Annotated in this window: 219 protein-coding genes and 1 tRNA gene (2 of these 220 only partly in view); 97 read left to right on the top strand and 123 right to left on the bottom strand. The window is 59.6% G+C overall.

Translation table 11 applies throughout. The features are described 5' to 3' along the window. Both ACXHRN_RS05515 and ACXHRN_RS05510 read right to left on the bottom strand, forming a co-directional pair. Positions 1 to 74, bottom strand: the start of a protein-coding gene (locus ACXHRN_RS05515; RefSeq protein ID WP_488640337.1) for a helix-turn-helix domain-containing protein. 889 nt of this gene lie to the left of the window's left edge; the window shows 74 of its 963 coding nt (coding positions 1–74); its start codon is at positions 72 to 74; its stop codon lies off the left edge, out of view. A gap of 181 nt (positions 75 to 255) precedes the next feature. Beyond that, complete coding sequence (locus tag ACXHRN_RS05510; RefSeq protein WP_488640336.1) at positions 256 to 1713, bottom strand: hypothetical protein; 1458 nt, start codon at positions 1711 to 1713, stop codon at positions 256 to 258. 263 nt (positions 1714 to 1976) lie between these two features. Here ACXHRN_RS05510 and ACXHRN_RS05505 point away from each other — a divergent pair, with 263 nt between their 5' ends. The 6 genes from ACXHRN_RS05505 (at position 1977) to prmB (ending at position 8418) form a co-directional block, all read left to right on the top strand. Continuing rightward, positions 1977 to 2573: a 50S ribosomal protein L25/general stress protein Ctc gene (locus ACXHRN_RS05505; protein ID WP_488640335.1), complete on the top strand. Its 597-nt coding sequence runs from the start codon at positions 1977 to 1979 to the stop codon at positions 2571 to 2573. A gap of 238 nt (positions 2574 to 2811) precedes the next feature. Beyond that, complete coding sequence (locus ACXHRN_RS05500) at positions 2812 to 5178, top strand: EAL domain-containing protein (RefSeq protein WP_488640334.1); 2367 nt, start codon at positions 2812 to 2814, stop codon at positions 5176 to 5178. Between the two features lie 29 nt (positions 5179 to 5207). Beyond that, on the top strand, positions 5208 to 5927 hold the full coding sequence (locus tag ACXHRN_RS05495; RefSeq protein WP_488640333.1) for a substrate-binding periplasmic protein: 720 nt from the start codon (positions 5208 to 5210) through the stop codon (positions 5925 to 5927). An 80-nt stretch (positions 5928 to 6007) separates the two neighbouring features. Next, positions 6008 to 6727 (top strand): aminoacyl-tRNA hydrolase, encoded by a 720-nt coding sequence (pth, locus tag ACXHRN_RS05490; RefSeq protein ID WP_488640332.1) that lies wholly within the window; start codon positions 6008 to 6010, stop codon positions 6725 to 6727. A gap of 86 nt (positions 6728 to 6813) precedes the next feature. Further along, a complete protein-coding gene (locus ACXHRN_RS05485) occupies positions 6814 to 7266 on the top strand; it encodes a GNAT family N-acetyltransferase (RefSeq protein WP_488640331.1) in 453 nt (150 codons plus the stop codon). 210 nt (positions 7267 to 7476) lie between these two features. Then, positions 7477 to 8418: a 50S ribosomal protein L3 N(5)-glutamine methyltransferase gene (prmB, locus tag ACXHRN_RS05480; protein WP_488640330.1), complete on the top strand. Its 942-nt coding sequence runs from the start codon at positions 7477 to 7479 to the stop codon at positions 8416 to 8418. A gap of 243 nt (positions 8419 to 8661) precedes the next feature. Here the strand turns inward: prmB and clpS are convergent, their stop codons facing one another. Beyond that, positions 8662 to 8973: an ATP-dependent Clp protease adapter ClpS gene (gene clpS, locus ACXHRN_RS05475; RefSeq protein WP_488640329.1), complete on the bottom strand. Its 312-nt coding sequence runs from the start codon at positions 8971 to 8973 to the stop codon at positions 8662 to 8664. A gap of 209 nt (positions 8974 to 9182) precedes the next feature. Between clpS and ychF the strand changes: the two genes are divergently transcribed. Then, positions 9183 to 10286, top strand: coding sequence for a redox-regulated ATPase YchF (ychF, locus tag ACXHRN_RS05470; protein WP_488640328.1), 1104 nt, complete (start codon positions 9183 to 9185; stop codon positions 10284 to 10286). An 85-nt stretch (positions 10287 to 10371) separates the two neighbouring features. After that, positions 10372 to 11610: a glycosyltransferase gene (locus tag ACXHRN_RS05465; RefSeq protein WP_488640327.1), complete on the top strand. Its 1239-nt coding sequence runs from the start codon at positions 10372 to 10374 to the stop codon at positions 11608 to 11610. Positions 11611 to 11628: 18 nt separating this feature from the next. Here the strand turns inward: ACXHRN_RS05465 and ACXHRN_RS05460 are convergent, their stop codons facing one another. Further along, entirely contained in the window at positions 11629 to 12801 is a 1173-nt protein-coding gene (locus ACXHRN_RS05460; RefSeq protein ID WP_488640326.1) for a hypothetical protein, read from the bottom strand. A 59-nt stretch (positions 12802 to 12860) separates the two neighbouring features. Here ACXHRN_RS05460 and ACXHRN_RS05455 point away from each other — a divergent pair, with 59 nt between their 5' ends. From ACXHRN_RS05455 to ACXHRN_RS05440, 4 genes are all read left to right on the top strand, one after another. Further along, positions 12861 to 13325 (top strand): MaoC family dehydratase, encoded by a 465-nt coding sequence (locus ACXHRN_RS05455; RefSeq protein WP_488640325.1) that lies wholly within the window; start codon positions 12861 to 12863, stop codon positions 13323 to 13325. Then, positions 13322 to 13789: a MaoC/PaaZ C-terminal domain-containing protein gene (locus tag ACXHRN_RS05450; RefSeq protein ID WP_488640324.1), complete on the top strand. Its 468-nt coding sequence runs from the start codon at positions 13322 to 13324 to the stop codon at positions 13787 to 13789. The genes ACXHRN_RS05455 and ACXHRN_RS05450 overlap by 4 nt, the downstream gene beginning before the upstream one ends. A gap of 64 nt (positions 13790 to 13853) precedes the next feature. Beyond that, positions 13854 to 14129 (top strand): hypothetical protein, encoded by a 276-nt coding sequence (locus ACXHRN_RS05445; protein ID WP_488640323.1) that lies wholly within the window; start codon positions 13854 to 13856, stop codon positions 14127 to 14129. Further along, complete coding sequence (locus ACXHRN_RS05440; RefSeq protein ID WP_488640322.1) at positions 14129 to 14425, top strand: hypothetical protein; 297 nt, start codon at positions 14129 to 14131, stop codon at positions 14423 to 14425. Before ACXHRN_RS05445 ends, ACXHRN_RS05440 begins: the two co-directional genes overlap by 1 nt. On the opposite strand, the gene ACXHRN_RS05435 is transcribed toward ACXHRN_RS05440, so the two are convergent. The 5 genes from ACXHRN_RS05435 to petA all read right to left on the bottom strand — a co-directional run bounded on the left by ACXHRN_RS05435 (position 14426) and on the right by petA (position 18510). Beyond that, on the bottom strand, positions 14426 to 15070 hold the full coding sequence (locus ACXHRN_RS05435) for a ThuA domain-containing protein (RefSeq protein ID WP_488640321.1): 645 nt from the start codon (positions 15068 to 15070) through the stop codon (positions 14426 to 14428). 20 nt (positions 15071 to 15090) lie between these two features. Then, entirely contained in the window at positions 15091 to 15633 is a 543-nt protein-coding gene (locus ACXHRN_RS05430) for an adenine phosphoribosyltransferase (RefSeq protein WP_488640320.1), read from the bottom strand. Positions 15634 to 15752: 119 nt separating this feature from the next. After that, a complete protein-coding gene (locus ACXHRN_RS05425) occupies positions 15753 to 16640 on the bottom strand; it encodes a cytochrome c1 (protein WP_488640319.1) in 888 nt (295 codons plus the stop codon). A 17-nt stretch (positions 16641 to 16657) separates the two neighbouring features. Beyond that, positions 16658 to 17917 (bottom strand): cytochrome b, encoded by a 1260-nt coding sequence (locus tag ACXHRN_RS05420; RefSeq protein WP_488640318.1) that lies wholly within the window; start codon positions 17915 to 17917, stop codon positions 16658 to 16660. A gap of 17 nt (positions 17918 to 17934) precedes the next feature. Continuing rightward, entirely contained in the window at positions 17935 to 18510 is a 576-nt protein-coding gene (gene petA, locus ACXHRN_RS05415; protein WP_488640317.1) for a ubiquinol-cytochrome c reductase iron-sulfur subunit, read from the bottom strand. A gap of 343 nt (positions 18511 to 18853) precedes the next feature. Between petA and ACXHRN_RS05410 the strand changes: the two genes are divergently transcribed. Then, positions 18854 to 19813 carry an endonuclease/exonuclease/phosphatase family protein gene (locus tag ACXHRN_RS05410; RefSeq protein ID WP_488640316.1) on the top strand — a complete coding sequence of 320 codons (960 nt, stop codon included), beginning with the start codon at positions 18854 to 18856 and terminating at the stop codon, positions 19811 to 19813. Between the two features lie 93 nt (positions 19814 to 19906). Then, complete coding sequence (locus ACXHRN_RS05405) at positions 19907 to 20818, top strand: NADP-dependent oxidoreductase (protein WP_488640315.1); 912 nt, start codon at positions 19907 to 19909, stop codon at positions 20816 to 20818. A 9-nt stretch (positions 20819 to 20827) separates the two neighbouring features. Here the strand turns inward: ACXHRN_RS05405 and ACXHRN_RS05400 are convergent, their stop codons facing one another. After that, positions 20828 to 22687 carry an ABC transporter ATP-binding protein gene (locus tag ACXHRN_RS05400; protein WP_488640314.1) on the bottom strand — a complete coding sequence of 620 codons (1860 nt, stop codon included), beginning with the start codon at positions 22685 to 22687 and terminating at the stop codon, positions 20828 to 20830. 113 nt (positions 22688 to 22800) lie between these two features. On the opposite strand from ACXHRN_RS05400, the gene denD reads away from it, so the two are divergent. The 3 genes from denD to ACXHRN_RS05385 are packed head-to-tail and all read left to right on the top strand — an operon-like array spanning position 22801 to position 24454. Continuing rightward, entirely contained in the window at positions 22801 to 23778 is a 978-nt protein-coding gene (denD, locus tag ACXHRN_RS05395; protein ID WP_488640313.1) for a D-erythronate dehydrogenase, read from the top strand. Positions 23779 to 23829: 51 nt separating this feature from the next. Next, entirely contained in the window at positions 23830 to 24129 is a 300-nt protein-coding gene (locus ACXHRN_RS05390) for a type II toxin-antitoxin system RelE/ParE family toxin (protein ID WP_488640312.1), read from the top strand. A gap of 1 nt (position 24130) precedes the next feature. Continuing rightward, positions 24131 to 24454, top strand: a complete 324-nt coding sequence (locus tag ACXHRN_RS05385) for an addiction module antidote protein (protein ID WP_488640311.1) — start codon at positions 24131 to 24133, stop codon at positions 24452 to 24454. 31 nt (positions 24455 to 24485) lie between these two features. Here the strand turns inward: ACXHRN_RS05385 and ACXHRN_RS05380 are convergent, their stop codons facing one another. Further along, positions 24486 to 26342, bottom strand: a complete 1857-nt coding sequence (locus ACXHRN_RS05380) for an ABC transporter ATP-binding protein (RefSeq protein WP_488640310.1) — start codon at positions 26340 to 26342, stop codon at positions 24486 to 24488. 345 nt (positions 26343 to 26687) lie between these two features. Here ACXHRN_RS05380 and ACXHRN_RS05375 point away from each other — a divergent pair, with 345 nt between their 5' ends. Continuing rightward, positions 26688 to 27158, top strand: a complete 471-nt coding sequence (locus ACXHRN_RS05375) for a tRNA (cytidine(34)-2'-O)-methyltransferase (protein WP_488640309.1) — start codon at positions 26688 to 26690, stop codon at positions 27156 to 27158. A gap of 75 nt (positions 27159 to 27233) precedes the next feature. Further along, positions 27234 to 28187 carry a flagellin N-terminal helical domain-containing protein gene (locus ACXHRN_RS05370; protein ID WP_488640308.1) on the top strand — a complete coding sequence of 318 codons (954 nt, stop codon included), beginning with the start codon at positions 27234 to 27236 and terminating at the stop codon, positions 28185 to 28187. A 72-nt stretch (positions 28188 to 28259) separates the two neighbouring features. Here ACXHRN_RS05370 and ACXHRN_RS05365 read toward each other — a convergent pair whose 3' ends face one another. Both ACXHRN_RS05365 and ACXHRN_RS05360 read right to left on the bottom strand, forming a co-directional pair. Continuing rightward, the gene (locus ACXHRN_RS05365; protein ID WP_488640307.1) at positions 28260 to 28985 is read right to left on the bottom strand and encodes an NYN domain-containing protein; all 726 of its coding nucleotides are present in this window, start codon (positions 28983 to 28985) and stop codon (positions 28260 to 28262) included. A 44-nt stretch (positions 28986 to 29029) separates the two neighbouring features. Then, positions 29030 to 31018, bottom strand: coding sequence for a putative bifunctional diguanylate cyclase/phosphodiesterase (locus ACXHRN_RS05360; RefSeq protein ID WP_488640306.1), 1989 nt, complete (start codon positions 31016 to 31018; stop codon positions 29030 to 29032). A gap of 308 nt (positions 31019 to 31326) precedes the next feature. On the opposite strand from ACXHRN_RS05360, the gene hemF reads away from it, so the two are divergent. Both hemF and ACXHRN_RS05350 read left to right on the top strand, forming a co-directional pair. Further along, positions 31327 to 32238 carry an oxygen-dependent coproporphyrinogen oxidase gene (hemF, locus tag ACXHRN_RS05355; protein WP_488640305.1) on the top strand — a complete coding sequence of 304 codons (912 nt, stop codon included), beginning with the start codon at positions 31327 to 31329 and terminating at the stop codon, positions 32236 to 32238. A gap of 264 nt (positions 32239 to 32502) precedes the next feature. Continuing rightward, positions 32503 to 32706, top strand: a complete 204-nt coding sequence (locus tag ACXHRN_RS05350; protein ID WP_488640304.1) for a hypothetical protein — start codon at positions 32503 to 32505, stop codon at positions 32704 to 32706. A 230-nt stretch (positions 32707 to 32936) separates the two neighbouring features. On the opposite strand, the gene ACXHRN_RS05345 is transcribed toward ACXHRN_RS05350, so the two are convergent. From ACXHRN_RS05345 to ACXHRN_RS05335, 3 genes are read right to left on the bottom strand one after another with little or no spacing between them, the layout of a single operon-like run. Then, complete coding sequence (locus ACXHRN_RS05345; RefSeq protein ID WP_488640303.1) at positions 32937 to 34181, bottom strand: CCA tRNA nucleotidyltransferase; 1245 nt, start codon at positions 34179 to 34181, stop codon at positions 32937 to 32939. Next, positions 34178 to 34801 carry a CoA pyrophosphatase gene (locus tag ACXHRN_RS05340; RefSeq protein WP_488640302.1) on the bottom strand — a complete coding sequence of 208 codons (624 nt, stop codon included), beginning with the start codon at positions 34799 to 34801 and terminating at the stop codon, positions 34178 to 34180. The genes ACXHRN_RS05345 and ACXHRN_RS05340 overlap by 4 nt, the downstream gene beginning before the upstream one ends. A 34-nt stretch (positions 34802 to 34835) precedes the next feature. Beyond that, entirely contained in the window at positions 34836 to 35459 is a 624-nt protein-coding gene (locus ACXHRN_RS05335) for a DUF1285 domain-containing protein (RefSeq protein WP_488640301.1), read from the bottom strand. 149 nt (positions 35460 to 35608) lie between these two features. On the opposite strand from ACXHRN_RS05335, the gene ACXHRN_RS05330 reads away from it, so the two are divergent. From ACXHRN_RS05330 to ACXHRN_RS05315, 4 genes are read left to right on the top strand one after another with little or no spacing between them, the layout of a single operon-like run. Then, positions 35609 to 36622: an AAA family ATPase gene (locus ACXHRN_RS05330; RefSeq protein WP_488640300.1), complete on the top strand. Its 1014-nt coding sequence runs from the start codon at positions 35609 to 35611 to the stop codon at positions 36620 to 36622. A 16-nt stretch (positions 36623 to 36638) separates the two neighbouring features. Then, positions 36639 to 37556 carry a DUF58 domain-containing protein gene (locus ACXHRN_RS05325; protein WP_488640299.1) on the top strand — a complete coding sequence of 306 codons (918 nt, stop codon included), beginning with the start codon at positions 36639 to 36641 and terminating at the stop codon, positions 37554 to 37556. Continuing rightward, positions 37556 to 40339, top strand: a complete 2784-nt coding sequence (locus ACXHRN_RS05320; RefSeq protein ID WP_488640298.1) for a DUF4159 domain-containing protein — start codon at positions 37556 to 37558, stop codon at positions 40337 to 40339. The genes ACXHRN_RS05325 and ACXHRN_RS05320 overlap by 1 nt, the downstream gene beginning before the upstream one ends. 1 nt (position 40340) lies before the next feature. Further along, entirely contained in the window at positions 40341 to 42410 is a 2070-nt protein-coding gene (locus tag ACXHRN_RS05315) for a hypothetical protein (protein WP_488640297.1), read from the top strand. 3 nt (positions 42411 to 42413) lie between these two features. On the opposite strand, the gene ACXHRN_RS05310 is transcribed toward ACXHRN_RS05315, so the two are convergent. The 4 genes from ACXHRN_RS05310 to ACXHRN_RS05295 form a co-directional block, all read right to left on the bottom strand. Further along, a complete protein-coding gene (locus tag ACXHRN_RS05310) occupies positions 42414 to 42752 on the bottom strand; it encodes a type II toxin-antitoxin system HicB family antitoxin (RefSeq protein WP_488640296.1) in 339 nt (112 codons plus the stop codon). After that, the gene (locus ACXHRN_RS05305; RefSeq protein WP_488640295.1) at positions 42749 to 43003 is read right to left on the bottom strand and encodes a type II toxin-antitoxin system HicA family toxin; all 255 of its coding nucleotides are present in this window, start codon (positions 43001 to 43003) and stop codon (positions 42749 to 42751) included. The genes ACXHRN_RS05310 and ACXHRN_RS05305 overlap by 4 nt, the downstream gene beginning before the upstream one ends. Positions 43004 to 43120: 117 nt before the next feature. Then, entirely contained in the window at positions 43121 to 43639 is a 519-nt protein-coding gene (locus ACXHRN_RS05300; RefSeq protein WP_488640294.1) for a Dps family protein, read from the bottom strand. A gap of 161 nt (positions 43640 to 43800) precedes the next feature. Further along, complete coding sequence (locus ACXHRN_RS05295) at positions 43801 to 44340, bottom strand: GNAT family N-acetyltransferase (protein ID WP_488640293.1); 540 nt, start codon at positions 44338 to 44340, stop codon at positions 43801 to 43803. Positions 44341 to 44592: 252 nt separating this feature from the next. On the opposite strand from ACXHRN_RS05295, the gene ACXHRN_RS05290 reads away from it, so the two are divergent. Both ACXHRN_RS05290 and ACXHRN_RS05285 read left to right on the top strand, forming a co-directional pair. Then, complete coding sequence (locus tag ACXHRN_RS05290) at positions 44593 to 45549, top strand: glutathione S-transferase family protein (RefSeq protein WP_488640292.1); 957 nt, start codon at positions 44593 to 44595, stop codon at positions 45547 to 45549. Between the two features lie 230 nt (positions 45550 to 45779). After that, complete coding sequence (locus tag ACXHRN_RS05285; RefSeq protein WP_488640291.1) at positions 45780 to 47501, top strand: methyl-accepting chemotaxis protein; 1722 nt, start codon at positions 45780 to 45782, stop codon at positions 47499 to 47501. A gap of 3 nt (positions 47502 to 47504) precedes the next feature. Here the strand turns inward: ACXHRN_RS05285 and ACXHRN_RS05280 are convergent, their stop codons facing one another. Continuing rightward, on the bottom strand, positions 47505 to 47996 hold the full coding sequence (locus ACXHRN_RS05280) for an NUDIX domain-containing protein (RefSeq protein WP_488640290.1): 492 nt from the start codon (positions 47994 to 47996) through the stop codon (positions 47505 to 47507). Positions 47997 to 48042: 46 nt separating this feature from the next. Between ACXHRN_RS05280 and ACXHRN_RS05275 the strand changes: the two genes are divergently transcribed. Then, positions 48043 to 48954, top strand: coding sequence for a metallophosphoesterase family protein (locus ACXHRN_RS05275; protein ID WP_488641835.1), 912 nt, complete (start codon positions 48043 to 48045; stop codon positions 48952 to 48954). Here the strand turns inward: ACXHRN_RS05275 and ACXHRN_RS05270 are convergent. The 4 genes from ACXHRN_RS05270 to ACXHRN_RS05255 are packed head-to-tail and all read right to left on the bottom strand — an operon-like array spanning position 48935 to position 52607. Next, on the bottom strand, positions 48935 to 50071 hold the full coding sequence (locus ACXHRN_RS05270; protein ID WP_488640289.1) for an ABC transporter permease: 1137 nt from the start codon (positions 50069 to 50071) through the stop codon (positions 48935 to 48937). The two genes, ACXHRN_RS05275 and ACXHRN_RS05270, sit on opposite strands and share 20 nt — an antisense overlap. Then, positions 50068 to 50982, bottom strand: a complete 915-nt coding sequence (locus ACXHRN_RS05265) for an ABC transporter ATP-binding protein (protein ID WP_488640288.1) — start codon at positions 50980 to 50982, stop codon at positions 50068 to 50070. Before ACXHRN_RS05265 ends, ACXHRN_RS05270 begins: the two co-directional genes overlap by 4 nt. Then, positions 50979 to 51932, bottom strand: coding sequence for an HlyD family secretion protein (locus ACXHRN_RS05260; protein ID WP_488640287.1), 954 nt, complete (start codon positions 51930 to 51932; stop codon positions 50979 to 50981). Before ACXHRN_RS05260 ends, ACXHRN_RS05265 begins: the two co-directional genes overlap by 4 nt. Positions 51933 to 51953: 21 nt before the next feature. Then, positions 51954 to 52607 (bottom strand): CerR family C-terminal domain-containing protein, encoded by a 654-nt coding sequence (locus tag ACXHRN_RS05255; protein ID WP_488640286.1) that lies wholly within the window; start codon positions 52605 to 52607, stop codon positions 51954 to 51956. A 203-nt stretch (positions 52608 to 52810) separates the two neighbouring features. On the opposite strand from ACXHRN_RS05255, the gene ACXHRN_RS05250 reads away from it, so the two are divergent. From ACXHRN_RS05250 to ACXHRN_RS05230, 5 genes are all read left to right on the top strand, one after another. After that, complete coding sequence (locus ACXHRN_RS05250) at positions 52811 to 53395, top strand: tetratricopeptide repeat protein (protein ID WP_488640285.1); 585 nt, start codon at positions 52811 to 52813, stop codon at positions 53393 to 53395. A 207-nt stretch (positions 53396 to 53602) separates the two neighbouring features. Continuing rightward, positions 53603 to 54121, top strand: a complete 519-nt coding sequence (locus ACXHRN_RS05245) for an RNA polymerase sigma factor (protein WP_488640284.1) — start codon at positions 53603 to 53605, stop codon at positions 54119 to 54121. Next, positions 54118 to 55023, top strand: a complete 906-nt coding sequence (locus ACXHRN_RS05240) for an anti-sigma factor family protein (RefSeq protein WP_488640283.1) — start codon at positions 54118 to 54120, stop codon at positions 55021 to 55023. Before ACXHRN_RS05245 ends, ACXHRN_RS05240 begins: the two co-directional genes overlap by 4 nt. A 144-nt stretch (positions 55024 to 55167) precedes the next feature. Next, entirely contained in the window at positions 55168 to 55656 is a 489-nt protein-coding gene (locus tag ACXHRN_RS05235; protein WP_488640282.1) for a CYTH domain-containing protein, read from the top strand. Then, complete coding sequence (locus ACXHRN_RS05230; RefSeq protein WP_488640281.1) at positions 55640 to 56542, top strand: CHAD domain-containing protein; 903 nt, start codon at positions 55640 to 55642, stop codon at positions 56540 to 56542. The genes ACXHRN_RS05235 and ACXHRN_RS05230 overlap by 17 nt, the downstream gene beginning before the upstream one ends. Positions 56543 to 56568: 26 nt before the next feature. On the opposite strand, the gene leuA is transcribed toward ACXHRN_RS05230, so the two are convergent. The 5 genes from leuA to ACXHRN_RS05205 form a co-directional block, all read right to left on the bottom strand. Next, complete coding sequence (gene leuA / locus ACXHRN_RS05225) at positions 56569 to 58278, bottom strand: 2-isopropylmalate synthase (protein ID WP_488640280.1); 1710 nt, start codon at positions 58276 to 58278, stop codon at positions 56569 to 56571. Between the two features lie 439 nt (positions 58279 to 58717). Then, positions 58718 to 59155, bottom strand: coding sequence for a hypothetical protein (locus ACXHRN_RS05220; protein ID WP_488640279.1), 438 nt, complete (start codon positions 59153 to 59155; stop codon positions 58718 to 58720). Between the two features lie 566 nt (positions 59156 to 59721). After that, a complete protein-coding gene (locus tag ACXHRN_RS05215; protein WP_488640278.1) occupies positions 59722 to 61479 on the bottom strand; it encodes a cellulase family glycosylhydrolase in 1758 nt (585 codons plus the stop codon). 329 nt (positions 61480 to 61808) lie between these two features. Continuing rightward, on the bottom strand, positions 61809 to 62990 hold the full coding sequence (locus ACXHRN_RS05210) for a benzoate/H(+) symporter BenE family transporter (RefSeq protein WP_488640277.1): 1182 nt from the start codon (positions 62988 to 62990) through the stop codon (positions 61809 to 61811). 67 nt (positions 62991 to 63057) lie between these two features. Continuing rightward, positions 63058 to 63960: an alpha/beta hydrolase gene (locus tag ACXHRN_RS05205; protein WP_488640276.1), complete on the bottom strand. Its 903-nt coding sequence runs from the start codon at positions 63958 to 63960 to the stop codon at positions 63058 to 63060. Between the two features lie 227 nt (positions 63961 to 64187). On the opposite strand from ACXHRN_RS05205, the gene ACXHRN_RS05200 reads away from it, so the two are divergent. Next, complete coding sequence (locus ACXHRN_RS05200; protein ID WP_488640275.1) at positions 64188 to 65246, top strand: MerR family transcriptional regulator; 1059 nt, start codon at positions 64188 to 64190, stop codon at positions 65244 to 65246. 63 nt (positions 65247 to 65309) lie between these two features. Here the strand turns inward: ACXHRN_RS05200 and ACXHRN_RS05195 are convergent, their stop codons facing one another. Next, positions 65310 to 65900 (bottom strand): ATP-dependent Clp protease proteolytic subunit, encoded by a 591-nt coding sequence (locus ACXHRN_RS05195; RefSeq protein WP_488640274.1) that lies wholly within the window; start codon positions 65898 to 65900, stop codon positions 65310 to 65312. 256 nt (positions 65901 to 66156) lie between these two features. On the opposite strand from ACXHRN_RS05195, the gene ACXHRN_RS05190 reads away from it, so the two are divergent. Further along, positions 66157 to 66729: a HupE/UreJ family protein gene (locus tag ACXHRN_RS05190; protein WP_488641834.1), complete on the top strand. Its 573-nt coding sequence runs from the start codon at positions 66157 to 66159 to the stop codon at positions 66727 to 66729. Between the two features lie 63 nt (positions 66730 to 66792). On the opposite strand, the gene ACXHRN_RS05185 is transcribed toward ACXHRN_RS05190, so the two are convergent. The 7 genes from ACXHRN_RS05185 to ACXHRN_RS05155 all read right to left on the bottom strand — a co-directional run bounded on the left by ACXHRN_RS05185 (position 66793) and on the right by ACXHRN_RS05155 (position 74468). After that, positions 66793 to 67188, bottom strand: coding sequence for a hypothetical protein (locus tag ACXHRN_RS05185; RefSeq protein ID WP_488640273.1), 396 nt, complete (start codon positions 67186 to 67188; stop codon positions 66793 to 66795). A gap of 72 nt (positions 67189 to 67260) precedes the next feature. Then, positions 67261 to 67725: a preQ(1) synthase gene (gene queF / locus ACXHRN_RS05180; RefSeq protein ID WP_488640272.1), complete on the bottom strand. Its 465-nt coding sequence runs from the start codon at positions 67723 to 67725 to the stop codon at positions 67261 to 67263. Between the two features lie 25 nt (positions 67726 to 67750). Further along, on the bottom strand, positions 67751 to 68653 hold the full coding sequence (locus ACXHRN_RS05175; protein WP_488640271.1) for a cation diffusion facilitator family transporter: 903 nt from the start codon (positions 68651 to 68653) through the stop codon (positions 67751 to 67753). Between the two features lie 169 nt (positions 68654 to 68822). Continuing rightward, positions 68823 to 69392, bottom strand: a complete 570-nt coding sequence (locus ACXHRN_RS05170) for a DUF2199 domain-containing protein (protein ID WP_488640270.1) — start codon at positions 69390 to 69392, stop codon at positions 68823 to 68825. Between the two features lie 72 nt (positions 69393 to 69464). Beyond that, complete coding sequence (locus ACXHRN_RS05165; RefSeq protein ID WP_488640269.1) at positions 69465 to 71654, bottom strand: anthranilate synthase; 2190 nt, start codon at positions 71652 to 71654, stop codon at positions 69465 to 69467. Between the two features lie 252 nt (positions 71655 to 71906). After that, complete coding sequence (locus tag ACXHRN_RS05160; RefSeq protein WP_488640268.1) at positions 71907 to 73409, bottom strand: M10 family metallopeptidase; 1503 nt, start codon at positions 73407 to 73409, stop codon at positions 71907 to 71909. Between the two features lie 87 nt (positions 73410 to 73496). After that, complete coding sequence (locus ACXHRN_RS05155; RefSeq protein ID WP_488640267.1) at positions 73497 to 74468, bottom strand: helix-turn-helix domain-containing protein; 972 nt, start codon at positions 74466 to 74468, stop codon at positions 73497 to 73499. A 124-nt stretch (positions 74469 to 74592) separates the two neighbouring features. Here ACXHRN_RS05155 and ACXHRN_RS05150 point away from each other — a divergent pair, with 124 nt between their 5' ends. Next, complete coding sequence (locus tag ACXHRN_RS05150; RefSeq protein ID WP_488640266.1) at positions 74593 to 75237, top strand: cysteine hydrolase family protein; 645 nt, start codon at positions 74593 to 74595, stop codon at positions 75235 to 75237. A 51-nt stretch (positions 75238 to 75288) separates the two neighbouring features. Here ACXHRN_RS05150 and ACXHRN_RS05145 read toward each other — a convergent pair whose 3' ends face one another. After that, positions 75289 to 76047, bottom strand: a complete 759-nt coding sequence (locus tag ACXHRN_RS05145; protein WP_488640265.1) for a hypothetical protein — start codon at positions 76045 to 76047, stop codon at positions 75289 to 75291. A gap of 401 nt (positions 76048 to 76448) precedes the next feature. Between ACXHRN_RS05145 and ACXHRN_RS05140 the strand changes: the two genes are divergently transcribed. Next, entirely contained in the window at positions 76449 to 77198 is a 750-nt protein-coding gene (locus ACXHRN_RS05140) for an extensin-like domain-containing protein (RefSeq protein WP_488640264.1), read from the top strand. Positions 77199 to 77215: 17 nt separating this feature from the next. Here ACXHRN_RS05140 and ACXHRN_RS05135 read toward each other — a convergent pair whose 3' ends face one another. The 4 genes from ACXHRN_RS05135 to ACXHRN_RS05120 form a co-directional block, all read right to left on the bottom strand. Continuing rightward, a complete protein-coding gene (locus ACXHRN_RS05135; RefSeq protein WP_488640263.1) occupies positions 77216 to 78097 on the bottom strand; it encodes an alpha/beta fold hydrolase in 882 nt (293 codons plus the stop codon). A gap of 144 nt (positions 78098 to 78241) precedes the next feature. Then, positions 78242 to 79921, bottom strand: a complete 1680-nt coding sequence (locus ACXHRN_RS05130) for a formate--tetrahydrofolate ligase (protein ID WP_488640262.1) — start codon at positions 79919 to 79921, stop codon at positions 78242 to 78244. A gap of 170 nt (positions 79922 to 80091) precedes the next feature. Next, the gene (locus ACXHRN_RS05125; RefSeq protein ID WP_488640261.1) at positions 80092 to 81021 is read right to left on the bottom strand and encodes a bestrophin family protein; all 930 of its coding nucleotides are present in this window, start codon (positions 81019 to 81021) and stop codon (positions 80092 to 80094) included. An 82-nt stretch (positions 81022 to 81103) separates the two neighbouring features. Continuing rightward, positions 81104 to 82075 (bottom strand): COG3904 family protein, encoded by a 972-nt coding sequence (locus ACXHRN_RS05120; protein WP_488640260.1) that lies wholly within the window; start codon positions 82073 to 82075, stop codon positions 81104 to 81106. 220 nt (positions 82076 to 82295) lie between these two features. On the opposite strand from ACXHRN_RS05120, the gene ACXHRN_RS05115 reads away from it, so the two are divergent. Then, positions 82296 to 82832 carry a TIGR00645 family protein gene (locus tag ACXHRN_RS05115; RefSeq protein WP_488640259.1) on the top strand — a complete coding sequence of 179 codons (537 nt, stop codon included), beginning with the start codon at positions 82296 to 82298 and terminating at the stop codon, positions 82830 to 82832. Between the two features lie 242 nt (positions 82833 to 83074). Here ACXHRN_RS05115 and putA read toward each other — a convergent pair whose 3' ends face one another. Next, a complete protein-coding gene (gene putA, locus ACXHRN_RS05110; protein WP_488640258.1) occupies positions 83075 to 86179 on the bottom strand; it encodes a bifunctional proline dehydrogenase/L-glutamate gamma-semialdehyde dehydrogenase PutA in 3105 nt (1034 codons plus the stop codon). 124 nt (positions 86180 to 86303) lie between these two features. On the opposite strand from putA, the gene ACXHRN_RS05105 reads away from it, so the two are divergent. Together ACXHRN_RS05105 and ACXHRN_RS05100 are read left to right on the top strand one after the other, a co-directional pair. Continuing rightward, the gene (locus tag ACXHRN_RS05105) at positions 86304 to 86765 is read left to right on the top strand and encodes an Lrp/AsnC ligand binding domain-containing protein (RefSeq protein ID WP_488640257.1); all 462 of its coding nucleotides are present in this window, start codon (positions 86304 to 86306) and stop codon (positions 86763 to 86765) included. 357 nt (positions 86766 to 87122) lie between these two features. Next, positions 87123 to 87854, top strand: coding sequence for a helix-turn-helix transcriptional regulator (locus tag ACXHRN_RS05100; protein WP_488640256.1), 732 nt, complete (start codon positions 87123 to 87125; stop codon positions 87852 to 87854). A 69-nt stretch (positions 87855 to 87923) separates the two neighbouring features. Here the strand turns inward: ACXHRN_RS05100 and ACXHRN_RS05095 are convergent, their stop codons facing one another. The 5 genes from ACXHRN_RS05095 to ACXHRN_RS05075 form a co-directional block, all read right to left on the bottom strand. Then, positions 87924 to 88241: an ArsR/SmtB family transcription factor gene (locus tag ACXHRN_RS05095; RefSeq protein ID WP_488640255.1), complete on the bottom strand. Its 318-nt coding sequence runs from the start codon at positions 88239 to 88241 to the stop codon at positions 87924 to 87926. A 121-nt stretch (positions 88242 to 88362) separates the two neighbouring features. After that, on the bottom strand, positions 88363 to 89103 hold the full coding sequence (locus ACXHRN_RS05090; protein WP_488641833.1) for a HugZ family pyridoxamine 5'-phosphate oxidase: 741 nt from the start codon (positions 89101 to 89103) through the stop codon (positions 88363 to 88365). A gap of 36 nt (positions 89104 to 89139) precedes the next feature. Then, positions 89140 to 90177: a choline ABC transporter ATP-binding protein gene (gene choV / locus ACXHRN_RS05085; protein ID WP_488640254.1), complete on the bottom strand. Its 1038-nt coding sequence runs from the start codon at positions 90175 to 90177 to the stop codon at positions 89140 to 89142. Next, complete coding sequence (choW, locus tag ACXHRN_RS05080) at positions 90174 to 91067, bottom strand: choline ABC transporter permease subunit (protein ID WP_488640253.1); 894 nt, start codon at positions 91065 to 91067, stop codon at positions 90174 to 90176. Before choW ends, choV begins: the two co-directional genes overlap by 4 nt. A 70-nt stretch (positions 91068 to 91137) precedes the next feature. Further along, complete coding sequence (locus ACXHRN_RS05075; RefSeq protein ID WP_488640252.1) at positions 91138 to 92088, bottom strand: choline ABC transporter substrate-binding protein; 951 nt, start codon at positions 92086 to 92088, stop codon at positions 91138 to 91140. Positions 92089 to 92288: 200 nt separating this feature from the next. On the opposite strand from ACXHRN_RS05075, the gene ACXHRN_RS05070 reads away from it, so the two are divergent. From ACXHRN_RS05070 to ACXHRN_RS05020, 11 genes are all read left to right on the top strand, one after another. Further along, a complete protein-coding gene (locus ACXHRN_RS05070) occupies positions 92289 to 92675 on the top strand; it encodes a c-type cytochrome (protein ID WP_488640251.1) in 387 nt (128 codons plus the stop codon). Positions 92676 to 92891: 216 nt separating this feature from the next. Further along, complete coding sequence (locus ACXHRN_RS05065) at positions 92892 to 93980, top strand: hypothetical protein (protein ID WP_488640250.1); 1089 nt, start codon at positions 92892 to 92894, stop codon at positions 93978 to 93980. A 76-nt stretch (positions 93981 to 94056) separates the two neighbouring features. Beyond that, positions 94057 to 94944 (top strand): prohibitin family protein, encoded by an 888-nt coding sequence (locus ACXHRN_RS05060; RefSeq protein ID WP_488640249.1) that lies wholly within the window; start codon positions 94057 to 94059, stop codon positions 94942 to 94944. Positions 94945 to 94959: 15 nt separating this feature from the next. Beyond that, on the top strand, positions 94960 to 96105 hold the full coding sequence (locus ACXHRN_RS05055) for a hypothetical protein (protein ID WP_488640248.1): 1146 nt from the start codon (positions 94960 to 94962) through the stop codon (positions 96103 to 96105). A 275-nt stretch (positions 96106 to 96380) separates the two neighbouring features. Continuing rightward, positions 96381 to 98297, top strand: coding sequence for an AAA family ATPase (locus ACXHRN_RS05050; protein WP_488640247.1), 1917 nt, complete (start codon positions 96381 to 96383; stop codon positions 98295 to 98297). A gap of 36 nt (positions 98298 to 98333) precedes the next feature. Further along, on the top strand, positions 98334 to 98609 hold the full coding sequence (locus tag ACXHRN_RS05045; RefSeq protein WP_488640246.1) for a type II toxin-antitoxin system RelE family toxin: 276 nt from the start codon (positions 98334 to 98336) through the stop codon (positions 98607 to 98609). Between the two features lie 5 nt (positions 98610 to 98614). After that, the gene (locus ACXHRN_RS05040; protein ID WP_488640245.1) at positions 98615 to 99001 is read left to right on the top strand and encodes a helix-turn-helix domain-containing protein; all 387 of its coding nucleotides are present in this window, start codon (positions 98615 to 98617) and stop codon (positions 98999 to 99001) included. 50 nt (positions 99002 to 99051) lie between these two features. Further along, positions 99052 to 100341 carry a DUF6638 family protein gene (locus tag ACXHRN_RS05035; RefSeq protein ID WP_488640244.1) on the top strand — a complete coding sequence of 430 codons (1290 nt, stop codon included), beginning with the start codon at positions 99052 to 99054 and terminating at the stop codon, positions 100339 to 100341. A 2-nt stretch (positions 100342 to 100343) separates the two neighbouring features. Then, on the top strand, positions 100344 to 101465 hold the full coding sequence (locus ACXHRN_RS05030) for a DUF2333 family protein (protein WP_488640243.1): 1122 nt from the start codon (positions 100344 to 100346) through the stop codon (positions 101463 to 101465). A 369-nt stretch (positions 101466 to 101834) separates the two neighbouring features. After that, complete coding sequence (aptA, locus tag ACXHRN_RS05025) at positions 101835 to 103163, top strand: omega-aminotransferase AptA (protein WP_488640242.1); 1329 nt, start codon at positions 101835 to 101837, stop codon at positions 103161 to 103163. A gap of 229 nt (positions 103164 to 103392) precedes the next feature. Further along, on the top strand, positions 103393 to 104499 hold the full coding sequence (locus ACXHRN_RS05020; protein WP_488640241.1) for a branched-chain amino acid ABC transporter substrate-binding protein: 1107 nt from the start codon (positions 103393 to 103395) through the stop codon (positions 104497 to 104499). Positions 104500 to 104602: 103 nt separating this feature from the next. Here ACXHRN_RS05020 and ACXHRN_RS05015 read toward each other — a convergent pair whose 3' ends face one another. From ACXHRN_RS05015 to ACXHRN_RS05005, 3 genes are read right to left on the bottom strand one after another with little or no spacing between them, the layout of a single operon-like run. Continuing rightward, positions 104603 to 106600, bottom strand: a complete 1998-nt coding sequence (locus ACXHRN_RS05015) for a hypothetical protein (protein ID WP_488640240.1) — start codon at positions 106598 to 106600, stop codon at positions 104603 to 104605. Next, the gene (locus tag ACXHRN_RS05010; RefSeq protein WP_488640239.1) at positions 106581 to 107669 is read right to left on the bottom strand and encodes a toxic anion resistance protein; all 1089 of its coding nucleotides are present in this window, start codon (positions 107667 to 107669) and stop codon (positions 106581 to 106583) included. The genes ACXHRN_RS05015 and ACXHRN_RS05010 overlap by 20 nt, the downstream gene beginning before the upstream one ends. Continuing rightward, positions 107666 to 108346, bottom strand: a complete 681-nt coding sequence (locus tag ACXHRN_RS05005) for a hypothetical protein (protein ID WP_488640238.1) — start codon at positions 108344 to 108346, stop codon at positions 107666 to 107668. Before ACXHRN_RS05005 ends, ACXHRN_RS05010 begins: the two co-directional genes overlap by 4 nt. Positions 108347 to 108702: 356 nt before the next feature. Between ACXHRN_RS05005 and ACXHRN_RS05000 the strand changes: the two genes are divergently transcribed. The 4 genes from ACXHRN_RS05000 (at position 108703) to ACXHRN_RS04985 (ending at position 113054) form a co-directional block, all read left to right on the top strand. After that, positions 108703 to 110682 (top strand): acyltransferase family protein, encoded by a 1980-nt coding sequence (locus ACXHRN_RS05000; protein WP_488640237.1) that lies wholly within the window; start codon positions 108703 to 108705, stop codon positions 110680 to 110682. A gap of 90 nt (positions 110683 to 110772) precedes the next feature. After that, positions 110773 to 112467, top strand: a complete 1695-nt coding sequence (gene ade, locus ACXHRN_RS04995; protein WP_488640236.1) for an adenine deaminase — start codon at positions 110773 to 110775, stop codon at positions 112465 to 112467. A 55-nt stretch (positions 112468 to 112522) separates the two neighbouring features. Continuing rightward, positions 112523 to 112786, top strand: a complete 264-nt coding sequence (locus ACXHRN_RS04990; RefSeq protein ID WP_488640235.1) for a type II toxin-antitoxin system Phd/YefM family antitoxin — start codon at positions 112523 to 112525, stop codon at positions 112784 to 112786. 1 nt (position 112787) lies between these two features. Further along, complete coding sequence (locus ACXHRN_RS04985) at positions 112788 to 113054, top strand: Txe/YoeB family addiction module toxin (protein ID WP_488641832.1); 267 nt, start codon at positions 112788 to 112790, stop codon at positions 113052 to 113054. Between the two features lie 561 nt (positions 113055 to 113615). On the opposite strand, the gene ACXHRN_RS04980 is transcribed toward ACXHRN_RS04985, so the two are convergent. Then, a complete protein-coding gene (locus ACXHRN_RS04980; RefSeq protein WP_488641831.1) occupies positions 113616 to 113975 on the bottom strand; it encodes an Atu4866 domain-containing protein in 360 nt (119 codons plus the stop codon). A 13-nt stretch (positions 113976 to 113988) separates the two neighbouring features. Then, positions 113989 to 114120, bottom strand: a complete 132-nt coding sequence (locus tag ACXHRN_RS04975) for a hypothetical protein (protein ID WP_488640234.1) — start codon at positions 114118 to 114120, stop codon at positions 113989 to 113991. Between the two features lie 200 nt (positions 114121 to 114320). Here ACXHRN_RS04975 and ACXHRN_RS04970 point away from each other — a divergent pair, with 200 nt between their 5' ends. Genes ACXHRN_RS04970 through ACXHRN_RS04960 form a run of 3 tightly spaced genes read left to right on the top strand, consistent with a single transcriptional unit; the run spans position 114321 to position 117131 of the window. Continuing rightward, positions 114321 to 115217 (top strand): AraC family transcriptional regulator, encoded by an 897-nt coding sequence (locus ACXHRN_RS04970; protein ID WP_488640233.1) that lies wholly within the window; start codon positions 114321 to 114323, stop codon positions 115215 to 115217. Between the two features lie 54 nt (positions 115218 to 115271). Beyond that, positions 115272 to 115643: a hypothetical protein gene (locus tag ACXHRN_RS04965; RefSeq protein WP_488640232.1), complete on the top strand. Its 372-nt coding sequence runs from the start codon at positions 115272 to 115274 to the stop codon at positions 115641 to 115643. Positions 115644 to 115697: 54 nt separating this feature from the next. Then, on the top strand, positions 115698 to 117131 hold the full coding sequence (locus tag ACXHRN_RS04960; protein ID WP_488640231.1) for a multicopper oxidase family protein: 1434 nt from the start codon (positions 115698 to 115700) through the stop codon (positions 117129 to 117131). 41 nt (positions 117132 to 117172) lie between these two features. Here ACXHRN_RS04960 and vapC read toward each other — a convergent pair whose 3' ends face one another. The 3 genes from vapC to guaD are packed head-to-tail and all read right to left on the bottom strand — an operon-like array spanning position 117173 to position 119139. Then, entirely contained in the window at positions 117173 to 117562 is a 390-nt protein-coding gene (gene vapC, locus ACXHRN_RS04955; RefSeq protein WP_488640230.1) for a type II toxin-antitoxin system VapC family toxin, read from the bottom strand. Beyond that, entirely contained in the window at positions 117559 to 117771 is a 213-nt protein-coding gene (locus ACXHRN_RS04950; RefSeq protein WP_488640229.1) for a type II toxin-antitoxin system VapB family antitoxin, read from the bottom strand. Before ACXHRN_RS04950 ends, vapC begins: the two co-directional genes overlap by 4 nt. Positions 117772 to 117825: 54 nt before the next feature. Further along, positions 117826 to 119139: a guanine deaminase gene (gene guaD, locus ACXHRN_RS04945; protein ID WP_488640228.1), complete on the bottom strand. Its 1314-nt coding sequence runs from the start codon at positions 119137 to 119139 to the stop codon at positions 117826 to 117828. Between the two features lie 213 nt (positions 119140 to 119352). Between guaD and ACXHRN_RS04940 the strand changes: the two genes are divergently transcribed. Continuing rightward, positions 119353 to 120396 carry a hypothetical protein gene (locus tag ACXHRN_RS04940; RefSeq protein WP_488640227.1) on the top strand — a complete coding sequence of 348 codons (1044 nt, stop codon included), beginning with the start codon at positions 119353 to 119355 and terminating at the stop codon, positions 120394 to 120396. 20 nt (positions 120397 to 120416) lie between these two features. On the opposite strand, the gene puuD is transcribed toward ACXHRN_RS04940, so the two are convergent. The 5 genes from puuD to xdhA all read right to left on the bottom strand — a co-directional run bounded on the left by puuD (position 120417) and on the right by xdhA (position 128043). Beyond that, positions 120417 to 121658, bottom strand: coding sequence for a urate hydroxylase PuuD (gene puuD, locus ACXHRN_RS04935; protein ID WP_488640226.1), 1242 nt, complete (start codon positions 121656 to 121658; stop codon positions 120417 to 120419). A gap of 129 nt (positions 121659 to 121787) precedes the next feature. Then, positions 121788 to 123332, bottom strand: a complete 1545-nt coding sequence (locus ACXHRN_RS04930) for a tetratricopeptide repeat-containing sulfotransferase family protein (RefSeq protein ID WP_488640225.1) — start codon at positions 123330 to 123332, stop codon at positions 121788 to 121790. Between the two features lie 100 nt (positions 123333 to 123432). Then, complete coding sequence (xdhC, locus tag ACXHRN_RS04925) at positions 123433 to 124218, bottom strand: xanthine dehydrogenase accessory protein XdhC (protein WP_488640224.1); 786 nt, start codon at positions 124216 to 124218, stop codon at positions 123433 to 123435. 7 nt (positions 124219 to 124225) lie between these two features. Then, positions 124226 to 126562: a xanthine dehydrogenase molybdopterin binding subunit gene (gene xdhB / locus ACXHRN_RS04920; RefSeq protein WP_488640223.1), complete on the bottom strand. Its 2337-nt coding sequence runs from the start codon at positions 126560 to 126562 to the stop codon at positions 124226 to 124228. After that, positions 126559 to 128043, bottom strand: coding sequence for a xanthine dehydrogenase small subunit (gene xdhA, locus ACXHRN_RS04915; protein ID WP_488640222.1), 1485 nt, complete (start codon positions 128041 to 128043; stop codon positions 126559 to 126561). The genes xdhB and xdhA overlap by 4 nt, the downstream gene beginning before the upstream one ends. A 149-nt stretch (positions 128044 to 128192) precedes the next feature. Between xdhA and ACXHRN_RS04910 the strand changes: the two genes are divergently transcribed. Further along, positions 128193 to 128678: a GNAT family N-acetyltransferase gene (locus ACXHRN_RS04910; RefSeq protein WP_488640221.1), complete on the top strand. Its 486-nt coding sequence runs from the start codon at positions 128193 to 128195 to the stop codon at positions 128676 to 128678. 89 nt (positions 128679 to 128767) lie between these two features. Further along, a complete protein-coding gene (gene glpK / locus ACXHRN_RS04905) occupies positions 128768 to 130264 on the top strand; it encodes a glycerol kinase GlpK (RefSeq protein ID WP_488640220.1) in 1497 nt (498 codons plus the stop codon). 4 nt (positions 130265 to 130268) lie between these two features. Here the strand turns inward: glpK and ACXHRN_RS04900 are convergent, their stop codons facing one another. Together ACXHRN_RS04900 and ACXHRN_RS04895 are read right to left on the bottom strand one after the other, a co-directional pair. Continuing rightward, the gene (locus tag ACXHRN_RS04900) at positions 130269 to 130667 is read right to left on the bottom strand and encodes a PIN domain-containing protein (RefSeq protein WP_488640219.1); all 399 of its coding nucleotides are present in this window, start codon (positions 130665 to 130667) and stop codon (positions 130269 to 130271) included. Continuing rightward, complete coding sequence (locus ACXHRN_RS04895; protein ID WP_488640218.1) at positions 130657 to 130887, bottom strand: AbrB/MazE/SpoVT family DNA-binding domain-containing protein; 231 nt, start codon at positions 130885 to 130887, stop codon at positions 130657 to 130659. The genes ACXHRN_RS04900 and ACXHRN_RS04895 overlap by 11 nt, the downstream gene beginning before the upstream one ends. Before the next feature lie 148 nt (positions 130888 to 131035). On the opposite strand from ACXHRN_RS04895, the gene ACXHRN_RS04890 reads away from it, so the two are divergent. The 4 genes from ACXHRN_RS04890 (at position 131036) to ACXHRN_RS04875 (ending at position 133677) form a co-directional block, all read left to right on the top strand. Continuing rightward, positions 131036 to 131422, top strand: a complete 387-nt coding sequence (locus ACXHRN_RS04890; RefSeq protein ID WP_488640217.1) for a YciI family protein — start codon at positions 131036 to 131038, stop codon at positions 131420 to 131422. Next, positions 131419 to 132675 carry an RNA polymerase sigma factor gene (locus tag ACXHRN_RS04885; RefSeq protein WP_488640216.1) on the top strand — a complete coding sequence of 419 codons (1257 nt, stop codon included), beginning with the start codon at positions 131419 to 131421 and terminating at the stop codon, positions 132673 to 132675. The genes ACXHRN_RS04890 and ACXHRN_RS04885 overlap by 4 nt, the downstream gene beginning before the upstream one ends. Before the next feature lie 89 nt (positions 132676 to 132764). Further along, positions 132765 to 133241 (top strand): SRPBCC family protein, encoded by a 477-nt coding sequence (locus ACXHRN_RS04880; protein WP_488640215.1) that lies wholly within the window; start codon positions 132765 to 132767, stop codon positions 133239 to 133241. Between the two features lie 22 nt (positions 133242 to 133263). Then, positions 133264 to 133677 (top strand): DoxX family protein, encoded by a 414-nt coding sequence (locus tag ACXHRN_RS04875; RefSeq protein ID WP_488640214.1) that lies wholly within the window; start codon positions 133264 to 133266, stop codon positions 133675 to 133677. A gap of 65 nt (positions 133678 to 133742) precedes the next feature. On the opposite strand, the gene ACXHRN_RS04870 is transcribed toward ACXHRN_RS04875, so the two are convergent. Then, positions 133743 to 134378 carry a LysE family translocator gene (locus ACXHRN_RS04870; protein ID WP_488640213.1) on the bottom strand — a complete coding sequence of 212 codons (636 nt, stop codon included), beginning with the start codon at positions 134376 to 134378 and terminating at the stop codon, positions 133743 to 133745. 155 nt (positions 134379 to 134533) lie between these two features. Between ACXHRN_RS04870 and ACXHRN_RS04865 the strand changes: the two genes are divergently transcribed. From ACXHRN_RS04865 to sbmA, 5 genes are all read left to right on the top strand, one after another. Continuing rightward, positions 134534 to 135571 carry an LLM class flavin-dependent oxidoreductase gene (locus ACXHRN_RS04865; protein WP_488640212.1) on the top strand — a complete coding sequence of 346 codons (1038 nt, stop codon included), beginning with the start codon at positions 134534 to 134536 and terminating at the stop codon, positions 135569 to 135571. Between the two features lie 60 nt (positions 135572 to 135631). Further along, a complete protein-coding gene (map, locus tag ACXHRN_RS04860) occupies positions 135632 to 136381 on the top strand; it encodes a type I methionyl aminopeptidase (RefSeq protein ID WP_488640211.1) in 750 nt (249 codons plus the stop codon). A gap of 81 nt (positions 136382 to 136462) precedes the next feature. Next, positions 136463 to 136780 carry a PepSY domain-containing protein gene (locus ACXHRN_RS04855; RefSeq protein WP_488640210.1) on the top strand — a complete coding sequence of 106 codons (318 nt, stop codon included), beginning with the start codon at positions 136463 to 136465 and terminating at the stop codon, positions 136778 to 136780. A gap of 28 nt (positions 136781 to 136808) precedes the next feature. Further along, positions 136809 to 137429, top strand: coding sequence for a hypothetical protein (locus tag ACXHRN_RS04850; RefSeq protein ID WP_488640209.1), 621 nt, complete (start codon positions 136809 to 136811; stop codon positions 137427 to 137429). A 214-nt stretch (positions 137430 to 137643) separates the two neighbouring features. Continuing rightward, positions 137644 to 138900: a peptide antibiotic transporter SbmA gene (gene sbmA, locus ACXHRN_RS04845; protein WP_488640208.1), complete on the top strand. Its 1257-nt coding sequence runs from the start codon at positions 137644 to 137646 to the stop codon at positions 138898 to 138900. A gap of 22 nt (positions 138901 to 138922) precedes the next feature. Here the strand turns inward: sbmA and ACXHRN_RS04840 are convergent, their stop codons facing one another. Both ACXHRN_RS04840 and bglA read right to left on the bottom strand, forming a co-directional pair. Continuing rightward, positions 138923 to 139903, bottom strand: coding sequence for a polysaccharide deacetylase family protein (locus ACXHRN_RS04840; protein ID WP_488640207.1), 981 nt, complete (start codon positions 139901 to 139903; stop codon positions 138923 to 138925). Between the two features lie 62 nt (positions 139904 to 139965). After that, entirely contained in the window at positions 139966 to 141618 is a 1653-nt protein-coding gene (gene bglA / locus ACXHRN_RS04835; protein ID WP_488640206.1) for a beta-galactosidase BglA, read from the bottom strand. A gap of 105 nt (positions 141619 to 141723) precedes the next feature. Between bglA and ACXHRN_RS04830 the strand changes: the two genes are divergently transcribed. After that, on the top strand, positions 141724 to 142632 hold the full coding sequence (locus ACXHRN_RS04830) for a sugar kinase (protein WP_488640205.1): 909 nt from the start codon (positions 141724 to 141726) through the stop codon (positions 142630 to 142632). 8 nt (positions 142633 to 142640) lie between these two features. On the opposite strand, the gene ACXHRN_RS04825 is transcribed toward ACXHRN_RS04830, so the two are convergent. Next, positions 142641 to 143222 (bottom strand): DUF805 domain-containing protein, encoded by a 582-nt coding sequence (locus ACXHRN_RS04825; protein ID WP_488640204.1) that lies wholly within the window; start codon positions 143220 to 143222, stop codon positions 142641 to 142643. A gap of 350 nt (positions 143223 to 143572) precedes the next feature. Here ACXHRN_RS04825 and ACXHRN_RS04820 point away from each other — a divergent pair, with 350 nt between their 5' ends. From ACXHRN_RS04820 to ACXHRN_RS04810, 3 genes are all read left to right on the top strand, one after another. After that, the gene (locus ACXHRN_RS04820) at positions 143573 to 144604 is read left to right on the top strand and encodes a glycosyltransferase family 4 protein (protein ID WP_488640203.1); all 1032 of its coding nucleotides are present in this window, start codon (positions 143573 to 143575) and stop codon (positions 144602 to 144604) included. Between the two features lie 64 nt (positions 144605 to 144668). Further along, positions 144669 to 144920 (top strand): type II toxin-antitoxin system Phd/YefM family antitoxin, encoded by a 252-nt coding sequence (locus ACXHRN_RS04815; RefSeq protein WP_488640202.1) that lies wholly within the window; start codon positions 144669 to 144671, stop codon positions 144918 to 144920. Beyond that, a complete protein-coding gene (locus tag ACXHRN_RS04810) occupies positions 144917 to 145306 on the top strand; it encodes a type II toxin-antitoxin system VapC family toxin (protein WP_488640201.1) in 390 nt (129 codons plus the stop codon). The genes ACXHRN_RS04815 and ACXHRN_RS04810 overlap by 4 nt, the downstream gene beginning before the upstream one ends. A gap of 40 nt (positions 145307 to 145346) precedes the next feature. Here ACXHRN_RS04810 and der read toward each other — a convergent pair whose 3' ends face one another. The 4 genes from der to ACXHRN_RS04790 all read right to left on the bottom strand — a co-directional run bounded on the left by der (position 145347) and on the right by ACXHRN_RS04790 (position 152037). Beyond that, complete coding sequence (der, locus tag ACXHRN_RS04805; protein ID WP_488640200.1) at positions 145347 to 146819, bottom strand: ribosome biogenesis GTPase Der; 1473 nt, start codon at positions 146817 to 146819, stop codon at positions 145347 to 145349. A gap of 40 nt (positions 146820 to 146859) precedes the next feature. Continuing rightward, positions 146860 to 147531: a tetratricopeptide repeat protein gene (locus ACXHRN_RS04800; protein ID WP_488641830.1), complete on the bottom strand. Its 672-nt coding sequence runs from the start codon at positions 147529 to 147531 to the stop codon at positions 146860 to 146862. Between the two features lie 90 nt (positions 147532 to 147621). Further along, entirely contained in the window at positions 147622 to 148206 is a 585-nt protein-coding gene (locus tag ACXHRN_RS04795; RefSeq protein ID WP_488640199.1) for an NnrU family protein, read from the bottom strand. An 81-nt stretch (positions 148207 to 148287) separates the two neighbouring features. Then, positions 148288 to 152037 carry a response regulator gene (locus ACXHRN_RS04790; protein WP_488640198.1) on the bottom strand — a complete coding sequence of 1250 codons (3750 nt, stop codon included), beginning with the start codon at positions 152035 to 152037 and terminating at the stop codon, positions 148288 to 148290. A gap of 243 nt (positions 152038 to 152280) precedes the next feature. On the opposite strand from ACXHRN_RS04790, the gene ACXHRN_RS04785 reads away from it, so the two are divergent. Together ACXHRN_RS04785 and ACXHRN_RS04780 are read left to right on the top strand one after the other, a co-directional pair. Beyond that, positions 152281 to 153867, top strand: coding sequence for a trimethylamine methyltransferase family protein (locus ACXHRN_RS04785; RefSeq protein ID WP_488640197.1), 1587 nt, complete (start codon positions 152281 to 152283; stop codon positions 153865 to 153867). A 67-nt stretch (positions 153868 to 153934) separates the two neighbouring features. Further along, entirely contained in the window at positions 153935 to 154303 is a 369-nt protein-coding gene (locus ACXHRN_RS04780; protein WP_488640196.1) for a GFA family protein, read from the top strand. A gap of 63 nt (positions 154304 to 154366) precedes the next feature. Here the strand turns inward: ACXHRN_RS04780 and ACXHRN_RS04775 are convergent, their stop codons facing one another. Together ACXHRN_RS04775 and ACXHRN_RS04770 are read right to left on the bottom strand one after the other, a co-directional pair. Beyond that, entirely contained in the window at positions 154367 to 154894 is a 528-nt protein-coding gene (locus ACXHRN_RS04775; protein WP_488641829.1) for a cytochrome b/b6 domain-containing protein, read from the bottom strand. A 50-nt stretch (positions 154895 to 154944) separates the two neighbouring features. Then, on the bottom strand, positions 154945 to 155223 hold the full coding sequence (locus tag ACXHRN_RS04770; RefSeq protein ID WP_488640195.1) for a PepSY domain-containing protein: 279 nt from the start codon (positions 155221 to 155223) through the stop codon (positions 154945 to 154947). A 134-nt stretch (positions 155224 to 155357) separates the two neighbouring features. Between ACXHRN_RS04770 and ACXHRN_RS04765 the strand changes: the two genes are divergently transcribed. The 5 genes from ACXHRN_RS04765 (at position 155358) to ACXHRN_RS04745 (ending at position 160923) form a co-directional block, all read left to right on the top strand. Then, positions 155358 to 155690 (top strand): PepSY domain-containing protein, encoded by a 333-nt coding sequence (locus ACXHRN_RS04765; RefSeq protein WP_488640194.1) that lies wholly within the window; start codon positions 155358 to 155360, stop codon positions 155688 to 155690. Next, positions 155690 to 156358, top strand: a complete 669-nt coding sequence (locus ACXHRN_RS04760) for a response regulator transcription factor (RefSeq protein ID WP_488640193.1) — start codon at positions 155690 to 155692, stop codon at positions 156356 to 156358. Before ACXHRN_RS04765 ends, ACXHRN_RS04760 begins: the two co-directional genes overlap by 1 nt. Next, positions 156355 to 157710, top strand: a complete 1356-nt coding sequence (locus tag ACXHRN_RS04755) for a sensor histidine kinase (protein ID WP_488640192.1) — start codon at positions 156355 to 156357, stop codon at positions 157708 to 157710. The genes ACXHRN_RS04760 and ACXHRN_RS04755 overlap by 4 nt, the downstream gene beginning before the upstream one ends. A 276-nt stretch (positions 157711 to 157986) precedes the next feature. After that, positions 157987 to 159756: a DEAD/DEAH box helicase gene (locus ACXHRN_RS04750; RefSeq protein WP_488640191.1), complete on the top strand. Its 1770-nt coding sequence runs from the start codon at positions 157987 to 157989 to the stop codon at positions 159754 to 159756. 231 nt (positions 159757 to 159987) lie between these two features. Further along, complete coding sequence (locus ACXHRN_RS04745) at positions 159988 to 160923, top strand: GGDEF domain-containing protein (protein WP_488640190.1); 936 nt, start codon at positions 159988 to 159990, stop codon at positions 160921 to 160923. Positions 160924 to 160932: 9 nt separating this feature from the next. Here ACXHRN_RS04745 and ACXHRN_RS04740 read toward each other — a convergent pair whose 3' ends face one another. Then, positions 160933 to 162264, bottom strand: a complete 1332-nt coding sequence (locus ACXHRN_RS04740; protein ID WP_488640189.1) for an Nramp family divalent metal transporter — start codon at positions 162262 to 162264, stop codon at positions 160933 to 160935. A 201-nt stretch (positions 162265 to 162465) separates the two neighbouring features. On the opposite strand from ACXHRN_RS04740, the gene cls reads away from it, so the two are divergent. Beyond that, on the top strand, positions 162466 to 163920 hold the full coding sequence (cls, locus tag ACXHRN_RS04735) for a cardiolipin synthase (protein WP_488640188.1): 1455 nt from the start codon (positions 162466 to 162468) through the stop codon (positions 163918 to 163920). Positions 163921 to 163962: 42 nt separating this feature from the next. Further along, the gene (locus tag ACXHRN_RS04730) at positions 163963 to 164736 is read left to right on the top strand and encodes an endonuclease/exonuclease/phosphatase family protein (RefSeq protein WP_488640187.1); all 774 of its coding nucleotides are present in this window, start codon (positions 163963 to 163965) and stop codon (positions 164734 to 164736) included. Here ACXHRN_RS04730 and ACXHRN_RS04725 read toward each other — a convergent pair. From ACXHRN_RS04725 to ACXHRN_RS04710, 4 genes are all read right to left on the bottom strand, one after another. After that, a complete protein-coding gene (locus tag ACXHRN_RS04725; RefSeq protein WP_488640186.1) occupies positions 164733 to 165650 on the bottom strand; it encodes a DMT family transporter in 918 nt (305 codons plus the stop codon). The genes ACXHRN_RS04730 and ACXHRN_RS04725 overlap by 4 nt on opposite strands. 122 nt (positions 165651 to 165772) lie before the next feature. Then, complete coding sequence (locus ACXHRN_RS04720; protein WP_488640185.1) at positions 165773 to 166423, bottom strand: ChrR family anti-sigma-E factor; 651 nt, start codon at positions 166421 to 166423, stop codon at positions 165773 to 165775. Continuing rightward, a complete protein-coding gene (locus tag ACXHRN_RS04715; RefSeq protein WP_488640184.1) occupies positions 166423 to 167001 on the bottom strand; it encodes a sigma-70 family RNA polymerase sigma factor in 579 nt (192 codons plus the stop codon). The genes ACXHRN_RS04720 and ACXHRN_RS04715 overlap by 1 nt, the downstream gene beginning before the upstream one ends. A gap of 176 nt (positions 167002 to 167177) precedes the next feature. Beyond that, the gene (locus tag ACXHRN_RS04710) at positions 167178 to 167777 is read right to left on the bottom strand and encodes a TetR/AcrR family transcriptional regulator (protein WP_488640183.1); all 600 of its coding nucleotides are present in this window, start codon (positions 167775 to 167777) and stop codon (positions 167178 to 167180) included. Between the two features lie 69 nt (positions 167778 to 167846). On the opposite strand from ACXHRN_RS04710, the gene ACXHRN_RS04705 reads away from it, so the two are divergent. From ACXHRN_RS04705 to ACXHRN_RS04690, 4 genes are all read left to right on the top strand, one after another. Beyond that, positions 167847 to 168272 carry a VOC family protein gene (locus tag ACXHRN_RS04705; RefSeq protein WP_488640182.1) on the top strand — a complete coding sequence of 142 codons (426 nt, stop codon included), beginning with the start codon at positions 167847 to 167849 and terminating at the stop codon, positions 168270 to 168272. Positions 168273 to 168482: 210 nt separating this feature from the next. Then, complete coding sequence (locus ACXHRN_RS04700; RefSeq protein ID WP_488640181.1) at positions 168483 to 169892, top strand: circularly permuted type 2 ATP-grasp protein; 1410 nt, start codon at positions 168483 to 168485, stop codon at positions 169890 to 169892. A 2-nt stretch (positions 169893 to 169894) separates the two neighbouring features. Then, positions 169895 to 170836 (top strand): alpha-E domain-containing protein, encoded by a 942-nt coding sequence (locus ACXHRN_RS04695; RefSeq protein WP_488640180.1) that lies wholly within the window; start codon positions 169895 to 169897, stop codon positions 170834 to 170836. A 9-nt stretch (positions 170837 to 170845) separates the two neighbouring features. After that, a complete protein-coding gene (locus ACXHRN_RS04690) occupies positions 170846 to 171637 on the top strand; it encodes a transglutaminase family protein (RefSeq protein WP_488640179.1) in 792 nt (263 codons plus the stop codon). A 15-nt stretch (positions 171638 to 171652) separates the two neighbouring features. On the opposite strand, the gene ACXHRN_RS04685 is transcribed toward ACXHRN_RS04690, so the two are convergent. Beyond that, positions 171653 to 173086 carry an MFS transporter gene (locus ACXHRN_RS04685; RefSeq protein ID WP_488640178.1) on the bottom strand — a complete coding sequence of 478 codons (1434 nt, stop codon included), beginning with the start codon at positions 173084 to 173086 and terminating at the stop codon, positions 171653 to 171655. Positions 173087 to 173140: 54 nt separating this feature from the next. Beyond that, entirely contained in the window at positions 173141 to 175450 is a 2310-nt protein-coding gene (locus ACXHRN_RS04680; RefSeq protein ID WP_488640177.1) for an NADP-dependent malic enzyme, read from the bottom strand. Positions 175451 to 175623: 173 nt separating this feature from the next. Between ACXHRN_RS04680 and ACXHRN_RS04675 the strand changes: the two genes are divergently transcribed. Further along, positions 175624 to 175911, top strand: a complete 288-nt coding sequence (locus ACXHRN_RS04675) for a hypothetical protein (protein ID WP_488640176.1) — start codon at positions 175624 to 175626, stop codon at positions 175909 to 175911. 13 nt (positions 175912 to 175924) lie between these two features. Here the strand turns inward: ACXHRN_RS04675 and otnC are convergent, their stop codons facing one another. The 3 genes from otnC to ACXHRN_RS04660 are packed head-to-tail and all read right to left on the bottom strand — an operon-like array spanning position 175925 to position 178885. After that, positions 175925 to 176578, bottom strand: coding sequence for a 3-oxo-tetronate 4-phosphate decarboxylase (otnC, locus tag ACXHRN_RS04670; RefSeq protein WP_488640175.1), 654 nt, complete (start codon positions 176576 to 176578; stop codon positions 175925 to 175927). After that, positions 176560 to 177834: a 3-oxo-tetronate kinase gene (gene otnK, locus ACXHRN_RS04665; RefSeq protein WP_488640174.1), complete on the bottom strand. Its 1275-nt coding sequence runs from the start codon at positions 177832 to 177834 to the stop codon at positions 176560 to 176562. The genes otnC and otnK overlap by 19 nt, the downstream gene beginning before the upstream one ends. A gap of 25 nt (positions 177835 to 177859) precedes the next feature. Further along, the gene (locus ACXHRN_RS04660) at positions 177860 to 178885 is read right to left on the bottom strand and encodes a LacI family DNA-binding transcriptional regulator (RefSeq protein WP_488640173.1); all 1026 of its coding nucleotides are present in this window, start codon (positions 178883 to 178885) and stop codon (positions 177860 to 177862) included. Between the two features lie 280 nt (positions 178886 to 179165). On the opposite strand from ACXHRN_RS04660, the gene ACXHRN_RS04655 reads away from it, so the two are divergent. From ACXHRN_RS04655 to ACXHRN_RS04645, 3 genes are all read left to right on the top strand, one after another. After that, entirely contained in the window at positions 179166 to 180113 is a 948-nt protein-coding gene (locus ACXHRN_RS04655) for an ABC transporter substrate-binding protein (RefSeq protein WP_488641828.1), read from the top strand. Next, positions 180110 to 180814: a L,D-transpeptidase gene (locus ACXHRN_RS04650; protein WP_488640172.1), complete on the top strand. Its 705-nt coding sequence runs from the start codon at positions 180110 to 180112 to the stop codon at positions 180812 to 180814. The genes ACXHRN_RS04655 and ACXHRN_RS04650 overlap by 4 nt, the downstream gene beginning before the upstream one ends. Before the next feature lie 68 nt (positions 180815 to 180882). After that, complete coding sequence (locus ACXHRN_RS04645) at positions 180883 to 181188, top strand: hypothetical protein (RefSeq protein ID WP_488641827.1); 306 nt, start codon at positions 180883 to 180885, stop codon at positions 181186 to 181188. Positions 181189 to 181272: 84 nt separating this feature from the next. On the opposite strand, the gene ACXHRN_RS04640 is transcribed toward ACXHRN_RS04645, so the two are convergent. From ACXHRN_RS04640 to ACXHRN_RS04605, 8 genes are all read right to left on the bottom strand, one after another. Next, positions 181273 to 182244 carry an HAD family hydrolase gene (locus tag ACXHRN_RS04640; RefSeq protein ID WP_488641826.1) on the bottom strand — a complete coding sequence of 324 codons (972 nt, stop codon included), beginning with the start codon at positions 182242 to 182244 and terminating at the stop codon, positions 181273 to 181275. Between the two features lie 74 nt (positions 182245 to 182318). Then, positions 182319 to 183230 carry a formylglycine-generating enzyme family protein gene (locus tag ACXHRN_RS04635; protein ID WP_488641825.1) on the bottom strand — a complete coding sequence of 304 codons (912 nt, stop codon included), beginning with the start codon at positions 183228 to 183230 and terminating at the stop codon, positions 182319 to 182321. 483 nt (positions 183231 to 183713) lie between these two features. Continuing rightward, positions 183714 to 185285: an arylsulfatase gene (locus ACXHRN_RS04630; protein WP_488640171.1), complete on the bottom strand. Its 1572-nt coding sequence runs from the start codon at positions 185283 to 185285 to the stop codon at positions 183714 to 183716. Between the two features lie 392 nt (positions 185286 to 185677). Beyond that, positions 185678 to 186748 (bottom strand): ABC transporter ATP-binding protein, encoded by a 1071-nt coding sequence (locus ACXHRN_RS04625; RefSeq protein WP_488640170.1) that lies wholly within the window; start codon positions 186746 to 186748, stop codon positions 185678 to 185680. A gap of 2 nt (positions 186749 to 186750) precedes the next feature. Further along, positions 186751 to 187575, bottom strand: a complete 825-nt coding sequence (locus tag ACXHRN_RS04620) for a carbohydrate ABC transporter permease (protein ID WP_488641824.1) — start codon at positions 187573 to 187575, stop codon at positions 186751 to 186753. Positions 187576 to 187631: 56 nt separating this feature from the next. After that, on the bottom strand, positions 187632 to 188507 hold the full coding sequence (locus tag ACXHRN_RS04615; protein ID WP_488640169.1) for a carbohydrate ABC transporter permease: 876 nt from the start codon (positions 188505 to 188507) through the stop codon (positions 187632 to 187634). Positions 188508 to 188661: 154 nt separating this feature from the next. Next, a complete protein-coding gene (locus ACXHRN_RS04610) occupies positions 188662 to 189897 on the bottom strand; it encodes an ABC transporter substrate-binding protein (protein ID WP_488640168.1) in 1236 nt (411 codons plus the stop codon). An 81-nt stretch (positions 189898 to 189978) separates the two neighbouring features. Further along, positions 189979 to 192345: a beta-glucosidase family protein gene (locus ACXHRN_RS04605; RefSeq protein ID WP_488640167.1), complete on the bottom strand. Its 2367-nt coding sequence runs from the start codon at positions 192343 to 192345 to the stop codon at positions 189979 to 189981. A 189-nt stretch (positions 192346 to 192534) separates the two neighbouring features. Here ACXHRN_RS04605 and ACXHRN_RS04600 point away from each other — a divergent pair, with 189 nt between their 5' ends. Continuing rightward, positions 192535 to 193578: an AraC family transcriptional regulator gene (locus ACXHRN_RS04600; protein WP_488640166.1), complete on the top strand. Its 1044-nt coding sequence runs from the start codon at positions 192535 to 192537 to the stop codon at positions 193576 to 193578. Positions 193579 to 193651: 73 nt separating this feature from the next. Here the strand turns inward: ACXHRN_RS04600 and ACXHRN_RS04595 are convergent, their stop codons facing one another. The 10 genes from ACXHRN_RS04595 to ACXHRN_RS04550 form a co-directional block, all read right to left on the bottom strand. Beyond that, positions 193652 to 195184: an amidase gene (locus ACXHRN_RS04595; RefSeq protein ID WP_488640165.1), complete on the bottom strand. Its 1533-nt coding sequence runs from the start codon at positions 195182 to 195184 to the stop codon at positions 193652 to 193654. Positions 195185 to 195186: 2 nt separating this feature from the next. Then, positions 195187 to 196818 carry a GMC family oxidoreductase gene (locus tag ACXHRN_RS04590; protein WP_488640164.1) on the bottom strand — a complete coding sequence of 544 codons (1632 nt, stop codon included), beginning with the start codon at positions 196816 to 196818 and terminating at the stop codon, positions 195187 to 195189. 23 nt (positions 196819 to 196841) lie between these two features. After that, a complete protein-coding gene (locus ACXHRN_RS04585; RefSeq protein ID WP_488640163.1) occupies positions 196842 to 197636 on the bottom strand; it encodes an ABC transporter ATP-binding protein in 795 nt (264 codons plus the stop codon). Between the two features lie 10 nt (positions 197637 to 197646). Next, on the bottom strand, positions 197647 to 198447 hold the full coding sequence (locus ACXHRN_RS04580; RefSeq protein WP_488640162.1) for an ABC transporter permease: 801 nt from the start codon (positions 198445 to 198447) through the stop codon (positions 197647 to 197649). A gap of 139 nt (positions 198448 to 198586) precedes the next feature. After that, positions 198587 to 199570, bottom strand: a complete 984-nt coding sequence (locus ACXHRN_RS04575; protein WP_488640161.1) for an ABC transporter substrate-binding protein — start codon at positions 199568 to 199570, stop codon at positions 198587 to 198589. A gap of 219 nt (positions 199571 to 199789) precedes the next feature. Next, positions 199790 to 200734, bottom strand: coding sequence for a LysR substrate-binding domain-containing protein (locus ACXHRN_RS04570; RefSeq protein ID WP_488640160.1), 945 nt, complete (start codon positions 200732 to 200734; stop codon positions 199790 to 199792). A gap of 132 nt (positions 200735 to 200866) precedes the next feature. Then, the gene (locus ACXHRN_RS04565; RefSeq protein ID WP_488640159.1) at positions 200867 to 202357 is read right to left on the bottom strand and encodes an aldehyde dehydrogenase; all 1491 of its coding nucleotides are present in this window, start codon (positions 202355 to 202357) and stop codon (positions 200867 to 200869) included. Positions 202358 to 202373: 16 nt separating this feature from the next. Next, positions 202374 to 202787, bottom strand: a complete 414-nt coding sequence (locus ACXHRN_RS04560; RefSeq protein WP_488640158.1) for a hypothetical protein — start codon at positions 202785 to 202787, stop codon at positions 202374 to 202376. Positions 202788 to 202902: 115 nt separating this feature from the next. Then, positions 202903 to 203577 (bottom strand): DUF1028 domain-containing protein, encoded by a 675-nt coding sequence (locus tag ACXHRN_RS04555; protein ID WP_488640157.1) that lies wholly within the window; start codon positions 203575 to 203577, stop codon positions 202903 to 202905. Between the two features lie 4 nt (positions 203578 to 203581). Further along, the gene (locus ACXHRN_RS04550) at positions 203582 to 204004 is read right to left on the bottom strand and encodes a RidA family protein (protein WP_488640156.1); all 423 of its coding nucleotides are present in this window, start codon (positions 204002 to 204004) and stop codon (positions 203582 to 203584) included. Between the two features lie 335 nt (positions 204005 to 204339). Between ACXHRN_RS04550 and ACXHRN_RS04545 the strand changes: the two genes are divergently transcribed. Next, a complete protein-coding gene (locus tag ACXHRN_RS04545) occupies positions 204340 to 205569 on the top strand; it encodes a flavin-containing monooxygenase (protein WP_488640155.1) in 1230 nt (409 codons plus the stop codon). 145 nt (positions 205570 to 205714) lie between these two features. After that, complete coding sequence (locus tag ACXHRN_RS04540; protein WP_488640154.1) at positions 205715 to 206206, top strand: YchJ family protein; 492 nt, start codon at positions 205715 to 205717, stop codon at positions 206204 to 206206. A 15-nt stretch (positions 206207 to 206221) separates the two neighbouring features. Here ACXHRN_RS04540 and argE read toward each other — a convergent pair whose 3' ends face one another. From argE to ACXHRN_RS04440, 20 genes are all read right to left on the bottom strand, one after another. Next, positions 206222 to 207373 carry an acetylornithine deacetylase gene (argE, locus tag ACXHRN_RS04535; protein ID WP_488640153.1) on the bottom strand — a complete coding sequence of 384 codons (1152 nt, stop codon included), beginning with the start codon at positions 207371 to 207373 and terminating at the stop codon, positions 206222 to 206224. A 22-nt stretch (positions 207374 to 207395) separates the two neighbouring features. After that, positions 207396 to 207764, bottom strand: coding sequence for a cupin domain-containing protein (locus ACXHRN_RS04530; protein WP_488640152.1), 369 nt, complete (start codon positions 207762 to 207764; stop codon positions 207396 to 207398). 26 nt (positions 207765 to 207790) lie between these two features. Further along, positions 207791 to 209902: an oxidoreductase gene (locus ACXHRN_RS04525; RefSeq protein ID WP_488640151.1), complete on the bottom strand. Its 2112-nt coding sequence runs from the start codon at positions 209900 to 209902 to the stop codon at positions 207791 to 207793. Positions 209903 to 210007: 105 nt separating this feature from the next. Next, positions 210008 to 211222 carry a hypothetical protein gene (locus tag ACXHRN_RS04520; protein WP_488641823.1) on the bottom strand — a complete coding sequence of 405 codons (1215 nt, stop codon included), beginning with the start codon at positions 211220 to 211222 and terminating at the stop codon, positions 210008 to 210010. A 62-nt stretch (positions 211223 to 211284) separates the two neighbouring features. Further along, entirely contained in the window at positions 211285 to 212301 is a 1017-nt protein-coding gene (locus tag ACXHRN_RS04515) for a zinc-dependent alcohol dehydrogenase (protein ID WP_488640150.1), read from the bottom strand. 8 nt (positions 212302 to 212309) lie between these two features. Beyond that, entirely contained in the window at positions 212310 to 213626 is a 1317-nt protein-coding gene (hisD, locus tag ACXHRN_RS04510; protein WP_488640149.1) for a histidinol dehydrogenase, read from the bottom strand. A gap of 19 nt (positions 213627 to 213645) precedes the next feature. Continuing rightward, positions 213646 to 214419, bottom strand: coding sequence for an SDR family NAD(P)-dependent oxidoreductase (locus ACXHRN_RS04505; RefSeq protein ID WP_488640148.1), 774 nt, complete (start codon positions 214417 to 214419; stop codon positions 213646 to 213648). Positions 214420 to 214616: 197 nt separating this feature from the next. Further along, positions 214617 to 214913 (bottom strand): YciI family protein, encoded by a 297-nt coding sequence (locus ACXHRN_RS04500; protein WP_488640147.1) that lies wholly within the window; start codon positions 214911 to 214913, stop codon positions 214617 to 214619. A 112-nt stretch (positions 214914 to 215025) separates the two neighbouring features. Beyond that, entirely contained in the window at positions 215026 to 215307 is a 282-nt protein-coding gene (locus ACXHRN_RS04495; protein WP_488640146.1) for a hypothetical protein, read from the bottom strand. Between the two features lie 67 nt (positions 215308 to 215374). Beyond that, positions 215375 to 215449, bottom strand: a tRNA-Val gene (locus tag ACXHRN_RS04490). 146 nt (positions 215450 to 215595) lie between these two features. Further along, positions 215596 to 216633: a histone deacetylase family protein gene (locus ACXHRN_RS04485; protein ID WP_488640145.1), complete on the bottom strand. Its 1038-nt coding sequence runs from the start codon at positions 216631 to 216633 to the stop codon at positions 215596 to 215598. Positions 216634 to 216716: 83 nt separating this feature from the next. After that, entirely contained in the window at positions 216717 to 217751 is a 1035-nt protein-coding gene (locus tag ACXHRN_RS04480) for an ABC transporter substrate-binding protein (RefSeq protein WP_488640144.1), read from the bottom strand. 22 nt (positions 217752 to 217773) lie between these two features. Then, complete coding sequence (locus tag ACXHRN_RS04475) at positions 217774 to 218574, bottom strand: ABC transporter permease (RefSeq protein WP_488640143.1); 801 nt, start codon at positions 218572 to 218574, stop codon at positions 217774 to 217776. Next, the gene (locus tag ACXHRN_RS04470) at positions 218567 to 219487 is read right to left on the bottom strand and encodes an ABC transporter permease (protein WP_488640142.1); all 921 of its coding nucleotides are present in this window, start codon (positions 219485 to 219487) and stop codon (positions 218567 to 218569) included. The genes ACXHRN_RS04475 and ACXHRN_RS04470 overlap by 8 nt, the downstream gene beginning before the upstream one ends. A gap of 1 nt (position 219488) precedes the next feature. Beyond that, on the bottom strand, positions 219489 to 220583 hold the full coding sequence (locus tag ACXHRN_RS04465) for an ABC transporter ATP-binding protein (protein WP_488640141.1): 1095 nt from the start codon (positions 220581 to 220583) through the stop codon (positions 219489 to 219491). Positions 220584 to 220843: 260 nt separating this feature from the next. After that, positions 220844 to 222553, bottom strand: coding sequence for an amidohydrolase (locus ACXHRN_RS04460; protein WP_488640140.1), 1710 nt, complete (start codon positions 222551 to 222553; stop codon positions 220844 to 220846). 45 nt (positions 222554 to 222598) lie between these two features. Beyond that, on the bottom strand, positions 222599 to 223153 hold the full coding sequence (locus ACXHRN_RS04455; RefSeq protein WP_488640139.1) for a GNAT family N-acetyltransferase: 555 nt from the start codon (positions 223151 to 223153) through the stop codon (positions 222599 to 222601). Then, on the bottom strand, positions 223150 to 223425 hold the full coding sequence (locus ACXHRN_RS04450; RefSeq protein WP_488640138.1) for a type II toxin-antitoxin system TacA family antitoxin: 276 nt from the start codon (positions 223423 to 223425) through the stop codon (positions 223150 to 223152). The genes ACXHRN_RS04455 and ACXHRN_RS04450 overlap by 4 nt, the downstream gene beginning before the upstream one ends. Positions 223426 to 223474: 49 nt before the next feature. Further along, complete coding sequence (locus tag ACXHRN_RS04445) at positions 223475 to 224188, bottom strand: transporter substrate-binding domain-containing protein (protein WP_488640137.1); 714 nt, start codon at positions 224186 to 224188, stop codon at positions 223475 to 223477. A gap of 8 nt (positions 224189 to 224196) precedes the next feature. Further along, on the bottom strand, positions 224197 to 225555 hold the full coding sequence (locus tag ACXHRN_RS04440) for a glutamine synthetase family protein (RefSeq protein WP_488640136.1): 1359 nt from the start codon (positions 225553 to 225555) through the stop codon (positions 224197 to 224199). 205 nt (positions 225556 to 225760) lie between these two features. Between ACXHRN_RS04440 and ACXHRN_RS04435 the strand changes: the two genes are divergently transcribed. The 3 genes from ACXHRN_RS04435 to ACXHRN_RS04425 all read left to right on the top strand — a co-directional run bounded on the left by ACXHRN_RS04435 (position 225761) and on the right by ACXHRN_RS04425 (position 228988). After that, entirely contained in the window at positions 225761 to 227122 is a 1362-nt protein-coding gene (locus ACXHRN_RS04435; RefSeq protein ID WP_488640135.1) for an aspartate aminotransferase family protein, read from the top strand. Between the two features lie 255 nt (positions 227123 to 227377). Beyond that, positions 227378 to 228184 carry a phosphodiesterase gene (locus ACXHRN_RS04430; RefSeq protein WP_488640134.1) on the top strand — a complete coding sequence of 269 codons (807 nt, stop codon included), beginning with the start codon at positions 227378 to 227380 and terminating at the stop codon, positions 228182 to 228184. 57 nt (positions 228185 to 228241) lie between these two features. Then, positions 228242 to 228988 (top strand): glutamine amidotransferase, encoded by a 747-nt coding sequence (locus ACXHRN_RS04425; RefSeq protein WP_488640133.1) that lies wholly within the window; start codon positions 228242 to 228244, stop codon positions 228986 to 228988. Between the two features lie 17 nt (positions 228989 to 229005). Here ACXHRN_RS04425 and ACXHRN_RS04420 read toward each other — a convergent pair whose 3' ends face one another. Continuing rightward, positions 229006 to 229295: the final stretch of an acyltransferase gene (locus ACXHRN_RS04420; protein ID WP_488640132.1), read on the bottom strand. The gene runs 814 nt beyond the window's last position; only the last 290 of its 1104 coding nucleotides appear in the window; the start codon falls outside the window, past its right edge; its stop codon occupies positions 229006 to 229008.

Genomic DNA, 229295 nt, shown 5'->3' with positions numbered 1-229295 from the left:
GGCGAATTTGCCCCTGCGGATTTCTCCTGCGCGAGCGCGTAAACCCGGTCTGCGTGTTGGTTCTGTCCAAGCATAGGCTCCTCCCAAAGCGTCAGTCTTGTCTTCCCCCATGCACTGCTCGCGGCCGAACGGACAGGCCGCAATATCCTCTCGAAAATAAGTGTAGCATAAAAAAGCGGCAGGGAAACAAGCCCTGCCGCGTCGTCGATTCGCCTAATGGCACAAGCAGTGTCGCATGGTTGCGACAACTCTGTCTTAGCGCGGCATTTCACGGCCGTTGACGGTCACCTTGCCGGCTTCGTCAAGCTTGACGTTCCAGACCATGGTGCCGTCAGCCTTGGCCTCGCCGAAACCCTTCATCATCAAGAGGACGAACGAGGCCTGGCCGAATTCCGGCACGGTCTTGGAGTTGTCCTGCAGATACTTCACCGTCTTGTCGAGATCGCGCGCGGTGATGGTGATGTCGGCGCGCGGCTTGCTGCTGTCGTCCGGGTTGACCTGCATCGTGCCGCTGAGCGACAGATCATAAACAGAGGACTTCGCCGCAACATTGTAGAACTCGACATTCATCCAGCCGCCCGGCAGCACGATCTTGCCAAGTTCGGTGGACTGCGCAGGGGTGAGCGGATCCGTCTTGGTGAAATCGGCATTTTCCAGCAGATAGGAGACGACGCCCTCGACATTGAGGCCAGTGACGGCAACGCCCATGCTCGCGGTCTGCGGCACGGCAGCCTCGGTGCCGGGCGGCAGCAGGCCAGCCGGGACGATCGGATTGACGACGCTAACTTCGAAACCGGCGCGGGTGTCCGCCTTGATGCCGTTGAACTCGATCTTGTAGCCCAGTTCCTCAACGCTGCCTTCCAGGCCCTGTGCCTTGACCTTGACATCATGGACCTTGATGTTCTCGACGAGGTTTTCGACAAACGGCACGTTTGCCTTGATCAGCGCCTTGAGCTTGGCATCCTCTTCAGGCGTCAGTTTGTCGGACTGTGCCTTCGCCTTGTCGAGCGCGAAGACGACCAGATCGCGCAAGGCAACAATGCCCATCTTCTCGGCTTTGACGTCGCCGGTCATCGATGCCGCAGAAATATCGACAGTACCGGCAGTCGGGTCCGTGATAGTTTCGACGAGGTTCTTCATCTCCATAGTGCTGGTGAGATCGACGAAACCGTCACCGACCTTGTCGCTCTTCATGTCGGAAACGAGGGAATCGATCGTCGCAGCGACCTTCTCGGCTCCAGCGGTGTCAGTCGTCATGCTGAGCTTGTCGAGATTGTAATGCCCCGTGGTGAAGTACGTGATCGACGGATCGAACATTCCCTCCAGGGCCATCTTCTCGATGATATAGGTGAAGCTCTGCTTCTTGCCTTCTAGGGTGAATTGTCCCGAGACATTCAGATGGTCGTTGGATTCCACTTTCCACAGACCGTCGTCCTGCGGCGTCAGGTAGTGGACGAAGGGCCTGAGGCCGCTGATCGAGAATTGATCCTTGGGGATCTTGGCCAGCAGCGGCTCCATGTCCACCGACAGCTCGTAGCGATTGGCTCCGGCGGTCACCTTGAGGAAGCCGGTATCGACAATATCCTTGGGCAGATAGTGGGTGAGCTTCTCGGCGATGTCCCGCGCGCCCGCCTCGGAAATATCCGCGGCCATCGATTGCATGGGGAAAAGGGTCGCAAATATTGCAACGGTGGAGTATAGCGCGCGACGCATGAGTGTTTCTCCGTATCATCTTGATTTGTTGCGGCAGATTGCCCGCTGGGCTGGTGCCCGTCAATGCCGCATCTCGAACGAACATGTTTTGGTTCGCATATGCAGCAACGGGCGACTTGCGTAAATTATTCGATTGCGTTATGGACCCCGCATCCGCCCGGACACCCTTGGAGGCAGGGCGGAGGCATGCTTTCGGGCATGCAGGTTCCTGCACTTCGTAGATGTCGGACAGGAGCCCTCCATAACACTAGAAAGGAATAGCCATGAGCCATGTTGCTTACGAGCTCAAGGCCGAGCTGCGCGATCGGGTTGGTAAGGGGTCCTCCCGTGAACTTCGCCGCAAAGGCCTCATTCCTGCTGTCATCTATGGTGACAAGCAGGCTCCCATCTCCATCGCCCTTCCCATCAAGGAAGTGACGCTGAAGATTCATGCCGGCGGTTTCATGACCACCGTTGCCACCATCGACGTCGACGGCAAGAAGATCTCGGTTCTGCCGAAGGATTACCAGCTCGACCCGGTGCGCGATTTCACCATGCATGTCGACTTCCTCCGCGTCTCCGCAGACACGCAGGTTACCGTCGAAGTGCCGGTGCATTTCGTCAATGAAGAAAAGTCCCCCGGCATCAAGATCGGCGGCGTGCTGAACATCGTTCGTCACGAAGTCGAACTGCATTGCCCGGCAAACGATATTCCGGAATTCCTCACCGCAGACCTTTCTGGCCTGAAGATCGGTGATGGCATCCACATTTCGAACATCACGCTGCCGGCTGGCTCCACCACCGTGATCGGTGATCGTGACTTCACGATCGCAACGATCATGGCTCCCGCAGGCGGCACCACGGAAGAAGTAGCAGAGTAATCGCTTCATCCTGCAGCTGTTGAATTCGGAACCCTGCGCAGGCAACTGCGCAGGGTTTTGTTTACTGTATTAGCATGTCAAATGCACATGACTTGCCGCGCCAGGTCGCCCGCTCCCGTAACTTCAGCAACATTTAATGTTTGCCATTGTAAGGTCCTGCCGATGAGCAAGGCCGTCCATTGCAGCGGTTTGGTCAATTGCCGCATCGGGATTGCAGGGGCAAGGCATACGAATTTTCATGTTCGCACATTCGGTTGAAAATCGCTTTATTTCGATCATCTTCGCGGTCCTGATCCTCGTTGTTGCCCCGCTATTCGTGCTGTTCTTCCAGCTTTCCGAACAACGCTCGGCCAAGGACGCGCTAGATCGCGGCCAGATCCTCATCGAAGCCAATGCCCAGGCGCTCGGCAAGCCGCTTTGGGATTTCGATATTGAAAGCGTCCAGCAGATCACCAAGGCGATTGCCGCCATCCGCATCGTGAACCGGGTTACCGTCAGCGACAATACCGGCCAGATCAACATCAAGGTCGGGGAAAACGGCAGCGACGGCGATGATGACGGCGACATCGTGCTTACCCGCATCATCGAATACCGGACGGTCGAAGGCCTCAAGAAGGTCGGCTTGATCGAAATGCATATCGTCAAGCGTTCCCTGTTCGACGGGAGACTGGACGGCGAATTCACAGTCCTTCTCATCTTTGCGGTCGCCGTGCTTCTGATCTTCGGCGCGGCCATCGTCGGCAACCGCCAGCTGATCATCAAGCCGCTGACCCGTCTGACGGCGGCGATCGAGGCCACCCGTCGGCTCGGTTCGCGCCATCAGGTCGACTGGGATTCCGACGACGAAATGGGCGCGCTCGCAGCCAACTTCAACGCTATGCAGGCGCGCCTCGCCGAGGAAGAGCTCGAAATCCGCGCCGCTCATGCGCGCACCACCGAGACCTATAACCGCACGCCTGCCATGCTTTACACGGTAGATGGCGCCGATCGCCTGACCGCCGTCAGCGATTACTGGCTGCTCGCGACCGGCTACGAGCGCGCCTCCGTGATCGGCAAGCTGTTCCACGGCTTCATTGCCAGTGACGACCTGCGGACCTACCAGACGCGGCGCGACGAGCTCGACCTGACGATCCGCAACAGTGTCACGGTCAAATTTCGTCTGGCCAACGGTCGCCTCGCCGACATGCTGATCATGGAGACGGCGATCGCCGACGGCGCCGACCGCATGTCGTTGTCCGTCATGACCGATGTCACCGAACTCAAGACGGCCGAACAGCGCAACCATATCCAGGCAATCACCGACCATCTGACCGGTCTGCTCAATCGCCAGGGTTTCGAGACAATCTTGGAACAGAGAATCACCACCGCTGACCGCGAAGCCACTGGCCTTGCCTGTCTGTTTGTCGATCTCGATCGCTTCAAGTGGATCAACGACACGCTGGGGCACTCGGTCGGCGACAAAGTGCTGCAGACGATCGTCTCGAGGATTCGCGCTCAGCTCCGTCCGTCCGATGCGATGGCACGGCTAGGCGGCGACGAGTTCGCGATCCTGATTGCGGCCGAGGCGCCGGAAAATGCGGCGCTCGAAATTGCCCGTTGCATCAGCCGCGTCATCGACATGCCGCTCAATATCGACGAGCATCGTGTCAATCTCAGCGCCAGCATCGGCATCGCGCTCTATCCCGATCACGCCCAGACGGCAGCCGAACTGCTGCAAAAATCTGACCTTGCCATGTATGCCCGCAAGCGCAACGGCAAGAACGGCGCGCGCCTCTTCGATCCGGAGCTCGCGAGCGCCGCGCAGAGTCGGGTGCAGATGGAGGCCTATATCGAAGACGGCCTTCGAGAGGATTGGTTCGAGGCTCATCTCCAACCCATCTTCAACCTCAAAACCGGTCGCATCGCCGGTTTCGAGGCTCTGATGCGCCTTAATCATCCGGAGCGTGGGCTTCTTCCACCCGCCGGCATCATTCAGAATGCCGAGGAAACCGGAACGATTACGAAAATCGGGGAGTGCATCTTCGACAAGGCAGTTGCCCAGCTGGCGCGGCTTCGCAGCCATGAGGAATTCCGCAACGCCTACGTCGCCGTCAATTTCTCACCGCTGCAATTCGAACCTGCACTTCTCGACCGCATGACGGCGTCGCTTATGAAGTGGGGCGTATCGCCGGCCAACATCGTGGTCGAGATCACCGAGGCCGTGTTGATGCATCACAACCCCGCGGTCCAGAGCATCCTCGAGGCGTTCGGCAAGTCCGGCTACCGGCTGGCGCTCGACGATTTCGGAACCGGCTATTCCTCGCTCAGCTATCTCCACAAGTTCCCCGTCGACATCGTCAAGATCGACCAGTCCTTCGTCCGCTCCCTGACCGAAGATACCGAGCTTGCCCGCCACAAGAGCCGCATGCTGGTCGAGGGCATCACCACCATCTCCCAGCAGATGAACTGCCTGGTGGTCGCAGAAGGCATCGAAAAGCCCGAGCAGCGCGACATTCTCACGGCGATGGGTGTGGATGCCGGCCAGGGATATCTTTTCGGCCGGCCGATGCCCGGTGACGCCATCATCGAGAATTTCACCGATATCGAAACGCGACGCAGAGCCTAAGCAGGGCGTCGGCACATGGGATGAGACATATGAAGCGTCTGGCAATCCTCTTTCCCCTCCTCTTTGCCGGCGTTGCCCACGCGGAGACGTTGAAACTGGTGACGGAGGAATATCCGCCCTTCAGCTTCCGCGAAAACAAGGTCTACAAGGGCGTTTCCGTCGATCAGGTCAATGTGCTGATGACCCGGGCAGGCATCGATCACTCCATCGACATGATGCCCTGGGCACGCGCCCTGACGCTCGCAGAAACCGACCCGGCCACCTGTGTCTTCACGACCGTGCACAACGAAGAGCGGGACAAGAAATTCAAATGGGTAGAGCCGTTGCTTTCCGGCCGCACGGTGCTGATCCGCAAGCGCGGCAGCCCAGTCGACCCGAAGACGCTGGCTGAAGCGACCAAATATGTCATCGGCACCCAACGTGGTGACTTCACGGCCGATGTCCTGAAGTCGAACCATTTCGCCAAGGTCGATCTGGCCAGCGATTTCAACCTCACCTACAAGAAGCTGATGCTCGGCCGCATCGACATGATGCCAATTTCGGAGAAGTACTACGACAAGCTGAGGCGCGAGGGCTCGGAGGTCGAATTCGTGCTGGTTCTCGCCGAAACGATCTATTCCATCGCCTGCAACAAGGGCGTGGCCGACGACACGATCGCCAAGATGCAGCAGACTCTCACCGCCCTCATCGCAGACGGTACCCAGAAGACCCTGTTCCTGAAATATGGCCTCGACGAGAAGGGCAACTGACAAAAGATCGATCGCAAAAGGTTGACTTTCGCCCGATTTCAGCCATCTGAAAGGCGAAACGTCATCTAGGAACTGCTTCCATGCTTATCTTTGCCGGCCTGGGCAATCCGGGCGGAAAATATCAGACAAACCGCCACAATATCGGCTTCATGGCCGTCGACGCCATCCACCGCAAGCACCCGTTCGGCCCCTGGAGCAAGAAGTTCAAGTCGGAGATTTCCGAGGGCGAAATCGACGGCGAAAAGATCCTGCTGATGAAGCCCCAGACCTTCATGAACCTCTCGGGCGAGGCGGTGGGCGACGCGATGCGTTTCTACAAGCTGACCCCGGCCGATCTCACTGTCTTCCACGACGAGCTCGACCTGCCGGCTGCCAAGGTGAAGGTGAAAACCGGCGGCGGCAATGGCGGCCACAACGGCCTCAAGTCGATCGACGCCCATTGCGGCCGCGAATACCGTCGCGTGCGGCTCGGCATCGGCCATCCCGGCGTCAAGGACCTGGTGCATGGCCATGTGCTCGGCGATTTCCACAAGGTCGACCAGAGCTGGCTCGACCCCCTGCTCGACGACATCGCGCTGAATGCGGGCCTGCTGCTCAAGGGCGACGGCAGCCAGTTCATGAACAAACTCGCCGGCGCCCCTGCCCCCGAGGCGAAAAAAAAAGTTGAGGCTTCAGTCTCTAAATCTGCCTCGACCGGCAAATCGCATATCCACCAGGCGCGCACCAACAAGCCGGTTATGCCCACGTCCGGGCCAATGGCCGACATGCTGAAGAAGCTGTTTGGCGGGAAAGGCGACTGACGGCCGCGAAAGATACTGCCGAGATCAGTCATCGTCTCGTCACGCGGTTCCGGCAAGAACAGGTCCCGCCATCTCGGATCAACAATATGCCAATCTCAGTACGCCCAGCGGAAGAGGCCGATCTCCCGGCACTTCTCACACTTTATCATTATCTCAACCCCGCCGATCCCCCACTAACCAAAGAAGAGGCCGAAACGCGCTTCGTCGAGATGCTCGCGCAGCCGGGGATGTCGGTGATCTGCGCTTTCACCGGGGAAGTGATGGCGGCCACTTGCACGTTGGTCATCATTCCCAACCTGACCCGCGGGGCCGCGCCTTACGCGTTTATCGAAAACGTCGTGACTCACCCGGGGTATCGACGGATTGGCGCCGGCCGCGCCGTGATTGGTCATGCCACCGAACTTGCCGACGACGCCGGTTGCTACAAGCTGATGCTGCTGACCGGCCGAGCCGATCCAGGTGTCTGGGCCTTCTATGAAAGCTGCGGATTCAAGCAGGATAAGACCGGTTTCCAGATCCGCTTTGATCTAGTCGCCTGACTCCACCACCCCCGCTTTGGTTCAGCCGATAGGCCTGCACTTCTATTTGACGTTCCTCCGATGGCACCACCATAGCGGTAGATTGGCAAGATCGGTTTAACCACACCACTCCAATTCTAGGCATCGTGTTGGCGGCTTTCGCAGCAATTGGCTGTGGCGCGCCCGCCGCCCAACGTGTATTTCAGGTCAATATCTCTGCCGGAGGAAAAAATGCCCGCTAGCCCGACCACTCAGATCACCGAGGAGCTCACCACGCTTCGCGACTACTGGCGCTATGCCATATCGCGCTTTCAGGCGGCCAAGTTGACCTTCGGCCACGGCACATCGACGGCAACCGATGACGCTGCCTTCCTGGTGCTGGATTCGCTTGACCTGCCGATCGACACGCTCGATCCGTTCCTCGACGCCAAGCTGACGTCAGCCGAGTGCAAGCTGCTGGCCGAGCGTATCGAAGCCCGCGTCACGACCCGCAAGCCATCGGCCTATCTCACCGGCCGCTCCTATATTCAAGGCATCCGCTTTCTTGTCGATGAGCGGGTCATCGTGCCGCGCTCGTTCATCGGCGAGATCCTGTTTTCCGAATATGCCGGCGAAGAGGACTCGCTCTACCTGCCGGATCGCTTCGGCGTCGAAAGCGTGGTTGATATCTGTACGGGTTCGGGGTGTCTGGCGATCATAGCAGCGGGCCTGTTTCCTAATGCCGAAGTCGATGCTGTCGATCTGTCGCCGGACGCACTGGAAGTCGCCAAGCTAAATCTCGCCGAGCATGAATTGGAAGACCGGCTGACGCTGCATCACGGCGACCTGTTCGCACCGCTCAAGAACAAGAAGTTCGACCTGATCATCACCAACCCGCCCTATGTCGATCACGACGAGATGGCCGTGTTGCCCGAGGAATACCAGACCGAGCCGGCCATGGCGCTCGATGGCGGCCCCGACGGACTGGACATCGTCCGACGCCTGTTGAGCGAAGCCCCCAAACACCTCAATCCGGGCGGCGGCATGCTCTGCGAGATCGGCACCGGTCGCGAGATCGTCGAAGAGGAATATCCCGATCTCGACCTGTTCTGGCTGGACACCGAGGAGTCGCAGGGCGAGGTCTTCTGGGTTACGGCGGAAGCGCTGGGGGTTGGGGTGAAGAAGAAGAGATAGGGTGACGGGCGGGGCTTTACCCCTCACCAAGCGCGCACAAGTGATCGGCTACGCCTCTCACGGGCTTGCTATCCTCTCCCACAAGGGGAGAGGTAGAGTGCCTCAATCGCCGCTCTCGCTCTTGGCAAAACGGTGCCGCGAATCTGCCTCTCCCCTTGTGGGAGAGGAAAGTTCGTCCCCAGGAGGCGTAGCCGATTGGCTGGACGAACTTGGTGAGGGGTATTCACCCGCGAAAACGCTTCCTCACTCCTCCGGCTCCGCCGTGAACATCAGCGGAAAACTCGCATCCTTTGCATAGTCCATCGCCTCCTTGACCTTGGTCTCGGCGATATCCTTGGCGTAGACAGCGACCACGCAGGAGCCCTTCTGGTGGGCTGTGATCATGATGTGGTAACCGGCAGATTCCCCGGTCTTGAACACCGCCTGCAGGATCATGATGACGAATTCACGCGGCGTATAGTCGTCGTTGAACAGAATGACCTTGTAGAGCTTCGGCTTGTCGACCTTCAGCTTGATCTTGGTCTTTGGTGTAAGGACAATGTCGTCTTGGCTCACGGGCTTGGATCCCCGGCAAAATGGCTGGAATGTTCGTAAACATCGCCTTGGGCGCCAGTGGTTGCACCCAGACAACGATTATATATTGGACTGCCGAAGCCGATTTTTCAAGATGCTGGCAAATCGGAGCCGTCATCTCTTGACCTTGCGGCCCTCTTTCCGCATAGGCAGGGGTAATCGAGACCTTTAAAAGACCGGACGAAATTTCCATGGGCTTCAAATGCGGAATTGTCGGGCTGCCGAATGTCGGCAAGTCCACCCTCTTCAACGCGCTGACACGCACGGCGGCGGCACAGGCTGCCAACTATCCGTTCTGCACCATCGAGCCGAATACCGGCGAAGTGGCGGTGCCCGATCCGCGCATGCAGAAGCTTGCGGCGACCGCGGGCTCCAAGGAGATCATCCCGACCCGCATCTCCTTCGTCGACATCGCCGGCCTCGTGCGCGGCGCCTCGAAAGGTGAAGGCCTCGGCAACAAGTTCCTCGCCAATATCCGCGAAGTCGATGCCGTTGTGCATGTGCTGCGCTGCTTTGAGGACGACGACATCACCCATGTCGAAGGCCGCATCAATCCGGTCGGCGATGCCGATACGATCGAGACCGAGCTGATGCTCGCCGACCTCGAAAGCCTCGAGCGTCGCGTCGACCAGACCCGCAAGCGGGCCTCGAGCAAGGACAAGGATTCGGTCGCCCAGCTTCCGGTCATGGAGGCCGTGCTGAAACTGCTCAACGACGGCAAGCCCGCGCGCCTGCTGCTCAAGACGCTCGCTGCCGACGAGATCGAGATCCTCAAAGGCCTCAACCTGCTCACCTCGCATCCGGTCCTCTATGTCTGCAACGTCGCCGAAGCCGATGCCGTGACCGGCAACGAGCACACCGAAGCCGTTGCCAAGATGGCCGAGGAACAGGGCGCTGAATGCGTGGTGATTTCGGCTGCGATCGAAGCCGAAGTTGCCCAGCTGCCCGATGAAGAATCCAAGGAATTCCTCGCCGCGCTCGGTTTGGAAGAAGCCGGCCTCGACCGCCTGATCCGCGCCGGATACCACCTGCTTCACCTCATTACCTATTTCACCGTCGGCCCCAAGGAAACCCGCGCCTGGACCATCGTCCGCGGCACCAAGGCCCCGCAGGCTGCCGGCGTTATCCACACCGATTTCGAGCGCGGCTTCATCCGCGCCTTCACCATCGCCTATGACGACTATGTCAGCCTCGGCGGCGAAGTGCCCGCCAAGGAAGCCGGCAAGGCACGCGACGAAGGCAAGGAATATGTCGTCCAGGACGGCGATGTGATCCACTTCCGCTTCAACACCTGATCGGACGCAATACCTGATTAGACGGGGCGCGAACCAGCCAGGGGAAAGGATGGACGGCTAGGCTTCACTCGAACAGAGGCCCGACATGTCCGAACCCGTCCTTTCCATCTGCGTGCCGTCGCGCAATCGCCAAGTCTATTTTCAGGAGACGATCAAGTCGCTGCTGGCATGCCAGCGCGACGATGTCGAATTTGTACTCGCCGACAATTCCGATGATCCGGCCATCATGGACGGGTTTATGGAGCAGCATCGCGGCGACCGGCGCATCCGCTACCTGCCGTCCGCCGACAAGACGCTGCCGATGATGGACAACTGGGAGCGGGCGCTATGCGCAGCCACGGGCCGCTTCGTCAGTTTCATCGGCGATGATGACTTTCTCGACCCGGAGTTGGCAGGCTTCCTGGTCAATCTTGAAAAGACAGTCGATGCCGATGCGGTCGCGTGGACCGGCCCGAACTATACCTGGCCCACGCCTAACTCGGCGCCACATTCGATCACGATCAGCCTCAAGACCCACGTCACCCAGTTCCAGAAACGGCTGTTGATGCGCAAGGCCTTCATGTGGGAAGGCTGCCACCACGTCCCACTTGCCGGATTCTCAATCTATCACGGCGCATTGTCCCGGCGGCTACTGGACAAGGTTCGCAAAATGGGCAGCGGGCGCTATTTCGAATTTCCGATTATCGACTACGAGATGGCCTTTAAGGCTATCCTGCTCGGCGAGACATTCATCCACGTAGCCCGGCCATTCTCGGTCCTCGGTGCTTGCCCACTTTCCTCCTCTGCAACGATCGGCCGGGTGGAAGAAGAGGCGAAAAACCAGGCCAAGTTCTTCCGGGAACTCGGGCGAGACATGAATGACGACGAATGTTTCAAGGACACGCCGTTTCGGACATGGCACGGCCTCACCGCCTGCATCTACCTCATCCAGCATTGGCTGGGGCACAAATACGGCCTGAAGCAGGAAGGATACGAGCAGAATCTTGTGAAGGCATTCGCGGTCAATTGCAGCCTGTTCCGCGATCGCGCGGATTTCGACCTGGTGTCGGAGCGCTACAGAGTGGCGATCGAAAGCTGGAAAGGCGGCACCTATCTCGAATATTTCAATCCGGTGTTCTGGGGCACCGGCGCGGCGCGCCCTGAACTGACGTTCAGCGGCCTGACGTCAGAGCAGGACCTGGTATTTCCCGACAACATCGGCGACGTGCGGACGCCAGGCGAGCTCTTTCATTTGTTCTCGGATGTCCTCGTACGGCCGGAGGAAATCGTCGTGGATCTTTCGGTCAAGGTGCGTCCTGAGCTCGTCAACATGGATGCAGCCTGAGCCGCGACGGATCTCCCTCTACTGCACGGGCGGTAAGCGGCCAGCCGCCTCTGGGGGCAACGCCCCGATTACTAACCGCCGCAATGGCCGCCAGCCGATACCGAGCGTCAGCACGATCACCCCGACTGCAAGCAGGATGACAAAGCCGATCGTGTCGGTCGATGAAAAGAGGCTGGCAATGCCGCCTTCCTGCAGCAGCACCTTGAAAGCATAGCCGAAGGACAGCAGCCCCGACGTCACGAAGGCGCGGCGGTCGAGCATGATGCCGACCAGCATCAACACCACCACCGTCAGCACGATCAAGCCAGCTTGGACAGCGGATGTATTGCTGTCGAACCATGACTGCTTATAGGGCGAATAAACCAGCGTGATGACCGTATAAAGGATCGCTGGCGCAGCAACGAGATGCAGCCAGAAGGCCACGTCGGATCTGCGCGTTGCACGCATCCTGTCGGAGAAATCGAAGTAGAGCGCCGTGCCGAAGGTCAGCACGGCAAACAGGCCGATCAGGCCGGCCAGGATGAGCGGATACTTGTCGAGCAGATAGGCGTCATCGGCAGTCTGGAAGATCAGGGCGGCCGCGACCAGCACGACCGTGGCATAAGCGACGGCGCACATCAGCGCAAAGGCGATCGGCACGCGATAACGCCAGTAGAACAGCGCAAGCAACCCCATGACGATGGCGGCACCGACAGCTGGCTGCCAGTGCGCCGGCAAGGAGATCGCCTCGAAAACGGGCTGTACCGCAAAGCACGCTGCGGCGATGAAGGCCAGCGTCAACACCACCGCCGGCAGAGCAAGGCGCTGGCGGCGCACCAGTATTTCCCCGAGCACAATGATGGCCGGGAAGATGGCGTAAACCGTCGCCAGCCCTGCCAAACCCGCAAGTCCTATGATCAGACCGATGGTGATCAGGATATCGTGGAAGCCGCGGATGAAGCGCGGCGCCTCGCTTTCCTCAAGCCCGGTGGGTCGCTCGGCGGCGATGGGCGTGTCGAGAGTCTCCGGTTGATCAACGAGCGATGCTGCGATCGGCAGCGTGGTGATCGCGACGCCGCGGCCCAGCAGGAAATCGGAGAGCTTTCCAACATTCTCCCGCGACAGCAAACCCTCCATCGCAGCCGCATCGATCGCGGGCAGCAGTGCAGCCTTGCGCTTTTCCCAATCGCCGAGGTCATATTTCACTTGCATCGAGCCCCCTGAAATGATTTGCGGAAGAAATAAGGTCTGGGAGGACGATGCAAGAGAAAATGTCGGAAATCAGATACTGGTACGAAGATATGACGCCCGGCCGGGTGTTTGATCTTGGAAAAAAGACGGTTTCGTCAGAAGAGATCATTCGTTTCGCCAGCGAGTTCGATCCGCAGTCGTTCCACCTGTCGGAGGAGGCGGGCAAGGATAGTATTCTCGGCGGCCTGTCTGCCTCGGGCTGGCATACCTGTTCGATGATGATGCGGATGTTCTACGACAACCTGCTGCATTGGTCGTCCAGCGAGGGGGCGCCGGGCATCGACCTGATCGAGTGGCGCAAGCCGGTTCTGGCAGGCGATACCCTGACGGCCACGACAACGGTCGTGGACGCGCGGCCGCTCAAGTCGCGCCCCGGCGTCGGTATGGTCAAGGTCAAGCATGCCGTCAAAAATCAGAATGGCGATACCGTGATGACCATGGAAAATCCGGGCATGTTCCGCATGCGCGAAGCGGTGACGGCATGAGATTGCGCGATCTTCTGCCGGCCGGCGAAGCGCAAGCCATCGGCTCCTATGAATTCACCGCCGAACGCATCGTCGAATTTGCTGAGGAGTTCGACCCGCACTTCTTTCACACTGATGCCGAAAAAGCCAAGCAGTCTCTGTTCGGCGGGCTCTGCGCCTCCGGTTGGCACATCTGCTCGGCAGCGATGAAATGCAATGTCGCCAACATCGCGGCACAGGCAAAGAGGATCACCGCGGAAGGTGGCCTGCCACCCAAGCTCGGCCCTTCCCCCGGCATTCGCAATCTCAAATGGCTGAAGCCGGTGTTCGCCGGCGATGTCGTCACCTATTCGATGATCTTCAACCACGACACAGCCGTCCCCAACCGCCCCGGACGTCACATATGCGATCTCACCTATGAAGGCGTCAACCAGGACGGCGAGAGGGTGATGCGGTTCGATTGCACTGTGGTGGAGTTTGATTGATATCCCACTTGAATGATATCCCACCAGATGCGATATTATGGTTAGGACAATCAGGAAAACTATCGTGGCAGCGCAACGTGAATTGACAGTGCGACCAGATGCCAAGGGGCGGATCACGCTCGGATCTCTGGCCAAGGGTGTAAGCAGCTTTCAGGTAAGAGAGCAGCCGGACGGTAGCCTTTTGCTAGAACCCTTCAAGGAGGTGCCGGCACGCGAAGCCTGGCTTTATGAAAATCCGCAAGCGCTCGCCAGCGTCAAAAAGGGACTGGCTGATGCGGCAGCTGGAAAAGTCAGAACACGTGGCAGCTTTTCATCCTATGTCGCAGACGAAACCGACTGATGGCGTTCGAGCTACACTTCACCGAACACGCCGAATCCAAACTCGATGCGCTCGAAACCAATCCTGCATTGAGCAAAAGATTGAAATCCGTTCGGAAGGCTTTGGGTTATCTCGAAACGAATCCACGCCATCCCGGCCTTAACACGCATAAATACACTTCACTGTCCGGCCCGAATGGGGAAGAGATCTTCGAAGCCTATGCAGAAAACAACACGCCGGGCGCATATCGAATCTTCTGGTTTTATGGACCTGATAAGAATGCGATCACGATCATCGACATAACGTCCCATCCATAACTATCGCATCGCCCACAGCGCGCCGCGCTCGAAGATCGTCTTCATCTCCGGCACCTCGAATTCCGCGGCGACGTGCCCAAGCGACGAATAGAACACCCTGCCCTTGCCGAACATCTTCTTCCAGACGACGGGGATCGTCACACCATCGATGAAGTCGAGATACTCACCCGAGAATGTCGTGGTCGCCAGCACCTCGTTGGATGGATCGACATGCATATAATATTGCTCTGAATGGTAGGCAAAGTCGCTGATATCAGCCATGATCGGATCATTCGGCCTGGTAACATTGACCTTGTAGTCGATAATATTGCCGGGATGCGCCACCCACTGGCCGCCGACCATGAACTGGTATTCCGGCTCGTTGCGGAAGCTGTCGCCCATCGTGCCGTGGAAGCCAGCGAGGCCCGCGCCAGCCTTGACGGCGCTCAGCAGAGCTGCAACCTCCTCCTTCTCGATCACCGACATGGTGACCATGGGCACGATCACATCGAACATGGAGAGATCGGTCTCGGCGAGCACCTTCGTGCCCTGCACCAGTGTCACGTCGACGCCGTGGCTCTCAAGGATGCCCTTGACAACAGTTGCGCTCTGCTCCGGCGTATGGCCTTCCCAGCCACCCCAGAAAATCAATGCCTTCTTGCTCATGTCCCCTCCCAGGGTATCTGTCAGTGTCCGTCGAATTCGATGAGGGTCTGAACCTTGACGCCGAGATCCTCGAGCTTCTTGCGGCCGCCGAGCGCCGGCAGGTCGATGACGAAGCAGGCAGCGACGATTTCAGCACCCATCTGGCGGAGAAGCTTGGTAGCACCCTCTGCGGTGCCGCCGGTGGCGATGAGGTCGTCGACGAGAATGACTTTCTCGCCGGGTTGCACGGCATCGCGGTGCATTTCCATTTCATCGACGCCGTATTCCAGGCTGTAGGCAATGCGCACGATGTCATGCGGCAGCTTGCCTTTCTTGCGGATCGGAATGAAGCCGGCGGCCATCTGGTGGGCCATCGCGCCACCGAGGATGAAGCCACGCGCCTCGATGCCGGCGATCTTGTCCACCTTCATGCCGGCATAGGGGTGGACGAGTTCGTCGATGGCGCGGCGGAAAGCCTGCGGATTGCCCAGCAGCGTGGTAATATCGCGGAACATGATCCCGGGCTTCGGATAGTCGGGAATGTTGCGAATGGCCGCGCGGAGCGTGTCCTGAACTGAACTCATATCATCATCCATCTGATGGAAATCGGTGTAGGCGATGCCGCGGACCATACCAATCTCGCGGCACCTTGACAGCAAAAAAGGCGGCGCAAGGCCGCCTTTCTCTTGATATATGCTCCGGCTCAATGCTTGCCGGCGTAGACCGCGCGCTTGGTCAGCCAGACGAGCGCCGTCAGGCCGGCCAGGAACAGGATCACCATGAAGCCGGTCCGCTTGCGATCCTCGAGCTTCGGCTCGGCGGCCCACATCATGAATGCAGCCGCATCCTTGGAATACTGGTCCACCGTCTGCGGAGCACCGTCGTCATAGGTGACCTGGTCCTTCGCGATCGGAGGCGCCATCTTCAGCGCAATACCACCCGAGAAATACGGGTTGAAATGCGTGCCTTCAGCAACAGTGACGCCAGCCGGCGGTTCCTGGAAGCCGGTGATCAGCGCATGGATGTAATCCGGTCCACCTTCCTGATAGCCGCCAACCAGCGGGATCATATCATACAGGAACTGCGGAAAGCCGCGTTCGACACCGCGTGCCTTGGCAAGCAGGGAGAAATCCGGAGGCGCAGCGCCGCCATTGGCAGCAGCGGCCGCTTCGTCGTTCGGAAACGGCGCCGGGAAGTAGTCGGACGGAACAGCCTTGCGGGTGAACATCTCGCCATCGCCATTCGGGCCGTCTTGCACCTCATAGTCGGCGGCGAAAGCCTTGACCTGCGCTTCGGTGTAGCCGAGGTCTTCCAGATTGCGGAAGGCCACGCGCTTCATCGAATGGCAGGCCGAACAAACTTCCTTGTAGACCTTCAGGCCGCGCTGAAGTTGTCCCTTGTCATACTTGCCGAAAACGCCGGCGAAAGACCACTTCTGTTCCTCCGGCTTGAGAACCGGATAATGGCCCTTCTCGACGGCGTGATGGATCTCGGCTGCGAGATCCTTGCCCTCTTCGGCTGCCTGCGAAAAGGCAGCGCCGGAACCGGCGATACCTGCAGCGATGACCATGCTTGTGAAAAGTTTTTTCATTGTTCTCATCCTTCCCATCAAGCCTTGGCGTTCTTTTCAAGAACCGCTTCCGTAATCGAATTCGGAAGCCGCCGCGGCGTCTCGATCAGGCCGAGAACCGGCATGACGACGAGGAAGAAGCCGAAGTAGTAGAGCGTGCCGAGCTGCGACATCAGCGTGAACAGATCGGTCGGGGTTCGGGAACCGAGCCAACCGAGCATCAGGCAGTCCGCCACGAACAGCCAGAAGAACAGCTTGTACCAGGGACGATACACTGCCGAGCGAACCTTCGATGTGTCCAGCCAGGGCAGGAAGAACAGCACGATGATCGCGCCGAACATCACCAGGACGCCACCGAGCTTGGAGTCGATCGGTCCGATGTTGAAGGTAATGGCGCGCAGCATCGCGTAGAACGGCAGGTAGTACCATTCCGGAACGATGTGGGCCGGCGTCTTCAGCGGGTTGGCATCGATGTAGTTGTCGGGATGGCCCAGGAAGTTCGGCATGTAGAAGACGAACCACGCATAGAGCAGCAGGAAGATCACCACACCGAGCGCATCCTTGAGGGTCGCATAAGGCGTGAACGGCACCGTGTCCGTCTTCGACTTGACTTCGACGCCGGTCGGATTGGTCTGGCCGGTCACATGCAGCGCCCAGACGTGCAACACGACAACGCCGGCAATCATGAAGGGCAACAGGTAATGCAGCGAGAAGAAGCGATTGAGCGTCGGATCACCGACCGCAAAGCCGCCGAGCAGGAATTGCTGGATCCACTCGCCCACCAGCGGGAAGGCCGAGAAGAAGCCGGTGATGACGGTTGCACCCCAGAAGGACATCTGTCCCCAAGGAAGCACGTAGCCCATGAAGCCCGTTGCCATCATCAGCAGGTAGATCACCACACCGAGAATCCAGAGGATTTCGCGCGGCGCCTTGTACGAGCCGTAATAGAGGCCGCGGGCGATGTGCAGGTAAACGGCGATGAAGAAGAACGACGCACCGTTGGCATGCATGTAGCGCAGTAGCCAACCTTGGTTAACGTCGCGCATGATCTTTTCGACCGAAGAGAAGGCAACCGATGTCTCGGCCGCATAATGCATGGCCAGCACGACGCCGGTCAGGATCTGCACGATCAGCATCACCGACAGCATCGCGCCGAAAGTGTAGGCGAAATTCAGATTGCGCGGCACCGGGTATGCGATGAAGGAATCATACATCAGGCGCGGCAGCGGCAGGCGGGAATCAACCCATTTTTCGATGCCGCTGCGCGGCTCGTAGGTTGAAGAATGTTCAACGCTCATATCAAATTGCCCCTCTCTCAACCGATACGGATGACTTTATCCGAAATGAAACTGGATTTCGGAATAGCCATGTTCTCCGGCGCAGGACCCTTTCGGATACGCCCCGCGGTATCGTAGACAGAGCCGTGACAAGGACAGAACCATCCGCCGAATTCCCCGGATTCGCCGAGCGGCACGCAACCGAGATGGGTACAGACCCCGATCATCACCAGCCAGTTTTCCTTGCCTGCGAGCGAACGGTCAGCGTCAGTTGCCTGGGCGTCAGCCGCGGCGTTGGCATTGCGTGCCAACGGATCCTTCAGGTCGGCCAGATTGACCGCCTTGGCGTCGGCGACTTCCTTTTCCGTGCGATTGCGGATGAAGACCGGCTTGCCCCGCCACTTGACGGTCAGCGACTGACCAGACTCAAGCGCACCGACATCGACTTCGATCGAAGCCAGCGCCAGCGTCGAAGCGTCCGGCCGCATCTGGTCGATGAACGGCCACACGGCTGCGACGGCACCGACGGCGCCTGCCATACCTGTTGTCAAATAAAGAAAATCGCGACGGGTAGGTCCGCCCCCATCCCCACTAGTCGTGTCGTGTCCGCTCACGGCTCCATCCTCTGCACGAAAGTTTATCCTAACACTCGCAAAAATTGAGTTATCACTGGACACAATACGGCCACAGATTCCCCCATTTTTCGGCGCGTTCTAAGCTTGATTGCCCAATAAGTCCAGACTTGGCAAGGGGTGATGGCACAATGTCGCGCTTATTTGCCCCACATCCATAACCTTTCCCCGAAATCGGCTATTTTGTCGCACATCCCGATGCAAACGCTCCCCGATCGCCGCAAATCCATGTCGATACAGGCGTTGGCCACCAGCCCGCCGGCCAATTGCCTATGCCGCCGCCGCGTGCTAGCGGCATGGTGAAACCAGTCTGGATCCCGCCCCGATGAAGACGCTCTCAACCATCCTCGGCACGCTTGCCGCCCTGCTTATTCTGGCGCTGCTCGGGCGTTACCTCACGGGCTTCTGGCTGTTTTACACACCAGCCAGTTTCCAGATCCAGGGCGCGGTGGGTGCGTTCGTCATCGCTGCGATTGCCTTTCTCCTTCGTCGCAGCCTGGTCAATGTCGTGCTGATGGCGTTCGCCGCCGGGATCGGCATCCACGGCTACCAGATGCTCGATGATTTTCGCCAGCCGGCGCTGCAGGAATATGGCGATACGCCGACATTCAAGCTGCTGTCGATCAACATCATGGGCGACAACACAGCCAATGGCGGCAAGATCGCCGACTACATCATCGGCTCGGGCGCCGATGTCGTCTTCATCCAGGAATCGGCGCCGATCGGACCGCAGATCGATCGCATGAAGGTGGTCTACCCCTATCGCCTCGGCTGCGGCGCCAAGACCATCACTTGCGACAGCTCCTTGTGGTCGAAGACGCCGCTGGTGACCGGCGATGTCTATACGGCCAGCCCCATCTACCGTGATCGTCTGATGATCGCCTCGATCGAATTTGACGGCAAGCTGGTCAACTTCGCCAATGTGCATCTGACCAAGCCGTATTTCGACACCATGCATGCAGTCGAACTGAAAAAGATCTCCGAACGGCTTGATCAGTTGAAGGGCCCACTTGTGCTGGCGGGTGATTTCAACGGCTCGATCCTGATCCCGGATGTCCGCGGGTTCCTCACGCACAACAAGCTGATGACCTACGAATGGGAGCCGCACACTTGGCCGGTCGACTACCCGGCAATCGGCGCGGCCATTGACCACGTCTTCGTCACTGATCCCCTCCGCATTAATGCGCTGACACAGGTCCCGGATCCCATCGGCTCCAACCATTTCGGCCTGATGGCAGAGGTTTTTCTGATCGATCCCACGGCTACTTATGAAGATCGCAAGTAATCTTCAAACCGTTTTTGACTCTTGACTTGCTGGCCACACTATACATCTAAGATTGAGGAACACTTCCCGATCATTTGTCTAGGGGCAATTCAGATGAGTCGTGCCGTTATCTTCGAACAATATGGTGGGCCTGAAGTGCTGCATGCGGTCGACAGACCAGTGCCACAGGTCATTCCCGGTCATGTGACCGTGCGCGTCCGGGCCGCAGGCGTGCAGCCCTTCGATGCGATGTTCCGATCCGGGGCCGTGCGCGAGCGCATGCCGGCCCACTTCCCGCAGACGCTGGGCAACGAATTCGCTGGCGAAATCATTGCTATCGGCGGAGGCGTCACGAATTTTGAAGTCGGCTCGGGCGTGCTCGGTTGGACGATGCAGCAGGCCTATAGCGAGCATCTGTCTGTGGCTGCCGACCAGATCGTGCACAAGCCGCAAAGCATGCCCTGGGCCGAGGCCGGGGTGATTTCGGCATCTGGGCAAACGGCCAGCACTGCCCTTGAGGTTCTCCACATCAGACCCGGCGACACGCTTGTCGTGCATGGAGCGGCCGGAGGTGTCGGCAGTTTCGCCGTGCAGATTGCAGTCTCGCGCGGGGCGCGGGTTATTGGTACGGCGCGGCCCGCAAACCATGCCTATCTGCGCAGCCTCGGAGCAATTCCTGTCGACTACGCCGGCGACTTGTTGGCGAACCTTAATGCCGCAGCCAGCAACGTAACCGCCGTGCTGATCGCAGCGGGCGGCGAACAGGCGTTTCTGGCAACATCCGAGCTTGGCTTGGAACGTTCGCGCGTCGCTGCGGTCGCGTTTCATCCGCTCGCTCAGCGGCTTGATATCCAGCAGATCACGACCAGCCGCAGCCTTGACAGGCTGGAGGAACTGATCCGCCTTTATGAGCAAGGACTTCTGTCGATAGAAATCGCGCGGACCTTCTCCCTGGGCGAGGCGAAGCTGGCGCATGCGCTAATCGAGACCGGCCATGTGCGCGGCAAGATCGTCATCCTGCCATGAGCGGATCGTTTACGCCGTCTCGCCGATAAACCCGCCGGACTGTCTCGCCCAGAGATCGGCGTAGAGCCCGCCGCGGCTGAGCAATTCCCGATGCGTGCCGTCCTCGATGATCCGGCCGTGATCCATCACCACCAGCCGGTCTAGATTGGCAATCGTCGACAGGCGATGGGCGATGGCAATCACCGTTTTGCCCTTCATCAGCTTTTCGAGGTTCTGCTGGATCGCTGCCTCGACTTCGGAATCGAGCGCCGATGTCGCCTCATCCAGCACCAGGATGGGCGCATTCTTGAGCAGCATCCGGGCAATAGCCACACGTTGGCGCTGGCCGCCTGAAAGCTTCACGCCGCGCTCGCCGACATGGGCATCGTAGCCTTTGCGGCCGCGAAAATCCTGCAGCAGCGGGATAAACGTGTCGGCCTCGGCCTCCTTCGCCGCGTCCATCATCGCCGCTTCAGTGGCATCCGGCCTGCCGAACATGATGTTGTCGCGGATCGAGCGATGCAGGAGCGCGGTATCCTGCGTGACCATGCCGATCTGGCGACGCAGCGATTCCTGCTTGACGCCGGCGATATCCTGGCCGCTGATCAGGATTTCGCCCTTCTCGATATCGTAAAACCGCAAAAGCAGGTTGACGAGCGTCGACTTGCCGGCGCCCGAGCGACCAACAATGCCAACCTTCTCTCCCGGTGCGATCGACAGGCTTAGATTATCGATGACGCCCGAGCCCTTGCCATAGTGGAAGGAGATGTTGTCGAAGATGATCGAGGGATGGTCTACGACGAGTTCTGGCGCATCCTTGCGGTCGATCAAGCCGATCGGCTCGGACAGCATCTCGGAGGAATTCTGGATGGTGCCGATGTTACGCATGATGGCGTTGAACTGCGCCATCATCCGGCCCAGCAGCATGTTCATGCGCAGGACGAGGCCAAGCGTGAAAGCGACCGCGCCGATGCTGATCTGCCCGTCGAGCCAGAGCTGGATCGTCATCGCGCCGACCGCCGTGATCATCAGTCCCGACAGAAAGGCGAGCGCCGAGCGTACACTCGTCAGATAGCGCGTGAACGGCAGGATCGCATCCTTGAAGCGTTCGAATCCGTCGCGGATGTAGCGGTCGTTGTCCTCCTCGCGGCCAAAGAGTTTCAGCGTCTGCACATTGGAATAGGAATCGGTGAGCCGGCCCGTCAGCATCGAGGAAATCTCGGCCGTTTCGCGTGCATATTTGCGAATGCGCGGCACGTAGATGCGGGCAAGCCCGGAAAACAACACGATCCAGACCAGTACGATCGCGCCCAGCCGCCAGTCGAGGCCGGCGACCAGCGACAACGTCGTCAGCGAATAGATCACCATGAACCAGGCGACCTGCAGCAGCGACACCATCAACTCACCGGTCGCCTGCCCTGCCGCCCAGACCTTGGCGACGATGCGGCCGGAGAAGTCGTTGTGGAAGAAGGTCAGCGACTGGCGCGAGATATGTGCATGCGCCTGCCAGCGGACCAGATTGAAGAAGCCGGGAACGATTGTCTGCTCTTCCACCAGCGCGGAGAGCGCGATGGCGGTAAAGCGGACGACGACAACGACAAACGCAATAAGTGCGATGTCCCAGCCATGCGCCGCGATCAGCCCATCCCAACCCTTGCCCGGCCCGACTTCGTCGAGAATGTCGACGAGGCGGCCAACGAACCAGAATAGCCCGGCCTCCAGCACCGCCACGATGCCGCCCAGCACAAGCATGGCGAAAAATGCGCCCCTGGCCTGGGAAACATAGAACCAGATGAATGCAGCCGTGCCCTTCGGCGGCTGGTAGCTCGCCTTGAGACGAAAGGGATCGATCCAGGATTCGAATGTTCGGGCGAGCCGGTGAAAAATCATCCTTCGGATATAGGCAGATTCTGTGGCGGCGCAAAGACCGATCCGCAAGGCTTGCAAATCTGCAACCAAGCCTTTCTATAGCTCCAAACATTTGATCTCGGAGGAAATCACAAATGCATATTGCGATCATTGGCGCCGCCGGCATGGTCGGCCGCAAGCTCGCGGCAAAACTCGTCGCCGACGGTAAACTCGGCGGCAAGACGATCAACCGCCTGACCTTCGCCGATGTGATCGAAGCCGACACTCCCGACATGTTCGATGGCAACTCCACGGTGCTGGCGGGCGACTTCTCCTCCGAAAACGAGATCCAGAAGCTTGTTGATATGCGCCCGGACGTAATCTTCCATCTCGCGGCGATCGTCTCGGGCGAAGCCGAGGAGGAATTCGAAAAAGGCTATCGCATCAACATGGACGGCATGCGCATCCTGCTCGAGGCAATCCGCATCGCCCACGGCGCCGATGGATACAAGCCACGCCTCGTCTTCACCTCGTCCATCGCGGTCTACGGCACCCCCTTCCCCACCTCGATCCCCGACGATTTCTTCCTGACACCACTGACCAGTTACGGCACTCAGAAGGCGATCTGCGAGCTTCTGCTGGCCGACTACAGCCGCAAGGGCTTCGTCGATGGCGTTGGCATCCGCCTACCCACCATTTGCGTACGCCCCGGCAAGCCCAACAAGGCCGCCTCCGGCTTCTTCTCCGGTATCATCCGCGAACCGCTGGTGGGCCAGGAGGCCATCCTGCCGGTGCCGGATACCGTCCGCCACTGGCACGCCTCACCGCGCTCGGCCGTGGGCTTCCTCATCCATGCCGCGGAGATCGATACGGCGAAGCTGGGCGGTCGCCCCAATCTCGCCATGCCCGGCGTCTCCTGCACCGTCGGCGAACAGATCGAGGCGCTCCGCAGAGCAGCCGGTGACAATGCCGTGGCCCTCATCCGCCGCCAGCCCGACGAGTCGATCATGCGCATCGTCGCAAGCTGGGCTGAACGGTTTGACGCCACGCGTGCCAGGGATCTGGGTTTTGTGGCCGACGCCTCCTTCGACGCGATCATCCAGGCGCACATCGAGGATGAATTGCGGATGTGAGGAATGCGTCGGGTGCTTGATCTTGAGGACTTGTGATTCATAGGTTACAATATGCGTTATCAGCTTGTAAGAAGCACTGAGTTTGTAGAGTGGATCGAGTATCTTCGAGATCGCAAGGCGAAACAGATTGTCGCGGCGAGATTAGCTCGAATTGAATTCGGACTTTTCGGAGACGTCGCTTCGGTTGGCAACGGTGTGAGTGAATTGCGTATCCACTACGGGCCAGGGTATCGGATCTATTTTCAGGTGCGTGAGACTGAGATCATACTGCTGCTTTGCGGAGGCGACAAAGGTAGTCAGGTCCGCGATATCGAGCGTGCCAAACAGATAGCTTTTTCGTGGGATCGATAAGATGAAAGAAGCGTTCACTCCATTCGACGTCGCAACCCTTCTTGAAGATGAAGAGGCGTTTGAGTTCTTCATGAACGATGCGCTGGAAACTGACGACAGCGGGTATATTGCCCACGCGATCGGCGTCGTTGCCCGGGCGAAGGGCATGACCAAAGTCGCTGACGAGACGGGGCTCGCGCGTGAGGCGCTCTATCGCTCCTTCAGCGAGGACGGCAATCCGAGCCTGAAATCAACGATCGCAGTCCTGAAATCGCTGGGCTTCGGACTGGCCGTACGACCGATTTCCGCCGAACCCTTGGCAATCCCGGGAGAGGCCGCCGAATAAAAAATGCCGGGGCAAACCCCGGCATCTCATTTTACTCCGCAGCGACTTCCGCCTCATCGGTTTCGTCGGCGAGGAACCCGCCGGACTGGCGCTTCCAGAGATCGGCATAGATGCCGCCCTTGGACACCAGTTCGATATGGCTGCCCTGCTCGTGGATCTTGCCCTTGTCGAGCACGACCAGTTTGTCCATCTCCGTCAGCGTCGACAGCCGATGGGCAATGGCGATCACGGTCTTGCCTTCCATCAGATGGAAGAGGTTTTCCTGGATCGCCGCTTCCACTTCGGAATCGAGCGCCGAGGTCGCCTCATCCAGCACCAGGATCGGCGCGTCCTTGAGGAAGACGCGGGCGATCGCCACGCGCTGCCGCTGGCCACCGGACAGCTTGACACCGCGTTCGCCGACCTGGGCTTCCAGCCCGACGCGGCCGTTTGGGTCGACCAGCGTCTGGATGAACTCCCAGGCATTGGCCCGCTTGGCCGCTTCGATGATCTCGGCGTCAGTCGCTTCCGGCTTGCCGTAGGCGATGTTGTCGCGCACCGAGCGATGCAGCAACGACGTATCCTGCGTCACGACACCGATCCGGCTCCGCAGGCTATCCTGCGTCACCTTAGAGATGTCCTGGCCATCGATACGGATTTCCCCGCCTTCGAGGTCGTAGAAGCGCAGCAGCACGTTCATCAGCGTCGTCTTGCCGGCGCCGGAGCGACCGACCAGACCGACCTTCTCGCCCGGCTTGATGTTGAGCGAGATGTCGCTGATCACGCCCTTGTCCTTGCCGTAGTGGAAGTGGACCTTGTCGAACTCGATCCGACCGCTCGGCGCCTTTAGCGCCTTGGCTTCCGATCCATCGCGGATATCCTGCTTCTTCGACAGCATCGCCATGCCGTCATAGACGGTGCCGATATTTTCGAACAAAGCCGAGACTTCCCACATGATCCACTGCGACATGCCGTTGACGCGGAGGGACAGCGAAATGGCCACCGCAATCACGCCGAGCGAGATCGAGTTGTTCATCCAGAACCAGATAGACAGTGACGTCGTGAAGAAGGCTAGAAGCGCGTTGTTGGCATAAACCAGCGCCTGGAACGCGGTGATGTAGCGCATCTGTCCGTGCACCGTCTGCAGGAACGCGTCCATGCCGCTCTTGGCATAGGTCTCTTCCCTGCCCGCATGCGAAAACAGCTTCACCGTGGCGATGTTGGTGTAGCTGTCGACGATACGGCCGGTCATCATCGAGCGTGCATCCGCCTGCTGCTCGGAAATTTTCCTGAGCTTCGGGATGAAGTACCAGAGCAGCAACGAGTAGAGAACAACCCACAGCGCCAAGGGACCCATCAGTCGCCAGTCGGCGCTGCCGACCACCACGAACATCGAGATGAAGTAGCTCAGCACATAGACGAAGACGTCGAGCACCTTCATCGCCACTTCACGCACGGCGAGCGACGTCTGCATCACCTTGGTGGCGACACGGCCGGCGAACTCGTTCGAGAAGAACGTCATGCTCTGACGCAGCAGGTAGCGGTGCATCTGCCAGCGGCCGATCATCGGATAGTTGCCGATCAGCACCTGATGGATGATCAGCGACTGGAAGATGACGAGCGCGGGCAAGCCGATCAGCGCAAAGGCGCCCATGCCCAACAGCGTGTTGCCTTCGCGGGCAAGGAACGTTGTGGGATCGGACTTCGACAGCCAGTCGACGATCTGGCCGAGGAAGTTGAACATCACGACTTCGCCGACGCCGATGGCGGCGGTCGCAATGGTCATCAGCAGCAGCCAGCCGGCAACCGGACGCGAATAATGCACCACAAAGGCGAGGATTGTGGCAGGCGGCCGGACGGGTTCCTCGGCAGGATATGGATTAACGCGGTTTTCAAACCAGGCAAACATTTCGGAATTCTCCAGATGAGAGACGCGCAAACACGTCCCTGTGTGGAAGCCGGTCGGGGTAAACGGATTCGACGCAGTGATACGCCGTGAGCTTTCAACCGGAATATATGGAAAGGCGAAGGGTCTAAGAAAAGGTCAGAACGACTTTGGCGTCATTCGCAGAAGGCGCCAGTGACGAGCAATATTATCCATGACAGCCTCCCATTCCTTCGCGTTGATGATGCGTCTGGCATAGACCGGTTTGCGGAAAATCGCTAGAGGTGCAGCTGCCTCTTTTTGCAGCGAATGTCCATCAAACGACTTTTTGTTGCCAAATAGGCACAGACACATCGACACGGGAAAAGCATGCAGGCGCTTTCGATCGCACTCTACCAGCCCGATATTGCTGGAAACACCGGCACGATCCTCAGGCTCGCCGCCTGCCTGGGCCTGAAAGTCGAGATCATCCAGCCGGCGGGTTTCGACGTCTCCGATCGCAATCTCAAGCGCGCCGGAATGGATTACGCGCAGACCGTGCTGCTGACGCGGCATATCGACTGGCAGCATTTCGAGGCTTGGCGGGCCGATACCGGCCGCCGCCTGGTGCTGGCATCCACCAAAGCCGCCGAGCCTTACACAGCGGTCGACTACCGCGATGATGATATTCTGCTCTTCGGCCGTGAGAGCGCCGGCGTGCCGGATCATGTCCATAATGCAGCCGAAGTCAGGGTTATCATTCCCATGGTTGAGGGCCAGAGATCGATCAATGTGGCGATGTCGGCGGCGATGATTGCCGGGGAAGCGCTGAGACAGCGCGGATTCTTGGGCCTTCGTTAAAAGTCTAGCATTTGGCTAAACGGGACGTGAAGTTCCCTCGTCCATGGTCGGCCTGAATTAGGAGACTTTGGCGCGATGAATGTATCACTAAACTCGACGGCGAGCTCGGCACTGTCGCTGCTGACGGGCAACAGGGCGGAATACGACAAGACGCTCAACAAGGTTGCCACTGGGCGGGATGTCGACACCGCGAAGGAAAATGCCGCCTTCTGGTCGATCGCCAAGATGATGGATTCCACCGTGCTGTCCAACAGCGCCGCGCAGGATGCCATCGGCTTTTCCCAGGCGATCACCGATGTCACGGCGATGGGCGTTTCCGCAGCCAGCGATATCGTCACCGAAATCCGCTCCAAGCTGATCCTCGCAGCATCGCTGCCCGGCGGCCGCGACGCTATCAATGGCGAGATCGGCCAGCTGAAGGAACAGCTGAAATCGATCGCCGACTCCTCCGGTTTCGGCGGCGAGAACTGGCTGAAGCTTGGTGCTGGTGAGCAGCCCTCGACCAAGCAGCTGGTCTCGTCGGTCACATCGGATCCGGACGGCAACAGCTCCGTCAACACCATCGACCTCGATACGACAGGCGTCGTGCTGGCCAGCGAGGCCGACGCAGACGACGGCCTGCTCACCGCAGGCTATGGCGTGACGACCCGCACCGGCGGCACCTACACCTATCACCTCCTCGACGCAGGCTCCCAGACACCGGCATCCGGCTCGACGGAGATCGCGGTCAGCGACGACAATACGGCGGACGAGATCGCCGGCATGATCGCCGCCACCGACAAGATCCTTTCCGGTCTGAGCGATGCCAGCGTCAAGGTCGGCGCGACGCAGGCGACCCTGACCGCGCAGAACGAGTTCCTCTACGATCTCAACGATGCCACGACCAGCGGCATCGGCAGCCTGGTCGATACAGATATGGAAGAGCAGTCGGCCAATCTCGCTGCACAGCGGGTGCAGGCACAGTTGCAGGCGCAGATGCTCAACATGGCCAATTTCGATAGCAGGAAATTTAGCCAGCTGTTCCGCTGATCGCTGACATCGCCCCCAATAGAAAAGTCGCCGATGTCATGATCGGCGGCTTTTTTAGTGCTGTCTGGATTGTTATTTCTTGGCGGACGGCCTGGTGCGAATTCTGATGGGCTTGCCCTCGAGCTCGAACTGTCCGGTGCTGCGGATGAGGTCGCTGAGCTTCTTGAAACCAAACGTGCGCGCGTCAAAGTCTGGTGCGATGTTGAGGAGCTGGTTGCCGACTTCGCCGAGAAACATCCATCCATCCTCGGCGTCGGCTTCGGAGAGCACTCGCTTGATCAGCGCAACGGCCGCACTCGGCTGCCTCAGTGGCTCCTTGTCCAAAGCGGCGCTGTCGCCACCCTTGTCTTTGCCCGGCAGCAAGTTCTCGGTGTAGAAGAACCGCCTGCAGGCCTGACGAAAACTCTCGGGCGTCTTCTGCTCCCCAAAGCCATATACATCCACGCCCTGCTCGCGGATGCGCGCGGCTAGGCGGGTAAAATCGCTGTCGGACGATACGAGACAGAAGCCGTCGAAGCGCGCGCTATGAAGCAGGTCCATCGCATCGATCACCAGGGTGATGTCGGACGCGTTCTTGCCGGTCGTATAGGCGAATTGCTGCTGGGGAATGATGGCATACTTGGTGAGGATGTCGGCCCAGCCCTTGGAGCGTGCGGCCGAGAAATCGCCGTAGATCCGGCGCACGCTTGCCTCGCCGATCTTGGCGATCTCCTCGAACAGACCATCGGCGATCTTGGGCGACGCATTATCGGCGTCGATGAGAACAGCAAGGCGTGGCATGCGTGTTTCAGACGGCATAAGATTGCCCCTTGACGGGTCCAAGGCCGACGCGTTCCAGCGTTCTAAGCGCTGACCACCTTGCTCGACGACTTGCCGATACCGGCATAGCAGATGAAATCATCCACCGGCAGCGGCTTGGACCAGTAGTAGCCCTGGCCGACATCGACGCCGAGAAGGCCGAGGATATTGGCGGCGCGTTGGGTTTCCACGCCTTCCGCCACCACCTTGAGGCCGAGTGACTTGGCCATGCGCACGATGGCTTCCACCAGCGCGCCGCTCTGCGGCGTTTCGAACATCGCAAAGACGAAGGACTGGTCGATCTTCAGGGTCGCAATATCGAACTTGCCGAGATTGCTGAGGTTGGAATAGCCCTTGCCGAAATCGTCGAGCGAGAAGGTGATGCCCTTGGCTGCAAGCCGGCTGATCTGGCCCTTGATATCGTATTCGTCTTCGAGCAGCAGCGATTCCGTTAGCTCGAGTTCGAGATACCTAGCCTCGAGCCCGCTGACATAGAGCGCGTCCATGACGATATGCTCGAGCGTGCCGCGCTTGAACTGCACGGCTGAAATATTGACCGCGACGGAAAAACTCGGCGAGCCGAGATCCTGAATCCGCTTGCACTGCATGCAGGCCTCGCGGATCACCCATTCGCCGATCTCGACAATCATGCCGGTGCTTTCGGCAACCGGGATAAACTGATCCGGCGGGATCGGCTTGCCGCCATCCGGGAACCAGCGCAGCAACGCTTCGGCACCTCTTATCTTGCCGGTATCGAGTTCGATCTTCGGCTGGAAGAACAGGTTGAACTCCTGCCTGTCGATCGCCGTCTTAAGCTTTGCCGCCATGGAGACCGACGCAGTCGCCTGGTTGCTCATCGTCTCGTCAAACAGCTTGAACAGGTTGCGGCCGGCGCTCTTGGCCTTGAACATGGCGATATCGGCTTCGCGTCGCAGTCGAGCGAATTCGAAGGCACCCTCCTCGCGGATGGCCGCACCGATCGAGCAAGTGACCATGATGAACTGGTGACCGGAACCAAGCGGTTCGGAGATCTTCTTGCGCATCTGCTCGGCCATCGTCTCGACGGCCTCGGGCGTGATGACGCTTTCGGTCATGACACCGAACACATCGCCGCCGATGCGGAACACGAAGGCGTCGTCATTGGTCACGCTCGTCAGTCGCTCGGCGATCGTCTTCAAGACACCGTCGCCAAAGACATGGCCGAGGGAGTCATTGACCGTCCGGAAATTGTCGAGGCCGATCAGGAACAGGCTGATCTTGGAACTGTCGCTCGCAGCATAGCGGTCACGATATTCCTTTTCGGCCATGAACAGGTTGGGCAGGCCCGTCAGCGCATCGTGGTTGGCAAGGCGGAATATCTCGTCTTCGGAAGCCTTGGCCTTGCGATACTCGCTGTTGTAGCGCGACAGCAGGTGGCGCATGTCATTGGCGAGCATGAACACGGTCACCGCCGTCACCGAATAGAGCATGACGGCATCGCCGACATTCGACCAGTCGAAATAGAAGGCGCTGTAGTCGACCCAATGGTACTCGTTGGCAAATCCGAGCGCGACCGCATTGAGAATAACGGCGACATACATGATAGCGAAATGCCGTGGCGTTGCCAGGATGGCGGTAAACACCAGCGCAATCGCATTGCCGACAATGATCTGGTCGCGCAGCCCATCGCCCTGCCAGGTGATATAGGTCACCGCGATGAAGATTGCCCACAGGAAGATGAACTGTGCCGCCGCCGGGCGGTCGTTGTCGTAGAAACGGCGAGCAGCGAACAGCACGCAGAACACCGATCCTGCAGCAATGCTCAGCCAGATGCCCCGGTCGAAGATAAGATTGTTGACGATGGACAGCACGATCAGCAGGTTGATCGCCACAATCATCTGCTTGACGCGGCGGGCGTTGTACTTGGCAAGCGCCTGGATGACGTCGAACCGACCCGGCTCGGCACCCTGAAGGACATCAGGCGCGGTGCGCCGACCGGCAAGCGTTGTGCCGGCCGTGCCTTCCTCTTTCTTCTTGAACCAATCAAAAGCCATTTATTACCCAATAGGCTGGACGAAATTCGCACTGCACTTCCGCACAGATGGAATGTCCATCCGGCCTCCTGTTTGCAGACGGCCCCATTGGGGATGGCCTGCAGGAAAACCTGTATTCGCCAAGCCGCCCTCTTCGGACGGATTGACGCCATCTGGTCCGGAATAAACCCGATGTGCTAGCAAACGCTTAAAACCGGTGCGTCAAAACAGCTCCGATGCGACTATTTGCGCCCATGGTTGATTTTCCGTTTCGGATTTTGATCCAAGTGTTAATAGGACTGCAGAATCGCTGAACGGATCTCATTTCCATGGAAAGACCAGAACTTCCCCAGGGCCTCCCGGCCGATATCGACGACAAGAAGCAGGCGGCACGCAACTGGTTCGAAAGCCTGCGCGACCACCTTTGCGCGGCCTTCGAGAGGCTGGAGACCGAGCTTTCCGGGCCGCTTTCCGACTATCCGCCCGGCCGCTTCGAGAAAAAGCACTGGCAGCGGGACGAAGGTCGTGGCGGCGGCGGCACGATGTCGACGCTCGAAGGCCGGGTCTTCGAAAAAGCCGCCATCCACACTTCAACAGTTTATGGCGAATTTTCGGCCGACATGCGCAACCAGATGCCCGGAGCTGCCGAGGATCCCCGCTTCTGGGCCTCTGGCATATCCCTGATTGCCCACCCCGTGAACCCGAATGTTCCCGCCGTGCATATGAACACCCGCATGGTGGTGACATCGTCCTGGTGGTTCGGCGGTGGCGCGGACCTGACGCCGGTGCTCGACCGCCGCCGCAAGCAGGAAGATCCCGACAGCAAGCTCTTTCATCGCGCGCTGGAAATTGCCTGCGGCCGTCACAAGGTCGCCGATTACCCGAAGCTCAAGAGCTGGTGCGACGACTACTTCTTTCTCAAGCACCGCAACGAGGCGCGCGGCATCGGCGGCATCTTCTACGACTGGCAGCATTCGGACGACGAAGCCGGCGGCTGGGACGCCGATTTCGCCTTCACCCGGGATGTCGGCCGCGCTTTCGGCCTCGTCTACCCCAAGATCGTCACCGACAATTTCAACACGCCCTGGACCGAAGAAGACCGCGACGAGCAGCTCGTACGCCGTGGCCGCTACGTCGAATTCAACCTGCTCTATGACCGCGGCACGACATTCGGCCTGAAAACCGGCGGCAATGTCGAGGCGATCCTCTCGTCGCTTCCGCCGGTGGTGCGCTGGCCGTAACCGGGGCAACCGCGCGTCAACCCGGTGATACTGTGCTGACATGGGTCATACTATGAAGAGGCACCCATCAGGCTCGCGGATTGGTTGGAACAATCACGCCCTCAAAAGTGTGATTTTTGAACCTGTAACCGGTGACTCGTATCGAGCTGAACCCGGTTATCCACAGGCACTCCGCCCCAAATCGATACACGCAGAATGTCATATTTTTTAAACCTAATATATGCTATGAGTCGGTTCGTCCCTGATCAGCCGGAGGAGGTTATCATGGCAGTGACTGAGGATCGAAATCCGGGCATCGAGAAAACGCAAGAACCGCAAACACTCAATTTCATTGAGCGCATTTCCTACTTCGAGCAATTCACGCCCATCGAAGCCGACAACGACAATACGACGTCGCCGAATACGCATCGGCAACCCGCATCAGCCTGCTTCGATGCATGGGCTATGCCGGAATACATGCGCAATTAGAGCCGTTGTTCCGGAACCAAAATCCATTTCAGCTGCGAGAAAATAAAAAGCCCGGTGCGGGAGGAGTTGCACCGGGCTTTAATAATGACTGACAACTGGGAGGAGGAGTGTCGCCAGTCTGGATGAAGGGGCTCGGGAGGAGGTGAACCGCTTCATTAATATGACTATATTATTGCACTGCGGCAAATGCAAGAGAAATTTTGCGCGTTGCAAAATTTTTCGTTGGCACACTAATGATTGAGGCTGGCAAGCAACTCGTCTTTCGAAAGTGCAAAGCCGGACGCGACCCAGCTTTGCTCCAATCGTTCGAGAAGATTCCCGATCTCCGGCCCCGCTTCCATGCCGCGCGCGAGCAGATCGGCACCCTTGAGCGGAAACGCCGGCCGTTGCCATTGCCGAGTTTCCTCAAGCCGCTTCGTCATGTGGCCGATGCGCCGCAAAGCCTCCAGATCGTCCTCGCCCTTGCCGACGGCACTGGCGATCGCCAGTTTCAGCTTGGTCACTGCACCCTCGGAGCCGTGTTTGTAGAGCAGCTTTTCGAACTGGCCGCCTGCCATGGTCTCGGCGACATCCGGAAACTCCGAAAACTGGCTAAAGAAGCCCTTCTCGGCGCCGGACATTTTCAACCGCTCCACCATTGCCTTCAGCCGTTCGGGGACCGGGGGCACGATCGCGGCCAGCCGGAGCAACGGATCCGGATTCCAGCCGAACTGTCGCTCGGCGCGAATGAGCGCTGGCATGAGGTCGATGCCCCATTTCTCGGTCTCGGGCAGCACTTCGGTCAAAACGCCGGCCGTCCGCATCCACAGCAGAGCGCGGACTGGATCCTCTGCGGACAGCAACTTGCGAACTTCGGCCCACACGCGTTCGGCTGACAGGGACTGCAGGCTTTTCTTGGCGGCTGCACTTGCCTTCAGCCCCTCTGCGTCCGGACGTCCTTGGCCATAGTAAGCAAAGAATCGGAAGAACCGCAGGATGCGGAGGTGATCTTCCTCGATGCGTTTGGCTGCCGAACCGATGAAGCGGATCGTCGCCGTCTTGATGTCATCGAGCCCGCCGACATAGTCATGCACCTCGCCCTTGTCGTCGGCATAGAGCGCATTGATGGTCAGGTCCCGCCGTTCGGCGTCTGCCCGCCAGTCGTCGGTGAACTCGACCTCGGCATGACGGCCATCGGTCTCGACATCCCTTCGGAGCGTCGTGACCTCGAACGGACGGCTATTGACCACGAGCGTCACCGTGCCATGCTTGAGACCGGTCGGAACGCATTTGACGCCGGCTGCTTCCGCTCGCTCCAACACCATTTCAGGACGCAGCGTCGTGGCAATATCCATGTCGCTGACCGCAATGCCCATCAGGCTGTTGCGCACAGCGCCGCCCACCACACGCCCCTCGCCGCCGTTGCTGTTGAGCAGCGCGAGAACCTGCGTCAGATCCTTGTCGGTAAACCACGCCTCGGAAGCGATGCTGGTCATTCATAAAGCCTTTCATAGATCGAACGCACGATGCCCGCGGTGATGCCCCAGATCCGCCAATCCTCATAGGGCATGACATAGTAGTTGCGCTTGAGATTGCGAAACATCGCACTTTCGCGGACGTGGTTATCCGGGTTCATCAAAAACGACAGCGGCACGTCGAAGACCTCCTCGACCTCGTGCGGATTGAGCGTCAACTCGAAGCCCTGCCGCACCACCGACAGGACCGGCGTGATCCGGAAACCGGACAGAACCGGGATCGAGGGCAGATGGCCGATAACATCGACAAAATGGCGGGCAAGCCCGATCTCTTCTTCGGCTTCACGAAGCGCTGCCACCTCGGGCGTTTCTGCATGGTCGAGCTTGCCGCCCGGAAAGGCGATCTGGCCGGAATGCTTGCGCAACGTCGAGGTCCGTTGTGTAAAGATGACCCGCGCCTCGTCGCCAGCGTCAACCACGGCGACCAGCACGGCCGCATCGCGCAATTCCATACCTTCCAAGCCATGCTCGGCGCCGATATTGAGCCGGTAATCGCCATATTGCAGGTAATCGCCCGGATTGTCCTGAATATGCGTTTCGGCGCGGCGCCGGAACTCGGCAGCGGAAAACAGCGCGCTCATCGAAACCAACTCAGTATCTCTGCGCGACAGCTCTTCACGTCGAAAGTCTTTCCAGTTCGTCTGCCCGCATCACCGGGAAAAGCACGCCGGCCGAGCGCACGCAAAACATTGCGACACCATCGATCTCCGCCGTTTCGCCCAATTCCACCAGATCGTACATCACCGGTCGCGACACCAACGCTTCGAGATTGCCCCTGACATGCAGATAGGGTTTCAGCTCCTGGTTTTCACCGGCGATTTCGAAGCGTAGCAGATGCTCCGGCCCGGCCTGTGAGACATCGCCGACATTGGTACGGAATGTGAATTTCTGTGCAGCACCCTCGCCTTCCACCGCCATCTCGACGGCGACGAAAGGTGCATCCTCGACGCGGATCCCAACCTTCTCCACCGGCGTGACCAGATAGGTCTTGCCGTCGTCATCTCGGCGCAAGACGGTGGAAAACAGCCGCACTAGGGGCTGCCGGCCGATAGGCGTGCCCATGTAGAACCACGTGCCGTCGGATTTGATCTCCATGTCGATGTCGCCGCAAAAGGGCGGATTCCACCGCTCGACCGGCGGCAATCCATGCGTGCCGGCATTGGTATCTGCAGCCGCGCGTGCGATCAGCGCGGCGAGATCGCCGGCATCTTTTTGCGTGCTGATTTCGCCGCTTGCCATGCTTCTGTCCTTATCGCATCCGATATGGTGACGCAATCTTGATTGGAATCGTGCTTGTCAGGTGTTGTTACCCCTGTCAGGTTACAAAGCAAACCGGAACGATCGGATTTTTCGATTCGAACCCTAACGCCAACATCCCGGAGGGCTACATGGGCGCAGTGACACCGGCAGACCAGCCACTCGACGAAAAAGCCGTCGCGGCCGAGGCCGAAAGGGCGCTTGCCGACATCGCCGCAATCAAGGCCGAGACCGCCAAGGTCATTTTCGGGCAGGAAAAGGTCGTCGAACAGACCGTGCTGGCGATCCTTTCGGGCGGCCATGCGCTGCTGGTCGGCGTGCCGGGTCTTGCCAAGACCAAGCTGGTCGCAACACTCGCGACAGTGCTGGGACTTGCCACCAGCCGCATCCAGTTCACGCCCGACCTCATGCCGTCCGACATCCTTGGTTCCGAAGTGATGGACCAGGACGAACACGGCAAGCGCACGTTCCGTTTCGTGCAGGGCCCGGTATTCACAGAATTGCTGATGGCCGACGAAATCAACCGCGCCAGCCCACGCACCCAGTCAGCACTCCTACAGGCGATGCAGGAATATCACGTGACGATCACCGGCCAGCGCTATGACTTGCCGCAGCCGTTCCATGTGCTGGCGACCCAGAACCCGCTGGAGCAGGAAGGCACCTATCCCCTGCCCGAGGCACAGCTCGACCGTTTTCTCCTTGAAATCGACGTCGAGTATCCCGATCTTGCGGCCGAACGCCAGATCCTGCTTGAAACGACGGGCACATCCGAAGCCAAGGTCTCGCCTGTGCTCGAGCCCGCGCGCCTCTTGGAAATCCAGACGCTCATCCGCCGCATGCCGGTTCCGGAAAGCGTGGTCGACGCCATCCTCAAGCTCGTCCGTTCCGCCCGCCCGGGCAATGGCAGCGAGATCGCCGACAGCCGCATTGCCTGGGGTCCAGGCCCGCGTGCCGGCCAGTCGCTGATGCTGACTGCCCGTGCCCGTGCCCTCTACCAGGGCCGTTTCGCGCCCTCGATCGATGATGTCGTGGCACTGGCCGGCCCCGTGCTGCAGCACCGCATGGCCCTGACATTTGCCGCGCGCGCCGATGGCGTCACCATGAAGGATGTCATTGCCCGGCTCGTCGAGCCTTTGAAGCACTGAGAGGTAACGCAAGAACTTGGCGCCCCTAGGCCAGAAAATCGTCGCGACGACACCGAGTGCAGCACTTGTCAGGGCGCGTGAACGTGCTCGCCTCTTGCCGGATTGTCTCGTGGAGGCAAAGCGCATCGCCAATACGGTGATCGCCGGCTGGCATGGCCGCAAAAAGCGCGGCGTCGGCGAAAATTTCTGGCAGTTCCGGCCTTTCGTTGAAGGCGACAGCCTGTCGCGTGTCGATTGGCGCCGCTCGGCCCGCGACGACCACACCTATATCCGCGAGCGCGAATGGGAGGCCGCGCATACGATCTGGCTCTGGGCCAGCCTGTCGCCCTCGATGATGTTCAAGTCGACGCTCGGCACCGTCTCCAAGGAAAGCCGCGCGCTGGTGCTGATGCTGGCCACCGCCGAGATCATGGCCCGCTCCGGCGAACGCATCGGCTGCCCCGGCGTGATGGAGCCGATCGCCGCGCGCAACGCCGCTGAGCGATTGGCGCATGCACTGCTGCATGCCGATCTCGTGGACAGCCTGCCCGACACCTCGATGATCCGTGGATCAAGCGACATCGTGCTGTTCAGCGACTTTCTCGACCCGGTACCCGAGACCTTGGCGCGCCTGCAGCCGCTTTCGCAACGCGGGTTGCGCGGCCATGTCATCGAAATCGCTGACCCCGTCGAGGAAACCTTCCCCTATGCCGGACGTATCGAGTTTTCCGACCCGAGCACGGGCCAGAAATTCCTCTCGGGCCGCTCCGAAACTCTGCGCGACGACTACCGCCAGGCCTATTTCGCCCGGCGTGAAGGCTTGCGCGACGGCATGCGGCACATGGGCTGGAACTTCATCGCCCACAACACATCGCGCCCGGCATCTGAAGCGCTGGTCTCGGTGCATATGTATCTCTCCGGCCAGCCCGGCCGCGCTGAAGTGGGAGGGCACTGATGGGTGCGCTCGCCTTCACCTCGCCACTGATCCTGCTCGCACTCGCCGCACTGCCGATCATCTGGTTGCTGTTGCGCATCACGCCGCCACGTCCTGAACGCGAGGTATTTCCACCTTTCCGCATCCTGCTCGCTTTGCGCAAGCGTGAGGAAACGCCGGCGACCACGCCTTGGTGGCTGATGCTGTTGCGGCTGCTGCTGGCGGCCGCGCTGATCGTCGCGCTGGCTGGTCCACTGCTCAATCCCAATCTTCGCGCCGTCGGCCTGAGCGGTCCGTTGGCCATCGTCTTCGACAACAGCTGGGCGAGTGCCCCGAGTTTCGAGAAGCGTCGCGCCACCGCCGAAATGCTGGTACGCGAGGCTTCCGAGCAGGACCTGCCGGTCAGCCTGGTCTTCACGGCGGAAGAAACTCACGACGCTACCCTCAAGCGCGCCGACGACCAGCTCAAGGTGTTGGCAGCCGCTCGCCCTGCCCCACTACCGGCCGACCGCCAAGCCATCGGCGCCGCGCTCGCAACCGCCTTCGCCGATACAAAACCGGCGATGATCGCGCTGTTCAGCGATGGCATCCGCTCCGATGGCGACGCGAAATTCTTCGAAAGCCTCAAGGCACTCTCCGGCCAGGTCAGCCTCTACGGCGCCGACAACACGGATGCGATGACCATCACCGGCGCCGTTAACGCAGCGGATCGGCTGACGCTCTCGCTGACCCGGCTCGAAACCGCGCTGCCGCAATCCGTCGTCGTCTCGGCACGCGACATGCAGGGCCGCATCCTGGGCTCTTCCAAGGTGGATTTTGCAGCCGGCAAGGCCGATGCGCAGGGCGTCATCGAGGCGCCGTTCGAGCTGCGCAACGACTTCGCCCGACTGACAATCGACGGGCACGAGACAGCCGGCGCGGTACGACTGCTCGACGACAGCTTCAAGCGCCGCAGCGTCGGCCTGATTTCCGGTGAAAGTGCTGACCGCAGCCAGCCGCTGCTCTCGCCGCTCTATTACATCAGCCGTGCACTTTCGCCCTTCGCCAATTTGAGCGAACCACAGACCTCCGACCTTGCCACTTCCATTCCCGCGATGACCAAAGCCGAACCGGCTGTGATCGTGCTCGCCGATATCGGCCGGATGCCGGCAACGGCCGAGACTGCGCTGAGCAAATGGATCCAGAACGGCGGCACGCTGGTGCGTTTTGCCGGCCCCCGGCTTGCGGCAGCACCGGCCGACGATCCGCTGATCCCGGTGCGCCTGCGCCAGGGCGAGCGCGCGCTGGGTGGGGCCATGTCCTGGGCCGAGCCGCAGCCGCTCGACGCCTACCCGCGAACCAGTCCCTTCGCCGGCCTGCGCAAACCGCAGGGCGTGCTGGTCAACCGCCAGGTACTCGCCGAGCCGACAAGCGAATTGCAGAACCTGACTTGGGCCAGCCTCGCCGATGGCACGCCGCTGGTGACCGGGCGCAAGATCGGCGCCGGCCGCATCGTGCTGTTCCATGTCAGTGCTGAATCCTCCTGGTCCAACCTGCCGCTATCCGGCGATTTCGTCGAAATGCTGCGGCGGATCGTCCAACTCTCTCATACGGCGGGCGGTGCAGTCACGGCTGACGGCAAGACGGTGCTGGCACCCTATCGCCTGCTCAACGCCAACGGCCAACTGACCACCGAAAAGGGCCTGGCAAAGCCGATCGAGGCTGGCGCCAAAACCACCGTGTCCTATGCTCACCCGCCAGGTCTCTATGGCAGCGACGATGGCTTCCAGGCGCTCAACCTGTTCAGTGAGAACGCCAAGCTGGAACCAATTGCCCCGCCCGCCGATTTGAGCATCACGCGCGCCGGCTTTGCAGGCGATGACAGCGTGTCCTTGAAACCCTGGCTGCTGGCGGGTGCCGTTTTGCTGGCACTTCTCGATACGATCATCATGCTGTTTCTGGGTGGCGCCTTTGCGCGCCGCGCTGGTGCGACGGCGGCCGCCATGCTGGCATTGACGATGGGGCTTGGCATGGTCAGCCCCGACCATGCCCGTGCCGACGATTCCAAGCCCGGCGATGCACAACTGATGGCGCGGCTGGACAAGACCCACCTCGCGTATGTGATTACCGGCGAGTCCGAGGTCGACAAGATCTCCGAGCGTGGCCTCGCCGGCCTCACCGACTATCTCTACTACCGCACCACGCTTGAACCCGGAGATCCGGTCGGCGTCGACATCTCCAAGGATGAGCTTGCGGTTTTCCCGATCCTTTACTGGCCGGTGACTGCGACTGCCAAGATGCCCACGCCGGAAACCATCAGCCGGATCGACGCCTATATGCGCGCCGGCGGCACGGTGCTGTTCGACACCCAGGACCAGTTCTCGGCGATCACCGCGACCGGCAATGTCAGCCCCAACACCGAGCGGCTGCGGGCGATCCTCGCCAATATCGACATCCCGCCGCTGGAGGCTGTGCCGTCCGACCATGTGCTCGCAAAAGCCTTCTATCTCTTGAAATCCTATCCCGGCCGCTATTCCGGCAGCCCGCTCTGGGTCGAGGCATCGTCGCGCGGCAAGGCCGATCCGAACCGCCCTGCCCGGGCCGGCGATGGCGTGACCCCGATCATGATCACCGGCAACGATTTTGCCGGCGCCTGGGCCGTGGACAGTCTCGGCGCACCGATGCTGCCGCTGGTACCACCGGATGAGAACCAGCGCGAAATGGCCTACCGCACCGGCGTCAACATCATGATGTATATGCTGACCGGCAACTACAAGGCAGACCAGGTGCACGTGCCCGCGCTGCTCGAAAGGCTGGGCCAATAGCATGAGCATTGTCTTCGAGCCGCTTCTATCACCCTGGCTGATTGGCCTGCTTGCCGCAATCGCGGCAGCTCTGTCCGCCTTTTCCCTCTATCGCCGCCAGCGCGGCTCTGCGATCCGCACCATCGCGCTGGCGCTGCTGATCGGCGCGCTCTGCAATCCGCTTGTCATCCGCGAGGAGCGCGAGGCGCTGCCGACCGTCGTCGCCATCGCCGCCGACCGCAGCCAGAGCCAGGATGTCGGCGATCGCAAGCAGCAGACCGACAAAGCCGTGCTGGCGCTGAAAGCCTCGCTCGCCCGCTATGGCGGCATCGAAACACGCGTGATCGACGCAGCCGCCGACACCGGCTCCGACACGCCTTCGACGCATCTTTTCTCCACGCTCGCCAGCGCGCTGGAAGACGTGCCGCCGTCGCGGATCGGCGCCATCATCGCCGTCACCGACGGCCAGGTGCACGACCTGCCCGAAAACAATCAGATTGCCGGCATCGACGCGCCTGTGCATGGGCTGATCACCGGCCATGCCGGCGAATACGATCGCCGCATCGAAATCGTCAAAGCGCCGCGCTTCGGCATCGTCAACCTCGACCAGGAAGTCTCGCTACGTGTCGTCGACGACGGCATCGCCCAGAACGCGCCGGCCGAGATCACCGTCAAGGTCAATGGCGAGGTCGTCAATCGTATCGAAGCCCAGCCCGGCGCCACCCGCACCGCCCGTTTCAAGCTGCCGCGCGCCGGCAACAACATCCTTGAGGTTTCGGTCGAGGAGATTGCCGGCGAGGTCACGCCGGTCAACAACCGCGTCGTCCAGTCGATCGACGGCATCCGCGAAAATCTCCGCGTCCTGCTGGTGTCAGGCGAGCCGCATGCCGGCGAACGCGCCTGGCGTAACCTGCTGAAATCCGACGCATCGGTCGATCTGGTGCACTTCACCATTCTTCGTCCGCCGGAGAAGCAGGATGGCACGCCGATCAACGAGCTGTCGCTGATCGCCTTCCCCACCCGCGAACTGTTTGTCGAGAAGATCAAGGATTTCGACCTGATCATCTTCGATCGCTACCAGCATCGGGGTGTGCTGCCGATCCTCTACTACGACAACATCGCCCAATATGTGAAGGAAGGCGGCGCGCTGCTGCTGGTGTCCGGTCCCGAACATGCCGGCAATGAATCGCTGGCCTATACGCCGCTCGAAACCGTGCTGCCCGCCATGCCCACAGGCGGCATGAACGAAAAGCCGTTCTATCCACGCCTCTCGGCAATCGGCGCCAAGCATCCGGTAACGCGAGGCCTGAACGGTGCCAATAGCGAACCGCCGCATTGGGGCCGCTGGTTCCGCTCCGTTGGCGTCAACCCGCCCGAAGGCAACGTCGTCATGGACGGGCCGGACAAGTCACCGCTGCTGGTGCTGTCGCACAATGGCGAGGGCCGCGTTGCCATGCTGCTGTCCGACCAGGGCTGGCTCTGGGCGCGCGGCTTCGAAGGCGGTGGTCCGCATATCGATCTTTACCGCCGCATCGCCCATTGGCTGATGAAGGAACCCGCGCTCGAAGAAGAAGCGTTGACGGCGCGTGCGCTGGGCCGCGATATCGAGATCACCCGCCAGACACTCAAGGACACCGCGCCCAGGGCCCTCATCAAAAAGCCGGATGGCACGACATCGGAAGTAACATTGACCTCTTCCGAGCCCGGCCTGTTTCGCGGCACGCTAAAGACCGCTACCAACGGCCTCTACGAGGTCAGGAATGACGACTTCACCACGCTTGTGCATGTCGGTGCCGTCGATGCGCCGGAGTTCCGCGAGATGGTCTCGACCACCGAAAAGCTCGCGCCGCTTGCCAAAGCCAGCAAAGGCATCGTCAAGCGCCTCGATGACGGCAATGGCGACATCACCCTGCCGCAGATCCTCACCGTACGCGGCCAGGTGCGGCTCGACGATCCCGACCGCATGGTGATCCGCATGACCGACGAGACGGCGCTGAAGGGCGTGACGTCACTGCCCCTGTTTGCCGGTTTCCTCGGCCTTGGCCTGATGATGCTGGCAATCGGCTCCACGTGGTGGCGCGAGGGACGGTAAGCATCAGGCTGCTTCAGCAGCCTGCCTGATCTGTTCGGTGATCCATTCATTCAGGCTTTTGTTTGCGGCCGCTGCGGCTATCACCGCCGCCGCATGAAGCTCGGGCTCCAATCGCACATTGAACCGTCCAGAAAACTGCTTGAGCGGCTCGATGCCCTTTTCGCGGCACATGTCCAGATAGACCTTCAGCGACCGCTGTCCCTCCGTCTCCAGACTTTCGACGTCAGCCGCATAAAAATCCGCGCCGCCCGAAAGGCCGAGAAATTCACCCCGCAGCAGGCCGATATCCGGGTCGAAGGACACAACCGCCTTCTGCCCGTCGATTTCCAAAACATTCTTCATGGCTTCACTCCATGGCTTTCCAGCCATTTTCTGATACTGACGATGGCACCTTTGTCTGTGTCCGGAGAGGGATGCGGCTTATGGAAAACACGCACTTCGCCGAACAGGAACACGCCGACCCGTGAGCCTTCACGTTCGCTGATCTCGGCTCCGAGTTCCCGAAACAGGCTTTCAACCTCAAGCCACCTGATCGAACCGCTCACAGGCCTGGAATAGATCTTTTCGAGCGTGGCCTGATGCTTTCGTTTCATGAACATATGGTACCATATTTTGGCACCAGATCAAGAACGCCGACTGTCGCTAAAACAGTAACAACAAAAGCCGGGCACTGGACCCGGCTTTCAAATCTGCAAATATCAGCTCAAACGTTACTCACCGCGGCGGGTTGTCTCGAACAGGAACCACGCCCGGCGCTCGCTCTCGTCGATCCAGTTCTCGAGCAGGCTGGCGGTGGCGACGTCATTATGTTCGTCGCAGGTCGCGTGCACGGCACGCATGATCGAGACAAGTTGCTTGTTGTCGCCGTGAAGTTCGGCGAGCATATCATCCGGCGTCACATAGGCGGCATCGTTGTCGAGAATGCGCTGCAGCTTGGCGATCTGTCCGATCGAGCGCAAGGTCGCGCCACCGATCTTGCGGGCGCGCTCGGCGATATCGTCGGTCATGGCGAAGATCTGCTCGGCCTGCTCATCCAGCATCAGGTGGTAATCACGGAAATGCGGACCGGACATGTGCCAGTGGAAATTCTTCGTCTTGAGGTAGATGGCGAACGTGTCCGCGAGCAGTGCGGTCAGCGCTGCCGAGATTTCGGCCGTGGCGTTTGACCCGAGATCGGTGGGCGTAGCCAATGGCGCCTTGCGCCCTTTTTCGGCTTTTGTACGATCCATGATGCTTCTCCTTGACGCTTTGATCAGGTTTGAGGCGGCGGGTGCTTGGGATCAAACCCGCTCTGGCCGCAGCCGCGACAATGCTCCCCGGATGCATCACAGTCGAGAGGAAAACGCGCCCACCATTATCGCGAGCGCGGGTTATGATTCTCAGAAAATAGTCAGGCGACGGCGCGTGCCAGCATCTCGATTTCGGCGTCGGTCTTCCGCCAGGCGATCACGCCCTTGAGACGCCCATGCACCGTATCATTGAACGGCACGACAAGAACCCGGCTCGGATCGACCGGCCCCGGAAAGCTGAGTGCGCCATAGGCGACCTTCTCGAAGCCGAGCGGCATGTAGTAGGGCGGATCGCCAACCAGGATCACGCCTTCGGAACCCTTCTTGCGGGCGGCTTCGATGGCGATGCGCACGAGTTCGCGGCCGATGCCCATATTCTTGTGCGATGGCTGGACGGCGAGCGGTCCCAGCAGGTGGCCCTTGACCGAACCTGCGAGTACCGGCGTCATCCGTACCGAGGCAATGGTCTCGCCGCGATCGGCGCAGATGAAGGAGAGCGCGATGTCATGCGGTCCCTGCTCGCGAATGCGGGCAGCGGCACGGGCAAACCGGCCGGGGCCGAAGGCCTCTTCGTTGATATGGTCGATGGCCGCATCATGGGATGCGTCTTCGGTCAGGTAGACGAGGTCATGCTTTTTCATGGGAAGGACACGCTAAATTCAGGCTGACAATAACGATGAGGCCGGCGCGCTGGGGAGCGTGCTGGCAAAAGAGGTTCATCGCGGTCGTCGCAGCAGTGTCATGCCTTGTAAGGCTCCAGAATTTAGAAGTGGCAGCCGGATAGCAGGAAATTTTCTTTTCGCCAAGAGCCAAAACGCACCGTTCATCAAAATAGCACTCGCAAAAGCCCGAACGGATTGCGACATTGCCATCAACACGAAGGAGATTTTCTTATGGGCCTGCTTGTAAATGGCGTCTGGCACGATGTTTGGTACGACACGAAGGATTCCGGCGGCCAGTTCGTCCGCTCAGGCTCGAAATTCCGCAACTTCATCACCGCAGACGGCGCGCCTGGCCCCACCGGCAAGGGCGGTTTCGCAGCCGAGAGCGGCCGCTATCACCTCTATGTCTCCTACGCCTGCCCCTGGGCGCACCGGACGCTGATCTTTCGCAAGCTGAAAGGCCTGGAAGACCATGTTTCGGTCTCTGTCGTGCATCCGCTGATGCTGGAGAAAGGCTGGGTGTTCAAGGAAGAACAAGGCGGCGCGACGGTCGATCATCTCTTCGGCTCGGCGACGCTCTCGGACATCTATGTCAAAGCCGATCCGGCTTACTCCGGTCGCGTGACCGTCCCCGTCCTCTGGGACAAGAAGACGAATACGATCGTCTCCAATGAATCTGCGGAGATCATCCGTATGTTCAATTCGGCCTTCGACCACATCACCGGCAACAACCAGGATTTCTACCCGCAAGAACTGCGGGCGGAGATCCACGCCCTCAACGCCTATGTCTACGACAACATCAACAACGGCGTCTACAAATGCGGCTTTGCGACGACGCAGTCAGCCTATGAGCAGAATTTCGATGCGCTGTTTGCCGCACTGGACACGATCGAAACCCGCCTCGAAGGGAACCGCTACCTGTTCGGGGATCGACTGACGGAAGCCGACTGGCGGCTGTTCACGACCCTGGTTCGTTTCGACCCGGTTTATGTCGGCCACTTCAAATGCAACAGGCAGCGGATCGCCGATTATCCTAACCTTTCGGGCTATCTGCACGATCTCTATTCGACGCCGCGAATCAGCGACACGGTGAACATGAACCACATCAAACGTCACTATTATGGGAGCCACAGAACCATCAATCCGAATGGCATCGTCCCGGTTGGGCCCGAGCTTGATTTCGTATAGAATTTCGGTTCTTAGCAGGCGAACTTGCGGGTTTCCGCAAGTCGCCAGCCCAAGCGAAAACGGCGCCGAAATTTTTACGGAACTGCACGCATTGCGTGATTAAAATATCGCGTAAATCATTACTAAAAATAGTGCTATTTTAGCAATTCAAGATAAACATTCGTTAATAACCGAAGCGTAGATTCCCCTATCAGTTGCGGCATGGCGCCGTTCAACTGGGGGATACTAAGATGGGTATATTAGGGATTGGTAGTCGTGATGTAGCAAATGAAATGGCAGCAATTGGCGCTTCCCAAGCTGTCATCAAATTTAATCTAGACGGCATAATTCTCGATGCGAACGCGAATTTCTGTCAGGCGCTCGGTTACGAGCTGAAAGAAATCATCGGCAAGCATCACAGCATGTTCGTTGACCCCACCTATGCAAGCTCCCATGAGTACCGGGAGTTCTGGGCCAACCTCAAGGCCGGCAAGTTCGATCGCCGCCAATACAAGCGGTTCGCCAAGGGCGGCCGCGCGATCTGGATAGAAGCTTCCTACAACCCGGTCTTCAAGAACGGCAAGCCCGTCAAGGTCATCAAGGTCGCCACCGACATCACCGAAGCTAAGCGCCGGGCGATGGAAGACGCCAGCAAGCTCGATGCACTGTCGCGCTCGCAGGCTGTCATTGAGTTCACGCCGGCAGGCATCGTTCTTGATGCCAACGACAATTTCTGCGGCGCGCTCGGCTATGCGAGGGACGAAATCGTCGGCAAGCATCACAGTCTGTTTTGCGATCGAGAATATATCAAGACCGAGGAGTATCGCCAGTTCTGGCAGCGTCTCGCCAGCGGCGAGTTCTTCTCCAACGAGTTCGTGCGCTACAACAAGGCGGGCCAGCAGGTCTGGATCCAGGCGGCCTACAATCCGATCTTCGACGATGCCGGCAAGGTCATCAAGGTCGTGAAATTCGCCACCGACGTGACCCAGCGGATGAACTCGGTCGACAAGCTCGGCGGCGGGATTTCAGAAGTCGCGCACGGCAATCTTCTGGTTCATCTCGACCAGCCACTGGTGCCGAGCATGGAAAAAACCCGCATCGATTTCAACACCGCAGTCAGCAAATTGCGCACCACCGTCCAGGGCATTTACGAAAATGCCGGCGTCATCTCCTCCAATGCCCAGCATCTGCAGGACGCCTCCGACACCATCGCCAAACGCACCGAACAGCAGGCGGCATCGGTGGAAGAAACCGCAGCCGCGCTCGAGGAGGTCACCACCACGGTGGCGGACTCATCCACCCGGGCTGTCGAAGCAGGGCAGTTGGTCACGGCTACCCGGATCGCCGCCGAGAAATCCGGCCAGGTCGTGCAAACTGCCATAGAGGCCATGGGACGCATCGAGAATTCGTCCAAGGAAATCAGCAACATCATCGGTGTCATCGATGAGATTGCCTTCCAGACGAACCTTCTGGCACTGAATGCTGGCGTCGAGGCGGCCCGCGCTGGCGAATCCGGCAAGGGCTTTGCAGTCGTCGCCCAGGAAGTCCGCGAACTCGCCCAGCGCTCGGCAAAGGCCGCAAAGGAGATCAAGGCGCTGATCAATATCTCCTCGCAGCAGGTCGACACCGGCGTGACACTGGTCAACCAGACCGGCGTGGCATTGACCGAGATCGTCGCGCAGGTGGCCCGCATCGACCAGAATGTAGCGGCAATTGCCGACTCCGCCCGCCAGCAGTCGATCGGGCTGAAGGAGATCAATAGCGCCGTCAACATGATCGACCAGGGCACCCAGCAGAACGCGGCCATGATCGAGGAGTCGAATGCGGCGAGCAATTCGCTGGCAAACGAGATCCAGTCGCTTATCGACCAGCTCAGGCAATTCCAGTTCGGCGATAGCCACGATCATCATGGCGGGACCCATCACGGGCATCATGTACCACGGCTGAGCGTGGTGCACGCGCCCTCGAGGTGAGCGTTACCAGATTTCGTCGTAAGGCGCGGCGCCTGAAAGCTCCTTCAGGCGCCGTTTCGTTGCCGAGGTCGTGCCTTCCGGCAGCGCGTCGAGGGCGTAAAAGCCGCTTTCCACGATTTCATGGTCCTTCACGCGCGGCGCGGTCTGCCGAACCTTGCAGCGATAGAAGACCACGTGGTCGCGCTTGGATGTGCGGCTGTTGAAATAGATATGCATGAGTTCGGGCGGCGCGGTGAGTTCGAGATTGCCCTCTTCGCGCAGTTCCTTGGCAATTGCCTGTCCCACCGTTTCGCGGCGCTCGACGCCGCCACCCGGCATGTGCCAGCCGGGAATGTAGGAATGGCGGACGAGAAAGATGCGGCCCTGGTCGTCAAAACAGGCGGCGCGGACGCCGATGGTCATGCCTTTGATAAAGAAATACGCCGTATGGGCGATGCGGGTGAGGATGCGGTAGCGCAGCGCACTCAATTCCGGTGGGGTGAAATCATCGGCCATGCTATTGCTATTGCTCCATTCCGGACGAGCCCCTATGTTGGCGGCAATGTTTACCCTTGCCCACATCTCCGACGTCCATCTCGGCCCTCTTCCGAATATGTCGTTCGGCGAATTGATGTCCAAACGCATTACTGGATATGTGAACTGGCAGCGCAACCGGCGCAAGCATCTTTTTGGCAATACGCTCGAATTGCTGATCGCGGATATGAACAAGCGCCATCCCGATCATTTGGCGATCACCGGAGACCTTGTCAATCTCGCCGCCAGCATCGAGATCGATGCCGCCGCCCTCTGGCTGAAAACCTTGCCGCATTCATACGATGTTACCGTAGTTCCGGGCAATCACGACGCCTATGTGCCGAATGCCATCGACGAGGCCGTGGAAAAATGGGCGCCGTGGATGAGTGGCGACCGGCCCGGCGAAGACGGCCATCGCTTTCCCTTCCTGCGCATTCGCAAGAACGTGGCGCTGATCGGTCTGTCAACGGCAACCGCGACGCCGCCTTTCATGGCGTCAGGCTATTTCGGCAGCAACCAGGCCCGCCGCTTCGCCAATCTGCTGCGGGCAACGGGCGATGCCGGCCTGTTTCGCGTCGTGTTGATCCATCATCCGCCGATCCGCGGCGCTACGGCCAATTACAAACGCATGATGGGCATCCGCCGCTTTGCTGCTGCCGTGCATCTGGGCGGCGCTGAACTTGTCCTGCACGGCCACACCCACCTCAACACCGTCAATTGGCTGAGTGGCCAGGCGGGTGTGCAGGTGCCCGTGGTCGGCATCGCCTCCGGCAGCCAGGCCCCCGGCGGCAAGAAGCCTCCGGCCGCCTATAATCTCTTCCACATCGGTGGTGAGCAAGGCAACTGGATTCTGTCGCGCGAGCGCTATTCGCTGACCGCAGACGGCGCCGGATTTGCTCTCGCGGAAGCCGCGACACTCGTCAATCCAGCGTACGCTTGAAGCGCAGCAGCGCCATTCCCGCAAAGGCCGCGATGAAGACGAACAGGATCGTGACCTCAAAGGATATGTCCTGCCAGATCGCACCCTTCAGCATCACGGCACGAACGATGCGAATGAAATGCGTCAACGGGAATATCTCGCCCAGCCATTGCGCCCAGACCGGCATGCCGCGGAACGGGAACATGAAGCCCGAGAGCAGCAGCGACGGCAGGAAGAAAAAGAATGTCAGTTGCATCGCCTGCATCTGCGATTCCGCCACCGTCGAGATCGTGTAGCCCAGCAGCACCAGAGCCAACACGAAGGCCAGGATGGCCCCCAGCAAGAGGCCGAGGGAACCTGCGAAGGGAACATGGAAGACCAGCTTGGCGGCAATCAGCACGACGGAGACCTGCACCGCTCCGACCGTCAGGTAGGGCAGGATCTTGCCGAGCATGATCTCGAATGGCGTCGCCGGCATGGCGAGCAGGTTTTCCATCGTGCCGCGCTCGATCTCACGGGTGAGCGCCATCGACGTCATCATCACCATCGTCATCTGCAGGATGACGCCCAGCAGGCCCGGCACGATATTGTATTGGGTGATACCTTCGGGATTGTAGCGACGCTGCACGACAACTTCGAGCGCATGCGTCTGCATTTCCGCCGACTGCGCCTCAGTCCCTTGCTCGCGTTGCAATGCCTCCGAGGCAACGCTCGAAAGTGTCGAGATCGCACCGGAAGCCACCGATGGATCGGTCGCATCCGCCTCGATCAGGATCTGTGGATGGTCGCCGCGATCGACCCGACGCGCAAAGTCGGATGGGATGGTGACGACGAACGATACCTGGCCGCTCTGGATCAGATGCTCCGCCTTCTCGGCGCTCTCGCCGACCGACACGAAGCGGTAATAGCCGGTCAGTTCCAGCGCCGAGACCATTGCGCGAACATAGTGATCCGACGAGGAGGTCACGAGCACCGCCGGCAGGCTCTTCGGATCATTGTTGATGGCAAAGCCGAAGAGCAGAAGCTGCATCAAGGGCACGCCGAGCATCATTGCGAAGGTGATGCGGTCCCGCCGCATCTGGATGAACTCCTTGGCAAGCAGCGCCCTGAGCCGCATCGGCGAGAACAACCGGTTCATCCCATATTGTCCTTCGAGCCGCTCATGAACTGGATGAACACGTCTTCGAGGCTCGTTTGTCCTTCGGCCACCTCGAGACCCTGGCGGTTGCGATAGGGTTCAAGCGCCTTTTCGAGAGCGGCCTTGTCGCGGCCGACCACATGCAGCGCAGCCCCGAATGGGGTGACCTGATCCACCCCTTCTACGCCGCGTAGTTCCTCCGCAATCGTATCGACCCCCTCGCCTTCCAGCACAAAGGTGTGCAGGCCGGCATTCTGCACGACCTCCTCGACGGTGCCGCTGGCAAGCAGCTTGCCATAGGAGATGTAGTTGATGCGGTGGCAGCGCTCCGCCTCGTCCATATAATGGGTGGACACCAGCACGGTCATTCCATGCGCAGCGAGCCGATGGATCTCGTCCCAGAATTCGCGCCGCGCCTTGGGGTCGACACCAGCAGTCGGTTCATCGAGCAGCAGCAGCTTCGGCTCGTGCATGATGCAGGCCGCCAGCGCCAGCCGCTGCTTCCAGCCGCCGGAGAGCTTGCCAGCCAGTTGATCCTTGCGCGACGTCAGGCCGAGATCGGCAAGCGTGCGCTCCACATAGTCGCGGGGCGTCAGCCCATAAAGGCGCGCCACGAACATCAGGTTCTCTTCGATCGACAGATCCTCGTAGAACGAGAACTTTTGGGTCATGTAGCCGACCTGCCGCTTGATCTGCTGGCTCCTGGTCGCCAGATCGAGGCCAAGCACCGTGCCGGTACCCGCGTCGGGCGTCAGCAATCCGCACATCATCCGGATCGTCGTTGTCTTGCCGGAGCCGTTCGGACCGAGAAAGCCGGCAATCTCGCCCGCCGCCACGCTCATCGACACATGATCGACGACAGTCTTGTCTCCATATTTCTTGACCAGTCCCTGAACCTCGATCGCGTTCATGAGGGATCGGCCGCGAGCATCGCATCGACAATCTGGCCCGGCTTCAACAGGGGCTGGTCGCCTTCCGGCCGTGCCTCGATGAGATAGACGAGCTTCTGGCGGTTCTGCAGCGAATAGATCACCGGCGGCGTGAATTCCGGCCCATTGGATATGTAGGAAATCCGGGCGCGCACATCCCCGCCACAGCCGTCGCAGTGGATGGTGAGGATCGTTCCCAGCTTCAGGCCGGAGAGATACTGCTCGCCGACATAAAGGCGCACCTTCACCGCTCCATCGGGAAGCACGGAAACCACGGGCTGCGAAGGCCCCGCGACTTCGCCGGGATGGCGGACGATGTCACTGATGACGCCGTCGGAAGGCACCCTCAGGCGGCGATGGTCAAGACGCCAGCGGGCATCTTCGAGCTTCGCCTCGGCCTGCTTTACCTGGGCGTCCGCAGCATCGATTTCCTGTGGTCGGGCAGGAAGGCGGGCAACCGCGAGATTGGCTCTGGTCTGGCTGACAAGCGCATCGGCTTGCTCCAGCGCCGAGGCAGCTTGATCGAGATCCGCCTTGGCATTGATGCCGCGCTTGGCGAGATTGCTTTCGCGAGCGAAGACCCGCTTTGCCTCCGCTGCCTGGGCCTGCGCAGACAAGAGGGTCGCCGCGATGACGTCGATCTCCTCCGGTCGCTTGCCCTCCTTGAGATTGGCGAGTTGTGCCTTCGCCTGCTCGAGCGCCGCCTCCGCCTCACGAATGGCAATGTCCGCATCGGACGATTCCATCTGCACCACCACCTCGCCCTTTAAAACGCGATCACCGCGCTTCCTGGCGAGCGATACGACGCGGCCCGTCTCCACGGGCGCGACCAGCACATACTCGCCCTCGACGTAGCCGGTGGCCATCGGCAGCGGCGGCGCGCAGGCACCGAACAATCCGGCAATCAGCGGCAGGCTGCAGAGAAAGTCCATGATCCCTCCCCGAGGCGCAGATCAGTCGGCCTCACGATACGACGTCACGATCGCGCGCGCATTGCGCACCAGAAGCGTACACAGGCGATTGGCCTCGCGTTCGCCCATCTCATCCCATTCCAGCCGGCGCATCATCAACGGACGCCCCAGCCGGAAGTGGAAAACCTGCCCCACGAAAGAAAACACCGCAATCTTGGCCTCTTCCGAGTTCGGGTCGAGCCCGGTGGCCAGGCCGACCAGGGTGCAGAAGCGGATATGCATCGGCTTCATCCAGTTGCAGTAGAAGAGTTCGGAAACTTCGCCGGGATCCATCATTTCCCTGAGCACGAAATTGACGAAATGAAAGCTCTGCTCGCTGGTCAGCCAATACCGGCAGAACACCGTGAGCGTCTGCTCGAGCATGCCGAGCGCCTCGTCCGGGCTGAGCTTCGGCATCGGCTGCGTCAGCGCCGTGCCGATCTGCTTGCGGATATTGGCAATCACATATTCCGCGCAGGCGCGCCGCAAACCCGGCTTGCCGCCGAAATGATAGGCGATGGAGCCGATATTGGCTGCGGCGAGATCGGCAATCTCGCGCGTCGAGACGGCGTCATAGCCTCGCTCGCCGAACAGCCGGATCGCAGATTCCACCAGAGTGACACGGGTGACCTCCGCGCCTGATATCGGCCTGTCCATCAACGCCTCCAAACCTAGGGATAGTTTAATCGATTGATTAACTCAAGGCAATGCCCACCGGTAAACATACCAAAGTTTGTACGTCGCTCCCGAAGATTTGAGTTGCAGCATATGTATTTTAAGCAGATTTTGATGGCGTGTGGCTCGCGAAAAAAGGCTGGCGCCTTCCCAAGTGCCGGCACTCCAAAAAAGGATGTTCTGCAATGACAACTTTACTACTGAAGCGCCTTTCCACTTTTGTGGCGGCAGCGACGCTGACGATGGCACTTGGCCTGCCTGCCTTCGCTGCCGGCGGCAATTCCGGCAACACTGGCAACACTGGCAACACTGGAAGCACACCCTCGCGCACAGAAACCACGCAGAAATGCAAGAGTGGCAAGATATGGAGCACGGCGAAGAAGAAATGCGTCAAGCCGAACCAGAGCAGCTTCAATGACGACCAGCTCTATGACGCAGCGCGCGAGATGGCTTATGCCGGCCAGTATGACAACGCGATCGCGGTGCTGAAGCTGGCAAGAAACCAGAATGACCCGCGCATCCTCAACTATATGGGTTATTCGAACCGCAAGGCCGGCCGGATGGAACTCGGCATGAGCTACTATAAGCGGGTACTGGCGATCGATCCAAACTTCATCCTCGCCCGTTCCTATATGGGCCAGGCCCTGCTGCTGCAGGGTGACGTGCAAGGCGCGCGCACCCAGCTGGTCGAGATTCGTGACCGTGGCGGCCAGGACACCTATGCTTACAAGCTGCTCTATAATTCGCTCAAGCACTCCAACACATACTGATTGGCGGGCTAACCACCTCAATCTGTATGAAAAATGACGTTATTCTAACCATGGACGCGAGCTTTCGCGTCCATTCCTTTTTCACCTCTTGCGAATTGCTATCAAAATGTTTCATACAAACCCCGTCAGACGCCGGGACCGTCCGCATAATTTTCGAATCATTCTGAATAAACCAATGACCGTCGCCGTCATATTCTGTGAGAGATCATGAGTAACCAAGCCAAGGCAGAAAAGATTAGCCGTGAATTGGTCACCATGCTGCCAAAGCTTCGTCGCTTTGCGATGACTCTCACGCGGAATTCATCAGATGCAGATGATCTGGTGCAGGAAGCATGTGAACGGGCAATTACCAGGAGCCACCTTTGGAACGGGGAAGGGCGACTGGAGAGTTGGATCTATGCCATGACGAGAAATCTATGGGTGGATGAGATCAGAAAACGGAAAGTGCGTACTGGCGGCGGCACTGTCGATGCGACAGAGCAAGACGAGTTGATCGTCGAAGCCAACGCCGAAAAGGCTATCTACGCCACGCAACTCCACAAGATGATTCTATCCATGCCGGAGGGACTTTCCTCCGTATTCCTTCTCGTCAATGTCGAAGGCCACTCTTACAAGGAAGCTGCCGAGATCCTCGGGATCCCGATCGGCACTGTGATGAGCAGGCTTTCAACTGCCCGGATGAAACTGGCAGCCATGATCAATGGCGCACGCGAAGTGAGGGCATGACAATGGAAAATTTCAAGGAACTGCCGCTGGAAGTCCGGCTGTCGGCCTATCTTGATGGACAATTGGACGCCGCGGACGCCCAGGAGATCGAAACGCTCCTGAAGAGCGACCGGCAGGCACAGGACATTCTTGAAACGCTGAAGGCCGGTTCGGACTTCGGCAACCAGGTATTCGAAGACATGCTGAACGAGCCGGTGCCGTTGCACGTGGTGCGCGCCATCAAGGAAGCCGCAACCAAGCCGGCTCCTGTGCGCATTGCCGCCAACGGCAATTCGATTTCGTTCATGCGGTTCGTGCCGCAGGCGATCGCCGCCTGTGCCGTACTGCTTCTGGCAGGCGGCTATTCCGGCTATTTCCTCGGCCAGCGCAGTGTTGTCGAGACCCCGGCGGAAATCTCCGAGACCTCGGCTTTCCAGGCGCCAGCCGAAACCAAGGGCGTCAAGACCAGGGGCTTCACCTTCGAGGCACCGGCTGCGGAGAGTATTTCGAAGTCCGACGTCGCGCTGGCGGAAATCGCCAGCCTTCACAAGGTCTACGCCGCCGACAAGACACATCCCGATGAGGTCCCGGCCGCACAGGAAGGCGAGCTGAAAGGCTATCTGGAAGCGGTCACCTCGGTGAAGTTTTCCGTTCCAGATCTGTCCGCTGAAGGTTTCAAGCTCAGGGGCGGCAAGCTTGTTGTCGCCGTTGGGCAGCCAACCGGCGCGCTGTTCTACGAGAACGGCCAAGGCAATGTCGCCGCTGTCTACTTCATGAAGAACGCCGATGTCACGGGCGCCATCCCTGCAAAAGACGGATTTTCCGTCGTCGGCGGCCAGAAGGATGCGACGAGCTACTTCATCGCCGCGCAGGATGAAGCCCAGGCTCGCAAGTTGGAAGACAGCGTTCGCGCCGCTCTCTGACGGGTAAGTTTCTGCCGACAAATCGATGAACCGGGCCGCAAGGTCCGGTTCTTTTCGTTTGTCCATCACTGGTAGGTTTTTTATAGCCGTCATCCGTGCTAAGGAACGTGTCGCGTCATGTGTCCGTGTCGGAGTAACGCCTTTATGCCAAAGGAAATCGAACGGAAATTCCTCGTCGCAACGGATAAATGGCGAAAGAAAGCCGATTCCGGCAAAAGCATGCGGCAGGCCATCATATTTTCCGATGGCAACCGATCGCTCCGCATCCGCTCGATCGACGGCAAGAAGGCCCGGCTGACGCTGAAGATCGGGATATCAGGCATGTCGCGCCACGAATTCGAATATGACGTGCCGATGTCCGACGCCGCCGAGCTCCTGAAGCTCGCCAATGGCAGCACGATCGTCAAGACCCGCTACGAAGTTCCGCACAGCAAGCACACCTGGGAAGTCGACGTTTACGAAGGTAAGCTCGAGGGACTGGTCGTCGCCGAGGTCGAGATGAAGAGCGAGACCGAGAATCCTGAACTCCCGACATGGCTCGGCCGCGAAGTGACCGGCGACAAGCGCTTTTCCAACCAGTCGCTCGCGGAAGGCAGTCTCGGAGACGATTGGCGCAATGGCATACCGGATTGATTTCGACCATTCACTGGAACATGAGGTGCGCCGCATCGCTTCGCACCAACTGTCAGCGGCACTCGATCTGCTAAATGATCAGCCCGAAGGGCCGCATGAGGCCGTGCATGATGCCCGCAAGCGCATCAAGCGCACGCGCGCGCTTTACCGGCTGATCCGTTGCGACGCCAAGAAATTTGCGAAGCGCGAAAATGAGCGGCTCAGCAAGATCGGCGGCGAGCTTACGCATCTGCGCGATGCCGCGGCGCATGTGGAGGCCGCGCGTTACCTGCACGCCAATGTCGAGGCGCAGGCCCATGTCGGCGCCATCGGCCGTGTTGCCGCAGCGCTCAAGGGCGAATGCGAAGAGGTCGCAGGCAACGAGGCCGCGCTCAAGGCCACGATCAAGACGGCGATTGCAGGATTGCGATCGGCCGCGAAGGCGCTCGCCGACCTTGATCTCTCACACAAGCGCAAGACAGCAGCCAGTTGCTTGGCAACAGGTTGGCAGAAGGTCGACAGCAAGGCGATCGAGGCGCTTGCCGGCTGCGTCGAGCCCGATAACAGCGAGGCTTTTCACGCGCTGCGCAAGCGCAGTCAGGATCGCTGGATGCATGCAAGCCTTCTCCGCCCGCTCTGGCCGACGGCCATGAGCTCGATCGGCAACGAAGCGAAAGCCCTGGTGGATGTGCTCGGCCATGAGCATGATCTGGTCTCTCTGGCCGACAAGCTCGACAAATCGGTGAGCTTCCGATACAGCGACGAGGACAAACAGGCGGTGCTTGAAGCCATTTCCCAGCAGCGCCGCAAGCTGGAAGCTGCCGGACGCGAGGCCGGCAGCCAATTGTTCGATGACAAGGCGGCGCGCTATTCAGAAATCGTAGAACGGCTGATCCGCACGCAATAGGCTGCCCCGAAGGGCAGCCGTCGCGCCTACTTCTTGCCGTCGTCGAGCATCCGGTTGATCGCCGAGGTAATGGCCTCGAGCGATGCCGCGACGATATTGGTGTTGATGCCCGCACCGAACAGCTTGCCGCCCGGCGTGTTCATCTCGACATAGGCGATGGCCGCGGCATTCGAGCCGTGCTGGAGCGAATGTTCCGAGTAATCGTTCACCGAAATGTCGGTGCCGAGATAGATCGACATCGCATTCATGAAGCCATCGATCGGACCCGTGCCCTTGCCCTCGATGCGCTTGGTCTCGCCGTTGTCGGTGATTTCGGCAGCGAGAACACGCACGCCCCTGTGGTCGACATCGGGATAGGTGTGGTGATCGATGAACTTGAACCGGCCGTTCGGCTGATCGACATAGCGTTCGAGGAAGCGCGCATGGATCGCCTTGGAGGGAAGCTCCTTGCCCTCTTCATCGGTAATCCGCTGGATGTCATTGCGGAACTCGACCTGCAGGTTGCGCGGCAGGTTGATGCCGTAGTCTTCCTGCATGATGTAGGCAATGCCGCCCTTGCCCGACTGCGAATTGATGCGAATGATCGCCTCGTAGGTGCGACCGACATCCTGCGGGTCGATCGGCAGGTAAGGCACTTCCCAGAGCGGCTTGTTGGCCTGCTTCAGCGCCTTCATGCCCTTGTTGATCGCATCCTGATGCGAGCCGGAGAAGGCGGTGTAGACCAACTCACCGACGTAAGGGTGGCGCTCGGGGATCTTCATCTGGTTGGAATACTCGAAGACATCCTTCATCCGCTCGATGTTGGAGCAGTCGAGCTTGGGGTCCACGCCCTGCGTGAACATGTTCAGCGCCAGCGTGACGATATCGACATTGCCGGTGCGCTCGCCATTGCCGAACAGCGTGCCTTCGACACGATCGGCACCCGCCATCAGCGCCAGCTCGGTCGCAGCGATTGCCGTGCCGCGGTCGTTGTGCGGATGCAGCGAGATGATCAGGTTCTCTCTGTTGTCCAGCTGCCGGCACATCCACTCGATCTGGTCGGCATAGATGTTCGGCGTCGCCATCTCTACGGTCGAAGGCAGGTTGACGATAAGCTTGTTGTCGGCAGTCGGCCTGACCTCGGCGATAACAGCGTTGCAGATATCCAGCGCCACATCGAGTTCGGTGCCGGTGAAGCTTTCCGGCGAATATTCAAAACGGAAGCCACCACCAGCCTTTTCGGCCATGTCGGTGATCATCTTGGCGGCATCGACAGCGATCTGCTTGATACCGTTGACATCCTTGGCAAACACCACGCGCCGCTGCAACTCGCTGGTCGAATTGTAGAAATGCACGATCGGCCTGGTCGCACCCTTCAGGGATTCAAATGTCCGGGTGATCAGTTCAGGCCGGCACTGTACCAGCACCTGCAGCGACACGTCAGCAGGCACATTGCCTTCCTCGATGCACCAGCGGGCAAAGTCGAAATCGGTCTGCGAGGCAGAGGGGAAGCCGATCTCGATTTCCTTGAAGCCCATGTCGAGCAGCAGTTGGAACATCCGCGACTTGCGGTCATGGCCCATCGGGTCGATGAGCGCCTGGTTGCCGTCGCGCAGGTCCACCGAACACCACACGGGAGCAGTATCGATGGTCTTGGAGGGCCAGGTGCGATCCTTGAGCGCAATCTGCCCAAAGGGCTGGTATTTCACAGCGGCGTCGGGCATGCCGTCCTTGACGGAGTGGGTCTTCATGATCATTTGAGCTTCACCTTGGCAATCGCTCCGCTGATACTGAATTTGCCTGCGCTTGACGACAGGAATCTGATTTCAGCCAGCGAAATATTGAATTTTTGGTTTTGGTGAGAAGCGATTTTACGCCAGCGGCGGTCTCGGCCGCCGGGCGCTCCTCAGTGGACCCGGCAACCGCGAGTAAGGCTAAGGAGAAGAAGCGAGGAGAGCGGACGAGCATTCGCGACCGCGCCGGCGGCGTGGCTGCTGAAGATGGCAATGCTGTCCTTCGATCCGATCATGCGAACCCGTATAATCGAGCTCGCATCGGTTTGCAATGCTGGAAAAACGCGGAGCGTAGAAAGACTGCGGCCGGAACCGTCGATCCGGCAGAGAAGACAAGACAGCCGCCTCCGCCGCTGTCTTGAGTGACGCCGCAACCGCAGCTTAGAAAAACGCAAGGAAGAACTTAGTCATTCAGGACTTTCCGGCGAGTGTTGTCGCCGCAGTTATAGCAGCAGTCGTCGCAGGCTTCTCGGCCGTCCTTGCCAACGCCCCAATAGGTGGTGCTTTCGCTCCCTGTCCAGGCGCCGTAGCAGATTTTCTCGCCCGCCCTGCAGTTCAGCCTGTAGGTGTGCGTGTCGTAATCGTCGATCACGTAGTGTTCGTCGGCAGCGGGCCACTCATGGCCCTCGCGTGTCCGGGAATAGAATTTTAGCCGGACTTTGTATTTATAGTTGCTCTTGAATGTCCATTCTAACGCCCCCGCCGGCCCCGTATACTGCGAGCGGTTCTCGGACGGGCAAGGAGAGTCGATGCAGACTGCATGGGCGACCATGGGGCTCGCGATGCATAAAGCTAAAACGACTGTGCGGACACCAGCATTCATTGAGATCCGTTGGGTCATGACAACCTCCGTTAACAACCTCAGATCATTTGATGCTCGGCAATACTACTCCAATACAGGGGGAATGTCTCGCGTTTTGATCTTACCTCTACTCCATTAGCGTTTCTGGATGTCAGAGTTCACCTGCGGCCATTCCAGCCTTGCAGATCACCTACGGCGCAATACTTGAAGAGATAATTCGACTAGAAGTAGAATTATTGAAAAGCACAATAATCGTTTTCAGCACAAATTTACTCAATAACAAAGTATTACTACATAAATATAAATGATAATATCTTCATAGTGGAGAGATGCACGCCGGAAATCGACCAAACATAAACTTTTTATTATCGATATACCAATTCTGAACTTTCAATTTGGATACGGTTAACTTACATCACTTCGAAGCTTGTCGGCTGAAAATGACGGGCGCTGTTACACAGCCGCTCGCTCGGAGACATCCTGGTGACATCAAAACGGGTCAGCATTTCACAAAGCAACTCTGGATGATTTTGTCGCAAAGGCAACGAACATTGCGATCAGTCGCCCGCCACCCCAGGAAATGTCGACGAGCAACTGACACCAAATCAGACGATGGAAAAGTGGCTGGCTGTAAGACTGGCCACGTTCACATTTTCGAGAACGAGATAGTCGTTCGGGCCGGCGTAGATCGCAGTGTTGGGACCCCATTGCTGCAGTCGCGCTTGTACGTCAGCAAACGAATTGACCCCGTTCAGATCGAGCCGCACATGGTCTTCGGCAAGACTGAAGTCATCGACATAATCAATGCCTCCGCCAGTTCTAAAGACAAATGTGTCCCTGCCGGCTTCACCAAAAAGAGTGTCATTGCCCTGCTGCCCGCCGAGAATGTCGTTGCCGGCATGCCCATAGAGCACGTCGTTGCCAGCGCCCGCTCGGATATTGTCGATACCCTTGGTTCCATTCACCGTTTCGCCGGCGGACGTGCCGGTCACCAGATTGGCGCTAAGGTCATTGCTGAATCGGAAGTTGCCGGCCCTCAAGCTGCCGAGCGATACATGGGAGAGAACGAGATAGTCGTTGGCGTCGATAAAGATCGCGGCGTTTCGGCCCCACTGATGCAGCATCGGCTGGAGATCGGCAAAACTGCTGATTCCGTTTAGCTTCAGCTTCACAATATCGCTGGCGACATTGAAGTCGGAAACATGGTCTACGCCTCCACCAGGCTCATATTTGAAGGTGTCTCTGCCCGGCCCACCAGACATCTTGTCGTTTCCGGCCTCACCGTTCAGGACGTCCCTGCCCGCGTGGCCGAAAATGGCGTCGTCGCCGCCCCCGCCGAGAATTCTGTCAACGCCCGACGTGCCGTGGAGCGTCTCTCCTCTCGCCGTTCCAACCAAGGTCGGGTTGATGATTTCGTTTTCGTAATCAACGGGATTCGGGTTGAAGAAATCGTCCAGGATATTGGTGCCCGAACTGCCCAGGCTGCCGAGATAGTAGTGATACGACGGTGGCCACCACTCTCCCGCACCCCAGGCCGTCCAACCGAGGAACACGTCGCTGTTGTTGTTCATATACTTCAGCAAGTCGGCATACTCGTCTGCGTTCTGCCCATTCGCCGCAACGCCAAACTCGCCGAGGAAAAGCTCATAGCCCTTCGCGCGCGCCCAGTTGGCGACCCCCTTCAGGACCGTCGCGCCCTTTCCATCCACCGCGTCGGCCGAAGTGCCTGAGTTGTTCTGATCAAGATATTGATGGATCTCGAACGCAAAGTTGTCGGCGGAATCCACGAAGGCTTCATAAGCAGCCTTTTCGTCGGCATAGTCTGGATCGTTGAACCGATGCGCTCCGGACCAGTCGACGGTGGGAACGAGGATCTTGTTTTCCGCGCCCGTTCCGCGGATGGCGTTGGTGGCAGCCTGAGCGAAGCGCATCCATGTCGAGACATCGATATCGTGCGGCTCGTTCATGATCCCGAACCAGACGTTGTCCTCGTCCTTGAACTCGTTTGCGAGCTTCGCCCACACATCGGCATAGGCGGCTCTGAGAGATGTCGATCCGCCAGCCATGCTTTGGCCGAAATATCCCCCGAAATTGTGCATGTCGAGGATGAGAAGCTGACCATGCGCTTTGGCATAATCTACAGCGTCGTGGAGAAGCTGGAGATACCCTTGATCCAGTGCACCGTTTGCCTGGGGCTGCAAGCGTTCCCAAGTGAATGGGAGCCGGACTGTATTTGCACCCGCACCAGACCAATAATCGTATTGTGGATTCCCGTTCGAGACATAGTCTGTCCAGAGGACCCCTCCGATACCGCCACCAAACTCGAGACCTGACAGGTTAATTCCAGTGAACTTTACAGCCATTGCACGACCTCCTTGACCTTTTAAAAGGTGCGGGTGAGAACAGCGACGTTCAAAATCGTGGGGTGTCGTGCGTGACGCAGAACAATGTCACACGGCGCCTATGCTGGCATAGGTAATGCGGTACGTGACGAACTGCACAAGCAGCGTACCGCGATGTCTGCTGATGCCACGGCAAGATGACCTTATTTAGGCCAACCATGAGCAGGAAGATTTGCTGGACTGTGAAGCGTAAGGCGGGCCCGTGACGGGCATGCTCATCGAGCCTTGGCTGATTTTGGCGACGCAGCCAAACCCCATGCGGAGATTTCACACCTGATTAAGCATGATACCTACCGGAGACGGCTGCGCAGCCGGGCGATAGCCATCACCGAGCCACCGGCAAGCAGCCCCCAAAACGCACCCGATATGCCGCCGAAGGACAGCCCCGATGCCGTGACGATGAAGGTGACTGCCGCTGCCTCTCGTGTCTCAAGTTCCTTGAAGGCCGCCAGCGCCGAGGCGGAGAATGCAGCAATCAATGCCAGACCCGCCACCGCCTCGATCAGGATTTTCGGCGCCAGTGCGACCGCAGCGGTGACTGCCCCCGCCAGCAATCCGAGGATCACATAACCGACGCCCGCGATGACGGCCGACCAATAGCGCCGCTTCGGATCGGCATGGGCATCCTCGCCCGCACACATCGCCGCCGTGATCGCGGCAAGATTGACCGCGTGGCCACCGAACGGCGCCGCCAGCAGCGAGAAGATACCCGTTGCCGTGAACAGCGGCCCCGGCGCAGGCGCATAGCCATTGACCCTGAGTACGGTGATCCCCGGAATATTCTGCGAGGCCATAGTGATGATGAACAGCGGCAGCGCGATCGAAATCAGCGCCGAGGTCGTGAATTCAGGCCAGGCGAAAACCGGCGTGGGAATCAGCGCATCGCCGACATGGGCAAGCGCCACCGGATCGATCTGCACCCCAAAGATAATCACCAGCACAAAGGCGGCCAGAGCCGCCGGCACGGCCAGAAGCCTGTTGATCGCTCCGCCCAGGAAGTAAGCCACCACGATCGGCAAACCAAGTGCCGGGCTGAAGCCAACCGCCTTCACCGGCGCAAAACACAGCGAGATCAGCACACCGGCCAGCATCGCATTGGCGAGCGGGGGCGGGATCGCCGAAACGGCGCGATTGAGCGGCCTAAAGAGACCCGCGGCGATGATCAGCAAGGCCGAGATCAGAAACGCCCCGACCGCCACCGGAAATCCGCCTTGAACGGTGCCGACCGTCGCCAGAAAGGCAGCCCCCGGTGTCGACCAGGCAATCGAGATCGGCATCCTCTTCCACAGGCTCAGCACGATGCCGCACAGCCCCATGGCAATCGACAATGCCATCAGCCCTGATGCCGCTTCCGCGTCCGTGGCGCCGGTCGCCTTGATCCCCTGCAGCACCACGGCAAACGACGAGGAAAAGCCGACAAAAGCAGTCAGCAGCCCCATCACGAAGCTTTGCGGCGAAAGATCCTTGAGCATCTGAAACGTCCGGAGAAGGCAGGATTGAAAAACGCCGGCTCGAGGCCGGCGTTACAAGTGATCAAGCTCAGAGCGTCTTGGCGAACCATTCGGCAGTCTTGACGATCACGCCGTCGGCCACCTTCTGGTCAGGGCCGAGCACGCCATAGATATGATCGGCATCCGGCACGACGTAGGCTTCCTTTGTCTGGCTCTTCGCCAGCCCCACGAAGCGATCGGTGTAGCCGGCCGAGAAATCCTTGGAGCCGGCAATGGTCAGATAGGCACCGGGATAGGAGGCGATCGCATCGTCGATCTTGTACTTGCCGAGACTGTCAAAGAACGCCTGCTTGAGCGCGATCGTCCGCCAGCCCAGGTCGAGGCCGACAATGCCGTCTTCCTTGGCGCGATCGAAGGCCTTCTGGCCCATCTCGCTGAGGAAATCCTGCTGCAGATCGCCAACCGAGGACCACGTCACCAGCGACTTGACGTCCTGCGGTGCACCGGAGGCGAGCAACGTGGCGATGCCGCCGCCGAGGCTGAAGCCGAGCACGCCGGTGCGCGCTGGATCGACGCCGTCGGTCTTGCGCAACACATCCAGCGCCGCCTTGGCCGCATCCAGTTGCTGGTCGATGGTGGTCGCGCCGGTATCGCCCTCGCTCCTGCCGAAGCCCGGGAAATCGATACGCAGCGAGGCGATGCCCTTGTCGGCAAGCGCACGCGCCTCACGGGCATACATGCCGCCGACTTCATCCTTGGAACTGCCGAACCCATGCAGCAACAGCACAGCCGGAACCGGGTCGGAATGGGCAGGCATGTTGAGGGTCGCGGAAATGCCGCCCTCCAGCGTCATTGTCGTCTCGTCAGCGAGCGCCATTGCCGGTGCCGCGAAAATTCCGAGTGCTGTCAACGCGATGCGCGCTGCCCTGCCGGTGGCTTTCATCGAAAGGGGTTTGCGCCATACGTTGGGCGCCGCGATCGCTTGGAACATCTCGTTCTCCTATGCATCGGATTCGTGAAGAGCGCGACGATATGAGCAATTTGAAGCGGTTACAAGGCGCCTTGCGCCACACCATCCTACGAAAATGCAGTCGACGTGCTCAGACAGGCCTTCACTCCCGCCATTTGGCGAAGCCAGGCGAATGTTGCAAATATGCGGTTGACCTGGCCCCTGGGGCTGGCCCGATAAGAGGTGCGGCAACAATAGCGAGGTGAGTCGTGAGCCCTTCCACCCAATTCCTGAACGCATCCGAAGCCGCCCAAAGGCTCGGCGTGTCGCCCAAGGCACTGCGCCTTTATGAACAGCGCGGCTTGGTCACCCCGCTTCGCACCTCAGCGGGATGGCGAACCTACGGCCCCATGGAGATGGCACGCGCCGGCGAGATCGTTGCGCTGCGCGCTCTGGGCCTCAGCCTTGCCCAAGTGGCGCGGGTGCTGAAGGGTGACCCACAGGCCCTTGGGCCAGCCTTGGCTGCGCACCAGTCGATGCTGGAAGGCCAGATCCGTCAACTCGCCGATACCGTGGAGAAGGTTCATAGCCTGCGCACCAGCCTCGCCCACGGCGAAGCACCTCTCGTTGGAGAACTCGCGCGGCTGGTGCGACCAACCGCCGAGATTGTTGTCGCCTTCGACCTTCCCTGGCCATGGGGCGGCGAGCGATTCGAACTGTGCGATGTAAGACAGATTAACTACATCATTGGCCCCCTGGGCAGCGGCAAGACGCGGCTTGCCCAAGCCCTTGCCAAAAACCTCCCCGGCGGCACCTTTCTGGGTCTCGAACGAATGGAAGGTGACAACTGGGAAGCTCTGTCTCGACTGACGGATGATATCGAGCTGAAATCGCGGGTCGACCAGGTTCTTGCCTGGCTGGTGGAAGACGGTGCGACGGCATCGACAGCCCTCACCGCGCTTGTCGCAGCACTTGAATCGGACACCTCTGCCTATCTGGTCGTCGATATGGTCGAGCAGGGTCTGGACCACGCGTCGCAGGAGGCGCTGATGGCCCACTTGCATAACCGCGGCCCGAAGGCACGGCCGCTGTTCCTGATGACGCGCTCGTCGGCGATCCTTGACCTCAGCGCCGTCGGCCCCGACGAGACGATCATTCTCTGCCCCGCCAACCACAGCCCACCGGTTCAAGTCGCGCCTCATCCGGGCGCGCCCGGCTACGAGGCCGTCGCCACCTGCCTTGCCTCCCCGGCTGTACGCGCACGCACGGCCGGCGTCATTGCCTGGCGTCCGTCGGACGAAAACAATCGGGCTGTGGCACAAATTTGACAAACAAAAAGCCCCCGCCGGCTTTCGCTGGCGAGGGCTTTGAAATCAGTACAACTCGACCGATCAGATGTCGGATTGCGAATCGATGATCCGTGAAACCAGGCCGTATTCCTTGGCCTGCTCGGCGGACAGCCAATAGTCGCGGTCCGTGTCCTTGGAGATCTTTTCGACGGTCTGGCCAGTGGCCACGGCGAAGATCTTGTTGAGCCGCTCATTCATGCGAATGATCTCCCTGGCCTGGATCTCGATGTCCGATGCCATGCCGCGCGTGCCGCCCGAGGGTTGGTGCAGCAGGAAGCGGGTGTTGGGCAGGCAAAGACGCTGTTCCTTGGGGACGCTGACATAGATGAGCGCGCCGGCGGAAGCCACCCAGCCGGTGCCGATCATGAACACCTTCGGCTTGATGAACTTGATCATGTCGTGGATCGAGTCGCCCGATTCGACATGGCCGCCCGGCGAATTGACGAAGATACGAATATCGTCGTCACTGGCCGCCGCCATCGCCACGAGCTGCGTGCAGACCCGCTGGGCGAGTTCCTGCGTGATGCCGCCATAGATGAAGATGGAACGCGACTTGAAGAGATTGGACTCGATGTCCTTGCCCATCGGCGCTTCGGTTTTCTTTTCCTTGTCGTCGTCGTCTTCGTCGTTCATCCAATTCTCCGATATAGAACTTGCAGGCCCTTGAGATAGGGCGACTCACATTGAAAAACAATGCAACAAAACGCGTTTAAGCGAAACGGGTGAATTGCGGGTAAAGGCGTGGAACTCCCGCATATCCCTGCCCACCAAAGCAGCAACGTAACAAATCGTCCAAAAATGCGGCATTGCGGCAAACGCCGTATGGACAGGCCAGCGATTCCAACGGTAGAAATTCAGCTATGCCTGTCGCAATACCAAGGGGACGATGATGTTCAAACGTGTTTCCATTTCCGCCGCCATGCTGGTCGCCATGACGGCTCCGGCCTTCGCCCATCTCAATCCGGCAGAGCATGGCTCGCTGATGGCGGGCCTTTCCCATCCGTTCTCGGGTGCGGACCACGTGCTGGCTATGGTCGCGGTCGGCCTCTGGGCGGCGCAGATCGGTGGCAAGGCGCGCTGGATCATTCCTGCAACATTCGTCTCAATGATGGCAGCCGGCTTCCTGTTGGCGATGAACAGCATCTATCTGCCGTTCGTGGAACCCGGCATCCTCGCCTCGGTCACCGGCCTCGGCCTCCTCGTCGCACTCGCCGTCAAGGTGCCGGCTCCGGTCAGTGCTGCTGTAGTCGGCGTCTTCGCAGTGTTCCATGGCCACGCGCATGGCGGCGAACTGGGTGCGGCTACGCCCCTGTCATTTGCACTTGGTTTCGTGATTGCCACTGCAGTTCTGCACGGCATCGGCCTTGGGATCGGCATGGCCATTGCCAGCCGCGGTCAAGTGCTGGCGCGTACGCTCGGTGCGGCGACCGCTCTCGGTGGAGCATGGCTGACGTTTGGTTGAAAATTTGATTGCGTGGTCGGCAAGACACAATTCTTGTCGACCACGAGCGCTCGCAATGCGTGCTCAATGAGATGTGTCGAGCGATGCAATCTCTTTGACAACTGCCTCATACTGCTCTCTTTGAAATTCGAATGGACCAAGTGCCGAGTAGTTCCGCGTTGGCCGATGCGGCTGCCGAAAATCGGTCCAAATGATCTTGTCGCCTTCTGACTTTATGTGAGCCTCTAGCGGCCAGCAGCCCGCCTCGCCACATTGGCAGAACAGCAAAAATACTTTTCCGGGTTCATGACCGTAGACGCCTTCTTCTCCCATAAAATACTTGGACAGAGAGCCAAAACGATAGGTATCGGGTACCACCCCGCCATACCCGCCGGCAGGATCTTTGTACCCTTGTTGGTTCTCGAAATCTTCGACGAGAACAGCCAGACTCACGCCATCCACACAAGGGGTGAGCGTCATTGTGGCGTCATCAATAATCTCATTTAGGAAACTGAATACGTGTACCATAGTTTATGGACAGCCCCCCTCTTCTCACCCCCGCCCGCGATAGGGCGCGACGCCCTGGTCCGGCAGCCATACATTCTCCGGTGGCGCGCCCGTCTGCCAGAACACATCGATCGGCATGCCGCCACGCGGATACCAGTAGGCGCCAATGCGCAGCCACTTCGGCTCCAGCAGCCCAACGATGCGCTTGGCAATATCCAGCGTGCAATCCTCGTGGAAGGCGCCGTGATTGCGGAATGAATGGAAATAGAGCTTCAGCGACTTTGATTCTACCAGCCAAGCATTCGGCACATAATCGATGACGATATGGGCAAAATCCGGCTGGCCGGTCATCGGGCAAACCGAGGTGAATTCCGGCATCACGAAACGCACGACGTAGTCAGTGCCCTGATGGCCGGCCGGCACGCGCTCAAGCACGGCCTCTTCGGGGCTGGCGAAGCCCTTGGTTTCGGAACCCAGCTGGGTGAGATTGGAGACGTCGGTGATTGGCATGACATTGCCCTTTCATTAGCCAGAATTACATCATGTTGACGCGAACGCCGTGGGCTTTCTCGCCCTCAGGTTCGACATGGATGACGCATTGCGCTCCGGGATGGACCTCATGGATCGCGTCTTCGAGCCGGTCGCAGATATCATGTGCCTCACGCACTGTCATGCCGGCTGGCACCACCATGTCGAAAACCACGAAACTCACTTGGCCCGCGCGGCGGGTGCGGAAGTGATGAACATTCAAGGCGCCGTAGCCGCTCTTCGAAATGGCCGTCTTGATCGCCTCCTCGTCATGCGCCTCAACCGCCTGGTCCATCAATCCGCCGATCGAATGCGAGATCACCTTCCAGCCCTGCCACAGGATGTTGATCGCCACCAGTATCGCCATGACGGGGTCGAGGATGGCGTAGCCTGTGGCAATGGCGAGCACAAGGCCAACCAGCACACCTGCCGAGCTGATGACATCCGACCAGATATGCTGGCCATCGGCCGTCAGCGCCGGAGAACGATATTTCCTGCCAGCACGGATGAGCACGCCTGCCCAAACGACATTGATGACGCCGGCGGCTGCGTTGATCGCAAGACCGAGCACCGGCGCGTCTAGCAAGATCGGGTTCGACAGGTGGGGAATAGCCTGCGACACAATCATCAGCGCCGCCACCACGATCAGCACGCCCTCCACGACGGCCGACACATATTCAGCCTTGTAGTGGCCGAACGGATGATCCTGGTCGGCTGGCTTGGCGGCATAGCCGACGACCATCCAGGCAACGACCGCCGCGATGACATTGACCGTCGATTCCAGCCCATCGGACAACAGCGCCACCGAGCCGGTGACATACCAGGCGACCATCTTCAGCCCCATAACGCCGAACGCCAGCGGAATGCCCCAGAACGCCAGGCGCTGCACCGATATGTTCTTCTGTTCCATCTCACCGTCCCCGCCGCAAATGCGAATGAATAGCATTTGCGTGTGTATTCAACGCGAAACCGCGCGAACGGGGTGCGTTCGCGCGGTTTCTGTGTGAGGCTGCTATTAGCGGATTTGGCGTGGGGGTCAAGCGTAAATCATTTTGGTATGCCGCGAAGGCTGGGCAAATCTAGCCACCCGCGTGAACTTGCTTCATCTGCCATTTTGCAATTTCAACTGCTCTATCCCATGAAATACCGTCCCGCTGATCGAGGTAGAGTGGATGATCGCTCTCATGCAGCGTAATTTTTGGCCTCAGCCCCATATCCTGCCACATCACGTCGCAAGCGAGATTTGGGAGAGGCTCATATGGATCTCTGCGCCTGTAATAAGACAAAACGACAGGCAGCCAACCAAATGAAATCTCACCTCGCCGGTCTGTTCCGACGGCGTCTATGTAGCGAGTGAAGCTGTCCTTGGATTGCGTGACCCAGACGCCCCAAGTGAAGGGTGCAGCAACGCGATGAATGGGAATTTCGAGGGTCACTCGAATTGCGTAGATGTCGTCGCCGTCTGGCTGACCTTCAGCGGCTCTGATCCAGCACAAGTCATCGTCACAAGTCACTCGTTCTTGGTATTCCGCGTCGGACACGTCGAGAAGAAACGGCGGGTTTTGGACTGCAAAAGACGGCGAGCCCTTGAACTTCTCGCCGCAGCAAGCGCATGTATACGAAAAGCTCTTGCGACGGTTCCAGAACAAGCGGCCCTCCCAATCTGCCATTTAGAACCGGAGCGCACTCACTAATTGAGCGCGCTCCACAAAAAGGATGGCTCAAGCCGCCTTCACCTTCGCCCGCTTTGCCAGATGCGCCACCACATTCTCGATCATCCGCATGCCGGCATCCGAGCCGAGCGTCATGATCGACTCCGGGTGGAACTGCACGGCCGCGACCGGCTCCTTGGTGTGTTCGATGCCCATGATCGTGCCGTCTTCGGCTTCGGCGGTGATCATGAATTCGCGCGCCAGCGTCGAGGGATCGGCAAAGATCGAGTGATAGCGGCCGACGGTGACTTCCTTGCCGAGACCAGAAAACACGATGCCGGGCTCCAGCACGCGGATGCGCGATGGCTTGCCATGCATCGGCACGGCGAGATGCCTGAGTTCGCCTCCATAGGCTTCCGCCAGTGCCTGCAGGCCGAGGCAGACGCCAAAGATTGGCAGGTTGCGGGCGCGCGCCTTCTTGATCGTCGCCTTGCAATCAAAATCCTTCGGCGAACCCGGTCCGGGCGACAGCACGACGAGATCCGGGTTCATCCGGTCAAACACCTCTTCCGGCACCGGCGAGCGCACGGTCGAAACGGTCGCGCCCGTTTGGCGGAAATAGTTGGCGAGGGTGTGAACGAAGGAGTCTTCGTGGTCGACGAGCAGGATGTTGACCCCCTGCCCCACCTTGGCAACGTCGCGTTTGGTCATCGAAGCATTCCCCGATTTTGCATCCCGGATCGCGGCGATCATTGCCGACGCCTTCAATTCGGTCTCGGCCTCTTCATCTTCCGGCACCGAATCGAACAGCAGCGTGGCACCCGCCCGGACCTCGGCAATACCATCCTTGATGCGCACCGTGCGTAGCGTCAGGCCCGTATTCATGTCGCCATTGAAGCCGACCCAGCCGATCGCGCCACCATACCAGACGCGCGGGCTCTTCTCATGCGCTTCCACGAACCGCATCGCCCAGAGTTTCGGCGCACCGGTAACGGTCACCGCCCAGGCGTGGCTGAGGAAGCCGTCAAAGGCATCCATGTCATCGCGCAGGCGGCCTTCGATGTGGTCGACCGTATGGATCAGCCGCGAATACATCTCGATCTGGCGGCGGCCGATGACCTTTACAGAGCCCGGCTCGCAGACGCGGCTCTTGTCGTTGCGGTCGACGTCGGAGCACATCGTCAGCTCGGACTCGTCCTTCTTGGAATTCAAGAGCTTGAGGATCTGTTCAGAATCCGAGATCGCGTCCTCGCCGCGCTTGATGGTGCCGGAGATCGGGCAAGTCTCGATGCGGCGACCGGACACGCGCACGAACATTTCGGGCGATGCGCCGACCAGATATTCCTGATTGCCGAGATTGATGTAGAAGGAATAGGGCGACGGATTGACCGCCTTCAGGCGGCGCGAAATCGCCGATGGCTTGGAGTCGCAACGCTCCATGAATTTCTGGCCGGGCACAACCTCGAACAGGTCGCCGCGGACAAAACTCTCCTTGGCCTTGGTGACGAGCTGCGCATATTCGCCGGGACGATGATCGCCGCGCGGCGGGATCTTGTCCGTCGACTTGAAGGGATCGGGCGGGATGTCGCCTGCCTTGCCCAGCGTGGTGCGGCCATCCTTGGCGAATTCGTAGCGGTCGATCCAGGCTTTGGCCTGATAGTTGTCGACGACGAGGATCTCGTCGGGCAGGAACAGCACCATGTCGCGCTGGTCGGTGGGTCGCTTGAGCTTCAGCTCGATCGCGTCGAACTGGAAAGCAAGGTCATAGCCGAAAGCGCCATAGAGGCCGATCGAGGCGTCTTCCGGCGAATGGAACAGTTCGGTGATCGCGCGCAGCACCGTAAACACGGTGGGTATCTTGGAGCGCTCTTCTTCAGTGAACACGCGTTTGGGTTCATCGATGGTGAGGTCGAGCCGGCGCGCCGTCTTCGTACCCGGCGTCACATCCTCCACCGTGCGCAGGTTTTCGGTGATGATGTCGAGCAGAACTTCGCCGCGCTCGTTATAGGCTTCGATCCAGACGCTGCGGCCGAAGGAGGAGATGCCGACCGGCGGATCGCAGACCGCGACATCCCAACGCGTATAGCGGCCGGGATATTCGTAGTTGGAGGAGAGCACCGCGCCACGCCGCTCATCGAGCTTTTCGACATAGGAGTCGATCGCGTCGGCATAGGTGGTTTCCCGCCGGGTGCGGGTCACGGTAATCCCGCCCTTGGTGATATATTGCTCGGACCCATCGTCCAGTACGCGCGTTCCCATTCTCAACTCCCGTTTTGGCCCGGTCTTCGCGCGGCCCGGATACGAAAAAAGCCGCCTCAGATCGGGCGGCTTCGTTTCGAGTCTTGTCACATGACTGTTCGAGGCCGCGTTTTCAGCGAGCCCACCACCAAGCAACCATGTTCAAAGACGTGTTCATGGACACTACAAATACCGAAGTTTTTTCGCTTGGCAAGTGCCCCCAGGACACAACCCGCCGGAAAACCTAATTGCTGTTACTTGGGAAACGGGGCCTCAGATCAGGAAGTCCGAGTTGTGCAGGTCGGCTTTGGTGAGATCCTCGATGATCAATTGATCGGTGCCGATCCGGATCAGCACGCCTGCTGCGGTGTCCTTCATGTGATTGTTGAAGAGATCGTTATAGCTCGAAAAGTCGGTGAGCCTGATCAAGTCGATCTTGTCCTCGCCATGCATGAAATCATCGATCCGGTCCTTGCCATAGCCGTCGGAAAAGATGAACCGGTCTGCGCGGCTGCCGCCCATAAGGAAGTCATCGCCCTTGCCGCCATCAATGCGGTCTTTATTTTCGCCACCATAGAGGAAATCGTTGCCGCCGGATCCGAGCAACGTGTCACTACCGGCGGAACCGTAGAGCTTGTTGCCGGCCTGGTTGCCAATCAACAGATCGGCGCTGGCGCCGCCAAACGCATTCTCGATCGTCACGCCATGGGCGATAGTGTAACCGCCCGCCGTGCTCTTGTAGCCGCCCGAAACCGTGTCCAGCACCCGTGAGAAAAAGCCGCCGGCATGGTGCCATGGATCGATGATCTCCTGCTGCAGGCCGTCAGACAAATGCTTGTAGAACACCGTGGTCTTGAGTTCGGCAATCATCGCCTTGAGGCCGGAGCTGACGGTATCGGTGTCGAGTGTCGCGGCATTGAGATTGATCAGCACCGACTTGCCAGAGCCATCGAAAGCGATCTGGTCCTCGCCCGAGGAGTCCCAGATGCAATAGTAGGCACGGCCGATCTCGACGGCGCTTTCTGTGAGATCAAGAGCCTGCATCTTGGCGGCAGAGAGCTCATATGTGGAGGCACCGACGGCATAGTCTTCCTTGCCGTAGAGCGCCTGTAGCGCGGCAACGTCAAGCGCCATGAAGGTTACTGCATGCCCATAAGACGTGCCATTCGAGGCACCATTATAGGACATCACCGAATAGCGCTCATTGTCCATGAACTTGCCGATCGTCGCGAGCGGCGCGCCGTCGGATTCTCGGTGCGTGTGCTTGAGGCCGAGGCTGTGGCCGATCTCGTGCAGAATGGTCCAGTTGGCATATTCACCGCCACCGGTTTCACCCGCCTCGAGCATATAGTCGAGACCGCTGTTGAAGGCACCGAGCGACCAGCTGTCTCCATTCGCTTTAGGCCCATCGTAGGATGTGCCGGGAAACTCGAAAAAGCCCTCGATGTCGCTGTTGGGCTTATCGACGCTGACAACCACGGCGTCGGCATCGGCCACGACGTCAGTCTGGGCGAAATCGAGCTGTGAAACCGTGTCGATCATGGCGTAGGCGCGCGCGGTCACCGCACCGAAGGCAAAAACCGCGTCGGGATTGCCGCTCCAGGTACTCCGGAAATCATCGAGAAATTCACCGTCGAGACTAAGAGCGGTGCTGTCGCCGACATAATATTGCAGGCTGGTTTCCGCCCAGATCTTGTTGGCGGTGATGGAATTCAGCATCTGCTCCGTTGCCGCGGAATAGTTGCCGATCAGATCCTTGCTTGTCACTAATGCCATGAAATCCCCTCACGATTCGGCGCAGCCTATTGGGGAAATCCGGTCAAGTCGAGCGTACTTGGGCGCCGTTTTGCGATCGTGCCAGATTTAGGAACGGTCAGCCTTCAGCTCGGAAAATCCTCGCCGGTAAAGCGTTGGAGAAATGTTGAATTGCTGGGAGAAATGCGTCCTGAGTGTCGTGGATGTACCGAAGCCAGCCTTGAGCGCCACGTCCTCGATGCCGAGTTCGGTGGTTTCCAATAATTGTCGTGCAAGGCTTGTCCGCTCGCGCGCCAGCCACTCGCCAAAACTCATCGCATGCGCCGACTGGAACCGGCGCGTAAAAGTCCGCCGCGTCATGTTGGCAGCCTCTGCCGCGCTGTCGAGCGAATGCGGCATATCGAGTGTCGCGCGCACCTGGTCCAACACGGCGGCAAAGCGATCGTTGCGATCCGGCGGAGGCATGGGCATGTCGATCAGCTGCGCCTGACCGCCCAGCCTATGCGGCGACATGACGATATGGCGCGCTAGCAGCGTCGCGACCTTGCTGCCATAAAGCTCGCGGACGATGTGTAGGCAGCAATCAAGCCCGGCCGCCACGCCGGCTGAAGTAAACAGCCGTCCCTCATCGACATAAAGCACTTTCGCATCGATGCCGACGGCGGGATGAAGCCGGGCCAGTTCGTCGGCATAGGCCCAATGCGTCGTCGCGCGCTTGCCATCGAGCAGACCGGTCGCCGCCAGTGGAAAAGCGCCGAGGCAAAGTCCAGCGACAACGGCGCCATTGGCATAGGCAGCACGCAAGGCGTTGGCGAGCTCTTTGGTGGGCGGTGCTACGATGTCTCCCCAACTGGGGATGATGACGATATCGGCCATCTCGACAACCGATAGATCCTTTTCGCAGGGGATCAAGAAACCGACATCGGTGCGCATCTCGCCCGCCTCCGCCGCCACGATCTTGAAGTCGAATTCCGGCAGGCCAAGCGCGCGCCGATCCTGCCCGAAGATCAGGCAGGGCACCGACAGATGAAACGCGCTCATGCCTTCAAACATCAGAACTGCGACGCGAGGATTTCTCAAGACGCCACTCCAGCATTTCGCCAAAATGTCCCATTTCTTTCGAATATTGTCAATTGGGCCACTTTCGGCGAAGCCGTCCTGGCCTATGATCGGGCCATCAACCTCATGGAAAAAGGAAAACGCCATGACCAAGCATGACAACAGCCACCGCGCCCTGATCGTCATCGACGTGCAGAACGAATATGACGACGGCAATCTGCCGATCGAATTTCCGCCTTTCAAGGAGACCGTCCCGAACGTCGCCAAGGCCATGGATGCCGCCCAGGCGGCCGGCGTGAAGGTTATCACCGTACAGCATGTCGCCGACGAGAAATCGCCCGCGTTCGCCAAGGGAAGCCACGGCGGAGCACTGTACGAGCTTGTTCGCGATCGGCCGCATGACCATCACATCGAGAAGAAGATGGCGAGCGCCTTTGCCGGCACGGATCTGGAGAACTGGTTGATCAAGAACGGTGTCACCACGCTGACTGTCATCGGCTACATGACGCACAATTGCGATCTCTCGACCGTCATCTATGCATCGCATATGGGTTTCACCGTCGAGTTCCTGTCGGATGCGACCGGCGCCCTACCCTACTCGAACAGCGCAGGCGAGGCTTCCGCCGAGGAAATCCACCGCGTCGTGACCGTGGTGATGCATACCGGTTTTGCGGCCGTCGCGACAACGGATGCCTGGATAGATGCAATCAGCAACGGCAAGAGCCTGCCGATCGACAACATCCTGAACTCCAACCGCAATGCCCGCCGGATGTCGGCTGCGGCGGCCTGACGCGGAAATGGCGGCGCTTTGCAACGCCGCCATTCCAACCTGACCGTTGTCTCAGCTGGAGTCACCGACGCGTCGCAGCAATGTTTTCAGTTTGCGCAGATCGAGGCCACTCTTTGGTTCGAATGCCGCGTTTTGTCCGCCCATTCCATTATCGATGAAAGTAGGCCGGAACGCCCGCACATTGAACATCAGCAATACATCGTTGCCGCTAATCTTGCCGAGCCCATTTCCTGCAATCGATACGTTGAATGTACTCGAGCCAATCTTGAGCGGGAAACCGGCCTTCGCCATCACCTGGTTATCGACCGTCAACTCCACGCTGTCACCGATCGTGACGTCCGTGACAACAAGATAATAGAGATTGGGATCCCTGGCCGCCTCCCTGAAAGACCAATCTTCGAGCACTGTCGGATCGGCAATCACGCTGTTAGACAAGCTGGTTAGAATGGACTTGCATTGAAACCGCCGGGAATCCTTGGCGACCAGCGACGATCTTGTTTTCACCGCGCTTTCGATCGCCGATATCTGCGCCGGCGTAAGATCGAGATTCGCTTCGAGAGAGAATTCATACTGCGTTTCGATGTCCGAGGGACTGCCGGGATCGCCGCCGGGAGGCGAGCACTCCACCTGGCCTTTATAGGACAGCGTCGATTCCTTGATATTCCAGAGCAGCAGCGATCCAGGACGGTAGCCGCCGGAATTCAGGAAGCCGTAGTTGGTCTTGGCGAAATCGACATCGATCTTCACCGTCTGGGAATTGCATGCGCTCAGCATCATGCCGAGAACAGCAGGAAGAAGAAATCGCCTCATATTCGCCCCCACAATCATCAAATGACCTGATGTCATGCATGCGAGATTACAATTCGAATTTAAGACTGTATTACACGAAGAATACATCGAATTTTAGTCTAAATAAGCAACGAACGACAAACATACCTCGCGTTAAACTGCAGTCTGGAAAAATTAATATTTACCACAAGGGAAATGCCCTCATATTAGCTATACCACCTCTAGCAATCCTAGGCAAATATCCTCCCGTGATGGGCAAACGTGCGCAGCTCCAGGCCGGTTGAGGTGAGCGTATCCAAACTTTCTGCCGATCTCCGCTGAACTTTCCAGCGACCAGCGGCGTTGCCTATTGCAACGTATTGATATGGAGCGGCGCAATTCTCATTCGTCTGGCAATCCTTCTCGCGACCTCGGCCTTCCTCATGGGCGCCGACCTGCCCAAAAACGTGCCGATCCCGGAACCACGCCCGGAGACGACGCCCGTGCCCGAGCGCAAGGACAAGGTCGAGAAATCCGAACCTCAACAGCCCGAACCAAAGGACGACAAAGCCGAGCCCGAAGAAGAGCAGAAAACGGTCGAAGACGACTATGTGCCGCCACCGATCGAGAAGGAAGATCCGGTAGAGTTCGCTGCATGTCTGTCAGAGCTGAAGGCATTGGGCGTGGCCTTCAAGGAGAGCCCTGCCATTGAGGAGAACAACGGTTGCGGCATCGACCGACCGATCACGGTGACGTCCCTCGGTCAAAATGTTTCCCTGAAGCCTGGGGGCGAGATGCGCTGCCAGACCGCACTAAGCTTGGCTCAGTGGGCGGCCAACGTCGTCATTCCATCACTGAAGCAGGCAAAGCCCGACGAAACCCTGTCTGCCCTCAATCAGGCGTCCACCTACGTCTGCCGCAAGCGCAACAATGCTACTACGGGCAAGATCTCCGAGCACGCGCACGGCAACGCGGTCGACATCGCCGGCCTGACATTTAAGAGCGGAGCCACCTTCACCATCAAGCCCCGTATGAAGGATTCGACCATGGACGGCGCCCTGCAGCGCGCAATTACTGCCGCCGCGTGCCTCTACTTCACAACCGTGCTCGATCCCGGCAGCGATGCTGCCCACGAGACGCACCTGCATCTCGATATCATTGAGCGGAAAAGCGGTTACAGGCTCTGCTGGTAGGGGCGACTGCGACCATTTCATCCGCTGCCAGCGCCGTGCAAAGACGTGTCACCGCGAGCGACTTGCGTATGCGATACGATAGTATCGATCATAACAGGCCAGTCGTCGCTGTGCAGTTCGTGGCCTCCACCTTCGATCGGCAACCAGCGCGCGTTCGGGACGGTTTTCACAAACGCCAAACCGTGCTCGATCGGAAAAATCGGATCGCTCGTTCCATGGATCACCAGAACGGGAATACGAATGTCGGCCGCCTCCGGCTTTGGTCCGCCCTCGCCTCCGGATAGCCGGAAGTGATTGGTGGCGCTGGCAAAGGACCGCGCCCGGGCGATATCACGCTCGATCAGCCGTTTTGCCACTCCTGCATCATGCGGGTGGGCAGTGCTGGCAAGCGCACGGGCATCGCGTATCATGAAATCGATCACATCAGCACGGTTGCCCCGGTCCACCGCCTCGCCGCTTTCGGAGTGCTGTGCATAGGCCTCGGTCACCGGCGGCAGGTCTTTTATCCCGAGCGGGGATGTGCTGATCGCCGTCAGTGTCAGAACACGATCGGGATAGCGAAGCGCCATGCATTGGGCGATCACGCCGCCCATCGACATACCAACGACATGCACCGCCCGTATGCCCAACGCATCGAGAATAACGGGCCCGTCGGCAACCATATCAGCGAAGCTGTAGCCCGGTTCCCCTACAGGCCATGTCGTGGAAAGCCCCGTATCGCGATTGTCATAGCGGATCACGTAGCGTCCTCGCCCGGCGAGTTGATCGCAGAATTCCTCCGGCCACCACAGCATCGAAGCCATGGCACCCATGATCAGAAGAATTGGAGGATCGGATGGCTTGCCGAAAGTCTCGACCGCGATCTCGGCATTGCCGCTGTGCACGACAGTACTGGTCATTTTTCTTCCTCAGAAATCTGTCCACGGCAATTCATCACAACTGGTTTTATTTTGCAATCACTTTCGCAAAGCGCCCGCTGAACACAAAAAAACCGGGCGCGCTGAACGCACCCGGTCTGCATCGTTCGACTTGGCTCTAGGAGATCAGAACAGGCCTTCGATCTGCCCCATCTCGTTGAGGAAGATGCGCTCCGACGACGGCGACTTCGGCAGGCCCGGCATGGTCATGATCTCCCCGGTGATGACGACGATAAAGCCAGCGCCGGCAGAAAGCCGCACTTCGCGGACCGGAACCGTGTGGCCTTCCGGCGCACCGCGCAGGTTGGGGTCGGTCGAGAACGAGTACTGCGTCTTGGCCATGCAGATCGGCAGGTGGCCGTAGCCCTGGTCTTCCCAGGCACGCAGTTGGTCGCGGACCGACTTGTCGGCAATCACTTCGCCGGCATGGTAGATGTCCTTGGCGATCGTTTCGATCTTCTGGAACAGCGGCATGTCGTCGGGATAGAGCGGAGCGAACTGCGAGTGGCCGGATTCGGCGAGCTCGACGACCTTGTTGGCGAGCTCCTCGATGCCCGCCGAGCCCTGGGCCCAATGCTTGCAGAGCACGGCTTCGGCACCGAGCGTCGCGACATAGTCCTTGATCGCCTGGATTTCGCCTTCGGTGTCGGAGATGAAGTGGTTGATGCCGACGACCACCGGAACGCCGAACTTCTTGACGTTCTGGATATGACGGCCGAGATTGGCGCAGCCCTTCTTGACGGCGTCGATATTTTCCTTGCCGAGGTCTTCCTTCTTGACGCCGCCATTCATCTTCATGGCGCGCGCGGTCGCGACGATCACGGCTGCATCAGGCTTGAGGCCGGCCTTGCGGCACTTGATGTCGAAGAACTTTTCGGCACCCAGGTCGGCGCCGAAGCCGGCTTCGGTGACGACGTAGTCGGCGAGCTTCAAGGCCGTCGTGGTGGCGACGACAGAATTGCAACCATGGGCGATGTTGGCGAACGGGCCGCCATGCACGAAGGCCGGATTGTTTTCGAGCGTCTGCACCAGGTTCGGCTGCATCGCATCCTTGAGCAGCACGGTCATGGCGCCATCGGCCTTGATGTCGCGGGCAAACACCGGAGTCTTGTCGCGGCGATAACCGATGATGATGTTGCCGAGGCGCTTTTCGAGATCCTTCAGATCGTTCGACAGGCAGAGGATCGCCATGACTTCCGAGGCAACAGTGATGTCGAAGCCGGTTTCTCTGGGGTAGCCGTTGGCAACACCGCCGAGCGAGCCGACGATCTCGCGCAGCGCGCGGTCGTTCATGTCCATGACGCGGCGCCACGCGATGCGGCGGATGTCGAGACCCTGCTCGTTGCCCCAATAGATGTGGTTGTCGATCAGCGCCGACAGCAGATTGTGGGCCGAGGTGATGGCATGGAAGTCGCCGGTGAAGTGCAGGTTCATGTCTTCCATCGGCACGACCTGGGAATATCCGCCGCCGGCAGCACCGCCCTTGACGCCGAAGCACGGGCCGAGCGAGGCTTCGCGGATGCAGACGATTGCCTTCTTGCCGATGCGGTTGAGGCCATCGCCGAGGCCGACCGTCGTCGTGGTCTTGCCTTCGCCAGCCGGCGTCGGGTTGATCGCGGTCACCAGGATCAGCTTGCCGTTCTTCTTGCCACGCTGTTCGGCGATGAACTCAGCCGAGATCTTGGCCTTGTCGTGGCCATAGGGCAGCAGGTGGTCAGATGGAATGTTCAGCTTGGCGCCGATTTCCATGATGTTTTTCTTTTTCGCGGCGCGCGCGATCTCGATGTCGGATTTGACCTCTGACATGACTTGAATGCCTCCCGGTTGTCATTTGTCTAGTTTCAAGACAGGAAATTTTCTTTCCTGAGATATAAAGAATTAGAGCCCGAAGCAAGCGTGAATGCGAACCCGTAAGCTGCCGTTATGTGGACAATTTGCGACATTCGTTGCTTCGCGATGGCCTTGCGGCAGAATTGCTACATCAGAATGTAGGCCCGCGGCTTTGGTAAAGGCGGCAGATTGGCTTCGCCCAGCGACTCCCTGAGATTGATTTCTATGGTCTCGGCCATGGCCGAGATGGCCAGACCATTGGGGATGTCGGCAAAGGGCTCTTCCAGATGCATGCTGAGCGCGTCGAGCCCGAAGAAAGCATAGGCCGCAAGCGCCGTTGCAAACGGCGTTGCCCATCCCAGAGAGTCGGCAAAGCCGAAGGGCAGCAGGAAACAAAAGACATAGGCGGTGCGGTGCAGGAGCAGCGTATAGGCAAACGGCACCGGTGTATTGGAAATCCGCTCGCAGGCCGCCTGCACCAGCCCCATTCGGCCCACGGTCGCATCCAGCGTCTGGAACAGGATATCGCTGATGACGCCCGTCGCGCGCAACCGCGCAAGCTCGGAACCGACCAGCCGCAGGATCGCGTCCGGCTTGTTGTGGCTTTGGGCAACGAACTCGGCATCCGCCCCCTCCAACCATTCCATCGGTCCGGAACGACCGACGGCGCTCGGGCGCAAATGCTTGGCGAGCGTCCAGGTGAACGCGATCACCAGCCGGATCAGCCGCCGGCGGCTTTCAGCACCTTCGGGTCCCGGCGTGCCTTCGAGCGCCAGCGTCTGCCGGGCAAAATTGCGGGCGAGGAAGATGTGCTCGCCCCACTGCTTGCGCGCCTCCCACCAGCGGTCGTAGCAGGCATTGTTGCGGAAGCCGAGGAAGATGGACAGCGCAATGCCGACCAGCGCAAACGGCGCCCCATTGAACACCGGTATAGCCGATGGCCAGAGGTGATGAGCAAGCACGATGAGGCCCGCAAACGCTGCCGTGCACAGGATCTGGCCGACGATATCGGGAACGATCGAGCCCCGGAGAATGAAGAACAACCCCAGGAAACTGGGGCGCGGTCGGATGATCATCGGAAAACTCTTTGTCTGCTCTGGCGAACGAAGCTACCCACCACCGAGGTCGCGCGATAGGCCGATTGCGACCCGCTGCGGCTCAATTCTGCATGGGCGGCATTTGCGGCGAGGCTTGGGACGATGGTTTCGGCGCGCGAGTAATGCAGTAGCCCGGCGCGTCATCATGGATGCACAGCATGGGATTGGTCAGGAGATCGGAGGCCGCGATCTCCGTGATCAGGTTCATCTTCAGCATCTCCTCAGGCTCAAGCCTGCGGATCTTGTCGGGCGGCGTCGACAGCATCGCATCCAGCAACGTCCTGTTGATGCCCATCTCCTTGAAATAGCTCATTAATAAGGCCCGGGTGGCCTTCGGCAGTCTTGTCGTTATCTTCGTGCCAGCCTTCTTACGCCTGACCTCCTTGCGGCTGACGACCTTACGTTCGCCGTCGACGATCCTGTATTTCTCACGATAATAGATGCGTTCGCGCTGATAGACAGTGGTCACCTGATGCACGCCCGTCAGCGCCACCGCACTTGAAAGCCTGCGTTTGCCACCGGCCAGGATCAGCGGGCAAGCCGACCAGCAGAAGGCACCGTTCGACATGACGACGCCCTTGAACTCGCCGTCCTGTAGCCCGTCGCTCTTGCAGCCATCATCACGCGGCCGGCAGGCGCCGAAGCGCGTATAGCCGATTTCCACGAACATGCCGCTCTTGCGAATGATGCGACCGATCTCGACCGCCGAGATGACGTTTCCGCCCGGCGACAGCAGTACCAGCGGCAGCTTGCGGTCACCGGCTTTCTTCAAGATGGCGCGAAAAAGTTTCGGCGTCGTCGCATCGATCTGGCCTTCGCCATAGATCCATTCGGGACAGTTGGGCTCGCAATAGCCCGCAGCACTGCGGACGATAACGAACTGCATCGGAAGGTCGAAGGGGTTGGCGGGTTTTGCCGTCATCTGGTTGCGGGACGCTGCTGATGCAGTTGGAAGCACCGCTGTCGAGGTGACGGCGAGGGCAACAAGGGCAACAACCAGAAATCGAACGAGTGTGTGTATGGATCGAGGCACGTCTAGGTCCGCAAGAGGCAGCAAAACAGGCTACCGCGTTTACAATGTGTCGTTGTCGCAAAACTTGCAAGGGCGCTTGCTGTCTCAGAGACTGCCGCATTCGCATTTTTTTCCTGGCATGTGGGATGAAAAAGCAATGCGGGCCATTCGGCATTGCACCACAATGCCGGGACGTTTATTGACACGGAAACGGAATTCTTGGGAAAAATCAGGGCCACGTATGAAATCGCTCGAACTGCTCGTTGAACGCATCATCCTTTCCAGCCGCTGGATTCTCGTGGCGTTCTATCTCGGGCTGGTGGCCGCGCTCGCCGTCTATGCGGTCTCGTTTGGCTACAAGTTCTGGAAGGTCGCGATCAACACCTTCGCCTATGACGAAGCCGACATGATTCTTGCCATGCTCGGGCTGATCGATGCAGCCCTGGTGGCAAGCCTTATCGTCATGGTGATGATTTCCGGCTACGAGAATTTCGTCAGCCGCTTCGACGAGGAAGAAGGCACGGACGTCTCATTCCTCGGCAAGCTCGATTCCGGCAGCCTGAAGATCAAGGTGGCGTCTTCGATCGTGGCGATCTCCTCGATCCACCTGTTGCAGGTCTTCCTCAACGTCAACCAGTACGAGACGTCAAAGCTGATCATGCTGACAGCAATCCACATCGCCTTCGTGATCTCCGCCCTGATGCTCGGCTACTTGGAGAAGATCATGACCTCGCTGAAGGGCAAGGACAAGGCTGCCTACGCAGACAAGGGGCTTTGATCGCAAGCGTCTGCGCAAATCTGGCGAACATCTTCTCGCTGAGATGCCCCTCATCCGGCCTTCGGCCACCTTCTCCCCGATGGGGAGAAGAAGTAATTTGCCGAAGCGACTCGCTGAAATCTGCCGCTGCATATGCCGAACTGCCCAGTCTCTGGAGGCGACGCCACACCCCTCCCTCTTCTCCCCATCGGGGAGAAGGTGGCCCGCAGGGCCGGATGAGGGGGCCACGCGCCCAAAGGGCCTCACCCTTCCCCGATGGCGATCAGGCTGGCATTACCCCCTGCGGCTGCCGTATTGACCGAGATCACCTGCTCCAGCCCAAAGCGCCGCAGGTAGTTCGGCCCACCCGCCTTGAACCCCGTGCCGGAGAGACCTGAACCACCGAAGGGCTGCGTGCCGACGACTGCGCCGATCATGTTGCGATTGACGTAGATGTTGCCGACATCGAGCGCATTGGTGATGGTCGAGATCGTGTCGGTGATCCGCGAATGGATGCCGAGCGTCAGGCCGTAGCCTGAGGCCTGCACCGCGTCGATGACCTTGTCGAGATCCTTGCCCTTCCAGCGCACGACATGCAGCACAGGGCCAAAGACTTCCTTGTTGAGATCGGCCGCCGACTTGAGTTCAACGATATGCGGGGCAAAGAACGTACCCTCGGCCGGCGCCTTGCCGGCATAGAGGATCTTCTGGCTCTTGCTCATATCAGCGATGTGGTCCTTGAGCATCGTCTGCTGGTTGGCGTCAATGATCGGGCCGACATCGGTATCCGGGCGGGTGGGATCGCCGAGCTTCAGCTCGTCGGCAGCACCGGCGATCATTTCCAGCATTCGGTCGGCGACATCCTCCTGCACGAACAGCAGCCGGAGCGCCGAGCAGCGTTGGCCGGCCGAACGGAAGGCCGACATGACGACGTCGTCGGCGACCTGTTCCGGCAGCGCCGTGGCATCGACGATCATCGCATTGAGGCCACCCGTCTCGGCGATGAACGGCACGATCGGCCCGTCTTTGTCCGCCAAAGTCTTGTTGATGGCGCGCGCCGTGCGCGTCGAACCCGTGAAGGCGACCCCGGCGATTGCGGGGTCGCTCACCAATGCAGCACCCACCTCAGGTCCGCCAGGAAGGTAGATGAGCACGTCGGTCGGGATGCCGGCGGCATGGAAGAGCTTTACGGCCTCGAAGGCAATCAGCGGCGTCTGCGGCGCCGGCTTGGCGATCACCGAATTGCCGGCAACCAAAGCGGCCGAGATTTGGCCGAGGAAGATCGCCAGCGGGAAATTCCACGGCGAAATGCAGGCAAAAACACCGCGACCGCGCCAGGCCAGGCTGTTGTCCTCACCTGCCGGTCCCGGCATGCCTTCGGCGGCACCGAACAGCTTGCGTGCTTCGAACGCATAATAGCGGCAGAAGTCGACGGCTTCACGGACCTCCGCCACGCCGTCATCAAGCGACTTGCCCGCTTCCCGTGCCAAGAGATCGATGAGACCACCAAGATTGGCTTCCAGGCTGTCGGCCATGCGATCGAGTGCTGCGGCGCGCTCGACCACCGGCCGCTTCTGCCAGGTCTTGAAGCCCTTCTTCGCTGCCTGAACCGCTAGAGCGACGTCGGCAGCGGTGGCGACACTAACGGAACCAACGGATTTATCGGCATGCGCCGGCGACTTCACCGGCATTTCCGCCGAGTGGACCTTGAGGCCCGGCACCAATGGCGTCGCCTTCAGACCGGACAGGCCCTTCTGCATCGACTTGATCAGGCCGTCAAAGCTCTCGCTGTAGCCGAATTCGACGCCGGCGCTGTTCTTGCGCGTACCGTAGATTTCGTTCGGCATCGGGATCTGGCTGTGCCGCGCCGACTTACCTTCCTTGAGGCCGAGCTGTTCGGCAGGCCGTACCAGCAGCTTTTCGACCGGCACATTCTTGTCGCCGGCCATCGACACGAACGAGGAGTTGGCGCCATTCTCAAGCAGGCGGCGGACGAGATAGGCGAGCAGGTCACGATAACCGCCGACCGGCGCATAGATGCGGCAGGCAACGCGGTCGTTGCTACCGAGCAGATTGTCATAGAGTGCTTCGCCCATGCCATGCAGGCGCTGGAACTCGAAGCCGGTGCGGTCGCCGGCCAGTTCGAGAATGCTCGACACGGTCAGCGCATTGTGGGTGGCAAATTGCGGGAAAATCCGCTCGCGCTTGGACAGCAGCTGCTTTGCGAACTTGAGATAGGCCATGTCGGTCGCGGCCTTGCGGGTCCAGACCGGATAGTCGTCGAGGCCTCGCTCCTGGGCGCGCTTGACTTCGCTGTCCCAATAGGCGCCCTTGACAAGGCGAACCATCATCCGACGCTGATACTTGACGCAGAGCGCATCGATGAAGTCGATGACCGCGCCGGCGCGCTTCTGGTAGGCCTGGATCGCCAGACCAAAGCCATCCCAGCCGTCGAGCGACGGATCGGCAAACACCGCTTCGATAACCTCGAGCGACAGTTCGAGACGGTCGGCCTCCTCCGCATCGACGGTGAAGTTGAGCTGGTACTTCTTGGCCTGCTGGGCAAGCTTGAGCAACTGCGGCACCAGTTCCGCTATCACCCGATCCTTGTGGGTGGCGAGATAGCGCGGATGCAGCGCCGAGAGCTTGACCGATATGCCCATTCGATCGGGTAGACGATGGGCCGGCTTGTTTCTGGTCTGCCACGTGCCGATCGCCTCGATCGCATCCGCATAGGACTTGAAATAGCGCTTGGCATCTTCTGCGGTGCGGGCGCCCTCGCCCAGCATGTCGAAGGAATGGCGATAGCCCTTCTCTTCGCTCTTTGCGGCGCGTGCCAGCGCATCGGGAATGCTCTCCCCCAGCACGAAATGCGAGCCGAGGAAACGCATCGCCTGCTTGGTCGCACTGCGCACTGTCGGCAGGCCGACCCGCTTGACCAGCGAACTGATGATGCCTTCCGGGGTCTCACCCGGTCGAATGACCTTGGAGGAAAGCGCCAGCGCCCAGGCCGAAGCCGACACGAACCAGGAATCCGACTGGCCCTCATGTTCGCTCCAGCGGCCTTCGCGCAGCTTGTCCTCGATCAGCTTGTCCTGGGTCAGCGAATCCGGCACGCGCAACAGCGCTTCCGCAAGCACCATCAGGGCCAGCCCTTCGCGGGTGGAAAGGCCATATTCACGCAGGAAATCCTCGACGCCGCCAGCGGCGCCAGACTGTTCGCGGATAGCGTTGATCAGCCGTCCAGCGCGCACGTCGATGGATTGGCTTTCCGATGCCGTGAACTGCAGCTCGGAAGCAAATTCCCGCATCAGCTTCGCATCATCGCCGCCCCAAGGAGCGGAAAACCGGACAGTCTGGGTTCCCATAATGTTTATTGCCCTTTCGCATAGTGGATGACGCTGCAATAGCACAGGATGAATTGACTTTTTCACTATTTATGTGGCAATTTTCCGTTGAAAAATCCACCACACGTCATTTTTTCGGTGAAACATGAAAGATCTTGACAAATTGGACCGCAGAATTCTCCGTCTGCTCCAGGAGGACGGTCGCTTGAGCAACGCCGAGCTCGCCGAACGCATCGCGCTTTCCCCCACGGCGACGGCCGAACGGGTCAAAAGGCTGACCCGCGAAAGCTATATTACCGGCTACATGGCACTCGTATCACCGGAGAAGCTCGGCCTCAATCTGCTTGTCTTCGTCGAGGTCAAGCTCGACCGTACCACGCCGGATGTTTTCGAGACCTTTGCGGCCGCGGTGCGCAAGAGTGCGGCCGTCATGGAGTGCCACATGGTAGCAGGCGGATTTGACTATCTCGTGAAGGCCCGCGTTGCGGGCATGGAGGCCTATAGGCAATTCCTGAGCGAGGTGATCCTGCCGCTGCCCGGCGTCCGCGAGACGCATACCTACGCGGTGATGGAGGAGATCAAGTCAGCGTCGATGCTGCCGATCTGAGCGCGTTAACCGCGTCCCCAGTTAAGCATAAGTTGAGTTCTTCAGACGACAAAAATCGATTGCAAATAATTTCAGCCCGGTTAGAAATATTTAGCCTGACTACAATTTTATAGACCCCGGCACTGCCGGGATTCACAGGTACCTTCGCCGTTTCGGCGCGGGCTGATGCTCATGTTACGAATATTGAATTGACTAAACCCACCCTGGTGCATTGATTTCGGCATCATGGAATTTGCGGAACACTGGTTTGATGATGCCTCTGCTTGTGAAAGTTCTCCAGGTGATCGCGCGCGCCTGCGGCCGCGCGGCTGCGCTGTTTGAATCCGCTGCCCGGCCTGCAAGGCGTGGATGCCGCCGATGCGCATGACTCTTTCACCAAGCAGCCAGACTCTTTATGCCGCAATCGCAGACGCGGATTCCCAAACCACTCTGGCAACCACGCTTTTCGAAATTGCCGCCGTTTTCGGGTTCCAGTCGGCAACCCTGATGATCATGCCGGCCAAGACGGACAAAGCGACAGCCAGCCTGGTGCTGCAAACCAATCTGGGCATGGAGTTCTTCAAGGTCTGCGACTTGCTCTGCCCTCCACAAAATTGCCCGCTATACGATGCCGTCCGGCGCTCCCTCCTGCCGCTGCCCTGGTCAATTCAGCAGATCTCTCGGCAGCAAACGCTGATGAACGAGGCTGAGCCGCCCCTTGTGGCACACCTCCGCGAGTACAACCTCACAGGCGGAATGCTGGTGCCGCTGGCGTCGATCGACGGTACCCGGCACCTGATAAGGTTCGATGGCGACCGGCCGGCAACGTTGCAAGACGAGACCAACGACCTTTTCATGCTGTCGATGCACTTTTTCGATTCCTACGACCGGGCGCGTCATCCGCTCGGCAACAATCCGCGCCTGACCGAGCGCGAACTCGATGTCGTGCGCTGGAGCGCCACCGGCAAGACGTCCGCCGAGATCGGCATGATCCTGTCGCTGTCCGACCACACCATCAATGCCTACATGAACAACGCCTTGAAGAAGCTCGACTGCGTCAACCGCACGCAACTCGTAGCGAAGGCGCTGCGGATGCGGATCATCGGCTAAAAAATCGACGCAATAAAAACGCCGCACGCCTGGGTGGGCATGCGGCGCGAATAGGCTGTCCAGACGAAATCAGGCTGCGGATTTGCTCAGAAACGCATCGTCGTAGATGGTTTCAAGCGCCGAAAGCAGCGTCAAGACCTGAGGTGAATTGCTCGAATAGTAGATCGTCTGCGCATCACGGCGCGTACGAACCAGGTTCTGCGCCCTGAGTTTGGAAAGATGCTGGGACAGAGCCGACTGGCTGAGCCCCACCTGATTTGCCAGAACGCCGACAGGAATTTCGCCGTTGACCAGATTGCAAAGGATCAAAAGTCGCTTCGGATTGGCGATGGCCGACAGTAGCGCAGCGGCCGAGTCCGAATGCTCCGATAATTTCTTCATCTTCATGTTTTTATTTTTCCCCTGAGCATTTTGCTCACCCCGCGATCAATTCTTCGCCACACTCAAATTGAACGTTAAAATATTAGCAAGCATCCGTCATGTCTGTACATTACTAATTCTAGTGTAGTCATTTTAGCATTTTAGAATATATGCCAATCAGCGCGTTCAGATCTGACGGCATTTCGTCCAGTTCCAGCCGCCTCAGAATCTCTCTTCGGCAGAGTTCGAGGCCCGCCCCATCCAAGCCACAAATCCGCCAATTGTATGATTTTTCTTTGAAAAATCTCTTCGCTAGTAAATCTGGCACCCCCTCGCCCAGCCCCTCGATCCGACTTATGATCTGCAACTCATCGGTTGCTATGACACCGCTGAGGAGCGAGTTGATGACGAGGTCATTTTCCTCAAGAATGTATGCTTTTCCGAAGCCACCGTTCAAGCTCGCTGAACTTGGATTCAACTTGAAGAAGGAAAAGTCTGGAAAATCAACGTAAAGCTTCGCCTTTGCGTGTCTTTGAAGGAATCGTCTCCGAATACGGGCATGTGATTCGCTGCCGGCGGCGACACGCTCAGCGGTGGCGAGAATGGTCAGCCGCGGCCATGCCAGCGGATCGCCCTTGCCGGGCTCGCCCACCAGGATGGAGCAGCGCGGATCCTTCAGAAGCGCCTTGGTATGGGTCGACAGATCAGACCCGATCATCACAGGCACACCATCGACATCCGTCCCGAGCAGGACCCGACTGGCGAAGGGATGGGCGCTTTCCGGTTCCAGCACCGCGATGGCACCAAAGCGTGCGCCGCGCACCAAGGTCCTGGCCAGCCGCCTGGCATCCTGGTCTGTCGGCCGGATGGGAGAGGGTTTGTCTACGATCATAACCCTCCCCTCAATGGCACTCAGCGGCTGTGGTCAACCGACGTTTCTATGCCGCGTCAAGCCGTTGACCACGTCCTGGGCGGAGATCACGCCGATGACCGTGCCGTTTTCCACCACACCAACCACGCCCGGCTGGCGGGTCATTGCATCGAGCACGTCAACGAGCCGGGCATCCGGCTTTGCGGTGCCCGAAACGGTGGCATTGCCATCGTTGCCGGGACGCATCACGTCGGCCGCTGTCAGCATATTGATCGGGTTCATGTTCTGGACGAAATCGGCAACATATTTGTCGATCGGATTGCGCACGATGTCCTGAGGCGTGCCACATTGGACGATCCGACCACCTTCCATGATGGCGATGCGATTGCCGATCCTGAACGCTTCATCGAGATCGTGAGAGACGAACAGGATGGTCTTCTTGAGCCGCCGCTGGAATTCGAGCAATTCGTCCTGCAGTCGGGTGCGGATCAGCGGATCGAGCGCCGAGAACGGCTCGTCCATCAGCAGGATCGGTGCGCCCGTGGCAAACGCCCGGGCAAGACCGACGCGCTGCTGCATGCCGCCCGAAAGCTCCTGCACCTTGCGGCTCGACCACTTGGAGAGGTTGACGAGCTCCAATTGCTCCTCGACCTTTTTGTGGCGCTCCGCTTCCGGCACACCGGCGAGCTCGAGCCCGAAGCCAACATTCTCAGCCACCGTCCGCCATGGCAGCAGCGCGAACTGCTGGAACACCATCGAGACATTGTGCATGCGAAGATCGCGTAATTTTTGCGGATCGCATTTGTAGGGATTGGTAGTTTTGCCGCCGGAAAACACCTGCACCTCGCCACGAACGACTGGCGCCAGCGCATTGACCGCACGCAGCAGCGTCGACTTGCCAGAACCCGAAAGCCCCATCAGCACGAGGATCTCGCCTTCCTGGATGTCGAGCGAGGCATTGGCGACGCCGAGCACAAGGCCGGTTTCGGCACTGATCTCGTCGCGCGTCTTGCCCGCATCGGCCATTTGCAGCGCGCGCTGCGGATTGGAGCCGAAGATGATCGAGACATTGTTGAACGAAACGGCCGTCATGCTGCGTCTCCTTCATCGGACGAGCGGAAGATACGATCGAGAATGATCGCCAGGATGACGATACAGAGGCCCGAGTCGAAGCCCTTGGCGATGTTGACTGTGTTGAGTGCGCGCACCACCGGCACGCCGAGACCCGGAGCGCCGACGAGGGCCGCGATGACCACCATCGATAGCGACAGCATGATCGTCTGCGTCAGGCCTGCCATGATCTGCGGCTGCGCGAACGGCAATTCGACCTTGCGCAGCACCTGCTTGGGTGTCGCGCCGAAAGATTCGGCCGCCTCCACCAGCGAGGGCGGCGTGGAGATGATGCCGAGCCGGGTTAGGCGGATCGGCGCGGGAATGGCGAAGATCACGGTTGCGATCAATCCCGGCACCATGCCGAGACCGAACAGGATCAGCGCCGGGATCAGGTAGACGAAGGTCGGGATCGTCTGCATCAGATCGAGGATCGGCCTGAGTGTAGAATAAAGCCAGGGACGACGCGCCGCCGCGATCCCGACGGGAACGCCGACCAGCATCGACACGCCGGTGGCCGCCAGCACCAGTGCCAGTGTCGCCATGGTTTCCGACCAGTAGCCCTGATTGTAGATCAGCAGCAGGCCGAGAAGGGTGAATATGGTGATGCCGACCGATCGGCGCATGTACCAGGCGAACGCCGTAATAGCGGCGATCATGCCGAGCGCATAAACATCGGAATAAGGCGTGTTCTTGAGATAGGGCGCCTGCAGGACGAACAGAATGGCATCGATGCAGAACTGCAGCACCGTCGATACGAAGTTGAAGAATGCCTTTCCATTGCTGGTCAGCCACTCGACAATTGCCTTGGCCCCCAGCCCGACCTTTATCTTGTTGTCGTCATCCAATAGCCACGGCAAATAGTCGTGCATGGGCATCCCCGATCCCAAAGTAACGATAAAAAGAAGGGAGCGGTCTTTGCCGCTCCCGCTATATGCTCTCTTAGAGGCCCAGCGTGCTCTTCAGCGCCGCTGTGGCGTCGCCGCCATCGCGGGTGGTGACACCCTTGAGCCAAGGCTCGAACGCTGCCGGGTTGGCCTTCAGCCAATCGGTGGCCGCAGCTTCAGGCTCTGCACCATCGTCGATGATCTTCTTCATCACCTCGTTCTCCATCGGCAGCGAGAACTTGAGGTTCTTCAGCAGGGAGCCGACATTCGAGCATTCGCTCGTATAGCCCTTGCGCACGTTGGTGTAGATGGTCGCGCCGCCGAAATTCGGTCCAAACACGTCATCGCCGCCGGAAAGATAGGTCAGCTTGAAGTTGGCGTTCATCGGATGTGGTTCCCAGCCGAGGAAGACGATCGGTTTGTCGTCGCCATTCAGCTTGGCGACCTGTGCCAGCATGCCCTGCTCGGAAGACTCGACCAGCTCGATACCCTTAAGGCCGAATTTGTCGCCATCGATCATGCCGAGGATCAGGCGGTTGCCGTCATTGCCCGGCTCGATGCCGTAGATCTTGCCTTCGAGCGCGTCCTTGTTCTTGGCGATATCGGCAAAATCCTTGATGCCGAGCTTGGCGCCGGCTTCATTGGTGGCGAGCGTGTACTTCGCACCTTCGAGATTTTCGCGGACGACTTCGACCGAACCCTCTTCACGGAAAGGCTTCAGGTCGGCTTCCATGGTCGGCATCCAGTTGCCGAGGAAAACGTCGATGTCCTTGTTCTTGAGCGACTGGTAGGTCACCGGCACCGAAAGCACCTTGACGTCGGTCTCATAGCCCAGAGCCTTGAGAATGACGGAAGCCGTACCCGTGGTTGCGGCGATGTCGGACCAGCCCACATCGGCGAAATGAACGGTACCGCAACTGTCGGGTTCCGCAGCTTTCGCTGCACCAGCCATCACGAGCATGGATGCAGAGAGTGCCAAGGCTGCCGTCGAAATTCTAAACTTCATTTTTAGTTCTCCCTCTTTTTGGTTGCCGTTAGCCAACCACCAAAGCGAGGGAAATTCAAGCGGATTGGCGTCGTCGACATGTTGATATGCGACCCTTAACGGTCGCAATTGCTTTTTTGCGTGAAGATGGCAAATACTCCAGCACCAAAAAGCAATTCGCCAAGGTCTGAAATGATCATTTCACAAACGAGGGAACAGGCATGAAAAGGATCTGTCTTGTTGCATTTGCCCTGGCGCTTTTCGGTGCGGGAAACGCCCATGCAGGCGGCGATCCCGTCAAAGGCTACGTTGTGTTCAGAAAGTGCCAGTCCTGCCACAGCCTCGGCGAAGGGCAGAACCGCATGGGGCCAACCCTGTTTGGCCTGGTGGGACGGCCTGTCGCATCGGTCGCGAACTTTCCCTATTCCGACGCGATGCGCGAGCATGCCCTCGAAGCACCGAAATGGGATGAAGCGGCGTTGACAATCTACCTCGCCGCACCGCGAGACATCGTTCCCGGCACCAAGATGTTCTTCCCCGGATTGAAAAAACCAGAGGACATCGCCGACATCATTGCTTACCTGAAGAACCCCAAGGTCGCTGAATAGAATGATGCATGGAAGACGATTATATCGGCCGCAATGTCGATTTTTTCGCTAGCGAATATTGTCGAGCCCTTGCGCGTCAGGTTAGCAGCACCAATTCTTTAACAAGTTTGGCCGAGACAGCCGTGGCCGGGTTTCAAAAAAACCAAAAAGCGATATTGTCGCGCCGAACGAACCAGTTTCAACTTCTGCTACCAGCAGAATCCAGGGGGAATGAATATGGCTACGCTCCAATCCTTCGATGCAGAAATCGAAAAAACCCGCACGACGATCAACGACATGCGCGGCAAGCTCGATGCCTCGACGGGAGTCCTCGACCAGTTCGCCAAGGCCGATACGAAGATCGGCGACGCGAATTTCGACATCGAGAATGCGCGCATCCAGGATGTGATCAACCAGCAGAAGGCCATGGAAGGCAATATCGCCGACCTGATCATCGGCCTCGAAGACGCCACCAATGTCTTCGGCTCCGAATTCGAGAGCATGAAGAGCCAGACCGGCTGGGAAAAGTTCATCGGCATCTTCTCCAAGCAGCAGGCCACCCGCATGCGCACCGAGCGCGTCCGCAACATGTCGCTGGCCGGCAACCTGCAGGAACTGCTGTCGAAGTCCGATTCCATCGTCGGCATGCTCAAGGAACAGAAGAACGTTCTCGACCAGCGCTACAAAACCTCTGAGGCCAACCTCATCCAGGTCATCGAGCGCCGCAAGAACACCATCACCAATCTAGAGGCCGTGCAGAAGCGCATCGAGGAGATCAACCCGCTGCTGCTCGACATCGAAAACAAGATCGCCTCGGCGACCGACCAGATGGGCCGCACGGCACTTGAGGGCGACCGTTCCAAGCTCGCCACAGAATACAATCAGATGCAGGCCAAGGAACAGGAACTGCTGGCCGAAAGCCAGACGCTCGAGCGCTATACTTCGATGTTCCAGACTTTCGTCGATTCGCTCAACAACCAGATCGCCGCCCAGAACACGCTGATCAACAAGCTGACGATCGATACCGAACAGCGCATCGTGCTCTACAAGGCGCTTGAGGACTCGTTGAAGACGGCAGCCCAGCAGGACGTCGCCCACAAGATCAACACCCTTGGCAGCCAGGTCGATACCGCAGCCGAAGAAACCATGGCCGGCATCGGCGCCGCAGCCCAGAAGCACATCGGCGATCTCCTGGAAATGCATGAGAAGAACATGCTTTCGACCCAGGATATCCAGCGCCGCAAGAAACTGGCCGACGATGCCTTCGCTCGCCGCTTCCAGGCGGTGATGGACAAGCATAATTCAGCAAATTACGTGAAGCAGTAATTAGGCAGAACATTGGTGAACGCGCGTTTGCGGTGGATTTGATCCGGCGCAGGCCGCGCACCTGCGGGAGGTTTTCATGCCGAACACAATAGCCGCCACGCCGACGAAGCGAGGCAGTTATGTCAGGATCGCCTCTATCGCGATCGTGATCTTTCTTGCCCTGCTGATTTTCGGCGGCGGCAGCTTCTATACTGTCGACCAGGGCGAACGCGGCGTCATCCTCCGCAATGGGGCGGTGGTCGGCACCGCCGAGCCGGGCCTCGGCTTCAAGCTGCCGATCATCGACAAGGTGGTGAAGATCACTACCCAGAACCGCAGCAAGGTCTATGAGCACGTCAACACCTATTCCCGCGACCAGCAGCCCGCCGACATCACCCTTTCGGTCAATTACCGCCTGCCCGCCGACCAGGTGCAGAAGATCTACGCCGAATATGGCGGCGAAGAAGGTGTCGTCAACCGGCTGATCGACCGCCGTGTCTTTGAGCAGGTCAAGAACGTCTTCGGCCAGTTCAACGCCGTCACCGCGATACAGGAGCGGGCGCGGCTCAACGCCCAGACACAGGAAGCGATCACCAAATCCGTGATCGGACCGGTGATGATCGACAGCGTCCAGATCGAAAACATCGACTTCTCCGATGCCTATGAGCAATCCATAGAGAACCGCATGCTGGCCGAGGTCGAGGTTCAGAAGCTCCGGCAGAATGCCGAACGCGAAAAAGTCCAGGCACAGATCACCGTGACCCAGGCCAATGCCCGGGCCGACGCCGTGCGCGCCGAAGCCGAAGCCAATGCCGCCGCCACCCGGCTTGCCGGTAACGCCGAGGCTGATGCGATCCGCGCCAAGGGTGCGGCGCTTCAAGACAATCCCTCGCTCATAAACCTCACGGCTGCGGAAAAATGGAACGGCCAGTTGCCGAACACCATGGTGCCCGGTTCAGCCCTGCCCTTCATCGGCATGAAATAACAGCGGACAGATCTCATGAATGCGATGGAACCCACGGTCGGCCAATATTTCCAGACGGTCAGATCCGCATTTGGCGGAATGGAGCTCTATCTCGACGACATGAGCCGCGGCCAGACAATCAAGGACCTGACCGCGACGCTGATCATGAAATATGTCGAGCGGCTGAAGACGTCGCTCGGCTGCTGGGAAAACAAGATCGGCTTCATGGATCACTTCCGCATCTCGCGGGCGGAATCCGGCTTTCCGGTCTATCAGAATGTCCTCGAGCTCGAAAACGACCGCAAGAGCGCGCCCGAACGGCTGGCGGCCATCCCCGACGGCCAGAGGCTGCGTGCCGAGATGGTCGATTTCATCCTGCGCACCAAGAGCTTTCCCGAGGTATTGCAAACCAGCATGGCCGAGCGGCTCTATCTGGAGGAAGTCGTCAAGGGCGAGGTGTTTTCGCCGGTGATGCTGCCGGAAACCTCGGCCGTTTCAGTCAATCCGCAGAACGGCCGCCCGTCCTGCGTCGTCAACTGGGCGTCCTTCGACGGCACACAGACACTGCCGATGATCTACATCGCCCGCATCGAAGACTCCTCTGAAAACATGGTGCGGATGCTGGTAACGGACAAAGGCACGCTCAATCCGGATATCGATATTCCGTTGCCGGTCGGTGGATTTCTCAACCCCGAACTTGCCTCGCGCTTTGACGATTTCGTCATCCGCAACAACAGCTACGCACTGTCGCCTGTCACCATCGCTACCAACCTGGACCGTGATTTCCCAACCCTGCATCCCAAGCAGATGCGCCGCATCGTCATCGGTCCGTTTTATTCGGCCGGCATCACCGAGAACAATGCCGTCATCAACGGCATCCTGTCACGCGTCCGCAAGCCGGAAAATGCCTGGCTGCTGACCTGGACGGTGCAGGAAGTATTTTCGACCAAGGAAATTCCGGCGCAGAAGGGCTTCTTTTCGTCTACCCCGGCGATGCAGGAATTCCACATCGACACCACCGACCTCGAAGCCTCCCGCATGGGTGTCAGCGCTTTTGAAAAACACGCGCTCGTGCCGCACGAAGCCTATACCGCGCTCTACGCCTCCGGCGAGGCCGAGCGTATTTTCGCGGGCTACAAGGTCCATGTCATTTCCGGAAACCAGGTGACGAGCGAGGTGTGAGATTGATGCGCTCGAATACCCCTCACCAAGTTCGTCCAACCAATCGGCTTCGCCTCTTGGGGACGAGCTATCCTCTCCCACAAGGGGAGAGGTAATCCGCGGCAGCGCCGCAAGTTTGCCTCTCCCCTTGTGGGAGAGGATAGCAAGCCCGCGCGAGACCGAAAGTCGAGTGCCTGGGCGCGCTTGGTGAGGGTTAATCCCGCAACGTGTAACCGCCAATTTGCAGGCTAGGGGCAGGCGTCCGCCCCCGGCCCGATCGAGGAAAGGAAGACCGCATGTCCCTAAACACCGGCCTTACGGCAATTCCCGAGGACGATATCCTCAAGCATCTGTCGATCGCCCAGAGCTTCGTCACCAAGATCGTCATTCTGGAAAACGATAGCGGCACTTCGGGCACGGCACTCGCCGGTACCGGCCGTCGCTTCGTCTCTACGGTATCAACTGGCTCGGTCCGGCGCACCCGCGAGGTCGAGCTGGCGCGTACGATCCAGTCGATCCGGCCGACCGACCAGATGCTGTCGCCCAACCAGCATACGCTGCTGTTTCGCACCCGCCGTGGCACGATGGTTGGGCTTGCCGTAGCTGACGTGTTCGCCCGCCAGACCAATCTCGAAGGCCTGCAGGCCCGCAATGCCTCGGCACCGCTGACCGGCCCGGATGCTGACACCTTCCGCAACCTGCTGAATGCCGCAGCCTACATCACGGCGTTTTCGATTGCCGCTTATCTGTCGGTCACCATCCCCGGCGAGGGCGAACCGGCCGAGGACGTGCCGGAACCCGATTTCCTGTTCGACACGCCACAGGATGCCGCCAAGTCGATGATCGCCGGGCTGGAGCGCGCCATCCAGGGCTCGGTTGACGATGCCGCCATGCTGTCTCGCGCCCGCGCCTTTGCCCGGGTGGCGATCGCCGGCCTGACCGAGCGCAAGGCGCGCTTCACCGGTCTTGCCGCATTCGAGAATATCCATATCCGCGTCGAGCAGGATGATTTCGATCTCAATGGCTTCGATGTCGCGCCCGGTGCCAAGCGCAAGCCGCTTGTTATGAGCTTCAAGAAGCCGGACGAGGTGATCGGCAACCACATTGCCAAATACCAGGGCATGAAGCTCGCCAAGATGATCATGGCCTACGACTTCACCAAGCAGATGAACCCGTTCGTCGAACTCGGCGGCTTCCTCTTCACCTTTATCGGCGACGGCATGCCCGGCACTGGCAAGACGACGCTGATCCAGATGATTGCCGGCCTGATCAACGACTATTGCGATGTCGCCGGCTATGCGTTCCACTACGAGAATTTCGGCGTCGACCAGATCTCGTCCTATCAGGGAAAGTCGGGCCAGAACTGCAAGGACTTCATCAACAACGTGATGAACCCGAAGGCCATCGGCTTCGGCACCGTTGACGACGTCGACCAGGTGGCCGCCAAGCGCTCCGATGATCGCGCCTCGGCAGGCCAGCAGGAAGTCACCGCCGTGCTGATGGAAAGCTTCGCCGGCGCCTCGACCGTCGTGCGCGGCAATGCCACTTTCGGCATGTTTTCCAACTACCCCGAAAATGTCGACGATGCGCTCCGCCAGCGCGCCGGCGCCCGCTGGCTGGTCGATGGCCCGCAGAGCCGTGAGGACTATATCGATATCTTCGCGCTGCTGGCCGGCAAGAACCATTCGATCCCTCTGGGTCAGCACGCGCTTTATGCCAACCAGGAGATCAATAAGGCCGTCTCGGAATCCTACGAGGCCTATGCGAAGCCGCATGAGGAAGGCCTGATGGCCGTATGGGACAAGTACCAGAAGGAAAAGGGCGGCCTGTCGACGCTCGCCGATGTCGGCACCTACCTCTACATGATCCGCGTCGCCGAACCCCGCTTCACCGGCCGCGCCGTCAAGAACATCACCGATGCGATCAAGATGCGGGCCATGGATGTCGACCTGCCTGATGACTGGTTCGCCAAGCCCGAAAACTTCATGCACAGGCCCTATGATGAGAAGAAAGCGATGATCGAAGAACTGCGCGGCCCGATCACCATCGACATGGTGCTGCAGGAGATCAACCGCTACGCCGATAGCGAATTCCGCTACACCGACAAGTCGGACGACGCGGCGATCAACGACATCATCCGCCGCGAGCGCCAGCGCGAAAAAGCCATCCACGAGATCGAGGAAATGAAGAAGGATGGGCGGTGGGGCGCATAAGAAAATTCGCTAAAAGCGAATTATGTTGCCAATTTCATGCATTGGGGCTATGATTCGTTGAAGAAAATAGCTTACAGCAAACAAGCGATCAAAAGCTTAAAGCGTATTCCGAACAACGAATCCATAAAGATCAGGACTAAAATCAGCCAATACGCGTCTGATCCGACATCGATGGCAAACAACGTAAAGAGACTGCAGGGATCTGACTGTTATCGATTACGCGTTGGCGACTGGAGAGTCATATTCGATGAAAACGACGTCGTGATCGAAGTCATCAAGATCGGGGCGCGAGGCGATATCTACAAAGGATAAGGGCGATGAATACAGCGGTATCGTTTAAGACACCCAATGGCGAGGAAATGATCGTCCTCAGTCGACATGACTATGAGGAGCTCGTTGAGAAAGCTGAACTGGCCGAGGATCTTGCCGCTGTCGCCGACTACAAGACGAAGCTGGGCACCGGCGAGGAAGAAGCAATTCCTGCGGAATTTGCAAACCGATTGATCGACGGCGAACATCCCATCCGGGTTTATCGCGAACTTCGGGGCCTTTCGGGCAGGGAATTGGCGGAACGCACCTGCATTAGTGCCGCTTTCCTTTCCGAAATCGAGACCGGAAAGAAAGACGGCGGCATTGCCACCTTGAAAAGAATTGCGCAGGAACTGCAAGTGACGATAGACGATCTGGTAGATGACGTGGAATGAGGCTTTCACCGCCTCGATTCTCGGAACATGCTCATGAGTAAGTTGACCGCATGAAACGCCTCCTCGAAGCAGAACTGATTTACGGACGGCTTTTGCCGGTGACCGAGCCGCATCTGATTGCCCGCTACAACAAGGCCCTGACGGCGTTTGGCCTCAAGGAGACCAAGCTCACCGAATTCGATATCGACATGACCGGCTTTTCGCCGCAGGTCGCCGACGAGCTGGGGGATCGCGATTATCTCGATCCCAACCAGGTCAATCGCCGCTTCATCATCCTGGCGCCTGAGCAGGAGCAATTGCCGGTGGTTCACACCAGCTTTTCCAACACCGCCGGCCTGATGCACGAGTTCTTCACTGCCAATGCGCGTGCCATCAGCGCAGTCACGATCAAAGACGCGCTCTATGGCGAGATCGAGGATTCGGTCGCAACCGTCGATCATATCGAGGACCTGCTGTCGATCAACGAGGTGAACTTCAAGGTCCACTCGGCCGAAGACATTCTTGGCAAGGCGTCCGAACTCCGCTCGCTCGCCGACCGGCTCGTCTCCCAGCCCGATGCGTGGCGCGATGACGATATGCTCAACCGCATGGTCGAACTCGCCAAGGTCACCGGCGACATCAGACAGAACACGCTGGTGCCGGACAAGCTGGTCTTCCGCCACGATGCTTTCTGGGCCAACCATTTCGGCGGCGTCTTCGTCTTCCACGATGGTCGCAACACCACCGTCATCTGCCAGCCCACCGTGCCCGGTTTCCGCAAGGCGCGGCCGTGGCAGGTCTCCTATATCGATATCAACGACTATGACACGATCTACGGCTTTCTTGCCCGCACCAAGCGCATCGAACTGCCGCAGGCCTCGTGGATCCAGCAATCGGGCCTTTACCAGCACCGCATGCAGATGATCCTGCTCGGCCTTGCCAATGACGCCGATCCGAATTTCGATCCTGAACGTGCCGACATGGTCTGGCTCACGACCTGGGCGCATATGAACGCCAACCTGGTCTCGCAGGACGGCAGCTATCCCCTGCTCAACGAAATGTACCGCGTGGTCACCACGACCGGCAGCATCCGCATGCCCGATGTCGCCGCGCGCTATCGCTTCCTTCTGGTGCGTGCCGAGCCGAGCCACCCGGATCAGTGGCTGGTCAACCAGCTGTTGTCGCAGATGCAGCCGCATGATTTCGTCTCGCGCTACATCTTCGACAAGCAGGGCTTTTACGCAGCCTATGAGAAGTATTCCGAAAAGTTCCGCGAATACGTTGTGAAGACGCTGGAAAACACATATCTGAAGAACAAAGTCGAATTCCGTCGGCGCCTTTATGGTATCAAAGAGGAGTGACCATGCTCGATCCGATCATCCAATTCGTTCAGAGCATCTTCAGCGCCATCGGGCGTGGCGTCGGAATCGTCATCGCCTGGATCCTGTTTCCTTTCCTCAGCGCCAGCCGCTGGTACGCATCGCGCGGCCTGATCTTGAAGGCTGTTGTCGGGCTGATCCTGCTCTTTCTCGTGGTCATCTATGCCCATTTCATCTGGCAGACGCAGGTCTGGTCGACCTTCAATCCCGACTTCATCAGCAGCTACAAGCTAGACCAGCGCAAGCTGGCAGCCGGTGCGGATGTGCCGAATGCAGACGCCGCGGCGCCCAAGAAATGCCAGGGCTCGGCCATCGTCACCGTTGCTGCCGACCTGATCGATTTCGAAGTCAACCAGAACACCTGGATTTCCTCGATGCCCACCTACAAGGCCGGCTTCTTCGGACTGGACTGGGACAGCACGCCCTTCCTCGACAACAAGGCAAGCTTCCAGCGGGGCGTCAACCAGGCCGTTCGCCGCACGACGATCGAACTGGTCGATACGCTGACCCGCGTGCGCGCCACCTCGGGCATCAACAGGAACCTGCAGGATGCCCGCCAGAACATGCAGTATGACGAGGAGTCCTGGTATATCAGCTTCTCGCCCTTCGGCTTCCGTACCCCGACGCAGAACGTTTATCGCCAGGCGATCACCGAACTGCGCGACTTCAACAAGGAACTTGAAAGCTGCGCAGCAATTTTCGACGGCCGCACAGATAACCTGCTGCAGTTTCTCGATCGCATCTCCAACGATCTTGGCAGCACATCGGCCATGCTGAAGGAGCGTTCGGAAAACCACAATGCCGGCTGGTTCGACACCCGCGCCGATGACCGCTTCTGGTTCGCCTACGGCCAGATGTACGGCTATTACGCCATCCTGACGGCGACCCGGGCTGACTTTCTGCCTGTCATTACCGAAAAGAACCTCGGCGCGCTCTGGAAACAGATGTTGGAGCGATTCCGCTCGACTTTGAGGATACAGCCGGCGATCATCTCCAATGGGCGCGAGGATGGCTGGATCATGCCGAACCATCTGTCGACCCAGGGCTTCTACCTGCTGAACGCCCGCAACAATCTCGTCGACATCCGCGACGTGCTGGATCGCTGATCCAGCAAATCCTCAAAACAAAAACTCCGTTTCCCCGGTCAATGGGAAACGGAGCTATTCTGGCTTGCCGCCGTCGTTGGAAGAGGACAACACCTGGCCGCTATGCCCCACCAGTGGTTGTCCTCTCCGACACCATGGTTCTCACACCAATCTTGTGCCGGACTTACAACGCCAGCCTTTCATCGCTCGTATCAAATCCAGTGATCTCTTATGAAATTCGTTGGGGTGCCTTGACCATGGCAGCGCTGTTGGTAGGTTGGCTTCCCAAAGCAGAATGCCGTAGGAACCGGCCAAATTGACGCCCACGAGCGCTAATTCGGACATTTTTGAACGGAATCTGCACCAATTTCGAGAATTCTGGAGCCAAAAATGTCCAACCGCCTGAACACGACGCCCAATGATATGCGGGCGTTCTGGATGCCCTTCACCGCCAACCGCCAGTTCAAGAAAGAACCGCGGCTGTTCGTCAGCGCCAAGGACATGTATTACCAGACACATGATGGCCGCACCGTGCTCGATGGCACCGCTGGCCTCTGGTGCGTCAATGCCGGCCATTGCCGCCCGAAGATCACCGAAGCGATCCGCCAGCAGGCTGGCGAACTCGACTATGCACCGGCATTCCAGCTCGGTCACCCCAAGGCTTTCGAACTGGCCAACCGCCTCGTCGATATTGCGCCCGAAGGCATGAACCACGTTCTCTACACCAATTCCGGTTCGGAATCGGTCGAGACCGCACTCAAGGTTGCGCTGGCCTATCACCGCGTCAAGGGCAACGGCTCGCGCTTCCGTCTGGTGGGTCGCGAACGCGGCTACCACGGTGTCAACTTCGGCGGCATTTCGGTCGGCGGCATCGTCTCCAACCGCAAGATGTTCGGCACGCTGCTGACCGGCGTTGACCACATGCCGCACACCCATTTCCCGGACAAGAACGCCTTCACCAAGGGCGAGCCGGAATTCGGCGGCGATATCGCTTCCGAACTCGAACGCATCGTCACCCTGCATGACGCTTCGACCATCGCGGCTGTCATCGTCGAGCCGGTTGCCGGCTCCACCGGCGTCATCCTGCCGCCCAAGGGCTACCTCAAGAAGCTCCGCGAGATCTGCACCAAGCACGGCATCCTGCTGATTTTCGACGAAGTCATCACCGGCTTCGGCCGTCTCGGCACGCCGTTTGCCGCCCAGTATTTCGACGTCATGCCCGACATGATCACCACAGCCAAGGGTTTGACCAATGGCGTCATCCCGATGGGCGCGGTGTTCGTGACCTCCGAGATCCATGACGCGTTCATGAACGGCCCGGAACACATGATCGAGTTCTTCCACGGCTATACCTATTCGGGCAACCCGATTGCCTCGGCCGCAGCGCTCGGCACACTCGACACCTACAAGGAAGAAGGCCTGCTGACCCGCGGCGCCGAACTCGCTTCCTATTGGGAAGACGCGATCCATTCGCTCCGCGATTGCCCGCATGTCATCGATATCCGCAATATCGGCCTGATCGGCGCCATCGAACTGGCACCGATCGCCGGCGAGCCGACCAAGCGCGCCTTCAATGCCTTCCTCAAGGCCTACGAAAAGGGCCTGCTGATCCGCACGACGGGCGACATCATCGCGCTGTCGCCGCCGCTGATCATCGAGAAGAGCCATATCGACGAACTGTTCGGCAAGCTCCGCGAAGTGCTGATCGCCAACGCCTGATCGCCAGATCAATGCGACCCTCGCCGTTGACCGGCGGGGGCCAGATATTGCCAGGCGCTTTGCTTCAATGCGCCAATGACCTACACTGATTTTTTCTTGCGCACGGAGGCAGCAGTCTCCGTGCGCTTGCAGGATTGCGCGCAACGCCGCGCGAGACGACAGGCAATCGCACCGATTGCTCGGCGAAAGGCCGCCGCCGGAAAATGACGGCCGTCCCACGGAGGAAACCATGAAACTGAAACTGTTGACGGGCACCGCTCTCATCGCGTCGCTGGCTTTTGCCACGCTCGCGCATGCTGACATCGTCATCGGCGTTATCGCGCCTCTGACCGGACCGGTGGCAGCCTATGGCGACCAGGTGAAGAACGGCGCCCAGGTCGCCGTCGATGAGATCAACAAGAAGGGCGGCATTCTCGGTGAGAAGGTCGTGATCAAATTCGCCGACGATGCCGGCGAGCCCAAGCAGGGTGTCTCTGCTGCGAACCAACTGGTCGGCGAAGGCATCCATTTCGTCGTCGGTCCGGTGACCTCCGGCGTCGCCGTTCCCGCTTCGGACGTGTTTGCCGAAAATGGTGTGCTGATGGTCACGCCGACGGCAACCGCCCCTGCCCTGACGGCGCGAGGCCTGACCAACATCCTGCGCACCTGCGGTCGCGACGACCAGCAGGCCGAGGTTGCGGCAACCTATGTCCTCGAAAAATTCAAGGACAAGCGGATCGCCATCATCAATGACAAGGGCCAGTACGGCAAAGGCCTGACCGACGCCTTCAAGGCGACGCTGAACAAGGGTGGTGTCACCGAAGTACTCAATGAAGCGCTGACCCCCGGCGACAAGGACTTCAGCGCGCTGACGACCCGCCTCAAGGCCGAGAAGGTCGACGTCGTCTATTTCGGTGGCTATCATCCCGAGGCCGGCCTGCTCGCCCGCCAGCTGCATGATATTGCGGTAAACGCCCAGATCATCGGTGGCGACGGCCTGTCGAACACCGAATTCTCGACCATCGGCGGCGATTCCGCTCAGGGCACCATCTTCACCAACGCATCCGACGCGCTGAAGAGCCCGGATTCCAAGGCGGCCGTCGACGCGCTCACCGCCAAGAACATACCCGCGGAAGCCTTCACGCTGAACGCCTATGCCGCAGTTGAAGTCATCAAGGCGGGCATCGAGAAGGCCAAGACGGCCGAAGATTCGCAGGCCGTTGTCGCCGCACTCAAGACCGGCGAACCGATCGCTACGGCCATCGGCAAGATCACCTACGGCGAAACCGGCGACATGACGTCACAGAGCTTCTCGCTCTACAAGTGGGAAGGCGGCAAGATCGTCTCCGCCGAGTAATCGATCTCGCAGACACATAAGAGCATGTGAGGGCGGCCGTGATGCCGCCCTTTTTCGTTGCCGACATGCGGGGACGATCCGCAGCGCTCGGGACTCTCGAAACTCAGCTTATCAAGGCAGCCTTGCGGCCAAGACTTTGCCGACTGATTTCCGCAATGAACGCCTCTACCCTCCGTTTGCGAACCATTAGTACAGCAGCCAGTCCGGCAAAGGGCGCCCCCAGCGCGATCAATCCAAGGGCTATCAGCAACAGGTTGTTGGAAAGCGTGCGGAACACATCGGGACTGACAAACGGTTGGGCTTCGCTTGTCAGCGCGATACCGTTGGCCGCAAGCCATTCCTGCATGATTGCAAGTCGCCACTGAACCGAGGGGATGTCCCAGTATTTTGGCACTCCCAGTGCTTGCAATTGAGTGGCCGTGTCGTCTCTGTTGCCGGAGATGTAGGCGATCTGGGCCAGGACATAGCGGTAGGCCTCACGGGTCCTGCCTTCCGCTGCCGACTCCGCACCATCGACAGGCAGCGTTATCGACAGGTGGTTTTGCATCGCTCCAATCGTCGAAGGCTTGATGTCCGCGATGGGCAGTTCGATCAGACCGCTGCGGGTGGCGCCGAAGACGCCGTAAAACGAATAGAGCACCGCGCACGCTAGAACGATCAGGAAATAGCGATACTTTCGCAATGCCAACAGCACCACGAGTGCAACAAAGGCGGCATAAGGTAGAATCGCAATCAATGGCGACGGCATAACCAGAAAATCCAATTGATCCGGCGTCACGTTGAGGTAGCCCTTGGGGAAATTGGAAAATGCCGGCGGCAGGATATGAACGGCCGAAAAGCCATTGTTGCCGGTGGCTGCGGGAATTGACAGATACAGGGCGATGGTTCCTGCAACTGCCGCCGCGATTGCAAAAGGCGTGGCGGCCACTCCCATCCACATTGCCCGCCGCTTCAATTTGCGAATGCTCGCGGCCTCGAGCGAGACAGGGGCAGCGCCGCCGCCCGCGACCTTCGGCCGGGCATCCAACGGCTCAAGCTTCTCCCGGATCTTTTCGATCCGCAGGGTTCGCTTGACGATGCGCGCGGCAAGCATTTCCAACATGCTGCCAGACAGGATGCCAAAAGCCGCGAGTGCAAAGAAGAGGTTGGTCACGATTCTGTAGAAGGTCGCACGGGACCGATAGGCAGAGATCACCGCGGGGTCACCGATTTCCTTGGAGGCCAGATAGTTTCGAAGTGCAATAAGCCGATTGTTCTCGAGGCTGCCGGACGAGCCGAATTCGGCCATGGCCGGCCCGAGGTTCGCGCTGACGATACCGGGATCATTGCGGAAAAAGCCTTCCTGTGCGAGCGCATAGGCCTTGGCGCCGGTCATCGCTGGCGTGGAGACAATCATGTCGCCGAATGTCGTGAGGCGGCGAATTTCCTTCGCCTTGCTCGTCACAGATTTACTGTCATTGACCAAGCCAAAGTAGCGCACGACCGGCCTGCGGTTCTCGCTGCGCATCAAATCCATCTGGTCAACGGAGAAATACGTCCACATGGCGACGAAACACCCGCCGAGAATGGCTGCCCGGCCGAGATCCTTGCGTCGCAAGGCCGACAGCAGTTTGTAGATGAGGATCAGCGAGGCCGCCACGCCGAGGCCGGGGATCATCAGCCCCAGAAGTGGCCAGGGCAGGATGCAAAAGCCGAGGAATATCCATGTGATGATCTGCCGTTTGCGAAGCAATGCGCTGAAGACGGCAAATAGCAGGACGACGGTGAAAAACGGATTGCCGGCCGGGACATTGCGAAATTCAGGAAGCAGGCGCTGCTCTATGACCGGCTTGGCATAGTCATATCCACCAACCAGTGCGTCCGGCAGATGGATCAATCCTTCTTTCAGGTAATCGAAACCCGATATCTGGCGGGCAAAATAAAGGCCCGCAAGCAGCGCCATGGTGCCGAAAAACAGCGCCAACTCACCGACCAGCCGCAAAAGCCTTTCGCGCTCGGCCAAGCGGTCGTCGACGTCAGCCTGACTTGAGCTCGCGGCGTCGGAAGAAGCAAGGTCGGTTGCACGGCGTATCGTGCCGGCTCTACTGGCCTGGAGCGCCAATGGCTTTCACTCCGGCAACCATTTCAACACGCAGCCTGTCCAGTTCCTGCAGCGCAGTTGCCCGCGACGCCTCGCCATCGATATGGATCTGGCGAACCTCCTTGAGAGTATCGAGGATATTGTTGTGCACCGATTTCAATGTGCTGACATCGATGACCAGCCGTTGGTTCGATTTGGCGACGGCCACCGAATTCTGCTTCAGCATCTCGGCATTGCGCATCAACATCGCGTTGGTCGCATTGTCGATCGAGTCCGCCAATCCGATGGCTTCCTTCTGCTCGTTCAATGATAGCGACAGCAGGAAAGTCCGCTTCCAGGCCGGCAGTGTCAGGTTACGAATTGTCGTGAATTTATCGACGATCGCCAGATTGTTGGCCTGCAGAATGCGCACCATGGGCAAGGTCTGCATGGCCGAATGCTGCAGCACACGCAGGTCGTCCGCACGTTTGGAAAGCGTTTTCTTCGCCGCCTCCAGAACGCCAATCTGCTCCAGGGCTGCCATGTCTGCCTGGCTGTCATTCAGCCGTGCAAGGTCGCGATCAAGCTCGCCCAACCGTTTGGTGATGGCTTCGATGTGCAGTCCCAGACTTTCATATTCGTCGCGGACGCCATGATAGATGGCCTGATAATCCCCGTCCCGATGCTGCAACTGCTTTGCGGTGCCTTCAACCGTGGCGACCAGCTTGTCAACTTGCGTCTTGACGCTGTCGAAGCGGGCCATGGCGCGCTCCTTCGACATCATCACCGACTTCAGCACCGAGCCGATGATGGGGATACGGCTCCAGGGATTGTCGAGCGAATCGAGGTTGAATTCCTGTGCGGTCGCGACAATCTCGGACAGTTTCTTGCCGGTATCGTCCAGGTCGCTCGCCCGCGCCTTGCTCAACATCTCGTCGGTGTAGTTGTTGGCGCGCTCTACGGCCTTCGAGCCGAATTCCAGGATCGTCCTGGGTGAGAAGAAATCGATCGAAGCGGCGAGTTCATTGACCTCGCTCTCATGCGCAGCATCGATTTCATAGCGAGCCTCGTTGCCGGGGGAAAGCTCCGGTCTGGTCACGGCATTGCTCATGATCTTGATTCTCCGGTGAAATACTCATCAAGTGCGGAATGACAAAGAGCGAAGTCGGCGACATCGGGATCACTTTCGCGAAGTCTTCCCGGTGCATGCAACATGGCAAACAAATGCTGCTGCCAGAGTGGAATGACGACCGTTGCGATGTCGGTGTAGCGATCAAGCAGTGCTTTGAGACCATTCTCGGCGAGCCGAAATTGCTCGATCGCCATGGCGTTGGCAGATTGCATGGCGCTCAGATTGGCAAAGCGCCTGTCAAACCGCTGGACAAGAAATGAGTCGGCTCGGCCCCTGCCCACGGCGAGAGTTTGAGCATAGGCGATGGCGTCTGCGAGTGCCTCCTGCTCATCGGCTATGCGCTGGCGTTCCATCGCCATGGTCGCAAGAAGCGCGCGAGACCGCGTGGCAGCACCTTGCAATGCATCGAAAGCGAGATTGATCTGCTTGGCCGACAGTTCAAACCGCAGTCGCGCCTCCACGTCGGCTCCGGTAAGCCTGTCGAACCAACGTTGCGTGGCAAGCATCTTGCCGAGATCAAGCCCGGCGATCAGCGTCATTGCCTTGCGAATGCAAATCCGCATCGCCGAAGCCGCTTCCGCCGAAAGCAGGCTGTCGTCGATCTGCGACCGTGAGCCGGAGCCATCGAGCCAGGCCAGCGCCTCTTCGCAAAGCACGTCCGGCCTTGTGGAGAGTTGAAATTCTGGTGAACATGCCGCCACAATCATGAAGCCCCGCAATAGGATGCGTGCATTCATGCCATCTAAAACTTAAAATAGGCAGAATCCATTTTGGAAGATTGAACGCTTTGCACCGAATTGGTACAAAGACGGCAGAAACAGCCTCCCTCTGGACCGCCTCGACATCGCCGAAAATACCCAGCTCCGAGATGGCGCTTCGGCCCGCGTTGTTCTGGAAGTTTGCAAACTCGGGACAACGCTTTTCTTTTGTTGCACCGCAATAAAATTTTGTATATCGCTGTCAAGCCGGCGCCTGACCTGATGCCGAACTGGCGCCCACGCATAGGCGAGCGATGAATTCGACAACCAAAGAAACTCTTTACCTGAAAAAAGACTTCCGGCTAGACATCAATGCATTGAGAGCGATTGCCGTTCTCATGGTGCTTCTTTTCCACTTCAGCGTTCCTTTTGTTGGCGGCGGCTATGCTGGCGTCGACGTTTTCTTCGTGATATCAGGCTACTTGATGACACGAATTATACTTGGAGCGCACGCCAAGGGCACATTTAGTCTGATCGGATACTACAAGGCGCGCGTAGCCAGAATCGTGCCCGCCCTTGTCGTCATGGTCGCCGTAACGCTTGCCTGGGGTTGGCTGTTTGTCGATCCACTCGCTTACAAGGACATGGCGTTGCAGGCGGCCTCGGCCGTGGCGTTTCTGTCCAACATCCTGTTTTTCTTCACCAGCGGATATTTCGGGCCCACCGCCGAGGATGTCTGGTTCCTGCATACCTGGTCGCTGTCGGTCGAGTGGCAGTTCTATCTCCTCTATCCGCTGATCGTGCTGCTTCTCGTTCGTGTGTTCCCGAGGCTGTACCGCGCCATTTTCGTCGTGTCCCTCGTGCTGTTGTGCACCAGCACGATCGCGCTTAGCTTCGCGGGAAACCCGAAGATCGCATCGTTCCTGTTTTACATGTTTCCAACCCGCGCCTGGGAAATGTTGCTCGGCGGTTGTCTCTATCTTTTCCCGCTGGCGCTGGCGATCAAAGCCCGGAGGGCTCTCGAGGCCATCGGCGTCGTGCTGCTGCTCGTGACGCTGTTCATCTTCACCAAGAACACGCCCTGGCCGGGTGTCTATACGCTGCTGCCGGCGCTGGCCGCTGCCATGATCATATCAGCCAATTGCGGCCCGGCGACCATGCTCGGCAATCCGGTCGCCCAGCGGATCGGCGCCTGGTCCTACTCGATCTATCTCGCCCACTGGCCGATCCTCGTCGCCCTTCGCTACACCGGCAATGACACCGCCATCGGCCTTGCCCTGGGCTTTGCGGCGAGCATCCTGCTCGGATGGCTGTCTCACCGCTTCGTGGAGGAACCGGGTCGCAAGCTCGTCAATGCGGTGCATTTCCGCTCACCGCGCTTCGCCGCGGCCTGGGCCGTCTTTTTGCTGGCCGCTTTTCTACCCTACGGCATCTACAAGCAGGACGGCTTCATCAGCAGGTCGCCTGCAAATGCGCGCGAAATCATAGCCGATGCCATCGTTGCCAAGGACGACTGGACCTTCCCGGGAAGCTGCGAGGGGTATGATGCCAAGGACCAGCTGAGGCTTTGCAGCCTTGGCACCGCGACCGACAGCAGAACACTGGTCATCGGCGATTCCTATGCGCAAATGTGGTTTCCCCGTGCCACCAGCATAGCGTCGAGCCGCAATCTTTCGGTCGATTTTGCCACGATGGCGGGGTGCCCGCCGGTACTAGGTCTGGCGCGCAACAGCAGTCCCAAATGCGTAAAATTCAATCTTCTGGCCGAAGCCCTGGCGAGCGACCCCAAATACAAGCGCATTGCCATTATCGGTAGCTGGAACAATTACCTCGATTATCAGAATCCGGACCAGAGCAGCTGCGTTTTGTCGGCGTCGGGCTGCCAGAAGGTGAACAGCAGGCGGACCGCGCTTGTGGCGATCGAGCACCTCAAGCAATTCGTTGAGAGAATGGAGGGACTTGGCAAGGATGTCGCGGTGGGACTGCCCAGCCCGGACATCGGCTCCACGGGACCCGACAATCTCGCCTCCGACGTTTTCAATAACCGGGGCCTGCAAGCCTATCGCGACATTTCCCGGACTCCGCCGGCCAATATCCGCTCGCTGTTCGACACGTTCAGGCAGGAGTCCGCAAACACCATCATCGCTGATCTCAGCGACGGCTGGTGCAAGGGCAACCGCTGCAGCGTGCTTGATGCCAAGAATCACACGATCCTGAAGGACAACGGCCATTTCCGCGCCAGCTATGTGGTTGGTCTGCCCGGGCTGGATCGCATACTCTTCGATACCAAGTAGGCGGGCCTCCGCCTCGCCTGCCCATTCTTTCCGTTTTGCTTCCCCACTCCACCCGGCTAGACTGGCTCCCATCTTGAATCGGAGTGGCAGATGCAAAAACTTGAACGATTGATCGACCAGGGCACCGGCCGCGAACCCGCCGATATCGTGCTCAAGGGCGGCCGTTTCTTCGATCTGGTCACCGGCGAACTCGTCGTCTCCGACATTGCCATCTGTGAGGACCGGATCGTCGGGACCTCAGGCGATTACATCGGCAAGGCGGAAATCGATATCTCGGGCAAGATCGTCGTGCCCGGTTTCATCGACACGCATCTGCATATCGAATCCTCCCTCGTCACCCCGCATGAATTCGATCGCTGCGTGCTGCCCTATGGCGTCACGACCGTGATCTGCGATCCGCACGAGATCGCCAACGTGCTCGGCACTGAGGGGCTGCAGTTCTTCCTCGATTCCGCCGACCAGACCATCATGGACATCCGCGTGCAGCTGTCCTCTTGCGTGCCGGCGACGCATCTGGAAACCTCCGGCGCCGACCTGCCGATCGAGCGGCTGCTGCCGTTCCGCAAGCATCCGAAGGTGATCGGGCTGGCCGAAATGATGAATTTTCCCGGAGTGATCCGCAAGGATCCCATCGCGCTGGCAAAGCTGGAGGCCTTCCAGGACGGCCACATGGATGGCCATGCCCCGCTGCTGCGCGGCAACGACCTCAACGGCTATCTTTCGACCGGCATCCGCACCGACCACGAGTGCACCAGCGCCGAGGAAGCGCTCGAAAAAATCCGCAAGGGTATGCACATCCTGATCCGCGAGGGCTCCGTCTCCAAGGACCTGCACGCTCTGCTGCCCATCATGACCGAGCGCCTGTCGCCCTATCTGGCGCTCTGCACCGATGATCGCAACCCGCTCGACATTTCAGAGGAAGGCCATCTCGACTTCATGATCCGCTCCGCAATCGCCAACGGCGTCGACCCGCTGGTCGTCTATCGGGCTGCCTCGATCTCGGCCGCTAAGGCCTTCGGCCTGCGCGATCGCGGTCTGATTGCCCCGGGCTGGCGCGCCGATCTGGTTGTCATCGACAGTCTTGAGAGTTGCAAGGCCGACATGGTGTTTGCGGCCGGGCGACGGGTGCATGATGCGCTGTTTGCCACCCGCAAGCCCGTGGCACCGGTTGGACTCGACAGTGTCCGCGCGAGGCAAGTGACATCGGCTGATTTTGCGGTGCCGGCGCGTGATACGGAAGCATCGGTGATGGGCGTCGTCCCCGGCAAGATCATTACCGAGCATCGCCGCTACCGCCTGCCAAGCCGCGGCAACCAGACCACGGTCGATTTCCAAAACGACATCTTGAAGATCTCGATCATCGAACGCCACGGCAAGAACGGCAACATGGCCACCGGCTTCGTCCAGGGCTTCGGCCTGAAGAAAGGCGCCATCGCCTCCACCGTTGGTCACGACAGCCACAATATCTGCGTGGTCGGCGCCAGCGACGAGGACATGGCCATGGCCGCCAACCGCCTTTCGGAGATCAAGGGCGGCTTCGTCGTGGTCGAGGATGGCCAGATCACGGGCGAAATTGCGCTGCCGGTTGCCGGCCTGATGAGCCTCGAGCCCTATGAATGGGTGTGTGACACGCTGCATCACCTGCGGCAGGCGGCCTATGCGCTGGGCTCGACGTTGCAGGAGCCCTTCCTGCAACTCGCCTTCATGCCACTGCCGGTCATTCCGCATCTGAAGATTTCGGACAGGGGGCTGGTAGACGTCGACAAATTCGAGCTGATCGAGTGAATGTTGTAAATCTCCCTGACTTGTGCCATATGTGGTACAAGTCATGAGGTAAACGATGGATACTGTAATCTTTTCCAAAGCGCGGGCGGAACTCGCCGGTCTGCTCGACAAGGTCAACGACGATGCCGCCCCGATTGAGATCGTCCGGCGCGACAAGCCTTCTGCCGTGTTGATCAGCAAGGATGAGTATGAGGGAATGGTGGAGACACTTTATCTGCTCTCCACACCTGCAAATGCTGCGCGCCTCTATGAATCCAAGGCGGATATCGAAGCCGGAAGGTATACTTTGCGGATCATTCCCGGTGTGAATGACGACTGAAATGTTGTTGGGTTTCACGGACCGAGGATGGGAAGATTATTCCTATTGGCAGAATGCTGATCCGAAGCTTGCGGCAAGGATCAATGATCTTTTGAAAGATACATTGCGTCACCCGTTTTTCGGCATAGGCAAACCGGAGCCGTTAAAAGGTGACCAAAAGGGCTATTGGTCCCGGCGCATCAACCATGAGCATCGCCTCGTCTACTATGTAAAAGGTAAGGACGACGACCAAACATTGATCATCGCCCAGTGCCGTTTTCATTATTGAAAATAATTCTATCCCCGTCATTCCACATCTGAACATCTTGGAGCGGGGGTCATCCGGCGAAAACAATCCAAATCCGCCGATCATCCGAATCGAAATATATCAACATACTCAATCTCTTATCCGCCAATATCCCCGCCTTCCACACCTCCTTTATAATACCCCTGTTCCGTCGCCGGAGTGTATCGCGAGACGTTCGTGTGCAGGCGGAATGAGGTGCTTTCGTCTTGTTTCAAAACGTATGAAACGAGACGAAAGAGACGCGGGACGCTGCGGCATTGCAAGATGCCGTCGTCACAGGCTTCCCCCTTCCTCCTGTCCGGAGGTCGGTTTGGGTCCGCCATGCAAGCGAGGCTTAAAATCCTCGTGCAGCGAAGCAGGACCGCGTCTGAAGGAGCCCGGACAGGCTCCGAAGAACACCTCGTGGCCGCGCGAAAGCGAAGCCATTAATAAAACAAAACCAGAGGCAACGCTTTCGCGCGGCTCTCCGGTCTCATTCTTCATGCCACGGACGGAAACCCGCCGCGTGAACGCTCTTTCACATCTTCAAGATTGCGTACTCATTCACTGCAGCGACTGGTCGCGGCGATAGAGCACCATGCCGGCATGATAAAGGATGCCATCCTTGAAATCGCCATCGGCGGTAAAGCCGGTGTCGTCCTTATATTCGATGTGGTTGCCATCGATCCAGTATTGACCCTCATAGGCCGCCTCGCGCGGTCCACGTGCTTCGACATAGCGGCCATTGGGCAGCAATTCATGGCGGATCTCGCCATCTCCGGTCACCCACAGGCCTGAAAATTTCTGTTCACCCATACCAACATCTCCATGAATTTCGCTTTTGCGCCGCGCCGTCTCACCCAAAGCGGGTCCAAACGAGGCTAGGGCGGCCACGAGCGAGATCGAAAACGCCACGGCGCTCAATAGAATTCCGTTGTTAGCCATTGAGCCATCTCCCTTCATCTTCATCGCGGTTTGCAAAAATCTTTGCTAATTTTTCGCGCCCCATATTGAAAACCATCACCGGGAAATCCCAGATGACATTTATGTGTTTGGTCAAAGCGGTCATCGTCGTTCCTTTCTGATCGGGTTGCGTTGTATCTGACAACGCCAATATGGAGGAAAGGTCGGCTTGAGTGGTAGAACATTTCTCCACGATGATTGCACAATTCTCCAGAATTTAGAAAATGGCCTTTGATTTCCAACGTCAACGGCGTAGAAATTGACTGTCAATCATCTGAAATTATGACAGATAATCGGAACTTCATCATGAAACAGCATAAAGAACTCGCAAGCCTGATTGCACGATACGCTGAGAATGATGGCGTGCAGGCGACGTCCGTGCCGCGCCTGTCGATCGTCCGGGTCTCCAAGCCGAGTGATCCCGTGCACGCCGTCCACAAGGCGGCGATCTGCATCATTGCGCAGGGCATGAAGCAGGTCATCGTCGGCGAGGAGATCTTTCGCTACGGCCCCATGCAGCATCTGCTCGTCTCGGTCGACCTGCCGGTCATCGGTCAGGTGGTTGGCGCGACCAGCGAAGAACCATATCTCTGCGTGCGGCTGGAACTCGACATGGACTTGTGCGCCGAAATGCTGATGAAGTCGCCGCCTGCGGGCGCTGTCGAGCCAGGACGTGGCATTGCCATCAGCCATACGCCACCGGAGATCATCGATGCAGCGATCCGGTTGCTGAAGCTTCACGAGACCCCGGACGACGTCGAGGAACTGGCGCCGCTGATCGAGCGGGAAATTCTCTATCGCCTGCTGAAGAGCGACCAGGGCGCCTTCATCCGCCGCATGCTGGAGCCAGAAAACCGCAACCGCAATGTCGGCCGCGCCATCAGCTGGATCAAGGAGAATTATGCCAAGCCGATCCGCATCGAGGAAGTCGCATCCCTGTCCGGCATGAGCACTTCGTCGCTGCACCTGCATTTCCGCCAGGCCACCGCGATGAGCCCGCTGCAATACCAGAAGCAACTGCGCCTGCAGGAAGCGCGGCGGCTGATCTTCAGCCATTCCTTCGATGCCGCCCGCGCCGGTTACGAAGTCGGCTACGACAGCCCCTCGCAATTCAGCCGCGAATACAAAAGATTGTTCGGCGCGCCGCCCCAGCGCGATATCGACCGGCTGCGATCCGAGCCGCAACGCTACGCCGATGCCTGAGGTTGGCAACCTGCAGACGAGTCGCTAGACTGCCACTCGAACATGGGAACACGGATGCGCTTCTGGTCTCGCCTTTTGCTGATCGTCTGCATGCTGACGGGGCTTGCCGCCGCACCCGCAATGGCTTTCGGCATGCCGTGCCATAACGGCATGAACAAGGGCATGGGCGGGATGCCGGCGATGACGCATCCGGCCGCCATGATAGACCACGGCAAGGCGATGCACCATCAAGGCAAGCCGCTTCCCGACAAATCAGCCTTCGCATGCCTGATCCACTGCCTCGGTGTCACCGGCTTTGCGCCTTTCCGGATAGACTTCCCGGCTCCGATGATCGGTGCGCCGCTGATCCCGCATCTCCCAGCGGAAATTCTTGAGGGTTGGTCGCTCGGCCCGCCATTGGAGCCGCCCATATCCCGCTTCGTTTGACCCATTTGAAACGGCCTTCTGAGGCTCTCCAATCGTCCAACGAAAGCAAAACCCATGTACCGCAGACAATTCCTCAAATCGTCGGCACTGATTGCCGGCAGCGTCATGCTGCCCTCAGGCTTGGCGCTCCCTGCCCAGGCAGCAACTCCGCGCGACCTGCGCATCTCCACCCGAACCCTCGACATCAACGGCAAGGCTGCCACGGTCTTCAGCCTTGCAGAGGGCGGCAAGGTGCCGGGGCTGACATTCGCACCCGGCGAGCGCTTCTCGCTCAATCTCGCCAGCGAGATCAATGAGCCAACCATCGTCCACTGGCACGGCCTGACCCCACCTTTCAAGCAAGATGGTGTCGGCAACAATCCCCTGCCGATGCTGGCCGGCGGCGAGGCCCGCGCCTTCAATTTCGCCATCGAACGCCCTGGCACCTATTGGATGCACGCCCATACGCTGCAGGAGCAGAACCTGCTCGCCGCTCCACTTGTCGTCCATTCCCAGGAGGACAAGAAGGCCGACATGCAGGAGGTCGTGCTGCTGCTGCACGATTTCTCTTTCACTCCCGCATCAGAACTGCTTGCCAATCTCACCGGCGGCAAGGCCGCGGCGCACCATTCCATGGATCAAAGTGCAATGGACATGGACGCCATGGATATGGGTGCGATGGACCACAGTTCGATGAACATGGAGTCCATGGGCGGCATGGATCTCAACGACATCGAATATGACGCCTATCTCGCCAACGACCGGACGCTTGACGATCCGGAAGTAGTCGCCGTCGAGAAATCTGGCAGGGTGCGCCTGCGCATCATCAATGCCGCAGCGTCGACCGCTTTCAGCATTTCGACGGGCAGCCTCGACGCCAGGGTTCTTTCCGTCGACGGGCAAGCAGTGGAGTCTGTGACGGATCGATTGTTTCCGATGAGCATGGGCCAACGGATCGATCTACTCCTCGAAATCCCGAGGGATGGTGGCGATTTTCCAATCCTGGCGCTACGGGAAGGCGCAGCGGAACGAACAGGCATCATCCTCGCCACGAAAGGCGCGACGGTCACGAAGCTCGCATCCACAGCCGATAACAAAGGTCCCGTGTTGGATCTGATGCTCGAAAGTAAGCTGCGATCCACGTCACCGCTTCCGTCTCGCAAAGCCGACCGCCAATTCATGGTGCACCTGACCGGCGACATGGCCAGCTACAAGTGGGGCATGATGGGTGCCGAAGCGCTGCAAGCCCAACCCGGCGAGCGCGTCGAAATATCGATGATGAACATGTCCATGATGGCGCATCCGATGCACCTGCATGGTCATCATTTCCAGATTACGGGAATAGATGGAGCAGCCATGTCCGGCGCGCTCCGTGACACAGTCCTCGTGCCGCCCGGCAAGACCGTGCGGATCGCTTTCGATGCGGGAACCGCAGGCCGTTGGCCATTCCACTGCCACCACCTCTACCATATGGAGAGCGGCATGATGGGCTATATGAGTGTAGGCTGATTTCTGAAACGGCAGTGGGCCGAGGCGACCCGGCCCACTGTTTAGAATTCCCGCAGGCCGAGATGCTCGACCATCGGCGCAAAATCGCGGTCGCGATGCAAGAGTTGGTGGTTGTTCTCGATGCAATAGGTCCCGATGATCATGTCGGGAAACTTCCGAACCGTGATACCGAGGCTTCGCAGGCGTCGATAGTTGGCTGCGGCCTGCCGCGCGAGCACCTGGTCCAGCATCACACCGGTTTGAAACAACCGCAGACGACCGTCAAGGCGCCGCGCATGTGCGTCATCTCTCGCGCCTCGAAGAACCTCGAAGAGGACGATATCCCCGACGATAACTGCCTCGATGTTCCGCACGTTGTGCAACTTGGATGTCTGAACATTTTCAACCCTGTTGAAGAAATCAATCCAGACTGAAGAGTCGACGACTATCATTTCTCGTCGAGTGACGGAAAGCCCAGCCGCATCTCTTCGAGATCGCCCTCCCAACCGATGCCCCAGAGTTCATCGAGCGCCCTGCGTTGTTTCCGCTGGAGAACAATTGCCTTCAAAGCTTCCTCGACGACGGCTTTCTTGGTCTTCAATTCGGAGAGTTCAATGGCTTCGTCGAGCAAGTCTTCGTCGATATCGATGTTGGTTCGCATATCGCCTCCAATGTGTATAAATCTCGTTAAATATACACATTCACGACGACTGTTTCAAGCTAGGCCGATCCCGCTCTTGGCCTTCCTGCCCGCCACATAAGTCTCGACGATGGTCCGATCGTCTCCCATCGTCTGCATCAGGAACAACTCCTCGGCGAGTTTTTTTACCACTTCCATCTTCAGCGCGCTTGCCGGCGTGGCGCGAGCGTCGAGGACCACGATATCGGCATCCGAGCCCACGTCCAGCGTACCTATCTTGTCAGCCAGCCCCAGCGCTTGGGCATTGCCGAGCGTCATGCGATAAAAACTCTCCAACGGCGTCATTCGCTCGCCCTGCAACTGCAGCACCTTGTAGCCTTCGTCGAGCGTCCGCAGCATCGAGTAGGACGTGCCGCCACCGATATCGGTCGCCACCGAAACGCGCACAGATTTCTCGCGCTTGGTCAGCCGCTTCAGCCCGAACAGGCCGGAACCGAGAAACATGTTGGAGGTCGGGCAAAAGACCGCGACGGAGCCGCTCTCGCTCATCGCATCGGCTTCCCGATCTGACAGGTGGATGCAGTGACCAAACAAGCTTTTAGGCCCGAGCAACCCGTAATGTGCGTAGATATCCGTATAATCCCTCGCTTGCGGATAGAGTTCGCATGCATAGGCAACTTCGGCGCGGTTCTCCGACAGATGCGTCTGAACATGGAGCTCGGGATACTCCTGCGCCAGCACCTGCGCCATCTCCATCTGTTCCGGTGTCGAGGTGATGGCAAAGCGCGGCGAGATCACCACGTGGTTGCGCCCCTTGCCATGCCATTGCGCGATCACATCCTTGGTCTCGTCGTAGCCCTGCTGCGGGGTGTCGCGCAGGCCTTCCGGCGCATTGCGATCCATCATCACCTTGCCGCCCAGCATGCGCATGTTGCGGCGCAGGCTTTCGGCGAAAAACATGTCGGCGGAAACCTTGTGGACCGAGCAATAGGCGACAGCCGTCGTCGTACCATGCCGGATCAACTCGTCAAAGAAGCGGACAGCAATCCGCGCCGAATGCGCGGGATCGGAAAAGCGTTGCTCCTCGACGAAGGTATAGGTGTTGAGCCATTCGAGCAGGCTGCCGGCGTAAGAGCCGATAATCTGCATCTGCGGGAAGTGCAAATGCGTGTCGATAAATCCGGGCATGATCAGATGTGGTCGATGGTCGACGATCTCGACGCCTTCCGGTGCAGATTTTGAAACGTCTGCAAAATCACCCATCGCGACGACGATACCATCCTCGATCAGCAACCCGCCATCGTTGACGTAGTGATAGCTGCCGTCATCGAACAGGTCCTGCGGCTCCCGGGTGAACGACAAAAGGCGACCGCGAAGCAATATGCTCATTCTCTGATCCTGTACTGGACACGTGGCCGGGAGCACTTGCTGCCGCAGCCTTTTTGTTTGTGGAGCAAGGAATACCCGCATCCAATTGCGAAGAAAAGGGATTCCGAAGGGCGTTCCAGCAAGCCCGACACAAGTATTTCAATCTAGCGTTAGGCGTAAAATGGTGGCGAGCCGTCGCGCGAACAGCCAACCAAACGGATCCGGAGCAGTGAATTGACCGAACACAGCGACTTTCGCGAAGAAAAGAGAAAAGCCTTCTTCGAAAGATTGCAGCACGAGGTTGACCTTGAGGCGGCGAGAAGTCTTGCCGACGAAGCGTTCAACGACAAGGATCCTGAGCTCAGGACATTGCTCCTGGCCGTGGGCGCCGTCAATCATCCGCTTTGCGTTCCACATCTCCCGGCCGGCGCAGAGCCCGCAAAGCTCTTTAATATCAATGCCTGGGCCAAAAGCCTTGCAATGGCCCGCATCGTCGCCGCCAACACGCAGACACATCGTGTGCTTATCGCCTCCGCGCCCAAGACGGGCTCCACCTTTCTGTCAGGCGCCCTCGTCCGAACCTTCGATCTCTCCAAGGTCAGCCTCACGCTCCAGTCCTCAAAAAGCTATGGACACTACACGATGGGCGGCGCGCTTCGCGATCATGACATCGATGAAGTCGCCCTGCTCACCTCGGCAATGGGTCCCAAAGGCTATGTCGCGCATCACCACATGATATGCACCCCATATCTCGGCAAGCAGGCGGCGCTCTACAATGTCAAGCCGATCATCACCAAGCGGAACGTCTTCGACACGTTCGTGAGCTTCGACGAACATATCCGAAAGCTCTATCCGACAACGACGGAGAACAGGTTCCTCCGATTTGGATTCCCCGAAGATTGGTTCGCGATGGAATTCGAGGACAGAATGGAATTCCTGCTCGATCTTCAGCTCCCCTGGTATGCGAGATACTACGCCAGCTGGAAGCTTTGCGAACAACAGCGCGACATCAGCCCCTTGTGGGTGAGCTATGAGACCGACATTCTGGGCGACAAATCCGTGCTCGCGACCCGGATCATTGAAAAGCTCGGAGCCTCCGAAGCTGACATTCCGCGCCTGACCGAGGAACTAAGCCAGGGCGGATCGAAAAACGAGCATTTCAACAAAGGTGTCGCAGGTCGTGGCGCCGCCATTACCGGCAAGAACCGTCAGAAAATCGTGGATTTCTTCCACCGATTCCGGATCGTCACGGACTTCGCCGACATCTTGGATGCCTGATCTGCGACACAAGCCGATACTCAGTTTTGTCCGGCGCCGCGCGAAACAGCACTTTCATACCATGCCACCAGCAGCTTGCGCTCATCATCGGTGATTTCGCTGACATTGCCCGGCGGCATGGCATGGCTGCGGCCGGCCTGCAGGTAGATGTCACGGGCATGGGTGGCGATAGCAACCTGATTGTCGAGAATCACGCCCTTTGGCGGAAAGGTAACGCCCTCCCAGACGGGTTCGGCAGCGTGGCACATCGAACAGCGTCCGGCCACCGTTTCCACCACCTTGGTGAAATGAGCGTCGTCAGCGAAGCGCTGGAAGGTCGGCGCGAGACTCGCCTCCTTTTCGCCCGTCAGAATTTTCGGCGCGGTCGACAACCACATGATGGCGATGAACAGCAACGCCGTCAGCAACCATGTCCAGTGCGGCTCGCCCTTGCGCGCATGCACCGTGTTGAACCAGTGGCGGATCGTCACGCCCATCAGAAACACCAGACCGGCGATGATCCAGCTGAACTGTGTACCGAACGCCATCGGGTAATGGTTCGACAGCATGAAGAAGATCACCGGCAGCGTCAGATAATTGTTGTGCAGCGACCGCTGCTTGGCGATCATTCCGTATTTGGGGTCGGGCGTGCGGCCAGCAATCAGATCAGCAACGACGATCTTCTGGTTCGGGATGATGATGAAGAACACGTTGGCCGACATGATCGTCGCCGTGAATGCGCCGAGATGCAGGAAGGCGGCGCGGCCTGTGAAGATCTGCATGTAGCCCCACGCCATGGCCACCAGCAGAACGAACAACAGCCCCATCAAGCCCCAGGTATTTTTTCCCAGCGGCGACTTGCAGAGCAGATCGTAACAGATCCAGCCGACCGACAGCGACGCCATGGAAATCAGGATCGCCACGGGCACGGACACATCAAGCAGATGCCGGTCGATCAGGAAAAGGTCCGCGCCGCCGTAGTAGACGACCGCCAGCATGGCAAAACCAGACAACCAGGTGAAGTAGCTCTCGTATTTGAACCAGGTGAGATGTTCGGGCATTGCAGCGGGCGCCACGAGATATTTCTGGACGTGGTAGAAGCCGCCGCCATGCACCTGCCACTCCTCGCCATAGGCCCCCACCGGCAAGCCAGGACGCTTCACTAAACCAAGATCGAGCGCGATGAAGTAAAATGACGAGCCGATCCAGGCGACTGCCGTGATCACATGCAGCCAGCGAACCGCAAAGGCGAGCCATTCCCAGGCTATGGCGTATTCGTACATTCAGTTCCCCGTTTCTCTCCAGCCCCGCGAAATTACTCCCATATTTTCAGGGGCTGCGCAAAGGGTGAACGGCAAAACCGGGATAGTATCCCGACCTAATCTCGACCGCTCGAGCAGAGCGGATCCGGATCAGGCAAGGTCGGCGAGTTCCTCGCGAAGCCTGCCGAGATATGGCAGATAGGGGCGAATTCGATCGGCATGGCCGCCTTCGATCGGCTTGCGCACCTGCGTGGCGCTCAGCGTCCGCACGCGATTGGTATTTTCCTGAAAATCGAGGCATTGCCGTTCGAAACCTAGGCCGCAGAACTCCAGCATCAACCGGGTCTCGACCTCCTGATCCGCCACCATATCCTCGAGATGCACGTCATGGATGCGGTCCGGCAAAACAGTCTTCCAATAGTCCATCAGTTCAGCATATTCCCGATAATAGGTACCGAGCTCGGACAGATCATGGCTGAAGTGATTACCGCCGGTGACGAAATGGCTCGAATAGATCGAGAAGCAGGTCTCGATCGGATCGCGCATGCAATGGATGAAATGTGCGTTCGGGAAAATCACGGCGGCAATGCCGACCCATCGAAAATTGAGCGGCATCTTGTCGGTCGCCCGCTGCGACATTTTTTGCGCGACGCCCAGCCGTGACAGGTAGAAATTTGCCATTTCGGCGACAGTATCCGCCGAAAAGCTGGCGTCGGTAAAGATCAGTCCGCTCGGCTCCGCTTTGCCGAAGAACTCCCTGACCAGATCGCGGAGCGCGGCTGATTCTCCCGCCGCCACAACGGCCGAATGGGACGATAATATCTGTTCTGTCAGCGTCGTTCCCGAACGCGGCATGCCGACGATGAAGATCGGCGCGGCCTCCGCAAATCCTATGTCACTGACGCTGTGCAGGAAGTCGGCAGTGAAGAACCGCTTCATCGCGCCAAATGCAACCCGCTCCGGTTCGAAATCATACTCAAGTGTTTCCCGCCGGAGGCGGTTGGCAACCTCGAGATAGGAAAACGCGCGGGGATGGTCACCTGCCCTGTTCAGCGCCTTGAACAGGGCGAAACCGAGACCGATGCGATCGTCGAGCGCGGTACCGGGCTCCTTGAGAAGCCTCTGCATGGTGGCAATGTGCGGATCGTCAGGGCTGTAGTCAGTGAGCCCGGCCAGATTGAGATGCGCCAATCCATCGGTGGGCGAGATCTCCACAAGCCAGGCAAAGGCAGCCCGCGCGGCCTCCTTCCGTCCGGTCTCCAGCAGATGCATTGCAAGCGTCCGCACGAAAGTGCCGTTTCTCGGCTCGAGCCGCACCGCCTCGTAGAGAGCGACCTTGGCGGCGCTGTTATCGCCAGCCTGCGAAAGCGCGTTGCCAAGATTGTGCCAGACGCCGGCATTATCCGGTGCAAGCCGAGACGCCTGCTGGAAAGCGCTGACCGCAGCCTCGATCTGGCCCGTCCGATAGAGCAGATTGCCGAGATCGAAGAACGTTTCACCGTCATTGGGATCGAGTGAAACTGCCTCCAGCAGCGCTTCGACGGCAAGCTTGAGCGAATTTTGCCCGAGCATCATCTTGGCGAGCTGGCGCCAGACCTGGGCTGCACCTTCCCGCGACATGTCGGGGTCGCGCAACCCGCTCTCCAACAGCGCGACGCTATCGCCTGCCAGATTCTCTGCCGTCGAAATCGCCACGTTTGTCTCTCGCCAGATTACATCGAGCGATACTGCCAACAACGGCTTGTCCGGGGCTGTTGCAGGCTCGTGGGACGACGGAAGCGGTGCCGAAGGATAGTCAGAGCAGAGCGACCAGCAGTTCCGCCGCCACCAGCGCCGCGATCACCTCCGGCCGCTTGTCCTTGAGGCGGCTCGCTCCGATGGGCAGCACGAGTTTGTCGATGATCGATCGCTCGTAGCCTGCGTCTTCGAGCCAGTGAAGGAACACACCGCGCTTGGTTTTCGAGCCGATCATGCCGGCATAGGCGAGATCCTCGCGCTTCAGCACCTCGGCACCTATCAGGAAATCGAGCGCATGATCGTGGGTCGTGATTACAGCAGCCCCGCCAGCTCTTATACCCCCAACCACGGACTCCGGCATCGCCTCAAGTCGATGTTCGATGCCCGGCGCCAGCAGATCGAGCTCTTCCTGCCTTGTCTCCACCACCGTGACCTTGAAGGGCAACGGCTTGAGCGCCACGGCCAGCGCCCGGCCAACATGCCCGGCGCCAAAGATATAGACATCAGGATAATCGCCAGCTTCGCGCACTAACCTCGCCCTCAGTGCTTCGATAGAGCTGGTGTCCGCACGCTTCAGCGAGAGCTCGACGCGTCCGCCGCAGCACTGGCCACTGTCAGGTCCGAGCGTGATATCGAGCATCTCTGCCGATCTGCCATCGGCCAGCATGGCGCGGGCCAGATCGACAGCCTCGAACTCCATATGCCCGCCGCCGATCGTGCCCCACAGACTGCCGCCGCTGACCAGCATGAAGGTCCCAGCCTCACGCGGCGTAGAACCGCGGGTGCGGGTGACTTCGATGAGGATTTTTTCGCTGGGAAGCGACAGGAAGTTTTCGAAGGTCATTTGTCCCTCAGACCGCCCGCATCCGCTCCACCGCCATCAGCACCCGCTCGGGCGTCGCCGGTGCATCGAGCCGCGGGCAGACCCGGTAATCAGCCACGGACGCCACCGCCATCGACAACGCCTCGAACACCGACACGCCAAGCATGAAGGGCGGCTCGCCAACGGCCTTGGAACGACCGATGGTCATCTCCTTGTTTTCCGACCATTCGGCCAGCTTGACGTTGAAGATGCGCGGCCGGTCCGAAGCCAGGGGAATCTTGTAGGTGGAGGGCGCATGTGTGCGGAGCCGGCCCTTGCCGTCCCACCAGAGTTCTTCGGTGGTCAGCCAGCCCACGCCCTGCACGAAAGCGCCCTCCACCTGACCCTTGTCGATCGCCGGATTCAGCGACTTGCCGACATCATGGAGAATGTCGGTGCGCTCGATCTGGTATTCGCCGGTCAAGGTATCGATCGACACTTCGGAGCAAGAAGCGCCATAGGCATAGTAAAGGAACGGCCGACCCTGCCCCTTGGCGCGATCCCAATGGATCTTCGGCGTCTTGTAAAAGCCCGCGGCGGAGAGATGCACGCGCGCCATGTAGGCTTCCTTGATGAAATTCGGGAACGGAATTTCCCGATCGCCGACCCGCACCCGATTGGGCAGGAAAGCAATCTCGGCAACCGGCACCTTCCACTTTTCGGCGGCAAATGCGTAGAGTCGCTCCTTGAGCTGGCGCGCTGCATCATAGGCCGCCATGCCGTTGAGATCCGAACCGGAGGAGGCCGCCGTCGCTGATGTGTTCGGCACCTTGGCTGTGGTCGTTGCTGTGATTTTCACCCGGTCGATGTCGACCTGGAACTCGTCGGCCAGCACCTGGGCAACCTTGGTATAGAGCCCCTGCCCCATTTCGGTGCCACCGTGGTTGAGGTGAATGGAGCCATCCTGATAGAGATGCACCAGCGCGCCCGCCTGGTTGAACGGCGTGAATGTGAACGATATGCCGAACTTCACCGGAGTCAGCGCTATGCCCTTGCGGATCACGCGCGAAGTCCTGTTGAACTCGATGATATCCCTGCGACGCGCCTGGTAATCGGCCGAGGTCTCGAGCTCGTGCACGATCCGGTGGATAATATTGTCCTCGACCTTCTGGTGATAGGGCGTCAGGCACCGCTCGTCGCCCTCGATCGCATAGAAATTGCGCTTGCGGATTTCCAACGGATCAACACCGATCGCATAGCCGATTTCCTCGATGATGCGCTCGCCACCCAACAACCCCTGCGGCCCGCCGAAACCGCGGAAAGCTGTGTTCGACACCGTATTGGTCTTGATCGGCTCCGATGTCAGCAGCACATTGGGATAGAAATAGGCGTTGTCGGCGTGAAACAGCGCTCGGTCCGTGACCGGTCCGGAGAGATCGGAGGAAAAGCCGCAACGCGCCGCGTAATTGGTCTTCACCGCAAGGATCTGGCCGTCATCGTCGAAGCCCACCTCATATTCGGCAAGGAAATCGTGCCGTTTGCCGGTCATGACAATGTCTTCATCGCGGTCCGGACGGAATTTCACAGCCCGCTTGAGCCGCTTGGCCGCCAGCGCGGAAAGTGCAGCAAACTGGCTACCCTGAGTTTCTTTGCCACCGAAGCCGCCGCCCATGCGCCGCGTATTGACGGTCACCGCATGCACCGGAATCTGCAGGATGTTGGCAACCATGTGCTGGATTTCGCTGGGATGTTGGGTTGAAGACCAGACGATCACCTCGTCATCCTCGCCCGGGATCGTCAGAGCTATATGGCTTTCAAGATAGAAATGCTCCTGTCCGCCAATGCGCATGGAACCTTTCAGTGTCCGCGGCGCCGATTTCAGTGCGGCTTTGGCATCGCCGCGCTTCAGCGTCAACGGGTCGGTGACCAGCTTGTAGCCGAGCTTGCGGGCATCGAGAATATCGGTGGCATGCGGCAGATCGTGATAGGTGAACTTTGCCTTGCGGGCAGCGGCACGGGCAATTTCGCGGGTTTCGGCAACCACGACGAACACCATCTGGCCATGGAACTCGATGCGCTTCTCAGCCAGCAGCGGCTCGTCGTCACGATGGTTCGGGCCGATATCGTTGTGGCCGGGAATATCCTTGTGGGTCAGGACATCAACGACACCGGGCGTGGCCTCGACTTCGGAGAGATCGAGCGACAAGATATCGGCATGCGCGCGGTCCGAGAGACCGGCCGCCATATGCAGCGTGCCTTCGGGCAGAACCATATCGTCGATATAGTCGGCCTCGCCGCTGACATGCTTGTGGGCGGAATCGTGCCGGAGGTCCTTGTGTACCTGGCCCGAGATTTCGGACTTGAAGACGAGATCGATCTTGTTCATCGGCCTGCTCCTGCTGCGTAACGCACAAGTTCGGCCTGTTCGCCCTGCGTTTCAAGGAAAAACCGTGTCAGCAGGTTCCTTGCCGTCAACAGGCGGTACTCGGCGGTCGCGCGCCAATCGCTGAGCGGCGTAAAATCCTTGCCGAGTTCAGCCGCCGCTGCCGCTACATTGGCCTCGGTCCAGGCAAGGCCGAGCAGCGCGTTTTCGACATTCGTGGCGCGCTTTGGAATGCCCGCCATACCGCCATAGGCAAGCCGGATTTCTTCGACCTTGCCCACACTATCGAGCTTGAGCCAGAACGCGCCGAGAACGGCCGTGATATCCTCGTCGCGGCGCTTGGTGATCTTGTAGACCGCAAACTCCACGCCCTTGGGCAGGCAGGGCACCGAAAGGCTTTCGACAAATTCATGCCGCTCGCGGTTCTGCTTGCCGTAGTCGATGAAGTATTCCTCGATCGGCATGGTTCGCGCACCCTCGCGAGAGCGCAGCGACACCGAAGCGCCAAGCGCAATCAGCGGCGGCGGTGTATCGCCGATCGGCGAACCATTGGCGACATTGCCGCCGATCGTGCCCATGTTGCGGACCTGCTCGCCCCCGATGCGCGGCAGCAGCTTGCCGAATGCCGGGTGCGTTTCAGACAGCGTCTTGAGCGCCTGCGTGTAGGTGACGCCAGCCCCTATCTTGATCCCTTCTTCTGTCACATCGATGGTTTGCAGGGCAGTCAGTCCGCCAATGAAAATCGCCGGATTGATCGCCTTGAACTGCTTGGTCACCCATAGGCCGACATCGGTTGAGCCGGCAACGACGGTCGCATGCGGATGCTTGCCGAGAATCTCCGCAAGATCGGCTAGCGAGGCAGGGACATACAGCGCGTCATCACCATAGACGATCTTCACGGCGCCACCTTCGGCAATCGCCGTCAGCTTCTCCGTCACTTCGTGGCGCGTCTTTTCGATTGGATCAAAAATGGCAGACGGCCGCACCGAAGCCGCCATCTCTGCCGCCTTGACGATCGGTTCGTAACCCGTGCATCGACAGAGATTGCCTTGCAGCGCCTGCTCGATCCGCTCGCGCGACGGATTGGTCTCGCTCAGCCACAAACCATAGAGCGACATGACGAAACCCGGGGTGCAGAAGCCGCATTGCGAGCCATGGAAATCCACCATCGCCTGCTGCACCGGATGCAGAACGCCGTCCTTGCCCTTGAGGTGTTCGATCGTCACCACATGCGTGCCGTGCAGCGACCCCATGAAACGGATACAGCTGTTGACCGATTCATAAACAAGCCCACCATCGACCAATCGCCCGACCAGCACGGTGCAGGCACCGCAATCGCCTTCCGCACAGCCTTCCTTGGAGCCGGTGAGCCGCTTGTCGAGCCGCAGCCAATCGAGCAGCGTCAGGCGCGGTGAGATGGCATCGAGCACGATATCCTGATCATTCAGGATGAAGGAAATGTGGTTCTGGTAGTTTTCAGTCATGCTGTTCCGCTTTTGTCTTGTCCGGCACTAGCCTGTGCGCAGATGCGTAAAATCGCAAGAGGCGAATTTTACCTGATGGTCAAAAATTAGCCATCGACTTGCAAATGGCAAGAAATATGGTTCTGTGCCGCCGGTTGAAGGAGAGTTACATGATCATCAGAAATGCGATGCCGGCCGATCTGCCGGAGATCGAGGCGATACTCCTGCAGGCCTTTCCAGGCCCGGAGGAGGCCGATCTCGTCTCGCGCCTTTATGAGGACGGCGATGTCGTGTTCTCGCTGGTCGCCGAGATGCATGGGCGGCTTTGCGGGACGGTGATCTTTTCGCGGATGTCAGCACCCTTCAGGGCGCTGGGTCTGGCGCCGGTTGCCGTCCTGCCGGACTATCAGCGCCAAGGCATCGCTGCGGCCCTTATCCAGGAAGGCATCGAACTTGCTGGTGTGGAGGAATGGGACGGCATTTTCGTGCTCGGCGATCCGGAATATTACCAGCGCTTCGGTTTCCTTGCCGAGACTGCGGCACCGTTCGAAAACCCCTATGCCGGCCCCTATCTCATGGCGCTATCGCTGCGCGAAGACGATCTTCCGGCGGCTTCCGGCAAAGTCGACTACGCCAAGGCCTTTGCCGCGCTTTGAAGCAGTAGTGATGCGCGTTTATTTTCCTTTGACTTTCGTTTTGAGTTCATATTGAAAATCAACACAAGAAAATGGGTGGGGAGGATCCAATGACCGGCTATATTCTGGCGATCGATCAGGGCACGACATCGAGCCGCGCAATCGTCTTCGACGGCGCAATGAAGGCAGTCGCCCAGGGCCAGAAGGAATTCCGGCAGATCTTCCCGCAATCCGGCTGGGTGGAGCACGATCCCGAGGAAATTTGGGAAACGACGCTCTGGGCGATCCGAACAGCGATCGACAAAGCCGGCATCAGGGCTGCCGGAATAGCGGCGATCGGCATCACCAACCAGCGTGAGACCGTCGTCGTCTGGGATCGCCAGACCGGCGAGCCGATCCACAACGCCATCGTCTGGCAGGATCGCCGCACGGCGCGCCTCTGCGACGCCTTGAAGATCAAGGGACTGGAAAAGACCTTCACCAAGAAGACTGGCCTGCTGCTCGATCCCTATTTCTCCGGAACCAAACTCTCGTGGTTGCTGAGCAAAACCAAGGGAGCCCGGGCGCGCGCCGAAAGGGGCGAACTGTGCTTCGGGACGGTTGACACTTTTCTACTCTGGCGGCTGACATCGGGCAGGAGCTTCCTCACTGACGCCACCAACGCCTCCCGCACGCTGATCTACAACATCGCCGAGAACCACTGGGACGACGATCTTCTCAAAATCCTCGAGATCCCCAAGGCGATGCTGCCGGAGGTGCGTGATTGCGCCTCCGATTTTGGCGTCACCGACAAGGCGCTGTTCGGCGCTGAAATCCCCATTCTCGGCATCGCTGGCGACCAGCAGGCGGCCACGGTCGGGCAAGCCTGCTTCCAGCCCGGCATGCTGAAAGCGACATACGGCACAGGCTGCTTTGCGCTGCTTAACACCGGCGCCGATATGGTGCCTTCGAAAGCCCGGCTGCTGACCACTATCGCATACCGGCTGAACGGCAAGACGACCTATGCGCTCGAGGGTTCCATCTTCGTCGCGGGCGCCGCTGTTCAGTGGTTGAGAGATGGCCTGAAGATCATCAAGCACGCCTCGGAAACTGCGGCACTTGCAGCCTCGGCTGATCCCGCACAATCGGTTTACTTGGTTCCCGCCTTTACCGGGCTCGGCGCGCCATGGTGGGATCCCGATGCGCGTGGCGCGATATATGGCCTGACACGCAATACCGGGCCTGCGGAGCTGGCGCGCGCCGCACTGGAATCGGTCTGCTACCAGACGCGTGATCTGGCCGACGCGATGCACAAGGACTGGAAGGTCGAAGGCGAGCGCGACACCGTGTTGCGCGTCGACGGCGGCATGGTGGCATCAGACTGGACGATGCAGGCGCTCGCCGACATTCTCGACGCTCCCGTCGATCGCCCGAAGATTCTTGAGACGACAGCGCTCGGCGCCGCCTGGCTCGCCGGCTCCCGCGCCGGCGTCTGGCCCGACATGAAGGGTTTTTCCGAGAGCTGGGCGCTCGATCGCAAGTTCACGCCGGAGATGGACGAGAAGACCCGCAAGACCAAGATCAAGGGCTGGAACGCGGCGGTGAAACGGACGCTGAGCGGGGGATAGGCGATCAAGCGAAGGGATTAACCACTCTCGTCAGCCCATCGATCAACTGGCCATGCTGCAAATCTTCGGTGAAAAGGACATCGCAGTCAGACTGGATCGCCGCTGCTACTATCATTGAATCATAGATAGTGAAGCCGTAGCGTTCCGCAATGTTCACGCCGATGAGGTGCGTGTCCACATTGACCGGCACGACCTCGGTAAGCCCTTTTACCAACTCAAGAAACGAACGGATTTCCTCCCACGGCATGCTGTTCTTGTTACGCAGGACGTTTACGATCTCGTTGAGTACCTGAACACTGACGACGCACTCTTCTTCAAGAAGACGCTTTGAAGCAGATGCCTTCCTCTGATCGGGCGATGCAAGGCAAAGCAGGACATTGGCATCCAGGAACCTACCTGGCATTCGCTTCATCTCGGTCGAACTTGAAATCAGCGGGCAATCGACCCCGGAATGCATCCAATCGGTCGAGCAATTCCTGCCGGCTCGGTTTACGATAGACTTCGAAATCTCGTTGCGACGATGCGTGCAACTCGATTTCGTCACCTTCCTTGAGATCGAGTGTCTCAACCAGAGAAGCTGGCAATCTCACGCCCAGACTGTTTCCCCATTTGGAAATCCGCATTCCACCCTCCTTGGATATACATTTCGGAAATGTATATCATCACAGACAGGGACCAACAAGATCATGTCTCAAAGGCCCAGAAAATTCTTGCTGCCGGTTGTCGGCTTAGGCGGTATTGATGCGTCCTCGGTCACAGAAGGAACATCCGATGCTCTACGCCATTCTTTGCTACAACGACGAAAATCTTGTCTGGAACTGGTCCAAGGAAGAGGACGCCGCGACCATGGCACGCCTCGAGGCCGTCTCCGCCAAGATCGCCAGCCAGGGCAAGCTCGGCCCGGTCGCCCGCTTGCTGCCAACGTCAGCCGCCACGACCCTGCGCAAGACCGGCAAGGAAAATTTCATTCTCGATGGCCCCTTCGCCGAAACCAAGGAGCAGTTCCTGGGTTTCTTCGTCGTCGATTGCGAAAATCTCGAAGAGGCAATCGCCATGTCCAAAGACCTTGCCGAGGCCAACCCCGGCACCGGCTCCTATGAGATCCGGCCGCTTGCCCTCTACCATCCGCCCCAGAATTTTACAGGTAACCCCAAATGACTGACATTGCCTGGATCGACGCGGCACTCACTGGCGCTCGCCCCCAGGCAATGGGCGCCTTGCTGCGCTACTTTCGCAACCTGGACCTTGCCGAGGAGGCCTTCCAGGAAGCCTGCCTGCGGGCGCTGAAAAGCTGGCCCGACAAGGGCCCGCCGACCGATCCCGTCGCCTGGCTGATCTTGGTCGGCCGCAACGCCGGCGTTGACCAGACCCGCCGCCGCGCCAAGCTGACGGAACTGCCGCCCGAGGATCAGCTTTCCGATACCGGCGATGCGGAAGCGGGGTTGGTCGAACGTCTCGATGGCTCGCATTACCGAGACGATATTCTCCGCCTCCTCTTCATCTGCTGCCATCCGGATCTGCCGGCCACACAGCAACTGGCACTGGCGCTGCGCATCGTCTCCGGCCTTTCCGTCAAGCAGATCGCCAGGGCGTTTCTTGTGAGCGAAGCGGCGATGGAGCAGCGCATCACCCGCGCCAAGGCCAAGGTCGCGGCCGCCGGCATGCCGTTTGAAAATCCCGGCGCCGTCGAACGCTCCGAGCGGCTTGGCCTCGTTGCTGCCATGCTCTACCTCGTCTTCAACGAGGGCTATTCCTCTGCAGCTGCCAATCCTGATGCCACGCAGTTCTGTGACGAGGCTATACGTCTCGCTCGTCTCCTGTTGCGACTGTTTCCCGCCGAGCCGGAGATCATGGGCCTTCTGGCGCTGATGCTGCTGCAACACGCCCGTCGCAATGCGCGCCTGGATGCGAATGGTGCAATCATCCTGCTCGAAAAGCAGGATCGGACGCGTTGGGACGAGGGCCAGATCGGCGAGGCGCTAGCATTGATCGACAAGGCGCTCAGACATCGCCAGCCTGGCGCCTACCAGATCCAGGCGGCAATCGCCGCTCTCCATGCGCGCGCCAAGGTGGCCGAGGATACCGACTGGCGGCAAATAGAACTTCTCTACCGCATGCTGGAACAGCTGCAACCCTCGCCCGTCGTCACCCTCAATCGCGCGGTGGCGATTTCGAAGGCCGATGGTCCCGCCGCTGCTCTCGCGCTCATCGCGCCCCTGGAGAACGAACTCTCCAGCTACTTCTATTTCCATGGCGTCCGGGGCGGACTGTTGAAGCAACTCGGCGATGTTCGCGCCGCCCGCGAGGCTTTCAACCGCGCCATCGCACTCGCCAATTCGCCGGCTGAGGCCGCCCATATCCGCACGCACCTCGACCAGCTCGAAGCGGAAGCTGAACACGAAAAAACTTGAGATTTTTGCTGACGGTTGTCGGATCAACCGGATGACCGGCGTCCTTGGAACATCAGCAGATACAAACCAGATCTTACGGAGGATATTGCATGACCGACGCCGCCAACAACACCGCCGACCGCGAACTTGTCCTAGTCAGGACATTCGATGCGCCGGCCGCAAAGATCTACGAAGCCTGGACCACGCCGGACATTCTGAAGAAATGGTTCGCGCCCTTGCCATTCACCACACCGGAAGCACATCTCGACGTCCGAGCCGGAGGCGAAAACATGATCGTCATGCAGGACGCGGTCGGCAACAGATATCCGAATGTCGGAGTCTACCTCGAACTGGTTCCCAACGAGAAGATCGTCTTCACCGACGCGTTTACCGGAGGCTGGAAGCCCTCTGCCAAGCCGTTCTTCGTCGGCGAAATCCTGCTGGAAGAACAGCCGGGCGGCAAGACCAAATACACCGCCACCGCCCGCCATTGGACCGTCGAAGACAAGCAAGCGCATGAGACGATGGGATTCCACGAGGGTTGGGGCCAATGCGCCGACCAACTCGCCGCCCTTCTCGCCAAGTAGATTTCGATCAAGGATCAATCCGATGCAAACGCTTGATATTTCCGAGGCCCCCACCCGTGGCGCCAACATAGCCGGCTGGGTTCTGAGTGGCCTGCTCATCGCCTTCCTGATCTTCGACGGCGCGATCAAGCTCGTGCCGTTGCAGGTGGTTCTCGACACCAGCAGGGAGCTTGGCCTTCCCGCCGACGTCAATTCCGCACGTTTCCTCGGCGTGCTGACGCTAGGCTGCACACTACTCTACGCCATCCCGCGAACATCGATCCTCGGCGCCATCCTGCTCACCGGCTATCTCGGCGGCGCGATGGCTACGCACTACCGCCTCGGCAATCCACTGTTCTCCCACACGCTGTTCGGGCTTTATCTCGGGATTATCGCCTGGGGTGGATTGTATTTCCGCTATCCGTGGCTGCGGAAAGTGATACCTGTAAAGGCTTGACTAGGCCCTCCGCGAGTCATCTTGGGCTTCATCCGAGAAAGCCGCGCGGAGCGTTTCGCGCCCGTTCAATTGGCCCGCTTCCATCCCGCCGCCAGCACCCCTGCCCCGATCATCAATGAGCCGCCAGTGCGATTGACGATTCGCTGCACCCGCGGCTTGCGGATCTGCTTGCGCGCCATCGCGGCCAGCAGTGCGTAGAAGGATGCATTCAGCGTCGCCAACACAAGGAATGTCGCTTCGAAAATCACCAGTTGCGGCGCAAGCGATGCGGCTGGATCGAGGAACTGCGGCAGGAAGGCCACGAAGAAGATCAGGCTCTTGGGGTTCAGTGCCGTGACAAGATATGCATGCAGGAAGATTTTCAGCGGCTTTTCATTCGAAACCGGCTCATCGCCTTCCATTTGCGCGGCAGATGCGATGGGTGCGCGCCAGAGCTTGATACCGAGATAGATGAGATAAGCTGCTCCCACCCATTTGAGGATGGTGAAGATCGTTGCCGACGCCGCAAGCAGCGCACCGAGCCCCATCATCGACGCTGTCATCGCGGTGAAATCGCCGAGCGTTACACCTGCGACGGTGGCAAAGGCGACTTTCTTGCCGTGGCCGAGCGCGTAGGAAATCACCAGCAACACCGTGGGTCCGGGGATTGCGAGCAGGATTGCGGATGCCGCGCTGAATGCCAGCCAATGTTCGATCGACATGAAGAACCTCCCTGTTTGAAACCGGAGCAATCCACAGGCATTCGCGCTTTGCAACAGCAAAATCGAAAAACCGAACAGTCTGTTTCGCGCGGTTGCTCTTTAAATTCAGCACGATGACAGCCATGTTCGGGCCAATTGAGATTTGGAGCACATCGATGGAACTCGGCCTTTACACATTCGCAGACGTCAACCCCAACCCCGCACCCGGTCAGCGTGGGCCGGAGGGCGCCCAGCGGATGAAGAACCTGCTGGAGGAAATCGAGCTTGCCGACCAGGTCGGTCTCGACGTCTTCGGGCTTGGCGAGCATCATCGCGAAGATTACCTAGCCTCGGCGCCGGCAATCGCGCTCGCCGCGGCCGCTGCGCGCACCAAGAATATCAGGCTCACCAGTGCCGTCACCGTGTTGAGCTCCGATGATCCGGTACGCGTTTATCAGCAATTCGCCACTCTCGACCTGATCTCCAACGGCCGCGCCGAAATCATGGCGGGGCGCGGCTCCTTCATCGAATCCTTTCCGCTGTTCGGCTACGATCTTGGCGACTACGACGAGCTGTTTACCGAAAAGCTCGACCTCTTGCTGGCCATCCGCGACCAGGAGAAAGTCACGTGGTCGGGCGAGATGCGCAAACCGATCAACGACCGCGGCGTCTATCCGCGCTCCTTGCAGGATCCGCTGCCGCTGTGGATCGCTGTCGGCGGCACCCCGCAATCGGTCGCGCGCGCCGGCTATCTCGGCCTGCCGCTGGCCATTGCCATCATTGGAGGCGAGCCCGCGCGCTTTGCGCCGCTGTTCGATCTCTATCGTCAGGCGGCGGAAAAAGGTGGCCAGGATCCGGCCAAGCTGAAAACCTCCATCAATGTCCATGGCTTCGTCGCCGACACCGATCAGCTTGCCAAGGACCAGTTCTTCGGCCCTTCGACCGAGGTCATGAACCGTATCGGCCGCGAACGCGGTTGGGGTCCGTCGAGCCGGGCGCAATATGACCGTTCTACCGGCCCGGATGGCGCATTGTTCATCGGCGATCCGGAAACGCTGGCGAGAAAGATCATCGCCCACCACAAGATCTTCAACAACGATCGCTTCCTGCTGCAGATGGCAATCGGGCTGATGCCACATGACCAGATCTTGCGCGGCATCGAGCTCTACGGCACCAAGGTCGCGCCCATCGTTCGCCACGCGATCGGTAAATGAACTGATTGACCTATGTTCGAGGTCAGCGTTAGAAGCGACTGAAGCAAATCGGAAGAAGACATGGTCGTTTCCAACGATACAGAACTCGTCAAGCTCAGGGAAATCGGCCGCATCTGCGCCACGACGGTGCAGAAGATGGCCGCCGCCATGCAGCCCGGTATGACGACTGCCGAACTCGACGCCATCGGCCGCAAGCTGCTGGAGGATGAAGGCGCACAATCGGCGCCCGAGACCTGCTACAGCTTTCCCGGTGCCACCTGCATCAGCGTCAATGAAGAAGTCGCACACGGCATTCCAGGGCCGCGCGTGCTGAAGGCCGGCGATCTCGTCAATATCGATGTGTCTGCGGTCAAAGACGGCTATTTCAGCGACACCGGCGCCTCGTTCGTCATACCGCCCGGCCAGTCGAAGGCGGAAAAGCTTTGCCGCGACGGCAAGCGCGCGCTTTGGGTCGGGCTGAACCAGATCAAGGTCGGCCAACCCTATGCCAAGATTGGCCAGGCAATTGGCGCATTCGCCGCCAAGAACCGCTACACGCTGATCCAGAACCTGGCGAGCCATGGCGTCGGCCGCTCGCTGCACGAGGAGCCGTCGGAACTGGCGACATGGCCGGATCCCAGCGAACGGCGTATTATTCAGGAAGGTCAGGTCTTCACTGTCGAGCCGTTCCTGTCGCTTGGCGCTCAGTGGGCCGAGGCAAGCGACGACCCCTGGACCCTGCTCGCCGACAAGAAGACTCTGACCGTACAATACGAGCATACGGTGGTCGCCACCCGCAACGGCCCCCTCGTCATGACCCTGCCTGACTAATTGAAATCGGAACCTTCCGGCCGCTCTTGAGTTTATGTCGGGGACCCTTCTGGCGAAGGGGCGACAACTCGAGGAGCCAATATGAAAAAGCTATTGACCGCCGCCTTGGCCGGCACAATCGCCGTCTCCATGACGACTCCCGTGCTTGCACTCGATGCACAAGCACCTGCACCAGATGCCGCGACGGAGACAACCGGCGCCATCAATCGTGTGCCGCTGGTGGCCGGTGAAAACAGCTTCACCGAAAATCAGGCAAGAGAGCGCATCGAGGCTTCAGGCTTCACCAGTGTTTCCGGGCTGGCGCTCGACACCCAGGGCATCTGGCGCGGCAAGGCCGTCAAAGGATCGACACCGGTGGAGGTCGGCCTCGATTTCAAAGGCAACGTCGCAGCCCGGTAGGCTTCAACCTCGAGAAGGGAGAACGACCATGAAAACAATTACAGGACTTTTCGACACCTATGCCGAAGCCGAAAATGCCGTACTGGCACTCAGGGCCTCGGGCATTGCCGAAGACGATATCTCGCTTATCTCGCGCGATCCGACTCACGTTGTCGATGGCGCCGACTCGACAACCTCTGACGGCATTGGCGTCGGCTCCGGCCTCGGCCTCGTTGCCGGTGGCGCGGGCGGCCTGCTGGCAGGCCTCGGCATGCTTGCCATTCCGGGCATCGGCCCCGTCGTTGCAGCCGGCTGGCTTGCCTCGACCCTTGCCGGCGCAGCGGCCGGCGCAGTCGTGGGCGGAGCCACAGGCGGTGTCATCGGCGCGCTGACCAGCTCTGACATCACCGAGGAAGACGCCCACGTCTATGCCGAAAGCGTCCGTCGCGGCGGCTCGCTGGTGACCACCCATGTCCACGATGACCGCATCATCGAGGCTCAGGGCATTCTCGACCGCGCAGGCCGGGTCAATATCGGCGAACGCCGCCGCACCTACACGGAAGCCGGCTGGGAAGAATTCGACCCCAGCCTGACGGCTCGCGCATCCACGCAGGCAGAGGCTCGTGAGGAATGGGAAGATCGCCAGAGCAGCCGCCTCGGCAGGTTCTAAGGCGCAACACGCATCGACAGCACCAATTCGGCCGGGCCTTTTGTCCGGCCTTTTTCATGCTCGCGGCTGATAAACGTGAAAGCCGGCTAACCGCCGGATTACATCTGTGTCATGTTGGTTTGCAGCCATTGCAGGCACAAGGTTTCTAAACTACCGTCCGCGGCGAATAGATGCTCCGCAATCGTTTGCGGGGTGACAGCGGAGACTGATTGCATTGTTCAAGTCGTTCTTTCCCAAACCCACCGTCTTTTTCTCGTCGGCGGTGGCGTGGTCCATGGTATGCGGCGCAATCTGGTTCGGATTTCTTGGCAGTTGGCAAACTGCGTTGGCCTTTTTCGGCAAATTTGGCTCGAACGTGGCGGGTCCCGATGGCCGCATGCCATTTATCACGCCTGACCGCCTGTATATCTACACCTTCATCATCGGCGCCGGCATCTTATTCTCGCTGTACTGGACTTTCGCTAGCGACCACAAATGGCGGTCCTGGTCAGTTTGGGGCTCGACCGTCATCGTGCTCTCAACCTACTTCAACGTTCAGATCGATGTTTATCTGAACGAGTGGTACGGCACTTTTTATGACATGTTGCAGGCTGCGCTTTCGAAGACGCGCGTCGTTTCGGTCAACGAGTATTATGGATCCTTGTTCTCAGTCGGCTTGATCCTCGTCATCAGTATTTCGTTCATCGTTCTGCTGAGCTTCCTCGTTTCTCACTACATCTTCCGCTGGCGTACAGCGATGAACGACTACTACGTCTCTGAATGGCAGCGGTTGCGCATGGTGGAAGGTGCCTCGCAGCGTGTTCAGGAAGACACGATGCGTTTTGCCCGACAAGTCGAGAACCTCGGCGTGAACCTTGTCAGCTCTGTCATGACACTGATCGCATTTCTGCCGGTGCTGTGGACCATTTCCAGGCAAGTGAAGAACATCCCGATCATCGGCAATGTCGACGGCTCGCTGGTTTTCGTGGCGCTTATCTCGGCAAGCTTCGGCACGATCCTGCTCGCGCTTATCGGCTTCAAGCTACCCGGCCTGGAATTTCGCAATCAACGCGTCGAAGCGGCATACCGCAAGGAACTGGTTTACGGCGAGGATCACGCGCACCGCGCAGATCCGTTGACACTGGTGGAACTTTACTCCGCTGTTCGGCGCAACTATTTCCGGCTCTATTTCAACTACATGTACTTCAACGTCGCCAAGTGGGCCTACCTCCAGGGCGCCACATTCGTTCCCTATTTCGCGCTTGGCCCAACGGTGGTCACTGCCGGCATCACGTTCGGTGTGTTTCAGCAGGTTCTCAACGCATTTGGCAAGGTTGACGACTCATTCCGGTTCTTTGCGAACTCGTGGGCGGACATCGTCGAACTGTTGTCGATCTTCAAGCGACTTCGAGCCTTCGAAGCCGTGTTGGGCGATGAGCCCCTACCGACCATCGATCAGACGTATCTCGAAACCGGATTGGTTGACGACTAGGCCGGCTAGGCAGCGTATTCACTCAAAAGGCGGTTCCGACCGCCTTTTTCTTTGCCATATCAAGCGCCTGCGTATAATTCACGCACGCAACATCAGGCTTTGAACAGGTCTCAGTCAGGAACGTATCGAGCGCGTTCCAATACGCGCCGCCGTTCATCTCGACAAAGTGGAAGCCGAGTTGCAACGGTATCCGCTCGCCGTGATACTGCGCGTTGAAGGCATCACGAAATGCCGCCAGCGTCCGCGCCTCGAAGGTCGGCGCGCGCGCGATGTCATCCCTACCCTTCGAATGGCGGACATAGAGATTGTAATCCATGGCGATCACCAGCTTGCCACTCGGACCTTCCGGGATACGCGGCAGCGCAAAACGCATCAACCCATCGTCATTGACGACGCTGGCCGGCCCCTTTGACACTAGGCTGGCATCATAGCGAAAGCCATGCGCCTTCAACGCCGGGACAAGGCTGCTCCCGGTCGACAGATAAGGCACCCGAAACCCCTTGATGTCATTCTTGACGAAATCGGACCAGCCTTGCGGCTCCTGATCAGCCGCGCCGTTTTCTTTCCAGGCACCGAGCAGCGTGCGGTCGAAATCCGCAAATTCCTGCGCCCAATCCGCCTCAGACCAATCCTTGGCATCGAAATGCCCGCAGGCATGCGAGCCGATATCCTGGCCGGCCAGATGTGCCTGCCAGATGTGGCCAAGCCGCGTGCGCACCTCTGCGGAATCCTGTGCAAAGCCGGTATTGGAACGCCCCCGCTTCTGGTGCGGCGCCTGATAGGCGTGGCGCTCGGCCTGGCTCATCAGGAAGGTGCAGGACAGGAAATAGGTGAACTTCGCGCCGGTCTTTTCAGATAGCCGGAGCGACCGGTCCCAAAGCTGGTTGTTGTGCGCGCCGTCGAACGAAACGATAACCAACTGCTTTGGCTTTTCCTCAACCGGGCCGGCAACGGCAGACGCAGCGGAAAGCAGGGCGAGCGAAAGTGCAGAAAAAAGGCGCATGTCAAAACCGGCTGGAAAATGTCACCGCCATAATCATGAAAAATAAGGAGATTTGATGTTGATCAAACCTTCGCGCAGAACGCATTCATCCCGTCTAGCTTCGCCGTCCGCCCCTCCAGCACAGGCGCAAAGCCCGGCAGCACGACTGGAACGACCGTCTTGAACTTGGAAGGAATGGCGAAATCAGCAGGCTTGCGCGTCAGGTTGAAGACAAACAGCAACGTCTCGTCGCCCTTCTTGCGGGTGAAGGCAAGCAGGTCCTGATTGGTACTGATGAACTTGAAATCGCCGTCGACCATCGCGGCATGCGCCTTGCGGAACGCCAGCGTCTGCCGGTAGTGCGTCAGCACCGAGGCCTCGATGCCGTTCTGCGTATCGACCGCCATCGCCGCATGCTCAATGCCCACGGGTAGCCAGGGCTTGCCGGCAGAGAAGCCCGCATGCGGCAAGCCTGCCTGCCAGACCATCGGCGTGCGGCACCCATCACGACCCTTGAATGATGGCCAGAAGCGGATGCCATATGGGTCCTGCAAGTCCTCGAATGCAAGGTCGGCTTCGGTGAGCCCGAGCTCCTCGCCCTGATAGAGGCAGACCGAGCCACGCAGCGAAGCGATCACGCTGAGTGCGATCTTGGCGATCCGCGCCATGTCATCGCCTTCCTCGAAAAAACGGCTCACGTGACGCATCACGTCGTGATTGGAGAACGCCCAGCAGATCCATCCGCTCCCGGCCTCAGCCTCGACAGCCTCCACGCAGCGGCGGATATGTGTGGCAGTAAAATTCGGCGACAGCAGGTCAAACGTATAGCACATATGCAGCTTGTCGCCGCCCGAGGTGTAGGCGGCCACGGTCTGCAACGACCTCGCTCCGTCTCCGACCTCGCCCACCGATGTCCGGTTCGGATACTTGTCGAGCAGCGCCCGGAAACGCTTGAGAAAGCCGATATTCTCCGGCTGCGTCTTGTCGTAGAGGTGGTTCTGGAAACCGTAGGGATTGACGTCGGGCGCATCGGCGCTGGTCGCACCCTCGACCTTCACCAGCGGCGGATTATCGCGCAGCAACTTGTCGTGGAAATAGAAATTGACCGTATCCAGCCGGAAGCCGTCGACGCCGCGTTCGAGCCAGAATTTCACCGTATCCAGCAGCGCGTCCTGAACCTCGGCACTGTGGAAATTCAGGTCCGGCTGCGAGGTCAGGAAGTTGTGCATGTAGTATTGCATGCGCACGCCGTCCCACTCCCAGGCCGGGCCGCCGAAAATCGACAACCAGTTGTTGGGCGCGGTGCCATCCGGCTTGGCATTGGCCCAGACATACCAGTCGGCTTTCGGATTTTTGCGGCTCGAACGGCTCTCGATGAACCAGGGATGCTTGTCCGACGTGTGCGAAATCACCTGGTCGATCACCACTTTCAGCCCCAGCCTGTGGGCTTCCGCAACCAGCGCATCGAAATCCGCAAGCGTGCCGAACATCGGGTCGACGTCGCAATAATCCGAGACGTCGTAGCCCATGTCGGCCATCGGCGACTTGAAGAAGGGCGACAGCCAGATGGCATCGACGCCGAGTGAGGCGACGTGGCCGAGCCGGCTGGTGATGCCCTTGAGATCGCCGCTGCCGGTGCCATCGGTGTCCTGAAAGGAGCGCGGATAGATCTGGTAGATCACCGCTCCCCGCCACCAGTTTGCATCGGTCGTCGAGGCAGGGGCGGCAATGTTCATGGGGGAGCTCCGTGCGGGGAAAATTCTGCGGTCATTACCCTTTACCGGCAACGACCGATTCCGTAAACGGGGGTATCTCATTGCCCTCTCCCGAAGAGTTCCTCCATGAAGCAGATGCTGTCGATCGGCGAATGCATGATAGAAATCGCCAGCCTCGGCGGCGACCGGCTGCGCAAGGGTTTTGCCGGCGATACATTCAACACGGCATGGTACGCGCGGGCTTTCCTGCCGCCGGATTGGCGTGTCAGCTATTTCACGGCGCTCGGCGATGATCGCGCCTCTGATGATATGGAAGCCTTCATCGCTGGCGCGGGCATCGGCACGGAGTTCATCCGCCGACATCGGGGCAAGGCACCCGGCCTTTACATGATCCATCTCGATGGCGGCGAGCGCTCGTTCAGCTACTGGCGGAGTGTGTCGGCGGCCCGGCATCTGGCGGATGATCCGCAAGCGCTGCAAGCGGCTCTCGACCGTGCTGACACGATCTATTTCTCCGGCATCACGCTCGCCATCCTCACACCTGCTGCCCGCCAGACGCTGATCGAACTCCTGAGCCTGCAACGGGCGTTGGGAAAAACAATCGCCTTCGATCCCAACATCCGCCCGCGGCTTTGGAGCCATAAATCCGAAATGCTCGAGGCGATCACGGAGGCCGCACGCGTCTCCACACTGCTGTTGCCGAGCTTCGACGACGAGGCCACGCATTTCGGCGATGCCGACGTTGAAGCAACGGTCGAGCGCTACCGAGCGCTCGGCGTGGAGACGGTCGTCGTCAAGGATGGAGAAAAAGGCGCCACGATCGGTTCGGAAGCGGGCATTATCCATGTGCCTGCGCACCTGACGGAAGATGTGGTGGACACGACATCCGCCGGTGACAGCTTTAACGGCGGCTATCTTGCTGCCATCGCCGAGGGAAAAGATCCCAATGAGGCCGCGGCGTTTGGCGCCCGTGTTGCCGCAGCCGTCATCGGCCATCCCGGCGCCCTGATCGATCGCAAGGCTCTGAGGATCTAGCCTGACAGCTAGCGTCCTCTCTTGCCGAACCCAACTGGTTGGGTGCGACCAATCGGGTGTGGCTCGCGTCTGGTTCGGACAACTGCTCCGACCTGCTCTTGCTGGCGTCCGCCGTTCGCGGAGCGCTCGCGTTTCATTGCCTCGATTGCGGCATCGATGGAGTTGAGCCTGGCCCCATCGAGACCAGAGCTGGCAAAATCGCCATAAGTGTTACTGCTGCCACCGCGCGGGCCATAGTTGTTTGAATCGAGAGATCCGGCGAGGAAGCCGCATTCGATCAACTGCCAGATGCCGCCAATCAACGGTACGAAGATGACGAAAAACCAGGCGCCGGATTTGTTGCGATCATGGTAGCGTTTGACCGTGATTGCCACGTTTATCCAGACACAGAGGGCATAGACTGCCACCATGGCAAGCAAAATGCTTCCCCCGTTCTGATCGACGTATCCCCGGATTCCTTCCGAGCCTCGACCCGCAATGCTAACGCCGAACAGCATGATGGCGACCACGATAATCGCCAGGATAATTGCCTGCCCACCCCACCACTGCAGACGCCCGATACGCCCTTGGATGCCGAAGAGATAATTCATGACAGGCCTCAATACAGTTTGCGACGATCATTGGTTGCAAGCCAATAATATGAACGCGAAAGCAAATTAGTCCAATTGTATCGTCGGTTAGCGTAAACGAAATCTTGGCAACCAGGGAGAGTTCGGGGCACCTGCCCATCCGCTTGGTCGACCTGGCGCAGCGCTGGTTTTGGGCAAGCATATCCCGACGTCGATAATGCACCGGAGGGGTGCAAGTGGCCGAGCCGAACATCTGGCACATGCCGCGAGAGCATGGATTTAGCTTTCAACAGCCTCGTCATACGCCTGTAACAAAATCAGCACAAAAGCCATGCGCAGGACACATCGCCGGGATTCGAGCGCGGAACAACATGGCCAAAATCACGATCGTCACGGACGCGTGGCATCCCCAGGTGAACGGGGTGGTCCGTTCCCTCGACAGCACGATCGAGGAAATGCGGCGACTGGGCCATGAGATCATGATGGTGACGCCGGACCGCTTCCGCAACATACCACTACCCTCCTATCCCGAGATCCGTATTACCCTGACGCGCTACAAGACGGTGGCTGCCGAAATCGACAAGTTCCAGCCGTCATACGTGCACATAGCCACAGAAGGCCCGCTCGGTTATTACGCCCGCAAATGGTGCTTGAAGAACGGCATGCCGTTCTCGACCAGCTATCACACCCGCTTTCCGGAATATGTCTCGGCGCGCATCCCGCTGCCGAAAAGCATGCTTTACGGCATCGTCCGCCGGTTCCACAATGCCGGCAATCTCTGCATGGTTGCGACGCAAAGCCTCGAGAGCGAACTCGCCGGCCGCGGCTTTCGCAACCTCAAGCGCTGGACGCGCGGCATCGACCACATACTTTATGCGCCGCGGCCGCTGGAGGAAAAACCCTTCGGCCTTAAGCGTCCGATCTTCATGCTGGTCAGCCGGGTCGCAGTCGAGAAGAATATCCCGGCCTTCCTCGAGCTTGATTTGCCCGGCTCCAAGGTCGTCATCGGCGATGGTCCAGATCGGGAAAAGCTGGAGAAGGCGCATCCGGATGTGCTGTTCACCGGCGCGAAATTCGGCACGGAACTGGCCGAGCATTATGCGCAGGCCGATGTATTCGTCTTCCCATCGAAGACCGACACGTTCGGCAATGTCATTCTGGAAGCATTGGCCTCGGGCGTTCCGGTCGCGGCCTATCCCGTTACCGGCCCCGCCGACATTCTTGGTGGCCATCCCGAAGCGGGCGCGCTTGATTCAGATCTGCGTACGGCCTGCATCAAGGCGCTGGATTGCTCCCGCGAAGGCGCCCGGGCCTTGGCCGAAACCTTCACCTGGGAAGCGGCCACACATCAGTTCTTGACCAATGTCATGCGCGCCAACGGCGTGGCGCTGGCTGCGGAATAGACGAAGCATTGCATTTTCGCACGCTCTGCACTAACTTGGTCAGACTTAGCCAAGGAGCTACTCCATGCGTGTCGTGAACATGCTGGATGCCAAGACCAACCTTTCCAAACTTGTCGATGCCGTCGAGAGCGGCAGCGAGAGCGAGGTCATCATTGCCCGCAACGGACGGCCGGCTGCAAAACTTGTGCCGGTTGCGGCAGCGGCTCCACATCGGAAACTTGGCTTCCTCGACGGGAAATACCCGCCGATGTCTCTTGAGGATTTTAACGCCTCAGACGAAGAAATCGCAAAATTGTTTTATGGAGAGGATGAGTGAGACTGCTGCTGGATACGCATGTGGCGATCTGGGCGGTATCGCAATCTCATATGCTTTCCGACGATATCCTGTCCATGCTGCAAAAGGCGCCCGAAGATGCATTTGTTTCCTCAGTCAGCATCTTCGAAATCTCCGTCAAACATCAGCTAGGCAAGAAAGACTCACCGCCATTCAGCGGGAAACAAGCCATCGAGTACTTCAGCGCTGTCGGGTTCCAATTCTTGCAACTAACGCCCGAGCATGCCGCGGCAGCCGGAACACTGCCCTTGCATCACCGAGACCCCTTTGATCGCTTGTTGATTGCGCAAGCAAAAATCGAGCCGATGCACTTGGTAACCAAGGACAAGACGGTAACGCTTTACGACTGCCCACTGATGACCTGGTAGCGCGCCAACTTCATGGCACTGGCGGCGGAATAGCCTAATTCTACTTCTTCGGCTTCTTCTCACCCGCAGCCCTGCGGCCCGGATAATCTTTCTTATTCGTCTTGCCCTCGAACGGATTGACCGTGCCGCGATAGGCGATGCGGATCGGCACGCCGGTCAGCCCGAAGTCATCGCGCAGGCCGTTGATCAGGTAGCGCGTATAGCTTTCGGCCAGCGCCTCCGGGCGCGAGCAGCTGATGATGAAGCCCGGCGGACGTGCCTTGATCTGTGTCATGTATTTCAGCTTGATCCGGCGACCGGACACGGCCGGTGGCGGATGGCCCTGCGTCTGGAATTCCAGCCAGCGGTTGAGCTTGGCTGTCGAGACGCGCTTGTTCCAGATCTTGTCGGTATCCACGACGGCCTGCATCAACCGGTCGAGCCCCTCGCCCGTTTCGCCGGAAACGGTGACGGCGCGGATGCCGCGCACCTGCGGCAACAGTCGATCGGTTTTTTCACGCAGGTCGGCGAGCACCTTCTGGCGGTCCTCGATCAGGTCCCACTTGTTGAAGGCAAGCACCACGGCACGGCCTTCGCGGACTGCAAAATCGACGATATGCAGGTCCTGCTTCTCGAATGGGATGGTCGCATCGAAGACGATAACCACGGTCTCGGCAAAACGCACGGCGCGCAACGTATCGGCAACCGACAGCTTCTCGAGCTTTTCCGTGACCTTGGCGCGGCGGCGCATGCCGGCGGTATCGAACATCTTGATGGTGCGACCACGCCACGACCATTCCACCGAGATGGAATCGCGGGTAATGCCGGCTTCGGGTCCGACCAGCAAACGGTCCTGCCCGAGATACTTGTTGATCAGCGTCGACTTGCCGGCATTCGGGCGGCCGACGACGGCGATCCTGAGCGGCTTGGTCTCGTCATAGATCGGCTCGAAATCCTCGTCTTCTTCCTCGCCTTCGGCAGGTTGGGGCAGATCGACATCGGTTTCGGCGACGTCCTCTTCGTCCTCGAAGGCCTTTTCCTCGCCGATCGCCGCGACGATGGCGTCGCGCAGGTCGATCATGCCCCCGCCATGTTCAGCCGAGATCGGGCATGGCTCGCCAAGCCCGAGCGTGAAGGCGTCATAGAAGCCTCCATCGGAGCCCCGCGCCTCCGATTTGTTGGCGACCAGCACGACCGGCTTGCCGCGACGGCGCAGCATTTCAGCGAATGTTTTGTCCAGGGGTGTCAGGCCGTACTTCGCATCGACCAGGAACAGCGACACATCGGCTTCTTCGATCGCCAGCTCCGTCTGGGCGCGCATGCGGCCCTCGAGCGTGTCTTCGTGAGCCTCCTCGAGGCCAGCCGTGTCGATGATGCGGAACCTGAGATCGATGAGCTTGGCGTCGCCGGGACGACGGTCGCGCGTCACGCCGGGCGTGTCGTCGACCAGCGCAAGTTTCTTGCCTACAAGGCGGTTGAACAGTGTCGACTTACCAACATTGGGACGCCCGACAATTGCCACAGTGAATGTCATTGAACGCTCCGCTTGTCAGTCAGGTCAGATCGCCGGGAAATCAGGACAGCTTGCCGCTGGCCGTGATCAGGGCGAGCATTGTGCGGGCGCGGTTCACAGCCCCACCCGGTGCTTCCTGGTCGTCGACAATCAGCTGGAACCAGTCGCGCGCCTTGGCATAATCGCCGCCCTTGTAGGCAGACAGACCCAAAGCCTCGCGGGCGCCATGGCGCATCTGCGACGAGGGAACGGCGAGCTCCTCGACTTCGGCCGCAACCTGGTCATAGGTGCCGTTGTCGACCAGCAGCCATGCAGCCCGCAGGCGCGAGGCATTGCGGATCGCTGACGGAACCGATTGATCCTTGCCGATTGCCGAGAAGTCGGTTGCCGCCGCAGCGGCATCGCCCTTTTCAGCCTTCAAGGTCGCAAGCCGCATCCGGGCAAGAACGGGATAGGCACCGAAGCCATCCTTGGTGAGCGCCTCAAGCGCCTTCGCAGCCTCGTCGGCACGCGCGCCTTCGGCATCCTTGATGGCGGAGAGGTAACGGTCGCCGGAGGCCGACGACTGCTTGCTTTCCCACCACTGGTAAAGAGAGGAGCCGGCGACGCCGACGACGATCAGCACGGCAACACCGATGATAATGGGCCGGAACCGCCGCCAGACGGTTTTCATCTGGTCGGAACGCAGCTCTTCGTTTACCTCGCGGATAAAACTGTCATTGTCATTCATCATCGTCATATCGTCGTCCGTCTGGCGCATTCAGTATGGAAATGCCGCTTCTAAACGATTTTTGCCGAGATGTAAGGGGGGATCGGGAGAATCTCACACCGCCATGACAGGAACGCCGATCAGCAGCGTGTGCAGCTTCATCACGATCAGCCCATAGACCACCAGTCCGATCACCACGGCCGCGATGTCATAAGTCCACGACTTGTACGGCCGGACAACGAGTTCGCCGCTCCGCTCGCGACGCTTGTATGAAATTCGGAGGATGGCGCCCCAGGCGAGAAACGCAGCAAACAGGATGACCTGTACCGTCTCGCCATTGGCCAGCAGATGCGCCAAGGCCCAGATCTTCACGGCCAGCACCATCGGATGCTTGGTGTAGGTGGCGATGTAACCGGCAGGCAAGAAGGTCGACACAAGAACGACAATCGCGATCAGCATCAGCAGGAGCGTGATATGTGCCAGAAACACCGGGGGCGTGTAGAGGACGCCGGTTTCCATCCGCGCCTGGCCGAAGCCATAGATGAGAAGACAGAGCGAGGCGATGGCCGCAATCGAGAACAACAAGCGATAGCCGCCCTTGCCCATTGAGCCTATTAGCCGCGCCTTGAGGTCAGGCATAAGCGGGCCGACGAGATGAAAGCCGAGAAAGAGAACAAGTCCGATAAGAAAAAGCGCCATTGTGCCATGCCTCGTTTGATCTGCTCGAGACTTACGGGCAACAGCCGCACAATGCCAGAGGCATAAGAGTCAAATCAGTGGTCAAACGTGATCCTGCTTGCCGGCGATGGAGATCACATCTTCGCCGAGCCACTGGCGGATCTTGTCCTCCAACCGTTCGGGCGTGACCGGCTTGATGACATAATCGTCCATGCCCGAGGAAAGGCAAAGCTCTCGCTCGGATTCCTGCATATGGGCGATAACGCCGATGATCGGTGTGTGTCCGCCGCTCGCCGCCTCGATAGCTCGAATGCGCGCAGTCGCCTGAAATCCGTCGAGGACCGGCATGGATGTGTCCATCAGCACGACCAGCGGCGTTTCGCGCTGCCACGCCGCTACGGCTTCCTCGCCATTGCTGACAAGGATGAAATCCAGCCCGGCCGCCTCGAAAATCTGCGAAAAGAACATCCGGTTCACCTCGTTGTCTTCGGCAACAAGGATATAAGGGCGCCTGGCGGCTGGTTCGGGATTGCTCGATGGTATCGCCGCATCGTCTTGTGCAACATCCGCTGAAGGCTTTGACGTCGCAACCGCCGGCCTCAGCGGCAGCACGCTCGGCGCGTTGCGGCGAGGCATGCGTCCGGCGCGGATGACCTCAATCAGCGTGTCGCGCAGGAACAGCTCCCGGATCGGCTTGATGATCTGCGCCTGCACGTTCGGATCATCTGCCAGATTGGTATCAGAGCCGAAATCGCGCGACGTCAGCACGATGATCGACAGGCCGGCAAATCTGGGGTTGGCGCGGATTTGCCGCACGAGCTCGGCGCCATCCATGTCGGGCATCTGCCCATCCATGAGCAGCACATCGACATCGACTTCGTTCTCGGCAGCCGCTTCGAGAATGGATAGCGTGGTGGCCCCGTCCGGTGCGCCGACACAATCGAAGCCCCAGTTCGCGACCTGCTCGATCAGGTGGGTGCGGGCAACCTCGTGGTCGTCGGCAATCAGGATTCTCGCCGAGATCACATTTGCGGGTATCGGCTTCGGGCGAGCTTGTTCCTCGGCCACCTTGACCGGAAGGCTGAAGGTGAACGTCGAGCCCTTGCCTTCGGCGCTGTGCACCGAGATCGTGCCGCCCTGGATATGAGCCAGCCGCTGGGCAATGGCGAGACCGAGACCGGTGCCATCCCGACGGCTGGTAGAGGATTCGACTTGCGAGAATTTCTCGAAGATCGCGCCGAGCATGTCGGCTGGAATCCCGACACCGGTATCTTCCACCGATATTCCGATGATGGCTTGGCCCATACCGTCATTGACGACGCCGGTATTGATGGCGACGTGACCGCGCTCGGTGAATTTCACCGCGTTGCTGACGAGATTGGCAACGATCTGGCGGAACCGGGTCGCATCACCCATCACCTGGCGCGGCACACCCTCGGAATGCCGGACGATCAATTCGAGATCTTTCTCCGACGCCCTGAAGCCGAACAGCGACACTACGTCTTCAATGGCTTCGGCGGGATCGAACGCGGCATACTTCAGCTCGAAATTGCCGGCATCGAGCTTGGAAATGTCGAGAATATCATTGATGACCGTCAGCAACGTCTTACCCGACTTGACGATGATGTCGGTGAACGCCTTTTGGCGGGTGTCGAGTTGCGATTTCGACAGCAGTTCCGCCATGCCCAGGATACCGTTCATCGGCGTGCGGATTTCGAGGCTCATATTGGCCAGGAATTCGGATTTCGCGCGGTCGGCGGCTTCCGCCTTGGCGATCAGGCGCTTGAGTTCGGCCTCGCGCCGCACCACCAGCGTCTCGTCGCTGCAGATGACCACGGTCTGGCCCTTGGCACCGCCGCGCATTTCCAGATGCACCCAGCGCTCGTTGTCGAGCGGGAAGTCGTAAGCAACATCCTTCCCTCCTGAGAGTGCAAGCCGGAACCGTTCGACGCTTTCGTCGATTTCCACTTGGCTGGCGGCGCGATTTTGCAATGCGGTGGCTCGGTAGAGATCTTCCCAGCATGCGCCAGGCACGATCAGCCGGTCCGGCACATTGAACAGGGTTGCAAGGCTGCCATTGGCAAAGATAATTCGGTCGCCCTCGATCACCATCAGGCCTTCAGGCATCATGTCGGTGGCGGTGCGGACAAGCTGCAGAGCGTTTTCGGCATCGCTATGGGCTTCGGCGACTTCGGAGTCACGCTTTCGGAGCTCGGTCAGGTCGACATAGCAGAGCAGCGAGCGGCCGTCGGAAAGCGGAATGCTCGAATAGAGAAGTGACCTGCCGTTGAGCAGCAGGGCTTCGCGTGGCTCGATCCGGCCAGCGCGGATCTCGGCCGCCCGCCGCTCGTAGTAAGCATCGAAGGAGCTGTTGGCCACCGGGCTGCGGCCTTTAATGTAGTTTTCATGCATCAGGTCGCGCAGGGGACGCCCGATCATGTCGGCAAGCCCGTACTCTCCGGACTCGCCGGAGATCACCTTTTTATAGGCTTCGTTCATCAGCTGGATATTCAAATCCTTGTCGAGGACGATTAGCCCTATATCGACGCTCGAAACGATGTTCTCTATGTCCAGTCGCGCCGCTTGCATCTGCTCGACGGCTTCCTTGAGCTGCAATTCACGCTGGCGTATTGCCGAGATGTCGACGAGTGTGCCGACGATGAACGGCGTGCCTTTGGCCGTGATCAGCCGGCCGATTTTGACGATACTGGGTGCAATCCGACCATTGGCAACTGGAACATCTTCCTCAAGCGAATATTCCTCGCCGGTCTCCAGCGTCCGGACATTCGCAAGATCGGCGTGCCGGGCATAATCCGGATCGCCAACGACCTCCTCGACATCAGTCCCGATCAGCTCATCGTAGCTCCGCCCGAAGAAATCCGCATAGGCCTGATTGATGAAAGCCAGTTTCCTGTCCGGCCCACGCACGAATGCCGCCACAGGCAGGCGATTGAGGAGTTCGCGATACAGGCTGACATGCTCGATATGCTCCTCGAGCAGCAACTCCCTGTTCTTCATCTCGGTGACGTCGAGACGCAAGCCGAAGATCGAGCCGTCCGGCTGGCGGCGGTTGATGACATGCAGCCAGCGGCCATTCGGCAGCTTGGCATATTCTGAGAGCCGCTCACGTCCGTAGAAAGCCAGCTTCTCTTCGATCGCGTGGTCACGGCTTTCCGGCGACAAGGGGAAGCTATCGGGAAACGCCTTGGCGAGGGAATCGTAGCCGGCCGCCAGGCTCTCGCGCAGGTCCATGCCGAGCTGCAGGTTGTCGATGAAGCCTTCATAATAGTTCCTCAGCCGCTCGTTGAAATAGACGAGCTTATGATCCTTGCTCCAGATGCAAAGACCGACGTCGAGCTCTTCGGTCAGTTGCTCGAATTGCTGCCTATCGAGATCGCCGCCGGGCGCGTCGGCGTGGTCCGTGGCCTTGTGATTATCGACAGCGGCCGAAGGCTGCTGCCTCGCCAGCGGTGCTTGAACAGCTTCCACCGGAGCTATCCTCTGAGCGGCAAAGACACCGTAGAGAAATGTCTGGCCATCGGCGAGCGTGAACCGCTCAAGCTCAATCCGGAACCTGCCCTTGCCGAACGGGTGGGAGAAATTGGCAGCCTGCTCCTCGCCGAAAACCAGACAGGCCCGCTCCTTGTCCTCGATATGCAGCAGCGCTTCGATTTCTTCATGATCGCCTCGGCCGGTGCCGATCAGGTCGGAGATCGAGGCACTGAAAAGCTGTGCATAGGCATCGTTGACCGCTACATAGACCAACTCGCTATTCTTGATGAAAGCGGGTTCCGGCAGATCGATAATTCGATCGCAGATTTTGTCGAGCAATGGATCGCGGTAGTAGATCAAAATGTTCTCCCGCTTATTGGCGGACTGCGCAGAGCTATCCTATTAGCAGGGCCCGGTTGAAGAATTGGTTAACCATAAGGTGTGAATCGTTAAGGGTGATCGCAGCCCTGCTGGCGCAGCAAGAACAGCCGCTGCTCGTTTCGCGCCAGCCATTCCGCTTCTCATGTCGCGCAAACGATGGCTGGACAAACCGGAATCTGTCATCATTATGTATATGCAAATAGAATCTGGAACGGGCACGACATGAGCACTGAGGGAACACTGGCTGCGACCATTCACGAAGAACAATCCGGCGATGGTGCCCGTCGCCGGCGCCCCGGCGGCCGCGGTGGAGACCGCACCCGCAAGTCCAGCGGCGCCTCCTACCTCAACCTCAAGAACGACCGCGTGAAAACCGAGCTTCTTTCAGCCGACCAGCTGGAGGCGATCCACAACGCCTCGCTGACCGTGCTGGAAGAAATCGGCATGGATATCATGCTGCCGGAAGCGCGCGAACGCATGCAGGCGCATGGCGCGCAAGTCACCCCCGGCAGCGAGCGCGTTCGTTTCGACCGTGGGCTGATCATGGACATGAGCTCGACCGTGCCGAAGGAATTCACCCTGCATGCCCGCAATCCGCTCCGCAATGTGCAGATGGGCGGCAATAATCTGGTCTTCGCGCAGGTCGCCTCGGCACCCTTTGTCTCCGACCTCGACGGCGGTCGCCGCACCGGCAACCAGAAGGACTACCGCGACCTGCTGAAGCTTGCCCAGTCCTATGACATCATCCACACGACCGGCGGCTATCCGGTCGAACCCGTCGATATCCACGCCTCTGTCCGCCACCTCGATTGCATCTCCGACCTCATCAAGCTGACCGACAAGCCGTTCCACGCCTATTCGCTCGGCAAGCAGCGCAACACCGACGCCATCGAGATGGCCCGCATCGGCCGTGGCATTTCCATGGAGCAGATGGAGCGCGAGCCGTCACTGTTCACCATCATCAATTCGTCGTCACCGCTGCGTCTCGACGGACCGATGCTCCAGGGCATCATCGAAATGTCCTCGACCAACCAGGCAGTTATCCTGACGCCGTTCACACTGGCCGGAGCCATGGCCCCTGTGACCATCGCCGGCGCGCTCGTCCAGCAGAATGCCGAAGCCCTGTGCGGCATCGCCTTTACCCAGATGGTGCGTCGCGGCGCGCCCGCCGGTTACGGCGGTTTCACCTCGAATGTCGACATGAAGACGGGCGCGCCTGCTTTCGGCACCCCGGAATACATGAAGGCGGTGATCGCCGGCGGCCAGCTCGCCCGCCGCTATGGCTTCCCCTATCGCACGTCCAACACCAACGCCGCCAACACCATCGACGCACAGGCTGCCTATGAATCGGTCTTCTCGCTCTGGGGCGTCATCGAGGGCGGCGGCAATTTCATCATGCATTCGGCCGGCTGGACCGAAGGCGGCCTGACGGCGTCCTTCGAAAAATTCATCCTCGACGTCGATCTCCTGCAGATGGTCGCCGAATTCATGAAGCCGATCGATGTGTCGGACGATGCACTCGGCCTCGATGCCATCCGCGATGTCGGCCCCGGCGGCCACTTCTTCGGCACACCGCACACGCTGGCGCGTTACGAGACCGCCTTCTATTCGCCGATCATCTCGGATTGGCGCAACAACGAGACCTGGGTCGAGGCCGGCAGCCCGACGGCTTTCGACAAGGCCAACAAGGTCTACAAGTCAACGCTCGCCAACTATGAGCGCCCGCCGATCGATCCCGCCGTCGAGGAAGAACTCGACGCCTTCGTTGCCAAGCGCAAGGAAGAAGGCGGCGTGGCTACGGACTTCTGATCGCACACTGCCATTTTTCGTCACCATGTCGTTCTATCCTCGGATGGAACGACATGGGAGAAAAGTGATGATACTCAAGGGCGGCTGCCACTGCGGCGGCACAAAGTTCGAAGTCACCGAGGCACCGCAGACCGTCACGCGCTGCACCTGCAGCATCTGCTCCAAACGCGGCGCGCTCTGGGCGTACTATGATCTTGCGCAATTCACCCTGCTGACACCGCGCGAAAACATCGCCACCTATCGCTGGCAGTCCAAGCTGGTCGGTCACAATTTCTGCCCGGTCTGTGGTTGCGGGACGTTCACGGAGACCCCCGACTGGTCGACAGGCGAGGCCAATCTCGACAATCCCCGCGTCTCGATCAACGCCCATCTCTTCGACGATTTCGACTTGCAGGCCGTGCCCGTCGTGGTGATCGACGGCAAAAATCTCTGGTAGATCGGACAACCCTTGCCGCGAGCGCGAAATCCCGGACGTCATCGACCGGGACGTCGAGAAGCGCTATTGCCGCCGCTTGCGCCCGGTTATCATCGCCCGGACCAGGTTCTCCCTATGCTCCAGACTGGCGAAGACGACGCCCGCGATGTGCAGGACGATCAGTCCGATAGTCATGTAGACCGCCGTCTTGTGAACGGTCTCCACCCACTCCTCGCCCCAGTAGGCATCCGTCGTCATCATGTAACCGGTCATGACGATGGTCGAGATCATCAGCAACAGTGCCACCACCATCATGCCGCCGGCCGGATTGTGGCCGATATAGCGTCTTGCGCGCATTTTCACGCTGTCGCCCATGAAACGCAGGACGGTAGCGGGATGATAGATGAAGCTGGAAAAGCGTGCGTGGCGCGATCCCAAGATGCCCCAGATGATGCGAACCGCGAGAAGGCCGATGATGACGTAGCCGGAATAGATATGGGCTTGCTTCCACTCGTCGCCGGTGAAGAAAGAAAACGTGAAGAGTCCGACCAGTGACCAGTGAAAGATCCTGACGACAGGATCCCACACTTTTATCATTGGAGCCACCATCATGGGGGCCGCCGAAGCGACCTCCCCGCTATCGGCGTCGTCTACAGCAGCCATCACTCACCTTCCTCGTTGCCGACGACCACGCCGGTTTCCGGGTTGAAGAGCTGCTCCACCTTGGCGCCCTTGGCATCGATCGCGTAGACTTCGTAGCAGCTGCCCTCGACCTTGATCTTGCGCACGTCGTAGCCCATGGCCTTGGCCTTCTCCTTCAGGGCGTCCTTGCTCATCCATTTTTCCTGCGGGACATTGCCGCAATCGTGGGTATCTTCGGCGTGGGCGAGACCTGCGAAGGCGGTAGTGAGGATGGTGGCAGCGAGAATGATCGTCTTCATGTGGAATGCTCCTTGTGATGAACCGACAGGCTTGATTGCCCAATCCGTTGACCGCACAATAGAGGCGGGCGACTGACAACCACCTGACGCGCTTTGTCAGCTATCCGTCATCTTCGGGAGACTATGCTGTCATCATGCGCAAATTCCTCGAGCTTTCCAGACTGGCGACCATGGCTCTTTGCCTGGGCCTGCTGGTGAATGCCGGTATGGCGCGCGCCGACGACGATGGCGACACCGTTGACTACGACCGGATCCGCAAGGCGGTTCAGGACGGCAAGTTGCTGCCGCTCGCAACGATCAAGGCAGAGGTCGAGGCCCGCTGGCCGGGCGAGATCGTCGGCGTATCGATCAGCCGCGAACACGGTTTGACCCTCTATGAGCTCCGCATCCTCAACGCTGGGGGTCGATTGATCGAGGTCGAGGTCAACGCCGCCGATGGTGCCATTGTCGAAGTCGAGAACGAGTGATGCGCATCCTGTTGATTGAAGACGATCCGATGATCGCGCGCGATGTCACTCTCTATCTCGAAAAATCCGGCTATCTCGTGTCGCACGAAACCAATGGCGAGGACGGCTGGTTTGCTGGCGACAGCGAAGACTTCGCAGCCGCCATTCTCGATCTCGGCCTGCCGGGCATGGATGGGCTCAACGTGCTGAAGCGCTGGCGGGCCGCAGGACGGGAACTGCCCGTCATCATTCTTACCGCACGCGGCAACTGGGAGGAACGCGTCGAGGGCATCGATGCCGGCGCCGACGACTACCTCGCCAAGCCCTTCCGCATGCAGGAACTGCTGGCGCGGCTGAGGGCCGTGCTACGGCGCTACGCCGGCCACGGCAACCCCGTCCTTTCCAGCGGCCCCGTCAGCATCGACACCCGGGGCAAGGTCGTCAGCGCCGAGGGCTTGCCGGTCGAACTGACGCCGCTCGAATTCCGCTGCGTGATGATCCTGATGTTGAACAAGGCCCGCCCGGTATCCCAGCTGGAACTGACCGAACAGTTGTACGCCCAGGATTTCGAGCGCGAGAGCAATTCCGTGGAAGTTCTCATCGGGCGGCTACGCAAGAAACTCGGCAAGGATTCGATCCTCACCAAGCGCGGCTTCGGCTATCAGATCGCCCCGGACGAGGCACAATGATTTCCATCCGCACGCGCTTTATCATCGTCTCCCTGATCAGCGTCACAACAGCGCTTTCGCTCGCCTCTTGGTTTCTGGTCGCGCTGTTCGCCGACAACTACGAAAAACGCATCGACACCGAATTGACGAGCCATATCAACCGATTGGCCGGGGCGCTGGAGTTTACCCCAGAGGGAAGCCTGAAGACGCCTGAAAGCCCCGCCGACAATCGCTTCTACAAGGCCTATGGCGGCCTTTACTGGCAGATCGACGACGCCGCGCGGCATGCAGAGCTGCGCTCCCCTTCTCTCTTCGACTACGCCCTGCCGCTACCGGCCGACAGGCACGCCGTCGGCGCCATCCACCGCTACCATCTCAAGGGTCCCGAAGGCGGCGACGTCATCGTCCAGGAACGCGTGCTGCAGCTTGCAGCGCCCGGCGGGCCGCGTACCATCCGCATAGCCGTCGCCATCGACGCCTCGGTGCTCGACAACGCCAAAGGCGATTTCACCCGTGCGATCATCCCCTATGTCGCCGCACTGGCAGTTTTCCTGGTGGCGATGTCGGTGGCGCAACTGATGATCGGTCTGAGGCCCCTGTCGACGATTGCCAGCGACCTCGACGACGTTCGCGAACGCCGCAGCCAGACATTGCCGGGAACATATCCGCGAGAGCTTTCCGGGCTCGTCGGCCAATTGAACCGGTTGCTCCTGGCGCAGGCGAGCGCCATCGACAAGGCACGCACCCGCGCCAGCGATCTCGCGCACGGCCTGAAGACGCCGCTGACCATCCTGTCCAACAACGCCCAGAAGCTCGAGGACAAGGGCGAGACTGAAATGGCCAGCGAACTCGATCACCTGGCCCGTCAGATGCTGGCGCATGTCAACCACGAACTTGCCCGCGCCAGGATCGCGCATTCACCGGAACAGAGGCGATCCGACGCCGATGCGCCGAAGCTAGTCGCCGACCTGATCCGGACGCTAAAGCGCACGGAAGACGGCGAACGGCTGGATTGGGTCACCGACGTGCCGCAGACGCTCATGCTCCCGCTTGATCCCAACGACTTTCGCGAGCTGATCGGCAATCTGCTGGAAAACGCATCGAAATGGGCGCGTGTGCGCGTCAGTGTCACCGCATCCGCGGACCAGCACGGATGGCAGATCGTCATTGTCGATGACGGTCCGGGCGTGGCCGAAGACAAGCTCAGCCAGTTGACGACCCGTGGCCTGCGTCTCGACCACCAGAGGCCCGGCTCCGGGCTTGGGCTCGCCATCGTCCAGGAGATCGCCACAGTCTACGGCATTGGCCTTCACCTCGAGAACGAAGCGCAGGGCGGCCTTCGCGTGACGCTGAGCGGAGACCTGACCTCCTGATCTCGTGGGCAACGGTGGCGACCTCGCCGCCGCCTTTCGCACTTGCGAAACAAACCACTTGACTTTCTACACCAAATGAACGACACCGCGCTCAGCTTTCCCCTCAAGGGCGCCGCGTGAGCTGCCCGTGCGACACACACTCGCAAGTAACAGGATAAAGCGCGGTGAATGTGATGCCTGTTTTGGAACGGGCTAGGACGCGCCGGAAAGCATTTTTCATAAACAAGCAAGTTCCCAAATCACGCGGGGTACTTGGGCCAGACAAACCGGAAAGCAATGATGCTTTTCCGGCAAAGCTGTTTGGCACCCCGAAAGGCAATTGAATTGACCAGCTTTGATACGCTTGGACTCTCCAAGCATACTTTGCCCACACTTGAAGCCAACAACTTCACCACCGCCACACCCATCCAGGCTGAGGCCATCCCGCATTTGCTCGAAGGCCGCGACATGGTCGGCCTCGCCCAGACCGGCACCGGCAAGACCCTCGCTTTCGGCCTGCCGATCGTCGAGATGCTCTTGAAGGAAGGCGCCCGCCCCGAGCCGAAGGCTGCCCGTGCGCTGATCCTCGCTCCCACCCGCGAACTGGTAAACCAGATCGCCGAAAGCCTGCTGGCTTTCACTCGCAAGACTCCGCTCAAGATCACCAGCGTCGTCGGTGGCGCATCGATCAACAAGCAGATGCAGATCGTCGGTCGCGGCATCGACATCCTCGTTGCTACGCCGGGTCGCCTGCTCGACTTGTGCGAACGTCGCGCCCTGACCCTGACCCACACCCGTTACCTCGTTCTCGACGAAGCCGACCAGATGCTGGATCTCGGCTTCATCCATGATCTCCGCAAGATCGTGAAGATGGTGCCGAAGCGCCGCCAGACCATGCTGTTCTCCGCAACCATGCCGGCTGCAATCGCCGATATCGCAGAGAACTACATGGAAAATCCCGTCCAGGTTTCCGTCACGCCTCCGGGCAAGGCCGCCGACAAGGTTGAGCAGCAGGTGCATTTCGTTCTCGGACGCGACCACAAGACCGTACTTCTCAAGGAATTGCTGCGCGCCAACCCGGACAGCCTGTCGCTGGTTTTTGCGAAGACCAAGCACGGCGCCGAAAAGCTGATGACGCATCTGGCCCATTCCGGCTTCAAGGCGGCCTCGATCCACGGCAACAAGAGCCAGGGCCAGCGCGACCGCGCCCTCAAGGGCTTCCGTGACGGCGAAGTCCGCGTGCTCGTCGCCACCGACGTTGCCGCACGCGGCATCGACGTCCCCGGCGTCAGCCACGTCTTCAACTTCGACCTGCCGAATGTCGCTGAATCCTACGTCCACCGCATCGGCCGCACCGCGCGTGCTGGCCGCGAAGGCGTCGGCATCGCATTCTGCGGTCCGGAAGATGTCAAGCTGCTGTTCGACATCGAAAAGCTGATGGGCATCGCCATTCCCGTCGCCTCCGGCGAACGCCCGGAATGGATGGGCAAGAAGGCCAAGACCGGCGGCGAAGGCCACCGCGGCCAGCGCGAAACCAGCCGTGGTCCCCGCGAACAGCGCGAACGTCAGGAACAGCATGCTGCCCGTGGACCTCGCGAAGAACGCCAGCCGCGCGAACCCCGCGAACGCTCGAGCTTTGCCGAAGTCGAAGAACTCAACGGCGGCGAATTCCGTCCGGTGCGCACCGAAGGCCGTGGCGAACGCCGTCCGGAAGGCCGCACCGGCGAACAGCGTCGCGAACGTCCTGCTCATGGTGATCGCCCGGCGCGCAGCGAACGTCCGGCACAGGGCGAGCGCCCTGCCCATGGCGAGCGTCGCCCGCATGGCGACGCCGCTGCTGCCGGTCACAAGCCGCATGCACCGAACCGCCACACCCCTGCCCGCCACGCCGGCTTTGCCGACGACCGCAACCTGATCGGTGGCGAGGCTTCGCAGGAAGCACGTCCGGCCCGCAAGCCGCAAGGCGAAGGCGCCCGCAAGCCGTTCCACGGTGGCAACCGCAGCGACAACCGTCCGGGCTCCGGCGGCCAGCGCCGCAAGGCCAATGGCGGCAATCGCCAGGGCTGATCGTCAGATCATCGAATAGACGGAGGGCGGCCATCGAGTCGCCCTTTTTCGTGTCCGCGATAAGTCTCGAAGCTGCTCGCCATCGCGCAGCCTATGCCGGATTTTCAAGGGCATTCCGGTAGATGCTCGGCAATAACTTCGGGCGTTTTCAATCTTTTCATAAACTTTGAACGATAATAGATAACAATGAGTATTGTTTCCCGATCCTGACGCACAGGCAGAGGTAAGATCTTGTTTTCGCATGAACAGTTGCACTCGATCCTTTCCACCCTTCCAGATCCGGCATTCATTCTAACCCGCAGTGGTCGCTATGCGGCATTGTTCGGTGGTACGGATGATCGCTATTATCATGACGGCAGCAGCCTGGTTGGGCAGAGCACGTTCGATGTCCTTCACCATGACAAGGCAAGCTGGTTCTCCGAGCAGATTGGCAAGGCGCTTGAGACAGGAACGCTGCTTATCGTCGAATACACGCTCAGCGGCAGCGACGTGAAAGGTCTGGACGCCACCGGGCCGGATCATCCCATATGGTTCGAAGGCCGGGTACAGGCCCTCGACTTCCAGGTCGAGGGTGAAGATGCCGTGGTTTGGGTCGCAAGCAACATCACCGAGAAAAATGCGGTCGAGATGCAACTGCGCGAGCAGAGCCAGACGGATTCTCTCACTGGCCTGTTCAACAGGCGAAAACTGCTGGAAGCTCTAAATGCTCGTCACGAACTGTTTTCGGGCGAACATCTACCGACCACCGCACTGATGTTCGACATCGACAATTTCAAGCACATCAACGATCAACTTGGCCACCAGACAGGCGATAATGTCCTGAGAGCAATCAGCGACGTTTGCCGACAGCAGATCGGCGCAACCGGTTTTCTTGCGCGCCTTGGCGGGGACGAATTCGTGGTCCTGCTGCCCGGCTCGACTTGCGAGGACGCTGAACCCATGGCGAACCTGCTGCGGCTTCGGGTCGCGTTGCATCTCAAGGACACGATGGGCATCGCGGCGTCGATCAGCGGAGGTCTCAGCGAATTCCAGCCAGCCGATGCTTCGGCCGAAGATGTGCTGACGCGGGCTGACTACGCACTCTATGAATCGAAGCGCAACGGACGGAACCGGATCACGGTGACCAGATCCGCACACGCTGCATCGCCGATGGCCGCGGCCGGCTGATAGAGCGGCCTAGCCACCCATCGCGATGTCGTAGAGCAGCTTGACATTCAGCGCCGCGATGAACACCGCGATGAAATAGGCGACCACTGATAGCCAGCGTGGCGAGACGAGTTCGCCCATCTTGGCCTTGCTGGCGGTAAACATCACGAGCGGAAAGACTGCGAAGGAAAGCTGCAGCGACAGCACCACCTGCGACAGGATCAACAGTTTGCCGGTACCGCTTTCGCCGTACCAGATGGTGACGATGGAAGCAGGCACGATGGCGATGGCGCGGGTGACCAGCCGCCGCGCCCAGGGCGGAATGCGGAACTGCAGGAAGCCTTCCATAACAATCTGGCCGGCCAGCGTCGCCGTCACGGTCGAGTTGATGCCGCAGGCGAGAAGCGCGATGCCGAACAGGGTCGGCGCCACCGCAAAGCCCAGCAGAGGCGCGAGCAGCGATTGCGCCTCGCCGAGTTCGGCCACCTCGGTGCGCCCCGTCGTATGAAACGCCGCCGCGGCCAGGATCAGGATCGAGGCATTGATCAGCAGCGCAAACATCAGCGCCACGGTCGAGTCGATCGTCGCAAAGGTCAATGCCTGCTTCTTCTCCGCGATCGTATCGCCGAAATCGCGGGTCAGCACGATGCCGGAATGCAGGTAGAGATTATGCGGCATGACCGTCGCGCCGAGGATGCCGAGCGCCAGATAAAGCATTTCCGGATTCTTGAGGATTTCGACGGTCGGCGCAAAGCCGCGGATCACATCGCCCCAGACCGGATCGGCCATGAAGATCTGCACACTGAAGCAGACGGCGATGACGCCAAGCAACCCGATGACGAAGGCCTCGATCCAGCGAAAGCCAAGCTTCTGCAGATAGAGGATCAGAAACACATCGAGCGCGGTGATGATGACGCCGATTTCCAGTGGAATGCCGAAAATCAGGTTGAGGCCGATCGCCGTGCCGATGACTTCGGCAATGTCGGTGGCGATGATCGCCAGTTCGGCCATGGCCCAAAGCATCCAGGCAACAGGCTTGGGAAACGCGTCGCGGCAGGCCTGCGCGAGATCACGACCTGAGGCGATTGCCAGCCGGGCGGTCAGCGATTGCAGGATGATGGCGATGATGTTGGAGATTAGTGCGACGGTCAGAAGGGTGTAGCCGAACTTCGAGCCGCCGGCGAGCGACGTCGCCCAGTTGCCGGGGTCCATGTAGCCCACGGCCACCATATAACCGGGGCCGATAAACGCCGCCATCTTGCGGAACTTGGATGCATTCTTGTCGACGACAATGGAGCGGTGGACTTCCGAAAGCGGTGCTTCACCCCGATCACCTCGCCATCCCCCCTTGCGCCAATTCACATTTGCATCCATGCCACAGTCAACTTTCTGCTATTGAGAATTATTCTCAATTTAGACAAAGAACGGCAATTGACAAGGGCCGGATGTGATTTTGTCGAAAAAGTTGCTGCGCAAGAAATCCTCGATCGGCCTCTTGCCAAACCGGGCAATGCCCTTCCATATCTCTGCTCTATCTGCGCTTGTACTGCCGATGAGAGCGAAATGATTGATTTCCTGACACATTACTGGCCGCACATCCTGGCAGCGATATCAGTGGTCACCGGCACCGTGGCCACCATCCATGCGGCGATGACCAAGGAAGACGTGCGTGCCGCCACAGGTTGGGTCGGCGTCATCCTGCTCTCGCCTATCCTGGGCGCCTTCATCTATATGATTGCCGGCATCAATCGTATTCGTCATGAGGCCCTCGCGACAAAGCGCGGCGCGCGGCGCGGCCTGCTCTCGCCTGCCGATTCCCATGTGCTGGGCCGCGACGACATCGCCGAGCTTTATGGGCGGCACTACATGGCGCTCAACCGGCTGGGCGATAGCATCACCCGCTTCTTCATGACCACCGGCAATTCGATCGACCTGCTCGAAACCGGCGACGAAACCTATGCTGAAATGTGCGAGGCGATCGACGGCGCCCAGAAAAGCATCATCGTCGAGAGCTACATCTTCGACCACGACCAGATCGGTTTGCGCATCGCCGACAAGCTGATCGCGGCGCATCGGCGTGGCGTCGAGGTGCGGGTGCTGATCGACGCTGTCGGCGCACGCTATTCGACGCCGAGCATCGTCGGCTATTTCGGTGAGGCCGGCGTGCCGGTCGATGCCTTCAACGGCAATGTCATCAAGGGGCTGCGACTGCCCTATGCAAACCTCCGCACCCACCGCAAGATCATCGTCGTTGATGGGGCAATCGCTTTCACCGGTGGCATGAACATCCGCGAGGCATTCACCGCGGAATTTGCCGGCGAGGAGGCGAGCCATGACACCCACTTCAAGCTCACCGGTCCCGTTGTCCGCGACCTGCAGACCGTCGCCATCGAGGATTGGCATTTCGCCTCACGCGAAAAGCCGGATTTCCCGTCCCCGGATGATATCTATCCCGATGAGCCAGCCACGCCTCGCTACATCCGCGTTGTCTCCTCCGGGCCGGATGCGGGTCTCGAGACCAATCACAAGATGCTGATGGGCGCGCTGTCGATCGCGCAAAGCAATGTGCGTGTTATGTCGCCCTATTTCCTGCCCGATCGCGAGTTGATCAGTGCCATGGTGACGGCGGCGCGGCGCGGCGTCGAGATCGATATCCTTGTGCCGAAGAACAACAATCTGCGCCTCGTCGATCGCGCCATGACTGCGCAGTTCGATCAGATGCTCAAATACGGTTGCCGCATCTGGCGCGTCGGCGGCGCGTTCAACCATTCCAAGCTGATGACCATCGACGGCGCCTGGTCCTATGTCGGCACCAGCAATCTCGATCCACGCTCGCTGCGTTTGAATTTCGAGGTCGATCTCGAAATACTGGATTGGGATTTTGCGGCCGAGATCGAGAGGCGCATCGGTGTGGCGATGAGCAATGCCGAACAGGTGACGCTGGAAAACTGGCGCAACCGGCCTTTCTATATCAGAATCCTGGAAAAGGTGGTCTGGCTCGGTTCGCCCTATTTGTGAACCGGGCGGCGATACGTTAAAGATGAGAAGAAACGAGACAATATGATCCTTTCAGCCATCCGCAACCTGCGCGCAAGGCCAAGCGCCGCTCCCGTCACAGAGCGGCAGCAGGGGCAGCTTATCGTCGCCTCCTACAACATCCACAAATGCGTCGGCACCGATGGCAAACGCGATCCCGACCGTATTGTCCAGGTCATCAAGGAAATCGGTCCGGATATCATCGCGCTGCAGGAGGTCGATACGCGCTTCGGCGAGCGCAAGGGCCTGCTGAACCTGCAGCGGTTGGACCATGATTGCGGCTTGGTACCGGTGCAGCTTTCCCGCGTTTCCGCCGCCCATGGCTGGCACGGCAATATCGTGCTGGTGCGCAAGGACATGGTCAGCGCGGTGCATGAATTTCACTTGCCGGGGCTTGAGCCGCGCGGCGCCCTGCTGGCCGACATCGATATCGCCGAAGGTGTGGGCCTGCGCATCATCGCCGCGCATTTCGGCTTGTTGAAGCGCTCGCGAGAGCAACAGGCGCGCGCGATCATCGAGGTGATGCGGCAGCGCAAAGCGCGGCCGACATTGTTGCTGGGCGACCTCAATGAATGGCGGGTTGGCGCCAAATCCTCGCTGAACATGCTGCGCACCCATTTCGGGTGGCAGGCCCCGGTCGCGAGTTTCCCCTCACGCCTACCCTTCCTGGCGCTCGACCGCATCATCCCCAATCGAGAAGGGCTGATCGATGCGGTCAGCGCGCATGATTCACCGCTTGCCCGCATGGCCTCGGATCATCTGCCGATCAAGACGATGCTTCTGCCGCAAACCGCTTAGGAGTTCGACGTCGCCTCGGCGAGAGCCATCTCGGGCTGCGGCTTGCGTCCGGCCAGCCAGACGCCGAACACGACGATGACCGTGCCGGCGATCATCCATGGCCCCAGGGGTTCACCGAGAAACAGCCAGGACTCGATCGCCACCGTGGGCGGCATGAGATAGATCAGCGAGGCGGCGCGCGACACCTGCCCTCTGCGGATCATGTAAAGCAATAGCGCCACGGCACCCATCGACAGCGCAAACACCGACCATGCCATCGTCAGCCACAGCTCGGCACTCGAATGGTCGAAGCGCGGCGCCTCGACGAAGAGCGCCAGAACGAACACCACGGAGAATGCGCCGATATACTGAAGCACCGCCGTCGTGCGCATGTCACCGCCGATGATGAAGCGCTTCTGGTAGAGCGTGCCGAACACCGCGCCGAACATGGCCATGACGTTGATGGCGATCGGCCACGCCTGGGTGGCAACGGAGCCAGCCTCCATGCCCTGAAAGCTCGGGACCAGAGCGGTGAGGATGCCGGCAAAACCGAGGACAAGACCCATGACCTGGGTGGCGCTCAACCGCTCGCCGATGAGCATGGGCGCCAGCGCTGCGGTCAACAGCGGCTGCAGGGCCGCGATGACGCCGGAAACCGAGGCCGGCACACCATTGAAGATCGCCCACCACACGCCGCCCAGATAGATGCCATGCAGTAATAGGCCGGACATGAAACCGTGAAACATGAAGATCGGGCTGCGCGGCCAGCGCGCGCCAGCCAGGACGCTGAAGGCGGCAAAAGCCAACGCGGCAAGCGCAAAGCGGACAGACAGGAACACTTCCGCCGTCGCATGCCGGCTGCCATAGACGGGCGCGATCCAGCCCGAAGACCACAGGAGAACAAAAAGGGCCGGCGCAATGCGCTCAAGTTTCACAATAAGACTCCGGGGGAAATTCGGCAGGATTTGTTCGCAGACAGCGCGATAGCCCAATGATTGCGCCGGGACAAGCAGGCCACGCGCCAGATCAGGTCGGATTTGCTAATAAACTGGAATACTCAAAACCCGAACAGCGGCTGCAGCATCCGCGCCAGCCAGCCATGCGGCTTCATCATGCCATCGATCGCGGCAATGCAGATGCATTCGCCATCGGCCTCCACAATCGGCTGATGTTCGGTGTCCTCGCCTTCCTCGTCGAGGTCGCCGGGACCGTAGCGCCCCCCGCCGTCGCGATAGGCTCCCTTGAGGATCAGGGTGAGTTCCGTGCCTGTGTGTCCATGCATCGGCAGCGCCTTGCCGGCACCGACGCGCAGCAGGACCACATTGAAGTTGGGATCCTCCGGCACCTCCACGCGGGCATAGCGCATGCCTGGCGCAATCATCCGCCATTTGCCGATCATGCGGTGGGCGAGCGGAGCCGGAAGGTCGATGCCCATATCAAGCCGGCTGTGATCCTGCGCGTGGGAAAGTTCTTCCTTGTCAGGATCGTCGAGACGCGCGAGCGTCCGCTCAAACAGATCAGGCGCAAGCGGAGCCATGGGCTGCTCATCAAGCAGCGCTCCACCAAGACTCTCATAAACCGCCAAGCGTTCGCTGCTGCCGTTCGACATTGCCAGATGGCTGGCCACCACCAATGCCGGGGCAGCACTCAGCCGTCCCGCCGCATAGGCGAGCAACAACTCATCGCTGGCATTGTGCGTGGTCGTCATCAATGTTCTTCCATGATCTGTCTAAGCCGCTGCAAGGCAAGCCGCACGCGCGACTTCACCGTTCCCAGCGGAATGCCGAGCGAACGGGCGATCTCGGCCTGCGGATTGTCTCCGTAAAACGACATGCGGATCACGGCCGCCTGCTCGACCGGCAATTTCCCGAGGGCGACCCGGATCGCGGCCTCATTCTGGCGCACGATCAGCACTTCTTCCGCCAATGGATCCGGATCGGGCTCTTCCGTGGCCTCTTCGGCTGGTTGGGGGGCGATCCTCGCAGTCCTGCGACGGCGGTCTATGCCACAATTGCGGGCGATCGTAAAAATCCAGGTGGAAACGCCGGCCTTGGCTGGATCAAAACTCTCGGCTTTGCGCCAGAGGTTGAGCATGGTTTCCTGAACCAGGTCTTCGCATTCGATATCCGAAAACCCTTGCTTGACGAGAAACGACTTCAAACGTGGTCCATAAAAACGGAACAGGGTAGCGAAAGCCTGCTTGTCGCGGCTTTCGGCCACTTGCCTGAGAAGCAGTTGCAACTCCTCCGGCGGAGACAGATTTTCCCTGTCGCCCGCTACGGCCATATGCGACGCCTTGAAGAGCCGCCGGCCGGACAATCCCGGAGATGTGTGCCTGTCGCCATTCATGCCTCATGTTACGCTCAGCGGCGGTCACTGGATCAGAGTGACACGCCTTGCGCCGGTCATTTCATAAAACAGTGATAGAGAGATTTCCATCCCGCAATCCCGCCACATTGCGTCTATTGCTCGACTCTTGCGTTCCTGATCGCGTCGGAGAGCATGGTCCGCAATACCGACCGGTAGATATCCACCAGCCCTCCCCCACTAATCTCCAACGCGGCTCGATCGAATGCGGCTGCCAGCAAGTCCGCCTGCGCGCGGATCCTGATGTCGGCCGGCCGGCCGATTGCGGCGGCAAGCCCCTCGACCAGAGTCGCCGCTGAACTTTCGCGATCGATGTCATCCATGGCTTTACGTCCCAGAATGACAGGACCTTCGATCAACAGCAGGCGCGTCCGCCCCGGCTCGGCCATTGCGTCCAGATAGGCGTCCGTGCCGATTTCGAGCGCCAGAAGCGGATCCTCTATGTCGGCGGTTCGGCTGATAATTTCATCCGCCACCGCTTTTTCCTCCCGACGGATCACGGCCTCGAACAAATCAGCCTTGTCTGCAAAATGGTGATAGAGTGCCCCTCTTGTCACCGCTGCCGCAGCGACGATCTCCGGCGTACCGGTCGCGGCATAGCCAGCCTTCACGAACAACTCCCTGCCCGCCTTAATGAGCGCGTCGCGCGTCTGCTGGCTCCGATCCACATTGCTGCGTCTTGTCTTCTCTTGCATACATACAGCCTGTTTGTTATTGTGATAACCACATACAGACTGTATGTCTTTTATATGAAGGAGGAAAGCATGAAAACGACCAGCTACTATCCCGTCCTGCTCGTTGCCGACGTCGTCGCCTCGGCCCGGTTCTATGAGGAGAATTTCGGCTTCAAGTCCCTCTTCGCCAGCAACTGGTATGTGCATCTGCAATCCCGCGAAGACGAGACCGTCAACCTGGCTTTCGTCAGCCTCGACCACCACACCGTTCCGCCGCAAGGGCGAAAGGCGGCTAGCGGCATCATCCTGAATTTCGAAGTCGAAGATCCCGATGCGATTTACGCAAAGGTACAGGCCGCGGGCCTGCCGATCCTCCATAGCCTGCGTGACGAACCCTTCGGACAGAGACACTTCATCACATCTGATCCGAACGGCGTGATGATCGACGTCATCAAGCCTATCCCCCTGTCACCAGAATTCGCCGCGCAGTTTTCCGACGGGACACCGCCCCAATAGCGGCAGAGTCCTCAAGCGCGCGCCTGCTGGATGCTCATTACTTAGGCGCGCGCAAATCGCTTGGGGTGGATGGCGAGCGCCAGACACCCTTCCGCTCATGCTGCCACCCCAAAATCGCTGGAAAAAATTCCTCGCATCAAATCCAGCATGGTTCTTGCATTGCGAAAGACATTGGTTTCAAATGACTGCATAAGAATGGGGAATTCAGATTTGGCGTTTGACGAGATGATTGACGCGGATGGGAGTCCGCGCGGCCCGTACAAGAAATACTTCGAGTGGTTTAACGAGCAGGACCACGCTTATCTTACAGCGAAGGCCCGGGACGCGGAGGATATTTTCCGAAAGACGGGCATCACCTTCGCAGTTTACGGCCACGAAGACGCCGCCGAAAAGATCATCCCCTTCGACCTCATCCCCCGCATCATCTCCGGCGGCGAATGGCGCAAGCTCGCTCAGGGCATCGAACAGCGCGTGCTGGCGCTCAACGCCTTCCTCGAAGACATCTATCACAAGCAGGAGATCATCCGCGCCGGCCGCATCCCGCGGGCACTGATCGAGAAGAATTCCGCCTTCCTGCCGCAGATGATCGGCATGAAGCCGCCGGGCGGCGTCTACACCCACATCATCGGCACCGACATCGTCCGCACCGGCGAAGACCAGTTCTACGTACTTGAAGACAATGCCCGCACGCCGTCCGGGGTCTCCTACATGCTGGAAGACCGCGAAACGATGATGCAGATGTTTCCGGAACTCTTCTATCGCGTACGCGTCCGGCCGGTCGAGAACTATCCGACGCGGCTCCGCCAGAGCCTTGATTATCTCGCCCCTCCCGGCTGCAAGGGCAAGCCGCGCGTGGCGGTGATGACGCCGGGTATATTCAACTCAGCCTACTACGAACACGCTTTCCTCGCCGACCAGATGGGTGCCGAACTCGTCGAGGGCTCCGATCTTCGCGTCATCAACGGCAAGGTCTGCATGCGCACCACGCTCGGCTACGAGCCGATCGACGTGCTCTATCGTCGCGTCGACGACGACTTTCTCGATCCTCTCACCTTCCGTGCGGATTCGACGCTCGGGGTGGCTGGCATCATGGATGTCTACCGTGCCGGCAACATCACCATTGCCAATGCACCCGGCACCGGCATCTCGGACGACAAGGCCATCTATTCCTACATGCCCGAAATCGTCGAGTTCTATACCGGCCGCAAGCCGTTGCTCGAAAATGTGCCGACCTGGCGCTGCTCGGAGCCCGACAGCTTCAAATATGTGCTGTCGAACCTTCCCGATCTCGTCGTCAAGGAAGTGCATGGCTCCGGTGGTTACGGCATGCTGGTCGGCCCCACCGCTTCCAAGAAAGAGATCACCGAGTTCTCCGAGAAGCTGAAGGCTAAGCCGGGCAATTACATTGCCCAGCCGACGCTGGCGCTTTCCACCGTGCCGATCATGGTCAAGAAGGGCATCGCGCCCCGGCATGTCGACCTCAGGCCCTATGTCCTCGTCTCCGACAAGGTGCACATCATTCCTGGCGGGCTGACCCGCGTTGCACTGAAGGAGGGCTCCCTGGTTGTCAATTCCAGCCAGGGCGGCGGAACGAAAGACACCTGGGTGCTGGAGGACTGATCATGCTCGGAAGAACAGCAAACGGACTATTCTGGATGTCGCGCTATTTCGAGCGCGCCGAAAATATCGCCCGCCTGATCGATGCAGGCTTCCGCATGTCGCTGACGCGATCCGTCGCCAGCGACGAGGACTGGGACGGGGTGCTGCAGAGCGCCGGCGTCCACGAACTCTATGTAGAAAAAACAGGTCCTGTGACCGGCCTGGACGCGATCGATTTCCTGCTCAGGGACAAATCCAACCCGTCCTCGGTGCTCAATTGCATCGAATTCGGCCGCAACAATGCCCGCATGGTGCGCACGGCGCTTACCCGTGAAAGCTGGGAAACCATCAACGAAAGCTGGCTGCAGATCAAGAACCTGCTGTCCAAACGCATTACCCAGACCATGCTGCCGGACACGATCGACGCCATCAAGCGCCGGATCGCACTAATGCGCGGCGCTTTTTCCGGCACACAATTGCGCGACGAGCTCTACAATTTCTCAATGCTCGGCTCATTCATCGAACGGGCCGACAATACGGCCCGTATTCTCGATGTGAAATATTACGTCCTGCTGCCATCGCTGCTGCATGTCGGCTCGTCGATCGACACCTTCCACTGGCAATCGATCCTGCGCTCGGTGTCGGCACAGCGATCCTATCTCTGGGTCTATGACGCCGAATACAAACCCGCCAATATCGCCCACTTCCTGATCCTCAACCGGCGGATGCCGCGATCGCTGAGCTTTTGCTACGAGGCGATCAACAGCAATCTGGCGCATCTGGCACGCGACTATGGCGGCCAGATCATTGCCCACGAAACCGCCGCCCGCACCCGCAACATGTTGCTCACCGGCTCGATCGATGCCGTGATGCAGCAAGGTTTGCACGAGTATCTGGAGGATTTCATCCTCTCCAACGACAAGCTCGCCAGCGAAATTACCGACGGTTACCGGTTTTATAAATGAGTTGACATCATGCGCCTGAAGATCAGCCATATGACGGAATACAGCTACGAGGAGCCGGTGGAATTCGCTCTCCAGCGGCTCCGCCTGACGCCCAAGGATTGCCCCGGCCAGCATGTCATCCAGTGGCAATCGCTGGTCAGCGGCGCCGGCCATGAGGCTGCCTATGACGACCATTTCGGCAATCGTGTCGAACTCGTCAGCGTCACCGGCGGCGAACACACGATCCGTATCATGGCCTCCGGCGAGGTGGAAACCGAGGAGCGCAACGGCGTTTTCGGCCCGCATATCGGCTATGTACCGCTATGGCTGTTTCGTCGCGAGACGCATCTGACCAAGGCTGGCAAACTGATCCGCGAACTCGCCAAATCCATTGAGGGCGATGGCGAACTCGCCAAAATGCATGCACTGATGGCCGCCATCAGCGACGCCGTCGAATACAAGGAAGGCGTCACCACCTCGGAGACAACGGCCGAGGAAGCGCTCGAAGGCGGCGCAGGCGTTTGCCAGGATCATTCGCAGATCTTCATATCCGCTGCTCGCGCGATGGGCCTTCCGGCCCGCTACATCTCCGGCTACATGCTAGACGGCAACGAATCCGGTGCCGCCAGCCACGCCTGGGCTGAAGCGCACGTCAACGGACTGGGCTGGGTTGGATTTGACGTGGCCAATTGCGTCTGCCCCGACGAACGCTATGTCCGCGTCGCCTCGGGTCTCGACTACACCGACACGGCGCCCGTCTCCGGCATGCGCATCGGCACCACCCCCGAAATGATCATCGTCAGCGTTAGCGTCGAGCAATAGACGCTTTCTCGAGAGCTATTTCCCTTTCGGCTTTGCCTTCACGCCCTTGATCGTTGCGGCGGCAAAGATCGCGCTCAGCAGCGCCAAAACCGAAGCGCTGATCATCACCAGCTGGAAACCTGAAGCGACAGCAGCCGGCTCGATCCTTCCCAGATCCGCGCCGCCAAAGGCGAGCCCGATCGCCGCGACCGCCAGCAGGCCTCCACCACGTGCAGCAACATTGTTGATGCCGGAGGCCGTGCCGCTCTGCTCATCGGGAACCGAAGCGAACACCACACTCGTCAGCGGCGGTATGGTGATTGCCATGCCGGCGCCGCCGAGGATCAAGCCCGGAAACGGGCCGGTCCAGTAGCCGGCATCGTCGCCGAGAAGGGCCAGCAGAGCAAAGCCGAGCGCCGCGATCGTCGGTCCGGCGATCAGCGGCAGGCGCGTGCCGAAGCGATCCGACAATTCCCCCGTCCATCGCGACCCGAGCCCGATAATCACCGCAAACGGCAGCAGCGCCGCACCGGTGGCCGAGGCACTGTAGCCATGCACCTTGACCAGCATGAATGGCAGGATGAATAACGAGGCGCTCAGCCCGGCATAAAGCACGACGGTGATTGCGTTGGCGCCAGAGAAATTCCTGTCGCGAAACAGCTTGAGCGGCAGCATCGGTGCGCTCGATCTCGCTTCGACGATGATGAACAGGATAGCGGCTGGAATGGACAGAAGAAGCGCTGTGGTGCCAACAGTGCGGATGCCCTCCCCCAACGCCACGAGGCCGTAGCTCAGCAGCGCGAGAAAGATCACGGCAAGTGCCGACCCCGCCCAATCTAGCGGCTGTGCCTTGCGTTTGCGGTCAGCAGGAAGCTTAAGCGCGAGAAGCAGCGTGACAATGGCGATCGGCGGATTGATGAAGAAGATCGACCGCCAGCCCGTCACATCCACCAGCCAGCCGCCAAGTGGCGGTCCGATCGCCGTCATGATGCCGGCGGCAGCCGCCCAGGTGCCAATCGCCTTGCCGCGCGTTTCCTCGCTATAGGACGTGCCGATGATGGCGAGGCTGGTGGGCACCAGCAGCGCGGCGCCGATACCCTGCGCCAGCCGTCCAGCAACGAGCATGCCTGCAGAGGACGCGATGCCGCAGCCGACCGAGGCAAGCGCGAAGATGATGACGCCGAGAATGAAGATGTTGCGGCGGCCATAGCGATCGCCCAATGATCCGCCAAGCAGGATGAAGCTCGCCAGCATCAGCATGTAGCCGTTGACCACCCATTGCATGGTGGAGATCGGCGCATTCAGCGAAGACTGCATCGCCGGCAGCGCCACATTGACGACCGAACCGTCGATGAAGCCCAGGCTCGATCCCAGGATGGTCACCGGCAGCACCCAGCGGGTTGCTGCCGGGGCATTTCCATCAGCCGGCTCAGCGTCGGATTTCGCCGTTGGCGGCACGGAACTGTCCATGAAACTCCCCAAGCTGCTGCAATTACCGAGAATGCAATATCCTGCGCCCAGCAGCTAGCTCGGAGACGACGCTTCCACCACGGCCAGCGCCGCCATGTTGACCACGCCTCGCGACGTCACCGAGGGCGACAGGATATGCGCCGGCAGCGCCGCACCGAGCAGGATCGGTCCGACATGCAGCGAATCCGTCATCGTCTTGACGAGACCGAGCGAAATATTGGCGGCATCGATGTTCGGGAAGACCAACAGGTTGGCCTCGCCATGCAATGTCGAACTCGGCATGACGCGCTTGCGCAGCAATTCCGAGATGGCGGAATCGCCATGCATTTCGCCGTCTGCTTCCAGCTCGGGCGCAAGCTCGCGCACGAGGCTGATCGCCCTGCGCATCTTGGCGGCACTTTCGGAATCGCGGCTGCCGAAGTTGGAATGCGACACCAGCGCCGCTCGCGGCGTGATGCCGAAGCGGCGGATGGCAGACGCCGCCATGACAGTCATTTCGGCGATCTCTTCCGCCGTCGGCATTATCTTCACATAGGTATCGGTGAAGAAGGTCGCGCCACGTTGCGAAATCAGCAGGCTGAGGCCATAGAGATCGAGCACATCCTTGCGCTTGCCGATGATCTGCGACACATCGCGCAAATGCTTGGCATAGCGGCCTTCGACACCGCAGATCAGCGCATCGGCATCGCCCCGCCGCACGGCGATGGCGCCGATGACGGTAGTATTGGTGCGCACCACGGTGCGTGCCGCTTCCGGGATCACGCCCTTGCGGCCGACCAGCGCGAAATACTCGTCGACATAGTCCTTGTAGCGCGGATCGTCCTGCGGGTTGACGAGCTCGAAATCGACGCCCGGACGGATGCGCAGGCCATAGCGCTGCAGGCGTGCCTCGATGATTGACGGACGGCCGATCAGGATCGGCTCAGCAGTCTGCTCTTCGAGCAGCACCTGGGCGGCGCGCAGCACGCGCTCATCTTCGCCCTCTGCGAAGATCACCCGCTTCTTCTGGGCGGCCTTCGCGGCCGCAAAGATCGGCTTCATGATGAAGCCGGAGCGGAACACGAAGCGGTTGAGCTGGTCGAGATAGGCTTCGAAATCCACGATCGGCCGAGCGGCGACGCCTGTCTCGGCAGCAGCCTTGGCGACTGCAGGCGCGATACGCAGGATCAGCCGCTGGTCGAACGGCGACGGGATGAGATAGTCCGGCCCAAAGATCGGCGTCTCCCCGCCGATCGCCTTGGCCGCGACTTCGTTGACTTCCTCGCGGGCCAGCGCCGCAATCGCCTTGACCGCCGCCATCTTCATTGCTTCGTTGATCGTCCGGGCACCGCAATCGAGCGCACCGCGGAAGATATAGGGGAAGCACAGGACGTTATTGACCTGGTTGGGGAAATCCGATCGGCCGGTGCAGATCATCGCATCCGGGCGCACGGCGCGCGCCGCTTCCGGCATGATTTCCGGATTGGGATTGGCAAGCGCCATGATCAGCGGCTTTTGCGCCATCTTTTCCAGCAGTTCAGGCTTCAACACGCCGGCAGCAGACAAGCCGAGAAACACGTCAGCGCCGCCGATCGAGTCTGCCAGGACGCGATTGTCGCTGTCCTGCGCGTAGACGTCTTTCCACGGATCCATCAGCACCGGGCGGCCCTTGTAAACGAGGCCCTCGAGATCATGCACCCAGATGTTTTCGCGCTTGGCGCCGAGTTCGACCAAAAGGTTGAGGCAGGCCAGCGCGGCCGCCCCTGCACCTGACGCGACGATCTTGACGTCGGAGATCTTCTTGCCGGCGAGATCGAGGCCGTTGAGGATCGCTGCCGCGACAATGATCGCCGTGCCGTGCTGATCGTCGTGGAAGACGGGGATGTTCATCTTGGCGCGCAGCTGCTGCTCGACCTCGAAACATTCCGGCGCCTTGATGTCCTCGAGATTGATGCCGCCGAAGGTCGGTTCCAGCGCCGAGATCACTTTGACCATGTCATCGATGCCGGGCGCATCGATTTCGATGTCGAAGACGTCGACATTGGCGAATTTCTTGAACAGAACGGCCTTGCCTTCCATGACCGGCTTGGAGGCCAGCGGCCCGATATTGCCGAGGCCGAGAACAGCGGTGCCGTTGGATACGACGGCGACGAGATTGGCGCGAGATGTGTAGAGCGCAGCCATTTCCGGATCGTCCTTGATGGCAAGGCAAGGAGCGGCCACGCCGGGCGAATAGGCGAGCGCCAGGTCGCGCTGGTTGCCGAGCGGCTTGGTTGCCTGGATTTCCAGCTTTCCCGGTCGGGGATAGCGGTGGAAGAAAAGCGCCTGTTCATCCAGTTCGCCACTTGCGGGCACAGCGCCGCCCTTGCCCTTGTCATCAGCCATTATGCGAATCCTCATTGAAGCCAATGACGTTTAGCGGATTCTCATGTCAAATCCAGTTCAATGGCCAATTTAAAAGTCATACTATTTGCATTTTCCATGTCGCACACTCCAACTTTCGTTGCCACGCTGAAAATGCTATGTCGATTGAGCGACATTCATGAGAGGAGCATCAGATGAATACAGCGAACCTCGGACTTGAAGGCCTCTATCTGGCGATATCGGCGGTTAACGCTCGTCTGGTGGAGAAAGGCTTGCTGACCCATGCCGAAGTGCATGACGCGCTCAAGCTGGCCGAGGCTTCGGCCACTGCCGGCGGCGAGCATGACGATCTCTCGGGCGCCAACCGCAAGGCGATCTGTTTCCCCATCCGCTTCCTGATGCTGGCCAACGAGAAATCGGAGAGAAGTGAGCCCGTGCGGTTTCGCGCAGTCGCCGAGGATGTCGGGCGCCGCAGTTGGTAGTCTGATGTAGCAGCTATTTTCTGAGCTTGCCGGCCTGCTCCGCTGTCAGCGGCCTGGTTTTGTAGGGCCGCGTCAAGAGGTAGAGCTTGGCCGTCTCCTCCAATTCCTCCATTGCATATTGCGCTTCGGCCAACGTCGCGCCGGAAACGACGGGACCATGATTGGCCAGCAGCACCGCATGGCTGTTGCCCATCTCCACACGCACCGCCTCGGCCAAGGTCTCCTCGCCCGGTGGATAGTAGGGCACCAGCGGCAGCCGGCCGACCCGCATTACATAATAGGCCGTCAGCGGTGGCAGCACGTCCTGAGGGTCGACCTCATCAAGCAGGCTGACCGCAACGGCATGGGTCGAGTGCAGATGCACCACGGCTGCGGCCTTCTTCCTCTCGCAATAGACGCAGGTGTGCAGGAAAGCTTCCTTGGTGGGCTTGTCGCCGGTCTCATGCACACCCTCAGCCGAAAATCTGGACAACCGCTCCGGCTCAAGTGCGCCGAGCGAGGCATTAGTCGGCGTCATCAGCAGCCGCCCATCCGACAGCCGGGCGCTGATATTGCCCGAGGAGCCGAATGTCAGGCCGCGATCGAACAGTGACTTGCCGATCCGGCAGATCTCGTCGCGGGTTTTGGTTTCCTCAGAAATCACGCCTGTCATTTCAGCACCTGCCATGCCTTGGTGAAAAAATCCTCGGTGCCGAAATTGCCCGACTTGAGCGCCAGCACGATCGGCCTTTTGGTGTCAGCGCTTTCCGTCCATGGCACGCCGGGATCGATTTCCGGACCGATCCGCAATTGCCGCACGCCGAGCGCTTCGACCACCGCGCCCGATGTCTCGCCGCCCGCCACCAGCAGCTGGTCGAAGCCATTGGCAACCAATGTGCGCGCGACCTTGCCGAGCAGATGTTCGACCACCGCGCCGGCAGCCTCCTGGCCCAATTTTTCCTGCGCTTGCAGCACCTCGGCCGGGTCGGCGCTCGAATAGACCATCGGCACAGCGTCCCGAGGCAAACCCTTGATCCAGGCGACCACCTCACCAGCGGTGACCTTGCCCTCTGAAATCGCGATGGGATCGAGTTGACAGCTCGGCAAACCAGCGACCTTGGCATGCGCAACCTGCCTGCGAGTCATTGCCGAGCACGAACCGGCAAGCACGGCCCGACGCCCCGGCCCCGCCTTGATAATCGTCTGGGCCCCGTCCGATGATAGCAGACCCGCAGCTCGGAAATTGTCCGGGATGCCCAGCGCAATGCCCGAACCGCCGGTGACCAGCGGCATATCCTTGATCGCCTTGCCGATCGCTATAAGATCGTCATCGGAAATCGTATCGACGATGGCGAAACGATGGCCGTCCTTCGTCAGTGCGGCAAAAGCCTCTGAAATCGCCTCCCCGCCCCGCGACACCGTTCCATGCGCCACCAACCCGACCTTCGACCTTACCTGCCGGCCAAGCACGCGAACAAGGTTTGCATCGCGCATTGGCGTCAGCGGATGATCCTTCATCGGGCTGTCGCTCAGCAGCAGATCGCCGACGAACAGATGGCCCTTGTAGATCGTGCGCTGATTGGCGGGAAATGCCGGGCAGGCAATGGTGAAATTGCTGCCGAGCAGCTCCAGCAGTGCCTCGGCAACAACGCCGACATTGCCCTGATCCGTTGAATCGAATGTCGAGCAGTATTTGAACAGGATCTGCCGCGCGCCTGCCGCCCTCAGAGCGATGGCTGCGGCAAGTGACTGTTCCACAGCCTCTGCGGCCGGATTGGTGCGCGATTTCAGTGCCACGACGATCGCATCCGCATCGGGCAACGGATGGGCGGCATCCGGCACACCCACTACCTGCACCACCCGCATGCCGCCGCGCGCCAGCGTCAGCGCCAAATCCGTGGCGCCCGTCAAATCATCGGCGACCGCGCCCAAAAGCAAACTCATGTCATTCTTCCTTCTGGTGACAGGTTCACGCCGTCGCGCCTTCGATGATGTCAAAGCCCGTATCCACGATCTGCCGCTGGCTGGGCCGCTCGGCAGATTGCAGCACGATCTCCACCGCCGTCTTGCCGATATTGAAGCGGTTGGAGCGCACGGTGGACAGCGGAAACGGCAGCACCTGGCCGATATCGAGCCCGTTGAAGCCGAACACTGCAACCTTTTCCTTCACCGGGATTCCGGCGGCGATCAGATGAAACACCCCGCCGATCGCCATGTCGTCGTTGGAAAACACCACGGCATCAATATCGGGAAAATCAGCCAGCAGCGCCGCAAGCGTATCGCGTCCGGCTAGCGCCGAACTCGGTCCCTCAAACCGTTTCTCTCCAACCAGCGACAGCCCTGCCTCGGAGAGCGCCGCGCACAACCCGTCATGACGAATGCGCGCCCGGCGGTCTGCGTCCCAGTCGTGCCCGACATAGCCGATGCGTCGATAGCCTCGCCCGATCAGATATTTCCCGGTCGCCCTGCCCGCCTCGAAATGCGAAAGCCCTACAGCAACGTCGATCGGCTCCTCGCCGATATCCATCAGTTCGGCGACACGCACGTCGCTATCGAGCAGATATCGCCGCGCGGCCTCGGTATGGTCGAAACCGGCAATCAGCATTGCCGCCGGCTTCCATGAAAGCAGCGAGCCGACGAGCCGTTCCTCCTCATTGGGATCGTAGCCTGACACGCCCATGAAGGCCTGGTATCCGGCAGCACCGGCTGCGGCATGAATGCCGGCCAGAACCTCGGGAAAAACGATGTTGGAGAGCGACGGCACGATGACGCCAAGCAGCTTCGATCCCGTCGAGGCGAGACTGCCAGCGATCCGGTTCGGCACATAGCCAAGCTCGCGCACCACCTCGAGCACGCGGGCACGCGTGGCCTCGGTGACCGACGGATGATTGCGAACCGCGCGCGAAACCGTGATCTCGCTGACACCAGCCATGCGCGCCACTTGCGCCAGCGTCGCCGGCGCTCGCCTTGGTTTCTCTAGCTTGTCCAGCACCATTGCGATGTCGAGCCCCTGTATCGATCACCAGACTCTTGGGCCAAAATGACAGCGCTATCAAGCCTGAAAATCTGCTATTCGGTTCTCTTCAAGCACGCATCTCACATGCGTTTTTAAGTTGCATTCACATCGCTACTTGCGCGCTGGCCGGCCCGTTCTGCGATTGACTCCCGCGCCAGAAAGTGGTGCACTGCCTTCAAATGACAACTACGCGGTTAATGATGAACCACGCATAAGCAGCACGAGAAAAGGCATCTCAGGCGGGAGGGGCTCTGTGGATATGTTGTCTAGGTTCTTTGGTGCAACGCTGGCATTGGCAGCGGCAGGCACGTCTGCGCAGGCGGCGGATCTGCTGATCGCCATGCCCAATTGGCCCTCCGGACAGGCCAGCGCCAACATTCTCAAAGTCGCGATCAAGAAGGAATTCGGCCTCGACGCCGATGTCCAGGAATTGGGCGCGCTCGGCGCGTTTGCAGGCCTGGACTCGGGCAAGGTCGCCATCCATCCGGAGGTCTGGCGGCCCAATTATGACGACATCATCAAAAAATACGTGGCGGAGAAAAAGTCAGTCATATTAACCCAACATTCAGTTGCCGCTTGGCAAGGGCTCTGTGCCACGCCGGCCGCCGCCAACACCGTCGGCATCAAGAGCGTTGCCGATCTCAGCGATCCGGAAAAGACCAAGGCGCTGGATACCGATGGCGATGGCAAGGGCGAGGTCTGGATCGGTGCGAACACGTGGCTTTCGACCGGCATCGAACGCGTGCGGGCGAACAGCTTTGGATGGTCGAAGAATGTGACGTTGGTCGAAGCTGAGGAAGACGTTGCCATGGCGGCGGTCGATGCGGCGGTCGCGACACAGCAGCCGATGGTTTTTTACTGCTATACGCCACACCATGTCTTCAAGCTGCATGATATCGTCAAGCTCAGTGAGCCGCCGTATGACGCAGTAAAATGGAAGATCGCGTCGGCAAGCGATCCCCTGTGGATCTCCAAGTCCAGCGCACCGGTAGCCTGGGATGCGGCGCGCTTCCACATTGCCTACGGCGTGACCTTCGCCACCAAGCATCCCGATATCGCCAAGTTTCTCGAGAAGGTCGATTTCACCACGGATGAAGTCACCGCGATGAGTTACGCGCTGCAGGTGGAGCGGCAGGTGCCGTTCGAATTCGCAACCAAATGGGTGGATGCCCAGAAAGCACGCGTCGATGGGTGGGCCAAGCCATGACAGATCGTTTCCACGCACCTGACCGGCGCAAATTCCTCGGCATGATGGTTGCCGCCGGCGCCGCAACCCTCACCCCGATGACTGCACTGCCCGCGACGCAGGCCATGGCGAAGACGCAGATCTGGGATCCCAAGGCGCGCAAGTGGGTCAATTTCGACAGCAAGAAGGCACGGCAATATTACACCCACAACAAGAAGCAATTGCCGGAAGCCTTCCGCATGCAGACGGTCACCTTTCGCACGGCCGAGCGTCCCGGAACGATCATCATCGACGGCAACCAGCACTACCTCTATCTCGTCCAGGCCAACGGCCAGGCAGTCCGCTACGGCATCGGCGTTGGCCGCGATGGCTTCGGCTGGGCCGGCATCGTGCGTATCGGTCGCATGTCCGAGCAATGGCCGACCTGGACGCCGCCTGCCGAAATGGTGCTGCGCGACGACAAGGCGAAGAAATGGGCAGCCGGCATGCCCGGCGGACCGGACAACCCGCTCGGTGCGTTCGCGCTCTATCTCTATGAGGGCGACCGCGACACGATCTACCGCATCCATGGCACTCCCGAACCTTGGACGATCGGGCTCGACGTGTCTTCGGGATGCATCCGCATGCGCAACGACGACATCACGGATCTGCATTCGCGCGTGGCGGTCGGCAACAAGGTCATCGTGCTGATGCAGGGTGCCGCGCTCTACAAGGGTGTCTGAACCGGCTTTTAAACCAAGAGACTTTGGAGGATGAGGGCGTGCTGAAGAGATTTGCAAATTCCCGTCGCATGAAGCAGTTTGTCATCGTTCTGGCATGCGCAAGTCCGCTTGCCGCGTGCCAGTCTGCGCCGCCACCCGACAAGATGGCGCGCACCACCACCGACACCGCGCCTGCTGACCTGCAACTGCTCTGCGCCAACGCTGCGGCAACCACCGCAAAGGTGGAGGCGGCCAAGATCCTTCCGGTCAGCTCAGCCAAGATCGACGACCAGAACTACAGCGTCGAACTCGACGCGAGCGGCAAGAAATTCACTTGTACCGTCGATGTCAACGGCACCGTGAAATCGGTGCTGCCGGCCGCGGCACCAACCTGATACGACCACCACCACAAACAAAAGAGCCGGTCCACCTTGATGGCGGACCGGCTCTTTTGTTTGTGCGAGAGGTTCCTCAGCCGTCTACTTGCCTTCGAAGGCGTAGATCTTCTTCCAATCATTCTTCATGTCGACGAGCACCCAGCCGCGGCTGGGCGCTTCAGTCATGGCTTTGTCGAGCTTGCCGACCTTCGTGTCCTTGTCATACGCATATTCACGCACTTCATCGGTATGGTGGACGATGATGCCGAGGCGTGGGCCCTCGCCAGCGGTGCTCCAGCGCAGCATCTCGTAGTCGCCATCCGAATTGCCGGCGACGAAAATCGGGCGGCGACCGATGATCGAATTGATCCCCACGGGCTTGCCTGCCTTGTCATCGATGAAGTCGACTTTCGCCTCGCGCATCAGCACGGGCTTGTCGTCCTTGAGCATGTATTTGGTGGTTATCCGGCTACCGATCACCTGCTCCGGCGGGATGCCGTACATCGCTTCGGTCATCGGTCGCATGAACTCGACGCCACCGCCTGAGACGATATAGGTCTTGAAGCCGTTGGCGCGGAGATAGTCAAGCAGCTCGCGCATCGGCAGGTAGGTCAGTTCGTTATAATGCTTCTTGAAGCGCGGATGCTGGGCGCCGGCAAACCAGTCTGTGACGATCTTGGTAAAATCGTCGGTGCTCATGCCCGCATGGGTTTCCATCATCACTTCAACAAGGCCTTTTTCGCCGCTGGCGGCGAGCCCGTTCATGTCGCCGGCAAGGATGGATTTGAAGGGCTCGTTCTCCTTCCATTCGGGATGGTCCGGCGCCATTGCTTTCACCCGGTCGAGCGCAAAGGCGAACTGGAAATAGATGGGATGCTCGGTCCACAGCGTGCCGTCGTTGTCGAACACCGCGATGCGATCCTCGACCGGTACGAACTTGTCGCCGCCTTCGATGGTCACCGCCTTGACGAAATCGACGATCGACGCCTTGGTCGCCCCATCGTTCCACGAGGGAAGCACTTCCTGGGCAAGCGCGATGGCCGGTGCGACCAGCAGGACGAACACGATAACCATCAGATTTGCAAAGCGAGCCGGGGATAGATGTTTCAACATGGCTTCCTCCGGGGTGCTTGAGATCCGCTGGCCTCTTATGTACGCCGCACGCAGCGAAAGCCGACATGGCTGGTCGATGTATCGTCGGGCTCCGCATGGCGGGCGGCGGGGCGATAGCGGCGGCAATAGTTGGGTGCGCAGAGATGCGAGCCGCCCTTCAGCACCCGCCGGGTGATGCGGATGTCCGGCAGGCGGGGATCGTAGCTCGCCTCGGCAGAGCCGCCACGCGGGTTTTCCGGGATACAGCAGGCCTTGGGCGCCGGCGCCTCATGCTGGGTCGACCAATAATCGCTCGTCCATTCCCAGACATTACCGATCATGTCGTAGAGCCCGTAGCCATTGGCCGGGAAGCTGCCCACCGCCGAGGTCCGGTCAAGGCCCTTGGGTTTGAGACTTTGGTGCGGAAATACACCGAGCCAGGTATTTGCCATCCTCCGGTCGTCCGGCATGAACACATCGCCCCAAGCATAGTCTGCACCATCCAGGCCACCACGTGCGGCCAGCTCCCATTCGGCTTCGGTGGCCAAGTCCAGCCCCGCCCAGTCGGCATAGGCCTTGGCATCTGAATACGCCACGTGCACGACGGGATGGTCGAACTTGCCACGGATGTCACTGCGGGGACCATAGGGATGGCGCCAGTCGGCGCCGAACTTGAAACTCCACCACTGCGAAATGTCGTTGGTGGCAACGGCGTGCTTGGGCGGCGTGAACACCAGTGATCCGGCCCGCAACATCTCCGGCAGCGCGCCGGGATAGTCCTCAGCCTTCGGCGCTTTCTCGGCCATCGTCACATGGCCCGTCGCCTTGACGAACTCAGCGAACTGCCGGTTGGTCACCGGCGTCGCGTCGATCCAGAAGCCATCCACGGAAACCGGGTGCACCGGCGCCTCTTCCGGATAATGGTCGTTCGACCCCATCAGATAGGTCTTGGCCGGAATCCAGATCATTTCGCGCGGGGTAGTGCCACTCGATCGCAAAACTGGCGACGCGTTCGTTTCAGCTTCCGAAAGCAATGTCGTCCTCCTTCTCCATGCGACCCATGGCCTGGTCCCAGACTACTCTCTCACGTTTACATGCAACGAAGACATCCCTGATTGAAGTACGTAACGGTAACATCGCGCATATATGGCGACAATGTTGATCACGGATTGAGCCGTGCCAAGCCTTGGCGAAGGATTAGTATCTGTCGGCGCGGTACCATGCGCTTACCCAACGCCAGAAATATGATCTCTGGTGCTCATTGTGACGCCTCGCCGTAGAACCATCCGTAACAGGCATTGCCGGGTGTTTCCTTCGCGACGGTCCGGCCGTAGCGCTCCCAGCCCTCTTGGTCGCTCTGGTTCGTCGAGCACCACCAGTGTTTTTGACCCAGTCGGCAGGCCGGCTGGCGCTCTAAGCACCAACCGGTTTGTCATAGCCAGACGTGGCTGCTACTTCGCGCCAGGCGCCTGATCGAGAGACTTCATCAGCGCCTCAACCATCTGGTCAACGCTGAAGCTCGCCGGCCGCTGACTCGGAGGGTATTCCTTGAAGGTACCGAGGAACGGTGCGACGCGCCAAACGCCATACTGGATGAGGTAGGCGTTCTGTGCCAGCCAGTCATAGTACTGGTCAGAGACGATGTCGGCGCGTTCGTAGGGGTCCATGCGCAAGTTGAAGACCTTGGGGGCGCGCAGGCAAGTGAACGGATTGGACCAGACTTCGAAGCCGCCGGGCTTCCGCTGCTCGCAAAAGACGATCTTCCAGTTATTGTAACGATAGCCGACCAACTGACCATCGTCATCGAAGTAAAAGAAGTCGTTGCGCGCGGACTTTTGCTCCTTCCCCGTCAAATAGGGAAGCTGGTTGTAGCCGTCGAGGTGAACCTTGGACTGCTTGCCATTGAGATCGGTTCCTTTGAGCAACTGGTCTTTGACATCGGCGTTGCCAGCAGCGGCCACCAGCGTCGGGAACCAATCGAGGCCCGATACCATCTGGTTCGAAACTTCGCCGGCCTTGATGTGATTCGGCCAACGGATGAGAGCGGGAACGCGGAAGGCGCCTTCCCAGTTGGTGTCCTTTTCAGCGCGGAACGGCGTCGTTGCCGAATCCGGCCATGACCACTGATTGGGACCGTTGTCGGTCGTATAGAGCACGATCGTGTTGTCGGCGATCTTGAGATCGTCGAGAGCCTTCAACAACTTGCCCACATCGCCGTCATGTTCGAGCATGCCATCGGCATATTCGTTACCTGGCATGCCGCTCTGGCCCTGCATGCTCTGCCGGACATGCGTGAAAGCGTGCATGCGCGTTGTGTTCATCCAGGTGAAGAAGGGTTTTCCTGCCTTTGCCTGCTTTTGCATGAACTCGATGGCCGCTGCGGTGGTCTCGTCGTCCACCGTTTCCATGCGCTTGCGGTTCAGCGGGCCGGTATCCTCGATCTTCCCATCCGCAAAAGCGTGGAGAACGCCGCGTGGGGAATTGTTCTTTACGAACGCCGTATCGTCCTTGGGATAATAAGGCCGCTCCGGCTCTTCCTCGGCATTCAGGTGGTAGAGATTGCCGAAGAACTCGTCGAAGCCGTGGTTGGTGGGCAGGAATTCATCGCGATCACCGAGATGGTTCTTGCCGAACTGGCCGGTGGCATAACCGAGTGGCTTCAACGCCTGGGCGATCGTGACGTCGCGTGCCTGAAGGCCGACGGTCGCGCCCGGAATGCCGACTTTGCAAAGGCCGGTCCGCAGGCAGACCTGGCCGGTGATGAATGTCGAACGTCCCGCCGTGCAACTGTTCTCGGCATAATAATCCGTGAACATCATGCCTTCCTTGGCGATGCGGTCGATGTTTGGCGTCCTGTAGCCCGTTACGCCGAACGAATAGGCCGAGATGTTGGTCTGGCCGACATCGTCGCCGAAGATCACCAGAATGTTCGGCTGGGCGGCTTCCTGCGCATAGGCCGGAGCGGAGCCGATGGCGGCGGTGAGCGCGATTGTCCCGGCGGTGGCAACGCCGGCGAACAGCATGGAACGCCCTTTGCTTTTTATCGACGCGATCGACGATCGAAGAATACCTGATCTATCTGGCATACGTTTAACTCCCATTGCTTCGTCGTTGAATTCTGGGCCGTTCGCACAGATCGCCAAGCCAAAGGCATGGGAATCTGATCGCTCCAATCGCGGGAACGGTGTGAGCAACGTGATCCTGACAGAAGAACTTCGGGAGAGAAGTACGTAACGGTTACAGAAACGGCCGCAAATCTCGCGGCGGGACGTAAATGCCCCAATGTTACGTAACATAAACCGGAATTTTGCTGCGATTGCAGTCAGTTTCGGCCGCCACCGGCAACTGCGACGAGCGGGCTTGCCGGGATCGGCGCTGAGGGGGAACGGCCAGATCGTTCGGAGTTGCTTCTGGCTTAAAGTCGCCGTTCAGTCGCTGCGGAAAAGATCGAAGCCTTGGCCATGTTGAACCTCAGGCCGACATTCTTTTCAAGCGCACGCGCCGCATCGACGCTGAGGCGCACGCTGAAACGTTTGCCGAGACAATCAAACCAGGAAAGCGCATCTGCGCCGAGGAGTTCGGTGAATGCCAGTGTTGCTGGAATGCTGCCGGCTTCGCCTGCTGCGACAACGCTGATATCCTCGCAACGGACGCCGAGCACGACATCGCCGGAAGAAGGAGCGGTCTGGAAGGCATAGGCCGATGTGTCGATGCTGATATCGCCGGTCGTAAACCGACCTTCGGCATCGAGCTTGCCTTCAAGGAAATTCATCGCCGGCGATCCGACGAAGCCGGCGACGAACAGGCTGGCAGGCTTCTCGTAGATCGACTGCGGGTGAGCGAACTGCTCGACCTTGCCCTTGTGCATGACTGCGACACGGTCAGCCATGGTCATGGCCTCTATCTGGTCGTGGGTCACGTAGATCATCGTCGACTTCAGCGTCTCGTGCAGTTGCTTGAGTTCCACGCGGGTCTCGGCACGCAGCTTGGCGTCGAGATTGGAAAGCGGCTCATCGAACAGGCAGATGCTGGACGAGCGCACCAGCGCGCGGCCAATCGCGACGCGCTGGCGCTGACCACCGGAAAGCTGGCTGGGCTTGCGTTCGAGCAGCGGCTCGATCTGCAACAGCTTGGCAACCCAGGCGACCTTCTCCTCGATGGTCGCCTTGGGCGTGCCTGATATCTGCATCCCGAAGGAGAGATTGCGCCGAACGGTCATGGCGGGAAACAGCGCATAGGACTGGAACACCATGGCAAGACCCCGCTGGCTCGGCTCGCGGCCGGTGACATCATCGCCGCCGATCAGGATCTGGCCGGCATCGGAATCGTCAAGACCGGCAATGACATTCAGCAGCGTCGATTTTCCGCAGCCGGACGGCCCGAGGATGACGATGAACTCGCCGGGTTCGATTTCCATATCGACGGAATCGAGGATGGTGAGGCCCGCGAAGGATTTCTTGATCTGGCGAATGGACACACTGGACATGTTCAACCTTTGACCGCGCCTGCGGCGATGCCGCGCACGAAATAGCGACCGGAGAGAAAATAGACGACAAGCGTCGGTATGGCCGTGATCAGGGCCGCCGCCATGTTGACGTTCGGAAAGGCGGCGCCGCGCGCATTGTTGACGATATTGGTGAGCTGCACGGTCATCGGCATGTTGTCGTTGCCGGCAAAGATCAGGCCGAGCAGGTAGTCGTTCCAGATGCCGGTAAATTGCAGGATGGCGACGACGACGAGGATGTTTGTCGAGATCGGCAGGATGATCGACCAGAAGGTCCTGAGGAAGCTAGCCCCTTCCATGCGCGCCGCCCGGCTGATCTCATCCGGCACGCCGATGTAGAAATTGCGAAACAGCAGCGTCGTGTATGGCAGGCCGTAGATCACGTGCACGAAGACGATGCCGGCATAGGTGCGGAACAGCCCAACATTGCTGAGGATCTTCACCGTCGGATAGAGCATCGCCTGATAGGGAATGAACAACCCCACCGTCACGAGCAGCATGATCAGATTGGCATGACGCGATTTCCATTGCGCCAGCGCATACCCATTCAGCGCGCCAGCCAGCGTCGAGATCACCACGGCGGGAACGGTGATCTTGATCGAATTCCACAGGCCCGGGCGGACCCCTCCGCAATCGAGACCGGAACACGCGCTCTGCCACGCTGTGACCCAGGCGTCGAAATTCGGGTTGATCGGCAGGGCCAGAAGGTTGCCCTGACGGATTTCCTCCATCGGCTTCAGCGAATTGATGATCACCAGCATCAGTGGCAGCAGGAAGAATACAGCCGAAACCACCAGAAACACATACATGCCGATGCGTGCAGCGCGTGGTCCGAAACTACTATTGCGGGACGAGACAGCGTAGCTCACGTGCGCCTCCTGAATTCCGTGTAGAAGTAGGGCGCGAGCAGAACCAGCGACAGCACCAGCATCATGATCGATGCGGCCGAAGCCAGGCCGAGATTGACGCGGGCGAAATAGAAATCGACGGCGAACTTGGCGGGCATTTCCGTCGAGATGCCCGGCCCGCCCTTGGTCATGGCGATGATCAGGTCATAGCCGCGAATGACTTCCGACATCAGCAGCACCACACAGGAGGCGATGATCGGCCGCATGCCGGGAAAGATTACCTGCAGATAGGCGCGCCACAACGGGATGCCTTCCATGCGGATGGCTTTCCACAGGTCGTTGTCGATGCCACGCAGACCCGCGAGCACGATCACCATGACGAGACCGGCCGAATGCCAGATGCTGGCGATGACCAGCGTATAGATGGCGCGATCGGGATTGGTGAGCCAGTCGAAGGTAAAGCTCTCCCAGCCGGTCTGGCGAACAAGCGCCTGCAGCCCGTTGACCGGATCGAGTACCCAGCGCCAGGAGAGACCGGTGACGATCAGCGAGACTGCAAGCGGATAGAGGAAGATCGTCCGGAACAGCGATTCCGCCGTGATGCGGCGGTCGGCGAATACAGCGAGCAGCATGCCGAAGGCGAGCGTACCGACGATGTAAAGCACGCCGAAAATCACCATGTTGAGGCACGAAACTAGCCAGCGATGATTGGTGAACAGCTTGATATATTGGTCAAATCCGATCAGCTGGTAGTTCGGCATCAGCGTCGAGCGCGTCAGCGACATATAGAAGGTCCAGAAGATCGAACCGTAGAAGAAGATGGCGACCAGGGCGAAGAACACTGCAACCGCAATGTCCGGCCGATAGGCCTGTCGCTGCAACCAGGTAGTCATCTTGCCTCCTGACGCGGAGCGTGGAAAGCGCACATCGCATTCATCCCCGTATCGATCCTGATTCAAAATCATATCAGCGCTGCCCTCCTCCGGTCCGCTTTGGCGGACATCACGGCCAGGCGGGCTTATCGCCCCACCCGGCCGCGACCGTGTATCACTCGCTTTGCAAAATGGCCGTCAGGCGCTCGACGGCAGCTTCGCTGGTCATTGACGGGTCAGTCCAGAACTGCGTTGCCAGATCGGTCATCTGACCATTGAGATCCCCCGGCAATGCGTCATAGGAAGCGGAAACTGCCAGCCCTGGGGTTGCCAGCGCCTTCACGCCCTTGGCAGCGCAGCTGTCGAGCATGCTGGTGTCGACATCCGATCGCGACGGAACCGAACCCTTGACCGATGCTATCTTGGCTTCGACGGCGGGATCCATGATGCTGTCAGCGAGCAGGGTCTGGCCCTTGATGCGATCTTCGTCCTTGTTGACCGGGAACGCGAAGATATCGACGATCACCGCATAGGCCGGCTTGTCGCTCGGCGCCAGGAAACAGCCGAAGTCCTTGCCCGGCACCTTGCCGGCAGCGAGGAATTCGCCTCGGGCCCAGTCGCCCATGAACTGCATGCCGCCCTTGCCGTTGATCACCATGTTGGTGGTGTCGTTCCACGAGCGGCCCGGGCTTGCCGGATCGACATAGGTCGATACCTTGCGGTAGAGGTCGAAGGCCTTGGGGAGGATAGGCGACTTCATGGCTTCAGGGTCACGCTTGATAAACAGCTGGTTCCAATATTCCGGCCCGCCTAGAGCGATGACCATGTCGGTGAAAATCGAGACTTCCTGCCAGGGTTCGCCACCCACCGCAAATGCCGTGTGACCCGCCGCCTTCAGCTTGTCGGCGGCAGCAAACATCTCGTCGAGGCTCTTGGGCTCTTCGATCTTCAATTCATCGAACAGCGGCTTGGAATACCAGATCCAGTTATCGGCATGGATGCCGACTGGCAGGGCGACAAGGTGACCATCGACGCTGAGCTTGTTCCAGATCAGCGGCGGCATGACCTTTTGCCAGCCACCGGCAGCGGCCATGTCGTCGAAGTGCCGAAGCTGTCCCGACTTGGCAAGGTCACGCATCGCGGCACTCGGCGTCATCAGCACGGCCGACGGGGGTTCGCCGCCGGCAATGCGGCTGGTGGCCGCTGCGATCGTCGAGTCAAAATCGGCAGACGGGCTGTCGATCCACTTGCCGCCCTTGGCCTTGTAGGCATCGGCGATGGCGTTCATCGCCTTGGATTCGCTGGCGCTGGTCCAGTATTGTTGCACATCGACCGTCTGGGCGAGCACCGGAGCGGCAGTCGCCAGAAGACCAAGCGTGGCCATGCTTGCAGTGAGGTATCGGAGGTTCATGTCAATCTCGCTTTCCATGCGTTATCGTTGAAGACATTCTCGATATGCGAGAGGCATCCTCCCAGGATGCCTCTCCAGTGCTTATGCGGCCTTGCCGAGGGCCGACCCCATGTCGTTGTTCAGGCTGTCAAGGAACTCGGCCATGACGGTTTTGGAGATCTTGTCGCCGGCAACCCAGGCAACGGTGTTGTAAATGCCGAGGAACGAACCGTTGCAGTATTCCACCATCTTCTCGGCTTCCTCGTCATCGATCTCGAGCTGTTCCTTGAGGAAGGCAGCGAAGCGATCGCGGGCGAAGGCATGTTCGAGCACCATGAACGGCTGGCTCTCGACATTGAGGATTGTCGATGGACGCGCCGCCGCTTCGACTTCGACACTCGCTTCGAGGCGAATATCGCGCGAGGATGCACCGACCTCGAAAGTCAGCTTGCCGGCATCGAGCAGCCACTCGCGATAATCCGGATCGTAGTAGCGGAGGTCCCGCGTTTCGATCACCACCTCGACACGCTTGGTCTCGCCGGGCTCAAGGCTGACCTTGGCGAAACCCTTGAGCTCGCGCAGTGGCCGCAGAAGGCGCGGCTCGTGCGCACGACTGTAGACCTGGGCAATTTCCTTGCCCGCGACATCGCCGGTATTGGTGATATCGAACGAGATCTTGACAGTGCTCGAAGCGCTGATGCGATCCGCATCCACCGCGATGTTGGCATATTCGAACTTGGCGAAGCTCAGCCCGAAACCGAACGGGAAAAGCGGCTTCAGCTTGCGCTTGTCGTAGGAGCGGTATCCGACATGGATGCCTTCACTATAGACGTGCCGGTTGTTCTCGCCGGGATAGGTGAGGAAGCCAGGTGTATCTTCAAGCTGCGCCGGGAAGGTCACGGTGAGCTTTCCGCAGGGATTCTGCTTGCCGAACAAGACATCGGCCAGAGCCCGGCCTGCGCCCTGGCCGGCAAAGAACGCCGAGAGAACAGCGCCGGTCTGGTCAATCCACGGCATGGCCACTGCATCGGGAGTTGCCAGAATAACGACGAACTTCTTGTTGCGCTTGGAGAGAGCGGCAATGAGGTCGTCCTGGCCATCGTGCAGGTTAAGATGCATGCGGTCAGACCCCTCGCCATCGTAGCCGACCTCAGTATTGCCGAAGAACAACACGATATCGGCGCTGTCGACATCGGAGAGCGCTGACTGCTTCGTGCTGCTGCCGGCGGTGAAATCACCAAAACCATGGAAGCTGACGGCAGCACCGCCAGCAAGACGGCGAATCTCTTCAAGAGGCACATCGACCTCGGTCGGCCGCGTCGTGGCGCAGCCCGAACCCTGGATGACCGGTTCGGTCGCGGCAAGTCCGATCACTGCGATCTTGCGAACCTTCTCGGCATTGATCGGCAGAAGCTTGTCTTCGTTCTTCAACAGCACGATCGATTCCGCAGCCATGCGCTGGGAGAGCTCGTGATGCTTGTGGAAATCGACCGTCGCATTCGGCTTGATACCGTTGCGGGCCGTACGCACGAGTTTGAGAATACGCAGGCACGACAGGTCGAGCGTTGACATGGCTACGTCGCCAGCTTCCACCGCCTCGAGCAGTTCCTGCTTGCGGGCGCCGCTTTCCGGCATGTCGAGATCGTTGCCGGCATTGAGTGAGGCCGGGCGATCCTTGATGCCGTGCCAGTCGGAAACCACCACGCCGTCATAGCCCCAGTCATCGCGTAGCACTTCGGTCAGCAGCCAGTGATTTTCAGCCGCCTGCACGCCGTTGAGGCGATTGTAGGAGCTCATCACCGTCCATGGATTGCTCTTGCGAATGGCGCGTTCGAAGCCGGCGAGATAGATCTCGCGCAGGGCACGTTCCTCAACCTCGGAGCTCATCGTGGTGCGCTGGACTTCGGAATTGTTGCAAGCGAAGTGCTTCAGCGAGGCGCCCACGCCGTTATCCTGCAGGCCGTTGATTACGGCTGCGGCGATCTCGCCCGTCAGCATCGGATCTTCAGAATAGTATTCGTAGCTGCGGCCGGCGAGCGGCGTGCGGCGAATATTGATACCCGGCCCGAGCAGCATGTTGACGCCGAAGGCCTGGCATTCAACTGCCAGCGCCTCGCCGAGCTCGCGGGCGAGATCGACATCCCATGCGCAGGCAAAGGACGAGCCGTTGGGGAAGCAGGTCGCCGGACGGGTAGACCCGAACGCGCCCTCGACGCCACGCGACAGATCGGCGTTGACGACGCTGAGGAACGACGCCAGCTGGCTGTCGCTATCCTGCGCGCCATCGATCTGTTCGATCGAATAACGCACGCCGTAGGTGCCGTCAGTCATCAGCACTTCGGGAATATTGAGGCGATAATTGGCCGCCGTCCGCCACAGGCCGCTGCCGCTCACCAATGCGATCTTCTCCTCGGTCGTCATCTGGGCGACGAGTGCATCGAGTTCCTTGTCGGAGATATTCCATGTCATCGGCATTCCATCCCGTTGTCTCATCGGCCATCAGCCTTTGCAGGCCTCCCGCCCCGGCGTCGTTTTTACGGCGCCTCAAAGAATGACGAATTCATGACACAGCCAAACAAAGCCTTCTAGCCGCGAAAATTGCGCTGGAATTAGGACAGTTTTTGATATTTACTGACGTCGGAATTGAGGAGATAGACGATGAACATTGCCTATATCAGGTCCGAGCCCTGGGCGGAAAAACGCGATTGCGACTTCCAGAGCATGGCTCCCGCCGAGAGTTCGCACTGTCGCGCCTTTGTCCACGGCTACGCCGATGTGCCCTATCACTGGCACCGCGAGATGGAGATACTTTTCGTCTTGCGCGGCAGCTTCAAGCTGGTCGTCGATGGTCAGATTTGCGAGATGAATCAGGACGATGTGATCATCATCAATGCCGACGTGCCGCACAATTCCACATCCAATTCACGCGACGCGCTGATCTGCGGCGTGCACCTCGATGCCGCCCACTTCGAGCGCATGGGCCTGCCAGGTTTTGGCTCCCGCCAGTATCTATGCCGCACCTTTTTGCACAGCCGATCCTTCATACACAAGGTCGCGCCGATCAAGACATTCACGGCGCGCCTCATCCTCGACCAGACCAACCATCCGGAAGAGATGATGGTCCGCGAGACGATCGCCAATCTTCTTGCCTGCTATATCTACCGCGCGATTCCGCACGAACAGTCTGATTCGTCGACTGTCCAGCTGCGTTCCGACAGCCGCAACCGTATCCTGCGGATCATGGATACGCTCGGCGGACGCGATGATTCACAACATCTGGGCGAAATCGCCGAGGCCGAAGGATTGACGATCAGCCACCTCTCGCGCCTGTTCAAACGGCATCTCGGCATCGGCTATCGCGACTACTCGCAAAACCTCCGGCTTGACAATGCGGCCAACGAATTGCGCACCACGGACGGCACGATCGGCGTGGTGATGGAGCGCAATGGCTTTGGCAACCCGGCGGTTTTCTACAACAAATTCAGGAGCCGTTTCGGCTGCAGCCCGGCCGAGTTCCGTCGCGGCCGACGCTCGCTCAAGCCGCAAAGCGTGCTGACAAATGAGGACTCGGCGGAGGCCCAGAGGCTTCTCGCAACCCATGCCGCAAATATCGGCAAGGCGTCCGAGCTGGCTGTCGGATTGACCGCGACCGGGCGCAAACACATCACACTCAGCGCCCCTCACAGCGCGAGCGCAAGTTGAGGCCGCACTACATCACTTTTTGCACTCGCGAAGCCGTCGCAGGTGCGACCGATAATGAGTTTGTCTATCTCGCTCAGCGCAGACCATTAGCCGCCTGCTCGTAGGCATGCGCCATGCCCAGCAAACCAGACTCGCTCCAATTCCGTCCGACAAAAATCAGGTTGAACGGCTCACCCGACACCAGTTTTCCAGCTGGAACAGTGACTGCGGGAAGACCGGCAATATTGAGTTCGCACACCGTCGTTTCGCGGATCGGCACACCGGCGCCGCGTTTGGGAACCGGATCGCACATCTGCGGAAAGACAAGGCCGTCCAGCGAATGGCGATCCATCACCTCGTTGAAGATGGTGAGGTAAGCCTCGCGTGCGGCGTAGAAGGTGGTGAGCGGCGGCGGAACCGAAGGCGCCGCCCTGCAAGCCTCGAATTCGGCGAAACCCGCGAGATAGTTCAGCACACCATCTAGCGCAAACGGATCCTCTGACTTCGTTGCCTCGGCAAACTCCGCAAAAGTCTTGAGCGCAGCATTCGGCCCGAGGCCCTTGAGGAAGATCTCCAGGTCGTAGGGCACGCTTTCCATGCCACGCACGTCGTACTCGTCGCCACCTTCTCGGATTTCCGCCAGATCGGAAAAGCCCGAACCTGCAAACGGATCGCCGATCAATGTTGCGCCCTGGGAACTCAACTCATGCCGTGCCCTGGCATATTCCCGCTCGACATTGGCATGCAGCGGCTCTCCGCGCCGGCCGGCCGTTGGGCCACGCCAGCCCGGCCCGTAAAGCCCCAGCCGCTTTCCCGCAAGCGTGGCTCCGGCCAGCGAGGCGGCATAACCACCTTTCGGCTTGGTGCCTACGCCGGCAATCGTCTTTGGATCATCGGCGGAATAACCCGCCAGAACATCGAGCACAACGGCAGCGTCCCGCACAGTCCGCGCAATCGGCCCCATGACATCGAGCGTGCTGGCGCCAAGCGGCATCACACCGGCATTGGAGACCAGCCCGAAGGTCGGCTTGACGCCCACCAGCCCCTGCGTCGAAGCCGGATTCTGGATCGAGCCGCCGGTTTCCTCGGCAAGTCCGAGCACCGCCATGCCGGAGGCAACCGCCGTAGCGGTGCCGGCGCTGCTGCCGCCGGGAACCAGTGATGGATCGACCGCATTCAGGGTCGGCCCCGCCCAACTGTCATCGGCATGGGTGCCGGTCGCACTCAGGACCGGCACATTGGTCTTGCCGAGCAATATAGCGCCCGCTGCCCGCATGCGCGCCACGACGGTGCAATCCCTCTCCGGGATCAGGTCGACGCCACCGGCCTTGCTCGACAGCAGCGACCAGCCGCCGGTCGTCGGAATTCCCGCGACATTCATTGTATCCTTGGCAACGAAGGGCACGCCGGCAAGCGGCCCGACTGCCTCACCGGATGCCCTGCGCCGGTCGATTGCCCTTGCCTCCTCGATGGCTCGGTCATTGAGAAAGATGATGGCATTGAGCGTGGGGTTGATCTCGGCAATGCGGGCAAGGCACGCCCGTGTCAGCTCCTCCGCATTGAAGACACTATCGGCAAAGGCCTCGTGAATAGCTTCGACAGTCAAGTTGCTGGGATCGATGGACATGTCTAGGCCGCCTTGCTTGCAGCCGGCTGCGCCAGCATCATGGACGCCGCCATCTGGCCGATCATCATCGACGGTGCATTGGTGTTGCCGCCGATCAGCGTCGGCATGACGGACGCGTCCGCGACACGCAGATTGTCCATGCCGCGCACCAGCAGCGTCTGCGGATCGGTCACCGCCATGGCATCCGTGCCCATCTTGCAGGTGCCGATCGGATGATAGACCGTCAGCGCCTCGGCCCGCAGATAGGCAAGGATCTCGTCGTCGCTGCGCACATCCGGCCCCGGCAGCATCTCCGGCCCGCGCAAACCATCAAAAGCCTTGTCGGCGAAGATGGAGCGGGAAATCTTGATGCCTTCGACCAACGTCAGTGCATCCTGCTCGTCGGTGAAGAAATGATGGTCGATCTCAAGCGCCTTGCTCGCACCGCTCTTGCCAGCAGCCAGCCGGATTTCGCCGATGCTTTTGGGCCGCAGCACGCAGGTATGGATCGCATAGCCATGGCCATATTCCACCAGCCGGCCCCGATGGCTGCGATAGCCCGGCACGAAATGGAACTGGATATCGGCCGGGCCATCGCCCGCAAATTTCGTCTTGGCAAAGCCGCCGGCCTCGACATAGTTGGTCGTCAGCATGCCTCGACGGGCACCGAAATACTGGAAGGGTGCTGCCAACATCGCAGGCAGGTTCTGCACCGACAGGCCAAGCGTCCGGCTGCTCTTCGAGCGCACTGTGATCATCCCGTCGATATGGTCGCGCAGGTTTTTGCCAACCCCCGGCAGATCGACCAGCGGCGTGATGCCCGCAGCACTGAGTTCGCCTGACGGACCGATGCCGGAAGCGAGCAGCAGCTTGGGCGAGCCGATCGCGCCAGCCGACAATACGACTTCGCCACGGCAGCCGATTGTACGTTCCTGTCCATTCTGCAGCACGCGAACGCCGACAACCTTTCGCCCGTCCAGAACCAGCGACAGGACTTCGGTGTCGGCGAGTGTCGTCAGGTTCCTGCGATCGGCGATCGGCTTGACGAAAGCGGTGTGGGCCGAAAACCGACGGCCGCGATCCTGTGTGACGTTGTAGATGCCGACGCCGAACTGGCTCTTGCCGTTGAAATCCTTGTTTTCCGGCAAGCCGACATGCGTCCCGGCTTCCACGAAGACCTTGGACACCTCGTTGGGATCGCGCGGCTCGTCGACCAGCAGTTCGCCCGAAAAGCCGTGATAGGCCGCATCCTGCTTCAGCAAATTGCGTTCGAGGCCTTTGAACACCTGCAGGATATCGTCGTAAGACCAGCCGGCGCAGCCAAGCGAAGCCCATTCGTCGTAGTCCTCGCGGGCACCGCGAATATAGATCATCGAATTGATGGCGCTCGAGCCGCCCAGCGCCTTGCCGCGATTGACAGGCAGGCGCCGTCCGTTCAGCCTCGGTTGCGGCACGCCGACATAGGCATAATCGTAGCGCGGATTTCCGTAGAGCGAGAGGATGCCCGCCGGCACGCTGACCCGCAGGCTGGCATCGCTGCCACCGCCCTCGATCAGGCACACGGTCTTCGCAGGATCGGCGCTCAGTCGGTTGGCCAGCACGCACCCAGCCGAGCCGGCACCGATGACGATATAGTCGAAGCTCAGTTGTTCCATTGCGCCAAACCTCGCCCTTGCGCTTAATGCCCGCCGTTGTTTTTCAACAGCCCGAGAATCTCGCGCTTCATGGCGATGAAATCGGGCTCCATCACCAGATCCATGTCGCGCGGACGTTCGAAGGGAACAGTGAGATCGGCGAGAATCTGGCCGGGACGGCCGGACATGACGAAGACGCGGTCCGCCAGCAGTATCGCCTCGTCGATATCGTGGGTCACGAACAGCACCGTCTTCTTCGAGTGCTCCCACACGCTCAGCAGCAACTGTTGCATGGCGTGTCGCGTCTGGCTGTCGAGCGCACCGAACGGCTCGTCCATCAGCAACACTTCCGGATCGTTGGCGAGCGCCCGCGCAATCGCCACGCGCTGCTTCATGCCGCCTGAGAGCTGTGACGGGTAGTGATCGCGAAAGGCAGCAAGGCCGATCTCGCTGAGGTAGTGATCAACGATGCGGTTGCGTTCGGCCGCCGGCATTCCCTTGCGGCGCGGGCCGTATTCGACATTCTGCCTGACCGTCAGCCAAGGAAACAGCGTATAGGCCTGGAACACCATGCCGCGATCGGCGCCCGCATCATTGACCGGCCGCCCACCGACCTTGATCATGCCGCCGGTGCGGTCCTCAAGACCGGCGATCAGATAGAGCAGGCTCGACTTGCCGCAGCCCGAGGGCCCGACAATGACGCAGAATTCCTCTTTCTTGACATTCAGTGACAGACCATCGAGTGCGAGCACCGCGCCCTCGCCGGTGCCGTAGCGCAGGGCCACCTTTTCGACAGCGATATCGGAACTGCGTGTCGCGGTGTTTGGATTGTTCAGCATCAGCATGGCCTTAATTTGCCCACGGGGCCGCGACGCGACGCAGCACGCGGAAGATCTGGTCGGTCAGCAGACCGAGAATACCGATCATGGCAATGGCCATGAAAATGACATCGACCTGGAAGCCACGCATCGCCTTGAGCGAGATATAGCCGAGACCCGAGCGAGCCGCCACCAGCTCGGCGACCACGAGATAGGTCCAGGCCCAGCCCATCGTCACCCGCAATACGTCGAAGATGTTCGGCAGGGTCGCCGGAAAGACAATGTGCCAGACCGTGTCGCGACGTCGCGTGCCCAGCGTATAGGCTGCATTGACCAGATCGCGCGGCACCGAGCGCGCAGCATCGGCAATCATCACCACCTGCTGGAAGAAGATGCCGAAGATGATCACCGAGACGCGCTGCTCGATGCCGATGCCGATCCACAGGATGAACAGCGGCACGAAGGAAGTGACCGGCAGATAACGGATGAAATTGACCAGCGGATCAAGAAACGCCTGCACGACGCGATAGGTGCCCATGGTCAGGCCGAGCGGCACCGCGACGATCGAGGATAGCACGAACCCGATGATGACGACCTGGGCGCTGGCATAGGTGTGTAGCCAGAGCGTGCCGTCGGCGGCCAGCGCCATCGTCGTGTTCAGCACCTCGTTCGGCTTGGGCAGAAACATCGGCTTGACGAGGCCGCCAAAGGTCAGCGCGAACCAGGCCGCGAGCACCACGACCCAGACGGCGATACCGAGGAAGACGACGACGCCATGCGGAATGGCTTGATAGGGTGTCGTCAGGGATTTGAAGAAAGTTCGATCGTTCACCTGAGTGCTCCACGCGGGAAAGGCCTTCGCTCCGACTGAAGCAATTGCGATGCCAGGTTTTTGCTGAAATCAAGAATGATGGGCCCAATCCGGCCCAGGGGCGATGGAGGCGGCGCTTGGCACCGCCTCGCGCAGTCCCTTATTTCGCGCCAAGGAAGGTGGTGTCGACGATATCGTCGTATTTCACATCCATCTTCAGCTTCTGCATGCTGCTCCAGACTTCGCCGCCGAGGGTAACCAGCCTGCCTGCTTCGCCGTCCTTGCCGTCCTTGAAGAATTCCTTGTTGCGTGCTTCGTCGTAGAAGTTGACGCCGGCCGCCGACGAGGCGAAATCCTTCGGATCCTTCAGCCAGCCGCCGACACCCTTGGCCATGACTTCATAGGCTTTGGCCTGGTCCGACTTGATCAGTTCGTTGGCCTTGTAGAGGCCCTTGACCAGCGCTTCGACGTCCTTGGGGTTCTTCTGGATGTAGTCGCAGCTCAGCTCGACCACATCGACGATCACGCCCGGCGAAGCGGACGAATCGACCAGCACCTTGCCCTTGTTGGCCTTCTTCGCCAGCGTCAGGTGCGGCTCCCAGGTCACGGCGACCGGGATGCGGTCCGCCATGAATGCAGCAGCGGCATCGTCAGCCGACATATTGGTGACCTTGACGTCCTTGTTGGTCATGCCGTTCTTCTTGAGCAGGATTTCGAACCAGAACTGCGAGGTCGAGCCCTCGTTCATGGCGACTTCCTTGCCCTTGATATCGGCAAAGGAATTGATGTCGGAAGTGACCAGAACGCCATCGCCGCCGTGGCTGTCGTCCAGTGCGTAGACGGATTTGAAGCACAGGTCCTTGGAGCGGTACTTCATGATTTCGTCGATGGTCGATGCGCTGCCATCAAGCTCGCCGGCCGCTACCGCCGCCATGTAAAGCGATGAGTCTTCGATGATTTCGAGATCGACGTCGAGGCCGTTTTCCTTGAAGTAGCCCATGTCGCGGGCGAGAAACAACGGGCCGTATCCGACCCAGGTGGTCATGCCGAGTTTCATGCTGCCGGCATGGGCTGTGGACATGGCGATAAGCGCGACACCGGCCGCCAGGGCCACGGTGCGCAGGCGTGAGGACAATTTGGTCATAGTGTTCCCTTTTGATTATATGTCGCTGGCTTTTGCCGCGCCAAAGCTATGGTCCGCCCGATTTTCTTCCCAGTCAACATCGGGCGAAGCTCAACTTTGTTCCGGTGTCGAAAACAAAGCACGGTTCCTTCGTCGCAAAAACAATGATTTTTGGTATTGCTGATTAGGAAAAACCTAAGCACGTGCAGACTTTACGCACAGCGCCTAAATATTCGCCATTCAGCGCTTCTTCTGCCCCATGGCCGGCGGCACCATGCCCGGAATATAGGCATCAGAGATAAACGATCGTGCATGGCCGACAAAGGCGGTCAACAAACGTGACTTGCGGATTTGCTTGAGCGTTGCGAGCCCGATCGTCATCGGCCGGTGCTCGCCCGAAAGCCGCACCCGCACCACCTTGCGGCCGTCGAGGGCCAGATCCGAGCGCGGCGTGACATTTGCAAGCGTATAGCCATAACCATTGGCCACCATCGTGCGGATCACGTCGGGATGCGAGATGCGGAAAGCAATGTTGGGCTGCAGCCCTTCCTTCATGAAGATCGCCAGGAAATATTCGGCGCTCAGCGGCAGGTCGAGCAGAATTAGAGGCAGACTCGCCAACTCCTCGAGCGTCACCGCGGAATGCCGCGCCAGCGGATGGCTTTCGCCCACCACCGCATGTACCGGCAGGTCGACCAGCGGCGTGAATTCCACGTCGGCCGGGATCTGCAGATCATAGGAGATCGCCACATCGATCATCGCCTTGTGCAGGCCAGACAGCAGCGTCTCCTGATGATCGGCCTGCGGCCTGATATTGGCATTCGGGAAACCGGCCTTGAAGGAGATTGCCAGTTCAGGAAGGATCATCGGTGCAAGTGTGGTCAAGCATCCCACATTCAGCTGCCCGCGCACTTCATCGCTGGCCTCGGACGCCACCGCATAGAGCGACTCCGCCTGCTCGATCAGCCGCTTGGCCTCGATCAGCATGGTCCGGCCAGCCGGCGTCAGCGACAGACCCTGTGCGTGATGCCGGACGAATAGCTGAACATCAAGCTCCTGTTCGAGCTGTGAGATGGCCGTGGAGATCGACGGTTGGGAGATGTTGATGCGCTCGGATGCCTGGGTAATGCTCCCGGCCTCGCCGGCTGCGATGAAATATTCAAGCTGTCTCAGTGAAAAGCGCATGCGGGCCGCCGTTTGGTTTTGCGCCAATGTCGGCGTTTGAGCTGACTTGTCAATAACAACAAGCCGTTGGAATTCAGCTCAGCTCAAGTCCCTCCCCCAAACGGCGGACGGGTTGGGGAGGGATTTCTCGAGCTAATACCGAATCCACACAGTCTTCAGCCCGGAGAACTTGTCGAAGGCATGCAGCGACAGGTCGCGGCCGATGCCGGATTGCTTGAAGCCGCCAAACGGCGTCATCGGCGACAGCGCATCGACCGTATTCACCGACACCGTGCCCGCCTTCAACTTGGCCGAAAGGCGATGGGCGCGGGACAGGTTCGAGGTCCAGACGGAGGCAGCAAGGCCGTAGATCGTGTCATTGGCCAGCGCCACCGCCTCATCCTCAGTCTCGAAGGTCGAGACGGCCAGCACGGGTCCGAAGATTTCCTCGCGCACCAGCCGGTCGTTGCGACCAACATCGGCAAAGATCGTCGGCTGGACGAAGCAACCGTTGCCATCGACCGACACCCGTTCGCCGCCGGCCACAAGCCGCGCCGTCTTGCGGCCTTCATCGATGAAGCCCATGATCCGCTGCGTCTGGTTTTCATCGACAATCGCGCCCATCGTCACCGAGGGATCGAGCGGATTGCCGGGCGTGTAGCGCCCTGCCCGTTCCACCAGCTTTGCAAGAAACACCTCGGCGATCGACTTTTCTACGTACAGCCTGGAATTGGCCGAGCAGACTTCACCCTGATTGAAGAAGATGCCAAACGCCGCCATGTCGGCCGCCGCGTCCAGATCCTCGCAATCGGCAAAGATCAGGTTCGGGCTCTTGCCGCCGCATTCCAGCCAGACCTGTTTCATGTTCGACTGGCCGGAATAGGTCAGGAACATCTTGCCCACCTCGGTCGATCCGGTGAAGGTTATGCAATCGACATCGGCATGCAGGCCGAGTGCCTTGCCGGTCACCTCGCCAAAACCCGGAACGACATTCAGCACGCCTTCCGGCAGGCCTGCCTCGATGGCAAGCTCGGCAAGCCGGAGTGCCGAAAGTGGCGACTGCTCCGCAGGCTTCAGGATGACTGAGTTGCCGACCGCAAGCGCCGGCGCGCATTTCCACGTCGCCATATCAAGCGGGAAATTCCAGGGGATGACAGCACCGACGACGCCAAGCGGCTCGCGGCGGATCATTGCCAGATTGCCGGGCTCGGTCGGCGCGATCTCATCATAGAGTTTGTCGATCGCCTCGCCATACCATTGGAAGATCGCCGCCGACCCCGGCACGTCGACGGTTGCAGCGTCGTTTACCAGCTTGCCCATGTCGAGGCTATCGAGCAACGCCAGTTCCACAAGATTAGCGCGGATGAGATCGGCGAGCCTGAGCATCACCGCCTTGCGTTCGGCGGGCGATTTGCCCGACCAGCGGCCGTCCTCAAATGCTGCCCGGGCGGATTTCACGGCACGATCGACATCGGCGGCGTCACAGGCCGCGACCTTGGTCAGCACTCCGCCGGTGGCCGGATTGATGCAGTCGAAGGTGGCGCCCGACAATGACGGCACACGCCTGCCATCGATGAAAGCCTCGCCGCGCAATGTGAGGCGCGTCGCTTCTGTCTGCCAGTCGATTTTGGTCATGTCGTTCATAAAGGACACCTAGTTTTCATTCATCAATTTCAAAAGAAGGCGCACCGCCTGCCGCGGCGATACTCGCGTTTACGGAGTCTCTCAGCGCATCGGGGTTCATTAGCTCGCCCCAGGGAAAGACTTCATGCCAAAATTCCTCGCTGAGATTCACATTCTCCGGCCACCACCGGGTTGCGCCCGACGCCAGAACCTCTTCCTCATTTGCGTATTCCGGATCGACAGTGATTTTTAGGCCCGGCAAATCGCTGCCACCACTGAACATCACGAAAAGAGAGTGCAAGAATCCACTCATCTTTGCATCAAGCTCGGGATTGCCTGGAAGCAGGTCCTCCTTGGGCATGTCGCGCCATTGTTTAAAGAGAATGATGATGTGCTCGAACATCATTTCACGGCATTCATCGGCGGTGTAAGCTCTTGAATTTTTAGCCATTCTGCGTGCCCCAATTGCTTTGCTAAATGTCAACTACACATAAAGAGCATGGCTGTGCCAACAGCGATTTACAAATAAGCAGCATTGAAGTTAGTAGCGCTCCCGGCGCTTTTGACTATTCATCTCCCGGCACGCCGTAACTCGGCGCGGCGGTCGGATCGAGGGCACGCGTCACATAGGCGTTGAGCTGCGGCTTGTAGAGTTCCCAGAGGTCGGCAAGCGCCGTGATCGGATCCTTTTCGTGCCAGTCGACGCGCAAGTCCGCGACCGGCCAGCTGACCTTGTCGACCACCAGCATCCCGGCGGAGTGCACAGGCCCCGCTTCGCCCCCGGCGGCAACGGCCGCCTGCATCGCAACGATCAGCCTGTCAGCGAGATAGCCTGTCGATGCCTCGAACGCGCGCACCATTGCCTGTGGCACATCTTCGTTCGCCAGCAGATTGCCGGCTGCAACACAGTCCTTGCCCTCGAAGGTCGAAAATACGCCCAGCGCCTTTGCGCCGGAATAAGTCGCGGTGCCGCCATTGCGATCGACAATCGCCAGCTGACGGAATTCTGCGAATTCGTAGCCGTCGAGCAGCGTGTCCAGCGTATCCTTGGCCGAAAACCCCTGACCCAGCAGCATCAAGCCCTTCTGGCCGAGAGCCGGATCAGTGATGTTCTGGCTGGCAACCACGCCGGCGCCGGCCTTGGCATGCGCGCATCTTGCGGCAACCGCCGGCGAGGAAGAACTGATGGCGATGCCGAGCATGCCGGTCTTTGCGCAGCGCGCCGAGATCGAGAAGGTCATGCGCTTACACCTCGTCCGGAATGACAGCTATGGCGTCGATCTCGACCAGCCATTCCGGCCGGGCCAGCGCCGAGACGACGATGCCGGTGGAAACCGGGAAGACGCCCTTTAGCCACTTGCCGACAACGCGATAGACGGCTTCGCGATAGCGCGGGTCGACGAGGTAGATGGTGATCTTGGCGACATGGGCGAGTTCGGAACCTGCCTCTTCCAGCAGCATCTTGATATTGGCCATTGCCTGCTCGGCCTGGCCGGCAGCATCGCCTATCGCGACGCTTGCCGATGTGTCGAGATCCTGGCCGATCTGGCCGCGCACAAACACCATCGAACCTTTGGCAACCACCGTCTGGCAGAGATCATTATCCAGCTTCTGTTCCGGATAGGTGTCCTTGGTGTTGAACATGCGGATGCGTTTGTGAACAGGCATATCGGCGACTCTCAATTGAACGTGGTACGGGTAATATCGGCGAAGGCGGCTAAGCATTCCAGGCCATTGGAGCCACATCTCGGCAAAGAAGGAAAGAAGGCTTTCCATGGACTTTGCATTTGAAATTCCGAACCATCTGACGCCTCTGGTTAGGTGGATCAAAGAGCAGATAACAGTTCGCACCCCACCGCGAGGCTTCAAGACGCTACATCAAAATATCCAAAGCAACGGCGAATTAAATCATTATTTCTCGAAGCAACCGCTTCGATTACGAATTGCCCAACCCCTCTGCCCTGCAGTCGGGAAGTCTGGATTTCGATAAAAGGAGCCGGTGCATGACGGTTGAAAACGTCGACACGCTAATCGTCGGTGCAGGCCAGGCCGGGCTGGCGGCGAGCGAGCATCTCACCAACAACAACGTTTCTCATCTCATCGTCGAGCGAAACCGCATTGCAGAGCGCTGGCGCAGTGAACGCTGGGACTCTCTCGTTGCCAATGGCCCTGCCTGGCATGACAGATTTCCCAGCATGACTTTTGCCGACATCGATCCGGACAGCTTCGCCCCGCGCAACAAAATCGTGGACTATTTCGTTGCCTTTGCAGAAAAGATCGCCGCGCCCGTCCGTTGCGGCGTCGAGGTCAAGTCTCTTAGCAAGGCCGCAGACGGCTCAGGTTTTCGCGCAGAAACATCGCAAGGCGTGATCGAAGCGAAAAACGTCATCGTCGCCACCGGGCCGTTTCAAAAGCCGATCATACCGGCTCTTGTGCCGGCAGACACCGGAATTGTTCAAATCCACTCCGCCGCCTATCGCAACCCTGCCCAATTGCCCGCAGGGGGAGTCCTGGTGGTCGGCGCCGGCTCCTCGGGCGTGCAGATTGCAGACGAACTGGCCTGCTCTGGACGGTCGGTACACCTCGCCGTCGGCCCGCATAACAGGCCGCCCAGAAGCTACCGAGGGCGCGATTTCGTCTGGTGGCTGGGCGCGTTGGGGCTTTGGGACGTCAAGACCAACGACCCGGCCCTGGAACATGTGACGATCGCAGTAAGCGGTGCGCATGGCGGCCATACCGTCGATTTCCGCGACCTTGCCGCCAAGGGGATCACGCTTGTCGGGCGGGCCGAGGCATACGAGGACGGCATCATGCGCTTCGCCCCGGATCTTGCGAAGAATATCGCCGCAGGCGATGCGGACTATCTCTCCGTTCTTGACTCTGCGGACGCCTATATCGCCCGCGAGGGACTGGATTTTCCCGAAGAGCTTGAGGCCCGCGTCATCGGTGCCGCGCCGCAGTGTGCCGTCGATCCCGTGCTTGAACTCGACCTCGCCAAGGCCGGAATCACCTCGATTGTCTGGGCGACCGGATACAAGCTCGATTTCGGCTGGCTCAATCTCGACGCCTTCGACGAAAAAGGCCGGCCCGCACATCAGAACGGCGTCTCAAAGGTGCCCGGACTTTACTTCCTCGGCCTGGCATGGTTGTCGCGCAGGGCATCGCCGTTCATCTGGGGCGCATGGCATGATGCCAAATATGTTGCGGAGCAAATCGCAGCGCGCGCTCGCTAGGTCGGGCTGATCTGCCCGGGCGGCTTTCATATGGCGGCCGCCGCGTGCAGATCGCAATTCTCGGCATCGGCCTCGCATGACCGCCATTGTTGTTGTAGTCGGATTGGCCTACTGAAATCCCGCTCTCAAAAGGACAGATGGCTCGATGACCCCATGCCCCTGCGGCTCCCGAAAGGACTATTCTGCGTGCTGCGGACCGCTGCTGGCAGGCAGGCCTGCGCCCACGGCGGAAGCGTTGATGCGGTCCCGGTACACGGCCTACAGTGTGGAAAACTTCGCCTATATCGAGCAGACCTGCGCTGGAGAAGCTGCCCTGACCTTCAATCGCCAAGAGGCGACGCGGTCAGCATCAGGCACCGAGTGGCTCGGGCTGACGATCGAGGCAACGACGGGCGGAGCGGAAGACGACACGACGGGCACGGTGACATTCACCGCACGCTACCGCCAGCATGGCCATCTCGCAGCACTGTCCGAGACATCGGAATTTCGCCGTATCATGGGCGCCTGGCGCTACATCAGGGGTGACGTATCCCTAAGCTCGAAAAAGGCGCCAGCCTTGCAGATCGGCAGGAACGATCCCTGCCTTTGCGGATCAGGCAAGAAATACAAGAAATGCTGTGGCGCCGGGCTTGCCTGAAGCCATTGCCGCGCTTCAGCCGGTGAGGCGTTTCGTTAGCCGCGATAGCATCGCCTGGCACCGGGCAAGTTGATCGAGGCTGACGAATTCATCCGGCTTATGTCCCTGGTCCATGCTGCCCGGTCCGCAGACAATTGCGGTGGTCGCAAGCGCATCCTGGAACAGCCCGCCCTCGGTGCCAAAAGCCACCTTGATGCGGTTCGTCTGGCCGGAAAGCGCGATGGCTTGCGTGGAAATGGCCCCAGACGGGTCCGTGCCGAGGCCGGGATACTCATTGAAAATGTCGAGCCGAATTTCGGCCTCCGGAAACCGCTGCCGCTCCCTGGCTGTGATCGCCTCGGCCCGCTCAAAGAACTGGTCCATGATCGTCCTGGGATTGTCGCCGGCGATATTGCGGATCTCGAAGAGCATCTCGCACGTGTCCGGTACGATGTTGAGCGCCGTGCCGCCTTTGATGACGCCGGCATGCAGTGTCGTATATGGCACGTCGTAGTCCGGATCGCGCAGCCCCGTACGCTCGATCTCTGCCTGCATGGCGCGGATCTCGCTGAGAAAATCGGAAGCGAGATGGATGGCGTTGAGCCCCGTGGGCGCCAGCGCCGAATGCGCGGCATGGCCGCAGCAGGTGGCGCGAATACCGGTCTTGCCCTTGTGGCCGGTGGCGACCTGCATGAAGGTGGGCTCGCCGATCAGCACCCATTCGGGTCGAATACCGGCCTTGGCGAGTTCGCCCAGCATAGGGCGCACGCCGACACAGCCGATCTCTTCGTCATAGGACAGTGCCAGATGCAGCGGCCGCGCAAGGTTGGCATCCTTGCCCGCAACCACAGCCTCTATCGCGCAGGCCACAAAGCCCTTCATATCGGCCGTGCCACGGCCATAGAGATTGCCGTCTCGCGCCACCAGCCTGAACGGATCGCTCGACCAGGCCTGGCCCTCGACCGGCACCACGTCGGTGTGCCCCGAAAGTGCGACACCGCCGGAACCCTGAGGCCCGACACTCGCAAACAGCGACGCACGGTCACCGCCCTCGCCGGGATAGAGCTTAGCGTCGATCCCCGCCTGCCGCAGCAGATCTGCCACGTAGCGGATCAGGTCGATATTGCCGTCGCGGCTGACGGTGGGAAAGGCGATCAGTTTCTCGAGCGTCGAAAGAACCCGGTCCATGTCACCTCTCCTGCTTTTCGTCTCAGAGATCCGCCATCGCGGCGAGATAGCTCTTGCGAATATGGTCCGAACGGATGTCCCAGACAACCGCCGTACCCTTGGCGATGATCCAGGAATCGCCGGGGCCATAAACGGTCGTCTTGCCAGTGGTTTCATCGGTGATCGCGAGATCGCCGTCAAGCAGCGTCGCATGCTCGTGAAAGGCATAGACGCCTCGGTACTTGCCCTTGGTGGCGCTGTAGAGACCGCCGGAAACGGCCGTCTCCAACGTGCCGAACAGCAATTTGCCGGCGACCTTGATCGGGCCTTCGATCGTCGTGGCGCCGATATCTTCCGGCGCGCCCCAGGCGTCGAGTTTGACCCGGTCCATCGAGAGTTTGAAAGGCAGCATTGGTGTTTCCTCTTGTTATGTCGGTGTTATGCCAGGGGCAGAAGTTCGGCGATCTCGCGCTTGAACGGCAATTGCCCTTCGGCCAGCGGTGCGCCATCGAGTTCCTCGGCGTAACGGTGGCCGGCGTAAGTCGCATGCGCGATGGTGGCCGGCGCCTGGGCATCGCCGATCGCCACGATGCTCTCGATGCCGGCATCGGCCCACTCGTCTTGGCGTGCCTTGAGATCGAGCAGCAGTTCTTCATTCGGCAGCCGGGCGGTGACCAGCACGACGGCATCGACGGCAACACGCTCCTGCTTACCGGTAAAGGCGCAGGCAAGGACGGCTTCATCCTTGCTGATCGACTCCACCAAAGTGAAGGAGCGGATCTTGATGCCCTTTTCCAGCATCCGCTTCTGGATGAAATGCTGCTCCATGGTGTTGCGCGTCCAGGTCGACGCTTCGGATGCAGGCGTCACATAGGTCACGTCACAGCCCTTCTCGGCCATCAGCTCAGCCATGACGCCGCCCATGTAATAGTGGTCGTCATCGAACACCACGACCCGGCCACCAGTGGGACAGTTGCCGCTCATGACGTCCGTCGGCGAATAGACTGCTGCCCCCTCCTGGATCGGGATCGGCAGCGTGAACGCATGTCCGACACCATCCTTGCGCCATGTCGCACCGGTGGCGATCGCCACGCGCGGAATGCCGAAGCCCAGCACGTCGTCAGCCGTCAGGCGGCTATCGAAGTAAGTCTGCACATTGGCGAGCTGGTTGAGCTGCAGCTTGCGGTAATCGGCCACCCGGATCCAGGCCGACAGGCCCGGCAGACGCGATTCCTGCAGCACGCGGCCACCGAGTTCCTTGCTTGCTTCGGCCAGGGTCACCTCATAGCCGCGCTTGCCGAGCGCCTGTGCCGCCTCGAGCCCGGTCGGTCCGCCACCGATGACCAGCACCGGCTTCTCGTTCCGCTGGCGGCGGATCTTTTCGGGGTGCCAGCCCTTGCGCCATTCCTCGGCCATGGTCGGGTTCTGGGTGCAGCGGATCGGCGACTGGGTGAAGTCACCCGACACGCAGATATTGCAGCCGATGCATTCCCTGATGTCGTCGAACCGGCCTTCCTCGATCTTCTTCGGCAGGAACGGATCGGCGATCGATGGCCGCGCGGCGCCGATCATGTCGAGAATGCCCTTGTTGACCAGGCTGACCATGCGATCGACGGACGTATAACGCCCGACACCAACCACCGGCTTCGACGTCAGCCGCTTGATGCCCTCGATGAACGGCTCCTGCGCGCCCTCCTCGGAAAAGCGCGAAGTACGGCTGTCGTTCTCCCAGCCGGCCAGCGTCACGTCCCAGAGATCCGGCAGATCGGCCATCAGGCCAATCATGTCCTCGACCTCTTCCTTGTAGAGTCCCCCCTCACCCAGCAACTCATCGACGGAGATGCGCACCGGCACCGCACAGGTATCGCCCACGGCGTTTTTGGTTTCCTCGGTGATTTCGCGCAAGAGCCGGATGCGGTTCTCGATCGGACCGCCATATTCGTCAGTGCGCTGATTGTAGCGGCGCGACAGGAAGTGATGCAGGAAGCCCAGCGCGTGAGCGGCGTAGACATAGATCAGGTCGAAACCCGCAAGCTTGGCGCGCTTGACCGCCGCGAGGTGCCATTTGCGGACATTGGCAATGTCCTCCTTATCCATCCGGCGCGCCTGCACCGGATCATACATGAAGGTGGCGACCGGCAGATGCGCCGGTCCCATCGGCACTTCGCGCGAATAGAGGTTCGAGCCGTTCATTCCGTTATAGGCAAGCTCGATGCCGGCGAGGCTGCCATGTTCATGGATCTTGTCGGCCATCCGCGCCAGTGCCGGGATATCGCGGTCGTCCCAGAGCCGCAGCTCGATGAACGGTGTGATTTCAGATGTATGGTGTAGCTCGACCTGCTCGGTGCAGACGACAGCCCAGCCGCCCTCGGCCTTGACGCCGCGCATATGTGCAAGTGCAGTCGGATCGCGATAGCCCATGCCGTTGCAATGCGGCACCTGGTAGAACCGATTGCGCGCGGCGACCGGGCCGATCTTGACCGGCTCGAACAGCACATCATAGCGCGCGGGACGAGGCGATTTCGTTCCCCAACTCAGCATCTCGTTCATTTCAGCGATTCCTCAAAATCCAGCTGGCATATGAGCCATATTGGCAGGCTTCAGGAAAGTAATGAAAAAAACTGGATTGCTTCAGAAAAACAAAAACAGAGCGAATTATACGGGCGCTATCCCATCCAGAAATCGGCTGACGACATCCTCGCCCTCGACGGGCTCGCTGCCGGCCATGACGGCCACCGAGAAGGCAACCAGCGACGAGAGGGCATTGTGGCTCGAGGCACCGGCTCGCAAGTTCATCACCAGCGTCGGGCAGAGAAACAGCGCCGAACGAACGACTGTGCGCCAATCATCCGGCAGCAAACCGCGCGCCTTCAACTCCGCCAGCAGCGGCCGCCATAGATACTCGGCCTTCACCGCCAACAATCTATCCCGAACGCGGCTCAGCTGCCAGTCCGTATCGAGAAATAGCGTGCCCGTTTGGTAGCGCGCCTTGCCCGAGTATCGAGAAGCAGCATCGGCGGGATCATAGAGCCAGAACGGGTGGGCAACGATGTTATGGAACGTCGTCTTGACCTCGGCCAGCAAGGTTGGAACGTGTTCTCCCGCAAAGGCGGGATCGAAATAGGAGAGTTCGGCACCACCCGGCTTGGCGCTATACCAGACGTTGGCATTGTGGGCATCGCCATGCGCCACCACGCCACCGGCATCCGCCATGCACCCCGGCTTCAGGCGCTCGGCCGCGCGGCTGAAAAGCTCGGCGACGGTATACCGGTAGTGGATGCCATTGATGACGATACGTGCGGTGGAAAACGCCTCCCAATCAAGCTCGACACCGGGAAACGCCATGGGCTGGCCGACATAGAAGTTTTTGTAGCGGCCACCGGGAAATGTGTCATTCAGCGGATCGATCAATCGCTCATAGAACAACCGATGAATGGGCTCATCCGCCGCCTGCGCCGCCGTGATCGGATGCAGCGTCCGCAGATAGACCTCCAGCAGCTTTTTCGACAATTCTCGCTCTGCAGCGATCGCCAGCGCTTCCGCCCGTTCGTCCGGCACCAGATCGAGCCCGCGCAGCACATCGGAAAATCGCGGATCGCTGCGCCGCCGATAGATCAGGATCTGTTCTCCGGGGAGCACGGACATGTGCAGGGGCTGGTCGACCGGCAATCCCGCACGGGCGAGGATATCGGCGCGGTAATACTCGCCGGACATCGCCTCCTCACCTTCCTCCTGATGAAACTTGAAGAAAAACGCTTCGCCACCGGCTTCGAAGAAGCCGTTCAGCGAATTCAGGCTGTATTGGTCGCGGTTGATGACGATGTTGGTTGGCTCAAGCGTAAAGAGTTCGCGCAACAATGCAGACAGCAGCAAGATCGCAGCCGCTTCATCATGGACGGCAAGGCGGCGGATCTCCGCGGTCCGGCTTGATGTCATCGGTCACCGAAGCGGATGATGGTTTTCAATCCCGTCACGTCGCCGCCAAGCAGCCGCGCATAGGCGGAAGGCACGTCTTCGACGCCGATTTCCCTGTCGATCAAGCGCGTCAGGGCATCCGCCAGATCCGGCAGCATCGCCACCGCATCGGGCAACTCGTCCTTGAACGCGTGGCAGCCAAGCAGCGCAATTTCGCGTTCGACCAACTCGTTAGGATCGAGATCGATCCGCCCGTGCGTGATACCCACCAGCGCCAGCGAGCCGCCGCCGCCAAGCAGATCGAGCACCGTCTTCAGAACAGTGATGTTGCCGGTTGCGTCGAGCGCATGGCGTAGCACTCCGCCACCCAAGGCCGCGGAGATAGCACCCTTGGCAAGATCGACCACACTGGCGCCACTGACTTCGGTGACCAGCGCGGCGCGGGCGATGTTGCGGTCAGCGACCAGCAAAGGCCCATCGTGCAGGCGCGACAACAGCAGTGCCGCCAGCCCGCCGATCGGCCCGCAGCCGACCACCAGAACAGGCTCCCCACTCGGCAGTGCCTGCTTGCGCACGGCATGCAAGGCAACCGCCAGCGGTTCGGCCATTGCGGCAATCGACGGCGCAAGCCCGGGCGTGTGCTTTACCAGCAGCCGTGCCGGAATAACGGTCTCCTCGGCAAAACCACCATCGCAGACCTCGCCGACAAAGCCGAGGTTGATGCAGACATTCTGCCGGCCACTCAAGCAGGCCGGGCATTCTCCACACCAGAAGCGGCTGTCGGCAACCACAGTATCGCCGACCGAAAATCCGGAAGCGCCGGCGCCGACTTCCATCACCACGCCGGCGAATTCATGTCCCGCAACCGATGGCGAACGGCTGATCCACTGGCCGGTGCGAAAGTTGTGCAGATCCGAGCCGCAGATACCGGCTGCCGTCACCCGCAGGCGCACCCAGCCCGCTTCCAGCGCGCCGGGCCGCTCGATCTCCTCGACCCTGATATCGCCCGCAGCATAAAGCCTCGCCGCCTTCATCGACGTCCTCACAGATACTGTTTGCGGATTTCCGACACCGCATGCTCATGCGAGGAAAAGCCTTCATACTTCGCCAAGGTTTTGGCGTGTCTGGCAAACTCCGGATAGGCCGAGGCGGTGACATAGCCGATCGACGAGCGCTTGACGAAATCGGTGACGGACAGCGGCCCATAGGTGCGCGCCCAGCGGCTGGTCGGCAGCACGGCATTCGGCCCGAGCCCGAAATTGCCGATCGACACCGGGGTATGCGGCCCCATCAGGATTTCGGCGGCTTCGGTGATATGGCCGAGATGCGCAAACGGATCGGTGGACAGTATTTCCAGATGCTCCGGAGCATAGTCGTTGATAAAGCGATAGCTCTCTTCGACCGACGATGTCAGCACGATGCCGCCGCAAGCACCGGTCAGTACCGCCTTCGAAAACGCTACGCGCTGCTCGGTCATCCGCCCCCAGTGCTCGGGCAGTGCTGCCAGCGCTTCTTCAGCAACGCGGCGGCTGTGGGTGACGATATAGGCCGATGAATCCGGCCCATGTTCAGCCTCGATCAGCACATCCAGCGCCGCTAGCCCGCCCTTGACCGTGTCGTCGGCGAAGATGATGGCTTCCGACGGCCCCGCCGGGACGCCGGGATCGATGACGCCGGACAACAGCCGCTTGGCGGCGACCACCCATGGACTGCCCGGACCGACAATCTTCAGCGCCGGCTTGATTGTCTCCGTGCCATAGGCGACTGCGGCAACGGCCTGTGCACCGCCAACCTTGTAAACCGTCTCGACGCCCGCCAACCGTGCAGCAACAAGCGTCGCGGCATCCACCGAGCCGTCCGGCGCCGGCGGCGTGACAATGGCGAGTTCCGGCACGCCTGCCACCACGGCCGGCACGGCCGTCATCATCGTCACCGACGGAAAGGCTCCCTTGCCGCGCGGAATATAGAGCGCCACCGACTTGATCGGCGTGAAGCGATCACCGGCATAGGCGCCAGGCCGCATTTCCTTCAGCCACATCGCCTCCGGTTTCTGCTCCTCATGGAAATGCCGGATATTGTCGATGCCGAACTTGATGGCGTCGATGACATCCCTCTCGACCTTGTCGAAGGCGGCGTCGAATTCGGCCTCCGTCGCCTTCAGGCCTTTGCCCCCGAGGTCGGCCTTGTCGAGATCGCGCGCAAAGCGCACCAGCGCCGCATCACCTTCGGTCCGCACTGCCTCGATGATCGGCTTGACCTTGTCGATGAAACCGGAGAGATCGGTTTCCGAGCGGCGCAGCAGCGCTGTACGGCCGGCATCGTCGAGCTTCGAAAGATCGTGGAAGGAGACGTCGGACATGGTGTTTTCCTATTCCAATTCAAATTGATGCGAGATAGCCGCCGTCGATGGGGATGCACGTGCCCGTGACATAGGCCGAGGCATCGCTGACGAGAAACACCACGGCGCCCGCCACATCGTCCATGGCACCGAACCGGCGCTGCGGGATTTTTGCCAGCATCGCCTGCTGCCAGGCCTCGTCCTGGTAGAACACGTCGGTCATGCCGGTGCGAAAATAGCCCGGCGCAATCGCATTGACGCGGATGCCGAGCCCGGCCCATTCTGTGGCCAGCGCATGCGTCATGCCCATCAACCCGGATTTCGACGATCCATAGGGTACGGCAGTCGGCACGCCGATATAGGAGGTGAGCGAGCAGAGATTGACGATCGCCCCGTCCCTGCCCGCCTTCTGCATCTGCCGCGCGGCAGCCTGGGCACAGAAGAACGCGCCCTTGAGATTGGTCGAGACGATCTTGTCCCACAACGCTTCATCGACATCGAGCGATGGGCGGATTTCCTCATAGCCGGCATTGTTGACGAGGATATCGAGCCCGCCAAGCGCATCTGCCGCCGCCGCGATCACCTCGCTGCAAGCAGCGACATCCAGTACATCAAGTGCAAAAACATGTGCCTGCCTGCCATGCGCCTTGATGCGTGACGCGGTTTCCTCAAGCGAGTCCAGATGCCGTGCGGTGATCGCCACATCAGCACCGGCTGAGGCAAGCGCTGTCGCGATCGCCTGGCCGATGCCACGGCTGGCGCCGGTGACCAAAGCCTTGCGGCCCGTCAAATCGAAAAGTGCTGGAATATCCATCTGCTCATCCTGCGCATCCGCCAACGGCGCGTCGCCTGTTGCAAAGCAGCATCTTTTTCGGCAAGTGTCTATACATATCGAGAGAAAATGAACGGCAAGCGTCTTGCTACGTTCGACAGGTGGATGGCGGGCGTGACAGGCTCGTTCTGCATCGAATCCAACGGGCCACGGAGGCTGCGCCCGAGCATCCCACTGCGTCAATCGCTGTTTTCGCGGTTGTCCACCCGCTTGATGAAGCGCTTGATCTGGATATCCTTCCATACATTCTCCCGATGGAAGGGATCGTTGCGGTTGAATGCAATCACCTCGTCGATGGAATCGGCGGAGACGACGAAAAGCGAACCGATCATCGTTTCGCCATCTTCAGCCACCAACGGCCCGGAGATCACCGTTTTCACCGTCGCAGCCGCCAGATACGCCTTGTGCGCGTCATAATGCGCCAAGCGCTTCTGCAGCCCGCCCTCGTGGTCAACGCAGTGAATGGCGAAGAGCATGGTTAGAGTCCTTTCCGGAGGACAAGCCTCGAATCCTGGAGCCACGGCCGTAACGGCTTCCACGAGAGAACACCGAAAGCCGTCAGATCGCAACAAGTCGTCGAATTCTATTTCAAGGCTTCAGCCTCTGGACCGCGCGAAAATCTTTGTCAATCGATTGCAAAGAAGCAGATAAAAAATCTAAACCGACCTGGTACCAGTCGAGGAAATCCAGCGCGGTATCACGAATGGCGCCCCACGCTTCGATGACCTTGATGGCCTCGTAAGGGCTTTCAGCGCCGCCGCAGTGCTTGGGGTTAACGGCCTCGCTATTGGCCCACGCTCCGAGGCGGCGGGAACCGTCCCCGCAACTGGCCAGCGCAACGGCCAAGAGCAGAGCGAGAGGTTTGACCAAACCTGTCGAGCACTTCGCAAAAAGTGCTGCCAGTCGGCGCCAGAGTACTGGAAATCTCGGGTCAGGATGGTGGGCGTGACAGGGATTGAACCTGTGACCCCTGCAGTGTGAATGCAGTGCTCTCCCGCTGAGCTACACGCCCATCCCTTTGAAAAACAACAACAAATTATTGCCCTTCACTTGCGGTGCCATGCCACTACCAGTTTTCGCATGCCATTGCAAGCGTTGCCGGAAAAATTGGGGCTGGCTTGTCCGCCGCCGGCGCCATGACAATGTCGGCGGGGCAGTTTAATTCCCTTGGCTCTCGAAGCCCGTCAGCACGCCGACTGCGTTGACGCCGATATCGGCGACGGCATAGCCGCCTTCCATGACGAACAGCGTCGGCAGGCCCAGCTTGGCGACCCGCGCACCGATCTTGGGGAAATCCTCGGTCTTCAGCTTGAATTTCGAGATCGGGTCCTTCTCGTAGGTATCGACACCGAGCGAGACGACGACGACGTCTGGCGCGTAGTCCTTGAGCTTGTTGCAGCCATCCTCGAGCGCCGCACTCCAAGTCTCCCAAGGCGTGCCCCAGCGCAGGGGATAGTTGATGTTGAAGCCTTCGCCGGCCCCCTCGCCCTTCTCGTCGGCATGACCGAGGAAGTACGGATATTCCTGCATCGGATCGGCATGCAGGTTGATGACCTGCACATCACCACGCTGGTAGAAGATCTCCTGCGTACCGTTGCCGTGGTGGTAGTCGACGTCGAGGATGGAAACGCGGCTCGCACCCTGGTCGAGAAACCACTGCGCAGCGACCGCGGCATTGTTGATGTAACAGTAGCCAGCCATGAAGGCGGCACCGGCATGATGGCCTGGCGGGCGGCAGAGCGCGAATGCCGTGCGCTCGCCACCATTCACGAGGCTCGCTGCGGTCAGCGCGACATCATGGGACGACTTGATCGCATCCCAGGTGCCTTCGACCATGCCGCAACCGCCGTCAAAGGAGTAATAGCCGAGTGCGCCGTCGATGAACTCCGGCAGCACGTCGCCGCGCAGGCCACGGGTCGGCCACGTGAACGGCAGCGCCGTGCCTTCGCGGCCCTCGGCCTTCCAGCGCGAATAGACGGTCGGCAGGAAATCGAGATAATCCTGGCGATGAACCTTGGCGGCGGTGGAAAGGTCGTGCTCGACCGGAGCGATGACCTCACCGAGCTTCACTTCTTGCAGGCGGCCCAAGATGTATTCGGCGCGAGACGGCATTTCGAAAGCGGGAACGATGGCCCCGGCCACCAGTTCCATGTTGCCGGAATGGCCGAGATGGCGGGGAGAATAGACTGACTTCATGATTGCACTGCCCAAAAAGGGAATAGGAAGAAAATGGAATAGCAAAAGGCCGCGCCCCGGAAAGGAGCGCGGCCTTGCGATGATTACTTCTGCAGTTCAGTCCAGATCTTGGTGTAGATTTCCTGGGTTGCCGGATCGCAGAGCTTCATGAATTCGGCCTTGGATTTCATGTCTTCCGGCACGTTGAGTTCCGGTGCGTCCTTCATGTCGGCGGGCATGAACTTGTCAGAGCCGGCGATGCCGTTGGCATATCTGGCGAAAGCCGAGATCATCGCCGCATTTTCCGGATCCATGATGAAGTTCTGGAACAGCTTGGCGTTCTCGACGTTCTTGGCATCCTTCAGGACGACGACATTGTCGGACCAGTAGGTGAAGCCTTCCTTCGGATAGCCATAGTGGATGGACGCCTTCTGCAGCCGCTGGCGCAGCGCCGAGCCGTTCCAATCACTGGTGGCGGATATATCGCCGGACACCATCTTGTCGAGTGAGGCATAATCCATCGACAGCCAGTTCGGCTTGGCGTTGACCAACGTGTCGCGGGCCTTCTTGAGGATCGTCTTGTCGGTTTCGCAGAGCTTGCCACCATTATACTTGATGGCGGCATAGAGCACGTCGCTCATTTCGGGAACGACATTGACCTTGCCCTTGAGCTCCGGCGGCGTATCGAAAATGATGCCCCAGGTGTTGATGTCGCCCTTGTAGACGGCGGTATCAACCGAAACGCCAACCGTGCCCCACTGCCACGGCACCGAATATTTGCGGGCCGGATCGAACTCCGGATTTGCCCACTCCGGTAGCATGTTCTTGGCGTTTTCCATCTTGCCCGGATCGGTTTCGAGCAGCAGGCCTTCAGCGATCCAGATCGGCAGATGGCTCTGCGACGGAACCGCGATGTCGAAGCCGGTGCCGCCCTGGCGAACCTTGGCAAGCGCTGTGTCGTTGGAGTCGTAATCGGTGATGGTGACCTTCACGTCATACTGCTTCTCAAACTTCTTGATCAGATCTGGGTTGGTGTAGTTGCCCCAGTTGAAGATATGCAGTTCGCCGGCAGCATGCGCCATGCTGACCGATGCCAGCAGCATGGCTGCCGTGACTATGATTTTCCTACCCTTGTTCATTCTAGTTCCCTTTCGTTTCTTATTAGGCACGCTTCTGGTTGATGAAGAAGAAGATGGTCACGGCCGCGATCGACAGCAGCAGGAAGACAGCCGAGATGGCGTTGACCTCCGGTGTGATGGCGCGACGCAGCTGGCCCAGCATGTAGGTCGGCAAGGTGTCCTGACCGCCGGATTTGACGAATTCGGTGATGACGACATCGTCGAGCGAAATGACGAAAGCCAGCATGAAGCCGGCAATAACGCCCGGCCACAGCAACGGCAGCGTCACATAGCGGAAGGCCTTGAACGGCGTGGCATAGAGATCGGCCGCTGCCCGCTCCAGCGTATTGTCCATGCTTTCCAGCCGTGCGCGGATGGGCAGATAGGCGAACGGAATGCAGAACGCGGTATGCGCAGCGATCAGGTAGCCGAGGCCGACATAACCGGTCCAGATCTTGATGCGCGAGAAGAAGATCAGCAGCGCCACCGCTGTAACGATTTCCGGCACCATCAGTGGCAGGTTGATGAAGGCATATTTGGCGGTCAGGCCGCGGTAACCGGCGGTCCGTGTCGTGGCGATGGCGGCCAGCGTTGCGGCAATGGTTGCGACAATGGCTGCGCAAGCGGCGATCTGCAACGAGCGGATCGAGGCATCGATGACCTGCGAATTGCCCGAAGCGACATGGAACCAGCGCAGCGACATGCCATGCCATTGCGACAGGCTCGGTCCATCGTTGAAGGCAAAGATCACGAGCACGACGATCGGCAGATAGAGCGCAAAGAAAGTGATCATCGCAATCGTGGTGAAACCCGTCTGGCGCCGGATACTGAATGTGTTAGCCATGGGTTTTCTCCGCAGAGCTGGAATTGCGGATATAGGCAATCAGCGCCACCATGACGATCAGCATCATGGTGATCGACAGCGCCGAACCGAGCGGCCAGTTTCGGCCCTGGCCGAACTGCAATTCGATGAGGTTGCCGAGCATCAGGTTCTTGCCGCCGCCCAGCATCGTCGGTGTCACATAGGCCCCGAGCGACGGGATGAACACCAGGATAGCGCCCGCAATAATGCCGGGCTTGACCAGGGGAATGATGATCTTCGTCAGCACCCGGAACGGCGTGGCATAGAGATCGTATCCCGCCTCGATCAGCCGGAAGTCGATCTTTTCCATGCTGGCATAGAGCGGCAGCACCATCAGCGGCAGGTAGACATAGATCATGCCCACCAGGATCGCACCGTCGGTGAACAGCATCTGGATCGGCTGGTCGATCAGCCCGAGGCGCATGGCGATCGTGTTGATCACGCCTTCGTTGCGGATGATCTCGAGAACAGCGAATGTGCGGATCAGCAGATTGGTCCAGAACGGGATGGTGATCAGGAACAGCCAGATTTCCCGCGAGCGCTGCGGCCGCGTGGCAATGAAATAAGCCGTAGGAAAGCCGAAGATCAGCGTGGCGATCGTTGTTATCACCGAAAGTTTCACCGAACGAATGAAGATCGACAGGTGTGCACTGGCGACCGACAGCGTGTCATCGAAGACATCACGCTCGAAAAACACCCCGAACCAGCCTTCGGTCGAGGAATTCCAGATCACGTCGCCATAGGGCCCCGGTGTCAGAAAGGAATAGATGACGACGATCAGCAGCGGCCCGACGGCCGCGAGCAGTATGATCAGCAAGGCAGGAGACGAAAGAAGCCAGCGATTGCGGACATCGCGCCTCTGTTGATCTTCGATAAGGGCGCTTTCTCCTGCCATTTCAGCCCCTCAGCACGCGTATGGCGTCAGCCGGGAACGTCACGCCGACCACATCGCCCGTGGACCGGCCACCCTCCTCGCCGGGTCGGTTCTGCTGGCGAACCGTAAACAACGATCCGTCGGAAAGCTTGACGTTGTAATACGTGTCGGTGCCGAAATAGATGACGTCGTTGAGAGGACCGACAAGCGTCGCGCTGGAGTCCGTGGCGCCGACGAGACGGGCATGTTCCGGCCGTAGCATCACTGTGACCTCGTCGCCTTCGCCGACCGCGGCAGGCGCAGGCGTCGAGATCGTCACGTTGCAGTTGAGGCCGATCGAGGCCGAGCCGTCGTTGATCGACGAAACCTTGCCCTTGAGGAAATTGGTCTCGCCGATGAAGTCGGCGACGAAACGGTCGGCAGGCCGGTCATAGATATCACGCGGCGCGCCGATCTGCAGGATCTTGCCGGATTGCATGACCGCGATGCGGTCAGACATCGTCAGTGCTTCTTCCTGGTCATGGGTGACGAAGACGAAGGTGATGCCGGTCTCCGCCTGAAGGCGCTTGAGCTCGATCTGCATTTCCTTGCGCAGCTTGTAATCCAGTGCGGAAAGCGGCTCGTCGAGCAGCAGCACTTTCGGCGCCGGCGCGAGCGCCCTTGCCAGTGCGACGCGCTGTTGCTGACCGCCGGAAAGCTGGCTGGTCTGGCGCTTGGCGAATTGCTCCATGCGCACCAGCTTCAGCATCCCGTTGACCCGCGCCGCAATTTCGTCCTTTGCCTTGCCGAGCATCTTCAGCCCGAAGCCAATATTCTCGGCAACGGTCATGTGCGGAAACAGCGCGTAGCTCTGGAACACCGTGTTGATCGGCCGCTTGAACGGCGGCATTGCCTCGATCTCTTCGCCATGCAGCAGAAGTTCGCCCTCCGCCGGGAATTCAAACCCGGCGATCAGCCTTAGCAACGTCGTCTTGCCGCATCCCGAAGGTCCGAGAAGCGTGAAGAACTCATTTTGTCTGATGGAAAGGTTGGCGCCGTTGACCGCCGCGAACCGGGCCTCACCGTAACCGTAGAATTTAGACACACCGCGAATTTCGATCGCGCTCAGTTCCGCCATAATTTCCCACTGCCCAGTTGCACTATCGGCTCTCTCATGGAGCCGTCGTTCCCCGACCTGCAGCCTGCCGTTGTTATGATTATTTCGTACAGGCGCCTCAGCAAAGTCCGGGCTAGATGACCACAGCGAAACGCAATTGACAACGGGGATTTTGGATTGCGATTCAATATATTTTCATGAGGAGAAAGTTAGGAAAAGCCTAAGCAGGCTTTTTGCTGCCTTGCATTTTAACAACACCGACCAGCGCGCCTCCCCTGTTTTCAGGCAGAAGAGGCGTTGAAACGAACGCTTGGCAAAACCTCAAGCGGAGTGGGTGAGCGTCCGCCGCAAATCACTTTGGCGGGCTTGATCGTGTGGATATCGTTTTCGTCGACGGCCTCGATATCCGCGTCCAGCAATGTCAGGTCGGCGAAATAGCCCTTGCGAATCATGCCTTTGCGGTCCTCGGCAAATTCGGCGTAGGCACCTTCGCGCGTGTAGCCGGCGATTGCTTCCATCAGCGAAAAACTCTGGTCGGGATCGGTCTCGGCCCAAGGCTTGCGGGTCACGGCCGCCTGGATGCCGTGCAACGGCTCGATGGGCGACACCGGCCAGTCCGAGGCAAACGGAATGTGCGCGCCAGCTTCCTTCAGCGTCCGCCAGGCATAGGAGTAGGGCCAGCGGGCGCGGCCGATCATCGACACGGTCGGCTCCAGCGGCAGGCCCATCGCACCTGGCGGATGCGGAGGCTGCATGGAAGCGATAACGCCCAGTTCCTTGAAACGGTGGATGTCGTCGGGATGAACCACCTCGATATGCTCGACGCGGTGGCGGCTGTCGCGCTTGCCGTTGGCCTTCTCAGCCGCCTCGTAGCCGTCAAGTACGGCGCGCACTGCCCCGTCGCCGATCGCGTGTACGGCAATCTGCAAGCCGCGTTTGTCAATCGCGATGGCCGCGTCCTTCATCGCCTGCGGCGTGAACAGGCTCTCGCCGCCGGTGGAATCGGGCTTGTTGGCATAGGGCTCGACCATGATCGCCGTCCAGCTGTCGAGCACGCCATCATAGAACATCTTGACGAGGCCGGAACTGAGGAAATCCGACTTGTATGTCTCATGCATGTGCGACGCGCGATCGAGCTCGGAAAGCGGCATGAAGTTCTTGAGGTGGAACGGAATCTGCACCCGGCACGGCAGGAAGCCGTCGCGCTTTTCGATCTCGCCCAGCAGCTGAAGCTGGTAGAGATTGCCGTCCATGCATTGCAGCGAGGTGAAGCCGTGGTGCGAGCAATATTCCAGCCCGCGCCGCATGACGGCGATGTCGATTTCCAGGTCGGCCTGTTCCGGATACGGATCGGGCTCGAGACCCATCAGACCAAGCCGATAGCGGTCGAAGCCCGAGGCGATCTGCAGCGGACCGAAAGCTTCCATCTCGCGAAGCTCGCCATTGGCCAGACCATCGTCGCCCATGACGATTTCGTTGCCGGGCCCCAGATCGGCGCCATGCAGGATACCGGCCATTTCCAGCGCCTTGGTATTGGCCCAGGCGGTGTGGTGATCGTGCGCAAACATCGCGAACGGACGATCCGGCAGGATCTGGTCGAGATGCTGTCGGGTAATGCGCTGGCCATCGCCAAGGATCGTGTAGTCGGCGCCCTGCCCGTAAAGCAGCTTGTCGTCCGGCCGCGAGACGGCATAGTCCTGCACCGCCTTCTTCAAGGCATCGAAACCCAGTACGCCGCTCAGATGCAGGTGATCGAGTTCGGCCGCACCGGAAAACAGATGCAGGTGGTTTTCAGAGAAACCCGGCACCAGCGTATTGCCCTTGGCGTCGATCACCTCGGCACCCGGCTTCGCCAGCGCCTGCATCTCCGCATTCGAACCGACACCGATGATCCTGCCACCCTCGGCATAGACTGCTTCGGCGCGAGGATTGTCCGCATCCATCGTCAGGATCTTGGCGTTGATGATCAGGATGGGCGTCAAGTCTGGCATGATGTCTAACTCCACAGTTTTTCAGTTCACCAGTTTGTTGTTTTTTCATTCGAGCCGGCTGCTGTCCTGTCTCGCAGGTCGGCTCGCCGCCTCCAACGCAGCAAGCAGAAGATTGTATGGCAACAGCAATGACAGAGGTGCGTCATTCAGCGAGACCGCACCATAGAGCCGATACCAGGCTGCAGCCCTTTCGTCTTTCGCATCAATGATCAAGGCTGTTCCACCCATTTCCGCCGATGCGCGAATACATCGTTCCGCCGCTGCAACCAGCAACTGACCACCTAGCCCCTGCCCATGAAAGCTCTTGCTGACCGCCAGTCGCCCAAGCCTGAAGCCACCAACCGGATATCGCCCTCCGCGGGGGCGTGCCAGTTCCGGTACGCGAAAGAAATCCACTTGAGCGGGACTGAGTGTGTAAAACCCGTAGATCGTAGTGGCATCGATCTCGTCGAGGGCTACATAGGTTTTCGAGATGCTGTTTTCGTGGGCTTTTCGTGCGTGCTCGGCAAGGAAGCTGTTAAGCTCGGCCTGCCCACAGTCGAAGCCTTTACGATTGTGTCTCTTCTCTATCGCGACTTCACGCCATTTTGGCAGACTCATCGCTCCACCGGCAGCGCCTTTGCTGCTGCAATCAGGCGCGCATTCGGCTTCGGAGGATTATCGAGCAGATCGAGCCAGAGCCGCGTATCACGCTCCGAGAGTGCGATATGCTCGGCGCGATCGATGACTGCCTCCGCCGCCTGCAATGCGCTGCGAAGGATGAAGTCCTTCAGATCAGTCTGTTCCAATGACGCAGCACGCATCAGCCTCGCCTTCTCCTGAGGTGGAATTCGCATCGCATAGCGATTGTTTTCGACAGCGGCTCGTGGCATAGGTGGCTCCTCGTACTCTTTCAATGGGTACAGCATGAAAAAGCTACCGTCAAGATTTCAACATGAGCGTATCTATCTCGGCGTCGTTGAAACTGTATCTCGCCATCATCGTTCGGTGCGCCGGCGTGCCGATATAGGTCTCAAGAACACGATCAACAGACAAGCGGAAATCATTGTCGTCGTTGGCAAACGCGAAGGAGCCGAAGGCAGGCGGCTTCTCATGTACTGGAACAGTAGAGACTTCCATCTCGACCTCCGGATGTTGTGCCAAGAATCCGGAATGCGCACGGGCGACGCTCGCATAGGCATCCACGAGGCCGGTTTCAACAGCCTTTGCCGCCTCGGCATAAGTCTCAAAGATGACAATTCGATCGCCCGGCACCCCGAATTCCACAGCGGAGCGATGCTGGAACTGGTCGCGGATGACAGCCAGCTTGGCTTGGGCGGACTTTGCAACGGACGCATAGCCTTCCAAGCCCTTCGGATTGCCCTTCCTGACCAGAAGCCCGTCCGGCAGCGCCCAGATCGGCCGGCTGAAGGAAGCGATCTGCTGCCGCTCTTCGGTCGAAAACAGCCCCGTCGTCATCCGCCAGCGACCGTCCGCCACACCGGGCAGCAACTCTGCGAATTGCGCCTCGACAGGTTCGAAACTCTCACCGAGTTCCGCACACACCATCCGGGCCAGTTCGACATCGCAGCCGGTAACGGTGCCGTCAGGCTCCCGATAGTTGAAGGGCGGTTCGATCAGATAAGCGAACTTCATGGCAAGACTCAAATCCGCGGCAGATACGTCTTGTAGTCAAAATCCGAGACAGTTCTAAGATAGGTGATCGCTTCCTTGCGCTTCGTGTCGGCATAGAGCTTCTGGTATTGCTTGCCGAAGATGTCGCCGATGAACTCCGACGCCGCAAAATCCTCGACGGCTGTCAGGAAGTCATGCGTCAGGCGTGCCGGCTTCTCTGGCCCCGAGGTCGGCGTTGTGACCTGACCGGGGTCAAGCGTTTCTTCCAGGCCAAGCAGCATGCCGCCAAGGATCGCGGTCAGCAGGAAATATGGATTGGCGTCCGCGCCAGCGACGCGATGCTCGACGCGTGCGCCCGGGCCATCCTTTTCCGGGATGCGGATCGCCGTGCCGCGATTGCCGTAGCCCCAGTTGACGTCGACCGGCGCAAAGGAGCCCGGCTGGAATCGCCGATAGGAATTGGCAAACGGCGCGAAGACCAATTGCGCCTCGCGCATCGTCTTGAGCATGCCTGCTGTCACCGAGCGCAGCAGCACATCGTCGCCGCCCTTGGCGTCCAGAACGTTGTTGCCGTCCTTGTCGATCAGGCTGGCATGCACATGCAGGCCGGAGCCCGATTGGTCGCTGTAGGGCTTGGCCATGCAGGTGGACTTGAGACCGAATTTGCGCGCCGCCTGCTCCACCACCCGCTTGAGGTAGATGCAGTCGTCGCCGGCGGCCAGCGCATCGGCCTTGTGATTAAGATTGATCTCGTATTGGCCCGGACCGAACTCCGCAGTGGTCGCATCGGCCGGCAGGTCCATAGCCACGCAATAGGCACGAACCAGATCAAGATAGGGCTGCATGCTGTCGACCGCATCCATCTCGTAGAGCTGGAATCCGTTCAACTCGCCCTTGCAGGTCAGGATCGACGGCGGAATGGGAATGCCGGTTTCACGCGACGAGCCATCCATCAGGTAGAATTCGAGTTCAGTCGCAACAACGGGCGTCAGCCCCTTCGCCTCGAAACGCTTGAGGAGATTGGCCAGCATGCCGCGCGGATCGCAGAAATGCGGCTCTCCTTCCAGCGTATGCATCGTTGCCAGCACCTGGCTCGAGCCTTTGGGCGCCCAGGGCATGGTCACATGCGACCTTTTGTCCGGCATCACGGCGCCATCCGGATCGCCCAGCGTCAGCGAAATGCCGGTGAGATCGTCATTGTCGTCGCCCCAGATATCCAGCGATTGCGTCGAGGCCGGCAGCCTGACCGCGCCCTGCCAGACCTTCTTCTCCGCTTCCAGCGGAATCTGCTTGCCTCGGAGCCGTCCGTTCATGTCGACCAGCAGGATTTCAATGCGCGGCGGGGTGGAAACGTCCGCATGTCCGGCTACCGGTTTTTTGTCATTCATGATCGGGTTTGGCCTCATAGGTAGGAGTTTTGAGCGAATTGCCGACAGAAAATCGGCAAATGGCTTGCCAAAATGGAGCGGCAAGGTCATTTTCGTAGCCGATAACACGCCGCCTTACAATCAGGCAAAAACACGGCAGAGGTTGAACCGACCGAATTCATCACCGTCGGATGCCCGCGCTGTGGCAAAATGGGGAGCCCTAGAAATGACCACGTCCAATGCCGCCTTGTCCAATCTCGGCGCGATTGATGCCGCCCACCATATCCATCCCTTCACCGACATGAAGAAGTTGAATGCAACGGGAACGCGCATCATCCAGCATGGCGAGGGCTCCCACATCTTCGACAGCACCGGCAAGAAGTATCTCGATGCCTTTGCCGGCCTCTGGTGCGTCAATATCGGCTATGGCCGCAAGTCGATTGCCGATGTCGTCTATGCCCAGATGAACGAGCTGCCCTATTATAACGCCTTCTTCGGCACCACGACGCCACCCGCGACGCTCTTGTCGCAGAAGGTGACGGCCCATGCCGGGCCGACGCTCAACCATGTGTTCTTCACAAGCTCCGGCTCGGAAGCCACCGACACATGGTTCCGCATGGCACGCGTCTATTGGGCGGGCCTCGGCAAGCCGACCAAGAAGCAGGTCATCGCCCGCAAGAATGGCTATCATGGCTCGACCGTTGCCGGCGCCAGCCTCGGCGGCATGAAATACATGCATGAACAGGGTGCGCTGCCGATCGAAGGCATTCACCACATCGGCCAGCCGCACTGGTATGTCGAGGGTGGCGATCTCAGCCCGGCGGAATTCGGCCTCAAGGTCGCCAAAGAGCTCGAAGCCAAGATCGATGAACTCGGCGAGGACAATGTCGCAGCCTTCGTCGCCGAGCCGATCCAGGGCGCGGGCGGCGTGATCGTGCCACCGGAAACCTACTGGCCGGAAATCGTCCGCATCTGCAAGGCGCGCAACATCCTGCTGGTCGCCGACGAAGTCATCTGCGGCTTCGGCCGCGCCGGCAACTGGTTCGGCCACCAGCATTATGGCTTCGAGCCTGACCTCGCGCCGGTCGCCAAGGGCCTGTCGTCAGGCTACCTGCCGATGGGTGGTGTGCTGGTCTCGGATCGCGTCGCCGAGGTCATCATGGCGACCGATTTCAACCATGGCTACACCTATTCGGGTCATCCGGTCTGCGCCGCCGCAGCGCTCGAAAACCTCCGCATCATCGAGGAAGAAAAACTGGTCGAGCGCGTCCGCGACGATATCGGCCCCTACTTCGCCAAGGCGTTGCAGGGTCTCGTGGACCACGACATGGTCGGCGACGTGCAGTCGGTCGGCCTGATGGGCGCCGTGCAGATGACGTCCGGCAAGCAGACCCGCCAGCGCTTCGAGAAGCCCGATGATGTCGGCACGCTGGTGCGCAACAAATGTGTCGAAGCCGGCCTGATCATGCGCGCCACCGGCGACCGCATGCTCGCTTCGCCGCCGTTGATTATCACCCACGAGGAAGTGGACTTCATGGCGTCGACGCTGAAGACCGCGCTTGATGCCGCGTGGAAAGAGCTGAAATAAGACTGTCATAGTTTGCCATTAAACACCTCACTGAACGGCCCCCTCATCCGGCCTTCGGCCACCTTCTCCCCGCTGGGGAGAAGAGGAAATTTTTCTCTCGTCCTTAGACATTCTTGCAGCCACACACGCTGAAAGCATTGGTTAAATTGGGCGCTGACAACACGCTCCCTCTTCTCCCCAGCGGGGAGAAGGTGGCCGAAGGCCGGATGAGGGGGAACGCAGAAGTCAAAGTATGCCAGTTTGGAGCGACCCCACATGAAATTCATCCATTTTACCGACCTTCACCTCGTGCCGGCCGGCCAGACACTTTGGGGTCTGAGCCCCGCCGAACGACTCGACGCCTGCCTCGCAGACATCGCCAAGCATCATTCCGATGCGGCCTTCGTCGCAATCACCGGCGATCTCTCGGACAACGGCAATCCCGACACCTATTCCCTGCTCAAGGATACGCTGGCGACTTTCCCGATCGAGACGCATGTGATTCTCGGCAACCACGACGACCGCGACAATTTCAAATCGGTCTATGTCGATTACCCCGTCGATGAGGCGGGCTTCGTCCAGCATGGCGTCGAGAAGGACGGCTACATCTTCCTGTTTCTCGACACGTTGAAGGGGCCGCCCTCCTCCGCCGGTCTCTACGATGCCGATCGCAAGGCGTGGCTGAAGGCCGAACTCGAAAAGGCCAATGGCAAGCCGGTCTATCTGTTCATGCATCATCCGCCGTTCGGCATCGCCCATCCGCTGATGGACCTGATCATGCTTGATGACCCGGAAGATTTCGCCGCCCTGCTCAAGGGCCACGATATCAGGCACATCTTCTTCGGCCACGGCCATCGCGCCGTCAGTGGCGTCTGGCGCGGCATCGGCTTTTCCGCCCTGCCCTCGCTCAATCACCAGCTGCCGCTGGTCGGCGGATCGGTCGAGACCACCTATAGTGACGAGCCGCCCGCCTATGCGGTGGTGCACATCACCGACGACGGCATCATCGTCAACAACGATGCCTTCCTGCACCGGGCACCGGCAGCGATGTCCACGGACGCCGAACGCGGCAACTGGTATTGATTATTCCACCCGAACAAGGTCTGTTGGCACTCAACACATCAGTTCGGGAGGGATGACATGTCTTTGAAAGTATTGCTGGCCGGGGAGTCCTGGACATCGCTCGGCCTGCATCTCAAGGGATTTTCGATCTACACCACCGGCGGCTACGAGGAAGGCGGCAAGGTGCTGATCGATGCGCTCGAGTCGCAGAAGATCGAGGTCACCTATATCCCCAACCATCTGGTGCCGCGCGACTTTCCCAACACACTGGAAGGCCTGCAGGACTACGATGCGATCATCCTCTCCGATATCGGCGCCGACACGTTCCTCTTGCATCCCGATACGCTGACCAAATCGTTGCGCCGCCCCAACACGCTGAAGGTGATGGCGGAATACATCTCCCAGGGCGGCGGCCTGCTGATGGTCGGCGGCTTCATGAGTTTTTCCGGCTTCGGCGGCAACGCCTGCTATCACAACACCATCTTCGCCGATGTTTTGCCGGTGAAAATGCTCGGTTACGATGATCGTGTCGAGTGCCCGGAAGGCGTCAATCCGCAGGTGGTCGGCGATCACAAGGTGCTGTCAGGCATCCCGCGCGAATGGCCGCATTTCCTCGGCTATCAACGGTTCACCGCCAAGCCGGATGCGGTGACGGTGCTCAAGGAAGGCAATAATCCCTTCCTGGTGCTGGGACAATATGGCGAAGGCCGCGTCGCCGCCTTTGCCTCGGATTGCTCGCCGCATTGGGGCTCGCCGGAATTTGTCGCCTGGCAGTTCTACAGCCGTTTCTGGTCACAACTGGTGGACTGGATCGCCCGGAAATAAGGTCGTCTTCCACGCAGCTAGTAAACGAAGCGCCGCAGCCCCGGTGTCCTGGCGAATGCAACAGTGAGCGCCAGGGCGCCGACGACCACGATCAGATACTTGGTGACCAGCGCCACGAAGCCGAAATCGTCCGCCAGTGAAGGCGAGAAATATCGGATCAGCATGAAAATCAGCACATGGCTGCAATACATGCCGAGCGCCAGCCTTCCAAGATAGGCGGTAACATCACCATAATCGTGATGACGCAAGGCGAGGAATGCAAACACGCCCATGGGCAGCGTCCCGAGGAGAAAATCGAAGGGCGCGA

This window comes from Shinella sp. OV683 (assembly GCF_057787725.1).
The sequence above is the reverse complement of the archived record's forward strand: the minus strand, read 5'-3'. Positions and strand labels throughout refer to the sequence as shown.

Bases quoted from the DNA above. Each gene is read 5' to 3' on its own strand.
- ACXHRN_RS05510 (WP_488640336.1), bottom strand. From the start codon at position 1,713: ATGCGTCGCGCGCTATACTCCACCGTTGCAATATTTGCGACCCTTTTC.
- ACXHRN_RS05505 (WP_488640335.1), top strand. From the start codon at position 1,977: ATGAGCCATGTTGCTTACGAGCTCAAGGCCGAGCTGCGCGATCGGGTT.
- ACXHRN_RS05500 (WP_488640334.1), top strand. From the start codon at position 2,812: ATGTTCGCACATTCGGTTGAAAATCGCTTTATTTCGATCATCTTCGCG.
- ACXHRN_RS05495 (WP_488640333.1), top strand. From the start codon at position 5,208: ATGAAGCGTCTGGCAATCCTCTTTCCCCTCCTCTTTGCCGGCGTTGCC.
- pth (WP_488640332.1), top strand. From the start codon at position 6,008: ATGCTTATCTTTGCCGGCCTGGGCAATCCGGGCGGAAAATATCAGACA.
- ACXHRN_RS05485 (WP_488640331.1), top strand. From the start codon at position 6,814: ATGCCAATCTCAGTACGCCCAGCGGAAGAGGCCGATCTCCCGGCACTT.
- prmB (WP_488640330.1), top strand. From the start codon at position 7,477: ATGCCCGCTAGCCCGACCACTCAGATCACCGAGGAGCTCACCACGCTT.
- ychF (WP_488640328.1), top strand. From the start codon at position 9,183: ATGGGCTTCAAATGCGGAATTGTCGGGCTGCCGAATGTCGGCAAGTCC.
- ACXHRN_RS05465 (WP_488640327.1), top strand. From the start codon at position 10,372: ATGTCCGAACCCGTCCTTTCCATCTGCGTGCCGTCGCGCAATCGCCAA.
- ACXHRN_RS05460 (WP_488640326.1), bottom strand. From the start codon at position 12,801: ATGCAAGTGAAATATGACCTCGGCGATTGGGAAAAGCGCAAGGCTGCA.
- ACXHRN_RS05455 (WP_488640325.1), top strand. From the start codon at position 12,861: ATGTCGGAAATCAGATACTGGTACGAAGATATGACGCCCGGCCGGGTG.
- ACXHRN_RS05450 (WP_488640324.1), top strand. From the start codon at position 13,322: ATGAGATTGCGCGATCTTCTGCCGGCCGGCGAAGCGCAAGCCATCGGC.
- ACXHRN_RS05440 (WP_488640322.1), top strand. From the start codon at position 14,129: ATGGCGTTCGAGCTACACTTCACCGAACACGCCGAATCCAAACTCGAT.
- ACXHRN_RS05435 (WP_488640321.1), bottom strand. From the start codon at position 15,070: ATGAGCAAGAAGGCATTGATTTTCTGGGGTGGCTGGGAAGGCCATACG.
- ACXHRN_RS05430 (WP_488640320.1), bottom strand. From the start codon at position 15,633: ATGAGTTCAGTTCAGGACACGCTCCGCGCGGCCATTCGCAACATTCCC.
- ACXHRN_RS05425 (WP_488640319.1), bottom strand. From the start codon at position 16,640: ATGAAAAAACTTTTCACAAGCATGGTCATCGCTGCAGGTATCGCCGGT.
- ACXHRN_RS05420 (WP_488640318.1), bottom strand. From the start codon at position 17,917: ATGAGCGTTGAACATTCTTCAACCTACGAGCCGCGCAGCGGCATCGAA.
- ACXHRN_RS05410 (WP_488640316.1), top strand. From the start codon at position 18,854: ATGAAGACGCTCTCAACCATCCTCGGCACGCTTGCCGCCCTGCTTATT.
- ACXHRN_RS05405 (WP_488640315.1), top strand. From the start codon at position 19,907: ATGAGTCGTGCCGTTATCTTCGAACAATATGGTGGGCCTGAAGTGCTG.
- ACXHRN_RS05400 (WP_488640314.1), bottom strand. From the start codon at position 22,687: ATGATTTTTCACCGGCTCGCCCGAACATTCGAATCCTGGATCGATCCC.
- denD (WP_488640313.1), top strand. From the start codon at position 22,801: ATGCATATTGCGATCATTGGCGCCGCCGGCATGGTCGGCCGCAAGCTC.
- ACXHRN_RS05390 (WP_488640312.1), top strand. From the start codon at position 23,830: ATGCGTTATCAGCTTGTAAGAAGCACTGAGTTTGTAGAGTGGATCGAG.
- ACXHRN_RS05385 (WP_488640311.1), top strand. From the start codon at position 24,131: ATGAAAGAAGCGTTCACTCCATTCGACGTCGCAACCCTTCTTGAAGAT.
- ACXHRN_RS05380 (WP_488640310.1), bottom strand. From the start codon at position 26,342: ATGTTTGCCTGGTTTGAAAACCGCGTTAATCCATATCCTGCCGAGGAA.
- ACXHRN_RS05375 (WP_488640309.1), top strand. From the start codon at position 26,688: ATGCAGGCGCTTTCGATCGCACTCTACCAGCCCGATATTGCTGGAAAC.
- ACXHRN_RS05370 (WP_488640308.1), top strand. From the start codon at position 27,234: ATGAATGTATCACTAAACTCGACGGCGAGCTCGGCACTGTCGCTGCTG.
- ACXHRN_RS05365 (WP_488640307.1), bottom strand. From the start codon at position 28,985: ATGCCGTCTGAAACACGCATGCCACGCCTTGCTGTTCTCATCGACGCC.
- ACXHRN_RS05360 (WP_488640306.1), bottom strand. From the start codon at position 31,018: ATGGCTTTTGATTGGTTCAAGAAGAAAGAGGAAGGCACGGCCGGCACA.
- hemF (WP_488640305.1), top strand. From the start codon at position 31,327: ATGGAAAGACCAGAACTTCCCCAGGGCCTCCCGGCCGATATCGACGAC.
- ACXHRN_RS05350 (WP_488640304.1), top strand. From the start codon at position 32,503: ATGGCAGTGACTGAGGATCGAAATCCGGGCATCGAGAAAACGCAAGAA.
- ACXHRN_RS05345 (WP_488640303.1), bottom strand. From the start codon at position 34,181: ATGACCAGCATCGCTTCCGAGGCGTGGTTTACCGACAAGGATCTGACG.
- ACXHRN_RS05340 (WP_488640302.1), bottom strand. From the start codon at position 34,801: ATGAGCGCGCTGTTTTCCGCTGCCGAGTTCCGGCGCCGCGCCGAAACG.
- ACXHRN_RS05335 (WP_488640301.1), bottom strand. From the start codon at position 35,459: ATGGCAAGCGGCGAAATCAGCACGCAAAAAGATGCCGGCGATCTCGCC.
- ACXHRN_RS05330 (WP_488640300.1), top strand. From the start codon at position 35,609: ATGGGCGCAGTGACACCGGCAGACCAGCCACTCGACGAAAAAGCCGTC.
- ACXHRN_RS05320 (WP_488640298.1), top strand. From the start codon at position 37,556: ATGGGTGCGCTCGCCTTCACCTCGCCACTGATCCTGCTCGCACTCGCC.
- ACXHRN_RS05315 (WP_488640297.1), top strand. From the start codon at position 40,341: ATGAGCATTGTCTTCGAGCCGCTTCTATCACCCTGGCTGATTGGCCTG.
- ACXHRN_RS05310 (WP_488640296.1), bottom strand. From the start codon at position 42,752: ATGAAGAATGTTTTGGAAATCGACGGGCAGAAGGCGGTTGTGTCCTTC.
- ACXHRN_RS05305 (WP_488640295.1), bottom strand. From the start codon at position 43,003: ATGAAACGAAAGCATCAGGCCACGCTCGAAAAGATCTATTCCAGGCCT.
- ACXHRN_RS05300 (WP_488640294.1), bottom strand. From the start codon at position 43,639: ATGGATCGTACAAAAGCCGAAAAAGGGCGCAAGGCGCCATTGGCTACG.
- ACXHRN_RS05295 (WP_488640293.1), bottom strand. From the start codon at position 44,340: ATGAAAAAGCATGACCTCGTCTACCTGACCGAAGACGCATCCCATGAT.
- ACXHRN_RS05290 (WP_488640292.1), top strand. From the start codon at position 44,593: ATGGGCCTGCTTGTAAATGGCGTCTGGCACGATGTTTGGTACGACACG.
- ACXHRN_RS05285 (WP_488640291.1), top strand. From the start codon at position 45,780: ATGGGTATATTAGGGATTGGTAGTCGTGATGTAGCAAATGAAATGGCA.
- ACXHRN_RS05280 (WP_488640290.1), bottom strand. From the start codon at position 47,996: ATGGCCGATGATTTCACCCCACCGGAATTGAGTGCGCTGCGCTACCGC.
- ACXHRN_RS05275 (WP_488641835.1), top strand. From the start codon at position 48,043: ATGTTTACCCTTGCCCACATCTCCGACGTCCATCTCGGCCCTCTTCCG.
- ACXHRN_RS05270 (WP_488640289.1), bottom strand. From the start codon at position 50,071: ATGAACCGGTTGTTCTCGCCGATGCGGCTCAGGGCGCTGCTTGCCAAG.
- ACXHRN_RS05265 (WP_488640288.1), bottom strand. From the start codon at position 50,982: ATGAACGCGATCGAGGTTCAGGGACTGGTCAAGAAATATGGAGACAAG.
- ACXHRN_RS05260 (WP_488640287.1), bottom strand. From the start codon at position 51,932: ATGGACTTTCTCTGCAGCCTGCCGCTGATTGCCGGATTGTTCGGTGCC.
- ACXHRN_RS05255 (WP_488640286.1), bottom strand. From the start codon at position 52,607: ATGGACAGGCCGATATCAGGCGCGGAGGTCACCCGTGTCACTCTGGTG.
- ACXHRN_RS05250 (WP_488640285.1), top strand. From the start codon at position 52,811: ATGACAACTTTACTACTGAAGCGCCTTTCCACTTTTGTGGCGGCAGCG.
- ACXHRN_RS05245 (WP_488640284.1), top strand. From the start codon at position 53,603: ATGAGTAACCAAGCCAAGGCAGAAAAGATTAGCCGTGAATTGGTCACC.
- ACXHRN_RS05240 (WP_488640283.1), top strand. From the start codon at position 54,118: ATGACAATGGAAAATTTCAAGGAACTGCCGCTGGAAGTCCGGCTGTCG.
- ACXHRN_RS05235 (WP_488640282.1), top strand. From the start codon at position 55,168: ATGCCAAAGGAAATCGAACGGAAATTCCTCGTCGCAACGGATAAATGG.
- ACXHRN_RS05230 (WP_488640281.1), top strand. From the start codon at position 55,640: ATGGCATACCGGATTGATTTCGACCATTCACTGGAACATGAGGTGCGC.
- leuA (WP_488640280.1), bottom strand. From the start codon at position 58,278: ATGATCATGAAGACCCACTCCGTCAAGGACGGCATGCCCGACGCCGCT.
- ACXHRN_RS05220 (WP_488640279.1), bottom strand. From the start codon at position 59,155: ATGACCCAACGGATCTCAATGAATGCTGGTGTCCGCACAGTCGTTTTA.
- ACXHRN_RS05215 (WP_488640278.1), bottom strand. From the start codon at position 61,479: ATGGCTGTAAAGTTCACTGGAATTAACCTGTCAGGTCTCGAGTTTGGT.
- ACXHRN_RS05210 (WP_488640277.1), bottom strand. From the start codon at position 62,990: ATGCTCAAGGATCTTTCGCCGCAAAGCTTCGTGATGGGGCTGCTGACT.
- ACXHRN_RS05205 (WP_488640276.1), bottom strand. From the start codon at position 63,960: ATGTTCCAAGCGATCGCGGCGCCCAACGTATGGCGCAAACCCCTTTCG.
- ACXHRN_RS05195 (WP_488640274.1), bottom strand. From the start codon at position 65,900: ATGAACGACGAAGACGACGACGACAAGGAAAAGAAAACCGAAGCGCCG.
- ACXHRN_RS05190 (WP_488641834.1), top strand. From the start codon at position 66,157: ATGTTCAAACGTGTTTCCATTTCCGCCGCCATGCTGGTCGCCATGACG.
- ACXHRN_RS05185 (WP_488640273.1), bottom strand. From the start codon at position 67,188: ATGACGCTCACCCCTTGTGTGGATGGCGTGAGTCTGGCTGTTCTCGTC.
- queF (WP_488640272.1), bottom strand. From the start codon at position 67,725: ATGCCAATCACCGACGTCTCCAATCTCACCCAGCTGGGTTCCGAAACC.
- ACXHRN_RS05175 (WP_488640271.1), bottom strand. From the start codon at position 68,653: ATGGAACAGAAGAACATATCGGTGCAGCGCCTGGCGTTCTGGGGCATT.
- ACXHRN_RS05165 (WP_488640269.1), bottom strand. From the start codon at position 71,654: ATGGGAACGCGCGTACTGGACGATGGGTCCGAGCAATATATCACCAAG.
- ACXHRN_RS05160 (WP_488640268.1), bottom strand. From the start codon at position 73,409: ATGGCATTAGTGACAAGCAAGGATCTGATCGGCAACTATTCCGCGGCA.
- ACXHRN_RS05150 (WP_488640266.1), top strand. From the start codon at position 74,593: ATGACCAAGCATGACAACAGCCACCGCGCCCTGATCGTCATCGACGTG.
- ACXHRN_RS05145 (WP_488640265.1), bottom strand. From the start codon at position 76,047: ATGAGGCGATTTCTTCTTCCTGCTGTTCTCGGCATGATGCTGAGCGCA.
- ACXHRN_RS05140 (WP_488640264.1), top strand. From the start codon at position 76,449: ATGGGCGCCGACCTGCCCAAAAACGTGCCGATCCCGGAACCACGCCCG.
- ACXHRN_RS05135 (WP_488640263.1), bottom strand. From the start codon at position 78,097: ATGACCAGTACTGTCGTGCACAGCGGCAATGCCGAGATCGCGGTCGAG.
- ACXHRN_RS05130 (WP_488640262.1), bottom strand. From the start codon at position 79,921: ATGTCAGAGGTCAAATCCGACATCGAGATCGCGCGCGCCGCGAAAAAG.
- ACXHRN_RS05125 (WP_488640261.1), bottom strand. From the start codon at position 81,021: ATGATCATCCGACCGCGCCCCAGTTTCCTGGGGTTGTTCTTCATTCTC.
- ACXHRN_RS05115 (WP_488640259.1), top strand. From the start codon at position 82,296: ATGAAATCGCTCGAACTGCTCGTTGAACGCATCATCCTTTCCAGCCGC.
- putA (WP_488640258.1), bottom strand. From the start codon at position 86,179: ATGGGAACCCAGACTGTCCGGTTTTCCGCTCCTTGGGGCGGCGATGAT.
- ACXHRN_RS05105 (WP_488640257.1), top strand. From the start codon at position 86,304: ATGAAAGATCTTGACAAATTGGACCGCAGAATTCTCCGTCTGCTCCAG.
- ACXHRN_RS05100 (WP_488640256.1), top strand. From the start codon at position 87,123: ATGCGCATGACTCTTTCACCAAGCAGCCAGACTCTTTATGCCGCAATC.
- ACXHRN_RS05095 (WP_488640255.1), bottom strand. From the start codon at position 88,241: ATGAAGATGAAGAAATTATCGGAGCATTCGGACTCGGCCGCTGCGCTA.
- choV (WP_488640254.1), bottom strand. From the start codon at position 90,177: ATGACGGCCGTTTCGTTCAACAATGTCTCGATCATCTTCGGCTCCAAT.
- choW (WP_488640253.1), bottom strand. From the start codon at position 91,067: ATGCACGACTATTTGCCGTGGCTATTGGATGACGACAACAAGATAAAG.
- ACXHRN_RS05075 (WP_488640252.1), bottom strand. From the start codon at position 92,088: ATGAAGTTTAGAATTTCGACGGCAGCCTTGGCACTCTCTGCATCCATG.
- ACXHRN_RS05070 (WP_488640251.1), top strand. From the start codon at position 92,289: ATGAAAAGGATCTGTCTTGTTGCATTTGCCCTGGCGCTTTTCGGTGCG.
- ACXHRN_RS05065 (WP_488640250.1), top strand. From the start codon at position 92,892: ATGGCTACGCTCCAATCCTTCGATGCAGAAATCGAAAAAACCCGCACG.
- ACXHRN_RS05060 (WP_488640249.1), top strand. From the start codon at position 94,057: ATGCCGAACACAATAGCCGCCACGCCGACGAAGCGAGGCAGTTATGTC.
- ACXHRN_RS05055 (WP_488640248.1), top strand. From the start codon at position 94,960: ATGAATGCGATGGAACCCACGGTCGGCCAATATTTCCAGACGGTCAGA.
- ACXHRN_RS05050 (WP_488640247.1), top strand. From the start codon at position 96,381: ATGTCCCTAAACACCGGCCTTACGGCAATTCCCGAGGACGATATCCTC.
- ACXHRN_RS05045 (WP_488640246.1), top strand. From the start codon at position 98,334: ATGCATTGGGGCTATGATTCGTTGAAGAAAATAGCTTACAGCAAACAA.
- ACXHRN_RS05040 (WP_488640245.1), top strand. From the start codon at position 98,615: ATGAATACAGCGGTATCGTTTAAGACACCCAATGGCGAGGAAATGATC.
- ACXHRN_RS05035 (WP_488640244.1), top strand. From the start codon at position 99,052: ATGAAACGCCTCCTCGAAGCAGAACTGATTTACGGACGGCTTTTGCCG.
- ACXHRN_RS05030 (WP_488640243.1), top strand. From the start codon at position 100,344: ATGCTCGATCCGATCATCCAATTCGTTCAGAGCATCTTCAGCGCCATC.
- aptA (WP_488640242.1), top strand. From the start codon at position 101,835: ATGTCCAACCGCCTGAACACGACGCCCAATGATATGCGGGCGTTCTGG.
- ACXHRN_RS05020 (WP_488640241.1), top strand. From the start codon at position 103,393: ATGAAACTGAAACTGTTGACGGGCACCGCTCTCATCGCGTCGCTGGCT.
- ACXHRN_RS05010 (WP_488640239.1), bottom strand. From the start codon at position 107,669: ATGAGCAATGCCGTGACCAGACCGGAGCTTTCCCCCGGCAACGAGGCT.
- ACXHRN_RS05000 (WP_488640237.1), top strand. From the start codon at position 108,703: ATGAATTCGACAACCAAAGAAACTCTTTACCTGAAAAAAGACTTCCGG.
- ade (WP_488640236.1), top strand. From the start codon at position 110,773: ATGCAAAAACTTGAACGATTGATCGACCAGGGCACCGGCCGCGAACCC.
- ACXHRN_RS04990 (WP_488640235.1), top strand. From the start codon at position 112,523: ATGGATACTGTAATCTTTTCCAAAGCGCGGGCGGAACTCGCCGGTCTG.
- ACXHRN_RS04985 (WP_488641832.1), top strand. From the start codon at position 112,788: ATGTTGTTGGGTTTCACGGACCGAGGATGGGAAGATTATTCCTATTGG.
- ACXHRN_RS04975 (WP_488640234.1), bottom strand. From the start codon at position 114,120: ATGACCGCTTTGACCAAACACATAAATGTCATCTGGGATTTCCCGGTG.
- ACXHRN_RS04970 (WP_488640233.1), top strand. From the start codon at position 114,321: ATGAAACAGCATAAAGAACTCGCAAGCCTGATTGCACGATACGCTGAG.
- ACXHRN_RS04965 (WP_488640232.1), top strand. From the start codon at position 115,272: ATGCGCTTCTGGTCTCGCCTTTTGCTGATCGTCTGCATGCTGACGGGG.
- ACXHRN_RS04960 (WP_488640231.1), top strand. From the start codon at position 115,698: ATGTACCGCAGACAATTCCTCAAATCGTCGGCACTGATTGCCGGCAGC.
- vapC (WP_488640230.1), bottom strand. From the start codon at position 117,562: ATGATAGTCGTCGACTCTTCAGTCTGGATTGATTTCTTCAACAGGGTT.
- ACXHRN_RS04950 (WP_488640229.1), bottom strand. From the start codon at position 117,771: ATGCGAACCAACATCGATATCGACGAAGACTTGCTCGACGAAGCCATT.
- guaD (WP_488640228.1), bottom strand. From the start codon at position 119,139: ATGAGCATATTGCTTCGCGGTCGCCTTTTGTCGTTCACCCGGGAGCCG.
- puuD (WP_488640226.1), bottom strand. From the start codon at position 121,658: ATGTACGAATACGCCATAGCCTGGGAATGGCTCGCCTTTGCGGTTCGC.
- xdhC (WP_488640224.1), bottom strand. From the start codon at position 124,218: ATGACCTTCGAAAACTTCCTGTCGCTTCCCAGCGAAAAAATCCTCATC.
- xdhB (WP_488640223.1), bottom strand. From the start codon at position 126,562: ATGAACAAGATCGATCTCGTCTTCAAGTCCGAAATCTCGGGCCAGGTA.
- xdhA (WP_488640222.1), bottom strand. From the start codon at position 128,043: ATGACTGAAAACTACCAGAACCACATTTCCTTCATCCTGAATGATCAG.
- ACXHRN_RS04910 (WP_488640221.1), top strand. From the start codon at position 128,193: ATGATCATCAGAAATGCGATGCCGGCCGATCTGCCGGAGATCGAGGCG.
- glpK (WP_488640220.1), top strand. From the start codon at position 128,768: ATGACCGGCTATATTCTGGCGATCGATCAGGGCACGACATCGAGCCGC.
- ACXHRN_RS04900 (WP_488640219.1), bottom strand. From the start codon at position 130,667: ATGCCAGGTAGGTTCCTGGATGCCAATGTCCTGCTTTGCCTTGCATCG.
- ACXHRN_RS04895 (WP_488640218.1), bottom strand. From the start codon at position 130,887: ATGCGGATTTCCAAATGGGGAAACAGTCTGGGCGTGAGATTGCCAGCT.
- ACXHRN_RS04890 (WP_488640217.1), top strand. From the start codon at position 131,036: ATGCTCTACGCCATTCTTTGCTACAACGACGAAAATCTTGTCTGGAAC.
- ACXHRN_RS04885 (WP_488640216.1), top strand. From the start codon at position 131,419: ATGACTGACATTGCCTGGATCGACGCGGCACTCACTGGCGCTCGCCCC.
- ACXHRN_RS04880 (WP_488640215.1), top strand. From the start codon at position 132,765: ATGACCGACGCCGCCAACAACACCGCCGACCGCGAACTTGTCCTAGTC.
- ACXHRN_RS04875 (WP_488640214.1), top strand. From the start codon at position 133,264: ATGCAAACGCTTGATATTTCCGAGGCCCCCACCCGTGGCGCCAACATA.
- ACXHRN_RS04870 (WP_488640213.1), bottom strand. From the start codon at position 134,378: ATGTCGATCGAACATTGGCTGGCATTCAGCGCGGCATCCGCAATCCTG.
- ACXHRN_RS04865 (WP_488640212.1), top strand. From the start codon at position 134,534: ATGGAACTCGGCCTTTACACATTCGCAGACGTCAACCCCAACCCCGCA.
- map (WP_488640211.1), top strand. From the start codon at position 135,632: ATGGTCGTTTCCAACGATACAGAACTCGTCAAGCTCAGGGAAATCGGC.
- ACXHRN_RS04855 (WP_488640210.1), top strand. From the start codon at position 136,463: ATGAAAAAGCTATTGACCGCCGCCTTGGCCGGCACAATCGCCGTCTCC.
- ACXHRN_RS04850 (WP_488640209.1), top strand. From the start codon at position 136,809: ATGAAAACAATTACAGGACTTTTCGACACCTATGCCGAAGCCGAAAAT.
- ACXHRN_RS04840 (WP_488640207.1), bottom strand. From the start codon at position 139,903: ATGCGCCTTTTTTCTGCACTTTCGCTCGCCCTGCTTTCCGCTGCGTCT.
- bglA (WP_488640206.1), bottom strand. From the start codon at position 141,618: ATGAACATTGCCGCCCCTGCCTCGACGACCGATGCAAACTGGTGGCGG.
- ACXHRN_RS04830 (WP_488640205.1), top strand. From the start codon at position 141,724: ATGAAGCAGATGCTGTCGATCGGCGAATGCATGATAGAAATCGCCAGC.
- ACXHRN_RS04825 (WP_488640204.1), bottom strand. From the start codon at position 143,222: ATGAATTATCTCTTCGGCATCCAAGGGCGTATCGGGCGTCTGCAGTGG.
- ACXHRN_RS04820 (WP_488640203.1), top strand. From the start codon at position 143,573: ATGGCCAAAATCACGATCGTCACGGACGCGTGGCATCCCCAGGTGAAC.
- ACXHRN_RS04815 (WP_488640202.1), top strand. From the start codon at position 144,669: ATGCGTGTCGTGAACATGCTGGATGCCAAGACCAACCTTTCCAAACTT.
- der (WP_488640200.1), bottom strand. From the start codon at position 146,819: ATGACATTCACTGTGGCAATTGTCGGGCGTCCCAATGTTGGTAAGTCG.
- ACXHRN_RS04800 (WP_488641830.1), bottom strand. From the start codon at position 147,531: ATGATGAATGACAATGACAGTTTTATCCGCGAGGTAAACGAAGAGCTG.
- ACXHRN_RS04795 (WP_488640199.1), bottom strand. From the start codon at position 148,206: ATGGCGCTTTTTCTTATCGGACTTGTTCTCTTTCTCGGCTTTCATCTC.
- ACXHRN_RS04785 (WP_488640197.1), top strand. From the start codon at position 152,281: ATGAGCACTGAGGGAACACTGGCTGCGACCATTCACGAAGAACAATCC.
- ACXHRN_RS04780 (WP_488640196.1), top strand. From the start codon at position 153,935: ATGATACTCAAGGGCGGCTGCCACTGCGGCGGCACAAAGTTCGAAGTC.
- ACXHRN_RS04775 (WP_488641829.1), bottom strand. From the start codon at position 154,894: ATGATGGTGGCTCCAATGATAAAAGTGTGGGATCCTGTCGTCAGGATC.
- ACXHRN_RS04770 (WP_488640195.1), bottom strand. From the start codon at position 155,223: ATGAAGACGATCATTCTCGCTGCCACCATCCTCACTACCGCCTTCGCA.
- ACXHRN_RS04765 (WP_488640194.1), top strand. From the start codon at position 155,358: ATGCGCAAATTCCTCGAGCTTTCCAGACTGGCGACCATGGCTCTTTGC.
- ACXHRN_RS04760 (WP_488640193.1), top strand. From the start codon at position 155,690: ATGCGCATCCTGTTGATTGAAGACGATCCGATGATCGCGCGCGATGTC.
- ACXHRN_RS04755 (WP_488640192.1), top strand. From the start codon at position 156,355: ATGATTTCCATCCGCACGCGCTTTATCATCGTCTCCCTGATCAGCGTC.
- ACXHRN_RS04750 (WP_488640191.1), top strand. From the start codon at position 157,987: ATGATGCTTTTCCGGCAAAGCTGTTTGGCACCCCGAAAGGCAATTGAA.
- cls (WP_488640188.1), top strand. From the start codon at position 162,466: ATGATTGATTTCCTGACACATTACTGGCCGCACATCCTGGCAGCGATA.
- ACXHRN_RS04730 (WP_488640187.1), top strand. From the start codon at position 163,963: ATGATCCTTTCAGCCATCCGCAACCTGCGCGCAAGGCCAAGCGCCGCT.
- ACXHRN_RS04720 (WP_488640185.1), bottom strand. From the start codon at position 166,423: ATGACGACCACGCACAATGCCAGCGATGAGTTGTTGCTCGCCTATGCG.
- ACXHRN_RS04715 (WP_488640184.1), bottom strand. From the start codon at position 167,001: ATGGCCGTAGCGGGCGACAGGGAAAATCTGTCTCCGCCGGAGGAGTTG.
- ACXHRN_RS04710 (WP_488640183.1), bottom strand. From the start codon at position 167,777: ATGCAAGAGAAGACAAGACGCAGCAATGTGGATCGGAGCCAGCAGACG.
- ACXHRN_RS04705 (WP_488640182.1), top strand. From the start codon at position 167,847: ATGAAAACGACCAGCTACTATCCCGTCCTGCTCGTTGCCGACGTCGTC.
- ACXHRN_RS04695 (WP_488640180.1), top strand. From the start codon at position 169,895: ATGCTCGGAAGAACAGCAAACGGACTATTCTGGATGTCGCGCTATTTC.
- ACXHRN_RS04690 (WP_488640179.1), top strand. From the start codon at position 170,846: ATGCGCCTGAAGATCAGCCATATGACGGAATACAGCTACGAGGAGCCG.
- ACXHRN_RS04685 (WP_488640178.1), bottom strand. From the start codon at position 173,086: ATGGACAGTTCCGTGCCGCCAACGGCGAAATCCGACGCTGAGCCGGCT.
- ACXHRN_RS04680 (WP_488640177.1), bottom strand. From the start codon at position 175,450: ATGGCTGATGACAAGGGCAAGGGCGGCGCTGTGCCCGCAAGTGGCGAA.
- ACXHRN_RS04675 (WP_488640176.1), top strand. From the start codon at position 175,624: ATGAATACAGCGAACCTCGGACTTGAAGGCCTCTATCTGGCGATATCG.
- otnC (WP_488640175.1), bottom strand. From the start codon at position 176,578: ATGGCAGGTGCTGAAATGACAGGCGTGATTTCTGAGGAAACCAAAACC.
- otnK (WP_488640174.1), bottom strand. From the start codon at position 177,834: ATGAGTTTGCTTTTGGGCGCGGTCGCCGATGATTTGACGGGCGCCACG.
- ACXHRN_RS04660 (WP_488640173.1), bottom strand. From the start codon at position 178,885: ATGGTGCTGGACAAGCTAGAGAAACCAAGGCGAGCGCCGGCGACGCTG.
- ACXHRN_RS04655 (WP_488641828.1), top strand. From the start codon at position 179,166: ATGTTGTCTAGGTTCTTTGGTGCAACGCTGGCATTGGCAGCGGCAGGC.
- ACXHRN_RS04650 (WP_488640172.1), top strand. From the start codon at position 180,110: ATGACAGATCGTTTCCACGCACCTGACCGGCGCAAATTCCTCGGCATG.
- ACXHRN_RS04645 (WP_488641827.1), top strand. From the start codon at position 180,883: ATGAAGCAGTTTGTCATCGTTCTGGCATGCGCAAGTCCGCTTGCCGCG.
- ACXHRN_RS04640 (WP_488641826.1), bottom strand. From the start codon at position 182,244: ATGGTTATCGTGTTCGTCCTGCTGGTCGCACCGGCCATCGCGCTTGCC.
- ACXHRN_RS04635 (WP_488641825.1), bottom strand. From the start codon at position 183,230: ATGATCTGGATTCCGGCCAAGACCTATCTGATGGGGTCGAACGACCAT.
- ACXHRN_RS04630 (WP_488640171.1), bottom strand. From the start codon at position 185,285: ATGCTGTTCGCCGGCGTTGCCACCGCCGGGACAATCGCGCTCACCGCC.
- ACXHRN_RS04625 (WP_488640170.1), bottom strand. From the start codon at position 186,748: ATGTCCAGTGTGTCCATTCGCCAGATCAAGAAATCCTTCGCGGGCCTC.
- ACXHRN_RS04620 (WP_488641824.1), bottom strand. From the start codon at position 187,575: ATGTATGTGTTTCTGGTGGTTTCGGCTGTATTCTTCCTGCTGCCACTG.
- ACXHRN_RS04615 (WP_488640169.1), bottom strand. From the start codon at position 188,507: ATGACTACCTGGTTGCAGCGACAGGCCTATCGGCCGGACATTGCGGTT.
- ACXHRN_RS04610 (WP_488640168.1), bottom strand. From the start codon at position 189,897: ATGAACCTCCGATACCTCACTGCAAGCATGGCCACGCTTGGTCTTCTG.
- ACXHRN_RS04605 (WP_488640167.1), bottom strand. From the start codon at position 192,345: ATGACATGGAATATCTCCGACAAGGAACTCGATGCACTCGTCGCCCAG.
- ACXHRN_RS04600 (WP_488640166.1), top strand. From the start codon at position 192,535: ATGAACATTGCCTATATCAGGTCCGAGCCCTGGGCGGAAAAACGCGAT.
- ACXHRN_RS04595 (WP_488640165.1), bottom strand. From the start codon at position 195,184: ATGTCCATCGATCCCAGCAACTTGACTGTCGAAGCTATTCACGAGGCC.
- ACXHRN_RS04590 (WP_488640164.1), bottom strand. From the start codon at position 196,818: ATGGAACAACTGAGCTTCGACTATATCGTCATCGGTGCCGGCTCGGCT.
- ACXHRN_RS04585 (WP_488640163.1), bottom strand. From the start codon at position 197,636: ATGCTGAACAATCCAAACACCGCGACACGCAGTTCCGATATCGCTGTC.
- ACXHRN_RS04575 (WP_488640161.1), bottom strand. From the start codon at position 199,570: ATGACCAAATTGTCCTCACGCCTGCGCACCGTGGCCCTGGCGGCCGGT.
- ACXHRN_RS04570 (WP_488640160.1), bottom strand. From the start codon at position 200,734: ATGCGCTTTTCACTGAGACAGCTTGAATATTTCATCGCAGCCGGCGAG.
- ACXHRN_RS04565 (WP_488640159.1), bottom strand. From the start codon at position 202,357: ATGAACGACATGACCAAAATCGACTGGCAGACAGAAGCGACGCGCCTC.
- ACXHRN_RS04560 (WP_488640158.1), bottom strand. From the start codon at position 202,787: ATGGCTAAAAATTCAAGAGCTTACACCGCCGATGAATGCCGTGAAATG.
- ACXHRN_RS04555 (WP_488640157.1), bottom strand. From the start codon at position 203,577: ATGACCTTCTCGATCTCGGCGCGCTGCGCAAAGACCGGCATGCTCGGC.
- ACXHRN_RS04550 (WP_488640156.1), bottom strand. From the start codon at position 204,004: ATGCCTGTTCACAAACGCATCCGCATGTTCAACACCAAGGACACCTAT.
- ACXHRN_RS04545 (WP_488640155.1), top strand. From the start codon at position 204,340: ATGACGGTTGAAAACGTCGACACGCTAATCGTCGGTGCAGGCCAGGCC.
- ACXHRN_RS04540 (WP_488640154.1), top strand. From the start codon at position 205,715: ATGACCCCATGCCCCTGCGGCTCCCGAAAGGACTATTCTGCGTGCTGC.
- argE (WP_488640153.1), bottom strand. From the start codon at position 207,373: ATGGACCGGGTTCTTTCGACGCTCGAGAAACTGATCGCCTTTCCCACC.
- ACXHRN_RS04530 (WP_488640152.1), bottom strand. From the start codon at position 207,764: ATGCTGCCTTTCAAACTCTCGATGGACCGGGTCAAACTCGACGCCTGG.
- ACXHRN_RS04525 (WP_488640151.1), bottom strand. From the start codon at position 209,902: ATGAACGAGATGCTGAGTTGGGGAACGAAATCGCCTCGTCCCGCGCGC.
- ACXHRN_RS04515 (WP_488640150.1), bottom strand. From the start codon at position 212,301: ATGAAGGCGGCGAGGCTTTATGCTGCGGGCGATATCAGGGTCGAGGAG.
- hisD (WP_488640149.1), bottom strand. From the start codon at position 213,626: ATGTCCGACGTCTCCTTCCACGATCTTTCGAAGCTCGACGATGCCGGC.
- ACXHRN_RS04505 (WP_488640148.1), bottom strand. From the start codon at position 214,419: ATGGATATTCCAGCACTTTTCGATTTGACGGGCCGCAAGGCTTTGGTC.
- ACXHRN_RS04500 (WP_488640147.1), bottom strand. From the start codon at position 214,913: ATGCTCTTCGCCATTCACTGCGTTGACCACGAGGGCGGGCTGCAGAAG.
- ACXHRN_RS04485 (WP_488640145.1), bottom strand. From the start codon at position 216,633: ATGAAGTCAGTCTATTCTCCCCGCCATCTCGGCCATTCCGGCAACATG.
- ACXHRN_RS04480 (WP_488640144.1), bottom strand. From the start codon at position 217,751: ATGAACAAGGGTAGGAAAATCATAGTCACGGCAGCCATGCTGCTGGCA.
- ACXHRN_RS04475 (WP_488640143.1), bottom strand. From the start codon at position 218,574: ATGGCTAACACATTCAGTATCCGGCGCCAGACGGGTTTCACCACGATT.
- ACXHRN_RS04470 (WP_488640142.1), bottom strand. From the start codon at position 219,487: ATGGCAGGAGAAAGCGCCCTTATCGAAGATCAACAGAGGCGCGATGTC.
- ACXHRN_RS04465 (WP_488640141.1), bottom strand. From the start codon at position 220,583: ATGGCGGAACTGAGCGCGATCGAAATTCGCGGTGTGTCTAAATTCTAC.
- ACXHRN_RS04460 (WP_488640140.1), bottom strand. From the start codon at position 222,553: ATGCCAGACTTGACGCCCATCCTGATCATCAACGCCAAGATCCTGACG.
- ACXHRN_RS04455 (WP_488640139.1), bottom strand. From the start codon at position 223,153: ATGAGTCTGCCAAAATGGCGTGAAGTCGCGATAGAGAAGAGACACAAT.
- ACXHRN_RS04450 (WP_488640138.1), bottom strand. From the start codon at position 223,425: ATGCCACGAGCCGCTGTCGAAAACAATCGCTATGCGATGCGAATTCCA.
- ACXHRN_RS04445 (WP_488640137.1), bottom strand. From the start codon at position 224,188: ATGAAGTTCGCTTATCTGATCGAACCGCCCTTCAACTATCGGGAGCCT.
- ACXHRN_RS04440 (WP_488640136.1), bottom strand. From the start codon at position 225,555: ATGAATGACAAAAAACCGGTAGCCGGACATGCGGACGTTTCCACCCCG.
- ACXHRN_RS04435 (WP_488640135.1), top strand. From the start codon at position 225,761: ATGACCACGTCCAATGCCGCCTTGTCCAATCTCGGCGCGATTGATGCC.
- ACXHRN_RS04430 (WP_488640134.1), top strand. From the start codon at position 227,378: ATGAAATTCATCCATTTTACCGACCTTCACCTCGTGCCGGCCGGCCAG.
- ACXHRN_RS04425 (WP_488640133.1), top strand. From the start codon at position 228,242: ATGTCTTTGAAAGTATTGCTGGCCGGGGAGTCCTGGACATCGCTCGGC.